Annotated in this window: 187 protein-coding genes, 2 tRNA genes and 2 pseudogenes (1 of these 191 running past the window's edge); 91 read left to right on the top strand and 100 right to left on the bottom strand. The window is 62.9% G+C overall.

Going from position 1 to position 215,880, the window contains the following annotated elements; genetic code table 11:
• Positions 1-1,073 precede the first annotated feature (1,073 nt).
• Complete coding sequence (locus tag R3355_RS04310; RefSeq protein ID WP_318945761.1) at positions 1,074-1,418, top strand: cupin domain-containing protein; 345 nt, start codon at positions 1,074-1,076, stop codon at positions 1,416-1,418.
• 141 nt (positions 1,419-1,559) lie between these two features.
• Here the strand turns inward: R3355_RS04310 and R3355_RS04305 are convergent, their stop codons facing one another.
• On the bottom strand, positions 1,560-2,051 hold the full coding sequence (locus R3355_RS04305; protein ID WP_318945762.1) for a hypothetical protein: 492 nt from the start codon (positions 2,049-2,051) through the stop codon (positions 1,560-1,562).
• A gap of 323 nt (positions 2,052-2,374) precedes the next feature.
• Between R3355_RS04305 and R3355_RS04300 the strand changes: the two genes are divergently transcribed.
• A complete protein-coding gene (locus tag R3355_RS04300) occupies positions 2,375-2,800 on the top strand; it encodes an HPF/RaiA family ribosome-associated protein (protein ID WP_318945764.1) in 426 nt (141 codons plus the stop codon).
• Between the two features lie 289 nt (positions 2,801-3,089).
• Here the strand turns inward: R3355_RS04300 and R3355_RS04295 are convergent, their stop codons facing one another.
• Positions 3,090-3,320 carry a 4-oxalocrotonate tautomerase family protein gene (locus R3355_RS04295; RefSeq protein ID WP_318960206.1) on the bottom strand — a complete coding sequence of 77 codons (231 nt, stop codon included), beginning with the start codon at positions 3,318-3,320 and terminating at the stop codon, positions 3,090-3,092.
• A 145-nt stretch (positions 3,321-3,465) separates the two neighbouring features.
• A complete protein-coding gene (locus R3355_RS04290) occupies positions 3,466-4,200 on the bottom strand; it encodes an SDR family oxidoreductase (RefSeq protein WP_318960196.1) in 735 nt (244 codons plus the stop codon).
• Positions 4,201-4,319: 119 nt separating this feature from the next.
• On the opposite strand from R3355_RS04290, the gene R3355_RS04285 reads away from it, so the two are divergent.
• Positions 4,320-5,252 carry a LysR family transcriptional regulator gene (locus R3355_RS04285; protein WP_318960195.1) on the top strand — a complete coding sequence of 311 codons (933 nt, stop codon included), beginning with the start codon at positions 4,320-4,322 and terminating at the stop codon, positions 5,250-5,252.
• A 188-nt stretch (positions 5,253-5,440) separates the two neighbouring features.
• On the opposite strand, the gene R3355_RS04280 is transcribed toward R3355_RS04285, so the two are convergent.
• Positions 5,441-5,686, bottom strand: coding sequence for a hypothetical protein (locus tag R3355_RS04280; RefSeq protein ID WP_318960194.1), 246 nt, complete (start codon positions 5,684-5,686; stop codon positions 5,441-5,443).
• Positions 5,687-5,959: 273 nt separating this feature from the next.
• Between R3355_RS04280 and R3355_RS04275 the strand changes: the two genes are divergently transcribed.
• Together R3355_RS04275 and R3355_RS04270 are read left to right on the top strand one after the other, a co-directional pair.
• The gene (locus R3355_RS04275) at positions 5,960-7,453 is read left to right on the top strand and encodes an NAD(P)/FAD-dependent oxidoreductase (protein WP_318960193.1); all 1,494 of its coding nucleotides are present in this window, start codon (positions 5,960-5,962) and stop codon (positions 7,451-7,453) included.
• A gap of 334 nt (positions 7,454-7,787) precedes the next feature.
• Entirely contained in the window at positions 7,788-8,051 is a 264-nt protein-coding gene (locus tag R3355_RS04270) for a hypothetical protein (RefSeq protein WP_318960192.1), read from the top strand.
• 9 nt (positions 8,052-8,060) lie between these two features.
• On the opposite strand, the gene R3355_RS04265 is transcribed toward R3355_RS04270, so the two are convergent.
• On the bottom strand, positions 8,061-8,960 hold the full coding sequence (locus R3355_RS04265; RefSeq protein WP_318960205.1) for a LysR family transcriptional regulator: 900 nt from the start codon (positions 8,958-8,960) through the stop codon (positions 8,061-8,063).
• 183 nt (positions 8,961-9,143) lie between these two features.
• Here R3355_RS04265 and R3355_RS04260 point away from each other — a divergent pair, with 183 nt between their 5' ends.
• From R3355_RS04260 to R3355_RS04235, 6 genes are all read left to right on the top strand, one after another.
• Complete coding sequence (locus tag R3355_RS04260; protein WP_318960191.1) at positions 9,144-10,385, top strand: 3-hydroxyacyl-CoA dehydrogenase; 1,242 nt, start codon at positions 9,144-9,146, stop codon at positions 10,383-10,385.
• A complete protein-coding gene (locus R3355_RS04255; RefSeq protein ID WP_318960190.1) occupies positions 10,382-12,172 on the top strand; it encodes an acyl-CoA dehydrogenase C-terminal domain-containing protein in 1,791 nt (596 codons plus the stop codon). The genes R3355_RS04260 and R3355_RS04255 overlap by 4 nt, the downstream gene beginning before the upstream one ends.
• Positions 12,173-12,758: 586 nt before the next feature.
• Positions 12,759-13,922: an iron-containing alcohol dehydrogenase gene (locus R3355_RS04250; protein WP_318960189.1), complete on the top strand. Its 1,164-nt coding sequence runs from the start codon at positions 12,759-12,761 to the stop codon at positions 13,920-13,922.
• Between the two features lie 48 nt (positions 13,923-13,970).
• Positions 13,971-14,405 carry a thioesterase family protein gene (locus tag R3355_RS04245; protein ID WP_318960188.1) on the top strand — a complete coding sequence of 145 codons (435 nt, stop codon included), beginning with the start codon at positions 13,971-13,973 and terminating at the stop codon, positions 14,403-14,405.
• Positions 14,406-14,495: 90 nt separating this feature from the next.
• On the top strand, positions 14,496-15,563 hold the full coding sequence (locus tag R3355_RS04240; protein WP_318960187.1) for a DUF2157 domain-containing protein: 1,068 nt from the start codon (positions 14,496-14,498) through the stop codon (positions 15,561-15,563).
• Positions 15,560-16,378, top strand: coding sequence for a DUF4824 family protein (locus R3355_RS04235; RefSeq protein WP_318960186.1), 819 nt, complete (start codon positions 15,560-15,562; stop codon positions 16,376-16,378). The genes R3355_RS04240 and R3355_RS04235 overlap by 4 nt, the downstream gene beginning before the upstream one ends.
• 14 nt (positions 16,379-16,392) lie before the next feature.
• Here the strand turns inward: R3355_RS04235 and R3355_RS04230 are convergent, their stop codons facing one another.
• Entirely contained in the window at positions 16,393-17,682 is a 1,290-nt protein-coding gene (locus tag R3355_RS04230; RefSeq protein ID WP_318960185.1) for an MFS transporter, read from the bottom strand.
• 190 nt (positions 17,683-17,872) lie between these two features.
• Here R3355_RS04230 and R3355_RS04225 point away from each other — a divergent pair, with 190 nt between their 5' ends.
• Complete coding sequence (locus R3355_RS04225; protein WP_318960184.1) at positions 17,873-20,710, top strand: AMP-binding protein; 2,838 nt, start codon at positions 17,873-17,875, stop codon at positions 20,708-20,710.
• A 239-nt stretch (positions 20,711-20,949) separates the two neighbouring features.
• On the opposite strand, the gene R3355_RS04220 is transcribed toward R3355_RS04225, so the two are convergent.
• From R3355_RS04220 to R3355_RS04210, 3 genes are all read right to left on the bottom strand, one after another.
• Complete coding sequence (locus tag R3355_RS04220; protein WP_318960183.1) at positions 20,950-21,381, bottom strand: glycine zipper domain-containing protein; 432 nt, start codon at positions 21,379-21,381, stop codon at positions 20,950-20,952.
• A gap of 304 nt (positions 21,382-21,685) precedes the next feature.
• Positions 21,686-22,171 (bottom strand): hypothetical protein, encoded by a 486-nt coding sequence (locus tag R3355_RS04215; RefSeq protein WP_318960182.1) that lies wholly within the window; start codon positions 22,169-22,171, stop codon positions 21,686-21,688.
• Between the two features lie 351 nt (positions 22,172-22,522).
• Positions 22,523-22,837 carry a metalloregulator ArsR/SmtB family transcription factor gene (locus tag R3355_RS04210; protein ID WP_318945794.1) on the bottom strand — a complete coding sequence of 105 codons (315 nt, stop codon included), beginning with the start codon at positions 22,835-22,837 and terminating at the stop codon, positions 22,523-22,525.
• 89 nt (positions 22,838-22,926) lie between these two features.
• On the opposite strand from R3355_RS04210, the gene soxC reads away from it, so the two are divergent.
• Positions 22,927-24,210 (top strand): sulfite dehydrogenase, encoded by a 1,284-nt coding sequence (soxC, locus tag R3355_RS04205; RefSeq protein WP_318960181.1) that lies wholly within the window; start codon positions 22,927-22,929, stop codon positions 24,208-24,210.
• On the top strand, positions 24,203-24,763 hold the full coding sequence (locus R3355_RS04200; RefSeq protein WP_318960180.1) for a cytochrome c: 561 nt from the start codon (positions 24,203-24,205) through the stop codon (positions 24,761-24,763). The genes soxC and R3355_RS04200 overlap by 8 nt, the downstream gene beginning before the upstream one ends.
• A gap of 303 nt (positions 24,764-25,066) precedes the next feature.
• Here R3355_RS04200 and R3355_RS04195 read toward each other — a convergent pair whose 3' ends face one another.
• Positions 25,067-26,158: a substrate-binding domain-containing protein gene (locus R3355_RS04195; protein WP_318960179.1), complete on the bottom strand. Its 1,092-nt coding sequence runs from the start codon at positions 26,156-26,158 to the stop codon at positions 25,067-25,069.
• 202 nt (positions 26,159-26,360) lie between these two features.
• Here R3355_RS04195 and R3355_RS04190 point away from each other — a divergent pair, with 202 nt between their 5' ends.
• The 5 genes from R3355_RS04190 to fdhD all read left to right on the top strand — a co-directional run bounded on the left by R3355_RS04190 (position 26,361) and on the right by fdhD (position 32,535).
• A complete protein-coding gene (locus R3355_RS04190; protein ID WP_318960178.1) occupies positions 26,361-26,855 on the top strand; it encodes a formate dehydrogenase subunit gamma in 495 nt (164 codons plus the stop codon).
• The gene (locus R3355_RS04185; RefSeq protein ID WP_318960177.1) at positions 26,852-28,423 is read left to right on the top strand and encodes a formate dehydrogenase beta subunit; all 1,572 of its coding nucleotides are present in this window, start codon (positions 26,852-26,854) and stop codon (positions 28,421-28,423) included. The genes R3355_RS04190 and R3355_RS04185 overlap by 4 nt, the downstream gene beginning before the upstream one ends.
• A gap of 15 nt (positions 28,424-28,438) precedes the next feature.
• Positions 28,439-31,282 (top strand): formate dehydrogenase subunit alpha, encoded by a 2,844-nt coding sequence (fdhF, locus tag R3355_RS04180; protein WP_318960176.1) that lies wholly within the window; start codon positions 28,439-28,441, stop codon positions 31,280-31,282.
• Positions 31,283-31,421: 139 nt separating this feature from the next.
• Complete coding sequence (locus R3355_RS04175; protein WP_318960175.1) at positions 31,422-31,670, top strand: formate dehydrogenase subunit delta; 249 nt, start codon at positions 31,422-31,424, stop codon at positions 31,668-31,670.
• Positions 31,671-31,701: 31 nt separating this feature from the next.
• On the top strand, positions 31,702-32,535 hold the full coding sequence (fdhD, locus tag R3355_RS04170) for a formate dehydrogenase accessory sulfurtransferase FdhD (RefSeq protein ID WP_318960174.1): 834 nt from the start codon (positions 31,702-31,704) through the stop codon (positions 32,533-32,535).
• 58 nt (positions 32,536-32,593) lie between these two features.
• Here the strand turns inward: fdhD and yrfG are convergent, their stop codons facing one another.
• The gene (gene yrfG, locus R3355_RS04165) at positions 32,594-33,256 is read right to left on the bottom strand and encodes a GMP/IMP nucleotidase (RefSeq protein WP_318960173.1); all 663 of its coding nucleotides are present in this window, start codon (positions 33,254-33,256) and stop codon (positions 32,594-32,596) included.
• 135 nt (positions 33,257-33,391) lie between these two features.
• Here yrfG and nudE point away from each other — a divergent pair, with 135 nt between their 5' ends.
• Together nudE and cysQ are read left to right on the top strand one after the other, a co-directional pair.
• Positions 33,392-33,958, top strand: coding sequence for an ADP compounds hydrolase NudE (gene nudE / locus R3355_RS04160; protein ID WP_318945809.1), 567 nt, complete (start codon positions 33,392-33,394; stop codon positions 33,956-33,958).
• Positions 33,955-34,776: a 3'(2'),5'-bisphosphate nucleotidase CysQ gene (cysQ, locus tag R3355_RS04155; protein ID WP_318960172.1), complete on the top strand. Its 822-nt coding sequence runs from the start codon at positions 33,955-33,957 to the stop codon at positions 34,774-34,776. The genes nudE and cysQ overlap by 4 nt, the downstream gene beginning before the upstream one ends.
• 157 nt (positions 34,777-34,933) lie before the next feature.
• On the opposite strand, the gene R3355_RS04150 is transcribed toward cysQ, so the two are convergent.
• The gene (locus R3355_RS04150) at positions 34,934-36,844 is read right to left on the bottom strand and encodes a beta-ketoacyl synthase (protein ID WP_318960171.1); all 1,911 of its coding nucleotides are present in this window, start codon (positions 36,842-36,844) and stop codon (positions 34,934-34,936) included.
• A gap of 242 nt (positions 36,845-37,086) precedes the next feature.
• Between R3355_RS04150 and R3355_RS04145 the strand changes: the two genes are divergently transcribed.
• From R3355_RS04145 to R3355_RS04100, 10 genes are all read left to right on the top strand, one after another.
• A complete protein-coding gene (locus R3355_RS04145) occupies positions 37,087-38,724 on the top strand; it encodes an acyl-CoA synthetase (protein WP_318945812.1) in 1,638 nt (545 codons plus the stop codon).
• Between the two features lie 127 nt (positions 38,725-38,851).
• On the top strand, positions 38,852-40,342 hold the full coding sequence (gene atpD / locus R3355_RS04140; protein ID WP_318960170.1) for a F0F1 ATP synthase subunit beta: 1,491 nt from the start codon (positions 38,852-38,854) through the stop codon (positions 40,340-40,342).
• Positions 40,332-40,721 carry a F0F1 ATP synthase subunit epsilon gene (locus R3355_RS04135; protein WP_318960169.1) on the top strand — a complete coding sequence of 130 codons (390 nt, stop codon included), beginning with the start codon at positions 40,332-40,334 and terminating at the stop codon, positions 40,719-40,721. The genes atpD and R3355_RS04135 overlap by 11 nt, the downstream gene beginning before the upstream one ends.
• A 21-nt stretch (positions 40,722-40,742) precedes the next feature.
• On the top strand, positions 40,743-41,096 hold the full coding sequence (locus R3355_RS04130; RefSeq protein WP_318960168.1) for an AtpZ/AtpI family protein: 354 nt from the start codon (positions 40,743-40,745) through the stop codon (positions 41,094-41,096).
• Complete coding sequence (locus R3355_RS04125; RefSeq protein WP_318960167.1) at positions 41,083-41,403, top strand: ATP synthase subunit I; 321 nt, start codon at positions 41,083-41,085, stop codon at positions 41,401-41,403. Before R3355_RS04130 ends, R3355_RS04125 begins: the two co-directional genes overlap by 14 nt.
• On the top strand, positions 41,393-42,082 hold the full coding sequence (locus R3355_RS04120) for a F0F1 ATP synthase subunit A (protein WP_318945818.1): 690 nt from the start codon (positions 41,393-41,395) through the stop codon (positions 42,080-42,082). The genes R3355_RS04125 and R3355_RS04120 overlap by 11 nt, the downstream gene beginning before the upstream one ends.
• Before the next feature lie 28 nt (positions 42,083-42,110).
• Complete coding sequence (locus R3355_RS04115; RefSeq protein ID WP_318945819.1) at positions 42,111-42,392, top strand: F0F1 ATP synthase subunit C; 282 nt, start codon at positions 42,111-42,113, stop codon at positions 42,390-42,392.
• Positions 42,393-42,396: 4 nt separating this feature from the next.
• Positions 42,397-43,176 carry a F0F1 ATP synthase subunit delta gene (locus R3355_RS04110; protein ID WP_318960166.1) on the top strand — a complete coding sequence of 260 codons (780 nt, stop codon included), beginning with the start codon at positions 42,397-42,399 and terminating at the stop codon, positions 43,174-43,176.
• The gene (locus R3355_RS04105; RefSeq protein WP_318960165.1) at positions 43,173-44,759 is read left to right on the top strand and encodes an alternate F1F0 ATPase, F1 subunit alpha; all 1,587 of its coding nucleotides are present in this window, start codon (positions 43,173-43,175) and stop codon (positions 44,757-44,759) included. Before R3355_RS04110 ends, R3355_RS04105 begins: the two co-directional genes overlap by 4 nt.
• Entirely contained in the window at positions 44,756-45,640 is an 885-nt protein-coding gene (locus R3355_RS04100) for a F0F1 ATP synthase subunit gamma (RefSeq protein ID WP_318960164.1), read from the top strand. Before R3355_RS04105 ends, R3355_RS04100 begins: the two co-directional genes overlap by 4 nt.
• An 11-nt stretch (positions 45,641-45,651) precedes the next feature.
• Here R3355_RS04100 and R3355_RS04095 read toward each other — a convergent pair whose 3' ends face one another.
• The 14 genes from R3355_RS04095 to rfbB form a co-directional block, all read right to left on the bottom strand.
• Positions 45,652-46,005, bottom strand: coding sequence for a DUF5064 family protein (locus R3355_RS04095; protein ID WP_318960163.1), 354 nt, complete (start codon positions 46,003-46,005; stop codon positions 45,652-45,654).
• Positions 46,006-46,037: 32 nt separating this feature from the next.
• Positions 46,038-46,967, bottom strand: coding sequence for a carbamate kinase (arcC, locus tag R3355_RS04090; RefSeq protein WP_318960162.1), 930 nt, complete (start codon positions 46,965-46,967; stop codon positions 46,038-46,040).
• Positions 46,968-47,087: 120 nt separating this feature from the next.
• Entirely contained in the window at positions 47,088-48,098 is a 1,011-nt protein-coding gene (locus R3355_RS04085; RefSeq protein ID WP_318960161.1) for an ornithine carbamoyltransferase, read from the bottom strand.
• A 58-nt stretch (positions 48,099-48,156) separates the two neighbouring features.
• Positions 48,157-49,407, bottom strand: coding sequence for an arginine deiminase (arcA, locus tag R3355_RS04080; protein WP_318960160.1), 1,251 nt, complete (start codon positions 49,405-49,407; stop codon positions 48,157-48,159).
• 16 nt (positions 49,408-49,423) lie between these two features.
• A complete protein-coding gene (arcD, locus tag R3355_RS04075) occupies positions 49,424-50,851 on the bottom strand; it encodes an arginine-ornithine antiporter (protein ID WP_318960159.1) in 1,428 nt (475 codons plus the stop codon).
• 321 nt (positions 50,852-51,172) lie between these two features.
• A complete protein-coding gene (dctM, locus tag R3355_RS04070; protein WP_318945832.1) occupies positions 51,173-52,456 on the bottom strand; it encodes a C4-dicarboxylate TRAP transporter large permease protein DctM in 1,284 nt (427 codons plus the stop codon).
• On the bottom strand, positions 52,453-53,085 hold the full coding sequence (locus tag R3355_RS04065) for a TRAP transporter small permease (RefSeq protein WP_318960158.1): 633 nt from the start codon (positions 53,083-53,085) through the stop codon (positions 52,453-52,455). Before R3355_RS04065 ends, dctM begins: the two co-directional genes overlap by 4 nt.
• A 138-nt stretch (positions 53,086-53,223) precedes the next feature.
• On the bottom strand, positions 53,224-54,213 hold the full coding sequence (gene dctP / locus R3355_RS04060; protein WP_318945834.1) for a C4-dicarboxylate TRAP substrate-binding protein DctP: 990 nt from the start codon (positions 54,211-54,213) through the stop codon (positions 53,224-53,226).
• 339 nt (positions 54,214-54,552) lie between these two features.
• Positions 54,553-55,950 (bottom strand): sigma-54 dependent transcriptional regulator, encoded by a 1,398-nt coding sequence (locus R3355_RS04055; protein WP_318960157.1) that lies wholly within the window; start codon positions 55,948-55,950, stop codon positions 54,553-54,555.
• Positions 55,947-57,761 (bottom strand): sensor histidine kinase, encoded by a 1,815-nt coding sequence (locus R3355_RS04050; RefSeq protein WP_318960156.1) that lies wholly within the window; start codon positions 57,759-57,761, stop codon positions 55,947-55,949. Before R3355_RS04050 ends, R3355_RS04055 begins: the two co-directional genes overlap by 4 nt.
• Positions 57,762-58,100: 339 nt before the next feature.
• Positions 58,101-58,982 (bottom strand): dTDP-4-dehydrorhamnose reductase, encoded by an 882-nt coding sequence (gene rfbD / locus R3355_RS04045; protein ID WP_318960155.1) that lies wholly within the window; start codon positions 58,980-58,982, stop codon positions 58,101-58,103.
• Positions 58,979-59,524, bottom strand: coding sequence for a dTDP-4-dehydrorhamnose 3,5-epimerase (rfbC, locus tag R3355_RS04040; RefSeq protein ID WP_318960154.1), 546 nt, complete (start codon positions 59,522-59,524; stop codon positions 58,979-58,981). Before rfbC ends, rfbD begins: the two co-directional genes overlap by 4 nt.
• Positions 59,521-60,393, bottom strand: coding sequence for a glucose-1-phosphate thymidylyltransferase RfbA (rfbA, locus tag R3355_RS04035; RefSeq protein WP_318960153.1), 873 nt, complete (start codon positions 60,391-60,393; stop codon positions 59,521-59,523). The genes rfbC and rfbA overlap by 4 nt, the downstream gene beginning before the upstream one ends.
• A 29-nt stretch (positions 60,394-60,422) precedes the next feature.
• Positions 60,423-61,478, bottom strand: coding sequence for a dTDP-glucose 4,6-dehydratase (gene rfbB, locus R3355_RS04030; RefSeq protein ID WP_318960152.1), 1,056 nt, complete (start codon positions 61,476-61,478; stop codon positions 60,423-60,425).
• A gap of 1,434 nt (positions 61,479-62,912) precedes the next feature.
• Between rfbB and R3355_RS04025 the strand changes: the two genes are divergently transcribed.
• Positions 62,913-64,892: a hypothetical protein gene (locus R3355_RS04025; protein ID WP_318960151.1), complete on the top strand. Its 1,980-nt coding sequence runs from the start codon at positions 62,913-62,915 to the stop codon at positions 64,890-64,892.
• Between the two features lie 30 nt (positions 64,893-64,922).
• A complete protein-coding gene (locus R3355_RS04020) occupies positions 64,923-69,134 on the top strand; it encodes a DEAD/DEAH box helicase (protein ID WP_318960150.1) in 4,212 nt (1,403 codons plus the stop codon).
• A 168-nt stretch (positions 69,135-69,302) separates the two neighbouring features.
• Here the strand turns inward: R3355_RS04020 and R3355_RS04015 are convergent.
• Positions 69,303-70,165, bottom strand: a pseudogene (locus R3355_RS04015) (IS30 family transposase); the annotation flags it as partial.
• A 482-nt stretch (positions 70,166-70,647) separates the two neighbouring features.
• Here R3355_RS04015 and R3355_RS04010 point away from each other — a divergent pair.
• A complete protein-coding gene (locus R3355_RS04010; protein ID WP_318960149.1) occupies positions 70,648-70,815 on the top strand; it encodes a hypothetical protein in 168 nt (55 codons plus the stop codon).
• A gap of 9 nt (positions 70,816-70,824) precedes the next feature.
• Entirely contained in the window at positions 70,825-72,501 is a 1,677-nt protein-coding gene (locus tag R3355_RS04005; RefSeq protein WP_318960148.1) for an anti-phage dCTP deaminase, read from the top strand.
• A 125-nt stretch (positions 72,502-72,626) separates the two neighbouring features.
• On the opposite strand, the gene xerC is transcribed toward R3355_RS04005, so the two are convergent.
• From xerC to R3355_RS03995, 3 genes are read right to left on the bottom strand one after another with little or no spacing between them, the layout of a single operon-like run.
• Complete coding sequence (xerC, locus tag R3355_RS04000) at positions 72,627-73,778, bottom strand: phage integrase central domain-containing protein (protein ID WP_318960147.1); 1,152 nt, start codon at positions 73,776-73,778, stop codon at positions 72,627-72,629.
• A complete protein-coding gene (locus R3355_RS24280) occupies positions 73,778-73,993 on the bottom strand; it encodes a DUF4224 domain-containing protein (RefSeq protein ID WP_413243479.1) in 216 nt (71 codons plus the stop codon). Before R3355_RS24280 ends, xerC begins: the two co-directional genes overlap by 1 nt.
• Positions 73,994-74,000: 7 nt before the next feature.
• Positions 74,001-74,672, bottom strand: coding sequence for a recombinase family protein (locus R3355_RS03995; RefSeq protein ID WP_318960146.1), 672 nt, complete (start codon positions 74,670-74,672; stop codon positions 74,001-74,003).
• A gap of 342 nt (positions 74,673-75,014) precedes the next feature.
• Between R3355_RS03995 and mobI the strand changes: the two genes are divergently transcribed.
• Positions 75,015-75,617, top strand: coding sequence for a conjugative transfer protein MobI(A/C) (gene mobI / locus R3355_RS03990; protein ID WP_318960145.1), 603 nt, complete (start codon positions 75,015-75,017; stop codon positions 75,615-75,617).
• A gap of 564 nt (positions 75,618-76,181) precedes the next feature.
• On the opposite strand, the gene R3355_RS03985 is transcribed toward mobI, so the two are convergent.
• From R3355_RS03985 to R3355_RS03955, 7 genes are read right to left on the bottom strand one after another with little or no spacing between them, the layout of a single operon-like run.
• Positions 76,182-76,901 carry a SprT family zinc-dependent metalloprotease gene (locus R3355_RS03985; RefSeq protein WP_318960144.1) on the bottom strand — a complete coding sequence of 240 codons (720 nt, stop codon included), beginning with the start codon at positions 76,899-76,901 and terminating at the stop codon, positions 76,182-76,184.
• Positions 76,891-79,998 carry an HsdR family type I site-specific deoxyribonuclease gene (locus R3355_RS03980; protein ID WP_318960143.1) on the bottom strand — a complete coding sequence of 1,036 codons (3,108 nt, stop codon included), beginning with the start codon at positions 79,996-79,998 and terminating at the stop codon, positions 76,891-76,893. Before R3355_RS03980 ends, R3355_RS03985 begins: the two co-directional genes overlap by 11 nt.
• A complete protein-coding gene (locus R3355_RS03975) occupies positions 79,998-81,449 on the bottom strand; it encodes a Fic family protein (RefSeq protein ID WP_318960142.1) in 1,452 nt (483 codons plus the stop codon). The genes R3355_RS03980 and R3355_RS03975 overlap by 1 nt, the downstream gene beginning before the upstream one ends.
• A gap of 40 nt (positions 81,450-81,489) precedes the next feature.
• The gene (locus tag R3355_RS03970) at positions 81,490-82,383 is read right to left on the bottom strand and encodes a Kiwa anti-phage protein KwaB-like domain-containing protein (RefSeq protein WP_318960141.1); all 894 of its coding nucleotides are present in this window, start codon (positions 82,381-82,383) and stop codon (positions 81,490-81,492) included.
• Between the two features lie 3 nt (positions 82,384-82,386).
• Positions 82,387-82,911, bottom strand: coding sequence for a hypothetical protein (locus tag R3355_RS03965; RefSeq protein WP_318960140.1), 525 nt, complete (start codon positions 82,909-82,911; stop codon positions 82,387-82,389).
• 14 nt (positions 82,912-82,925) lie between these two features.
• The gene (locus R3355_RS03960) at positions 82,926-84,113 is read right to left on the bottom strand and encodes a restriction endonuclease subunit S (RefSeq protein ID WP_318960139.1); all 1,188 of its coding nucleotides are present in this window, start codon (positions 84,111-84,113) and stop codon (positions 82,926-82,928) included.
• Positions 84,110-86,509: a type I restriction-modification system subunit M gene (locus R3355_RS03955; RefSeq protein WP_318960138.1), complete on the bottom strand. Its 2,400-nt coding sequence runs from the start codon at positions 86,507-86,509 to the stop codon at positions 84,110-84,112. The genes R3355_RS03960 and R3355_RS03955 overlap by 4 nt, the downstream gene beginning before the upstream one ends.
• A gap of 314 nt (positions 86,510-86,823) precedes the next feature.
• Here R3355_RS03955 and R3355_RS03950 point away from each other — a divergent pair, with 314 nt between their 5' ends.
• The 3 genes from R3355_RS03950 to R3355_RS03940 all read left to right on the top strand — a co-directional run bounded on the left by R3355_RS03950 (position 86,824) and on the right by R3355_RS03940 (position 88,295).
• Positions 86,824-87,279, top strand: a complete 456-nt coding sequence (locus tag R3355_RS03950) for a hypothetical protein (protein WP_318960137.1) — start codon at positions 86,824-86,826, stop codon at positions 87,277-87,279.
• Between the two features lie 40 nt (positions 87,280-87,319).
• Complete coding sequence (locus R3355_RS03945) at positions 87,320-87,733, top strand: hypothetical protein (RefSeq protein ID WP_318960136.1); 414 nt, start codon at positions 87,320-87,322, stop codon at positions 87,731-87,733.
• A gap of 211 nt (positions 87,734-87,944) precedes the next feature.
• The gene (locus tag R3355_RS03940) at positions 87,945-88,295 is read left to right on the top strand and encodes a hypothetical protein (protein ID WP_318960135.1); all 351 of its coding nucleotides are present in this window, start codon (positions 87,945-87,947) and stop codon (positions 88,293-88,295) included.
• A gap of 52 nt (positions 88,296-88,347) precedes the next feature.
• Here R3355_RS03940 and mobH read toward each other — a convergent pair whose 3' ends face one another.
• Complete coding sequence (gene mobH / locus R3355_RS03935) at positions 88,348-90,369, bottom strand: MobH family relaxase (protein WP_318960134.1); 2,022 nt, start codon at positions 90,367-90,369, stop codon at positions 88,348-88,350.
• A gap of 189 nt (positions 90,370-90,558) precedes the next feature.
• Here mobH and R3355_RS03930 point away from each other — a divergent pair, with 189 nt between their 5' ends.
• Positions 90,559-91,011, top strand: a complete 453-nt coding sequence (locus R3355_RS03930) for a hypothetical protein (RefSeq protein WP_318960133.1) — start codon at positions 90,559-90,561, stop codon at positions 91,009-91,011.
• A 129-nt stretch (positions 91,012-91,140) separates the two neighbouring features.
• Here R3355_RS03930 and R3355_RS03925 read toward each other — a convergent pair.
• The 11 genes from R3355_RS03925 to R3355_RS03875 all read right to left on the bottom strand — a co-directional run bounded on the left by R3355_RS03925 (position 91,141) and on the right by R3355_RS03875 (position 101,709).
• Positions 91,141-91,216: transfer RNA gene (locus R3355_RS03925), tRNA-Thr, on the bottom strand.
• 584 nt (positions 91,217-91,800) lie between these two features.
• Entirely contained in the window at positions 91,801-93,018 is a 1,218-nt protein-coding gene (locus tag R3355_RS03920) for a methyltransferase (RefSeq protein ID WP_318960132.1), read from the bottom strand.
• Between the two features lie 42 nt (positions 93,019-93,060).
• Positions 93,061-93,750, bottom strand: coding sequence for an ABC transporter permease (locus R3355_RS03915; protein ID WP_318960131.1), 690 nt, complete (start codon positions 93,748-93,750; stop codon positions 93,061-93,063).
• Positions 93,747-94,442 (bottom strand): ABC transporter permease, encoded by a 696-nt coding sequence (locus tag R3355_RS03910; RefSeq protein WP_318960130.1) that lies wholly within the window; start codon positions 94,440-94,442, stop codon positions 93,747-93,749. Before R3355_RS03910 ends, R3355_RS03915 begins: the two co-directional genes overlap by 4 nt.
• A gap of 50 nt (positions 94,443-94,492) precedes the next feature.
• Positions 94,493-95,245, bottom strand: a complete 753-nt coding sequence (locus tag R3355_RS03905; protein WP_318950807.1) for an ABC transporter substrate-binding protein — start codon at positions 95,243-95,245, stop codon at positions 94,493-94,495.
• 18 nt (positions 95,246-95,263) lie between these two features.
• Positions 95,264-96,037 (bottom strand): ABC transporter ATP-binding protein, encoded by a 774-nt coding sequence (locus tag R3355_RS03900; protein WP_090501243.1) that lies wholly within the window; start codon positions 96,035-96,037, stop codon positions 95,264-95,266.
• A 594-nt stretch (positions 96,038-96,631) separates the two neighbouring features.
• Positions 96,632-96,707, bottom strand: a tRNA-Phe gene (locus tag R3355_RS03895).
• Positions 96,708-96,912: 205 nt separating this feature from the next.
• Entirely contained in the window at positions 96,913-97,185 is a 273-nt protein-coding gene (locus tag R3355_RS03890; RefSeq protein ID WP_318951428.1) for an oxidative damage protection protein, read from the bottom strand.
• Complete coding sequence (gene mutY / locus R3355_RS03885) at positions 97,182-98,261, bottom strand: A/G-specific adenine glycosylase (RefSeq protein WP_318960129.1); 1,080 nt, start codon at positions 98,259-98,261, stop codon at positions 97,182-97,184. Before mutY ends, R3355_RS03890 begins: the two co-directional genes overlap by 4 nt.
• Complete coding sequence (locus R3355_RS03880; protein ID WP_318960128.1) at positions 98,258-100,489, bottom strand: AsmA family protein; 2,232 nt, start codon at positions 100,487-100,489, stop codon at positions 98,258-98,260. Before R3355_RS03880 ends, mutY begins: the two co-directional genes overlap by 4 nt.
• 113 nt (positions 100,490-100,602) lie before the next feature.
• Positions 100,603-101,709, bottom strand: coding sequence for an NAD(P)/FAD-dependent oxidoreductase (locus R3355_RS03875; protein ID WP_318960127.1), 1,107 nt, complete (start codon positions 101,707-101,709; stop codon positions 100,603-100,605).
• A gap of 342 nt (positions 101,710-102,051) precedes the next feature.
• On the opposite strand from R3355_RS03875, the gene hisB reads away from it, so the two are divergent.
• The 7 genes from hisB to R3355_RS03840 all read left to right on the top strand — a co-directional run bounded on the left by hisB (position 102,052) and on the right by R3355_RS03840 (position 107,250).
• On the top strand, positions 102,052-102,645 hold the full coding sequence (gene hisB, locus R3355_RS03870; RefSeq protein ID WP_238040443.1) for an imidazoleglycerol-phosphate dehydratase HisB: 594 nt from the start codon (positions 102,052-102,054) through the stop codon (positions 102,643-102,645).
• Positions 102,646-103,284, top strand: a complete 639-nt coding sequence (gene hisH / locus R3355_RS03865) for an imidazole glycerol phosphate synthase subunit HisH (RefSeq protein WP_318960126.1) — start codon at positions 102,646-102,648, stop codon at positions 103,282-103,284. It begins immediately after the preceding gene.
• Positions 103,285-103,545, top strand: coding sequence for a DUF2164 domain-containing protein (locus R3355_RS03860; RefSeq protein WP_318951149.1), 261 nt, complete (start codon positions 103,285-103,287; stop codon positions 103,543-103,545).
• 37 nt (positions 103,546-103,582) lie between these two features.
• Entirely contained in the window at positions 103,583-104,320 is a 738-nt protein-coding gene (gene hisA / locus R3355_RS03855; protein WP_318951150.1) for a 1-(5-phosphoribosyl)-5-[(5-phosphoribosylamino)methylideneamino]imidazole-4-carboxamide isomerase, read from the top strand.
• Positions 104,321-104,380: 60 nt separating this feature from the next.
• Positions 104,381-105,151 carry an imidazole glycerol phosphate synthase subunit HisF gene (gene hisF / locus R3355_RS03850; RefSeq protein WP_318951151.1) on the top strand — a complete coding sequence of 257 codons (771 nt, stop codon included), beginning with the start codon at positions 104,381-104,383 and terminating at the stop codon, positions 105,149-105,151.
• A gap of 434 nt (positions 105,152-105,585) precedes the next feature.
• The gene (locus R3355_RS03845; RefSeq protein ID WP_318960204.1) at positions 105,586-106,341 is read left to right on the top strand and encodes an ABC transporter substrate-binding protein; all 756 of its coding nucleotides are present in this window, start codon (positions 105,586-105,588) and stop codon (positions 106,339-106,341) included.
• Between the two features lie 153 nt (positions 106,342-106,494).
• A complete protein-coding gene (locus tag R3355_RS03840; RefSeq protein ID WP_318951152.1) occupies positions 106,495-107,250 on the top strand; it encodes an ABC transporter substrate-binding protein in 756 nt (251 codons plus the stop codon).
• Positions 107,251-107,432: 182 nt separating this feature from the next.
• Here R3355_RS03840 and R3355_RS03835 read toward each other — a convergent pair whose 3' ends face one another.
• The 3 genes from R3355_RS03835 to gpmI form a co-directional block, all read right to left on the bottom strand.
• Positions 107,433-108,740, bottom strand: a complete 1,308-nt coding sequence (locus R3355_RS03835; protein ID WP_318960125.1) for a S41 family peptidase — start codon at positions 108,738-108,740, stop codon at positions 107,433-107,435.
• A gap of 34 nt (positions 108,741-108,774) precedes the next feature.
• Positions 108,775-110,025: a murein hydrolase activator EnvC gene (locus R3355_RS03830; protein ID WP_318960124.1), complete on the bottom strand. Its 1,251-nt coding sequence runs from the start codon at positions 110,023-110,025 to the stop codon at positions 108,775-108,777.
• A gap of 206 nt (positions 110,026-110,231) precedes the next feature.
• The gene (gpmI, locus tag R3355_RS03825) at positions 110,232-111,767 is read right to left on the bottom strand and encodes a 2,3-bisphosphoglycerate-independent phosphoglycerate mutase (RefSeq protein ID WP_318960123.1); all 1,536 of its coding nucleotides are present in this window, start codon (positions 111,765-111,767) and stop codon (positions 110,232-110,234) included.
• Positions 111,768-111,907: 140 nt separating this feature from the next.
• Between gpmI and R3355_RS03820 the strand changes: the two genes are divergently transcribed.
• From R3355_RS03820 to secB, 3 genes are read left to right on the top strand one after another with little or no spacing between them, the layout of a single operon-like run.
• Entirely contained in the window at positions 111,908-112,321 is a 414-nt protein-coding gene (locus tag R3355_RS03820) for a rhodanese-like domain-containing protein (RefSeq protein WP_318960122.1), read from the top strand.
• 1 nt (position 112,322) lies between these two features.
• Entirely contained in the window at positions 112,323-112,577 is a 255-nt protein-coding gene (grxC, locus tag R3355_RS03815; protein ID WP_318960121.1) for a glutaredoxin 3, read from the top strand.
• A gap of 44 nt (positions 112,578-112,621) precedes the next feature.
• Entirely contained in the window at positions 112,622-113,113 is a 492-nt protein-coding gene (secB, locus tag R3355_RS03810) for a protein-export chaperone SecB (protein ID WP_318960120.1), read from the top strand.
• Positions 113,114-113,396: 283 nt separating this feature from the next.
• On the opposite strand, the gene trmL is transcribed toward secB, so the two are convergent.
• Positions 113,397-113,861, bottom strand: a complete 465-nt coding sequence (gene trmL / locus R3355_RS03805; protein WP_318960119.1) for a tRNA (uridine(34)/cytosine(34)/5-carboxymethylaminomethyluridine(34)-2'-O)-methyltransferase TrmL — start codon at positions 113,859-113,861, stop codon at positions 113,397-113,399.
• Between trmL and R3355_RS03800 the strand changes: the two genes are divergently transcribed.
• A complete protein-coding gene (locus R3355_RS03800; RefSeq protein ID WP_318946969.1) occupies positions 113,860-114,300 on the top strand; it encodes a hypothetical protein in 441 nt (146 codons plus the stop codon). The two genes, trmL and R3355_RS03800, sit on opposite strands and share 2 nt — an antisense overlap.
• Positions 114,301-114,821: 521 nt before the next feature.
• Here R3355_RS03800 and ntrC read toward each other — a convergent pair.
• From ntrC to glnA, 5 genes are all read right to left on the bottom strand, one after another.
• Complete coding sequence (gene ntrC, locus R3355_RS03795; RefSeq protein WP_318960118.1) at positions 114,822-116,258, bottom strand: nitrogen regulation protein NR(I); 1,437 nt, start codon at positions 116,256-116,258, stop codon at positions 114,822-114,824.
• Positions 116,255-117,340 carry a nitrogen regulation protein NR(II) gene (glnL, locus tag R3355_RS03790; protein WP_318960117.1) on the bottom strand — a complete coding sequence of 362 codons (1,086 nt, stop codon included), beginning with the start codon at positions 117,338-117,340 and terminating at the stop codon, positions 116,255-116,257. Before glnL ends, ntrC begins: the two co-directional genes overlap by 4 nt.
• Positions 117,341-117,845: 505 nt before the next feature.
• Positions 117,846-118,460 (bottom strand): DUF4124 domain-containing protein, encoded by a 615-nt coding sequence (locus tag R3355_RS03785; RefSeq protein WP_318960116.1) that lies wholly within the window; start codon positions 118,458-118,460, stop codon positions 117,846-117,848.
• 4 nt (positions 118,461-118,464) lie between these two features.
• Positions 118,465-119,019, bottom strand: coding sequence for a DUF4124 domain-containing protein (locus R3355_RS03780; protein WP_318960115.1), 555 nt, complete (start codon positions 119,017-119,019; stop codon positions 118,465-118,467).
• Positions 119,020-119,205: 186 nt separating this feature from the next.
• Positions 119,206-120,612, bottom strand: a complete 1,407-nt coding sequence (gene glnA / locus R3355_RS03775) for a glutamate--ammonia ligase (protein WP_318960114.1) — start codon at positions 120,610-120,612, stop codon at positions 119,206-119,208.
• Positions 120,613-120,942: 330 nt separating this feature from the next.
• Between glnA and thiI the strand changes: the two genes are divergently transcribed.
• Entirely contained in the window at positions 120,943-122,397 is a 1,455-nt protein-coding gene (gene thiI / locus R3355_RS03770) for a tRNA uracil 4-sulfurtransferase ThiI (RefSeq protein ID WP_318960113.1), read from the top strand.
• A gap of 161 nt (positions 122,398-122,558) precedes the next feature.
• Positions 122,559-124,373, top strand: coding sequence for a translational GTPase TypA (gene typA, locus R3355_RS03765; protein ID WP_318960112.1), 1,815 nt, complete (start codon positions 122,559-122,561; stop codon positions 124,371-124,373).
• A gap of 127 nt (positions 124,374-124,500) precedes the next feature.
• Here the strand turns inward: typA and R3355_RS03760 are convergent, their stop codons facing one another.
• The 12 genes from R3355_RS03760 to R3355_RS03705 form a co-directional block, all read right to left on the bottom strand.
• The gene (locus R3355_RS03760; protein ID WP_318960111.1) at positions 124,501-125,994 is read right to left on the bottom strand and encodes a right-handed parallel beta-helix repeat-containing protein; all 1,494 of its coding nucleotides are present in this window, start codon (positions 125,992-125,994) and stop codon (positions 124,501-124,503) included.
• Positions 125,995-126,010: 16 nt separating this feature from the next.
• Positions 126,011-127,126 (bottom strand): polysaccharide lyase, encoded by a 1,116-nt coding sequence (locus R3355_RS03755; protein WP_318960110.1) that lies wholly within the window; start codon positions 127,124-127,126, stop codon positions 126,011-126,013.
• On the bottom strand, positions 127,117-128,505 hold the full coding sequence (locus R3355_RS03750; RefSeq protein ID WP_318960109.1) for an alginate O-acetyltransferase AlgX-related protein: 1,389 nt from the start codon (positions 128,503-128,505) through the stop codon (positions 127,117-127,119). The genes R3355_RS03755 and R3355_RS03750 overlap by 10 nt, the downstream gene beginning before the upstream one ends.
• Before the next feature lie 6 nt (positions 128,506-128,511).
• Positions 128,512-129,165 carry an alginate O-acetyltransferase AlgF gene (locus R3355_RS03745; RefSeq protein WP_318960108.1) on the bottom strand — a complete coding sequence of 218 codons (654 nt, stop codon included), beginning with the start codon at positions 129,163-129,165 and terminating at the stop codon, positions 128,512-128,514.
• Between the two features lie 12 nt (positions 129,166-129,177).
• A complete protein-coding gene (locus R3355_RS03740; protein WP_318960107.1) occupies positions 129,178-130,287 on the bottom strand; it encodes an alginate O-acetyltransferase in 1,110 nt (369 codons plus the stop codon).
• 9 nt (positions 130,288-130,296) lie between these two features.
• A complete protein-coding gene (locus R3355_RS03735; protein ID WP_318960106.1) occupies positions 130,297-131,724 on the bottom strand; it encodes an MBOAT family O-acyltransferase in 1,428 nt (475 codons plus the stop codon).
• Positions 131,725-131,739: 15 nt separating this feature from the next.
• Positions 131,740-133,140: an alginate export family protein gene (locus R3355_RS03730; RefSeq protein ID WP_318960105.1), complete on the bottom strand. Its 1,401-nt coding sequence runs from the start codon at positions 133,138-133,140 to the stop codon at positions 131,740-131,742.
• Positions 133,137-134,462 carry a sel1 repeat family protein gene (locus R3355_RS03725; protein ID WP_318960104.1) on the bottom strand — a complete coding sequence of 442 codons (1,326 nt, stop codon included), beginning with the start codon at positions 134,460-134,462 and terminating at the stop codon, positions 133,137-133,139. Before R3355_RS03725 ends, R3355_RS03730 begins: the two co-directional genes overlap by 4 nt.
• A gap of 19 nt (positions 134,463-134,481) precedes the next feature.
• Positions 134,482-135,639 carry a PilZ domain-containing protein gene (locus R3355_RS03720; RefSeq protein ID WP_318960103.1) on the bottom strand — a complete coding sequence of 386 codons (1,158 nt, stop codon included), beginning with the start codon at positions 135,637-135,639 and terminating at the stop codon, positions 134,482-134,484.
• Between the two features lie 16 nt (positions 135,640-135,655).
• Positions 135,656-137,170, bottom strand: a complete 1,515-nt coding sequence (locus R3355_RS03715; protein ID WP_318960102.1) for a glycosyltransferase family 2 protein — start codon at positions 137,168-137,170, stop codon at positions 135,656-135,658.
• Between the two features lie 246 nt (positions 137,171-137,416).
• Entirely contained in the window at positions 137,417-138,865 is a 1,449-nt protein-coding gene (locus R3355_RS03710) for a mannose-1-phosphate guanylyltransferase/mannose-6-phosphate isomerase (protein WP_318960101.1), read from the bottom strand.
• A gap of 70 nt (positions 138,866-138,935) precedes the next feature.
• Positions 138,936-140,246, bottom strand: coding sequence for a UDP-glucose/GDP-mannose dehydrogenase family protein (locus R3355_RS03705; protein ID WP_318960100.1), 1,311 nt, complete (start codon positions 140,244-140,246; stop codon positions 138,936-138,938).
• A gap of 743 nt (positions 140,247-140,989) precedes the next feature.
• Here R3355_RS03705 and R3355_RS03700 point away from each other — a divergent pair.
• Both R3355_RS03700 and R3355_RS03695 read left to right on the top strand, forming a co-directional pair.
• Positions 140,990-144,565, top strand: coding sequence for a DUF2339 domain-containing protein (locus R3355_RS03700; RefSeq protein ID WP_318960099.1), 3,576 nt, complete (start codon positions 140,990-140,992; stop codon positions 144,563-144,565).
• Entirely contained in the window at positions 144,562-145,926 is a 1,365-nt protein-coding gene (locus R3355_RS03695; protein WP_318960098.1) for a DUF3999 domain-containing protein, read from the top strand. The genes R3355_RS03700 and R3355_RS03695 overlap by 4 nt, the downstream gene beginning before the upstream one ends.
• Before the next feature lie 51 nt (positions 145,927-145,977).
• On the opposite strand, the gene R3355_RS03690 is transcribed toward R3355_RS03695, so the two are convergent.
• Complete coding sequence (locus tag R3355_RS03690) at positions 145,978-146,379, bottom strand: YkgJ family cysteine cluster protein (protein WP_318946935.1); 402 nt, start codon at positions 146,377-146,379, stop codon at positions 145,978-145,980.
• 344 nt (positions 146,380-146,723) lie between these two features.
• Between R3355_RS03690 and R3355_RS03685 the strand changes: the two genes are divergently transcribed.
• The 5 genes from R3355_RS03685 (at position 146,724) to R3355_RS03665 (ending at position 150,986) form a co-directional block, all read left to right on the top strand.
• A complete protein-coding gene (locus R3355_RS03685) occupies positions 146,724-148,373 on the top strand; it encodes a histidine kinase N-terminal 7TM domain-containing protein (protein ID WP_318960097.1) in 1,650 nt (549 codons plus the stop codon).
• A 105-nt stretch (positions 148,374-148,478) separates the two neighbouring features.
• Positions 148,479-149,486, top strand: coding sequence for a class 1 fructose-bisphosphatase (locus R3355_RS03680; protein ID WP_318946933.1), 1,008 nt, complete (start codon positions 148,479-148,481; stop codon positions 149,484-149,486).
• Between the two features lie 3 nt (positions 149,487-149,489).
• Entirely contained in the window at positions 149,490-150,092 is a 603-nt protein-coding gene (locus R3355_RS03675; RefSeq protein ID WP_318960096.1) for a DUF924 family protein, read from the top strand.
• A gap of 68 nt (positions 150,093-150,160) precedes the next feature.
• Entirely contained in the window at positions 150,161-150,415 is a 255-nt protein-coding gene (locus R3355_RS03670; RefSeq protein WP_318960095.1) for a hypothetical protein, read from the top strand.
• A 10-nt stretch (positions 150,416-150,425) separates the two neighbouring features.
• Positions 150,426-150,986, top strand: a complete 561-nt coding sequence (locus R3355_RS03665; protein ID WP_318960094.1) for a lipocalin family protein — start codon at positions 150,426-150,428, stop codon at positions 150,984-150,986.
• A gap of 128 nt (positions 150,987-151,114) precedes the next feature.
• Here R3355_RS03665 and R3355_RS03660 read toward each other — a convergent pair whose 3' ends face one another.
• Entirely contained in the window at positions 151,115-152,479 is a 1,365-nt protein-coding gene (locus R3355_RS03660) for a formimidoylglutamate deiminase (protein WP_318960093.1), read from the bottom strand.
• 94 nt (positions 152,480-152,573) lie between these two features.
• On the opposite strand from R3355_RS03660, the gene hutC reads away from it, so the two are divergent.
• From hutC to R3355_RS03625, 7 genes are all read left to right on the top strand, one after another.
• Complete coding sequence (gene hutC / locus R3355_RS03655) at positions 152,574-153,326, top strand: histidine utilization repressor (RefSeq protein ID WP_318946926.1); 753 nt, start codon at positions 152,574-152,576, stop codon at positions 153,324-153,326.
• A complete protein-coding gene (locus R3355_RS03650) occupies positions 153,323-153,913 on the top strand; it encodes a HutD family protein (RefSeq protein ID WP_318960092.1) in 591 nt (196 codons plus the stop codon). Before hutC ends, R3355_RS03650 begins: the two co-directional genes overlap by 4 nt.
• Before the next feature lie 232 nt (positions 153,914-154,145).
• Complete coding sequence (gene hutU, locus R3355_RS03645) at positions 154,146-155,831, top strand: urocanate hydratase (protein ID WP_318960091.1); 1,686 nt, start codon at positions 154,146-154,148, stop codon at positions 155,829-155,831.
• Between the two features lie 2 nt (positions 155,832-155,833).
• The gene (gene hutH / locus R3355_RS03640) at positions 155,834-157,369 is read left to right on the top strand and encodes a histidine ammonia-lyase (protein WP_318960090.1); all 1,536 of its coding nucleotides are present in this window, start codon (positions 155,834-155,836) and stop codon (positions 157,367-157,369) included.
• A gap of 209 nt (positions 157,370-157,578) precedes the next feature.
• Positions 157,579-158,787, top strand: coding sequence for an imidazolonepropionase (hutI, locus tag R3355_RS03635; protein ID WP_318960088.1), 1,209 nt, complete (start codon positions 157,579-157,581; stop codon positions 158,785-158,787).
• Positions 158,780-159,583 carry an N-formylglutamate deformylase gene (hutG, locus tag R3355_RS03630; protein ID WP_318960087.1) on the top strand — a complete coding sequence of 268 codons (804 nt, stop codon included), beginning with the start codon at positions 158,780-158,782 and terminating at the stop codon, positions 159,581-159,583. Before hutI ends, hutG begins: the two co-directional genes overlap by 8 nt.
• A gap of 134 nt (positions 159,584-159,717) precedes the next feature.
• Complete coding sequence (locus tag R3355_RS03625; RefSeq protein ID WP_318960086.1) at positions 159,718-161,640, top strand: autotransporter domain-containing protein; 1,923 nt, start codon at positions 159,718-159,720, stop codon at positions 161,638-161,640.
• An 87-nt stretch (positions 161,641-161,727) separates the two neighbouring features.
• On the opposite strand, the gene R3355_RS03620 is transcribed toward R3355_RS03625, so the two are convergent.
• On the bottom strand, positions 161,728-162,162 hold the full coding sequence (locus R3355_RS03620; RefSeq protein ID WP_318948846.1) for a hypothetical protein: 435 nt from the start codon (positions 162,160-162,162) through the stop codon (positions 161,728-161,730).
• Positions 162,163-162,275: 113 nt separating this feature from the next.
• Here R3355_RS03620 and pip point away from each other — a divergent pair, with 113 nt between their 5' ends.
• The 4 genes from pip (at position 162,276) to R3355_RS03600 (ending at position 165,796) form a co-directional block, all read left to right on the top strand.
• Entirely contained in the window at positions 162,276-163,247 is a 972-nt protein-coding gene (gene pip / locus R3355_RS03615) for a prolyl aminopeptidase (protein ID WP_318948845.1), read from the top strand.
• A complete protein-coding gene (gene dtd / locus R3355_RS03610; RefSeq protein ID WP_318960085.1) occupies positions 163,244-163,681 on the top strand; it encodes a D-aminoacyl-tRNA deacylase in 438 nt (145 codons plus the stop codon). Before pip ends, dtd begins: the two co-directional genes overlap by 4 nt.
• A gap of 114 nt (positions 163,682-163,795) precedes the next feature.
• Positions 163,796-165,145 (top strand): cache domain-containing protein, encoded by a 1,350-nt coding sequence (locus R3355_RS03605; protein ID WP_318960084.1) that lies wholly within the window; start codon positions 163,796-163,798, stop codon positions 165,143-165,145.
• Between the two features lie 3 nt (positions 165,146-165,148).
• On the top strand, positions 165,149-165,796 hold the full coding sequence (locus R3355_RS03600; RefSeq protein ID WP_318948842.1) for a response regulator transcription factor: 648 nt from the start codon (positions 165,149-165,151) through the stop codon (positions 165,794-165,796).
• 171 nt (positions 165,797-165,967) lie between these two features.
• On the opposite strand, the gene R3355_RS03595 is transcribed toward R3355_RS03600, so the two are convergent.
• Both R3355_RS03595 and R3355_RS03590 read right to left on the bottom strand, forming a co-directional pair.
• The gene (locus R3355_RS03595; RefSeq protein ID WP_318948841.1) at positions 165,968-166,384 is read right to left on the bottom strand and encodes a UPF0158 family protein; all 417 of its coding nucleotides are present in this window, start codon (positions 166,382-166,384) and stop codon (positions 165,968-165,970) included.
• A gap of 115 nt (positions 166,385-166,499) precedes the next feature.
• A complete protein-coding gene (locus R3355_RS03590) occupies positions 166,500-166,997 on the bottom strand; it encodes a DoxX family protein (protein ID WP_318960083.1) in 498 nt (165 codons plus the stop codon).
• 88 nt (positions 166,998-167,085) lie between these two features.
• Here R3355_RS03590 and R3355_RS03585 point away from each other — a divergent pair, with 88 nt between their 5' ends.
• On the top strand, positions 167,086-167,667 hold the full coding sequence (locus R3355_RS03585) for a TetR/AcrR family transcriptional regulator (protein WP_318960082.1): 582 nt from the start codon (positions 167,086-167,088) through the stop codon (positions 167,665-167,667).
• 14 nt (positions 167,668-167,681) lie between these two features.
• Here R3355_RS03585 and R3355_RS03580 read toward each other — a convergent pair whose 3' ends face one another.
• Positions 167,682-168,275: a 2-hydroxychromene-2-carboxylate isomerase gene (locus R3355_RS03580; RefSeq protein WP_318960081.1), complete on the bottom strand. Its 594-nt coding sequence runs from the start codon at positions 168,273-168,275 to the stop codon at positions 167,682-167,684.
• Between the two features lie 171 nt (positions 168,276-168,446).
• Entirely contained in the window at positions 168,447-169,175 is a 729-nt protein-coding gene (locus R3355_RS03575) for an SDR family oxidoreductase (RefSeq protein ID WP_318960080.1), read from the bottom strand.
• Between the two features lie 102 nt (positions 169,176-169,277).
• On the opposite strand from R3355_RS03575, the gene R3355_RS03570 reads away from it, so the two are divergent.
• Positions 169,278-169,781 (top strand): helix-turn-helix domain-containing protein, encoded by a 504-nt coding sequence (locus R3355_RS03570; protein WP_318960079.1) that lies wholly within the window; start codon positions 169,278-169,280, stop codon positions 169,779-169,781.
• A 210-nt stretch (positions 169,782-169,991) separates the two neighbouring features.
• Here the strand turns inward: R3355_RS03570 and R3355_RS03565 are convergent, their stop codons facing one another.
• From R3355_RS03565 to ubiE, 9 genes are all read right to left on the bottom strand, one after another.
• Positions 169,992-170,699, bottom strand: coding sequence for a 16S rRNA (uracil(1498)-N(3))-methyltransferase (locus R3355_RS03565; RefSeq protein ID WP_318948835.1), 708 nt, complete (start codon positions 170,697-170,699; stop codon positions 169,992-169,994).
• Positions 170,696-171,490 carry a twin-arginine translocase subunit TatC gene (gene tatC / locus R3355_RS03560; protein WP_318960078.1) on the bottom strand — a complete coding sequence of 265 codons (795 nt, stop codon included), beginning with the start codon at positions 171,488-171,490 and terminating at the stop codon, positions 170,696-170,698. Before tatC ends, R3355_RS03565 begins: the two co-directional genes overlap by 4 nt.
• On the bottom strand, positions 171,487-171,837 hold the full coding sequence (gene tatB, locus R3355_RS03555; RefSeq protein ID WP_318960077.1) for a Sec-independent protein translocase protein TatB: 351 nt from the start codon (positions 171,835-171,837) through the stop codon (positions 171,487-171,489). The genes tatC and tatB overlap by 4 nt, the downstream gene beginning before the upstream one ends.
• A 3-nt stretch (positions 171,838-171,840) precedes the next feature.
• Positions 171,841-172,074 carry a twin-arginine translocase TatA/TatE family subunit gene (tatA, locus tag R3355_RS03550; RefSeq protein WP_318948832.1) on the bottom strand — a complete coding sequence of 78 codons (234 nt, stop codon included), beginning with the start codon at positions 172,072-172,074 and terminating at the stop codon, positions 171,841-171,843.
• 41 nt (positions 172,075-172,115) lie between these two features.
• Positions 172,116-172,448 (bottom strand): phosphoribosyl-ATP diphosphatase, encoded by a 333-nt coding sequence (locus R3355_RS03545; RefSeq protein ID WP_318948831.1) that lies wholly within the window; start codon positions 172,446-172,448, stop codon positions 172,116-172,118.
• Positions 172,441-172,842: a phosphoribosyl-AMP cyclohydrolase gene (gene hisI / locus R3355_RS03540; RefSeq protein WP_318960076.1), complete on the bottom strand. Its 402-nt coding sequence runs from the start codon at positions 172,840-172,842 to the stop codon at positions 172,441-172,443. The genes R3355_RS03545 and hisI overlap by 8 nt, the downstream gene beginning before the upstream one ends.
• Before the next feature lie 66 nt (positions 172,843-172,908).
• Complete coding sequence (gene ubiB, locus R3355_RS03535; protein ID WP_318960075.1) at positions 172,909-174,501, bottom strand: ubiquinone biosynthesis regulatory protein kinase UbiB; 1,593 nt, start codon at positions 174,499-174,501, stop codon at positions 172,909-172,911.
• Positions 174,498-175,115, bottom strand: a complete 618-nt coding sequence (locus R3355_RS03530) for an SCP2 domain-containing protein (RefSeq protein ID WP_318960074.1) — start codon at positions 175,113-175,115, stop codon at positions 174,498-174,500. Before R3355_RS03530 ends, ubiB begins: the two co-directional genes overlap by 4 nt.
• Entirely contained in the window at positions 175,115-175,885 is a 771-nt protein-coding gene (gene ubiE / locus R3355_RS03525; RefSeq protein WP_318960073.1) for a bifunctional demethylmenaquinone methyltransferase/2-methoxy-6-polyprenyl-1,4-benzoquinol methylase UbiE, read from the bottom strand. Before ubiE ends, R3355_RS03530 begins: the two co-directional genes overlap by 1 nt.
• A gap of 198 nt (positions 175,886-176,083) precedes the next feature.
• Here ubiE and R3355_RS03520 point away from each other — a divergent pair, with 198 nt between their 5' ends.
• The 3 genes and pseudogenes from R3355_RS03520 to R3355_RS03510 all read left to right on the top strand — a co-directional run.
• Positions 176,084-176,362 (top strand): polyhydroxyalkanoic acid system family protein, encoded by a 279-nt coding sequence (locus R3355_RS03520; RefSeq protein WP_318960072.1) that lies wholly within the window; start codon positions 176,084-176,086, stop codon positions 176,360-176,362.
• 166 nt (positions 176,363-176,528) lie between these two features.
• The gene (locus R3355_RS03515) at positions 176,529-176,966 is read left to right on the top strand and encodes a phasin family protein (RefSeq protein ID WP_318948825.1); all 438 of its coding nucleotides are present in this window, start codon (positions 176,529-176,531) and stop codon (positions 176,964-176,966) included.
• A gap of 10 nt (positions 176,967-176,976) precedes the next feature.
• Positions 176,977-177,684 (top strand): annotated as a pseudogene (locus R3355_RS03510) (phasin family protein); the annotation flags it as partial.
• 125 nt (positions 177,685-177,809) lie between these two features.
• Here R3355_RS03510 and R3355_RS03505 read toward each other — a convergent pair.
• From R3355_RS03505 to R3355_RS03460, 10 genes are all read right to left on the bottom strand, one after another.
• Entirely contained in the window at positions 177,810-178,424 is a 615-nt protein-coding gene (locus tag R3355_RS03505; protein ID WP_318948823.1) for a TetR/AcrR family transcriptional regulator, read from the bottom strand.
• A gap of 81 nt (positions 178,425-178,505) precedes the next feature.
• A complete protein-coding gene (gene phaC / locus R3355_RS03500; RefSeq protein WP_318960070.1) occupies positions 178,506-180,188 on the bottom strand; it encodes a class II poly(R)-hydroxyalkanoic acid synthase in 1,683 nt (560 codons plus the stop codon).
• 410 nt (positions 180,189-180,598) lie between these two features.
• Positions 180,599-181,456, bottom strand: a complete 858-nt coding sequence (gene phaZ, locus R3355_RS03495; protein WP_318948821.1) for a poly(3-hydroxyalkanoate) depolymerase — start codon at positions 181,454-181,456, stop codon at positions 180,599-180,601.
• 145 nt (positions 181,457-181,601) lie between these two features.
• Entirely contained in the window at positions 181,602-183,281 is a 1,680-nt protein-coding gene (gene phaC, locus R3355_RS03490) for a class II poly(R)-hydroxyalkanoic acid synthase (RefSeq protein ID WP_318960069.1), read from the bottom strand.
• Positions 183,282-183,621: 340 nt separating this feature from the next.
• Positions 183,622-183,993, bottom strand: a complete 372-nt coding sequence (locus tag R3355_RS03485; RefSeq protein ID WP_318948848.1) for a DUF971 domain-containing protein — start codon at positions 183,991-183,993, stop codon at positions 183,622-183,624.
• A gap of 74 nt (positions 183,994-184,067) precedes the next feature.
• Positions 184,068-185,408, bottom strand: coding sequence for an ATP-dependent protease ATPase subunit HslU (gene hslU, locus R3355_RS03480; protein ID WP_318960068.1), 1,341 nt, complete (start codon positions 185,406-185,408; stop codon positions 184,068-184,070).
• 27 nt (positions 185,409-185,435) lie between these two features.
• A complete protein-coding gene (gene hslV, locus R3355_RS03475) occupies positions 185,436-185,969 on the bottom strand; it encodes an ATP-dependent protease subunit HslV (protein WP_318946851.1) in 534 nt (177 codons plus the stop codon).
• Positions 185,970-186,216: 247 nt separating this feature from the next.
• The gene (locus tag R3355_RS03470) at positions 186,217-186,909 is read right to left on the bottom strand and encodes an SPOR domain-containing protein (RefSeq protein ID WP_318946853.1); all 693 of its coding nucleotides are present in this window, start codon (positions 186,907-186,909) and stop codon (positions 186,217-186,219) included.
• Positions 186,910-188,643, bottom strand: a complete 1,734-nt coding sequence (argS, locus tag R3355_RS03465; protein WP_318960067.1) for an arginine--tRNA ligase — start codon at positions 188,641-188,643, stop codon at positions 186,910-186,912.
• Positions 188,644-188,818: 175 nt separating this feature from the next.
• Entirely contained in the window at positions 188,819-191,038 is a 2,220-nt protein-coding gene (locus tag R3355_RS03460) for a primosomal protein N' (protein ID WP_318960066.1), read from the bottom strand.
• A gap of 168 nt (positions 191,039-191,206) precedes the next feature.
• Here R3355_RS03460 and rpmE point away from each other — a divergent pair, with 168 nt between their 5' ends.
• The 4 genes from rpmE (at position 191,207) to R3355_RS03440 (ending at position 195,061) form a co-directional block, all read left to right on the top strand.
• Positions 191,207-191,422 (top strand): 50S ribosomal protein L31, encoded by a 216-nt coding sequence (gene rpmE / locus R3355_RS03455; RefSeq protein ID WP_238040374.1) that lies wholly within the window; start codon positions 191,207-191,209, stop codon positions 191,420-191,422.
• A gap of 26 nt (positions 191,423-191,448) precedes the next feature.
• Entirely contained in the window at positions 191,449-192,249 is an 801-nt protein-coding gene (locus tag R3355_RS03450) for a thermonuclease family protein (RefSeq protein WP_318960065.1), read from the top strand.
• Positions 192,246-193,688 (top strand): M48 family metalloprotease, encoded by a 1,443-nt coding sequence (locus R3355_RS03445; protein ID WP_318960064.1) that lies wholly within the window; start codon positions 192,246-192,248, stop codon positions 193,686-193,688. Before R3355_RS03450 ends, R3355_RS03445 begins: the two co-directional genes overlap by 4 nt.
• Positions 193,689-193,792: 104 nt before the next feature.
• Positions 193,793-195,061 carry a malic enzyme-like NAD(P)-binding protein gene (locus R3355_RS03440; RefSeq protein WP_318960063.1) on the top strand — a complete coding sequence of 423 codons (1,269 nt, stop codon included), beginning with the start codon at positions 193,793-193,795 and terminating at the stop codon, positions 195,059-195,061.
• Positions 195,062-195,289: 228 nt separating this feature from the next.
• Here R3355_RS03440 and R3355_RS03435 read toward each other — a convergent pair whose 3' ends face one another.
• Positions 195,290-197,722, bottom strand: coding sequence for a penicillin-binding protein 1A (locus R3355_RS03435; protein ID WP_413243477.1), 2,433 nt, complete (start codon positions 197,720-197,722; stop codon positions 195,290-195,292).
• 184 nt (positions 197,723-197,906) lie between these two features.
• On the opposite strand from R3355_RS03435, the gene R3355_RS03430 reads away from it, so the two are divergent.
• The 11 genes from R3355_RS03430 to hemE all read left to right on the top strand — a co-directional run bounded on the left by R3355_RS03430 (position 197,907) and on the right by hemE (position 213,584).
• Positions 197,907-198,971, top strand: a complete 1,065-nt coding sequence (locus R3355_RS03430; RefSeq protein WP_318946868.1) for a pilus assembly protein PilM — start codon at positions 197,907-197,909, stop codon at positions 198,969-198,971.
• Positions 198,971-199,546 (top strand): type 4a pilus biogenesis protein PilN, encoded by a 576-nt coding sequence (pilN, locus tag R3355_RS03425; RefSeq protein ID WP_318946870.1) that lies wholly within the window; start codon positions 198,971-198,973, stop codon positions 199,544-199,546. Before R3355_RS03430 ends, pilN begins: the two co-directional genes overlap by 1 nt.
• Complete coding sequence (gene pilO / locus R3355_RS03420; RefSeq protein WP_318946872.1) at positions 199,543-200,166, top strand: type 4a pilus biogenesis protein PilO; 624 nt, start codon at positions 199,543-199,545, stop codon at positions 200,164-200,166. Before pilN ends, pilO begins: the two co-directional genes overlap by 4 nt.
• A complete protein-coding gene (pilP, locus tag R3355_RS03415; RefSeq protein ID WP_318960061.1) occupies positions 200,163-200,690 on the top strand; it encodes a type 4a pilus biogenesis lipoprotein PilP in 528 nt (175 codons plus the stop codon). Before pilO ends, pilP begins: the two co-directional genes overlap by 4 nt.
• Before the next feature lie 45 nt (positions 200,691-200,735).
• Positions 200,736-202,811: a type IV pilus secretin PilQ gene (gene pilQ, locus R3355_RS03410; protein ID WP_318960203.1), complete on the top strand. Its 2,076-nt coding sequence runs from the start codon at positions 200,736-200,738 to the stop codon at positions 202,809-202,811.
• 5 nt (positions 202,812-202,816) lie between these two features.
• Positions 202,817-203,335 (top strand): shikimate kinase AroK, encoded by a 519-nt coding sequence (gene aroK / locus R3355_RS03405; protein WP_318946918.1) that lies wholly within the window; start codon positions 202,817-202,819, stop codon positions 203,333-203,335.
• A gap of 51 nt (positions 203,336-203,386) precedes the next feature.
• Positions 203,387-204,490, top strand: a complete 1,104-nt coding sequence (gene aroB, locus R3355_RS03400; protein WP_318960060.1) for a 3-dehydroquinate synthase — start codon at positions 203,387-203,389, stop codon at positions 204,488-204,490.
• Positions 204,491-204,500: 10 nt separating this feature from the next.
• Positions 204,501-206,060, top strand: a complete 1,560-nt coding sequence (locus R3355_RS03395; RefSeq protein WP_318960059.1) for an SPOR domain-containing protein — start codon at positions 204,501-204,503, stop codon at positions 206,058-206,060.
• A 270-nt stretch (positions 206,061-206,330) separates the two neighbouring features.
• Positions 206,331-210,779 (top strand): glutamate synthase large subunit, encoded by a 4,449-nt coding sequence (gltB, locus tag R3355_RS03390; RefSeq protein WP_318960058.1) that lies wholly within the window; start codon positions 206,331-206,333, stop codon positions 210,777-210,779.
• Positions 210,780-210,894: 115 nt separating this feature from the next.
• Positions 210,895-212,313, top strand: coding sequence for an FAD-dependent oxidoreductase (locus R3355_RS03385; RefSeq protein ID WP_318960057.1), 1,419 nt, complete (start codon positions 210,895-210,897; stop codon positions 212,311-212,313).
• 203 nt (positions 212,314-212,516) lie between these two features.
• Complete coding sequence (hemE, locus tag R3355_RS03380) at positions 212,517-213,584, top strand: uroporphyrinogen decarboxylase (protein WP_318946885.1); 1,068 nt, start codon at positions 212,517-212,519, stop codon at positions 213,582-213,584.
• Positions 213,585-213,704: 120 nt separating this feature from the next.
• Here the strand turns inward: hemE and R3355_RS03375 are convergent, their stop codons facing one another.
• The 3 genes from R3355_RS03375 to R3355_RS03365 all read right to left on the bottom strand — a co-directional run.
• Complete coding sequence (locus R3355_RS03375) at positions 213,705-214,928, bottom strand: serine hydrolase domain-containing protein (protein ID WP_318960056.1); 1,224 nt, start codon at positions 214,926-214,928, stop codon at positions 213,705-213,707.
• A 111-nt stretch (positions 214,929-215,039) separates the two neighbouring features.
• Positions 215,040-215,483, bottom strand: a complete 444-nt coding sequence (locus R3355_RS03370) for an excinuclease (protein ID WP_318946888.1) — start codon at positions 215,481-215,483, stop codon at positions 215,040-215,042.
• Between the two features lie 89 nt (positions 215,484-215,572).
• A protein-coding gene (locus R3355_RS03365; protein WP_318960055.1) for a beta-ketoacyl-ACP synthase crosses the window boundary here: on the bottom strand, positions 215,573-215,880 show its 3' portion. It continues 919 nt past the right edge of the window; only the last 308 of its 1,227 coding nucleotides appear in the window; the start codon falls outside the window, past its right edge; it ends in the stop codon at positions 215,573-215,575.

The raw sequence follows: 215,880 nt of genomic DNA, 5'->3' as shown, positions 1-215,880 counted from the left end.
CGTCGTATCGACATGGTGGTGCACTCCTGCCACGGCATCGCTCGAACTCCCTTCATTCGAAAGATTCCGTAAGCCTAAATGCGTTACCTATGTCTCCCGACACCTGTTACCTATGTCTCCCGGCTGAACACCGTGCGCACCGCAGGCAAACGCGGTTGCCGCGTAAAACACCGCCGGCGTACCTATGGCGTCGCGCCTGGGGGAGGTTGGGCGGCATTCCCGATGCACGATCATGGCCACACACGACGCATTTCATCCCGATGCTTGATCGGGATGAAATGCGTCGGGAAAGGGTAAGAGCAGAACCGAGGCGGCGCTGGTAAAGGTCAGCCGCCGTCTCGGGTTTTTCTGGTTCACGCCCCGCAGGGCGCCGGTTCTGTGCTACTGGCCGCCTGGACGAGTGCCAGGATGCTGTGTTGGGTCGCCATGCTCTGCAGTTGAACGGATCTTCGTTAGCGCTAGGGCTATCTATCCTGACCTATGGTCGGGTGATGCCGTTCTGCTGTTTCGCCTTGTACGATTTGCCCATGCACGAGCTGCGGCGTTACGCGCTAAGCGCGGAGTTGGGTTGCCATCATGTGTTGTTGACCTGCACCCACGGCCGGATGTTTCGACTCCATGGTTACACGTGCATTCTGTGCGTTGGCACTGCGGCCGGCGTGCAGAATCACGCGGGTGCTGATTGGGGGACAAGTGATACTGCGTGTCGTCATTCGCTTAAACCCTCCTTGTTGCTGTCCTGAGTCCTAAGGTAATCCGATTCATCGCGAAAGGTTTAGTACGAGTAGCAATAAAACCTGAGGCTTCAGGAATTAACGCGCATAAACCCCGGCAACAACCCCGTATTCCCTGGCCTTGGCCAGTTGGCCCTGTCGAGAATCCAGCGTGTACCCGCTTGGCTTTGTGCGCCCCCGTGGCATGTTGGGCTCCGCGCAATCCGAGGGACTGCTGCTTCAGCACTTATTCAAACAGCGCGTTTCCAGGCATTTTGGGGTCGACTTCAGACATCCGTGCAGGCGCCAGAGGCTCTAGGTTAGGCGGGTGTTATTTCAGCCGAACCACTTGGAGCAGACATGCCTAACCCGATCACCGTTCTTCGCGATACCTCCCCAATGCCGATGCTCGACGCCTGCAAGTGGGAAAAACTTGCCGGTGACCCGCACACCGTCAACCTCAATGCCTACACCTCGGAAGACGGCAGCAAGATCATGGGCACCTGGATCTGCACCCCCGGCAAATGGCGGGTCGCCTACGAGAAATGGGAGTACTGCCACTTCCAGGAAGGCTACTGCATCATCACCCCGGACGGTCAGGCGCCGATTCACCTCAAGGCCGGCGATATCTTCATTGTCGAATCGGGCATGCGCGGCACCTGGGAAGTTGTCGAGACGGTGCGCAAGTACTTCGTCTTCGCCTGACGCGGCATTGCGTAAAACACTGCCGCCAAGCCTGGCGCATCTGCAGGTTGGCGTTGAGCGCAGCGATACCCAACAAGGCTTACCAGCCCAGACTGGCTTGGCTGTCTGCCTTTGCTGACGATGGGTCGCGTTGTGCTCATCCTATGGAGTGGGCAGCCCCCCGGGCGCGCTCGCTTCCTCATCAGCCAGCCGTTGCAGGTAGATGGCGAAGTCCGGGTCTTCCCCGCGCAGCAGTTGTGGCAGCCGTTCGCGAAAATCCTCGCGTTGGCTCCACTCGCGCATGTAGTCCTCCCAGGAATGCCAGCGGCGCTGTTTCTTCTCGTCCATGTCGGGCGCGTAGACCAGCAGATAGGCACGCTCGAACAGCGAGATGAGCATGTCGAAAATCAGCAACATGCGTTCGCGCTGTTCATCGGTCAAATCCGGGGTGGCGGGTTGACTGCGCAGCTTCAGGTCCGGGTTGGCCAGCACTACCTCGAGGAAGTCGATATAGGCATCGGAAATCTGCTGCCAGGTGGCTTCCTGTTCATTCGCGCGCTCCTTGCGTTGCTCGACGAGAAAAACCCCAATCGCGAAGGGCAAGGCCACCACCGTGACGATGTAGGACAGCAGCTCCCAGGTTTCAAGTGTCATATCCACGTCCTTGGCTAATGGCCGGTAGAACAAGCAACGCTCATTTTGCCCCAGGCGTGGCGCTATTGCCTCGGCATCATTTACCTCACCAGGCAGGCGATAGGGGGTTGCCTTCCGCGCCTGCCATTGTCATAAATGTTCTGTCGCAATGTGAAGGAGCGAACTCAGAACACCCCCTGTAGACTCGGGGCAATACAGGGCTGCGCATACGCAGCTGCAACGTCGCAGATTGTGGGCTTTGTCAGCGTCGCAACGACAAAGTCCGGAACCTCGACGCTATGCCTGCCCTCGAAGGTACAGACCCGTCAGAAGCGAGGAATACCATGCAAATTCATGTGAGAAGCAACCATATCGAAGGAAGTGTCCGGCTTCAGGAGTGGGTAAGCGCAACAGTGACCGAGCGCCTGGACCGTTTTGAAGATTTTCTCACCCGGGTTGAAGTGCATGTCAGCGACGAAAACGGCAACAAGGCCGGTGTCGATGACAAACGCTGCCAGATCGAAGCACGGCCCAAAGGCCATCAAGCTATTTCAGTCACCTACAAAGCCTCATCGCTCGAACAGGCTGTGGACGGCGCCACCGAAAAAATGCGCCATGCCCTCGAGCACATGGTCGGCAAGCTCGAAGTCAGGGCCATATCCACCGGGCATATCGACGACCCACGCCTGAGCGAAGACCCCGAACAAGTCACCGAGGCCCTGCTGCAGGAAGAATTCCTGGCCAAGGAAGAAGCCCTGGGCCGGGGTTAAGCCGCGCCCCATTCGTTGAATCCTGAATCATTGCCATAAGGGGTTGCCATGCTTGCATGGCAACCCCTTTAAGGTTGCGCCAGCCGTCACGCAATCCACCAGCCAGCTCGTAGGGTGGGCCGGGCGGCGATCCGCTTCAGCCCACAGAGACTGCCTATTCTAGTAGCGCTCCGCTGCGGCCGCGAAATTAGCGGCTAAATCTACATTTATCAAAAAAACCGTATGCCAATGATTGCATGAGTTATGGCGCTCCTGCGGCTGACCGCGACTCCATGCAATCCGTACCCGCTCAATCTGTCGTTCGCTGCCGATACTCGGTAGTGGTCATGCCGGCGTAGCCCCAGTTATCCGTGTCGACTTCCTCGATCACGATATGGGTCAGGTCGGGCCGTTTGTTCAACACCCGTTGCAGGGTTTCGGTGATCTCGCGAATCAACTGGGCCTTCTGCTCGCGGGTAACGCCGTCGCGGGTAATGCGCACATTGACGAAAGGCATATCGATACTCCTTGGGGTTTGAATTGACGATGTGCCCGTAGCCTGTTGCGTTGGGCTATCGCCACTGCGTTTGAAACGGTCAGAGTTCGTAGGGTGCGCCGTGCGCACCAGCAGGTGAGGGATCGCCGGTGCGCACGGCGCACCCTACGCACTGGTTTTTAAACTGGGTTTACCACTTGCCGACGCTCATGCCGCCATCCACCGGCAGCACCGCGCCGGTGGTGAAATCGGCGTGCGAGAGATAGAGCACGGCGTCGGCGATCTCTTCGATGCGTCCCACCCGCCCGACCGGTTGCAGGCCGTTGAGGAACTCGCGCGTTGCCGGGTCATGCATCGGCGTATCGATGATCCCCGGCGCCACCGCATTCACCTTGATGTTGTACGGCGACAGCTCCAGCGCCAGGGCGCGGGTCGCCTGATTCAGGCCGCCCTTGATCAGCACCGGCAGCATGGCCGGTACGGCCAGGTTCGGTTGCAGCGCGATGCTCGCGGTGATGTTGATGATGTGGCCCTGGCGCCGCTCGATCATGTGCCGCGCCGCGGCCTGGGAGGCGTACACCACACCCTTGAGGTTGGTTTCCAGCATGCTGTCCAGGTCATCAACCGTGTAGTCGATAAAGGGCTTGGGCAGGAAGAACCCTGCGTTATTCACCAGCACATCGACCTGACCGAAGCGCTCGATAGCGCGAGCGATCAGGCGCGGTGCGGTGGCCGGGTCGGCGATATCGCCGGCCACGCCGAGAAAGCGCCCGTTGCCGCCCAGTGCTTCGGCAGCGTTGGCCAGCCGCGCTGCGGAGCGCGCATTGCCGACCACATTGAAACCGCGGGCGAGATAAGCCTTGGCCAGACCAAGACCGATGCCGCTGGAGGCACCGGTGATAACGACTGTTCTGTTGTTGCTCATGGTGATAGTCCTGTGGGGTAGGGGGCTCAGCGTGTCGCGTTGTTGGACAGGACTATATTTGTGCGTTGAAAGCGGATAAATATGCGGCCAGGCACTTCACTTGATACACGGTGTAACTAATGCGGCGACAATTCGACGATGTACTGCTGGGCAGCATCGAGCTGTTCTGCCTGGCGGCGGAGATCGGTAGCTTCACCGGTGCCGCCCTGGCGGCCGGCGTCACCCCGGCAGCGGTGAGCCGCTCGGTCTCGCGCCTGGAGGCGCGGCTTGGCGTGCGCCTGTTCGTGCGCACCACCCGCAGCATCCGTCTGACCGAAGGCGGGCTCGCCTACCACCAGCAATGCCGCGGCGCGTTGAACCAGATGCTCGAAGCCGAGCGCGAGCTGATGGGCCAGCAACAGACGCCGTCCGGCACCCTGCGCATCAGCATCCCCACCACCTACGGGCACCACCGGATACTGCCGCTGCTGCCCGAGTTCCGCCGTCAGTATCCGCAGGTGCAAGTGGACATCCACCTGGGCAACCGCAATATCGACTTCGTCGACGAAGGCTACGACATGGCCATCCGCGTGCGCGCGCAACCGGATTCCGGCCTGATCGCCCGCCACCTGGAAGACGCCGCGCTGGTCGTGGTGGCGACTCCCGACTACCTGGCACGCGCCGGCACCCCGCAGCACCTCGACGACCTGGTGCAACATGAATGCATTCAGTTCGAACTGCCCAGCAGCGGCCGACGCATCGCCTGGCTGTTCAACGACGGCGGCCGCCCCTGCGAAATCCTCACCCAGGGCGCCTACGTCTGCTCCGATGACGTACTCGGCGGCGTGACCCTGGCCAAACACGGCGCCGGGCTGTTCCAGGCCTACCGCTTTACCATCGAACGGGAACTGGCCGAAGGCTCACTGGTGGAAGTGCTACAACCCTATGGCGGCCGCTCGCGGCCATTTACCTTGCTCTATCCGCACGGGCGGCATGTGCCGTTGCGTTTGCGGGCCTTTATCGATTTTCTGATGGACAAGCAGAAGGGCTGGGGGCAAGTGAGGGTGGCTTAGTTGCCGGGTGGGCTGAAGGATTGGGCTGGTCGTGCTCACCGTAGTTTTTCGCACACGGCATCCCGTCCCTTAAAACACGAACTTTGATGTCGGAATGGGCTGTTTAAGCGGTTGTTTGGCCATTGCCGTGCGATGCTTTTTCTTTTCAGTCAGGGAGTTACGTTGGTCCGACCCTATACGCCCTATCCTCACCTCATCCGACTAAACCCATTCGCCGCACTGCAATATCGCTGCTCCATCTGTTTGCTCCACTCTTGGCCATCCCGCGCCCAGCGCTTTTCCCAGGCCCGGGATTGCTCGCGAAAATGCACCATAGCCGCCTTGCGGTATTCGCTGTCGTCGATCGAGCCGCGGCGGTGTTTGACGCACACGCGTCTGCTGTCGATGCGGTTATCCAGGGCGTGCCATTCGGCGAGGTCTTGCGCCGAAACCATGCAGCTGCTCGGGGCCGGGCACCGATCTTGGACGTTGGTTGCCCGACAGCAGGCGTCTGGGGCGGTGCTTTCGTGGCCAAGTTGTGCCCGGGGCTGGTATGGCTGGCTGGGACATGGGCGCGCGCCGCTTGCTGAGGCTGTCGCTCAGCCGGGGCACGCGGCTATTCGGCAGGCTAACGGCTGGCCGGCGCGGCCAGGGTCTACCCTGTATCTGGCGAACCCGCCTGGCCGCGCTCGTCGGCCGGGCAAGGCAACACGACAGCGAGGCAGCCCATGGATGTGGAACACCTGGATGTACTGATCATCGGCGCCGGCCTGTCCGGTATCGGTGCGGCTTATCACCTGATGCAGCAGTGCCCGGGCAAGCGCTTCGCGATCCTCGAAGGCCGGCATGCCCTCGGCGGCACCTGGGATCTGTTTCGCTACCCGGGTATTCGCTCCGACTCGGACATGTACACCCTCGGCTACAACTTCAAACCCTGGACCGACCCGCAGGCGATTGCCGACGGTCCGTCGATCCGCCGCTATATCGAGGAGACCGCGCGGGAGAACGGCATCGACGCCAGGATCCGCTACCGGCACCGGGTGCTCAAGGCCGACTGGTGCAGCGAGGCGGCGCGCTGGACCCTGCAGGTGCAGTGCGGCGAGGCGGCCGAACCGAGCCTGCTGAGCTGCAATCAGTTGCTGATGTGCACCGGCTACTACCGCTACGACGCCGGCTATACCCCGCCGTACCGGGGCCGAGAACTGTTCCGCGGCACGTTTATCCACCCGCAACAGTGGCCGCAGGGCTTCGACTACAGCGGCCAGAACGTGGTGGTGATCGGCAGCGGCGCCACTGCCGTGACCCTGGTGCCGGCGCTGACCGACAAGGCCCGGCACGTGACCATGCTGCAGCGCTCGCCGAGCTATGTGGTCAGCCTGCCGCAGCGCGATGGGCTGGCCAACCTGCTGCGCCGCTGGCTGCCGCCGGCCCTGGTCTACCGCCTGGTGCGCACGCGCAATGTGCTCATGCAGCTGGCTTTCTACAAGCTGGCCAGGGGCTTGCCGAGGCTGATGCGCAACCTGCTGCTGGGCCAGGCTCGGCGCCAGCTGGGCGAGGGTTTCGACATGCGCCACTTCAGCCCGCGCTACCAGCCGCGGGATCAGCGCCTGTGCGTGGTACCGGACGGCGATCTGTTCAAGGCGCTGCGCGCGGGCAAGGCGTCGCTGGTGACCGAGCAGATCGACAGCTTGAGCGAAACCGGGATCCGTCTGAAATCCGGCCAGGTGCTGCCGGCCGACGTGATCGTCAGCGCCACCGGCCTGGACCTGCTGCTGTTCGGCGGCATCGCAGTGGCGGTGGACGGCCAGCCGTTCGACGCAGCCAAGAGCATGGGCTACCGCGGCATCATGCTGCGCGACCTGCCCAATGCCGCGGTGGTGCTCGGTTACAGCAACGCCAGCTGGACGCTCAAGGCGGACCTGTCCAGCGAGTACTTCTGCCGCCTGATCAAGCATATGGACGCCATCGGCATGCGCCAGTGCACCCCGCGCGACCCGGCGCGTCGGGTTGGGGAAGCGCCGTTCCTCGATCTGACCTCCGGCTACATCCAGCGCGCCGCCGAGAGGATTCCCAAGCAGGGCGACCGCGTGCCCTGGAAGCTCTACCAGAACTACCTGCTCGACCTGGCGCTGCTGCGCTACGGCAAGCTGGAGGACGGCTACCTGGAATTCAGCTCGCCGCAACGCCGCGAGGATGCCACGGCGTTCGGCTCTGTCGTTTGACGAGATCATCGGCTCGATACCCTGCGTAACCTGTTGTCTCCCTACGATCGCTCCCGGATTGCGCTGGCGCTTATACGGGCTACGGGATCATCGCGCTCTTGTAGGCGGTGCGCCCCGCGGCGATGCAGCCGCAGAGGCGTGCCGCTCTGCGGCATGGTCTTGTGTAAGCCAAACGCCATAGCTGATCAGTGGCTATCGGCTACAGCGCCAGGGCAAATTTCGCTTTTCTGCAAGGCACAAGGCCACTATTATTCGTCAGGTATTTTATGGATGAGTGCGACGGCTCTGTGGGCCGTGCCAATGTCATCATCTGCTGGCAAGAAAGGACTCGTCCATGCAAGAGCAACGCTACCTCCCTGCGCTACGCGCGCACATCGATCAATTGCTGCGCGAGGGCTGGGTGATTGTCCAGCGCGACCCGATCAGGTTGCAGTTCGCTGGCAGAAGCTGCCTGGTCATGCACGGCATGCTGATCAGCGAAGGCCCGCTCTGGAATCATGCCGAGGCTGAGCGACTTTTCTCCACCCAGCCCCCGCAGCAACACTCGCGGCAAACCAGCGCGGCGTCCGTGACGGAGCTGGCTGCGGTCGCTGGCTGATGGTGGTGGTCAGTCCTGGCCGCTGGCAATTATCTGTTCGATCAACCACTGCAACGCCGTGTCGCGTTGGCGCTGCGCCAGGCTGACGACTTCCAGGTGGAAGGGCCCGAGGTGGAAGGGCAGGTCGAACAGTTGCAGCGGCAACAGCGCGGCGAAGTGGCGTGCCAGTTGCCTGGGCAGCACGGCCGCCAGTTCGCTGCTGGCGACGATATGCGCGGCCTGCAGGTAGTTCGGTGTGGTGTAGAGAATCTCGCGGCTGAGGCCCTGTTCGCCAAGCCATTGGTCGACCATGCCGCGGGTCTGGCCACCGTGAACCCACAGGTGGCGCAGCCTGAGAAACGTCTGCAGATCCAGCTTCTCCGCAGCCTGCGGGTGGTCGCGGCGTAACGCCAGTTGCAGGGTTTCGCTCATCCAGTGACGGCGGGCGAAGCGCGCGGGCGTCTCCTCGAAGCGGCCCAGCACCAGGTCCAGTTCACCCTTGTCCAGGGCTTCGGCCGGCAGGCTCGGGCTGAGGTGACGGATGTCGATGCGGATGCCCGGCGCCTGCCGGCTGAGCCGTTCGACCAGGCGCGGCATGCAGATCAGCTCGACGTAATCGGTCACCGCGATATTGAAGCGCTGCCGGCTGCTCGCCGGATCGAAGGCCTCGCCGGCCATCAGGCTCTGCTCGATTTGCTGCAGGGCGGCGCGGATCGGCGCTTCCAGGGCCAGCGCCCGCGGGGTCGGTTGCATGCTGCGGCCGACGCGCACCAGCAGCGGGTCGTCGAGCAGTTCGCGCAGCCGGTTCAGCGCGTTGCTCACCGCCGGCTGGCTGAGGGCCAGGCGTTCGGCGGCGCGCGAGACATGCTGCTCGCGCATCAGCGCATCGAACACGCGCAGCAGGTTCAGGTCGAAGGTAAAGATATTCATCTGCTGAATACGACTTATCACAAGACTAAATTTCAAAAATAGTAGCGCCTTGCTTATGGTGGTGGCGATTTTTCTTCGCCCGACTCTTGAGCTATGCCTGAGTGAGTGCGGCGCTGAACCCCGGTCCTACGGGAATCGCATCCAGGCGGCATGTCCATTCATTCTCCAGCCAGAGGAACCCCGATGAGCCACTCCGCTTTCACCGTTCAGCAAGCCGCCGTGATCGGCGCCGGCACCATGGGCCGCGGCATCGTCATGAGCCTGGCCAACGCCGGCATTGCGGTGTTGTGGCTGGACAACAACCCGCAGATGCTCGAGCAGGCGCTGGGCGTGGTGGCCGAGACCAATGCGCACAATGTCACGCTCGGCCGGATCAGCGCCGAGCAGTCCGCCGCGCGCCTGGCCTGCATCACTCCGGTGAGCGACTACGCGGCCCTGGCCGGGGCCGATCTGGTGATCGAGGCGGTGTACGAGAACCTCGAGCTCAAGCAGCAGATATTCCGCAGCCTGGACGCCATCATGCAGCCGGCGGCGATCCTCGCCAGCAACACTTCGGCGCTGGATATCGATGCCATCGCCGCTGTCACCGCGCGTCCAGAGCAGGTGCTGGGCCTGCACTTCTTCAGCCCGGCGCACATCATGAAGCTGCTGGAAATCGTCCGCGGCGCCAAGACCGCGCCGGCGGTGCTGGACGCCGCCCTGGAGCTGGGCCGGCGCATCGGCAAGGTGGCGGTGGTGGCCGGCAACTGCCATGGCTTCATCGGCAACCGCATGCTCGCTAGCTACGTGCGCGAGGCGCGGATGCTGCTGCTCGAAGGCGCCTACCCGCATCAGGTCGACGCCGCGTTGCAAGGCTTCGGCTTCGCCATGGGACCGTTCCGCATGTACGACGTGGTCGGCATCGACCTGGAATGGCGCGCCCGCGAACTGGCAGGGCTTGGCCAGGACGAGCCGACGGTGCAGGTCGACAACCGTCTGTGCGGCCTCGGCCGCTTCGGCCAGAAGGCGCGCATGGGCTATTACCGCTACGCCGAGGGCAGCCGCCAGGCCGAGCACGATCCCGAGGTGGACGCCCTGGTGTTGCAGGTGTCCGAACAGCTGAGCTTCGTCCGTCGCGACATCGGGCCGGAAGAAATCCTCGAGCGCTGCCTGCTGGCGCTGGTCAACGAAGGCGCGAAAATCCTCGAAGAACAGATCGCCAGCACCAGCCATGACATCGATCTGGTCTACCTCAACGGCTATGGCTTCCCGGCGGACAAGGGCGGGCCGATGGCCTGGGCGGACGCGCAGGGGCTGGCGGATATTCTGGCGCGGCTCGAGGCGTTGCAGGCACGCTTCGGCGAGCACTGGCAGCCAGCCAGGCTGATCGAAACCCTGGCCGCCAGCGGCCAGCCGTTCGCGTCCGTGCAGGAGGGCCGGGTATGAGTTACCAGGCGCCGCTGCGCGACATGCGCTTCGTCCTCCACGAGCTGTTCGATATCGGCGGGCACTGCGCGCTGCTCGACAACGGCCTGGATCGCGAGCTGATCGACGGTGTGCTGGAGGAGGGCGCGCGTTACGCCGCTGGCGTGGTGGCGCCGCTCAATCGCAACAGCGACGAACAGGGTTGCCGCCTGGATGCCGGGCGGGTCAGCACGCCGGATGGCTTCGCCGAAGCCTACCGGCAATACGTCGACAACGGCTGGGCGAGCATGACCGGGCCGAGCGAGTACGGCGGCCAGGGTTTGCCGCAGATGCTGGCGTGCAACTTCCACGAGATGCTGATGAGCGCCAGCTTGTCGTTCCGCGTGTACTCCGGGTTGACCGAAGGCGCGGTGCTGGCGCTGTGCAAACACGGCAGCGAGGCGCTGAAACAGGCCTACCTGGGCAAGCTGGTCAGCGGTCAGTGGGCCGGCACCATGTGCCTCACCGAGTCGCAGGCCGGCACCGATCTGGCGCTGCTGCGCACTCGCGCCGAGCCGCAGGCGGACGGCAGCTTCAAGGTCAGCGGCAGCAAGATTTTCATCAGCGGCGGCGAGCAGGATCTGTCGGCGAACATCGTCCATCTGGTCCTCGCCCGTCTGCCCGATGCGCCGGCCGGGGTGAAGGGCATCAGCCTGCTGCTGGTGCCGAAATTCATCGCCGCCGAGGATGGCAGCCCGGGCCAGCGCAATGCCCTGAGCTGCGGCGCCCTCGAACACAAGATGGGCATCAAGGGTGCCGCCACCTGCGTGATGAACTTCGACGGCGCCACTGGCTGGCTGATCGGTGCGGCCAATCAGGGCCTGGCCTGCATGTTCACCATGATGAACGACGCGCGCTTCCAGGTCGGTCTGCAAGGGTTGGGCATCGCCGAGGCGGCTTTTCAGGGCGCGCTGGGCTATGCCCGCGAGCGCTTGCAATCGCGCGCCCTGGGCGGTCCGGCCGAGCCGGGCAAGGCGGCCGATCCGATCATCAGTCATGCCGATGTGCGGCGCATGCTGCTGACCCAGAAGACTCTGGTCGAAGGCAGTCGCATGCTCGGCGTCTACTGCGCGCGCCAGCTCGATCTCGAACACGCGCACCCGGACGCTGGCGCCCGCCAGGCCGCCGGCAAGCGCGCGGCGCTGCTGATCCCGCTGGTCAAGGCCTTCTTCACCGACATGGGCCAGGAAGTCGCCAGCCTCGGCGTGCAGGTCTATGGCGGCCACGGTTATATCCGCGAGTGGGGCATGGAGCAGTTGATGCGCGACAGCCGCATCACCCAGCTGTACGAGGGCACCAACGGCATCCAGGCGCTGGACTATATCCGCCGTAAGGTACTCGGCGATGGCGGCAGCGAACTGTCGAAACTGCAGGCCGAGTTCAGCCAGCTGTGCGACGAGCAGATGAAGCGTCCGGCCCTGGCCGAACTGGCCCACGCGCTGCAGGCGCGCATCGGCGAATGGCGCGAACTGAGCAGCGCGGTGATCGCCGCCAGCCAGCGCGATGTGCAGGAGATCGGCGCCACCTCGGTGGACTTCCTTCAGTACTCGGCCTATGTGTTGTTGGCTGGCCTCTGGCTGCAAGCCGCCGCCCGGGCGCAGGATGTACTGGACGAGGCGCTGGCCGAACCGGCCTTCTACCAGGCCAAACTGCACAGCGCGACCTTCTACTTCAAGCGCGTGCTGCCGCGCGCCAGTGGCCACCGCGAAGCACTGCTCGGTGGCGCGGACTGTCTGATGGCCATGCCGGAGGCGAGTTTCGCGTTTTAGACCGATGTTCGCGGCTGAAGCGGAGCGGCACGCTGCCGCTCCTACGGGGTTGCGGTGTTTTTGTGGGAGGGGCTTTAGCCGCGAAAATTTTGCGGGTGTCTCGGGATGGATGGCCCAACCGCACCCTCACCCCAGCCCTCTCCCTGGAAGGGAGAGGGGGCGGATCGATGCTGTGTCGAGTATTCGTCGGTCATCCACGATCCATGTGGGAGCGGTCTTGACCGCGAAGGATCAAAGGGCACCGGGTACTGGCGCCGCACTGCGCAAGAGCGGGTGCCACCGCCAAAATCCCCTCGCACGCTGGGGAGAGGGGGCGGGTCGATGGTGTGTCGAGTATTCGTCGGTCTTCCGCGATCCCTGTGGGAGCGGTCTTGACCGCGAAGGATCAAAGGGCACCGGGTACTCGAGCCGCACTGCGCAAGAGCGGGCGCCACCGCAAAAATCCCCTCGCCCACCGGGGAGAGGGTTAGGGTGAGGGGCTGGATTTTGCGGTAAACGAATATCGATCGGCATCCCACGGTCCCCCAGGCTCCTCCAGGGAACCCTGTACGCGGTTACCGTTCATGACAACCAGAGGACCACAACAATGCTGCCATTCAGCTTCGCCACCACCGCGCAGATCATCTGCGAAGCCGGTGCCGCTCACCGGTTGGCCGCGCTGTGCGTCGAGCGCGGCGCCAAGGCGGTATTGATCGTCACCGATCCCGGTATCACCAAACTCGGTCTGCTCGCCGAGGTGTTGCCCGGCTTCCTGCTGGAAGGGCTGACCGCCCAGGTGTTCGATCAGGTGGTGGCCGACCCGCCGGAAGCCATAGTGCAGAGCGCGGTGGCGCAGGCCAGAGAGCTCAAGGCCGAACTGATCATCGGCTTCGGCGGTGGCAGTTCGATGGACGTGGCCAAGCTGGTCGCGCTGCTCGCCCATCCAGACTGCAGCCAGCAACTGGCCGACATCTACGGCGTCGGCAATGCCAGGGGGCGGCGCCTGCCGTTGATCCAGGTACCGACCACCGCCGGCACCGGCTCGGAAGTGACCCCGGTGGCGATCGTCACCACCGGCGCCACGACCAAGCAGGGCGTGGTCTCGCCGCTGTTGCTGCCGGACCTGGCGCTGCTGGATGCCGACCTGACCCTCGGCCTGCCGTCGGCGGTGACCGCCGCCACCGGCATCGACGCCATGGTGCATGCCATCGAGGCCTACACCAGCGCGCTGAAGAAGAACCCGCTGTCCGACCTGCTGGCGCGCGAGGCGCTGCGCCTGCTCGCCGCCAATCTGGACGAGGTGGTGCACAACGGCAGCAACCGCGAGGCGCGCCAGGCCATGTTGCTCGGCGCCTGTCTGGCCGGCCAGGCGTTCGCCAATGCGCCGGTGGCGGCAGTGCATGCGCTGGCCTATCCGCTCGGTGGGCACTTCCACATTCCCCACGGGCTGAGCAACGCCCTGGTGCTGCCGCACGTGCTGGGCTTCAATGCGGCAGTGGCCGCGCCGCTGTATGCCGAACTGGCGCCGCTGGTGCTGGGCGCCAAGCTGCGCCCCGGCAGCGCCATGCAGCAGGCCGAGCAATTCATCCTCGCACTGGCCGATTGCTGCGAACGCAGCGGCCTGCCCACACGTTTGCGTGACGCCGGCGTGCCGCAGGAGATGCTCGCGCAACTGGCGGGCGAGGCCATGCTGCAACAACGCCTGCTGGTGAATAACCCGCGCGAGATGACCGAGGCGCATGCCCTGGCCATCTACCAGTCGGCCTATTGAACTGAGCGCCGTTGGTGCGCGCGGCGCACCCTACCCCAAGGACACTCAATGAACCCACCCCAGCACCTGCGCCGCGACTACCTGCACTTCCAGCCGATCACCACGCGCTGGCACGACAACGATATCTATGGCCATGTGAATAACGTCACCTACTACAGCTACTTCGACAGTGCGGTGAACGCCTACCTGATCGAGGTCGGCGGCCTGGATATCCACAACGGCGAGGTGGTCGGTTTCGTCGTCAGTTCCAGCTGCGACTACTTCGCCTCCATCGCCTTCCCCGAGCGCATCGAGATCGGCCTGCGGGTGGCCAAGCTGGGCAACAGCTCGGTGCAGTACGAGCTGGCGGTGTTCAAGCAAGGCGAAGAACAGGCCTGCGCGGCCGGGCGCTTCGTGCATGTGTTCGTCGACCGGGCGAGCAACCGGCCGCTGCCGATTCCCGAGCGCTTGCGCACGGCATTGGCGGTGTTGCAGATCCCGTAGGGTGCGCTGTGCGCACCAGGCCGGCAGAGGCATGGTGAATTTACCAAGGGCGCACTAGGCTGTCGGCAGTCACCATGCGAAAGAGTGCCCATGCCCGATCAAACCCGTGAGCAGGCGCAGCAGCGCGCCGAGCGGATTCATGCCTTTCAGCAAGAACTGGCGCAGCTGCAGGCCGAGCGGGTGGTCAGCCTGGAGCCGGCCCAGCGGCTGGCGATCAGCCTCTATCATCAGCGCCTGCTCGGCCATTTCGCCAGCACCCTGGATATCGATGCCGACCAGCGCTCGCGACAATTGTCGCTGGGCATGCGCATCGCCTCGCTGTTCGGTTCCCTGGCCCTGGCGGCCGGGCTGTTCTTCCTCTTCTATCAGTTCTGGGGGCTGTTCAACGAGGCGGCGCAGGTGGCGATCCTGCTCGGCAGCGCGCTCGGCAGTCTGCTGCTGACCTTCTGGATTCAGGCACGCGACCGTTCCGGTTACTACGCCAAGCTGGCGGCGCTGCTGAGCTTCGTCTGCTTCGTGCTCAATCTGAGCATGCTCGGCCAGATCTTCAATATCACCCCCTCGGACAAGGCCCTGCTGCCCTGGGGCGCGCTGGCCTTGCTGCTCGCCTACCAGTGCCGGCAGCGCCTGCTGCTGGCCGCCGGCATCCTCTGTCTGGGGCTGTTCGTCGCAATTCGCTGCAACGCCTGGGGCGGTTTCTACTGGTTTTCGGTGGGCCAGCGGCCGGAGAACTTCCTGCCGGTGGCGCTGCTGCTGTTGGCCGTGCCGCAGCTATTCGAGCAGTTGCGCTACAGCGGCTTCGCCAGCCTCTATCGCGGCATGGCGCTGCTGTTTCTGTTCGTCCCGCTGCTGCTGTTGTCCTACTGGGGCGCCGGCAGCTACCTGCCCTGGTCGAGCGGGACGATAGAGGCGCTGTACCAGCTGCTCAGCTTCCCCCTCGCCGGCCTGGTGATCTGGCAAGGGATTCGCCGCGGCTGGGCGGAGCTGGTCAATATCGGCCTGCTGTTCGCGGTGATCTTCCTCTACGCCAAGCTGTTCGACTGGTGGTGGCAGCTGCTGCCCAAGTACCTGTTCTTCCTGCTGCTGGGCCTGCTCTCGCTGTTGCTCCTGGCTCTGCTGCAACGCTGGCGCAGAAGCGCCCAGGACGGTGTGCAATGAACCTGTGGAGTACGCGCCGGCGGCTGTGGCTGGGCCTCGGCCTGATCCTGCTGAGCAATGCCGTGGCCCTGGCCGGGGTCTACTACAACCGCAGCGGCGAGCCGGAGAGCCGCATGACCCTGAGCGAGCGCGAACTGCAGCTGCCCTACGGCGACTGGTTCCAGCGCGAGGATGACAGCGGCCTGCGTGTGCAGCTGCTGTGGCGCCGCGCGGACGAGCACGGCCGGGTCGACTGGTTGAGCGCAGACAAGCTGCAGGCCCTGGGTTTCCAGGTGCCCGACTTCACCCGGGACGACTGGCAGCCGCGCCTCAACCGGCAATTGGCCCGTCCGGTCGTGCTGGTGCTGGAACTCGACGGCCCGGTGTACCAGCGCCAGCTGCAGAACGCGCGTCAGGCGCTGGCCGAGGCCGAGGCGCGCGTGCAGAGCCGGCCGGATGATCAGGAGCTGCAACGCCAGCGCGACAGCCATCGGCAGCAACTGACCCAGGAACAGCAGCGCGACAGTCGTCTATTCCTGGTCGATGCCGGGCTCGACGCCCAGGCGCTGCGCCAGGCCTACCCGGACCGTCAGCGCTACCTGTTGCTGGGCGGACGCCTGAAGCCCCATGCCGGCAGCGGCAAGCCGGGTGCGGGCGGGTTTGCCGCGGCCATCTATCCCGACCATACGCGGATCACGGTGCCGTATGCCCTGCGCGAGGTGTTCGCCGACTGGCAGCAGGGTGGCGCCTATCGTGAGGAGCGGCCGCAAGTGCGGGTCCAGCTGGCATTCGGTCGTCGCCTGGAGCCGTGGATGCTCGACGCCAGTCGTCAGTAGGTTATGCCTGAGCCTTACCAATCGACCAGCGCCGCGCGGCGGCCGCGCTTGAGGTCGACGCTGGCGAGGATCAGCAGGCCGAGGACGAAGTAACCGCCGATGATCAGCATCGCCAGGCGGTGGTCGCCATCGGTCAGCCAGTTGGTCAGGCCGTAGGTCATCGGCCCGAGGATCGACGACAGCTTCACCGCCTGGCCCCACAGCCCGTAGAACTCTGCGCGCCGCGACGGTGGCGCCAGCAGGCCGACGATGGCGCGTCCGGCCGACTGGCTGGCGCCCATGCACAAGCCGGCGATATTCGCCGCCAGCCAGAACAGCGGCGGCCCCTCGGCGGCCCAGGCCAGACCGATCATCAGCAGCCAGCCGAACAGGGTCAGGGTCAGGGTGGCGAGATGGCCGAGGCGGTCCTGCACATAGCCAAACAGCACAGCGCCGATCGAGGCGGTGATATTCACCAGCAGGATCAGCTTGAGGGTGTCCTGGGTGGTGAAGCCCATGGCTTGGGTGGCATAGATGGCGGCCAGGGTGACCACCGCGGCGATCCCGGCCTGGTAGCTGAGGGTGCAGGCGAGGAAGCGCAGCAGGTCGCGATAGCGCCGGGCCTCGCGGACCGTCTGGGCGAAGCGGGCGAACGCCACCCGCGCGCTGTGGCGGGCGCCCGGCTGCAGCTGCGGCTGGCTGCGCTCGCGCAGGAACAGGAAGGTCGGCAGGCTGGTCAGGGCGAACAGGGTGGCGGTGAGCAGCATGCACACCGGCACGAACTGCGCCGCTGTGTGGCCCTGGGCCTGGGCCCAGCTGACATAGGCCAGGCTGGCGCCGAGGCTGAGCAGACCGCCGAGATAACCGAAGCCCCAGCCCCAGCCGGAGACCCGGCCGATGGAATCCTCGCGGGCGATTTCCGGGAGGAAGGCGGCGATCAGGTTCTCGCCGCTGCCGAAGCAGAAGTTCGACAGCACGACGAAGACGATGGCGATCACCAGCGCGCCTGGCCCGGCCAGCGCCAGGCCGGCGGTGAACAGCACGCAGCCGAGGGTGCTGAACAGCAGCAGGCGCTTCTTGCAGGCATAGGCGTCGGCGTAGGCGCCGAGCAGCGGCGCGCTGAGGATGATCAGGGCATAGGACAGGGCGATGGCGCTGGTCCAGGCCAGGGTGCCCCAGGTCGCGCCTTCGGCCACCACGGCAACGAAGTAGGCGCTGAACACCGCGGTGATCACCACCGTGGTGTAGCCGGAGTTGGCGAAGTCGTACATCGCCCAGGCCCAGGCTTCGCGGTGTGTCACTCCTGGGGCAAGGCTGGGGGGCATGGCGGGCACTCCGGGTTGGCGCTGGACAATTGTGGATCAAGAGATCCTAGCAGCCCGCTCGGCGAGAGACGACCGCGCTATAACCGCGGGTCTGTTATGGGCCAGAGGTTATTATCGCCAGCGCCGGCAAAGGCTTATTGTTTTGGGCGAAGGTGGTCGTCAAGACTGCCCGCCCGGTGAGGGGTTGCCGATGAGTCGTTTGCCTCATGCTACAAGCGCCCATCCCGATTCAGCGGCTGCGGCGCAACGACTGTTACGGATCGTTCGACAGACGATTGTCGAGCTGCGCCCCGATGCGGCGCAGGATTTGCCCGCCAGCCTGCACAGCGTATTCGACAGCGATCTGGGGCTCGACAGCCTGGCCCGGGTCGAGCTGTGGTCGCGTGTCGAGCGCGAGTTCGGCGTGCGCCTGCCGGAGACGCTGTTCGCCTCGGCGGAGACCCCGGGCGACTTGCTCGAGGCGCTGCTGGCCTGCGCACCGACGGTCGCGGCTGAGCCGCGCGGCAGCGTCGAGCGCTTGCCCGTCGGCCCTCAGGAGCGGCTCGCGCCGGACGCCGCGCAGACCCTGATCGAGGTGCTCGACTGGCATGTGCAGCACCACCCGCAGCGCATTCATGTGCGCCTGCTGGGCGATAGCGATGTGCCCGAAGACATCAGCTACCTGGCCTTGCAGCAGGGTGCCCGGGCGGTTGCCTGCGGCTTGCAGCAGCGCGGCCTGCAGGCCGGACAGCGGGTGGCGCTGATGCTGCCGACCGGCCGTGATTTCCTCTTCGGCTTCTTCGGCATCCTCCTCGCGGGCGGCGTGCCGGTGCCCATCTATCCGCCCATGCGCCTGTCGCAGATCGAGGAGCACCTGCATCGCCAGGCCGGCATTCTGGCTAACGCCGAGGCGACCATGCTGATCACCGTGAGCGAAGCCAGGCTGCTCGCCCGCCTGCTCAAACCGCAAGTCGTGAGCCTGCGCGGGATCGCCACGGTGGCCGAGTTATCCGCCGAGCCCGGCACCTTCCTGGCGACCAGGCGCCAGGCCCGGGATCTGGCGTTTCTGCAGTACACCTCGGGCAGTACCGGCCAGCCCAAGGGCGTGATGGTCAGCCATGCCAACCTGCTGGCCAACCTGCGGGCGATGGGTTCGGCGTTTCGCGTCAGCGCCGACGATGTGTTCGTCAGCTGGCTGCCGATGTACCACGACATGGGTCTGATCGGCGCCTGGTTCGGCAGCCTGTATTACGGTTTCGTCCTGGTGCTGATGTCGCCGCTGGCATTCCTCGCTCGCCCCGTGCGCTGGCTGGAGACCATCCACCGCTATCGCGGCACGCTGTCGGCGGCACCGAATTTCGCCTACGAGCTGTGCCTGGGCAAGCTCACCGACAGCGAGATCCAGGGCCTCGACCTGAGCAGCTGGCGCCTGGCCTGCAACGGCGCCGAACCGGTCAGCCCCGACACCCTGCAACGCTTCGCCGAGCGCTTCGCCCGCTGTGGGCTGCAGCCGGCTGCGTTGGCCCCGGTCTATGGCCTGGCCGAGGCGACCCTGGGCGTAGCCTTCCCGCCGATGGACCGCGGGCTGCTGATTGACTGGGTCCGGCGCGAGCCTTTCCAGGCCCGGGGCAAGGCGGTGCGCGCCGAGCCGGGAAGTGCCGATGCGCTGCGTTTCGTCAGCTGCGGGCGACCGCTGCCGGGGCATCAGGTGCGGATCGTCGATGATCAGGACATCGAGCTGCCCGAACGCTGCGAGGGCCATCTGCAATTCAAGGGGCCGTCGACCACCAGCGGCTATTTCCATAACCCGCAGGAGAGCCAGCGGGTGCGCCATGGCGAATGGGTCGACTCGCTGGATCTGGCCTATATGGCAGCAGGCGAGATCTATCTGAGCGGGCGGGCCAAGGACCTGATCATTCGCGGTGGACGCAACATCTATCCCTACGACGTCGAGACCGCGGTCGGCAGCCTGCCGGGCCTGCGCAAGGGCTGCGTCGCGGTGTTCGGCAGTGGCGACCCGGCCAGTGCCAGCGAGCGCCTGGTGGTGCTGGCCGAGACCAACGAGAAGGACGCCCGCGTGCGGCAGCGCCTGCAGCAGCAGATCAGGCGGATCGCCGTCGAGCTGACCGGGGTGCCGCCGGACGATATCGTCCTGGCACCGCCGCACAGCGTGCTGAAAACCTCCAGCGGCAAGATCCGCCGCGCCGCCAGTCGCGAGCTGTACGAGCGCGGCGAGGTGGGTCAGCCGGGGCGCCCGGTGTGGCGGCAACTGCTACGCCTGTCGCTGTCGGCGTTGCGCGCGCAGCTCGCGCGCGCGGGCCGGCGCATGCTGACTGCACTCTATGCCGCCTATTTCTGGATCTTGCTCGGGCTGCTCGGCAGCCTGACCTGGACGGCCGTGGCACTGCTGCCGCGGCTGACCTGGCGTCGCCGTTTGACCGGGGCCGCGGCGCGCCTGTTCCTGCATCTGGCGGGCATCCCCGTGCATATCGAGCGCCTGGACAGGCTGCGCCGCCAGGAGGTGCGGGTGCTGGTCGCCAACCATGCCAGCTACCTCGACGGGTTGCTGCTCTGCGCGGCGCTACCGCCCGAGTTCAGCTTCGTCGCCAAACGTGAGCTGGCCGGGCAGCGTATCGCCGGGCCCTTCCTGCGCAAGCTCGGCACCTGCTTCGTCGAACGTTTCGACCTGCAGCGCAGTGCCGACGACGCCGAACGCCTGGCGCAGACGTTGCGGGCCGGGCAGTCGCTGGTGTTCTTCCCCGAAGGCACGCTGACCCGCGAGCCGGGGCTGCTGCCATTTCGTATGGGTGCCTTCGTCCTCGCCGCGCGCGCCGACGTGCCGCTGGTGCCGGTGGCCATCGGTGGTTCGCGCATGATCCTGCGTGGCGGCCAGTGGTTCCCCCACCGTGGCGAAATCCACCTGCACATCTGCGCCCAACTACTGACGCAGGGCCCCGACTGGCTGGATGCGATCAGGTTGCGCGACAGCGCGCGGGCCGAGTTGCTGCAGCATCTGGATGAGCCGGACCGGCTGCTGCTGGCGGGCTGAAGGCATGCGCCGCTGACTTGCGCGGCCGTGGAGCAATAGGCGCGAAGCGTTCGAACCGTAGGGTGCGCTGTGCGCACCAGATTGCCGAAGGCGGTGAGACCTTGGTGCGCACGACGCACTGGGGGTTACTCAGCGACCTTGTCCAGGCTACAAAAAAGCCGCTCACCTGGCTGGGTGAGCGGCTGCTGTCGTGGTCGATGGCACTGGGCGGCAGGTGCGCATGGCGCACCTGGGATTATTCAATTGTGGCGATGCTTTTTGTGCTTCTTGTGTTTTTTGCCATGGTCATGACGGCGACCGTCATCACGCTCGCCACCGGAGTATTCGTTGGCCAGCGCGCCGCCGGCTGCACCACCCAGACCCGCGCCTATGGTCGAGCCGGTGCTGCCGCCGACTTGGTCGCCGAGCACCGAACCGCCTGCGGCGCCCAAACCACCACCGAGGGCGGCGTTGGTCTTGTTGCCGTCGCGGGCGGTAACCACCCCGCCGGCCGCGCCACCGACCCCGGCACCAATCGCTGCGCCGGTGCTGCCGCCGACCTGCTGGCCGATGATATTGCCCAGGGCGCCACCGACGCCGCTGCCGATGGCGACTTTGCCGGTGTCGCCGGCCAGGGCACAAGGCGCGGCGATAAGGCTGCCGAGCGCGAAGGCTACAAGAATATTGCGCATGGTTTGAGTCCTGCTGAATAAGGGGGCGAGCGTACTGCCGTCACGATTAGCAGGTGGCTTTTCAATGGCCTGTATTAGTGGCTTTTTGCTACATCGCACAGATGTAGAGGTGCATGGCGGGCTTTGGTTCCCCGGCGCGGGAGCGGTAGCGTCTGCATCATTGATAAAGCACGCACCGCGCTAGGGTTCCGGATTGCGCTGGGGCTTATTCGGGCTACGAAGGAGGGGGCTGGCGGCGATCCGCTTCAGCTCGCCACGAACCATCTTCGTGAACTAAAGCGAATAGCGCTTCCGGCTCGCCCGGCTAGTCGCGCCAGCCGCGACGGTGGTGCTTATGCTTGTGGCGCTTGCCATGGTGGTGACGATGGCCGTGGCGGCGATCGTCACGGTAATGACGGCGGTCGCCGCGGTCGTAGCGGTCGTCATCCCGGCTGGCATCGCCGTAGTTGTTGCCGATGGCGCCGCCGGCTCCGCCGCCGAGCGCTGCGCCGATCAGGCCGCCGGTGGTGCCGCCCATCTGCTGGCCGAGGACGTTGCCGCCAGCTGCACCCAGGCCGCCACCGATAGCCGCTTCGGTCTTGTTGCCGCGGCGCGCGGCGACCGAGCCGCCCGCGGCACCGCCGACACCGGCACCGATGGCCGCGCCGGTGCTGCCGCCGACGTGCTGGCCGACCACCGAACCCAATACCCCGCCCAAGGCGCCGCCGACACCGGCCTGGATGTTATCGCCTGCCATTGCCTGTCCTGCGGCGAAGCCGAGGCTCAGTAGAAGCATCGAAATGTACTTCATGGAGAAGTTCTCTCAGTGGTTAAGTCGGTGGCGATGCTGGGGTTGGCGACCAGACCTGGCAAGCTTCTGCCGACGAGCGGTGCGTTTAGGTAAAGGTTGTGTAAGTAGCTGTTTTGAATGGAGAACTTTTACGGCTTAAGGCGGTCATAGATCCTTGTTTCAAGCAACTCTGGGCGTTTTTCAGGCATTTTCGAGAGGGTCTTCGGAGGTTTGTGCGGGCGCGCTGGCGAAGCAGGCTTCGCCTTGCATCGCAAGTCGGTAGGAGGGAGCGCCCCGTCTTTAGCGCCATGTTGTCGCGCAGCAAACTGAGGTGCTTTGGGGGGGGCGATGGGGCGGGCCGCCACCGGGTGGTCAGGCTGACCCGCCGTCCTGGCAACACTCGGCCATCACGAAGTTCAGGGCCTGCTGCAAGCGGGCGAAGTCGACCCGGTTGAATACTTCGCGGCCATCGCGCTGCTGCGTGAGCACGCCGGCCTGCACCATGCTGTTGAGGTGATGGGCCAGGGTCGAGCGGGGAATGCCGATGCGCTCCTGCAATTGGCCGAAGTTGAGCCCGTCCGGGCCGCTGCGCACCAGCGTGCGGAAGACCTGCAGGCGCAGCGGATTGCCCAGCGCCTCGAGGCAAGATGCGACTTCATTGAGTTCCATGGCGCGGAGAATAGACACGCGGCGAGCGGCATGCAACCATATAACTAGATTACTAGTTATATGGTTGTTTAGTGAAAGCGACGGCGCCTGCCGTCCGGGAGCCTGTCGTGAACAAGTCAGCTTTGCGCTTCGTCGCCGGTAACGGCCTGCTCGATCGCCGCGCCTTTCTCAAGAGCGGTTACGGCCTCAGCCTTGCCGCCGCCATCGGCCTGTCGCCGGCCGGGCGGGTGCTGGCGCAAGGCGAGCCGCCCATGCCGGCCTGGATGACCAGCCTGGGCGGCGCCAACGTCGACTACGGCAGCCCCTCGGGGCATGAGCGCCAGGTGTTGCGCCAGCTGCAACCAAGCACCGCGCAGACCGCCGGCTTCAGCATCTGGCATTCGCCGTTGCAGCATCAGCGCGGCAGCATCACCCCCAGCGGCTTGCACTTCGCGGTGCACCACAACGGCATTCCGGCCATCGACCCCGAGCGTCATCAATTGCTGATTCATGGTCTGGTCGAGCGACCGCTGAAGTTCGACCTGGAGCGACTGATGCGCTACCCCATGGTGTCGCGCATCCAGTTTCTCGAATGCGCGGGCAACACCGCGGCCAACGCCATCTCGCCGACCGCGCGCGATGCCGATTGCCAGGAATTGTTCGGCCAGGTGTCGGGTGCGGAATGGACCGGCGTGCCGCTGTCCTATCTGCTGCGCGAGGCGGGGATCAAGACAGAGGCGCGCTGGGTGATCTGCGAGGGCGCCGATGGCGGTTCGCACAGTCGCAGCCTGCCGCTGGCCAAGCTGATGGATGACGCGATCATCGCCTTCTACCAGAACGGCGAGCGCCTGCGGCCTTCCCAGGGTTATCCGCTGCGCCTGTTCGTGCCGGGCTGGGAAGGCAATGTCAGCGTCAAGTGGCTGCACCGCCTGGAAGTCAGCGACAGCCCGGTCTTCAGCAAGGACGAGTCGGGCCTCTATACGCGCATTCTCAGCGACGGCGAGATTCTCGCGTTCGGCTTTCCCATGGAGGTCAAATCGGTGATCACCCATCCCAGCGGGCAGCAGCAGTTGCCCGAGCTCAAGGGCTTCTACGAGGTCTCCGGGCTGGCCTGGTCCGGCTTGGGGCGCATCGCCAAGGTCGAGGTTTCCGCCGACAACGGCCGCACCTGGGCGATGGCGCAGTTGCAGGCGCCGGTGCCGGACAAGGCGCTGACCCGTTTCAGCATCCCCTGGCAGTGGACGGGCGCGGCCACCACCCTGCTCAGTCGCGCCAGCGACGAGCTGGGTAACACCCAGCCGAGCCGCAGCGAATGGCGCAGCCGTTATGCGGCCCACTCGTTCAACCACTACAACGCCGTCCAGGCCTGGCGCGTGCGCAGCAGCGGCGAGGTGGAGAATGTCTATGCGTAGCCTCTGGCTGCTGCTGGCGCTGGCAACCGGCGCCGCGGCGCAGCCGCTGATCGACTTCGGCCTGCCGCTGTCGGCGCAGACCATCCAGCGCTATGCCATCAGCGTCTACCCCGATGGGCGCAACCTGCCCCCCGGCCAGGGCAGCGTGCACGCCGGAGGCGAACTCTATGCCAGCCGCTGCGCCAGCTGCCATGGCGCCAGGGGCAAGGAAGGCCCGGCCGCGCGCCTGGTCGGTAGCGACGGCTTTTTCAGCTTCGACGACCCGCTGCGCATCCTGCGCATCAGCGAGCATCCGCTGCTGCTGTTGTCGGTCGGCGGTCAATGGCCGTACGCCACCAGCATCTTCGACTACACCCGGCGGGCCATGCCGCACCATGCGCCGAAGAGCCTGCGCGACGATCAGGTGTATGCCCTTACCGCCTATATCCTGCACCTCAATGACCTGTTGGACGCGAGCGCCGTGCTCGACCAGCACAGCCTGCCCAAGGTCGAGATGCCCGGGCGCAAACGCCTGCGCTGGGCGCAAGACGCGCCGCAGTCCGCAGCGCCCTGAGAGAGGCCGCCCCGTCTTCGACGGCGCGCTGTCGCGCAGCAAACGGGGTGCTCGGGGCCCCTGTCGTAGGAGCGGCCGGGCGGTGTTCCGTTCGTAGGGCGGCTTCGGAGCGCAGCGACAACCCGCCAGCTTTTGTGCCGCGCCGGAGAACCCATGGTGCACTGCCTGCGGCGAGTGACACCCTACAGATTGTGGATTACCCCAGATCGGACGGTCCGGGCGGCGTTCCTGCAGAGAACGTCATAACCCATAAAATCAATGACATGCGGGTTGTTTGATAAGGGTTGGTGAAAAAATTCTTGCCTACTCCAGCAGGCTCTCGCGGCTCCATTGTTCCAGCGCCTGGGTCAGCGGCAGCACCTCGCCGGGGCGGCTCAGGGCGTAGCCGGGCAGCTGGGCGATGCGCGCCTGGAACTCGGGATTCTGCAGTACCTCGAGCAGGGCGCCCATGGCGGGGAGGTTGAGACTGTCCTGGTGGCAGAGCAGGCAGTAGTGCTCGCGAGCCATGGGGATGAAGGCCAGGCCGAACATCCGCGCCGCCGCCTCGACGCCAAAGCCGACATCGGCCATGCCGCTGGCGACGTAGGCGGCCACCGCGGCGTGGGTGTATTCCTCGTTATGGAAGCCGTCGATCCCGGTGCTGTCGATCTGCGCCTGTTGCAGCAGGCTTTCCAGGAGCATGCGCGTGCCCGAGCCCTGTTCGCGGTTGACCAGGCGCAGGCCGCTGCGCTGCAGGTCGGCCAGGCCGGTGATGCCCAATGGGTTGCCGGGGGCGAGGATCAGCCCCTGGGTACGCACGACGAAGGTGATCACCCGGTGCTCGGCGCGCAGCCAGGGCTGGATGCGCGCCATGCTCAGGCTGCCCAGTGGTCCGGACGGCACGTGCAGGCCGGCCAGGTCGCAGTCGCGGCGTTGCAGCGAAAGCATCGCCTCGACGCCGCTGCGAAACTGCAGTTCCCACTGCCAGCGGCCGTCCTGTTCCAGCCATTCGCGCAGCGCCGCCACGGCGAAGCCATGGCTGGCGTGGATGCGCAGGCCGGGGCGGGTGTCCTGCAGCGCGCGGTTGAGTTCGATTTCCAGCTCGCCGGCCAGGTTGTCCAGTTGCGGCGCCAGGCGCGCGCGTATCCGTTGGTCGGCGCGCAGCAGTTTTTCCCCGAGGCTGGTGAGACGTGCACCCTTGCCGCGCTGCAGCTCGATCAGCGGGCTGCCGAAGAAGGCTTCCCACTTGCCCAGCAGGTTCCAGGCATGCCGGTAGGAGTAGCCGCTGCGGGCGGCGGCCTCGGTCAGCTTGCCGGTATCGTGAACGTCTTGCAGCAGGCTCAGGCCCTGGGGATCGAGGCTGCTGCCATCGGGCTGGTGAAAGCGCCAGCGCGGTTGGATCTCGATACGGATCATATGTCCTCTGCTTCATATTTGATCGCGGAAAGGCCCATGCTAACGTGCGGCATCTGGCGGTTTTACGCCTGAGTATAAGAACTTTACTTCATATATGGCGACCCCTCAGCGGAACGCCCGAGATAACTGGAGCAGCAGCCGTGACTGGTCCAGCCTATCTCCCCGACAGCACCGGCTAAGCCCGCCGGCTGGAGCATCGCACATGGCCACTCTTCCCCAGCGCTTCGACCCCGAACAGTATCAGGCCGTCACCCGCGAGGTGTTGGCGGCGCACCGCGACGAACCGGGCGCCCTGCTGCCCATTCTTCACGATATCCAGGATCGTCTCGGCGCAGTGCCGCCCGAGGTGCTGCCGCTGATCGCCGAAGACCTGTGCCTGTCGCGCGCCGAGGTGCACGGGGTGGTCAGTTTCTACCATGATTTTCGCGCCAGCCCGCCGGGGCGGGTGCACCTCAAGCTGTGTCAGGCCGAGGCCTGCCAGTCGATGGGCTCCAAGGCCCTGACCGATGAGCTGCAGGAAAAACTCGGTCTGCAACTGGGCGAGACCCGCGCCGACGGCAGTCTGACCCTGGAGGCGGTGTACTGCCTGGGCAACTGTGCCTGTGCGCCGAACGCCATGCTCAACGGCCAGTTGCACGGCCGGGTCGATGTCGAGGATCTGCTGGACCTGGTGGAAGAACAGGAGGCACGTGCATGAATTCGCCAATCACCGTCTATGTCCCGCGTGACGCCAGCGCCCTGAGCCTGGGCGCCGACCAGGTGGCCCAGGCCATAGTCGCCGAAGCCAAGGCGCGCAACCTCGACGTGAAGCTGGTGCGCAACGGTTCGCGCGGGCTGTTCTGGCTGGAACCGCTGGTCGAAGTCGCCACCCCGGCCGGGCGCGTCGCCTATGGCCCGGTCAAGGCCCGCGACGTCGCCGGCTTGTTCGAGGCCGGTTTCCTCGACGGCGGCGAGCATTCGCTCGGCCTCGGCCTGACCGAAGAGATCGACTACCTCAAGCGCCAGGAACGTCTGACCTTCGCCCGCGCCGGGATCACCGATCCGCTGTCGCTGGCCGACTATATTGCCCACGACGGCTACCGCGGCCTCAAGCGGGCACTGGAAATCGGCTCAGAGGCGATCATCGCCGAGGTGCTCGACTCCGGCCTGCGCGGGCGCGGCGGCGCCGCTTTCCCCACCGGGATCAAGTGGCGCACCGTGGCCGGCTGCCAGGCGGCGCAGAAGTACATCGTCTGCAACGCCGACGAGGGCGACTCGGGCACCTTCTCCGACCGCATGGTGATGGAGGACGACCCCTTCGTGCTGATCGAGGGCATGACCATCGCCGCCCTGGCCGTCGGTGCCACCGAGGGCTATATCTACCTGCGCTCGGAATACCCGCACGCCGAAGCGGCGCTCAAGGCGACCATGGCCACGGCCTATGCCGAGGGCTACCTGGGCGACGACATTCTCGGCAGCGGCCAGCGCTTCCATCTGCACCTGCGCCGCGGCGCCGGCGCCTATGTCTGCGGTGAGGAAACCTCGCTGCTGGAAAGCCTCGAAGGCAAGCGTGGCGAAGTGCGACCGAAACCGCCGCTGCCGGCGATCGAGGGCCTGTTCGGCATGCCGACGGTGATCAACAACGTGATCTCGCTGGCCTCGGTGCCGATCATCCTGGACAAGGGCGGCGCCTACTACCGCGATTTCGGCATGGGCCGCTCGCTCGGCACCCTGCCGATCCAGCTGACCGGCAATATCGCCCGCGGCGGCCTGATCGAGAAGGCCTTCGGCGTCACCCTGCGCGAACTGCTCTATGAATACGGCGGCGGCTCGGCCAGCGGCCGGCCGATCCGCGCGGTGCAGGTCGGTGGCCCGCTCGGTGCCTACCTGCCGGAGTCGCAGTTCGACACGCCGCTGGACTACGAGGCCTTCGCCGCCCTCGGTGCGGTGCTCGGCCACGGCGGCATCGTGGTGTTCGACGATACGGTCGACCTGGCCCATATGGCGCGCTACGCCATGGAGTTCTGCGCGATCGAATCCTGCGGCAAGTGCACGCCCTGCCGGATCGGCTCGACCCGCGGCGAGGAGCTGCTCGAGCAGATCATAGTCGCCCGCTCGGAAGGCCCGCAGCCGGGGCGTATCGAACTGCTCAAGAGTCTGTGCGACACCATGCTCGGCGGCTCGCTCTGCGCCCTCGGCGGCATGACCCCTTATCCGGTGCTGAGCGCCCTCAATCACTTTCCCGAAGACTTCGGCGTGTCGAAAGACACCGCCGCAGCCCGCTGAACCGGAGACATCGACATGGCCCTGTTTCGTGAACTCGACTATGGCACCCCCGCCCGTACCGGCGCTCCGGTAACCGTGGAAATCGACGGCCAGGCGATCAGCGTGCCGGCCGGCACCTCGCTGATGCGCGCGGCCCAGGAGGCCGGCATCGCCGTGCCCAAGCTGTGCGCCAGCGACAGCCTGGAACCCTTCGGTTCGTGCCGCCTGTGCGTGGTGGAAATCGAAGGCCGCCGCGGTTTCCCGGCGTCCTGCACCACCCCGGTGGAAGCCGGGATGAAGGTGCGCACGCAGAGCCCGAAACTGGCCGAGCTGCGTCGAGGCACCATGGAGCTGTACATCTCCGACCACCCGCTGGACTGCCTGACCTGTTCGGCCAACGGCAACTGCGAGCTGCAGGACATGGCCGGCGTGGTCGGCCTGCGCGAGGTGCGCTACGACCCGGTGAAGACTCACCTGGCCGAGCCCAAGGACGAGTCCAACCCCTATTTCACCTTCGACCCGGCCAAGTGCATCGTCTGCAACCGCTGCGTGCGCGCCTGTGAAGAAGTGCAGGGCACCTTCGCCCTGACCATCAGCGGCCGTGGCTTCGATTCGCAGGTCAGTGCCGGGCAGAACGAGGACTTCCTCGATTCCGAGTGCGTGTCCTGCGGCGCCTGCGTGCAGGCCTGCCCGACCGCCACGCTGATGGAAAAGTCGGTGATCGAGATGGGCCAGGCCGAACGCAGCGTGACCACCACCTGCGCCTATTGCGGCGTCGGTTGCTCGTTCAAGGCCGAGATCAAGGGCAACGAAGTGGTGCGCATGGTGCCGAACAAGGACGGCCACGCCAACCACGGCCACTCCTGCGTCAAGGGCCGCTTCGCCTGGGGCTACGCCACCCACCCGGATCGCATCGCCGCGCCGATGATCCGCGAGAGCATCCATGACGCCTGGCGCACGGTGAGCTGGGACGAGGCGATCGCCTATACCGCCAAGCGCTTCAAGGACATCCAGGCGCAGTACGGTCGCGACTCGGTCGGCGGCCTGACCTCGTCGCGCTGCACCAACGAAGAGGCCTACCTGGTACAGAAACTGGTGCGCGCCGCCTTCGGCAACAACAACGTCGACACCTGTGCGCGGGTCTGCCATTCGCCGACCGGCTACGGCCTCAAGGTGACCCTCGGCGAATCCGCCGGCACCCAGGATTTCGACTCGGTGCTGGCCGCCGACGTGGTGCTGGTGATCGGCGCCAACCCCACCGATGGCCACCCGGTGTTCGGCTCGCAGCTCAAGCGGCGCCTGCGCGAGGGCGCCAAGCTGATCGTCGCCGACCCGCGCGGCATCGACCTGGTGCGCGGCCCGCACGTCAAGGCCGACCATCACCTGCAACTGCGCCCGGGCAGCAACGTCGCCCTGCTCAACAGCCTGGCCCATGTCATCGTCACGGAAAATCTGGTCAACGAGGCCTTCGTCGCCGAGCGCTGCGAGGGTGAAGCCTTCGAGCAATGGCGCGCCTTCGTCGCCGACCCGCGGCACAGCCCCGAGGCCATGCAAGAGTTGACCGGCGTGCCCGCCGCCAGCGTGCGCGCCGCCGCGCGCCTGTATGCCACCGGTGGTAACGCCGCGATCTACTACGGCCTGGGCGTGACCGAGCACAGCCAAGGCTCCTCCACCGTGATGGCGATCGCCAACCTGGCCATGGCCACCGGCAACATTGGCCGCGCCGGCGTCGGCGTGAACCCGCTGCGCGGGCAGAACAACGTGCAGGGCTCCTGCGACATGGGTTCCTTCCCCCATGAGCTGCCCGGCTACCGCCACGTCTCCGACCCGCTGGCGCGGGCACAGTTCGAGCAGGCCTGGGGCGTCACCTTGCTCGACGAGCCGGGCCTGCGTATCCCCAATATGCTGGCGGCGGCCCATGCCGGCACCTTCAAGGGCATGTACATCCAGGGCGAGGACCCGGCGCAGTCCGACCCGGACACCCAGCATGTCACCGATGCGCTCAAGGCCATGGAATGCGTGGTGGTGCAGGACCTGTTCCTCAACGAAACCGCCAAGTTCGCCCACGTGTTCCTGCCCGGCGCCTCCTTCCTGGAGAAGAACGGCACCTTCACCAACGCCGAGCGACGCATCTCGCCGGTGCGCAAGGTGATGCCGGCGCTGGCCGGCAAGGAAGACTGGGAAGTGACGGTGGCATTGTCCAACGCCCTCGGCTACCCGATGAACTACACGCACCCGTCGCAGATCATGGACGAAATCGCCAGCCTGACGCCGACCTTCACCGGGGTCAGCTATGCCAAGATCGAACGCCTGGGCAGCATCCAGTGGCCATGCAACGACGCCGCGCCGGAAGGCACGCCGATCATGCACGAGGACGCCTTCGTGCGTGGCAAGGGCCGCTTCATGATCACCGAGTACATCGCCACCGAGGAGCGCACCTCGCGCAAGCGCCCGCTGATCCTGACCACCGGGCGGATCCTCTCGCAGTACAACGTCGGCGCGCAGACCCGACGCACCGCCAACGGCGCCTGGCATGCCGAGGACCGTCTGGAGATCCATCCGGTGGATGCCGAGGATCGCGGGATCAACGACGGCGACTGGGTGTCGATCAACAGCCGCGCCGGCGAGACGGCGATGCGTGCGACCATCACCGAGCGGGTTCAGCCGGGGGTGGTCTACACCACCTTCCACCACCCGGAGTCCGGCGCCAACGTGATCACCACCGACAACTCGGACTGGGCGACCAACTGTCCCGAGTACAAGGTCACCGCCGTGCAGATCAGCAAGGTCGAAGCGCCGTCGCAGTGGCAGAATGAGTTCCAGGCCTTTACCAGCGAGCAGCTCGACCTGCTGCCGCAGATCAAGGTGGTGCAGCTATGAGACCTGGTGTGCCGTGCCTGAGGACTATCGTTTCGATGGCTCTGGCTCGTAGGGTGCGCCATGCGCACCAGGCCCCCGTTAGTCGCACCCTACAGCGGCCAGCCGACGCGGTATCCAGGTTAATCAGCGGAGCACTTCCATGGGCATGAACGCCACGCAATTGATCAAGATGGCCAACCAGATCGGCGCCTTCTTCGCCTCGCAGCCCGACCCGCAACAGGGGCGGGAGGACTTCGCCCAGCACCTCAAGCGGCAATGGGATCCGCAGATGCGCACCGCGCTCTACGCCCATCTCGACGCCAGCGGCGGCGCAGAGCTGAGTGCCTTCGTCGTGGACGCCATGCAGGCGCTTCGCGAACAGGTCGAACCGCGGGCCCGACCGGCTTAAGCTGGAGTCTGATCCCTTGGAGTCATCGAGCATGTCACGTCGCGCAGCCATCTCCGTACCGGGCGAACCGTCCACCAGCAAGGCGCAGGATGCCTACGCCTATGTCGAGCTGGATGACCCGGCAGTGCACGGCAGCGCCATGCTGGCCGAGGAGTGCGCCCTGGCGATCGCCTACAACGGCATCAGCCATGCGGTGATGATGGTCTCGCCCTCGGCCGTGGAAGACTTCGTCATCGGCTTCAGCCTGAGCAGTGCGGTGGTCAGCGGCGTCGAAGAAATTTTCGACGTGCGGGTGACGCGCAGCGGCGACACCCTCAACGCCGAGGTGCAGATCAGCAACCGCGCCTTCTGGGCGCTCAAGCAGCAGCGTCGCCAGCTGGCCGGCACCAGCGGTTGCGGCCTGTGTGGCGTGGCGGCGCTGGAGCAGGCGCTGCCACAACTCAGGGTTCTGCCGCCCAGCCCGCTGCCGCCGGCCGCACACCTGATCGACCTGCGCACGCGCATCGCCGGCGTGCAAAATCTGGCGCGCCACAGCGGTGCCCTGCATGCCGCGCTGTTCGTCGACCAGCACGGCGAAATCAGCCTGTGCCGCGAGGATATCGGCCGGCACAACGCGCTGGACAAGCTGATCGGTGCGCTGCGTCAGCAAGGTCGTAGCGCGCGCCAGGGCTTCGTGGTGATCACCAGCCGCTGCAGCCTGGAGCTGATTCACAAGGCGGTGCGCGGCGAATTCGCCACCCTGGTCAGCCTCTCGGCACCGACCAACCTCACCGTGCGCTGGGCGCGCGAGCACCGGCTCAACCTGATCCACCTGCCGCACCACAGTGCGCCGCGGGTTTACAGCCCGGCGCCGGACGGACAATAAAACCCGGGGCTCCGTGTGGGAGGGGCCTTGGCCGCGAAGCTCTTCTGCCGCGAAACCCTTACAACCCCTCGATCAACGCCCGGTAGTCCTCCACCGCAGCGAATTCCTCAGTGTCCTTGGGCGCGGCCTGGCTATCCGGCTGGCGCACTGCGAGCAACTGAGCGACGCCGAAATCCCGTGCACTGCGCAGGATCGGCAGGCTGTCGTCGATAAACAGACTGCGCGCCGGCTCGAAGCCGAGATCCTGCTGCAGGGCGAACCAGAACTGCTGGGCTTCCTTGGGAAAGCCGTAGTCGTGGGAGCTGATCAGGCGGTCGAAGTAGGGCGCCAGTTCGATGCGTTCCAGTTTCAGCGACAGCGAGTCGCGGTGGGCATTGGTGATCAGCACCACGCGCTTGCCGGCGCTGCGTACCGCGGCGAGGAAGGTGTCGGCGTCCGGGCGCAGGGCGATCAGGTGGGCCACTTCGCGCTTGAGGTCGCGGATCGACAGCTTCAGCTCGCGGCTCCAGAAGTCCGTGCAGTACCAGTTGAGCTGACCGGCGTGTTGCTTGAACAGTGGCAGCAGCTCGGCGTCGGCCAGCGCGCGGCTGATGCCGTGCAGCTCGGCATAGCGCTGCGGCAGATGCTCCAGCCAGAAGTGGTTGTCGAAGTGCAGGTCGAGCAGGGTGCCGTCCATGTCCAGCAGTACGGTGTCGATCTCGGTCCAGGGCAGTGACGGCATGGTGGCTTCTTGTGTGCTGATTGCGGAGGTTGTCGCGAATCTGCCGACTGACGTCGTGATCGCGCAATCTCCGACGGGGCTAATCGGAAAAGGCGCGGTATGATAACTCGCCCCGCCATTCTCAGGAGCCGCCCCATGCGTCAGAAACCCACCGTACTCGCCCGCGAGATCGTCGCCAGCAGTCGCCTGTTTCGTGTCGAAGAGCTGCAGCTGCGCTTCGCCAACGGAGTGGAGCGGACCTATGAGCGCCTGGTCGGCAAGGGTGTCGGTTACGGTGCGGTGATGATAGTGGCGCTGGCCGATGCCGAGCATGTGCTGCTGGTCGAGGAATACTGCGCCGGCACCGATGATTACCAGTTGTCGCTGCCCAAGGGCCTGATCGAACCGGGCGAGGACGTGCTGGCGGCGGCTGACCGCGAGCTCAAGGAAGAAGCCGGTTTCGGCGCCCGGCGACTCGAGCACCTGACCGAACTGAGCCTGTCGCCCGGCTATATGAGCCAGAAGATCCAGGTGGTGCTGGCCACGGACCTGTACCCGGAAAGCCTGCCCGGCGACGAGCCGGAGCCGATGCGGGTGGACAAGGTCAACCTGCGCGAACTCTCGAGCCTGGTGCAGCATCCCCAATTCAGCGAGGGCCGGGCCCTGGCCGCGCTCTACCTGGCGCGCGATCTGCTGACCCAGCGCGGAGACTTCGTCCTATGAGCCATCCCCTGATTCCGGCGGTGATCCAGCTGGTCCGCGAGGCCGGCGCGGCGATTTTGCCGCATTGGCGCGCCGGTGTGCTGGTGACCGAGAAGGCCGACGCCTCGCCGGTGACCGCCGCCGACATGGCCGCCCATCACATCCTCAACGATGGTCTGGTCGCGCTCGACCCGAGCATCCCGGTGCTGTCCGAGGAAGACGCCGATATCGCCTTCGGCGAGCGCGCGCAATGGAACCGCTGGTGGCTGGTCGACCCGCTGGACGGCACCAAGGAGTTCATTGCCGGCAGCGAGGAATTCACCGTCAACGTCGCCCTGGTCGAGCGGGGCCGGGTGGTGTTCGGCGTGGTCGGCATTCCGGCCAATGGCCGCTGCTACTACGGCGGTGCCGGCCTGGGCGCCTGGCGGGCCGAGGCCGATGGTGCGGCGCAGCCGATCAGCGTGCGCCTGATCCCGGACGAAGCCTTTACCGTGGTCGCCAGCCGGCGTCACAGCAGCCCGGCCCAGGAACGTCTGCTCGAGGGGTTGAGCGAGCGCTTCGGCGACCTGCAACTGGCCAGCGTCGGCAGCTCGCTGAAGTTCTGCCAACTGGCCGAAGGCATTGCCGATTGCTACCCGCGCCTGGCGCCGACCTCGCAGTGGGACACCGCCGCCGCCCAGGGTGTGCTGGAAGGCGCCGGCGGCGAAGTGCTGACCCTGCAGGGCGAGGTGCTGACCTATGAAGCGCGCGAGTCCTTGCTCAACCCATCCTTCCTCGCCTTGCCGGTAGCCGTCGAATGGCGCACTGAACTGATCCAGCTGGCCCGCGCCCTGGATTGACCGGTAGCCCGGATGCAATCCGGGAAAATCGTTGCCAGAGCCCCCGGATTGCATCCGGACTACGTACTGGCGAGTCTCGTAGGGTGCGCTGCGCGCACCAAGGCCCGCAGCACAATAGCCGGTGCGCATGGCGCACCCTACGGGGATAGCGCCGCGCTCAGTCGAGCATATCGCTGAAGCGCTCATCCTTCTTGAACACCAGCGGCTGGGCGAAGCCCGGTACCTTGATCTGTTCGGTGCCCAGCTCGATGGCTTGGTCGTCGATCAGGTCGCGGCCGAAGTTGTAGATGATTTCCAGCTGGCCCTGCATGGCCTGTTCGTCATAGGCGCGGGCAGCGGCGCGGGTCTGTTCGCGGCGACTGCAGTAGGCGTCGAAGGCGGCGTCGCCGTGACGCTTGCGCAGCATCTTGTCGACCACATGGGGTGCCAGCACCACGGCGCTGGCGTTGTTGCCGCCGAAGCCCTTGGAGTTGATGAAACACACATCGAGTTGCTGCGGCTCGCGTTGGCGATCCGCAGTGGCAAAGCACAAGTGCTTCTGAAACACGTCGTCGGCGGGCGCGTCGATGGTCTTGATCCCGGGAATGACGCCGTACTTGAAGCTGCCCAGGGCTGAGATCACCTGATCGCCGCTGGCGGTGGCCAGGGAGTGGCCGACGAAGGCCTTGACCGCGGTCACCGGCCACTGCTCGATGGCGAAGGCGGCGGCGATGCGATCGAGCAGCTCTGATTCGGTGACCCGATTGGCTGGAGTGCTGGAACCATGGGCCTGGACGAAGCTGCGCTGGCGCACGGCGTCGGTGCCGAGCAGTTGCACGGCGCTGGCTACTGCCTTGGCCATGGTCAGGTAATTACCGGGGCCGGGGGCGGAGATGGATTTCTTGAAGCCGTCGGCGTTGACGAAGACATCCGGGACTGCGCCATGGATGTCGGCCCCCAGTTCCAGGGCCAGTTCGTCGTCCATCAGCACCACGAACTGGCAGGCTTCGGCCAGGGTAAAGCCGCAGTTGTCGCCGAACGGGCGACTGGCGCGGCGGAAGTCCACCTGTTCGTTGCCTTCGATCTGGCGCAGGCCTTCTTCGGTGGCCAGTGCGCCCATGGCGCCGTAACCCTCGATGCACTCCTGGTTGACCGGCGCTTCGCTGCTGCCGACGATCACTACCCGGGCCTTGCCTGCGGTGATCTGCTCGATGCCTTTCTGCAGGTTGTAGAGGAAGGTGGCGCAGGCGCCGGTGATGGCGCCGGTGCTGCCGACACTGCCGAGCACGTAGGCGTTGATAAAGTCCGCCGGCATGCTGTTGAGGCCCAAGGCCAGCTGCTTGGCGGTGACCCGTCCGCCCTTGAGGCGCGATTGCATCATGCCGCCGAAGCCGTTCTCGTCGAGCTGGCTCATGATGCAGCTGGCGAACACCGCCACTTCGTCCGGCTGTACCCGATCGACGATCGATTGCCAGGGCAGGCCGGTCGAGCGCAGGGCGTCGGTCACCCCGACAATCGCCATGCTCAGGCCGCGCGGGTGGAAGCGCGAGTTGTAGTGTTCACCCGGTTCGAAGCCGCTGGGCAACTGGCCGGCGGATTTCACCGGCAGGGCGCGGTAGCTGTCGACCTTGAAATCACAGCTGTCGTGCAGGGTGACACGCACCTCGGTGGCGTTGAGTTGCTCCACCGACCAGTTGCCCGGCAGGGGCTCGGGCAGTTGCTTGCGGTTGCTGATGAAGCTCAGCGGCGTGTCGGCCGCGCCGCTGACGCTGATGTTCTTTTGCCAATGGGCGGCGTCGACATCCAGGTGCTGCAGTTCGATGCGGCGCACCAGGGTCGAGCCGAGAATCTGTTCGGCAAAGCGGCTGTCGATCTCGGCCAGGCTCAGCAGCGTGCCGTCGGCCGTCTGGTAGCTGCCGTCGAGGAACTGCAGCAGCTTCATCATCACTGCCAGGCCGGCGAGGGTTTCCTGGCGCGCGCGGATGTCCATCGACTCGATCACGGTGCGGCGGAAGCCGTGGTGAAAGGAGCTGCGACCGGCTGCGTTATAACCACCAAAACCAACGATCACGGGTAAGCGAGACTTCACGCGGAAACTCCTTCAAATAAATACGCCGGACAAGCTCAGATGAAGCGCTACCTGCTTGTCGCTCGCCCAGGAACCCGCAAACACGGGGGCATTCGATGGGGCGAGCAGTGGCTCGACTGTTCGGATGATTATGCTGACGTGATTTATGACCCGTGAGTCACTGCTTCGACCAAGGTCGCGCTTCTACAAGACCATACTCCTGCTAAGGTTTCTGCAGTTCAAGGTTCCGCTGGAGAACAATAATGCACAGCCTCAACCCCTACGAATATGGCATGCCGCGCGATGCGGCGAACTTTCAGGCGCTCAGTCCCTTGAGTTTTCTCGAGCGCGCGGCGAGTGTCTACCCGCAGCGCACGGCGCTGATCAACGGTAGCCTGCGGCAAACCTGGGGCGAGACCTACAGCCGCTGCATTCGTCTGGCTTCAGCCCTGGCCCGGCGTGGCATTGGCCTGGGCGACACGGTGGCGGTGATCGCGCCGAACGGCCCGGCGATGTTCGAGGCGCACTTCGGCGTGCCCATGTGCGGCGCGGTGCTGAATGCCATCAACACCCGCCTGGATGCCGAGGCCATCGCCTTTATCCTGCAGCACGGCGAAGCCAAGGTGCTGCTGGTCGACAAGGAATTCGGCGAGCTGGTGCAGCGCGCCACCAGCCACCTGCCCAACCGGCCGCTGATCATCGGTATCGACGACCCGCAATATCAGGACGGCCAGCTGATCGGCCAGTTCGACTACGAGGAGCTGCTGGCCGAAGGCGATGCCGACTATGCCTGGCAGATGCCGGCCGACGAGTGGCAGGCGATCTCGCTCAACTACACCTCCGGCACCACCGGCAACCCCAAGGGCGTGGTCTACCACCACCGCGGCGCGCACCTGAATGCCCTGTCCAATGCCATGTGCTGGGACATGGGCCGCTTCCCGGTGTACCTGTGGACCCTGCCGATGTTCCACTGCAACGGCTGGTGCTTCCCCTGGGCGCTGGCGGCCTATGTCGGGGTCAACGTGTGCCTGCGCCATGTGCGCGCCGAGGCGATCTACCCGCTGATCGCCGAGCACGCGGTCGACCATTTCTGTGGCGCGCCTATCGTGCTGAACATGCTGGCCAATGCCGCCGATGATCTGAAGGCGCTGAAGACCCGGCCGGTCAAGGTGCTGACCGCCGGTGCCGCGCCACCCGCTGCGGTGATCGAGGCCATGGAAGCCATGGAATTCCGCGTCACCCACGTCTACGGCCTGACCGAAACCTATGGCCCCAGCGTGGCCTGCGAGTGGAAGGAGGAGTGGGACAGCGAAACCCCCGAGCAGCGCGCGCGCCTCAAGTCCCGTCAGGGCGTACGTGCGCCGCTGCTGGACGGCCTGATGGTGGCCGACCCGGACAGCCTGGAGCCGGTGCCCAAGGACGGTCAGACCATCGGCGAGATCATGATGCGCGGCAACGTGGTGATGAAGGGCTACCTGAAAAATCCCACGGCCACTGCCGAGTGCTTCGCCGGCGGCTGGTTCCACTCCGGCGACCTGGCGGTGTGGCACGCCGACGGATACGTGGAAATCAAGGACCGCTCCAAGGACATCATCATTTCCGGTGGCGAGAACATTTCCTCGATCGAGGTGGAAGATGTGCTCTACCGACATCCGCAGATCCTCGAGGCGGCGGTGGTGGCCATGCCCAGCGACAAGTGGGGCGAAACCCCGTGCGCCTTCGTCACCCTAAAACCGGGGGTCGAGTTGACCGCGGCGGAAGTGATTGCCTTCTGCCAACAACGCATGGCGCGCTTCAAGGTGCCGGGCTGCGTGGTCTTCACCGTCCTGCCGAAAACCTCCACCGGCAAGGTGCAGAAGTTCGTTCTGCGCGAACAGGCGCGGGCGATGGCGGTGCAGTAGGCAGGCGTAAACTGGATTGGGCGGCTCGCCAGCCCGCGCCTGCGCCTGATGGGCGCAGGCGCGGGAGGTAGTGGCTACTGTGCTATGGTCGAGCACGCTTTTCCTCTAGCCTCACCGAGTTAAATCCATGAGCAGCGCGCCTTTAGAGCCTGATGCCAACGCCCTTGACGCGCAGACGGGCGTGGTGGTGGCCGTGCGTGGCAGCGTAGTGGATATGCGCTTTGCTGCCGGGTTGCCACCCATCTACTCGCTGCTGCGCACCGGGCCGACCGGGCAGATCGTTATTGAAGTGCTGGTGCAGCGCGATGCCCGGCATGTCCGCGGGATTGCTCTGACGCCGACCCAGGGCCTGGCCCGAGGGATGTGCGTAGAAAACACCGGAGGGCCGCTCAAGGCCCCGGTGGGCAAGACTATTCTGTCGCGCATGTTCAACGTGTTCGGTGACACCATCGACCGCGAGCCGGCCTTGAGCGACAGCGATATAGCGTGGCGCTCCGTGCACCGGGCGCCGCCGGCCCTGACCCAGCGCTCCACCCATGCGGAAGTCTTCGTCACCGGAATCAAGGTCATCGATGTGCTGGCGCCCCTGGAACGGGGCGGCAAGGCCGGCCTGTTTGGTGGTGCCGGGGTGGGCAAGACCGTGCTGCTGACGGAGATGATCCACAACATGGTCGGCCATCAGGAGGGCGTCAGCATCTTCTGCGGCATCGGCGAGCGCTCCCGCGAAGGCGAAGAGCTGTACCGCGAGATGAAAGCCGCCGGTGTATTGCCCAATATGGTGATGCTGTTCGGGCAGATGAACGAGCCGCCCGGGGCGCGCTTTCGCATCGGCCACGCGGCCTTGACCATGGCCGAGTATTTTCGCGACGACCAGCACCGCGATGTGTTGCTGCTGATCGACAATATCTTCCGCTTTATTCAAGCCGGCTCCGAGGTCTCCGGGCTGATGGGGCAGATGCCCTCGCGCCTGGGTTATCAGCCGACCATGGGCAGCGAGCTGGCGGGCCTGGAAGAGCGTATCGCCAACACCGACAAGGGCGCCATTACCTCGATTCAGGCGGTCTATGTGCCCGCCGATGACTTTACCGACCCGGCCGCGGTGCACACCTTCGGCCACCTTTCGGCATCCATCGTGCTGTCGCGCAAACGGGCCAGCGAAGGCCTGTATCCGGCCATCGACCCCCTGCAGTCCAGCTCGAAGATGGCCACCCCGGGTATCGTCGGTGAGCGCCACTATCTGCTGGCCCAGGCGATTCGCCGTACCCTGGCGCAATACGCCCAGCTGAAAGACATCATTGCCATGCTCGGCATCGAGCAGTTGTCCCAGGAAGACCGCAATGTGGTGGCCAGGGCCCGGCGCCTGGAGCGCTTTCTGACCCAGCCGTTTTTCACCACCGAGCAGTTCACCGGCCTCACCGGCAAGCTGGTCAGCCTGGAAGAGGCCCTGGACGGCTGTGAGCGGATCCTCGCCGATGAGTTCAAGGATCTTCCCGAAAGTGCGCTCTATATGATCGGCGCGGTCGATGAAGCCTACGCCAAGCAGCGTGGCGCAACGGCCACGCCACGGGCGCGGGCAGCAAGGGAGGAGAAACATGGCAGCGACCAGCATGAATCTTAAGTTGTTGCTGCCGTTCCAGATATTCGCCGAGGTCAGTGGCGTGTCGCGCCTGGTGGCAGAGACCCGGGGCGGCTCGTTCGGCCTGCTGCCTCAGCGCCTCGACTGTGTGGCGGCGTTGACGCCGGGCATTCTGATCTACGAAACCGCCGCCGACGGCGAGGTGTTTGTCGCGGTGGATGAAGGGGTGCTGGTCAAGACCGGGGCCCAGGTGCTGATTTCCGTGCGCCGGGCCCTGCGTGGCAGCGACCTCGCTCAGTTGCGCGAGGCGGTGGAGCAGGAATTTCTGACCCTGGATGAAAATGAGCAGGGCGTGCGTTCCATGATGGCCAAGCTGGAAAGTGGTTTTTTGCGCCGCTTTGCGACCTTTCAAGACAAATGACCCAGATCGATAACCCAGAAAATGAGCGAAAAAAACCACCCGCCAGAAGCACCGCGCAAGCCGCCGGCAGATCTTGCCGAGCAGGTTGGGCTCAAGGCTGCGCGCAAACTCAAGGCGCGGCGCAATGCCACGCCGGGTGTCTGGTTCGGCTTGGGCATGATGGGCCTGATCGGCTGGTCGGTGGTGGTGCCGACGCTGCTGGGCGCGGCGTTGGGCCTGTGGCTGGATCGCCATTATCCGGGCTCGCGCTCCTGGACCCTGGCGCTGCTGGTGGCCGGACTGGTGTTCGGCTGCTTCAATGCCTGGCATTGGGTGAGCAAGGAAGACCGCGCCATGCGCGAAGAACAGGAGGATAAGCACGATGAGCACGAATGAGATCATCGTCATAGCGCTGGCGGGAGTGGCCGGCACTGTGCTCGGCGCGCTGTTTTTCGCCGGTCTGTGGTGGACGTTGCGCCGGGGGCTGGCCTCCAGCCGTCCGGCGCTGTGGTTTTTCACCAGCCTGCTGCTGCGTCTGAGCCTGACCCTGGCCGGCTTCTACTGGGTGGCCGGTGACGATTGGCGGCGCTTGCTGGCCTGCCTGCTGGGCTTCTTGCTGGCCCGCCTGCTGGTGACCCGGCTGACTCGGTCGGCGCCAATGCCGGCGGGTCGTTGCGCAGAGGAGGGCAGCCATGCACCTTAGCCCGGATGAAATCATCTTCTGGCAATTCGGTCTGTTCAAACTGAATGCCACCATCGTTTATACCTGGGCGCTGATGTTGGTCCTGGTGCTGGGCTCGCGGCTGATCACCGCTCGACTCTCCAGCGATCACCAGCGTTCGGCTTGGCAGAACCTGCTGGAAATCATCGTCAACGGGATTGAGCAACAGATTGGCGAAATTGGCCTGGCGCAGCCGCAGCGCTACCTGGGCTTTCTCGGCACGCTGTTTCTGTTCGTCGCCGCGGCCAGCCTGGGCACGGTGATTCCGGGCTTCGAACCACCCACCGGCTCGCTCTCCACCACCATAGCGCTGGCCGCCTGCGTGCTGGTGGCGGTGCCCATGTATGGCATCCGTGATCAGGGCCTGCGTGGCTACCTGGAGACCTACCTCGAGCCGACCTGGATCATGCTGCCGTTCAACTTGATCAGCGAGGTTTCGCGGACCCTGGCCCTGGCGGTGCGGCTGTTTGGCAACATGATGAGCGGGGCGATGATCATCGGCATTCTGCTGGCGATTACCCCGTTTCTGTTTCCCATCGTCATGACCTTGCTCGGCCTGCTTACCGGCATGGTCCAGGCGTATATCTTCAGCATCCTCGCCGCGGTCTACATCGCCGCCGCCACCCGAACCCGCAAGCCACGACCACAGTCGCCGGCTTGAGCCTTTTCCACTTCAGCAAGGATTTTCCATGGACAGCTTGACCCTGATTGCCCTGGTTTCAATTGTCATGGCCGGGCTTACCACCGGTTTCGGCACCATGGGTCCGGCACTGGCCGAAGGCCGCGCGGTGGCCACGGCCCTGACCTCCCTGGCGCAGCAGCCGGATGCCTCGGCGACTATCACGCGCACCCTGTTTGTCGGCCTGGCGATGATCGAATCCACCGCCATTTACTGCTTTGTGGTGTCGATGATCCTGCTGTTCGCCAACCCCTTCTGGAACGCGGCCATCGCCCAAGCGGCGGGTCAGTGACGCCATGCTGATCGACTGGTTTACCGTCGCGGCCCAGGCGCTCAACTTCGTCGTGCTGGTCTGGTTGATGAAGCGCTTTCTGTACCAGCCGATCCTGCGTGCCATCGCCGCCCGCGAGCAGCTGATCGCCGCGCAACTGGCCGATGCCGCCGGGCAAAAGGCCGAGGCGCAACGCGAGCGCGCCGAGTTCGAAGATAAGAATCGGGCCTTCGAGGAGCAACGCGCCACCCTGCTCAGCGAGGCCGTGGCGCAGGTGCAGGTTGAGCGCCAGCGCCTGCTGGACAGTGCGCGGCAAGCGGCCGAGGCCATGAGCGCCAAGCGCCAGGAGGCGCTGCGCAATGACGTCGACAAGCTCAATCAGGCCCTCGCTCTGCGGGTCCAGCACGAGGTGTTCGCCATCGCCCGCAAGGCCCTGGCCGACCTGGCCGGCAGCAGCCTGGAGGAACGCCTGGTCGTGGCGTTTATCGAGCAGTTGCAACGCCTCGACGCGTCGGCGCGGCAGCGTCTGGCCGAGGCCATTGCGCTCGGTAGCGAACCGGTGCTGCTGCGCAGCGCCTTTGAGTTGCCGGCTGCGCAACGCCGGCTGCTGCAAGAGGCGCTGAATCACTGCTTTGCCGGCGATATTACCCTGCGCTTCGAGTGCAAGACAGAGTTGCTGGGCGGGATCGAGCTGAGCTGCAATGGCCAGCGCCTGGCCTGGAGCATCAGCGACTACCTGCAGGCGCTGGAGCAAGGGGTAGACGAGCTGCTGCAGGCCCAGTCCATCAGCGCGGCCCACGCATGACTGCCCCGCTGGAAGGTCTGCAGCAGGTGCTCGAGCGCACCCTGAACGGTATCGGCCAGACTCGCCAAACCTTCCAACCCCAGCTGCGGCTGCGCGAGGTGGGCACCATCACTCTGGTCTCCACCGGCATCGCCACTGTCAGTGGTCTGCCCGGTGCCGGGTTCGAGGAGTTGCTGAGTTTCCCCGGCGGCGTATTCGGCATCGTCTTCAACCTCGACGAAACTGAAATAGGGGTGGTGCTGCTGGGCGATTACGCCCATCTACAGGCCGGCGATTCGGTCGAACGCACCGGTCGGGTAATGGATGTGGCAGTAGGCGAGGCGCTGCTCGGGCGGGTTATCGATCCCCTGGGTCAGCCCCTGGATGGTCTGGGGCCGTTGGCCAGCAGCGCGCGGCTGCCGATCGAGCGGCCGGCGGCGCCGATCATGGACCGGGCGCCGGTCAGCCTGCCGCTGCAGACCGGCCTCAAGGTTATCGATGCGCTGATTCCCATCGGCCGTGGCCAGCGCGAGCTGATTCTCGGCGATCGGCAGACCGGCAAGACCGCCATCGCCCTGGATACCATTCTCAACCAGCACGATCAGAATGTGCTCTGCGTGTATTGCGCCATCGGCCAGCGCGCCTCGGCGGTGGCCAAGGCGGTGGCGATCCTGCGCGAGAAAGGCGCGTTAACCTACACCGTGGTGGTGGTCGCCGAGGGCAACGCGGCGCCCGGCCTGGCCTATGTTGCGCCGTATGCGGCGACCAGCATCGCCGAGTTCTTTATGGAGGCCGGACGCGATGTGCTGATCGTCTACGACGACCTGACCCAGCATGCCCGCGCCTACCGCGAGCTGTCCCTGCTGCTGCGCCGGCCACCGGGGCGCGAGGCGTTTCCCGGCGACATCTTCTATATCCATTCGCGTCTGCTGGAGCGTGCCACCCACCTGAGCGAGGCGCGCGGGGCTGGCTCGCTGACCGCGCTACCGATCATCGAGACCGAAGCCCAGGACATCTCCGCCTATATTCCGACCAATCTGATTTCCATTACCGATGGCCAGATCTACCTGTCGCCGGCGTTGTTCGAACTGGGCGTATTGCCCGCCGTGGATGTCGGCAAGTCGGTGTCACGGGTCGGCGGCAAGGCGCAACGGGCGGCGTATCGCGCGGTGGCGGGCGATCTGAAACTGGCCTATGCGCAGTTCGAAGAGCTGGAGACCTTTGCCCGCTTCGGCGCGCGCCTGGATGCCGACACCCAGCTGGTTATCGAGCACGGCCGGCGGATTCGCGCCTGTCTGAAACAAGCGGAGTTCGCCCCGGTGTCGGTGCCGGCGCAGATCGCCACGTTGCTGGCCCTGAGCAGCGGGCTGTTCGACGACATCGCTCTCAAACAGATGCGCGCGGCTGGCGCGGCGGTCGCCGCCGCGGCGGAGCACTTGCCCGAGGAACTGCGTGAGCGCTTGCAGGCAGCGGGCAAGCTGCGCGACGACGACCGTGAGGCCATTATCGCGGTCACTCGCCAGGCACTGCAGGCCTTTCAGGCCGAAACCGCCGACACTCAGGTAGCGGCCGAGTCGGCTAGCCACGCCGAGAGCGAAGCATGAGCGATACCCCGGCCAGCCTGCGTCGCAGCATCGCCAGTGCCGCCGACCTGCAGTCGGTGGTGCGCTCGATGAAAGCCCTGGCCGGTGCCAGCATCGGCCAATATGAACAATCGGTGCAGGCCCTGGCCGAGTACTACCGCAGCGTCGAACTGGGCCTGAGCCTGTGCCTGCGCCAACCTGAGGCTCAGGCACGCCGGGCCATCGAGCCCAGGTCCGGAGCGAAGGTCGCCATTGGCGCTATCGTGTTTGGCTCCGACCAGGGGCTGGTGGGCCAGTTCAATGAGCAGGTGGCCGCGTTCGCTATCGAGACCCTCGCCGAGATGCCCGGCGATCTGCAGGTCTGGGCGGTGGGCGAGCGTGTGCATGACAGCCTGGAACAGGCCGGTCTGCCGCTCAAGGGGTTGTTCCGGGTGCCCAGTTCGGTCAAGGGTATTGCGCCGCTGGTGGGGCAGATTCAGCTGGACAGCGAAGCGCATGTGACCAGTGAGCTGGCGCGCCTTTATGTGTTTCATAATCGTCCGCAAGCCGGCATCAGCTACGCACCTGTTTGTCAGCGCCTGTTGCCCCTGGACCGGCAATGGCAGCAGAACCTGGCGCAGATTCCCTGGCCCGGTGCCGCACTGCCGGAAATTCTCCACGATGCCCAGCAGACCCTGCGCGCGCTGATTCGCGAATACCTGTTCATTTCACTGTTTCGCGCCTGCGCCGAGTCGCTGGCCAGCGAGAACGCCAGCCGCCTGGCGGCGATGCAGCGGGCGGATAAGAATATCGAGGAGCTGCTGACGCAGCTGCACAGCCGCTTCAACCGCCTGCGCCAGAGCAGCATCGATGCCGAGCTGTTCGAGGTGATCTCCGGGTACGAGTCGCTGACGTCGCACTAGGCTCTGCCCGCTTATTCCAGGTGTTCGGGTTTCACCGCCTCACCGGACTTGAGGTCGAGGCGTTGGCGGATGTCTTCGAACATGGCGTCGTATTTGTGGTGCATTGAAATGATATTCGCCGTTTTCGGTAGGCCGTGTTTCTGCGCAAGGTGGAAGCAATTGCTGGCAAAGTTGCACGCCATGTCCCGGGGTAGTTCGAACTCCTCGGTGAAGGCTGTGCCGTTGATTTCGCCGTGCATGCTGAAGTGCATGGCCTTGCCCGTCGCGGGGTCATTGACCACGTGATACTCGACGTTGATGTCGTAGCCGAAGTCGTTGGGTTGCAAGGGCGCACGGGTGATATGCAGATGGCCGGGTTCGCTCATGGCGAGGCTCCTGTAAGTATGGATATGGGATGTCAGCGGTAATCAATGCCCGGTTGCGCTGTGCTGATCCGGGTGCCGGCCTTGCCTTGAACGATGGCTTCAATATCCGCCAGTGAACCGATCACCGCGACCTTGCCGGTATTGCGGGCGAACTCGCAGGCGGCCTGGACCTTAGGCCCCATGGAGCCGGCGGCAAAGTCGAGTTTGGCCAGTTCGTCCGGGTGGGCGGCGCTGATGGATTGTTGCGTCGCCTGGCCCCAGTCGCTAAACACCGTGCTGACATCGGTGGCGATCACCAGCAGATCGCTCTCCAGCTGTTCGGCCAGCAGCGCCGAGCAGAGGTCCTTGTCGATCACCGCTTCCACGCCCTTGAGCTTGCCGTCTGTGCCGTACAGCGTCGGGATACCGCCACCGCCGGCGCAGATAACGATGCAGCCTTTCTCCAGCAGCCACTTGATCGGGCGGATTTCGAAGATCCGTGTCGGCCGCGGGCTGGCGACCACGCGGCGAAACCGCTCGCCATCGGCGGCGATGCTCCAACCATTTTCGGCGGCCAGACGCTCGGCCTCGGCCTTGCTGTAGACCGGGCCAATCGGCTTGCTCGGGTGTTGAAAGGCCGGGTCGGCCGGGTCGACTTCCACCTGGGTCAGCAGGGTGGCGAAAGGCACCTCGACGGGCAGCAGGTTGCCCAGCTCCTGTTCGATCATGTAGCCGATCATGCCTTCGGTTTCGGCGCCCAGCACATCCAGCGGGTAGGGGTTGAGCGAGGTGTAAGCGGCGGCCTGCAAGGACAGTAGGCCGACCTGGGGGCCATTGCCGTGCGCCACGACCAACTCGATGCCGGGGGCAATTTTGGCCAGCTGTTCGGCGGCGATACGGATATTGATCCGTTGATTGTCCGCCGTCATGGGTTCACCACGGCGAAGGAGGGCGTTACCGCCCAGTGCAACGACGATACGCATAGTGCATGTCCCCTGGAAGGTGATGGCCTTTGCCTGCCTGCCCGCGACTGGCTGGCAGCGTGCGGCGTGGCAGTTAGCCTGCCGCGCCGTTCAGCGACAGCCACGCGGGCGCGTAAGCGGTCAGATATCAGCCAAAGCCGAAACCAGAATGGCCTTGATGGTGTGCATGCGATTTTCCGCCTGATCGAAGGCAATATTGGCCGGCGACTCGAACACCTCTTCGGTGACTTCCACGCCGTTTGCCAGGTTCGGGTGGCGCTCGGCCAGCTCCTTGCCCACTTCGGTTTCGCTGTTATGAAAGGCCGGCAGGCAATGCATGAATTTCACCCGGGGATTGCCCGCGGCTTTCATCATCTGCGCATTCACCTGGTAGGGCAGTAGCTGGGCGATGCGCTGGTCCCAGACCTCCGCGGGTTCGCCCATGGAAACCCAGACATCGGTGTGGATGAAATCGACGCCCTTGACCGCTTCCCCGGGGTCTTCGGTGAGGGTCAGACGACCGCCACTTGCGTCGGCGAAGGCTTGGCATTGGGCGATAAACTCGGCTGCCGGCCAGAGTTGCTTGGGCGCCCCGATGCGCACGTCCATGCCCAGCTTGGCGCCGACCATCAGCAGCGAGTTGCCCATGTTATAGCGGGCATCGCCGAGGTAGGCGTAGCTGATGTCATGCAGCGGTTTGTCGCTGTGCTCGCGCATCGTCAGCACGTCGGCAATCATCTGGGTCGGGTGAAATTCTGCAGTCAGGCCGTTGAACACCGGCACGCCGGCGTACTTGGCCAGCTCCTCGACTATTTCCTGGCCGAAACCACGGTACTCGATGGCGTCGAACATGCGCCCCAGCACGCGGGCGGTGTCCTTCATGCTCTCCTTGTGGCCGATCTGCGAAGAGCCCGGCTCGATCAGGGTGACATGGGCGCCCTGATCATGGGCCGCGACCTCGAAGGCGCAGCGGGTGCGGGTCGAACTCTTTTCGAAGATCAGGGCGATGTTCTTGCGCTTGAGGTGCTGTTGCTCGGTGCCGGTGTACTTGGCGCGTTTCAGATCGCGGGCCAGATCCAGCAGGTAGCGCAGTTCCTGGGGGCTGTGATGCATCAGGCTGAGCAGGTTGCGGTTGTGCAGATTGAACGCCATGACAATTTCCTTTTGAGAAATGGGCGCGGCAGGCCTGGGTAAGGCCTGCCGTGCGTAATTAGTAATCGACAGGGTCGCGGACGATTGGGCAGCTCATGCAATGGCCACCGCCGCGCCCGCGGCCCAGTTCGCTGGCGTCGATGGTGATGACTTCCACCCCGGCCTTGCGCAATTGGGTATTGGTGTAGGTGTTGCGGTCGTAGCCGATCACCACCCCCGGTTCGAGGGCCAGCACATTGTTGCCGTCGTCCCACTGCTCGCGCTCGGCCTCGTAGCTGTCACCGCCGGTTTGTACCGCACGCAGCTTCTTCAGGTTGAGCGATTCGGCCACTACCTCGAGGAAAGGTTTTGCTTCGCGACGGATATCCATACCGCCGGGACGGCTTTCATCCGGGCGGATGCTGAAGGCGACGATCTGCTCGACCACCGATGGGAAGATGGTCACCAGGTCGCGGTCGCAAAAGCTGAATACAGTATCCAGGTGCATGGCCGCCCGCGACTTTGGCAGGCCGGCGACTATCACCCGTTGCACCACGCCTGCCTTGAACAGTGATTGCGCCAACTGACCGATGGCCTGGTGCGAGGTGCGCTCACCCATGCCGAGCAAGACCACGCCGTTGCCGATCGGCATCACGTCGCCGCCTTCGAGGGTGGCAGCGCCGTGGTCGAGATCCGGATCGCCATACCAGTACTGGAAGTCAGCCTTGAGAAAGTCCGGGTGAAATTTGTAAATCGCCGTCATCAGCAGGGTTTCCTGACGCCGCACCGGCCAGTACATCGGGCTCAACACCACCCCGCCGTATATCCAGCAGCTGTTGTCCCGGGTGAACTGAGTGTTCGGTAGCGGCGGCAGGATAAAGCTGGAGGCGCCGAGAAACTCGCTGAACATCTTGGCCAGTTCGCTGCCACCACCAGCGAGCAGGTCGGCGCCGGCGACGCCACCGATCAGGTATTCGGCCAGCTTGCGCGGTTCCTGGCCTTCCAGCCAGCTGCGCAGTTCGTCGTGCAAACCGACCCCCACCTGGTTGACCGAGGTCTTGCGGTCGAGAATCCACTTCCGTGCGTCGGGGTTTTGCACCACCTCGGTGAGCAGGTTATGCATCTCGACCACTTCGATATTGCGTTCACGCATCTTGGTGACGAAGTCGAAGTGGTCGCGCTTGGCCTGATTGACCCAGATCACGTCGTCGAACAACAGCGCGTTGCAGTTGCTCGGAGTCAGGCGCTGATGAGCCAGGCCGGGGGAGCAGACCAGCACCTTGTGCAGCTTGCCGGCTTCGGAATACACCCCGAGTTTTCCAGTACTCATGTCTTGAGTCCTTCTGTTAGAGGCTGAGGAAACCGGCATAGAGGCCATAGGCGGCAATGCCGGCACCGATCAACACGGCCAGGAAGATCATCTGTTCCACGCGGGTAAAAATAGCTTGGCCCTGTTCACGCCTGGCTTTGGCGAAGAACAGCGCGCCCGGTGCATAGAGCAGCGCCGACAGCAGGATGTACTGCACACCGCCGGCATACACCAGCCACACCGCATAGATCACCGCGATCAGGCCGATCAGCAGATCCTTGCGGCGCTCACCGGGCTGGTCCTCGTAGGTCTCGCCGCGTACCGCCAGCAGCACCGCATAGGCGGCGGACCAGAAATACGGCAGCAGGATCATCGAAGTGGCCAGGTACAGCAGCTTGAGGTAGGTGGCGTCGTTGAACAGGGTGATGATCAGAAACAGCTGAATCAGGCCGTTGGACAGCCACAGCGCGTTGACCGGCGCGTGCTTGGTGTTTTCCTTTTTCAGGAAGTTCGGCATGGTGTGATCGCGTGCGCCGACGAACAGGATCTCCGCACACAGCAGGGTCCAGGACAGCAGTGCGCCGAGCAGCGAGATGATCAGGCCGATGCCGATCAGCGCCGCGCCCCAGGGGCCGACCACCTGTTGCAGCACGCCGGCCATGGAGGGGTTCTTCAAACCGGCCAGTTCGGCCTGGCTGAGGATGCCCATGGACAACACGTTGACCATCACCAGCAACAGCAAGACCCCGACGAAACCGATCACCGTGGCCCTGCCGACATCGGCGCGGTTCTCGGCGCGGGCCGAATAAACGCTGGCCCCTTCGATGCCGATAAACACCCAGACGGTGACCAGCATCATGTTGCGCACCTGGTCCATCACGCTGCCCAGTTCCAGGTTGCCCCGTCCCCAGAAATCGGCGGTGAACACCTCGAGCTTGAAGGCGATGGCGGTGATGACGACAAACAGCAGCAACGGCACGATCTTGGCAACGGTGGTCACCAGGTTGATGAAGGCCGCCTCGCGGATGCCGCGCAGCACCAGAAAATGCACGGCCCAGAGCAGCAGCGAGGCGCCGATGATGGCGGGCAAGGTATTGCCTTCACCAAAGATCGGGAAGAAGTAGCCGAGGGTGCTGAATAGCAGGACGAAGTAGCTGACGTTGCCGATCCAGGCGCTGATCCAGTAGCCCCAGGCCGAGGAGAAGCCCATGTAGTCGCCGAAACCGGCCTTGGCGTAGGCGTAGACACCGGCATCCAACTCCGGTTTGCGCACGGCCAGGCTCTGGAAGACGAAGGCCAGGGTCAGCATACCCACGGCGGTGATGGCCCAGCCGATCAGGATGGCCCCGGCGCTGGCGCTGGCCGCCATGTTTTGTGGCAGCGAAAAGATCCCCCCGCCGACCATCGAACCCACCACCAGTGCAACCAGTGCGGCCAACCGGAGTTTTGTGGAAGCCTGGGACATGGTGAATCTCCTTGAGGGTATGGCAATCACCATTGATCCATGGCGGGCCTCGGGTGGTACTGATTCGGATCAAGAGTAGGCGAGGTTGTCAGCCGCTGCCGGCTTTGTCCGGACGATGTCCGGGGTAGGTGGTGACTCTGAGCGCAGTCTGTGGAAACGGCTTCAACCGCGGATGTCGTCTGTGTTTAGACCGGGTTTCGTCGATAAATTCACTGCTGCAAAAATACTGCCCTCATGCCGCATGTAGCCGGGATAGCGGCCAAAAAAAGCCCGGCACTGAGGCCGGGCTGAAGGTACACGGAGTACTTCAAACAGTTGCGGTCAGCTCATCCCCAGCCAGTTCGGCAGGGCCATGGACACGGCCGGGATGTAGGTGATCACCATCAGGAAGCCGAGCAGCAGCATCAGCCAGGGCCAGGCGGCCTTGATCACCGCGGTCAGCGGCATGCCGGTGACCGCCGAGGTGACGAACAGGTTGAGCCCCACCGGTGGGGTGATCAGACCGATCTCCATGTTCACCACCATGATGATGCCCAGATGGATCGGGTCGATGCCCAGCTGCACGGCGATCGGAAACAGGATCGGTGCGAGGATCAGAATGATCGCCGAAGGCTCCATAAAGGCGCCGGCCACCAGCAACACGATGTTCACCACCAGCAGGAACTGCCATGGCTGCAGGCCCATCTCGACCACAATGGCGGTGATCGTCTGGGGGATCTGCTCGGTGGTCAGTACGTGGGCGAAGAGCATGGCGTTGGCGATGATGAACATCAGCATGATGGTCAGCTTGCCGGACTCCAGCAGCACCTTGGGACACTCGCTAACGGTCATGTCCTTGTACACGAACAGGGCGACGAAGCCGGCATAGACTGCCGCCACCGCAGCCGCTTCGGTCGGGGTGAACATGCCGGAGTAAATGCCGCCGAGGATAATCACCATCAGCAGCAGACCCCAGATCGCCTTGCGCGCGGTTCTCAGCAGTTCGCCGAAGCTGGCGCGCGGCAGGGACGGCAGGTCCATCTTGCGCGCGACTATGTAGATCGCCACCATCAGCGCCACGCCGAGCATCAGGCCCGGTACCACGCCGGCCATGAACAGCTTGCCGACCGACTGCTCGGTGGCCGCGGCGTACACCACCATAACGATCGATGGCGGGATCAGGATGCCCAGGGTGCCGGCGTTGCAGACGATGCCGGCGCCGAAGGCCTGTGGGTAACCGGAACGGACCATGCCGGCGATGGCGATCGAGCCGACTGCCGCCACGGTCGCCGGCGAGGAGCCGGACAGTGCGGCGAACAGCATGCAGGCCATCACCGCGGAGATCGCCAGGCCGCCTCGGATATGGCCGACGCAGGCGTTGGCGAAATCGATCAGGCGCTGGGCCACGCCGCCGGTGGTCATGAAGGCGCCGGACAGCAGGAAGAACGGAATCGCCAGCAGGGTGTAGTGCTCGCTGGTCTCGAACAGCTTGATCGCCAGCGAGCGCACCGAGTCGGGGCTGAACAGCATGATGGTGACCGAGCCGGCCAGGCCGAGCGAGGCGGCAACCGGCACGCCGATGAACATCAGCGCGAACAGCAGGATGAAGAGGAACAGGATGGTCATTGCTTGTGGTCCTCGTGCTCGGTCAGCTTCATCGCTTCGGCGGCCTCGTCGGCCAGGCCGAGACCGGTCTGCTGGTTGCGCAGGATGCGCACGAAGATTTCCAGGAAGCGGATGAATACCATGGTGTAACCGAACGGCACGATCATGGTGATGTGCCATTGCTTGATGCCGTAATGACCGAGGTCTTCGGCACCGATATTGGCGGTGAACAGGGTGCTCATCCAGTCGAAGCTGGCCACCGCGATCAGTCCGGCATAGCCCAGGCAGCACAGGCAGGCGATCAGGCCGATGATCCGTTGCACCGGCTTGGCGGCGAGCTTGACCAGGGCGTCGACCCCGATGTGGCCGGCGGTGCGCACGCCGTAGGCCAGGCCGAAGAAGATCAACCAGGCGAACAGCGCCTTGGTCAGGGAGATGCTCCAGGTCATGTCCTGGGCCAGCCCGAGAATGAAGTCGCCGATGGCGAACAGGCTGTCGCTGGCGCCTTCCCAGCGGTCGGCCCAGTTGTAGAACAGGGTGTAGAGGTTGTTGAGGATCACGTAGACGAATGTCACAAGCGTCATGGTCCCCAGCAGGAAGGCGATAAAGGCTTCCTCGAAGTGGTTCCATACGCGCCAAAAGGCGTTCATCGATAACATCTCCAGTGGTGGGGGGAGGGCCAGGGCAGCCTGTTATAGCAATGCCCTGGCGCAAGCGTCCGACAGCGGGACCGGTGGTGCTGCAGTCGCCGCTGTCGGCGGGCTACGCCGCTACGCGGCTAGCCCGCCCTACTGGTTGGCCGCGTCTGCAGCCTTGATCAGGTCGGCACCGATTTCACCTTCGAACTTGGCCCATACCGGCTTCATGGCGTCGCGCCACATGCCGCGCTGCTCAGGGGTCAGGTTGATGATTTCGGTGGTTTTGGCGTCGAGGATGCGCTGCTTGTCGCCTTCGTTCAGCTCGTTGGCCTTCTTGTTCACCTCGGCGGTCACTTCCACGATGATCTTGTCCAGCTCGCCGCGTACGTCTTCCGGCAGGCCGTTCCAGAACTTGGTGTTGGTGATCAGCATGTAGTCGAGCACACCGTGGTTGGATTCGGTGATGTACTTCTGCACTTCATGCATCTTCTGGCTGTAGATGTTCGAGTAGGGGTTCTCGGCACCGTTGACCACACCGGTCTGCAGGCCCTGGTAGACCTCGGCGAAGCTCATCTTGCGCGGGTTGGCACGCACTGCCTTGAACTGCTCTTCCAGTACGGCGGAAGCCTGTACGCGGAACTTCAGGCCACGGGCATCCTTCGGCTCACGCAGCGCCTTGTTCGCCGACAGCTGCTTGAGGCCGTTGTGCCAGTAACCCAGGCCGGTGATGTTCTTGTCTTCCATCGACTTGAGCAGCGCCTGACCTTCCGGGCTTTGCTGGAAACGGTCGAGTGCCGCCATGTCCTTGAACAGGAACGGCAGGTCGAATACCTGGACCTGCTTGGTGTACTGCTCGAACTTGGCCAGGGACGGGGCGATCAGTTGCACGTCGCCGAGCAACAGGGCTTCCATTTCCTTGCCGTCGCCGAACAGCGAGGAGTTGGGGTAGACCTCGACTTTGACCTTGTCGCCCAGACGCTCTTCGGCGAGCTTCTTGAACAGCAACGCACCTTGCCCCTTGGGGGTATGCTCGGCAACGACGTGGGAGAATTTGATCACGATCGGATCGGCCGCTTGGGCCATACCGGCGATGCTCAGCGACAGGGCGCATGCCAGCGCCTTGGCAGTCAGTTTGAACATGGAATGCTTCCTCTTGTTTTGATTATCGCGTCAAGCGCCGCAGCGCAGAAAACGGGCGAACAAGAGCAAGTCTAGGCGGCCTGACGAAAAACGCCGGACGCTGGGCAGCGATTGCCTGGACTTGTGCTTGTTGGATCGCCTGCAGGGACTAGAGCAACCGCCATGCCAGACTGCGGGCCGGTGCCGCGAACAGTCGCGGAAAATCCCCGGTAGAAGGCGCTGGCTCCTTGCGGGAACTGGCTTGAGCGGCGAGCAGATAGCTTCCCGTCAGCGGTTCGACACGCCGCTGCTGCAGGTTATGGCGCGCCGGGGTGGGCGAAAATGGCGGGAATCCGCCATTCAATCGAGGTCATCTGGCGAGCTTCCGCCAGCATCGGCGACGCTCAGACCATGTTTGCGCAATTTATCGTGCAGGGTCTTGCGTGGCACGCCCAGGGCTTCGGCCAGGCTGCGCAGCGAGCCATGGCCGCGACCCAGTTCGGCGGCGATCATGGCGCGCTCGAAGGCTTCGACCTGCTCGCCGAGGTTGCCGCTGGGCGGTACGCCGTTCTGCGGGCCATCCAGGTTCAGCTCCAGGCCGAGATCCAGGCCCAGGTCGAGACCGATGGCGAAGCGTTCCGCGGCATTCTGCAGTTCGCGCACATTGCCCGGCCAGGGGTGGCGCAGGAGCATGGCGCGTTGCCCCGGCTGCAGTTCGCGTACCTGCAGGCCGTGGCGGGTGCTGGCGCCCTCGGCGAAGTGCTGGAACAGCGCGAGGATGTCGTCGCCACGTTCGCGCAGGGGCGGAATGCGCAGCGGGGCGACGTTCAGGCGGTAATACAGGTCGGCGCGGAAGCGGCCCTGGTCGGCGGCCTGGCGCAGGTCTTCCTTGGTCGCGGCGATCACCCGGATATCCAGCGGGATCAACTGGTTGCCGCCGAGGCGCTCGACCACCCGTTCCTGCAGCAGGCGCAGCAGCTTGACCTGCACCTCCAGGCTCATGCTCTCGATTTCATCGAGGAACAGGGTGCCGCCGTTGGCGAACTCGAACTTGCCGATGCGGCGTTTCTGCGCCCCGGTGAAGGCGCCCGGTTCGTGGCCGAACAGTTCGCTTTCCACCACCGACTCGGCCAGGGCGCCGGCGTTGATGGCGACGAAGGGACCGTCGCGGCGATTCGACAGGTCGTGCAGGGCGCGGGCGACCACCTCCTTGCCGGCCCCGGTTTCGCCGAGGATCAGCACGTCGGCGCTGATATTGGCCAGGGCGCCGATCTGCTCGCGCAGGCGCGCCATGGCCGGCGACTGGCCGACCAGACGTGCGCTCAACTGCTGGCGGTCGGCCAGGGCCAGGCGCAGGCAGCGGTTATCCAGGACCAGGCGGCGCAGGGCGAGGGCGCGGCGCACGCTGTCGAGCAGGTCTTCGCTGGCGAAGGGTTTTTCCAGAAAGTCATAGGCACCGGTGCGCATCGCCTGCACCGCCAGGGGGACATCGCCATGGCCGGTGATCAGCAGCACCGGCAGGTCCGGGTCCTGCTCGTGCAGCTGTTCGAGCAACTGCATGCCATCGATGCCCGGCATGCGGATATCGCTGACCACCACGCCCGCCCAGTCGCGGCCGATGCGCGCGGCGACACCGCGGGCGTCGGCCAGGCTGACGACCTTCAGGCCGGCCAGGTCGAGGGTCTGGCTCAGGGCCTGGCGCAGGTGCGGGTCGTCGTCGATCAACAGCACCTGGGTGCGTGGGTCGAGGGTGGTCATAGGCAATAGTCCTCGGGCGACTGGGTTTTAACGCCATGTTCTGCGGCGCGCAGGCGCAGGGTCAGCAGGGCGCCGCCGTCGGGGTGATTGGCCAGCAGCAGTTCGCCGCCGAGGGCGCGGATCAGGGTATCGCAAATCGCCAGGCCAAGACCCAGGCCCTGGGCGCTGGTCTTGGTGGTGAAGAAGGGTTCGCGGGCGCGTTGCAGGGCCTCGGCTGTGAAGCCTGGGCCGTTGTCGCGCAGGTGCAGGTCGACGCCCTCGCTGCTGCGTTCGGCGCTGAGCCAGATGCGTCGCGGCGGTGCTTTCTCGCCCAGGGCATCTAGGGCATTGGCCAGCAGGTTGCCGAGCACCTGGCGCAGGCGGGTTTCGCCGGCCTGGACCCAGAGGGTGGCGTCCGGCAGGTCACGGATCAGTTCGACCTCCATGGCCCGGCGGCGTTTGCCCAACAGCGCCAGGGCGTCGTCGAGCGCTGGCTGCAGGGCCACGCTTTCCGGGGCGTGGCGGTCACGGCGGGCGAAGGCGCGCAGGTGGGAAATGATCGAGGCCATGCGTTCGGTCATCTGGCTGATCAGTTTGAGATTGGCGCGGGCGTCTTCGCTGCGCTGGTGGTCGAGCAGCACGCAGGCGTTGTCGGCATAGCTGCGGATCGCCGCCAGCGGCTGGTTGAGCTCGTGGCTGATGCTCGCACTCATGGTGCCCAGGGCCGACAGTTTGCCGGCCTGGACCAGTTCGTCCTGGGCGCGGACCAGCTCCTGCTGGGCGTGTTCGCGCTCCAGCACTTCCTGCTTCAGGCGGCTGTTGAGCAGCTCCAGATCCTGGGTGCGCTCCTGCACGCGCTGCTCCAGCCGTTGTCGCGCATGGGCATCCAGGGCGATGCGTTCGAGGTAATGCCGGCGGCGTTGCATCAGCAGGCCGAGCAGCAGGATAAGCACCAGCAGCGCCGCGCCGCCGATGGCCACAGCGGTGCGCACGGGGCGATCGAGCAGCAGGCGCGGCGCCAGGATGCTCACGGTCCAGTTGATATCGTCGAGGCTGCGGCTCTGCCGTAGCCAGGCCCCAGGCTCGAGGTACAGGGGCGGCGGCGACTGGATGCGGTAAGGCTGGGTAGCGGTGATCGCGACGCGTTCGGCATTGTCCAGCTCGCGGGTGGCATGGAAGCGCCACTCGGCCTGGGAGGTGAGGATCACCACGCCGTAGTTGTCGGTGACCAGCAACTGCTCGGGACGATTGCCCCACAGGGTTTCGGTGTGGTCGAGGTCGACCTTGACCACCAGCACACCAAGGATTTGCGCGCCCTCGCGCACGGCGGCGGCGAAGAAGTAGCCGCGCTTGCCGGACGTGGTGCCGAGGCCGAAGAAGCGCCCGGGGCGGCCCTGCATGGCGTCGCGGAAATAGGGGCGGTAGGAGAAGTTGCGTTCGACGAAGCTGTCCTGCTGATCCCAGTTGGACGCGGCCAGGGTCTTGCCGTCGGGGGCCATCAGGTAGATCACATCGGCCCCGGTCTGCTGCTGCAGATCGGCCAGCAGGTGGTTGGCCCGGTCGCGCAGTTGCCCATCGGCGCTCTGCTGCAACAGCTGGCGCAGGGTCGGCAGCTGGCCGAGGATCGGCGGCAGCACCTCATAGCGGTTCAGGGTGCCCAGCAGGTTGGCGACGTAGAGATCGAGGGTCTGGCGGTTCTGCTCGTCCAGCACGCCGCTGTAATAACGCCCGGCCAGCTGCTGCAGCGGCCAGAGCAGCGGGGTCAGCAGCAGGGCAAGCAACACCAGGCTGCGCCAGCGGAGACGTTTGGGAGTGCGGATGGTCGCGGTCATGGAATCAGGTGCCTGGGTGTCGCAGATAGTATGCATCTTCGAGCTTTAGCAAGGGATGTGCCAGTGGCGCTTGTGCCGGGTGGGCTACACACCAGCCTGCCGCGCTCGGGTATCGGGGGTGATGCGGCTGATGACCCTGGCTGGTCAGCCTGGCGAGTCGCAGTAGATCCTATGTTCATGCGCAAGCTTCGCAGGACGTAGGAGCGGGGGGGACGCCTAGTTCCATGCCCGCGATGCTTTTTGCAGGTATGCCCTATCGCGGCCATGGCCGCTCCTACAAAGCGCGGGACGCGGCAAGTCCGGGATGACGCTCCCGGATTGCGCTGGCGCTTGTTCAGGCTACGGCTTGCTCCGCTCACCGCTGTGCAGGCACTCGAGCAGGGCGCTGTGCCAGTCGCTCAGCTGGACATGCCAGTCGTGTTGCAGGCGCGTGCAGTCGAGCCGCGAGTTGAGCGGACGCCGTGCGGGGGTGGGGTAGGCGCTGGTGGGGATGGGCTGCAGGGTCGCGGTGGCTTTGCCCTGCGCGCGCAGTTGCTCGGCGATCGCGCTGGCAAAGCCGAACCAGGACACCTCGCCCTGCGTGCTGAGGTGATACAGCCCCCAGGGGCCGGCGCGGCCATGGCGCCAGTGCTCGACCAGCTGGCTGGTGGCGCTGGCGATGCTGCCGGCCCAGGTCGGTGCACCGATCTGGTCAGCCACCACGTTCAGGCTGTCGCGTTCCTGCAGCAGGCGTTGCATGGTCAGCAAAAAATTCTTGCCGTGCAGCGAGTAGACCCAGCTGGTGCGCAGGATCAAATGCTCGCCGCCTACCGCCTGGATTGCCTGTTCCCCGGCCAGCTTGCTGCGGCCGTAGACGCCGAGCGGGTTGGGCGCGTCGTCCTCGGCATAGGGCGTTTTTTTTGTGCCGTCGAACACGTAGTCGGTGGAGTAATGGATCAGCGGCGCATCCAGGGCAGCGGCTTCTTCGGCGAGAATGCCGGGCGCCGTGGCGTTGATGGCGAAGACCAGTTGCGCCTCGCTTTCGGCCTGGTCGACTGCGGTATGGGCCGCAGCGTTGACGATCAGATCGGGGCGCAATGTGCGTACCTGCTGGCGAATCTGCTCCGGCTGGCTCAGGTCTAGTTGGGCGCGGCCGCGCACGATCAGCTCGCCTTGTCCGCGCAGGCTCAGTTGCAGCTCGCGACTGACCTGGCCGTGCTCGCCGATCAGCAGGATCTTCATGGGAAAACCTCCGCATCGGCCAGGCTGAGGCCTGCCTGGTCTTTGCCCGACAGCTGCGGTGCACTATCCAGTGGCCAGTCGATGGCCAGGTTCGGGTCGTCCCAGCGGATGCAACGCTCATGGGCCTGCGCATAGTAGTCGGTGGTCTTGTAGAGAACTTCGGCATATTCGCTGAGCACCAGAAAACCGTGGGCGAAGCCTTCCGGCACCCACAGTTGGCGTTTATTTTCGGCAGACAGGTGCACGCCGGTCCACTGGCCAAAGGTCGGCGAGCTGCGGCGAATATCCACCGCCACGTCGTAGACCTCGCCCGCGGTGACCCGCACCAGCTTGCCCTGGGCCTGCTGCAGTTGGTAGTGCAGGCCGCGCAGCACGCCGCGCTGTGAGCGCGAGTGATTATCCTGGACGAACTCGCGGCTCAGGCCGGTGGCCTCGGCGAAGGCGCGGGCGTTGAAGCTCTCGTAGAAGAAACCGCGCTCGTCGCCGAACACCTTTGGCTCGAGGATCAGCACCTCCGGCAGCTTGCTGGCGATCACCTTCATGGGTGCTCCTCCGCCAGCTTGTACAGGTATTGGCCGTAGCCGGTCTTGCCGAAGGTCTGGGCCTGGCTGAGCAGCTGTTGCTTGTTGATCCAGCCATTATTGAAGGCGATCTCTTCCAGGCAGGCGACTTTCAGGCCCTGACGGTGTTCGATGGTCTGCACGTATTGTGAGGCCTCCAGCAGGCTGTCGTGGGTGCCGGTATCGAGCCAGGCGAAGCCGCGACCGAAGCGCTCGACATGCAGGTCGCCGCGCTCGAGGTAGGCGTTGTTGACGTCGGTGATCTCCAGTTCGCCACGTGGTGAGGGTTTGACCGCCTTGGCGATCTCGATCACGTCGTTGTCGTAGAAATACAGGCCGGTGACGGCGTAGCTGGACTTCGGCTTGGCCGGCTTCTCTTCGATGGAGATGGCCCGGCCGCTGGCGTCGAACTCGACCACGCCGAAGCGCTCCGGGTCCTTGACCCAATAGCCGAAAATCGTCGCGCCGCTGGGTTCGGCGGCGGCGCGCAGGAGCTTCTCGGTGAAGTGCTGGCCGTGAAAGATGTTGTCGCCGAGGATCAGGCATACGGGGTCGCTGCCGATGAACGATTCGCCGATCAGAAAGGCCTGGGCCAGGCCTTCCGGTGCCGGCTGTTCGGCGTAGACGAAGCGCACGCCGAACTGGCTGCCGTCACCGAGCATCTTCTGAAAATTAGGCAGATCCACGGGCGTGGAGATAATCAGAATCTCGCGGATGCCGGCGAGCATCAGCACCGAGATCGGGTAGTAGATCATCGGCTTGTCGTAGATCGGCAGCAGCTGCTTCGATACGCCGAGGGTGATCGGGTGCAGACGGCTGCCGGAGCCGCCGGCGAGAATTATTCCTTTCATTGCTTTCATCCCTTCCTTCATCCCTTCCTTCATAAAGAAGCGCCCAGGCGTTCACGTTGATAGCTGCCATCCTGCACGCGGCGGCACCAGTCGAGGTTATCCAGGTACCAGCGTACGGTCTTGCGCAGGCCACTGGCGAAGCTTTCCTCGGGTGTCCAGCCCAGCTCGCGTTCGATCTTGCCGGCGTCGATGGCGTAGCGCAGATCGTGGCCGGGGCGATCCTGGACAAATGCAATCAGCTCTTTGTAGGCGCCAGCCTGTCGCGGCGCCAGCTCATCGAGCAGTGCGCAGATGCTCTCCACCACATGCAGATTGGTCTGCTCGTTGTGCCCGCCAATGTTGTAGGTCTCGCCCACCCGGCCCGCGCTCACCACCTTGAGCAGGGCGCGGGCATGGTCCTCGACATACAGCCAGTCGCGCACCTGCTGGCCGTTGCCGTACACCGGTAACGCTTTGCCATCCAGGGCGTTGAGGATCACCAGCGGAATCAGCTTTTCCGGGAAGTGATAGGGGCCGTAGTTGTTCGAGCAGTTGGTCAGCAGTACCGGCAGGCCATAGGTACGCTGCCAGGCGCGGACCAGATGGTCGGAGGCCGCCTTGCTCGCCGAGTAGGGCGAGCTGGGCGCATAGGGCGTGTTCTCGGTGAATAGCTCATCAACGCCATGCAGATCGCCGTACACCTCGTCGGTGGAAATATGGTGAAAGCGAAAGGCCCGCCTGCGCGCCTCGTCCAGCTGCAGCCAATAGGCGCGAGTGGTTTCCAGCAGGGCGTAGGTGCCGACGATATTGGTCTGGATAAAGGCTGCCGGGCCGTCGATGGAGCGGTCCACGTGGGACTCGGCCGCCAGGTGCATGATCGCGTCCGGCTGGAACTCGGCCAGGGCCCGACTCACCACCGCGCTGTCGCCGATATCGGCCTGCAGGAACTGGTAGCGCGGGTTGTCCGCGACGCTGGTCAGCGACTCGAGGTTGCCGGCGTAGGTCAGCTTGTCGAGGTTGAGGACCTGGTGCTGGGTGTCGTTGATCAGGTGGCGAATCAGCGCCGAGCCGATAAACCCGGCTCCGCCGGTGACCAGAATACGCATGAAATGGGTACCTTCTTACACATGCTTTGAGCTTGCAGCTTAGCTTGTCGGCCGAATGACTCGCCCCTGCAATTACAGGATGTCGCTGCCGCGAGCGGCGTGGGCGGAGATTTTTCGAGCGTTGGGAGCTAGGCCGACCACTAGCGGAGCGTATCTTTCACTGATGCGCGTTCCACTGCATGCTGCAGAAACAAAAAAGGCTCACCTATGGTGAGCCTAAATCGTTGTTTCGTATGGTGCCGGCACCAAGAGTCGAACTCGGGACCTACTGATTACAAGTTAATTATTTTTTCTATGTAAGTCAATTGCTTAATGCTATTTATTTTACGCGAATAGCGTCGTGAAAAAGCCATTTCTTGGGCCTGCTAGCCAGATTTTACGCTGCTGGGATCGGCTGGTCGTGGGGGGCATGCTGCCTCTGCGGGGGCATGCACTTTTCTTGACCGCCGACCGATCGACAGTTTGGTCTTTACGTCATGATGGCGACTGGAAATCAACTATCAAAAGCTGCTGGTTGCGAGTGGCAGAAATCGACCCAGACTGTGCAAAAACTCCCGCTCAATTCTGCGGATCTCGTTGCTATGCGAATTTTGGAGAGGTTTTCGCATCGAGCTTGCGTGGAATTTACGAGAGATCGTCAAATTTGATCATTGATTGATCAGGTCTCGGCGCTCAAAACGTTTTACACAGCCTGGGCCATGAGCGGCCATACAGTGTCTAAGCATTCAGGGACGATTCAGTATGCTCGAACAGCGCCTGTGATTGGCTGTAATACTGGCAGCTCACCTTTGTTCCAAACATTTTCCGTATGGGAGCGTGGCGCGCCCAGATAGAGGCAGTTCACGTTGATTCCGATATTCGAGGCGTGACGTGAGTCGTCGAATATTCGAGTGGTGTTTCGAGTAGGCGCGCCTTCGAGGCTGTAGTTTAATTCAGCTAACCTGTGATTGTGCTCGCACTGATGCCCATCGTTTCTATGAGTCGCTAGGGTTTGTTGCTGGGAATGCCGGGCTCAAGAAGTCGCTTTGACTTTTGGCGCGGGATTGAACAACCGTTTTGAAAGCGCGACTCCAGTCTGGCTGAGGCGTGAGCTCTTCAACCATCTGCCAGGTGCCAGTGCGCAAGATGTAGGTAGGGTCTAGGCCTAGCGCTTAGGTTCTACACGGGGATATTGAGCTGCACACCGTGACCCGCAACGCCCTTCAGGATAGAATCCACGATTTTTGGATTGACACAGTAGGTAGCATTGGCATCGGTGGCAATTTTCGCCTCAGCTGATCTGCGTAGCTGATTCTTGATGCTTTACGACTTGATGTGAGTTGATTTTTGGTGAGTGAGTCCAGCACTCGAGACAAGGCAGCGTCCCCGACCCAGCCAAACAAAAGGGGACTGTCCATCCCATCGGTTACGCTTGCTGAAGCTGACGAGATCCCAGTGGATACCCTCGTGCGATTCGCGCTGCGTGACGGGCGCCGACCACGTCCGATTTACACTGCTCATAAATGGTTTGCGCGACGCCTACCCTCAGTCTTCCGAAGCTTGCTGATCGGTGTCACGAATGCGCCTGGTGCGAATTTTGATGCGCTGTACTATGGGGAGGCAAACCTGAGCGGTGCTACGGTCTTAGATCCTTTCGTAGGTGGTGGGACCTCCGTGTTCGAAGCGTCTCGTCTCGGCGCAACTGCATACGGCTGTGATGTCGATCCAGTAGCGTGTGCGGTGAGCCAACTCGAACTCGATGCAGCCGATATGCCAGATCTGCAGCAGGCCCTTGAGACTCTGAAGAGTCGTGTTGGCGAGCAGGTGGGGGAGTTTCATCGATCTGGGGATGATGTTGTCCTACATCACTTCTGGGTTCAGCATGTGACGTGTGGGTCTTGTGATACTGGATTCGACGCCCATCCCAACTTCATCCTTTCTGATGACGGCAAAACACGATATGCAATCTGCTCGCACTGCAATGAAATTGCGGTGCTTCCCGCAGGGGTCGCGGAGTTTGACTGCGGATGTTGCGGAAAAAATACGGTGTGTGATGCCGGTCCAGGTAAGGGTGGTCGCGCAGTCTGTCCGACATGTGAACATACCGAATCTTTGATCGAGTACGGCCGCCGGGTGGGGGTACCCGAATGGCGACTATTTGCCGTAGAAACCGTTCGCAGAGCTGAGGATCGACGTGTAATTCCGATCCCACAACGGACACTACGCCGGGCTACTGATGAAGACAGGCAGCAATACAGCGCTGCATCCGCAGCTCTTGCCAACGGCTTGTCGGATGGACTCCTTGAGCTGCCCATGGATGTCATTGAGGCGGACGGCTGGTCTGACAACCGGCTCGTCTCATATGGTTACCGGCGCTGGGCAGAGTTGTTCAACGACCGCCAGTTGTTGCATCTAGCACTACTGCTGAAAGAGATTCGTGGATTAGAAGAGCCTGTGCGCTCGGCGATTGCGATGGCGTTTAGCGATCACCTCACAACTAACTGCATGATGGCGTCCTACGCCCATGGCTGGCGACGTTTGACGCCTCTCTTCTCAGTCAGGGCGTTCCGTCATATCCAGCGTCCCGTTGAACTCAACCCGTGGATTGAGCGAACAGGTAGAGGCAGCTTCCCTAATACCGTGCGTAAGCTTGGCCAGGCCGCAGCTTACGCACGCTCACCAAAAGAACCGATAGGCGAGGCGGAGTTTATATCTGTTCCTTTGATTCCGGCGAAACGTAAAGGGGCGATCCATCTTGGCAGCGCCCGGTCTCTTGCTTTTCTCGCTGATTCGTCAGTTGACGTGGTCATGACAGATCCTCCGTACTTTGACAACATAGCTTATTCAGAACTGGCGCAATTTTTTGTACCTTGGCTCAAGGCTTTGGGCAGTATCCAGAATCAATCCCGAGCTCAGGTCACCAGTGAAAGCCTAGTGGCGCGCAAGCAGCAGTCTGAAAGCGTGCGAAGATTCATATCTGGTCTTGGACAGGCGTTTCAGGAAATACAGCGAGTACTCCGACCAAAGGGTATCGTCGCATTTAGCTATAGACACACCGATGCGCCTGCGTGGTTAGCGCTTGCCGAGGCGATTGCAGCATCGGATCTTTACGTCACTCGCGTTTTACCCATGCCGGGCGAAGTAGGAATGGGGCTACATGGCCACGGGCATCGTGGTCTGTGGGATGCAATATTTATCTTGCGGCGTGGACGCCGGTCTCTGAATGCCGAGCTTACGGTCACGCCCGCCGACTTGGCTGATGCGGATCAAGCGGTGAATCAGTGGCGTGAGCGATACGGCGAGCTAGCTGTTCCTTTCAATGGAATCGACGCAGTCGCTCTCAGAAGAGCGTTTCTTGTCGGTCGAGCGCTTACCAAAGGGAAGAAGAGCAGTCAGAACGTGCCTACATCCCTTGAGGACGCGTTGCGCTCTTGAAGTAAATTTCGAACTTGGAAAGGAATGCCAGTGCCGTATTTGAGCAAACGTGTTGTCAGCAACTATTTCCGGACTGACTGTCCTCGCCAACTTGCGTTGATGCTTTATCCCCATAACAAGGTATACGAGCCTGAGCGAACCGCGCTCGGCATGCCCCCGAAAGCTGTCGGCAGGACCGGCATCAATGCCCTCACTGAGGAAGGTGGTCGCTGGGAACAGAAAAAACTGCTGGACCTGGAAACGACGTTTGGTGGCTCCGCGGTAATCGGCACTAAAACCAACGGCGATTTCCAAGACCAGAAGCTCATTGAGGTCATGTTAAAAGCGCTGCCTGGTGCTTTCCTCGTGCGTCCCACATTCGGGGTGGGAGAATCATTCAAGAAGGCGATGGGTATCGAAGAGATGATTTCGATGTACGATCTTGCCTTCGGCAAGCTCATCCCTGACCTGATTCAAGTCCTTGCGCCGAAAGATGTCGAGCGCATCGTAGAAGCCGACGGTTCAGTACGTGCCGGTGATGGTCGCATCGGTTTGCGCGTCATCGACATCAAGATGACGGCTGAGCCGAGCGCATCTTATTTTGCGGAGATCACCTACTACTCTTTAGCCTTGGCAGGATGGTTGCGGGATCATGGCTTTGCAGACCGCTATGTCGTTGTCGCCGAGGCAGCAATCTGGCCAGGCTCGCACGATGCAGCTGCCATTGTGCAGTTACAGGCGGCCAAGCGTGATGCCGCCACTGTGCCGACCTTGGACGAGCTGCTTGCCGCACTCGCGCAGGATATCGAAACGCTGGAGATTGACGTTTTCTCGCCTCGGCTCCGATTTTTCTTCAACGTCGAGCTGCGTGGTGCTTTAGCGACGCAGTGGCGCAAGCAGGATTACCATGTCAGCACCGCCTGTAGCGGATGTGAGTATTTGGGGTATAGCTGGAACCCTTCCATTGTTCCCCATCCTGACCACTGCATGCCGCGGGCCGCAGCAGACGGACACCTTAGCTCAATCGCTTTTTTACCTAGAGGGGCACGCCGTGCGCTTGGGGACATAAACCTGCTCGAGGCGAAGTCTCTAGCAACGTTAACCTCCGAAAACACCGCATTCGACTGCCACCCTAAATTGCGAGCCACAAGGACAGTGGTAGCAGGCAGGGCGCAGTCATTGGAAAGCGGAGTCAGCACCATTCCTAGCGGCTCCGGTACCTCTGCTGTTCTTCCCAACTGGTCGGACCTCAGTCTCTATCTCTCTGCCGACTTTGACGTGGGGAGTGGTCTGACGCTCGCCTTCGGCATCGGCGGGTTCTCACGCTTCAACGGGCAGACCGAAAAGGTGGAGGCGCAGGTCTTTGTCAACGACACGCGCAGTCCTGAAACCGAAAAGCGGGAGTTTCTCAACTTTCTCGCGTACCTTCAGAAATCGTTGACCGATGCGACCAAAACAGATGCTGAGGCAACAGTTCAAATCTATATTTGGGACAGGGTCACCTACGAGCACATCATTAGGGTCATTGGGCGCAACCTGCAGCACATTCTTGCTGACAGCAACCTCAAAAAGCTGGCTTGGCTGTTCCCGGCTGAGGAGGTCATCGAGAACTCCAAGCTTCGTTCTGCCAACGCCCCGATTACAATCGTGCGAAATGCTGTCCAGGCCTTGGTCGCCGCGCCCATTCCTCACTATTACTCGCTCCTGCGGCTGGCCCGGGAATTTAGACCGGTCGTGAAACCTGGTGCGAAGCCGTTCGACTTTCTTGTCCCTACCATTTTTGAGGATCCACTGTCGGATCAGGTACCGTCCGAGCGTGCGCACGAGATCTGGACCCGAATGGGCGCTCCCCGCCCCTGGAGCCAGCAAGTTGAGCAGCTACGCTCCACGGTGAAGACGAAACTCCGCGCAACTGCTTCGGTTGTGCAGCGTCTTCAACAGGATTTGAAGGGCGCTCTGCGAAGCCGTTCCCCAAAAATTTCTGAAATCAAGGCGCCGTCGACGCTAAGCGGAGTGAGCGCCGACGGCCAGATCTGGTTCGCCTACGCGCGGCTGAATGCTCAAGTCACCGCACTTGAACACAGCATCTCCATGGCCTCACCGGTTCATGAGCGCGAGGCTCGCTACTTAGCCGCGCGCCTTGAAGTCGAGCTTACTGGTACCGCGCTTAACGAAGCGGCGACAGCTCTGCGTGTCACTCTGCGTCCTGGGGTTAGGATTTACCGTCTAGGTCGCAACTCCCGTGAGGCGAAGTTTGAGCCTGGAGATTTCCTGTGCGCGCTATCGCCGGCAGCGATGGGCGACTTTCATATGAAGAAAGTCCGGGATCTAATCGGTGGCTATCAGTTGCCGTTCGATTTCCCGTACTGGATCGGTCAATACGGATACGGACCTTCACTGACCGGTACCCAGGTCATAGCAATAGATCGCGAAGATCTACTGGTCGCTGTTTCATTCGACGCGCGGGTGGACGCTTTCCTTCGACAAATTGAGCCTACGCTGGATCTCACCAGAGATGTTGTTCTAGACAAGCAGGTGAAGGACTTCCTCACCGGGAAGCTGGAAGTAGCGCTAAAAGCGATCGGTAACCCTCCACTTGCAATCAGCGCCGGAGCAGCCACTGCAAAGGTTATCGGCAAGGCCGCTCCGAAAACAGTGAGCAAACATACCCCTGTGGCAGAAGTGTTGTGGGACACCGAGGTGCTCTCTCAAACGCCTACAGATCGAGACTTCATTGCGATCCGCGCCCTGCTAGAAGCGAACGGGGTCGAGCTGAATGATAGCCAGTGGATGGCACTTCAGGAGGCAGTGGAGAAGCGACTCACTTTAATCTGGGGCCCCCCTGGAACGGGCAAGTCACAGACGCTTCGAGCCATTTTGCTAGGTTTGGTACTGAATGCGCACTCGAGCGGTAGGCCTGTCCGGATTTTGGTGACTAGCAATACCTATGACGCCACTGATAACGTCGTACTTCGGACGTTCGAGCAAATCCACAAGCTTGGCAACACAGTCACAGGGGAAGTGCGTCTGGCTCGGCTCCGCTCAGACTCGAAGGAAGATGCCCCAGGGCTGTCATCGGACATTAATCTGCCCAATGATCCCAAGTCGCCCGAGATCTTGGCCTTGCATGAACTGCTCGTTTCCGCAGCTAGCAGCGTCATTGTATCGGCCCCCCCGCAACAGGTAACCAGATTCGCAAATGTCAAGAAAAATGCTGCCGAACCCCTGTTTGACGTCGTTCTGATTGACGAAGCATCGCAGATGGATATGGCAAGCGCGGTTCTAGCGCTTGCGCCGATCGCGGCTGGCGGATCGACGATCATCGTCGGCGATCCGAAACAACTTCCTCCAATTCAACAGGTTGAAGCTCCGGTCGGTCTTGAGTTTTTGGTAGGGTCGGTATACGACTTCCTGGCTGAGCATCGCAAAATCTTGCCGAGAAGCCTGCTCAGAAATTATCGATCCAACGCCACCATCGTCAATCTGAGCCGCTTCGCCGGCTATCCGTCGGAGCTTTCGCCACACTTCCCCGACCTGCGAATCGCAACGGACATTCAATTGCCGTCGACCTGTCCATCGGACTGGCCGCTTCACCTCGCGTTCAGCCAGGAGCTCGCCATGCTCTTGGACCCTTCCCAACCGATCTCCGCATTTCTTTATCCGGAGGGCCGTAGTAGCCAGTGGAATGACTTCGAAGCGCAAACTGTTGCTGCATTGATGTGGTTATTGCGCCGCCATCTGAATAGCAATTTAAAGAACGATCCCGAAGCCAGCTCTAGTGGATTACACAATGCAGAAAGCTTCTGGAAAAAAGGCGTCGGTGTGGTTACACCACATCGAGCTCACAAAGCACTGGTGGTCTCGAAACTGCAGGCCATCTTTGAGCCTCTAGGGGACGACGCTCAGTTGATTCGTGACGCCGTGAACACTGTGGAGCGCTTCCAGGGGCAACAGCGCGATGTGATCATCGCGACTTATGCTCTGGGAGATCCCGATGCGATCGCAGACGAAGATGAGTTTCTATTGTCACTCAATCGATTCAACGTCATGTCATCCCGCCCGCGGGCAAAACTGATTGTTCTCGCCAGCCAGGAAGTGATCAACCATTTGCCTGGGGACATCCAGGTAATGCGAGACTCACGTCTACTCAAGTATTTTGCCGAAACGTATCTGGATCGGCGTGCCGAAATGACTTTGCCCTTTCTTGAAGGTGGAAAGCTGGCGACCCGTCCCGGGTCCTATCGGTATAGGCAGGTGGAGTAAACGTCGAGATTTCCTGCCTTCCCCCTCTGAACAGCGTTGAGCGCTGCCACAGGGGGGGGAGGTGCCACAGTGTCCAAGCGTGTTTCGTGTTATTGACGCTAAGTTCGGCCTGGATTAACTAACGAGGCTGTAGAAAAACGGCGGTTGCAGGAGCTGAGTGCAACACGGTTATTGAATTGAAGCTGGAGCATCATGCCGCATAGCGATAGCCTCCTGCATTACCTCGCCCATGACTTCGATTGGGCACTTGAAGTCGAAGCGCTTACGCGGACGCATATTCAGTTGCAAGGCAATGGCATCCAACTGTTCTTGGCTGTGTCCCGACAAATCCGTGCCCTTGGGCAGGTACTGACGGATCAGACCGTTGATGTTTTCGTTGCTGCCGCGCTGCCAAGGCTGTGCGGGTCGCAGAAGTAGATCGCTATGCCGGTTTTCTGGGTGATCTCGGCGTGTCGCGCCATCTCCCGGCCCTGGTCGTAGGTCATGCTCTTGCGCATCGCCAGCGGCATACCATTGAGCGCTGCACTGAAGCCCTCCATCGCCGAGGTTGCCGTCGCGTCATTCATCTTCACCAGCATCAGGTAGCCACTAGTGCGCTCCACCAACGTGCCTACAGACGAGGCGTTGGCCTTACCCTTGATCAGGTCGCCTTCCCGATGCCCCGGCATCAGCCGGTCTTCGATCTCCGGCGGGCGCACATGAATGCTGACCATCTCGGGGATCTGGCCGCGCCTATCTACGCCGCCAGAGCGCGGCCGGCGCGTCGTCTTGCTTTGGCGCAGGCAGATGATCAGCTCCTTACGCAGCTCGCCGACCGGCAAGGCATAGATCGCGTTATAGATCGTCTCGCGACAGACGTAGGCATCTCTGAGGCTGGGAATGTTCATGCTGCGCAGCTTGCCGGCAATCTGCTCGGGAGACAAACGCTCACGCAGCATATGGGCCACCAACTCGAAGCGCTCGCTACCCGGCAACAGCTTTCGCATCGGTCGACAAACCTGGCGGCGGGCCTGCATCTGCTGCTGGGCCACAAGCGGTCATCCAGCGGCGCAGCACGCTATCTCGCTAAACGGCGGCGCTTCGTTAGAAGTGCCAAGGCCAGCCCGCACAGTGCTCGGTGTCGCCGTAGCCGAATCGATCGCTCTAACCCAGTTTGAAGCTGTCTGCAGGGCCAGCTGCAGCCCTAGAAACCTGAATTTAGGGCATTTTTTCATCTTAAAGAGGCACCGCTAGCCCCGTAAGCACTAGCATTTGTGAGGAGGCAAAACCGTCTGTCAGTCTGATAAGACAAGGGAGTCAGATGTGATAACGTTCGCGCCGCTAAACCACTTGCTCGGTCATTGACAGCTTGGTGTTTTCCGGTAGGCTGACGCCGCAGCGACTGCCTACCGGAAAACACCAAGCTAGATTAAAGCGAAGTGACCTCAACCCTTCCTGTATGGTCTACTCTGTGTTTACGTCGCTATCGCACAGTAGCTAGCAGGTGAGCACTTTTATTAAGGATAATTCGCCGATGAGAACTGAAGAACGCGGTGAAACGCTTGTGGCAAAGGTCGTTCGCGGTGAGGAGCCTCGCAGCTCTGTGATCTTTTCGGACGCATTCGCTGAACGCAGAAAGCAAAAAGAACACCAACACGCGATCACACAAATTGCGGCGCGCGCCAAGAAACTCGAGTGGTAGTTTTAAAAAATGGCAACAGGGACAGTTAAGAGCTTTCCTCAAAAAGGAACAGCGGAAAAAAATCACGTCGATAGCGACCAAGATTTAAAAGAAAAGATCAAGTCTCGCCGCACCAATGAACTTGTAATTGGTGTCTGCGGTGCCGTCGGTTGCAATCTGCAAGATGTTGTTTCCGAGCTGAAAGACCAGTTTGGTGCATTTTCTTACGAAGTTACCATCGTCAAAGTAAGTAGCCTGATCAAAGAGTTTGCAGCAAAGCACGACGATCTCTCGAAGATTGGTCCGGACATTGGATCGATCGAGTGCCTAGATTTCTTTTCGCGCTACACTGCGCTCCAAGATCTTGGCAATGCCATTCGTGATAAATTCACGGATGACACATTGGCCATCCAGGCCATCAAATTTATCTCTACCGACCGTCAGGTGAAGATGAACGCAAGTGGGGATGCAATCCCGCCTCGCGCTGTTTATATCGTCGATCAACTCAAACACCCGGCAGAGGTAGAGCTGTTCCGTCTGACCTATCGGAATGCATTTTTCCTCGTAGGCGTGATGAGCCCACAGAATGCTCGTTTGGAGTACCTGCAGGCGGAAGGTTTGAGCCCTGTTGATGCGCAGAACCTAGTCGAGCGCGATCGGAAGGATAACGTAACTCACGGACAGCAGCTGGAAAAGACGATCCACAAGTCTGACTTTTTCGTCAAACACAGTTTGAAGAACTCCGGCAACATCACCAAGCCCTGCAAGAGGTTTGTTGGCCTCGTTCATGGTGAAAATGGGATTACTCCTACCCGTGACGAGGCAGGCATGTACGCTGCCTACGCGGCCTCATTAAAGTCAGCATGCCTCAGCCGTCAAGTCGGTGCCGCGATTGCTAATGCCTCGGGTGATGTAATCTCTGTCGGTTGGAATGATGTTCCGGCTGGCGGAGGCGGTCTCTACAACGAAGATTCCGAAAATGACCAGCGCTGTGTTGTGCACGGTAAGAAGTGCTACAACGATGACACCAAGCAACGTCTAGCCAAGGATATCGTGGCTATTCTTTCCAAGGTAAAGAAAAGCGACGCTAGCGCAAAGCGTAGTGGTCCAGAGGCGGAAGAGGCTTCGCCTGCACTCATCCCGGCCAAAGTGGTTGGAGGCGGTGAGGGGAGAGCCCTCCTGAGCTCGGCGGATGCATCCCAGTTGGCCCGTCAAATCTTGGAAATCACTGCGCTGGGGTCGATTATCGAATATTCTCGAGCCATCCATGCGGAAATGGAAGCGATCCTGAATATCGCTCGAAGTGGAAAAACCTCCACTCTCGGGTCGGTAATGTATACAACCACCTATCCGTGCCACAACTGCGCTCGACATATCATTGCATCCGGGATATCCCGCGTGGTTTACATCGAACCATATGAGAAAAGCCTTGCAATGAAATTGCACTCGGATGCGATTTCGGTAGACGAGTTTTCCACCGGGAAAGTTCTATTTGAGAATTTCCAGGGCGTTTCCCCTACTCGCTACACAACCTTGTTCGCATTCAGTCATCGTCGCAAGGACAATACGGGGCAAGCTGTACGTATTGTTGGGAAGGATGCTTCGCTCATTTCCCACGAGTACCTGGACTCTTACCTAGATGTAGAGAGCAAGGTGGCCCTTAAAGGCTTTGAAGACAGTGGCGAAGCCCCTGTTGTGGATCAATGATTCTGGACACCTCGATAGGGCGTTAAGCCTATTCCAGTTCTGCCACCAGTGTTTTGATCAACGCTACGCTCAAGCCAACTGCCAGCAGACGCACTTACGAAAGCAATAATCAACTCTCAAACACCTTAGCCATCTCCGGCTGGATCAACAACAGGGATGCTCAGATCGTAGACGTCGAGCATGCCCTGGCTACGGTGGCCGGAAGCCTCCTGCTTGTCGGCGCGGGTGCCTTCCGTATCAGTGATCCCCCTTCGTTTGAAGTCATGAAGACCAAAGCGTTGCTCGACGGTCATGACTCCGTTCTCGATTGCCTGGGTTACCAGGCGCTGCCAGGCGGTGTCCAGACTCGACTTCTGCAGTGCGCCGCCGTGGGCTGCCACGATGAGCCTGCGTTGCTCGGGCAGGGTTGGAACCGGCATCTTCTTCTTCGCCCAAATCGCGGCACGTACCTGCTTGGCTGCTTCCCATGCTGCCCGCAAGCGCGGTGACCAACGCACGATATTGTCTCGGCTACCTTTCCGGCGGTTGGTGAGCACGCCCGCTGTGGTTTCGTTAGCGTCGGTTAGGGTCACCGTCTCGATACCACGCAGGCGACACAGGTAGCTGATTTCCATGACGTACCAGAGATAGGGCGCGCACGCTCCTTTCTGTCCGCGTGTCAGCTTGCCTTGCTGTTGAGCGAGATGGATAAGCTCCGCCATAACAGCTGGCTCTGGGAGGCGGCGCTGCTTGCGCTCTTTTGGCGCTTCGATGCCCTGTGCAGGATTTGTTTCCACATAGCCACGGTTTCGCCCCCACTGCATCAGGAGGCGTAGATAGCGCAGCGCGTGTGCTGCTTTGGATGGCTTACCTTCTTCGGCGATTCGATCTATGACGCGCTGTACCAGCGAAGGTGTGAACTTACGCACGGCCAGATCTCCCAGCGGCTTGCCCAGCTTGGTAGGCATGCTTAGCAGGACATCGCGGGCGTAGCAGTAGCTATCTTGCGTCTTCCTCTCCAGGCTCTTGAACTTCTGGCTTTGATGGTACTGCTCGGCGAGAAAGGCCAGGCTGTCGCGGTCTACGCCAGAGCGTTCCTCCATGAGGCGATGTAGTTCGGAAAGCGTGGTTTTTCGACCAGCCAGATTTTTACGGCGCTGTTTACCGCCTTCGTCCAGGTACAAGGTGTACCAAACCCCCGAGCCACGGGCGTCGTAGTAGACCCCTCGTGGTAGGGCGCTCTGGTCAATATGGGGCGGTATGTTCGGGTTGATCTTACGCTTGCGGCCTTTCTGCATTAGACGATCTCCGCATCGTAGTTATCAGAACTGCCCGAACCTATGCCGCCAGCGTGGTTAATCAGGGACAGGGTCGTCCACAGGCCATGCCGCCCATAAAAAAAACGGATTCCCTGCGATTGCAGCGAGCGCTCAATATCAGAGCGACGCTCGTAGCCAGTGAGTACCCGGAGGGACTCAAATGGAACGAGCCCAGGTTGAAGTGGTTGTTGCATGTCAGGTCTAGATGTCGGCATGTGGCGTCTCCTGCTCTGTGGCCGACAACCATTTAATTGCATCATTTCCTGGTTTTGGGGCGTTATCTGACCAGTTTTTTGTAGGTTTAACGGATTTGGGGCGAGTTGCTCCTACATGCCGGTAAAGGGTGGTGCGTGAAACGCCATATCGGTTGGCCACATCCCCGACCTGGATATCTGGATCGCGCAGTAGTGCTCGAATCTCGCGTATCTGCTGCTGATCTAACGCGGGTTTACGTCCACCTTTCCGCCCACGAGCGCGAGCTGCAGCCAGCCCGGCCTTGGTTCGTTCTCGAATCAGGTTGCGCTCGAACTCGGCCAGGGCAGCGAACACATGAAATATCAGTCGGCCGGCCGCACTGGTCGTCTCAATCCGCTCGGTGATTGACTCGAATCCAACTCCTGCGGCCTCCAATTGGCTGACGATGCGCACGAGGTCAGCTAACGACCGGCCCAGCCTATCGAGCCGCCACACAACCAGTGTGTCGGCGCTGCGCAGCGCTTTCAGGCAATGATCAAGTTCGGGCCGGTGCGCTGACTTGCCGCTGATGGTTTCCTCATAGATGTCGCTGCACCCTGCCAGGGAGAGAGCATCTCGCTGGAGGTCGAGATTCTGGTCGTCCGTCGAAACGCGGGCGTATCCAATCCGCTTTCCCATACGAATTCCTTGCATAGATATCGGTACGGAAAACGTGACACGGAAAGGGGGAATCCCAAGCCCGAAATGGGCCTATGGATAGCGGCCACAAAAACGACCGTTTCTGCACCGTTGCCAAAACGGACGACCTTTGGCAATGCAGCAGATTTTTTCTTCTCAGAAAACGAGCCTGTTGCCAAAACGGATGTGGTTTGGATGCGCGTGGATAATGAGCGCAGTAGCCTTGCAAGGCTTACGCACTCGGCGGCCTGCCTTTTCTAAACCTGACCAGAATCTGGTCGAATTAGGTGACATTTCGGATTAGCAAATTGCCACCCTGATGCTTTCAAACAGGAGAGCAACATGGGCCAAATCGAGTTGACGCGGGAGACCGCATTGGATGAGCAGTACGCTCAGATGCACGAGACCGCAATGAACATTGCTGCAGCCTATCTGGTGAGTATCAGTGCCGTAATCCGTAGCCCGGCGACAGAACGGACACTGCATACGCATCTTTTGATCAGCGTGAGAGTTCGCACTCCGGGGTCATGGACGGCAACCTGGTGCAAGAAGGTCTCGGTGCTGGAGACGAGCGAATCGAAACGGACGGTCGCAGGGCTGCGCAAAAATGCCCAGGCACCTTCAGGGCGCTACATCACTAGGGAGTTGCCTAAGGGGAGTCGCGACCGCTATCCGAGTTCCACGTTTCAGGCGCTGCCAGTCGAGGTGCGTGACATAGCGATCCATTACGAGGGACTCCTGGCGAAGTTGCGTCGAGCAGCACATGATAACCGCGCCATGAAAAAGGCTGAGCTCTACTGCAAGGGACGTGGAGCCAAGGCAGTAGCTGAATGCAATGCTGCTCTTGCTGAGCTCAGACAGGTACTGGCCGATCTCGATTCATCAGGCCTGCGTGATCTCCAGCCGCTGACTGATCTGGTCAGCCGGGTGCGAGAGTGCATCTAAGGTGTGATGGTGGAGCCATCAGGCTCCACCGCATTACCCCGAACCCTCCAAAGTCACTACGTACCAGCGCTGCTACAAGCTGCGTAGTGCCCAAGTCGCTCATGCGTAGTACTTCCAAGCAAACAAGACCATCAGATTTGCCGGGAAGCCCCGAAACCTAGGTAGCACGGGACTTCCAGGCCAATTGATGTGAGGTGCGTAGTGCTGCAGTGGGCTGATGCGTAGTGATTTTCCACGATGGCACTTTCTAACGGTTGCTGCGTAGTGGCGTAGCCCAGAAAATACGGGCGTTCCAGGCCTGTTGGCGGGCAAAAACGCAGTACTGCAGGCTGTGGCGAAAATCCGGAAAAACGCGACCTTTATCCTTAGAGATATAAAAGAGAATGAATTTTTCTACTCAAGCGCGCTACGCAGTTTCGCAAAGCGCGGCGCTTTTCTAGAAGTGAAAGCCGCGCTGGATGGGAAGCGGATTACCCCGTGTCGCGCAGCGGATGGTGGCGTTTCTGATCCTGGCCAAGCAGGAGGGGCAAGCATGCGACTCCTACAAACCCTGCCTGCAGCGCCTCAACAATACTCCGCCAGCACCGACTGATTCAGCTCTTCGCGCAGTAGTCGCCAGCTTGGCAGGTGCTGGTCGAGGAGGGCGGTGAAGCGGTCGTTGTGGTGCCGCTCATGAAGATGAGCCAGCTCGTGCACCAGGATGTACTCCAGGCACTGCACGGGCTTCTTGGCCAGCTCCAGGTTGAGCCAGATGCGCCGGGCTTCGATGTTGCAGGTGCCCCACTTGGTTTTCATCCGCTTGATGCCCCAGGCCCGCGCTTCAACCCCCAACTTCGGCTGCCATTTCTCCAGCAGCTCGGGCACCAGGCGTTTCAGCTCGGCGCGGTAGAAGTCCTGTAGCACCTGCTCGCGGCGTTCGGTTGTGGTTTCAGGGCGCACGAACAGATCCAGCGTGGCCTTGCCGCGCAGGGTGATACGCAGGGCACCGGTGGTTTCGTGAACACGCAGGCGATAGCGACGGCCCAGGAAGTAGTGGCTTTCGCCACTCACCATGCGCCGTTCGGATTGCCTGGGCTGGGCCTGAAATTTGGCGCGCTGGCGTTTGATCCAGCGCAGCTTGCCTACCACGGCCAGGCGCACGGCCTCATCGTCCACGGCCAGCGGCGCAGCCACACGCACGCGCCCTCGCGGCGGGTACACGCCCAGGTGCAGGTTCTTGATCGGCTTGCGCACAATCTCCACAGTCAAACCGCTGACCGTGATGGTGCGCGACTCAGTACTCATACTGATGCTTGACCAGTTCCAGCAAGGCCTCCAGCCGCTCGTTGTCTTGCCCGGCCTGGTAGTCGCCCTGAATTTCTGCGGCATCCTTACCCCATTGATCCAGCACCTGCTTGATGGCCAGGCGCACGCGCTTGATCTTCATCGCATTGCTGCGCCAGTCATCCTGCCGGCTATCCAGCACAGCCGCATCCACTGCCAGTGCAAGGCCGGCGTTCTGCCTCAGGTTGTCGTACAGCGCCTTGCGGGCATTGCTGTTGACCGAGCCGGGGTAGCTATTGCTACTGCTGGGATTCTTCGCCTGCTTGGTCAGCTCCACCACCTCAGCCAGGTATTCCTGGTAGCTGATGGCGTCTTCCTTGCGCTTGGCGATCAGCGCATCGAGCAGCGAGGACATGGTTTCGTAGTACTTCGGGTTGATCGGCGACTCGTCGATGATCAACTTGCGCACGTTGTTCTCGATGGTCTCTGCCACGGCCTCCTGGCTTTCGCGAATGCCCTTGGGCAGTGCATCGACCGCAGCAACACCTCGCTCGACGATCAGCTGAATCAGCGACATATCGTCGAAGGCGGAGATCTTCTCGCTATCGTCGGCACGGATGTAAGTGTCGATCAAAAAGCGCATGTCCGGCTCGTAGGCCTTGAGGTCGATATAGTCGCCACTGGCGAGCTTCACCTCGTCACGCACCTTGGCGAAATGATCGACCTCGGCCTGGATCTCGGCGATTTCCTTGGCGCTGTAGCCAGCCTCTTCCAGCTCGTTGGCAATATTGCCAAAGCAACGGATCAGCGCCGAGGTCATCTTGTAGAGATTGAGGCGTTTGGGCTCGTTGGCCTTGAGCTGTTCGGCATTGCCCGAGTCGGTGCCACAGAAAAAGCGCAAGTAGGCCGGCGTATTCTTCGGCTGATCCACCTGCTCACACAGCGCCTTGACAGCCTCGCGGGCCTCTTCGAGATCTTCCTGCGCCTTGCTCAGACGGTCTCCTAATAGACCGGCCACGTCGGCCTTGTCGTAGCCGTCCAGCGCGCCGCTGGTGTAGTCGCCAATCGCGCCTTCCAGCTGCTTGAACAAGTCCTTGTAGTCGATGATGTAGCCGTACTGCTTGTCCTCGCCATCGAGGCGGTTGACCCGGCAGATGGCCTGGAACAAACCGTGGTCGCGCATCTGCTTGTCGATGTAGAGGTAGGTTGCCGAAGGCGCGTCAAAGCCGGTCAACAGCTTGTCCACCACGATGAGCAGGCGCATTTGCCCCGGCTCCTTGATGAACCGCTGCTTCGCCTCCTTCTCGAAGGTCTCCGGGTCTTTGTCACCCAGCATCTGGCTGTAGATGGCGTACTGACGCAGCTTCTCGGTCAGCCCCTCGCCGGTGGCTTCGCCCTTGATGTCGGCCGGCGATGGTTTGTAGCTGGTAACGATGGCGCACTTGTCACCCATGCCCGCCTTGCTGAACAGCTCGTAGCACTTGCAGGCCTCGAAGATGCTGCTGGTCACCAGCATGGCATTGCCCCGGCCATCAGCCAGGCGCTGCTTGGTCGCCATATCGAGAAGGATGTCGGCGACGATTTTCTCCAGCCGCGACTGGCTCGACAGTACCTTCTGCAAGGTGCCCCAGCGCTGCTTCAGCTGCGCCTTGGCCAGGTCGTTCAGGCCCTTGGTCTTGGCCTCGAACCACTGATCGATCTTCTTCTGTGAAGTAATGTTCTGGTCGATGTCGCGGGCTTCGTAACGCAGGTCGAGCACCACGCCGTCGGCTACGGCTTCGTTGAACTTGTAAGTGTGGATGTAGCCGCCAAACACCTCGATGCTCTTCTGCTTGTCGGCCTTGAGCAGCGGCGTGCCGGTGAAGCCGATAAATACCGTATTGGGCAGAATGGCCTTCATCGCCTTGTGCAGCTCGCCGGACTGGGTGCGGTGGCACTCGTCGACGAACACATAGAGATCGCCCTTGGCGGAAAAGTCTGGCGGCAGGTTCTTGCGCAGCTCCTCGACGTAGCCCTCTACATCGGCATCCTCGCGGGCACCGAACTTGTGGATCAGCGAGCACAGCAGCCAGGGCGACGGTTGGTTGAGCTTGTCGATCAGGTCGGCACCGCTGGTGGTGCGGTAGATCTGCTCGTTGACGCCGGTAAACACCTTCTCGATCTGCTCATCCAGCTCGGTGCGGTCGGTGATGATCAGTACCCGGGAGTCCTGAATGTTTTCCCTAATCCACTTGGTCAGCCAGACCATGGTCAGGGACTTGCCCGAGCCCTGGGTGTGCCAGATGATCCCGCCCTCGCGCCGGCGCAGGAAGCGCTGCGCCTCGCGGATGCCGAAGTACTGGTTATGCCGGCAGAGCTTTTTCACCCCGCTGTCGAACACCACGTAGTCGTGGATCAGCTCCAGAAAGCGTGTTTTGTTGCATACCTGCAACAGGTGCCGATCCAGCAGGTTGTCGGCGGCAGCACCATCCGGGCTGTCTTCCTTCCAGGTCAGGTAATACTTCTCGCCGGTCTGGATGGTGCCGTAGCGCAGGCCCTGGGTATCGTTGCCCGCCATCAGGTACTGCTGGGTGGAGAAGAACGGCTGGATGAACTCGGCTTTCTGGTTATCCAGGTTCTGGCGTATGCCTTGATTAACAGCATTTACGGAGCGCTTGAGCTCCAGCACGCCGAGGGCGATGCCATTCACATAGAGCACGATATCCGGGCGCTTGGTGTGGGCCTTGGCATCTGCCCCCTTGATGGTGACTTCCTCAGCAATGGCGAAATGATTTTTGTCAGCCTGCCTCCAGTTGATCAGCCAGACGGTCTGGGTGTTCTCGCCCACTTCGGGCTTGATCTTCACGCCATAGCGCAGCAGCTCGTACACCGCCTTGTTGCGGTCATACAGGCCCTTGCTGGCGTCATTGGCGGCCTTGTTCAACTCGAAGATGGCCCGGCTGGCCAGATTAGCCTCCACGCCTTGGTCAATCAGCCAGCCGCGCAGCAACTCCGCCTCGATATTGGCGTTGTTCGGGCGCTCGGCCCAGTCGCCTAGGTAGTCGTATCCCAGCTGCTGCTGGAAGAGCTTGACCACGCGTTGTTGGGTCTTCTTCTCGATCTGGCCGACACTGCTCATCAGTCGTTCTTCCTTGCTGCGTCCTGCACCGCACGCCCCTGCGCCGTGAGGCGGTATTTCTGCAGGGGGCTGCGGGGTTTGTCGGGGATGGTCATTTCGATCAGTGCGCTATCCAGCGCTGGGCGCAGGTAGGCATCGCGAAAATGCTTCTCGTCTTTCAGGCCCAGTGCGGCCTGGATTTCGCTGCGGGTTATCTCGCCCCGAACGGCCTCCAACAGCCTTGTGACTTCGGGGGTGACTTCGGGGGTGACTTCAGGGGTGACTTCGGGGGTGACCACCCCGGTGACGGGCACCCACTCAGACTCCGGTCGCCAGGCCAAGGCGCTGAACTGGTTACCCGCTACATCGTCGATCAGCTCGATGCGCGGCCATTCCCGCAGCGCGCGCGGAATACCGCTGCCCAGGCCTCGGTAGGGCAATATCTGCGCGGCATGCTCCGTCAATGTTGGATTGCGCCGATTGGTTTTGCCGTGGCGGATGGCTTCGACGCTCAGGCTGTCGGGAAGATGACCGGGACTGATGATTTCCACCCGGTCGGCGAACAGCAGAATGCGGATCGAGGCGCTGGTGAAATAGTCGCGGTGGATCAACGCATTGACCAGCAGTTCCTCCAGAGCCGTTTCGGGAATCTCCAGCTCGCCCAGCGTATTGAAGCCACGGCCACGCTGCACGTGGTGCAGATTGCGGCGGATAAAGGCAAAGCTGCTCTTGAACTGCTCCAGCAGCGTGCCGCCAATGTCCTCGCTGTCCAGATAACGACTATCGGCCAGACTGGTGCCGGGGAAGGCCACGGCCTTCACCTGAAAGGCCGGTCGCCAGCGCTGCGGTTGCCGGCCAAACAGCATCAAACCGGCCAAGGTCAATTCGCGTCCATCGCCCAACCCCAGGTTCTGCAGCAACTGCTCTGTGGGCAGTCCGGCCAGTTCGCTGCTTTGCCCATAGCGGCGGTTGAAGTAGCTATTGAAGGCCTTATCGTCGAGGTCGGCGATGGACGTACCCGCTACCGGCACCACATCGGCATACACCAGTCCAGCACGTTGAAACAGGCGCTGCAGTTCCTCGCGTGCTGTCACCTGGCGCTTATCGGAGCCGCTCTTGACCCATACCCGGCCCTGCAGATCCATATAGGGCTTGTTCAGGCCATCGGCCACCGTTACCACCATGACCAAGCCCTGGGCGGTCTGCACATTCTCGGTCAACGGATGCACGGGGGGGCGCAGATGCTGGCTGGCGGCATTGCTGAACAGCTGATTCAAGCGCCGCACGGCGGCAGCATCCAGTCCCGTGATGCTGCCGTCATCGGCCACGCCGATGAATATCTCGCCGCCCCCGCTATTGGACATGGCGGCGAGCTCGGCCGCCACACCATCTGGGTTGGTCAGATCGCGCTTGAACTGGTGGCGACTGTCTTCGCCGCGGGCCAGTATCTGTAGCAGTTCGGCTTCGCTCATGGCTGTTTGTCCGTCATATCATCATCGCGGAATAGCGCAATCAGTCCGCAATCCGCTTTGAATTTGTTTCAAAAAGCCGCTCGGTAATGGCTCCCCGGAAAAGCTCCTCGTTGAGGAACTGGAGCAGCTTCTTGGCCGTTGCCTTTTCTGCGGGGAAGACAATGCGATCTTGCCCAGTTGTAAGGTCGATCTGTATGTCGAGATCGTAGCCATTGGAGTGCTGGATAATCTGAGTGACCGTGTATTGATCAAGGATTTCCGAGTCATTGAGTAGCGCGAACCGTTTGCAAAACCATTGGCTTGCGCCTTTGGCCAGCGCATCGACGTTAACAGGGGCAAGCTTTTCGTGAGCCAGAATTGCCTTGATGTCTTCCTCGGTAGCTTCTTTGTAGAAGTCGACAAGGTTGAAAATGGCATTGGCCGCACGGTAGTTCCTGAACAGCAACTTTTGTTGCGCTGGGTAGTAGACGGCTGTCAGTTGATCGTTAAGTGAAAGGGCCGGTGTTTCCGAGCTTTCAAAATTGTTCTTGGTGAAGAACAGGAATTGACCTGGGTTGATGATGTGAGATTTGCTGAAGCTCTGAATCAGCAAAATTTCACTGCCGTCATCCTGCCGCGCGAAGCCAAGGATGGCTTTGATTAGCGAAGGCTCTGCTCCCTGCATATCTATCGGTTCGAGATGGCGAACGCTTCCTGAGTGCTCAGCGGCTACCACCTCAGGAAGTGCGAACTCTTCTAAGCAGAACCGCTCGTGAGCCTCAGGTGCGTAACCGGGGTCGAAATCAATTTCCTGGGCCTCAAGCAGGAAATCATCCAGCTGATCCTGCCATTTCTCAGTAAGCACCGCTTGTAGCTCACCAACCAATGGAATGCGGCGTAAGGTGAGCTGATGGCGTTCCTTCAGCAGAGCGACGAGGTGCAAGTGTTCAAGCATTCGTTATGTCCTTTGCAGATAGATTCCATCGGTCAGCTCAACAACATTGAGCGCTTCGCCTGGGCGGCGGACTATTTTCTTGCTGATCAGCAGGCAGGATGCTCCCGAGTCATCCTTGACCGCATAAAAGTGGTAGCCCAGTAGACCCATGACCGGATTGAAATGAAAGGCACCGGCGTGGGCCACCGTGAAGAAAATGACGGCGAAGATGTAGACGCCTGTAATCCACTCCCCGGTGAAGTCGAGCTTGTCTGTGGCAAGGAATGGCAGCAGGTAGGTGAGTAGAAATACGACGATTTCTTTATCGCTGTTCTCGAACTCCTGCACTGTCAGACGATGCTGCTCTCCCCTCCGGGTAACCAATAACAGCATTAGCCAGCAAATCAGCCCTAAAAGAATTGCAACGGCTAGCCAGGGAGCCCAGTCGCTGTATGGCAGATCCTGGTCAATCTGGTTGACTGCTACAGCCCCAAGAATGGGGGCCATGGATGTAGCGACTAGCAATCCTTTAGCGAACTGATTCAGCATCCCTGTAACCTCTGTCAGGCAAGTCGAATTCGACCGGTTAAGAGTTCCTGCATCATACCCTGCTTGAGCTGGTGGGCCTTGTCGCGGCGGGTTTCGAGGGCAGCGAGTTCGCTGTCCATGTCAGACAGAACAGCGGCTACAGCGTTTTGCTCGTCCAGTAGTGGCGCTTGAAAAGACCGCTCCTTTAGGAACTTGAAGTGGCGGTTGTATCCAGTTGGCTCAACCCCTCGATATTGGAGCTGAAAGGCATGAAAGCGAGTGCTTTGTCCTTCCATTCCATGAAGCACTTGCGTTCCATCAGCGCCAATCAAGAAATCAAAATCGACAAATTTCACGATGCAAGTGTGATCGCCAAAAACTATTACCCCTTCATCGGTATTGCGAAACCGCTTCTCTTCGTTGTCAGAGAAACCGACGATTGAGTCTTTGCCTTGATCCACAATCGGATATTTACCGCTCGCTTGATAATCAGATGTCTGGACTTGATGGGCTTTTGCATTGATTCGTTTAAGAACATGGTTGAATGGCTTCACCTCCCTCTCCCCACTAAACCCCGGCAGGCGGCGTTGGCCGGTGAGGAGTTGTTGCATGGCAGCTTTTTGGATGTCGCGCTTTTTGGCGATCAGTTGATCCAATCCACTGATCAGGACGTCCATTTCCTGAAGACTATCGGCGATCTTTGTTTGCTCGAAAACAGGAGGGAACGGGATTATTAATCCGCGAATTTGCTCTACGTTCATTCTCTTGAACGTAGAGCCAACCATTGCATTATTGATTTGGTTTTGGATGATGCTTGATTGAAACAATGATTGAAGATAGCCGGTGGAACATGCTGGATTTTTCCGGCGCAGCAAGCAAACATCTTGTCCCATGGCAAATGGTGGGTGCCACTCTGCCACCTGAGCAACTTCGCCTACTGTCGCATTTCTACTGAGGATCAAGTCGCCGGGCAAGGGCTTCCTCCCGCCCTCTGTAAGTAGAGAGTAGTAATGTGCAGATGTAAACTTTGGCGAGGATAGATCTACAAACCTCTCTTGGACTTCTCGAATGCTGACCAGGGGGTATCCGGAGCCAAAGAATTCTGCAGTTACATGCTTGCAGTCCAAAATGTTCCAGAACTGTTCCAAGGGGCCGTAATCCCAACTATCTGGGATGAGCCCAAGCTCTGTTTGTTTGTATCCAAGATTAGCGGCAACATTCATACCGCAAACCCCATCTTCACCAGGTGCTCACTGACCCTGGCCGCCAGTGTTTCCACCTCGGCATTAAGTACCGGCAGCGGCGTGGCATAGCGCTCGGACAATTGGCGGATACGGCCACTGAGGGCCTGGGACACGCGATCCAGTTCGGTCTGCACATCGGCCTCAAGGGTGGCCAGCCATTTGTCGTCTACCACCAGAGTTTTCAGATCGGCTTCGCTTAGCTGGGCATAGTGGGCCTGCACCTTGGCATCCAGCGCTTTTTGCGCGGCTTTGACCTTTTTGCTGGCCTCGGCCTCGCGCTCGATCAGCGCCAGGCAGTGCTCCAGCGCCTGACGCTCCTCATCGACATCCAGATCGTGCCTGATGGCCTTGAGGCGTGCTTTCACGCTGGCGGCGGTGAGCTTGCCCTTGTCGGTCTTGCCGTCAGCCAGCGGGCCGTCTTCACTGCCCTGTTCCTCGTCCAGCTCTTCCAGTTCGCGGCTGATGGCATCGCGCTTGGTTTCCAACTCAGCGATGGCGGCAGCCTCTGCCGCGTAATAGCGGCACACGATCAGCTCCGGCGGCAGCAGGTCGGTATTCGGTTCCCCCTTGGCCGGGCCGCTGGCGATCAGCGCCGGCCAGCCGTCGATCACCAGTTGGTACACGTCATCCTGCAGGGTGGCGTACCAGTAGTCCTGCAGGTGCTGGTAAACGTCGTAGGCGTCCAACAGCGGGGCGGCCTCGGAGCGGTGCAGCAGGTCTTCGGCCAGGGTATTGAGCAGTGCCTTGGGCCGGTCGCCGATGGCGATACCTTGCAGGCGTGGACGATGCTCGTTGCGCCAAGCGTCGAACAGACCGCTGATAGTCTGGTTAAAGGCGGTGAACTCGGGGTGGGCAAAGATGCTGGGCTTGATTTCGGCCTGCGGCACCTTGAGTTGCAGGTAGCCTGGGCGCTGCGGGGCGAACAGTGCGCCGCGCAGGTTGGGCATCACGTCCCAATAGGCTTGCAGGGCATCCACATCGCGCTCGGGGATGCCGCCGTGCAGGTGTGCGTCGATGTCTTGCAGGTCTTCCGTTTCGCTGGTGTCGATATAGCGCGGGATATTCAGGTTGAAATCGTTGGCCTCGATTTCGGCCAGCGGCACCAGTCGCGAGAATTTCGGCAGCTCGTGTTGCTGGGTGCAGGCATCGACGATCTTGTGGATGTCCTGCTCGCGTAGGCGGTTCTTATTGCCGTCCTTGATAAAGCCCTTGCTGGCGTCGATCAGGAACAGGCCCTTGCGCCCCGCACTGCCGGCCTTGTCCAGAATGATGATACAGGCGGGAATACCGGTGCCGAAGAACAGGTTGGCAGGCAGGCCGATGATGCCCTTGATGTAGCCCTGCTGGAGGATGCGCTTGCGGATCACACCTTCGGCACCGCCACGGAACAACACTCCGTGGGGCAGAATCACCGCCGCCTTGCCGGTGCTTTTCAGCGAGGTAAGCATGTGCAGGAGGAAGGCGTAGTCGCCGTTCTTGTCCGGCGGGATGCCATAGCTGAAGCGGTTGTACTCATCCTCGGCCGGGTTGAAGCCGTTGCTCCAAGCCTTGGTGGAGAACGGCGGGTTGGCGACGATGAAGTCGAATAGCTTAAGCTTGCCCATAGGGTCTTTGAAATGCGGCGCGGACAGGGTGTTGTCCTTCCAGATTTCCGCCGTCGGGCAGTCGTGCAGGATCATGTTCATCTTGGCCAAGGCGCTGGTGGCGTTGTCCATTTCCTGGCCGTAGATGGCCAGATCCAGCCCGGTGGCGCTCTTGGCTTCGTCGTGGGCTTTGAGCAGCAGCGAGCCTGAGCCACAGGTCGGGTCGTAGATGGTCTGCTTGCTGTCGGTAGCACCAGCCAGGCCGATGACCTGGGCCATGATCCGCGACACTTCGGCCGGGGTGTAGAACTGCCCCTTGCTCTTGCCGGACTCGGTGGCGAAGTGGCGCATCAGGTATTCGTAGGCATCGCCGAGGATGTCGTCGCCCTGGGCGCTGTTGCTACGAAAATCCAGGCCGGGCGAGTTGAAGATGCTGACCAGGTTGGACAGGCGGTCGACCATCTCCTTGCCCTTGCCGAGCTTCTCCTGGTCGTTGAAATCGGCCACGTCGATGACGCCAGTGAGGTTATTGGCCTCGGCCAGGCGGGCGATGATCTGGTTGATCTTGTCGCCGATCTCCTTGTCGCCCTTGAGCGCAATCATGTCGGCGAAGCTGCCGCCTTCGGGGATGTCGATCAGCGAGTTGGGATCGCCGGCGTACTTGTCCGACACGTACTTCACGAACAGCAGTACCAGGACGTAGTCCTTGTACTGCGAGGCATCCATCCCACCACGCAGCTCGTCGCAGGATTTCCACAGGGAGGAATAGAGTTCGGATTTCTTGATGGCCATCGGGCGTACTACCTGGATCAGTCTGGTGGCTCAGGCAGTGCGGCGGCCTGGGAGCTCCCTGCGCGACCTGCCCGAGGTTCCGTTTCGTGGCTGCATTCTCACGGCTGGGGCGGGGCGGTGCAATGGCTGTGCTCTGCTTCGGCGCACGCAGGCTGATCAAGGGGGAATTTTCCTGTGGTGATTCCTGCAGGATTCAGGGTGCTGATGACTCATTCCGGCGACCAGCACGAATGCACCCACACGCCTGGGTATGTCGATTTGGGTTCTCCAAGGCCCGGGGCAAGCTGAAAGCAGACTCAACCAAGGAGCTGCTGATGAACCTGTTTATGCACATCACCCAAGCACTACCGTCCGCTTTGAAGCCGCATCCCCAGGCCTACACCACCATCGTCTACCCCGTTCGAGACCAGGCTGTGGTGGTACACGATGGTTTGAATATTCGCCGTGAACGCCCCTGGTATCAGGTGTCCGAATCGATTCAGGCGGCAGTCAGTGAGCCTGCAGCGGACGAATGGTTTTCTGAATCCAGCCAGGCATGGGACGCCTCTGGCAGCTTCGTCACTACCGACGGTCTTGATTCAATGGCTTTGGCACCTGAGGGGTTTGCTGAGGTTGGCCGCATGCAGATCAATCCGGCCAATGGCATGCCCATGCTGGACGGCTGCATTGATGTGTTGGGCAACCCGATGGGGATGAACATGCTGAGTGATGGCTTGAGCGACTTTGGCTGCAGCTTTTCAGGCGTTGACTGGGGCTTCGATTTTGGCTGATTGCTGGGTTTGCAGAGCATTTTTACGGGAGGAAATGGCCATGTCGGCATTGGGGTTGGGTGTTCTATTCGTGATCAGTTTTACCCTTGGGATTGCCTGGCTGGTTTGGGTGCTGGATGCGCGCATGGCTCGCGGCAGGCTGGCCTGCCAGCTGCCTTTGCCGCTGGATGACCTGGGTTATGCGTATGGCCAGAAACTGCAGTCAGGCCTGCAGCCGCTTATGGTTTTGGCAGGCAGCATGTTGGTGTTTTTTGCCGCGATGGGGGCTGTCATTGTGGGCAAGTTGGCAACAATGCAGTCAGGCGATGCGGCAGCTGTTTTCCAGGCATATCCGCTGCTGCATAGCCTCTGGGGGCTGATCATGGGATTGGGTCCGATCACCTGTGTTGCCATGGCTGTGCCGGGTACTTATTGCATCAAGGCGGGGCTTGGGGCGCATAGGCGCCGATGCTGATGCCATCTGCCATCCGAAATGGCAACAGGTGTACTGGGGCTGCGCGGTTTGTAGCGGTGTCGCACCTCCAGCAAGTGTCTGCGTTGCCAGGGGACAGCCGTTTTGGCAACGAGCCTGGTCGAGCAGCCACACTTCCCGGCGCTGTTCGCTTGGGTTTTCAGGCGCGGGGTTGAGGATAGGCGTGTGAGTCGAACCCCAACCAGGAGGAGTCATGCGCCACTCGACCGTGATTTGCCACAACTGCGGAAAAACCATGGTGCCGCGTACACGGTATAGCCGAGGACTTTTCGGCTATGCCCCAAGTAGCAACCACTGTCCATTTTGCCTAAGCGAGAACTGGGGCGGCAGCGCCCCTGGCTTGGGCATGCGACTCTTCTGGTTGGTAGGTTGGGGGCTGGGGGTGATCGCTGCCATCCTGGTTGGGGCTGCGTTATTCAAACTGCAAGGGTGGGTGGGAATCAGAGATGAATATCCGCTGCTGTCACTGTTGACGCTGGTAGTGGCGGTATATTCCGGATATCGGTTCTATAACTGGTTTGTGGCCTGGGATGATGGGAAATAAAGCTGCCAAAAGCGCATATGGCCGGCCTGGGTCAGCCATATGCGCGAGCAGGTCAGAGCTGGAACTCGATATCGGCACTGAAGAAGTATTTTCTCTCATTGCTGATTTTTACCGCCTCCAGGCCATAGAGGATCACTTGCTCGACCTCTTCCTTGCTGAGGCAGTTGGCGCTTTGAAATTTATCTCGCGCCCAGAATGACAGGCTGAATGCCCTCGCTCCGCGCCCCAGCTCCTCGAAGGCGAGCGGCGCCAGATCAATAGCCTGCCTAGTAACCTGACTGCGCAACTCCTCTGGCAGGGTGGCGTGGCAGTGTGGATGCCATTTGGCGTTGGTGAGGCGGCAGAAAATTAGCGACAGTTTGGTGTTGAGTATTACGCCAGTTTCACCGCGCTGGATTCGAGTCAGCTCACCGTTGGTGCTGACGAGATTAGGCCAAAGCCAACCGGCCTCTGTGAGTGCCGGCAAGTCTGTCTCGGTTATCAGCCCTGTTAGGGGGAGAAATGCCCGATTCTGGAACTCTCGAATCTGGGGGTTCCGCTCGAACTCGGCCAGTAAACGGCTTCCCAGGGCGGGGTTAGTGCGCAGGTAGTCGGCGTCTTCGTCGCTCAGACGGTCGGCGAACTTAGGGGGAATTACCAGTGGGACGCTGGGGCGGGCTTTCTCGGCATGTTCATCGAAAGCTGCGCACTGGTCTGAGTCCTCATGGTTTTGGCTAGGTGTGGATGTCTGCATCGCGTTGGCATTCAAGTTCGCCACGACCTGGGTATCGGTAGCAACCAGATAGTTCTGCTCATCGCCGAACCGGCCAATGGTTACCGAAACGGGACTGAGTTCATCCAGTGCGCCGGGGATAATTTCCTCCGGGCGCTGGAGCTTGACGCAACGGAGTGTTGGGCCCTGGCCATTCTTTAGCAGTACGTGAGGCGCTACATACCAGATCAGCGCGTCATCGTAATCTTTCTCGATTAGTTCGTGCTCAGACATTGCTGCCAGCAGACTGTGATCAGAACGAGGAAATCGGCTGACATTGTGTTGCATGACCTGCTGGATGATTTCGCCAGCACCGTGTCCCCAGGCGAGAAAAACGCCCTCGGTAGTCAGCCATAGTCGTGAGCCAGGGGTGTTGAATGTCCATTTACGTTCATCAATTAGGACACGCATGGCGTTGGTACAAAGCTCGCGTATTGATACGGCTGTGGTGGCCTCATCGACATTGTTGCCGTTGCGCTCGCGGTCAGCCTTAACGGATCGACCATCAGCAACCTTGACGGCTCGCGTCAAAGGCCCAGGCTGGTCAGCTGTGGCATTCAGCAGTGCTTGCCAGATGTCCGGGCCGCCTTCAATGAGCCACTCCCTTATATCAGGCGTCACGAACGTACCGATGAGCACAGTTGTATGAGATAGGTGTTTTTCCGCGCGATCTTTGACCCAGGTGATGAAGTAGCGAGTGATGTTATTAGCTGCTGCCCATTCGTGGATGGTCCTCGTACCCATATGCCATTCCTTGTCACCCTCAAAACTCATCACCCTCATATCTGTCAGTGGCTTGCCGGCATCGTGAAACAGGGCAGCAATGATGCCGGCGACATACCAGCGACGCAGCCGTTTGCTGGCTTCTCCGGGTGTTAGCTCGTGGTCGAATTTGGTCAGCACCATCCAGTCGAGCATGAAGCAGGCGGTTTCAAGGCCGTGGCGCAGAAGGCCGCCAGGGTAGTTGTGGTGATGATGTTGGGATGCCGGGAGTAGGTGCACCAGCTCTGCGTAGGCGATCAGTATTGGCTCCAGATAGCATGTGAACTCTTCAGGCGATAGGCCCGACTGGATTTCAAGCTTATCCATCAGCTTCGTCTGGAATTTGCACATGCAGTACTCGCCAGAGATCAGGCCGTAATACCCCTCGTCGTAGGGCGGATACCGAAGTCCTGCGGGGTTGCCCACAGCTGCCAGCAACTCGGGTGGAATATTTTTATAGGCGGGGTGCTCGAATCTGGGATCGACCAGTGGGGCGAGAAGCTTGCTCCGTTTGGGCTTTTTCGGGGCGAACCAGGTCTTGAGTTTGCCGAGAAAGGGCATATGGCATCTCCATCAGTGGGGTGAGAAACCATGATGGGGATCCGAAAACGCCCTGTGCACGCTAATCCGACCAGATCTTGGTCAGATTAAATTGTCTCGATCCGATGGCTTGGGATTCCTGCACTAGCTCGCAGGCTGTTGAAAGGGCGGCAGCCTTATCGAAAGGCCCCGCAGGCATAGGAGGAAATCATGCAGCCAAATTATTCAGAGGCCAGAGCGCAAGGGCTTAGCTACATCCTGCTAGCCGTTGTGTTGATACTGAGCAGCTACGCACTGTGGTCGCATTGGAGCATCGTAAGCCTGCAGGCTGAGGAGGCTAGACAGCTTGGTTTGGCGGTAAGGAGCGCTCCGGCGCTGCTGGCACTAATTGCTGTGCCACTGCTGTTGTGGGCAATTCAATGCAGCAATCGGCAACTGCTGAGGGTTATCCGTCAACACAGGCTGATCTTTTCACTGGTCGCTGCTGGTGTGTGCGCCATTTTAGGAAGCACGCTTTGGCTGCTGTGGGAAGGTACTTACCAGTGGGGAGTTCAAGATGGTGTTGTGGCCACAATCTTGCTGGTTCCGCTGGTAGTGCTCAGCGTTGGTGCCGTTGGCTACGGCATAGCCGTTCGACTCGATGATAGAGCCGGCTCACGATAGGAGTAGCAGTAGCGTGCCGCCGGCCTGAATGGGAGGGGCGTTGTGCGGCCGAGGGCTGGAATTTTACGTCGAATTTTACGTCTGGCAGAAAAAACAAAGGCCTGCATCGCTGCAAGCCTTTGATTTATATGGTGCCGGCACCAAGAGTCGAACTCGGGACCTACTGATTACAAGTCAGTTGCTCTACCAGCTGAGCTATACCGGCATTTCAGGGGCGCCATTATATCCATTCATCTGGCCGAGTAAAGTCGTCTGCGCATTGTTTATTCTGAATATGTTCAAGCCTTTGCCTGTCTGAAGCCGGCAAGGCGCGGGCGGCGTTCTCGGGCCTGTCTTTTAGGGGCAGGGGGCGTTGTCGAAAATGCCCGCAGCACTTGTTCTGCATCCCCATCCCGGTAGGTCATGCGTGCTGTGGCGAAGGCAGGTTGCAGGCTGTCCTGCAGAAAAAAGCGTGGCGTCGGATCGGTTTTCCTGTCGGAGCGAAGCACATTTCACGTCCTGTCCGGTGTGGGCGCAGGGCTGACACGTGCTGCTAATCGGGTTGTTTATTGCGGGTCTGGCTATTAGCTGCGAAATCCTTATGCACAAGCGGGGCGCATTTGGCGAGAATACACGTTGATTTTGTGAGGTATTTCTCTGTTTCTTATAAGTGCATGTTTTTATAGGCTTTTATGTGTTGTTCAAAAAACGAGCAGGCGTCGCCAGGGCCGATGCCAGAGCCGTTAGGTGAATCTGCTCAGAATCTATCAACACAGTTATCCACAGATAATGTGGGCAACTTGGCTGGGCTCAGCGGCGATCGGCGAGCAGCAGCAGGTTGCGTGGGGTGAGCTGCTGCGAGCAGAAGCTGCCGAGGCGTACGCTGAAGCCCTGCTCTTGCAGGTAGAGCGCGCGGTCGAGTAGCAGCCAGAGTTCCAGGGGGCGGCGGAACAAGCCGCGCAGCAGCTCCAGGTTGCGCACCTGGGCCAGTCGTTGCCAGCCTTGGTTTTGCAGTTGCTGCCAGTCTCTTGACCGGGCGGGTGCGGGCAGTTGTTTCAGGGCGGCGAGGTCTGTGCAGTAGTCGGCGAACTCTTTCGCCAGCCAGGCCGTCGGCAAGGACGGTGTGGGCAGGTACTGGTCGATGCCGCGCAGTTCGCGTTGCAGTACGTCGAATGCCAGGCGCCAGGCCATCGACTGATCGCGTTGGCGACGCACGCGGGCGCCGGCGGTGACGGTTTCGTTGAGTGGCAGGGCCAGGTCATCCAGCGAGAGGCGCAAGGCCGATGCCTGGGCGGTAGCGGAGAGCGCCTGGTTTTCGGGGCTGGCGATGCGGTTGTAGCAGCAGGGCGCTATGGCCAGTTGCGTGCAGCCGGCCGCGCTGGCGAGTTGCATCAGGCGTACATGCAGATCGCCGCAGGCATGCAGGGCGACCGGGGTGTGCTCGCGTTCGAGTTGCGCGCCGGCATCGGCGTCGAGTACGTCCTGCTGCAGATGGCGGGCATTGAGGTGCAGGCGCTGGCTGAGCAGTTGGCCGCTGTGTACCAGTTCGGGGTTGTGTTCCAGGCAGGTCAGGGGGAGCCCGTCATGCGCCAGCATGCGGCCGAGATGGCCTTTGCCGGCGCACCAGTCGAGCCAGTGGCGGGCGGGTTGGTGAAACTGCAGGCAGCCGGCGAAGGCCTGGATCTGTTGCCATTTGCGCCCCGGCACGTCGACCGAGAAACGCGCAGGCAGTGGCGGCAAGGGCTGTGGCGCGAAGGCGCCGACTCGGCTCAGGGCGCTCGCCTGCGCGGCGAGCCCGGTAAAGGGCGCGGGTGCATCGAGCAGGTGCGGTTGGTTGTGGCTGGCCTCGGCCTGTTCCAGGCTGCGCGCTCTGAGCCATTGGGCGAGTTGCGGGTGCTGGCTTTCCCACGGCAGTTGCTGCTGGGTGAATGGCCGCGGGCGCCAGAGCGCCTGGTGTTGCAGGACAAAGGCATCCAGCGCCTGGAAACGCTGGAGCAGGCTGTCGCCGCTGAGGGGGGAGTCGTTCATGCGCGTGTCGTCATGCCTGGGGGCCGCGAGTGCCCCGTCGCGTCAGCGGCCCTGGCAGGCGTCGACCCTGAGCCAGCGTTCCAGCAGCTTGAAGCCGCGCACCAGGATGAAGGCGATCAGCAGGTAGAACATGCCGGCGGCGAAGAAGATTTCCACCGGCAGGTAGGTGCGGGCGATGATGGTGCGGGCCATGCCGGTCAGCTCCAGCAGGGTGACGGTGCTGGCCAGGGAGCTGGCCTTGAGCATCAGGATCACTTCATTGCTGTAGGCGGGCAGGCCGATGCGTGCGGCGCGCGGCAGGACGATATAGACCATGGTCTGCCAGCGGGCCATGCCCAGTGCGCGTGCCGCCTCCACTTCACCCGGCGGTACGGCCTGGATCGCCCCGCGGAGGATCTCGGCGATATAGGCCGCGGTGTGCAGGGTCATGGTCAGGATGGCGCACCAGTAGGCCGAGCGCAGGTAGGGCCAGAGCGGGCCCTCGCGCACGGCTTCGAACTGGGCCAGGCCGTAGTAGACCAGGAACAGCTGCACCAGCAGCGGCGTACCGCGGAAGAAGAAGATATAGCCGTAGGGCAGGGCGCGTACGTACCAGTGCCGGGAGGCGCGGGCGATGCCCATGGGGATGGCCAGGATCAGGCCGGCGACTACCGCGATGGCTACCAGCTCCAGGGTCAGCACGGCGCCTTCGGCCAGGCGGGGCAGCCATTTGATGATTACTTCCCAGTTCATCCCGCGCTCCTGATAAAGCCGCGGCTGGAGCGCTTCTCAAGGAAGTGCAGGCCGATCATGGCGACTATGGTGAGGCCCAGGTAGATAAAGGCCGCCACCAGGAAAAAGGTAAAGGGTTCTTTGCTCGAGGTGACGGCGATCTGCGAGCGGCGCATGATTTCTTCCAGGCCGATCACCGACACCAGGGCGGTGTCCTTCATCAGGATCATGAACAGGTTGCCCAGGCCGGGCAGGGCGATGCGCCACATCTGCGGCAGGATCAGGCGCCAGAAGATCCGCGGTACGGACAGGCCAAGGGCCTGACCGGCTTCGCGATGACCCTTGGGGATGGCGAGTATGGCCCCGCGGAACACCTCGGTGGCATAGGCCCCGAAGCACAGACCCAGGGCGATGGTGCCGGCGGCGAAGGCGCTCAGTTCGAGGCTCTCGATGCCCAGCAGATCGGCCAGGTTGCGCATCAGCTGCACGGTGCCGAAGTAGATCAGCAGCACCCAGAGCAGCTCGGGGATGCCGCGCACTATGGTCGAATAGGTGCCGCCAAGCCATTGCAGCTGCTTGTACGGCGAAGTCTTGGCCAGTGCACCGAGCAGGCCGAGCACCAGACCCAGGGCCAGCGCGCTGAGCGCCAGCTTGATGGTCATCAGGGTGCCGGCGGCCAGGGCCGGGCCGAATCCGTAGAGATCTAAATTCATGGGGGGTCAGATGCCTGCATCGCCCGCGAGGGCGATGCAGGGCAGGCTGCTCAGTAAATGCTGAACGGGAAGTACTTGTCGTTGATCTTCTTGTATGTGCCGTCTTCGATGATAGCTTGCAGCGCGGTATTCAGCTTCTCGCGCAGCGGATCGCCCTTGCGCACGGCGATACCGATCTTGTCGTTGTCGAATACCGGCTCGCCCTTGAACTCGAAGCCCTTGCCGGCATCGCTCTTGAGCCATTCCCAGTTGACGAAGGTGTCCGCCAGCACGCCGTCGACCCGACCCGAGGACAGGTCGAGGTAGGCGTTTTCCTGGGTGTCGTAGAGCTTGATGTCGACGACCCCGTCCAGGTTGTCTTCCAGCCAGGTGCCGGCGATGGTGGCGCGCTGGGCGCCGATTACCTTGCCTTTGAGGCTGGCTTTGTCGGTCTTGAAGTCACTGCCCTTGGGGGCGATGAACTGCAGCTTGTTGGTGTAGTAGGGCTCGGTGAAGTCGACGGCCGCCTGGCGCTCTTCGGTGATCGACATGGAGGCGATCAGGAAGTCGAATTTCTTGGCGTTGAGGGCCGGGATGATGCCGTCCCAGTCGGAGGTGACCACTTCGCACTCGGCTTGCATCTTGGCGCACAGGGCCTGGCCGATTTCCACGTCGAAACCGCCAACCTGGCCGCTGGCGTCGATCAGGTTGAAGGGCGGATAAGCGCCTTCGGTGCCCATCTTGAGTTTGTCAGCAGCGATGGCGCTGGTGCCGAAAGCCAGGGTAGCGGCTGCGGCCAGCAGGATCTTCTTGTATTTCAGCATGCGAGAGTTGCTCCGTGTTTAGCGATTGCTGGACATGAATTGTTTGCAGCGCGCCGAGGTCGGGTTGTCGAACACCTGCTCGGGCGAGCCTTGTTCTTCCACCAGACCCTGATGCAGGAACACCACTTCGCTGGACACCTGACGGGCGAAGCCCATCTCGTGGGTAACCAGCAGCATGGTGCGACCTTCATCGGCCAGCGCACGGATCACATTAAGCACTTCTTGTACCATCTCCGGGTCGAGAGCCGAAGTTGGCTCATCGAACAGGATCACTTTCGGCTGCATGGCCAGGGTGCGGGCGATGGCCGCGCGCTGCTGCTGGCCGCCGGACAGCTGATTCGGGTAGACGTGGCGTTTCTCGCCGATGCCGACCTTGGCCAGCAGCGCCTCGGCCCGCTCGATCGCCTCGGCCTTGCTCAGGCCGAGCACCCGGCGCGGCGCCTCGATGATGTTATCGAGCACGCTCATGTGCGGCCACAGGTTGAAATTCTGAAAGACGAAGCCCAGTTCGCTGCGCAGGCGGTTGATCTGCTTGCCATCGGCGGCGACCAGGTCGCCGTTCTTGCCGGGCTTGAGCTTGAGCTCTTCGCCGGCGACGATGATCTGCCCCTGGTTGGGGTTTTCCAGCAGATTGATACAGCGCAGGAAGGTCGACTTGCCGGAGCCGGATGAGCCGAGAATGGAAATCACGTCGCCATCGCGCGCGGTGAGGGAGATGCCTTTGAGCACCTCGAGGTCGCCAAAGCGTTTGTGCAGGTTGCGGATTTCCAGCGCTGGCGTGGCCTCGGCCATGGGGTGTCCTCTTATTGTTCGGGTGCGCTCAGGCGTTGCGTGGCCTTCCTGGCGAGCCGTCAAGCTAGCATAGCGTTTCGCCAGCCGCCAAGCCGTTTGGTGTGCGTGCAGGGTCTGGCGTGTCGCGGGTGTCGCCTGGCTGCTGCTGACTGTCGCGCAGACGCAAAATGCTCCGGGTGTTTGGCGCCTGTCGTCGAGAGACTTTGCCAGGCTTGCAGGTGCTGCCAGGGCGGTTGCAGGTGTTCTCCGGTGCAGCGAAGGCGCTTGTTGAGGCCTGCGCCGATCGGTTCAGGGCTGTGAAAATATCGAGTGCCGTCGCGAGCGCGACTCCAGGCGCTCACGGCAAGGAGTAGCACTGTGCAGCGCAGCGTTCTGTTCGGCGTGACAACTAGCCTGGTCCGGGGGAGGCATCGACGAGTCATGGTGCGCTGCTTGCAGTGAGGACGCCCTAACCCGCCCTGCGCTGCGGTTGATTGCCGAGATGGTCGCAACAATCGCGTCCGCATCGCCGAATATCCCGTCCAGGCGTCATAAAGCCGCGGGCAATAAAAAACCCCAAGGAAGGCATCTTCGCTTGGGGTTTCTCGGTATTAGTGGTGCCCAGGGACGGAATCGAACCGCCGACACGGGGATTTTCAATCCCCTGCTCTACCGACTGAGCTACCTGGGCCAACGGGGCGCTATTAGACGGATTTGAAGGGTGGGTGTCAAGCGTGAGTTTTAAAAATATTTAGTTATTACGGGCGCTTAGGTGCTGCATCGGTGCCTGGCGTGGTGAGTAGGGTGCGCCGTGCGCACCTGTGTAGGCCGTGAGGCCTTGGTGCGCGCGGCGCACCCTACGGGCCAGCCCGCTGCTGCAGGTGAGTGCTGCGGTGTTATTCGCTGGGCGGCACGTAGCCTTCGGCCTGGGCGTAGTCCTCGCCGGAGAGGAACTTGTCCATCTCGGCCTGGAGGAATTTGCGGTCTTCGGCGTTCATCATGTTCAGGCGGCGTTCGTTGATCAGCAGGGTCTGGTGCTTCTGCCATTCGTCCCAGGCCTGCCTGGAGACGTTGGTGTAGATGTCTTCGCCTTTGGCGCCCGGATAGGGTGGGCGGTCGAGGCCGGGCAGTTCTTTTTTGTGCTTGCGGCACATTACGGTGCGGGTCATGGCTGCTCTCCAGGGTTCTGTTCGGTCGCGAGTGCGTCGGCCGCGCGCTTCAGCAGTTTCTTCACCGGGGCGGCAAGGCCCAGGCGCGGCGGTGTGGCGAGGTTATACCAGAGCCAGTCGGCCTCGGCCACGGCCGGTGGCGCGGCTTCGACGCAGATCAGCCAGGGTTCGATGGCCAGCTGGAAGTGGCTGAAGGTGTGGCTCAGGCCGGCCAGTTGACGGCGCTCGCCCAGGTGCAGGGCGTGGCGGTTGGCGAGCAATTCGAGGCTGGGCAGGTCGTCCAGCTCCGGCAGGCTCCACAAACCGCCCCAGAGGCCGCTGGAGGGCCTGCGGTAGAGCAGGACCTCGCCAGCCCGGCTGGTCAGGATCGGCATCAGGGTGCGTCTCTGCGGCAGCGCCTTGCGCGGCTTGGCGATCGGGTAGCGGATCTCCAGGCCGAGCAGGTGGGCCTGGCAGCCGCTCTGCAGGGGGCAGAGCAGGCAACTGGGTTTGCTGCGGGTGCAGAGGGTGGCGCCGAGGTCCATCATCGCCTGGGTGTAGTGGTTGACCCGCGCCTGCGGGGTCAGGCGTTCGGCCACGTCCCACAGCTGTTTGGCCACTTTCGGCTCGCCGGGGTAGCCCTCCTGGGCCACGTAGCGGGCCAGCACGCGTTTGACGTTGCCGTCGAGGATCGGCGCACGCAGGTCCATGCTCAGGCTGGCGATGGCGCCAGCGGTGGAGCGACCTATGCCGGGTAGCTCGGTGAGCGCGTCGACATCGCGGGGGAACTCGCCGCGGTGCTCGCTCATGACGATCTGTGCGGTCTTCTGCAGGTTGCGCGCGCGGGTGTAGTAACCCAGGCCGGTCCACAGGTGCAGCACTTCGTCTTCCGGCGCCTCGGCCAGGTCTTTTACCGTGGGCAGGGCGGCCATGAAACGGTCGAAGTAGCCGAGCACGGTGCTGACCTGGGTCTGCTGCAGCATGATTTCCGAGACCCAGACCCGGTAGGGGCTGATGCCCTGTTGCCAGGGCAGGTCCTTGCGCCCGTGGCGGTCGTACCAGTCGAGTACCGCGGTGGAGAACTGCTCGGGGCTCATTGCTTGAACAGGCCCTTGAGCGCGTCTTTCAGTTCGGGGCTGACCTTGTCGCCGAGCTTTTCTTCGAGCTTCTGGTTGAGCTTGTCGCCGGCCAGCTTGGCGGCGACCTTGCCCATGCCGTCCTGGTCCAGGCGGCAGGTCTTGCCGCCCATTTCCAGCGGGCCGCGGCAGCGGACCGGCCAGGCGATGCCGACATAACGCTCGTTGACCTGGCAGGCCGGGTCGGGCATTTCGCGCTGGTCGCCGATCAGGGTGATGCCGATGCGATAGTCGAGGCCGAGTACACGCAGGTCCACGTCGCCATTGCCGCCGACGCTGAGGCCGGGGACGCTGGCCTTGAGGTCCGGGTTGTGGGCCACGCCATTGAGGAAACTCAGGTTGCCCTGCAGGGTCTCGAAGGGGGTGTCCTTGGCGCGCGGCTCGCTGCTCAGGGCCTTGCGGTTGAGTGCGGCAATGCCGCGGCAGAGTTGTTGCTCGAGGTTGGCGCCGACCAGCACGCCGTCGTTGAGGGCGAAGTTGGCCGTGCCCTTGAGGCCGTCGACCCAGGCTTTCTGGCTGTTGCCGCTGGTGCTCAGGTCGGCCTGCAGGTCGAGCAGGCCCTTGACCGGCGAGGGCTGCTGCTCGCTCTTGAGGAAGGGCTCCACGCTGATCCGCTGCAGGCGATTTTGCAGGCTCAGCAGTGGGATGGCCGGGCGTACATCGACGGTCGCCTTGAGGTCGAAATCGCCCCTGTCGAGCTTGCCGTGCAGCTCTTCCAGGGTCAGCAGGCCGGCCCGGCTCTTGGCCTTGAGGTTGAAGGCGCTGATGGCTTGCTTTTGATAAGTCAGCTGGTCGAGGCTCAGTGCCAGTTGCAGGTCGAGGCTGCGCAGGCGCTCGATCGGCAGCACTGTGGTGGCGCTCCAGGCGTGCTGGGTGGGCGCCTTGGGCAGTGGTGTGCTGCCGCTCTGGCCGGCGCTGGCGACGCTTTGCTTGACCTCGGCCTGGCGTGCGGCACCGGCATCCTGGCTGTCCTTGCTGGGCTTCGGCAGGTAGCGGTCGAGATCCAGGCTGTCGCCCTTGAGCTGCACGCGCAGGGCCTGCTTGGCGAAGTCGGCGATGCCGATCTGGCCGCTGAAGCTGCTGTCGTCGAGTTTCAGCTTCATTTCTTCCATGGTCAGGCTGGTCGGGCTGCCGCTGAGGCGGGTGACCAGCTCGAACTGGCCGAGGGCCTTGTCATCGTTCAGCGGCGGCAGTGTCTGGCCGATGGTGGCGAGGAACTCGCGCAGATTGACCGGTGCGATGGACAGGCCGCCAGTCAGTTTCGGCGCGCTATTCAGGTCGCGGATTTTCACTTCGCCGAGGGCGCGCAACTGGTTGGCCGAGAGTTTCAGGCTGTTCCATTCGGCGATCTGTGCGGCCAGGTCGACCAGCAGTTGACCCTGCAGGGAGTAGGTCAGGGTCTGACCGTCGAAGGGCTCGCCGGAGGCTTCGCCGGAAATCCTGGCGTCTTCCAGCTGGTAGCGCTTGAGCGTACGGTCGAAGCGCAGCTCGCCTTGCAGTTCGGTGCGCGCCCGCACGACCGGCTGATTGGTGCCGAAGAAGGCGCTGAGTTTGACCGGAATGGCGGCCCCTTCGCGGATCGCCCCGGTGGTCAGCTGAATGCTTTCGGCGCTGAATTGCTGGCCTTTCTGCGCGTCGTGGTAATCAATGCGCGCGCTGTTGACGATCAGGCTGTCGATATCCAGCTTGATCGGCTCGGCGCCCGACGGCGTGCTCGCGGGTTGGTCGGCGGTGGCGGGTGCAGGCGCGGCGCCGGCAACTGTGTTCACGGCCGCGGCGGGTTGCGCCGGGCGGCCGACATCTTCCCAGTTGCCGCGGCCTTTTTCGTCGCGCTGCAGGTTGAGGTTGAGGCCGTCGACGCGGATGTCGCTCATCTGCACTTCGCGGCGCAGCAGCGGCAGCACGCGCACCGACAGGCCGAGCAGGCGCAGGTCGGCAAAGGGCTGGTCGGGGGTGGTGGCGCTGGCCAGGGTGGCGTCGGTCAGTTCGAGGCCGAGCCAGGGGAACAGGCTCCAGCCGATGTCGCCCCTGAGGGTCAGTTCCAGGTTGGCCTTGTCGCGGGCCAACTGGCGAATTTCGTCTTTGTAGTCGTTGGGATCGAACAGGTGGGTGAGGGCAAAGCCCAGGGCCACCAGGATCAGCAACAGCCCGAGAAAAAACAGACCCAGGATTTTGCCGAGCGCTTTCATGGACGATTCCTTGTTTCGGATAACTTGAATTGAGTCGGCGAGTATAGCGCCGACCGTCGGAATAGGCAGGCCGGCGAAAGTTTCGGGTTGTGTGCCGATTTTGCAAGCGGCTTTTACAGGTCGCGGGCTACGCGTTCGGCGATCGCCAGGCTGGCGGTCAGTCCGGGCGACTCGATGCCGAACAGATTGACCAGGCCGGGCAGGCCGTGATCGCTGGCGGTTTGGATAAGGAAGTCGGCGGCGGGTTCCCCGGGACCGGCGAGTTTCGGCCGGATGCCGCTGTAGCCGGGCACCAGACGTGTGCTGTCGAGCTGCGGAAAATAGCGACGGATCGCCTCGGCAAAGGGCTCGCGCAGCTGTTCGTCGACCCGGTAATCGATCTGCTGCAGATACTCGGTGTCCGGGCCGAAGCGCACCTGGCCGCCGAGGTCGAGGGTGGCGTGGATGCCCAGGCCCGAGGTGTTGGCCTCCGGCAGCGGGTAGATCAGGTGCTGGAAGGGCGCGCGGCCGCTGTAGCCGAAGTAGCGGCCGCGGCACAGATGCAGGGCCGGGATCTGCGCGGCCGCCAGGCCCAGGGTGCGCTGCGCCAGTTGTTGGGCGAACAGGCCGCCGGCATTGACCACCCGCTGTGCCTTGAGTTGGAAGGCTTCGCCGGCGCTGCGGCCCGTGACGATCCAGCCGTCGGGGCCGGGTTCGAGCTGCTCGACGCGGGTCTGCAGGACCAGCTGGGCACCCTGGATCTCGGCGGCGGCGAGCAGCGATTGCAGGTAGGCATGGCTGTCGATGATCCCGGTGCTCGGCGACAGCAGCGCCGCGACGCCGCGTACGGCGGGCTCCAGTTCGGCGAGCCGGGTTTGGGCGATAGCTTGCAGGTCATGCACGCCGCAGGCCTGGGCATTGGCGGCCAGCGCCTCCAGCTTGCCGCGTTCGGCCGCGCTGACCGCCACCAGCAGCTTGCCGATCCGCCGGTGCGCCACCCGATGCTTGGCGCACCAGGCATACAGGCGCTCGCGGCCTTCCAGGCACAGCTCGGCTTTCAGCGAGCCGGGGGCGTAGTAGAGGCCGGCGTGGATCACCTCGGAGTTGCGGCTGGAGGTCTGGCTGCCGATCAACTGTTCCGCCTCGACGATCAGGGTGCTGCGCCCAGGGCTTGCCAGGCGTGCGGCGCAGGCCAGGCCGAGGGCGCCGGCGCCGATAATCAGAGTGTCGATACTGTCCATGCTGGCTTCGTGGCCGGGGTTTGGCGGGAGTGGCTGCCGCTCTTCGCGCGAGTCGGCGTCAGGCTGTCGAGCATAGCAAGATCTGCGCGGTGGCTATGAGTGTCACGGCGCTTGCGGTACCGGTGCCGGATTGGGACGGTGGCAGCCGGCCCCAGGCGGCGCGCTTGCTGGACGACGAGGGATCGCCTACCAGTCAGGCGTGCGTCTCGTTGACGGCGGCGCAGGGTAAGGCGTGGTCAATCATGCCGATAGCCTTGCTTGTCGACCACCGCCGGTAGCCGCCCGGGCCCGGGCCCGCCTATAATGACGGCCCTTTCGCACAACGATTCTGTGGAGCTGGTGATGGCCGAACGTACGGCATCCGTCGAGCGCAATACCCTGGAGACCCAGATCAAGGTCTCGATCAACCTGGATGGCACGGGCAAGGCCAAGTTCGCTATTGGCGTGCCGTTCCTCGAGCACATGCTCGATCAGATTGCCCGTCACGGCCTGATCGACCTGGATATCCAGTGCCAGGGCGACCTGCATATCGACGACCACCACACCGTCGAAGACGTCGGCATCACCCTTGGTCAGGCCTTTACCAAGGCCATCGGCGACAAGAAGGGCATGACCCGTTACGGTCATTCCTATGTGCCGCTGGACGAAGCGCTGTCGCGGGTGGTGATCGATTTCTCCGGTCGCCCCGGCCTGCAGATGCACGTGCCCTTCACCCGGGCGGTGGTCGGTGGCTTCGATGTCGACCTGTTCCAGGAGTTTTTCCAGGGCTTCGTCAATCACGCCCTGGTGTCCCTGCACATCGACAACCTGCGCGGGACCAACACCCACCACCAGATCGAGACGGTGTTCAAGGCCTTCGGCCGCGCCCTGCGCATGGCCGTCGAGCTGGACCCGCGGATGGCCGGGCAGATGCCCTCGACCAAGGGCGTTCTCTAAATGCAGACGGTCGCTGTTATCGATTACGGCATGGGCAACCTGCACTCGGTGGCCAAGGCGCTGGAGCACGTCGGTGCCGGCCGGGTGCTGGTGACCAGCGATGCCCAGGTGATTCGCGAGGCCGACCGGGTGGTGTTCCCCGGGGTCGGTGCGATCCGCGACTGCATGGCCGAGATCAAGCGCCTGGGCTTCGATGAGCTGGTGCGTGAAGTCAGCGTCGATCGGCCGTTTCTCGGCATCTGCGTCGGCATGCAGGCCTTGCTCGAACGCAGCGAAGAGAACGATGGCATCGATTGCATCGGCCTGTTCCCCGGCCAGGTGCGCTTCTTCGGCAAGAATATGGTCGAGGATGGCGAAAAGCTGAAAGTGCCGCACATGGGCTGGAACGAGGTGGCGCAGTCGGTCAAGCACCCGCTGTGGCATGACATTCCGGACCTGGCGCGCTTCTACTTCGTGCACAGCTACTACATCGAGGCCGGCAAGCCGCAGCAGATGGTCGGTCGCAGCCATTACGGCAAGGACTTCGCCGCGGCGCTGGCCGAGGGCTCGCGCTTCGCCGTGCAGTTCCACCCGGAGAAGAGCCATACCCATGGCCTGCAGTTGCTGCAGAACTTCGTCGCCTGGGACGGGCGCTGGTAGATGAGCAAGGCCAAGCACAAGCCGCCGATCCTCACTCTCACGCCGGAACAGGAGCGTGAGGCGACCAGTGCCCTCAAGCGTTTCATGGAGGAACGCTTCGAGCTGCAGCTGGGTTCGTTCGAGGTCGCGGAGATCCTCGAGCTGTTTACCCGCGAAATTGCGCCGCACTATTACAACCGGGCGATTTTCGATGTGCAGACCGTCCTCAAGGACAGGTTCGAGAGCATCGAAAGTGACCTTTGGGCACTCGAGAAGAGCTGACCCTCACCGAATCCAAAGACTTGAACAGGTTCAACCGATGCTGATTATTCCCGCTATCGATCTGAAAGACGGCGCCTGCGTGCGCCTGCGCCAGGGCCGCATGGAAGACTCCACGGTGTTTTCCGACGACCCGGTGAGCATGGCCGCCAAGTGGGTAGAGGGCGGCTGCCGTCGTCTGCACCTGGTCGACCTGAATGGTGCCTTCGAAGGTCAGCCGGTCAACGGTGAGGTGGTCACCGCCATCGCCAAACGCTACCCGCACTTGCCGATCCAGATCGGCGGCGGCATCCGCTCCCTGGAAACCATCGAGCACTACGTGCGCGCCGGCGTCAGTTACGTGATTATCGGCACCAAGGCGGTGAAAGATCCGCAATTCGTCACCGACGCCTGCAAGGCCTTCCCGGGCAAGGTCATCGTCGGTCTGGATGCGAAGGATGGCTTCGTCGCCACCGACGGCTGGGCCGAGGTCAGCAGCGTGCAAGCGGTCGACCTGGCCCGGCGTTTCGAGGCCGATGGCGTCGCCGCAATCGTCTACACCGACATCGCCAAGGACGGCATGATGCAGGGTTGCAACGTCGAGGCCACCGCGGCCCTGGCAGCTGCCAGCAAGATCCCGGTGATCGCCTCCGGCGGCATCCACAACCTCGGCGATATCGAGAAACTGCTGCTGGCGCGCTCGCCAGGCATCATCGGCGCCATCACTGGCCGGGCGATCTACGAAGGCACCCTGGATGTGGCTGAAGCGCAGGCCTTCTGCGATAACTTCAAGGGCTGACGCGGGCGCGACCTCCACTGTTTTGGTGGTGCGCGTGGCGCACCCTACGGGAATACCTCTATGGCACTGGCAAAACGCATCATCCCCTGTCTCGACGTGGACAACGGCCGCGTGGTCAAGGGCGTCCAGTTCGAGAACATCCGCGATGCCGGCGATCCGGTGGAAATCGCCCGCCGTTACGACGAGCAGGGCGCCGACGAGATCACCTTCCTCGATATCACCGCCAGCGTCGACGGCCGCGACACCACCCTGCATACGGTCGAGCGCATGGCCAGCCAGGTGTTCATTCCATTGACCGTGGGCGGCGGCGTGCGCAGCGTGCAGGACATCCGCAACCTGCTCAATGCCGGTGCGGACAAGGTCTCGATCAACACCGCGGCGGTATTCACCCCGGAGTTCGTTGGCGAGGCGGCCTCGCGCTTTGGTTCGCAGTGCATTGTCGTCGCCATCGACGCGAAGAAAGTCTCCAGGCCCGGTGAAGCTCCGCGCTGGGAAATCTTCACCCATGGCGGGCGCAAGCCAACCGGCCTGGATGCCGTGCTCTGGGCAAAGAAGATGGAAGACCTGGGCGCCGGCGAAATTCTCCTCACCAGCATGGATCAGGACGGGGTGAAGAGCGGTTATGACCTGGGCGTCACTCGTGCCATCAGCGAGATGGTCGGCATTCCGGTGATCGCCTCCGGCGGCGTCGGCAACCTGGAACACCTGGCGGCAGGCATCCTCGAAGGCAAGGCCGATGCGGTGCTGGCCGCGAGCATCTTCCACTTCGGCGAATACACGGTGCCCGAGGCCAAGGCCTATCTGGCCAGTCGCGGCATAGTGGTGCGCTGACAGGTTGTGGAAAAACCTCTCAGGCATGGGTAGTCCGTTCGGAGTGCAGCGACAGCCCGCCAGCTTTTGTACCGCGCCGCTGAACCATCGGTGCACTGCCTGCGGCGAGTGACACCTACGAATCGCCAAGAACGTCGGCCGCGGCGTTGCACTCGATATTTTCACAGCCGCTGATAGTTCGGTGCTGGCGGGCACTGTCGACCCAGGCTGGGAGCGAGTCGACAGCGCCGGCAACCGCACTACGTTAGTGTGTCGGCCGGTTTCTACCGATGCACCGCCCAGGGCAAATACATAAATGCGTCACTCCAGTTCTTCCGTGTGCCGGGTGGGTCGCGTTCAGCGGTACGTGGCTGGGCGTGCAGAACCGGGCTGAGTACGCTGCGTCGTCCTGCCTTCACCAGAATTTCCTGCCTTAGCGGATAAAGACAATGCACATCTATAAACGCCTGCTGTTTGCGCTGGTCGGCACCGTATTTGGGCTGAGCGCTAGCGCTCACGCCGAACTGCTGCCGGACTACCGCGTGGTTCTGCTCACCGAGAACTTCCCACCCTACAACATGGCGATCAATGGCAAGAACTTCGCGCGGGAAGACAATCTGCATGGCATCGCCGTGGATATCGTGCGTGAGATGTTCAAGCGTGCCGGGGTCAACTACAGCATGACCCTGCGCTTCCCCTGGGCGCGCATCTACAAGCTGGCACTGGAGAAGCCGGGTTACGGGGTGTTCGTCACCGCGCGGCTGCCCGAGCGTGAAGCGCTGTTCAAGTGGGTCGGTCCGATCGGGCCGGACGACTGGGTATTGCTGGGGCGGGGCGACAGCACTATCACGCTGGGCAGTCTGGAAGAGGCCAAGCAATACAGCGTCGGTGCCTACAAGGGTGACGCCATCGCCGACCATCTGGAAAAGCAGGGCCTGCAGCCGGTTACCACCTTGCGTGACCAGCTCAACGCCAAGAAGCTCATGGCCGGGCAGATCGACCTCTGGGCCACCGGTGACCCCGCCGGACGTTACCTGGCGAAACAGGCAGGTGTCTCCGGATTGAAAACCATCCTGCGTTTCGACAGCGCCGAGCTGTACCTGGCGCTCAATACGGATGTTCCCGACGAAGTGGTACGGAAGCTGCAAGCTGAATTGGACCAAATGCGCGGCGAAGGTGTGGTCGATGACATCCTCGGCCGCTACCTGTAAAACAGGACCCAGAGGTTGTGAAAATATCGAGCGCCGTAGCGAGACCGTCTCCAGGCGTTCGCAGTCGGCGAGAGCTTTTTCACGAGTTCTCAGCAGTTCGGCCAAGAGCCTGGCTGCCGCTAGCCATAATCATCCATGCGAGCGGGAAGACTAATGTTGAAAATCATAAAAAGCAGTCTGTTGTTCGGCCTTCTCTTCAGTGCCTGCGCGGCCCATGCCGAGTTGCCCTATGGCTATAGGGTGGTGCTGCTGACCGAGAACTTCCCGCCGTTCAATATGGCGGTCGACGACAAGAACTTCGCCCGTGACGACGGCATCGACGGCATCAGTGCCGAGATCGTCCGGGCGATGTTCAAGCGCGCCAAGATCGACTACAGCCTGAGCCTGCGTTTTCCCTGGGATCGGCTGTACCGCCTGACCCTGGACAAGCCCAACTATGGGCTGTTTTCGACTACCCGAACCGCCGAACGTGAACCCTTGTTCAAGTGGGTCGGGCCTTTGGGGGATACCTCATGGGTATTGGTCTCCGCTCCGGATAGCAGCATCAGCGTGGACTCGTTGCAGGAGGCGGCCAAGTACAAGATCGGCGCCTACAAGAACAATGCGGTGACCCAGTCCCTGGAAGGTCAGAACATTCCGTTGGTGATCGCCCTGCGCGACCAGGAGAATGCGCGCAAGCTGGCCAAGGGGCAGATAGATCTGTGGGCCACCGATGATCCTGCCGGGCGTTATATGGCCCGCCAAGAGGGCATCACCGGTCTGCGCGTGGTGCTGAAGATGAATCAGGCCGAGCTGTACCTGGCGCTGAACAAGGACACCCCGGACGAGGTGGTGCAGCGCTTGCAAAAGGCGCTGGACGAGCTGCGCAGCGAAGGCTTTGTCGAAGAGATGACCAACAGCTACCTGTAGTCGTTGATCGGCGTTAAAAAGCCCGGCCTTGAGTGATCAAGGTCGGGCTTTTTGCTGGTCATATGTACGCTTGTCGGGCCGTGAGGCACTACCTGTAGGCGCGGCGGGGACGCCCAGTTCCATGGCCGCGATTGTAGTTTCGCGGGCATGGCCCGCTCCTACGGGTAGCAGGCTGGATGGAGTCAATCGCCGCGGGTGATGTTCAGCCCTTTGAGCAGATTGAGTGCCTGGCTCAGTTGGTAGTCGTCATCCTGTGGGCGTGCCGGCTGGTTGGCGCTGCCCTTGCTCGGTTTGTCCGCGCCGCCGTTGCCGTTACCCAGGTGACCCTGCAGGTCGGCTTCCTTGATATTGGCCTCACCCTGTTCGCGAGTCAGTTTGGCGCGCGCCACTTCGATGTCCGGCGCTATGCCCTGGGCCTGGATCGAGCGGCCATTGGGCGTGTAGTAGAGCGCGGTGGTGAGTTTCAGGGCGCGATCGTTGTTCAGCGGCAGCACCGTTTGCACCGAGCCCTTGCCGAAACTGTCAGTGCCCATCAATACGCCGCGCTTGTGGTCTTGCAGGGCGCCGGCGACGATTTCCGAGGCGGAGGCACTGCCGCCGTTGATCAGCACCACCAGTGGCACGCCTTCGCTGGCATCTGCCGGGTCGGCGGAGAAACGCAGTTCGGAGTTGGCGATGCGCCCTTCGGTGTAGACGATCAGGCCCTTCTTGAGGAAGTGGTCGGATACCTCGACCGCGGCCTGGAGTACGCCGCCGGGGTTGTTGCGCAGATCCAGGACCAGACCGCGCAGTTTCTTGCCGTTGTCCTTGCGCAGCTTGTTCAGGGCTTTGCCGACTTCTTCGCCGCTGTTGATCTGGAACTGGGTGATGCGCACATAGCCATAACCGTCATCGAGCAGTTGGCTCTTGACGCTCCTGACCTTGATCACTGCGCGGGTCAGTTCCACGTCGAAGGGCCTGCCGCCCTCGCGCACCAGGGTCAGGAGGATCTTGCTGCCGGCTTCGCCGCGCATCATGTCCACGGCTTCGAGCATCGACAGGCCCTTGGTCGGCTGGCCGTCGATCTTGACGATCAGGTCACCCGGCTGGATCCCGGCTTTCGAGGCCGGGGTGTCGTCGATCGGCGAGACCACCTTGACGAAACCGTCTTCCATGCCGACTTCGATGCCCAGGCCGCCGAATTCGCCGCTGGTGCTTTCCTGCAACTCGCGGAATGCTGCGGGGTCGAGGTAGGCGGAATGCGGGTCGAGGTTGCTTAGCATGCCCTTGATCGCGTTTTCCAGCAGGGTCTTGTCGCTGACGGGTTCGACATAGGCCGCCTTGATGCGATCCATTACCTCGGCGAAGGTGCGCAGCTCGTCCAGCGGCAGCGGCGCCTTGTCATTCGCGATGGCCGCCGCTGGCGGCGTTTCGGCGGCCTGCAGCAGGTGAGGGCCGCCGAGCAGTGCGATAGCCAGGGTCAGAGAGGTGAGGCGAGACAGATGCGGCATGTCGAACTAACTCCTAGAGAGATGAGCGCAGCGCTTATCCTTGCGTGCGGCACCATTGCGCAGGGTCACTGGGGCGACCCTGCTGGCGAATCGCGAAATACAGCGCGGGAGTGTCTTGCCCGCCGCTGGTGCCGACTGTGGCGATGGGCTCGCCGGCATTGACCACGTCGCCGGCGTCTTTGAGCAGGCTCTGGTTGTGTCCGTACAGGCTCAGGTAGCCATTGCCATGGTCGAGAATGACCAGAAGCCCGGCACCGCGCAACCAGTCGGCGAATACCACGCGACCGCCATGCACGGCCCGCACCTGGCTACCGGCGCTGGCGCCGATCAGTACGCCATCCCACTTAGTCCGAGCGTCAGCGCCGCGCGGGGTTCCGTAGCGGGCGACCAAACGTCCATCGACCGGCCATGGCAACTTGCCGCGCGCCTGGGCAAAAGGCCCGCCATAAGTGCTGCCGGAGCTGACTTGTGGGCCGCTGCCAGGGTTGCTGGCGGCGGCAGTGCTGCTGCGCTGTTGCTCGCGCGCCGCGATCAAGGCCCGTTGCCGGGCCTGTTCGGCTTCGCGCGCCTGGCGGGCCAGGGTGGCTTCGATGGTTTTCAGGACCCGGGCCAGTTGTGCCTGCTCCTGCTGGCGGGCCTTGAGTTTCTGGTCGCGGGCGGAATATTCCTGGTTCAGCTTGGCCAGGGCCAGCTGGCGCTCCTTGCGCGCCTGGGCAAGTTGCTCGGCGCGAGCGTCGAGGGCGCCTTTGTCTTCCAGCAACTGGTTCTGCTGGTTGACGATTTCCTGCTCGACGTTGGCCAGCTGGCGCAAGGTTTCGTTGAACGTGGCCAACTGCTCCATGCGCGCTTCGCTGAGGTAGTCGTAATAGGTCAGGGTGCGCGAGAATTTTTCCGGATTCTGCTGGTTCAACAGCAGCTTCAGGTATTCCTGACGGCCGCTCTGGTAGGCGGCGCGGGCCTGAATGCCGATCAGCCGTTGTTGCTCGAGGCGCGCGTCATGGAGTTTTTTTTTCTCCTGATTGAGGCGTTGGATTTCCACCTCGCCGTCTTTCAGGCTTTTTTGCAGCTCCTCGACCTGCTTTTCCAGCTCGCCCATTTCGGTTTCGGTCTTGCGCAGGTCTTTCTGCACACCGGATTTGTCCTGCTGCAACTTCTCCAGCAGTTTTTTCAGCTCGGCCACGTCGCTGCGCGCGGCTTCCAGCTGTTTCTGGGCGTCGGCTTTCTCGTCGGCAAACGCCGGAGTCAGCAGGCAGGCGAGGAAAATCAGGGTAAGGAGGCGAAACATGGTACTGACGACACCTGGGCGGGAGACGGGTCTAGTATGCCTAAAAATCCAGCGGCAAGCTGCAAGATGCGTTGGCAGGCTGGTGGTGTTGCCCCGGGCATGTTACTGCATCGGTAGGGTGGGCTTCAGCCCACCGTTACCCCTACGGCTGTCGGTTGAGGCGGCCCGTCCCCCGGCCCGCCCCTGTCTGAAACCCACTCGCATCTTCAGTCCAGCTGAATGATGCTGGTGCCGGTCATCTCCTGCGGGATGGGCAGGCCCATCAGGGTCAGCATGGTCGGCGCCACATCGGCCAGCACGCCGCCTTCGCGCATCCTCAGCGGGCGCTTGCCGATGTAGATGAAGGGCACCGGCTCGCAGGTGTGGGCGGTGTGCACCTGGCCGGTGCAGGCATCCTCCATTTGCTCGACGTTGCCGTGGTCGGCGGTGAGCAGGGCTTCGCCGCCGACCTTGTCCAGCGCCGCGACTATGCGGCCGACGCAGCTGTCCAGGCATTCCACGGCCTTGACCGCGGCGTCGAACACGCCGGTGTGGCCGACCATGTCGCCGTTGGCGTAGTTGACGACGATCACGTCATAACGCTGTTGCTCGATCGCCTCGACGATCCGGTCGGTGACCTCCGGCGCGTTCATCTCGGGCTGCAGGTCGTAGGTGGCGACATTCGGCGACGGGATCAGGATGCGTTCCTCGCCCTCGAACGGCTCTTCGCGCCCGCCGGAGAAGAAGAAGGTGACGTGGGCGTATTTCTCGGTCTCGGCGATCCGCAGCTGGGTCTTGCCGTTCTTCGCCAGGTACTCGCCGAGCACATTGGTCAGGCTGGCCGGAGCGAAGGCGCTGGGCGCCGGAATGTTCGCAGCGTACTGGGTGAGCATGACGAAGTCGGCCAGTTGCGGCAGGCGGGCGCGCGGGAAGTCCTGGAAATCGGCCTCGACGAAGGCGCGGGTCAGTTCACGGGCGCGGTCGGCGCGGAAGTTCATGAACACCACGGCGTCGCCATCCTCGACCTTGACCGGCTCGCCGAGGGTGGTGGCCTTGACGAATTCGTCGTTTTCGCCGCGGGCGTAGGCGGCCTGCAGGCCTTCGAGTGCGTTGCTGGCGTTGAACTGGCCCTGGCCGTTGACGATCAGGTTGTAGGCCTGCTCGACGCGATCCCAGCGGTTGTCGCGGTCCATGGCGAAGTAGCGGCCGATCAGGCTGGCGATGCGGCCCTTGCCGAGTCGGGCGAAGGTACTGTCGAGCAGTTCGATGAAGGCCTGGGCGCTTCTCGGCGGAGTGTCGCGCCCGTCGAGGAAGGCGTGCAGATAAATTTTGTCGGCGCCGCGCTGGGCGGCCAGTTCGGCCATGGCGACCAGATGATCCTGGTGGCTGTGCACGCCGCCGTCGGACAGCAGGCCGAGGATGTGCACGGCCTTACCGGCGTTCACCGCCCGATCCACGGCGCTGGTGATTGCCGGGTTGTCGAAGAACTCGCCGTCGCGGATGGCCTTGGTCACCCGGGTGAAGTCCTGGTACACCACGCGGCCGGCGCCGAGGTTCATGTGACCGACCTCGGAATTGCCCATCTGCCCGTCCGGCAGACCGACGTCCATGCCTGAACCTGAGATCAGGCTGTGTGGCTGGGTGGCGCGCAGGTGGTCGTAGACCGGCGTGTTGGCGGCATGGATGGCGTTGTATTCGGTGCTGTCACTGTGACCGAAGCCATCGAGAATGATCAGGACCAAAGGTTTGGGCGTGGCGCTCATTAATCTGGCTCGCTGTGCATGAGGGGCAAAAAGGCCGTGCATTTTAAAGCCTGGTGTCAGGCCCGTCACCGCCGGGCGGGGTGTGGCCGACCTGTGGGGCTGTGTATACTGCCGGGATTTTACCGTCCCGGAACCACCTCATGCTTGCCAATCTGATTGAATTTGCCTCTACCCACTATGTATTGGGCGGATTGTTCGTTGTTCTGCTGGCGCTGCTGATCTTCACGGAGCTGCGCAAAGGCGGGCAAAGCCTGAGCAGTCGCGAGCTGACTGCCTTGATCAACCGCGAACAGGGCCTGGTGCTGGATGTGCGCGGGCAGAAGGATTTCTCTGCCGGCCATATCGTCGGTGCCCTGCATATCCCCTATGAAAAGGTCGTCAGCCGCATCGCCGAGCTGGAAAAGCACAAAGACAAGACCCTGATCGTGGTCGATGCCATGGGCCAGCATGCCGGTACGGTCAGTCGCGACCTGAAAAAAGCCGGTTTCAATGCCGCCAAGCTGTCTGGCGGGATTGCCAGCTGGCGCGGCGACAACCTGCCATTGGTGAAGTGATATGTCTGCCGTCGTCATCTATTCCAGCGATTGGTGTCCCTACTGCATGCGTGCCAAGCAGTTGCTGGCCCGTAAGGGTGTGAGCTTCGATGAAATCAAGGTCGACGGCCAGCCCGAGGTGCGCGCGGAGATGACCCGCAAGGCGCGGCAGACCTCGGTACCGCAGATCTGGATCGGCAGCCAGCATGTTGGTGGTTGCGACGATCTGTATGACCTGGAGCGAGCGGGTAAGCTGGATGCGCTGCTCGAGGCTTAGTATTCTCCTCATTTACTCAGTACCCACGACAAGAAGGCTTTGCCATGACTGAACAAGCTAGCAACGGCGCCGCCGCCCAGGGCGAACAGAATCCGCAGTTTTCCCTGCAGCGCATCTATGTCCGCGACCTCTCCTTCGAGGCGCCGAAGAGCCCGGAAATCTTCCGTCAGGAATGGACTCCGAGCGTTGCCCTGGACCTGAACACCCGGCAGAAGCCGCTCGATGGCGACTTCCATGAAGTGGTGCTGACCCTCTCGGTCACCGTGAAGAATGGCGAAGAAACCGCCTTCATCGCCGAAGTCCAGCAAGCCGGGATCTTCCTGGTCAAGGGCCTGGATGCCGCGTCCATGAGCCACACCCTGGGCGCATTCTGCCCGAACATCCTCTTCCCTTATGCCCGCGAAACCCTGGACAGCCTGGTGGTGCGTGGTTCCTTCCCCGCACTGATGCTGGCGCCGGTGAACTTCGACGCGCTTTACGCGCAAGAGCTGCAGCGCATTCAGCAGCAGGCTGGCGAGGCCGCTCCGACCCATTGAGGCATCGCGGCTGTCTGGAAAACGCCCTACGGGGCGTTTTTTGTTGGATCTGTCCCAGATAGGTGCTGCGTTCGGCTGTCGTCACCAAGTTTGAGGTGGCCTAGGTCCGTAGGGTGTGCGGGGCCGCCTAGGCCGTGCGCACCAGTGATTCGTCGCCTGCGTTGGTGCGCACGGCGCACCCTGCCCATTGCCGCCTCTGCGAGAAGGGTTCAGGCCTGCCCCCCCATGCAACACATCATTGGGACATGGCCTTTTATTGGCAGGACGGCATGGCGCCGTTGCCTCAGGCGGGCATGGCGAAGTCCTGCTGGCGCCAGGCCTCGTAGACTGCCACCGCTACGGTATTGGACAGGTTCAGGCTGCGACAGCCTTCGCGCATCGGCAAGCGCAGGCACTGCTCGGTGGGCAGGCTGTCGCGGATGTCCTGCGGCAGGCCGCGGCTTTCCGGGCCGAATAGAAAGGCATCGCCGGGCTGGTAGCGCACCTGGTGATAGAGCTGGGTGCCTTTGGTGGTGAAGGCGAAGACGCGCGGCTGGCCGAGGCTCTGCAGGCAGCCGGGCAGATCCGCGTGACGCTGCAGGCTGGCGTACTCATGGTAGTCGAGGCCGGCGCGGCGCAGGCGCTTGTCATCCAGCTCGAAGCCCAGCGGCTCGATCAGGTGCAGGTGGCAACCGCTGTTGGCGCAGAGCCTGATAATGTTGCCGGTATTCGGTGGGATTTCCGGTTGAAAAAGGATCACGTGAAACATGCTTGGCTCCAAGCCTGAAGACGCTCGGCATTCTACTCCTGATCCGGGCCTGCGGCCGCGTCCCTGGGCGCGGGTGATCGGCTCCCTGGCGTTATTTGGTTTTCTGGTCGGCCTGATGATCGGTCGCATGTTTCAGCCCGACCCCCTGCGGCTGGCCAGTGTCGAGGTGGTGGAGCAGGGGCTGCAGCTGTGGTTCAACGTCGAGCCGAAGGTGCGCGCCGGTCATATCGATGGGGTGTTTTTTCTGCGGGTCGAGAGCCTTGGCCGCGAGCAGCAGGGGCAATTGCGCCTGCAGGGCAAGGTGGTCAATTGGCGACTGCGGCGCGAGAGGCGGGACCTGCTGCTGCGCGTGCTGGCGGCCCGTCCGCTGCGCGGCACGTGGCACGCCGAGGAGCTGGATGGGCGCTGGCGGCTGAGGGTCAGCCTGGCGTACGAATAAAAGAGGGGAATCCCCGGCCTGCCTGTACCAAGGTCCCCAAAACTGGATTGCTTAAGCATATGCAGACTGTGTGCCAGTTTTATTACGATGGCGCAAAGTCCCGGCTTTCCTGGGTTGCGGCGTTGCGAGCGGTGTTTTGGGGTGCCGCCCATGGGAGTGAAAATGTTCCCTGGCTGTGCATTCGGGGGCCTTCGAGCGCCGATTCGGCGCATGGCTCGAGGCCGCCGCGTCCAATTGGCAGTGGCGACGGCCTGTGGCTCATCAAGGTTTACCGGGCGGCGGTGTAGCCTGGGAAAACCCGGGTGCATTCCGGGACGCACCCTCGCGGATTGCCCGGGAACTTGTTGGGCGGCGAGAGCGACCGCTCCGGTCTTCGGCGCCGCGTTGTCGCGCAGCAAGCTTGAGGCAATCGTGTCTGTCGGCTTGCGGGCCCCTGCAAGGAATTGCTGCATGCAACAGGGAGCTGGGACACAGCCAAAAAAAACGGGCCAGCGGCCCGTTCTTCTGTATCCGGTCGGCTATCAGCTGTCGTCGTTGTCGTCGTCGTCAGTGCCGTCGACCTTCATGCCCAGTTCCTTGATCTTGCGGGTCAAGGTGTTGCGCCCCCAGCCCAGCAACAGGGCGGCGTCGCGGCGGCGCCCGGCGGTGTGCTTGAGCGCGGTTTCAATCATGATCCGCTCGAAGGCCGGTACGGCGCTGTCGAGCAGGTCCGACTGGCCACGGGCCAGGGCCTGGTCGGCCCATTGACGCAGGGCCTGTTCCCAGTTGCTCACCGGGGCGCTGTCCTGCGGCTGACTGAGCAGTTCCGGGGGTAGATCGCCGATATGCACTTCGCGCCCGGAGGCCATCACGGTGATCCAGCGGCAGGTGTTTTCCAGCTGACGCACGTTGCCTGGCCAGGGCAGATGCTGCAGGTAGTCCTCGGTTTCGCTTTTCAGCAGCTTGGGTTCGACGGCCAGCTCCAGGGCGGCGCGCGCGAGGAAATGGCGGGCCAGGGTCGGGATGTCTTCGCGGCGGTCGGACAGGCGCGGGATGTGGATGCGGATCACATTGAGGCGGTGAAACAGGTCTTCGCGGAATTTGCCGTCCTGCACCAGCGTTTCCAGATTCTGGTGGGTGGCGGCGATGATCCGCACATCCACCTTGACCGGGGTGTGGCCACCGACCCGGTAGAATTCGCCATCGGCCAGCACCCGCAACAGACGGGTCTGGGTGTCGGCCGGCATATCGCCGATTTCGTCGAGGAACAGGGTGCCGCCGTCGGCCTGCTCGAAACGCCCGCGGCGCAGATTGGCGGCGCCGGTGAAGGCGCCTTTTTCGTGGCCGAACAGCTCGGATTCCATCAGGTCCTTCGGGATCGCCGCCATGTTCAGGGCGATAAAGGGCGAGGCGGCCCGCGGGCTGTGGCGGTGCAGGGCGTGGGCCACCAGTTCCTTGCCGGTGCCGGATTCACCGTTGATCAGCACGGTGATATTGGAGTGGGAGAGCCGGCCGATGGCGCGGAACACCTCCTGCATGGCCGGCGCTTCGCCGATGATTTCCGGCGTGCGCGGCTGCTCGACAGGTACCTGCAGGCCTTGCTGCTCCTGTGCGTGCTGGTAGGCGCGCTTGACCAGGGCGACCGCCTCATCGACGTCAAACGGCTTGGGCAGGTACTCGAAGGCGCCGCCCTGATAGGACGCCACTGCGCTGTCCAGGTCGGAGTGGGCGGTCATGATGATGACCGGCAGGCGCGGGTAAAGGTTGCGGATCTGCGCCAGCAGTTCCAGGCCGCTGGAACCGGGCATGCGGATATCCGAGACGATCACATCCGGTTGTTGCCGGCTGAGGTGGCTGAGCACGCCATCGGCGCTGTCGAAGCTCTGGGTCGTCATGCCTTCCTGTTGCAGGGCTTTTTCCAGCACCCAGCGGATGGAGCGGTCGTCGTCGACGATCCATACGGTTTCACTGCGACTCATGACGAAGTTACTCCTTGTTCAAGCGGCAGGAAGATCGAGAACACGGTATGACCAGGATGGCTCTCGCACTCGATCAGCCCCTGATGCTGACTAATGATGTTCTGGGTGATCGCCAGGCCCAGCCCGGTGCCATCGGCACGCCCGCTGACCATGGGATAGAAGATGGTGTCCTGCAGTTCGGCGGGGATGCCCGGACCGTTGTCGATGATTTCCAGGCGGGCCACCAGGCGATGGCGGATGTGGCCGATGGTGAACTGGCGCAGGGTGCGGGTGCGCAGGGTGATGCGGCCCAGGCGCAGTTCGTTCTGCGAACCGATGGCCTGCATGGCGTTGCGCACGATATTGAGCACGGCCTGGATCATCTGTTCGCGATCGATCAATACGTCGGGAATGCTCGGGTCGTAATCGCGCACCAAAATGATGCTGCCCTGGCTTTCCGCCTCGACCAGGCTGCCGACCCGTTCCAGCACCTCATGCACGTTGGCCATCGCCAGGGACGGCAACTTGTTCGAGCCGAGCATGCGGTCGACCAGGTTTCTCAGGCGGTCGGCTTCTTCGATGATGACGTTGGTGTAGTCCTTGAGGTCTTCGTTCGGCAATTCGCGGGCGAGCAGCTGGGCGGCGCCACGAATGCCGCCGAGCGGGTTCTTGATCTCGTGGGCCAGGCCGCGCACCAGCAGCTTGGTGGTCTCCTGCTTGGACAGCTGCGCCTCTTCCTTGGTGATGCGCAGCAGGCGGTCGCGCGGGTGCACCTCCAGCAGCAGCAGGGTCTCGCCGCGACTGAGGATGGGCGTTACCGCGTAATCGACGGTCAGGGTCTGGCCGGTGACGGAGGTCAGCACCGCCTCGCGCTTGTTGAACGGATGCGCTTGCTCGACCGCCTGGCGCAATGCGCTCAGGGCATCGGCCGATTCGGTGAACAGCTCGCTGATGAATTGTCCGTGGCTGCGCTGGCCGCTGACGGCCAGGAGCATTTCCGCCGCCGGATTCATGTACTCAAGGCGCAGGTCGGCGTTGAGCAGCAGGGTGGCGGTGGTCAGGTTGTCCAGCAGCAGGCGGTGCAGTGCGTCGTTGATAGTCATATAGAGGGTCTGCTGACGTTTCGCCGCGAGCCGCGTTGCTGCGCCAGATTGTGCCAGGCAAGGCCGTTCCCACTCCCGGCGGGCTTGCGGCATGCACCCCCTCCACGGGGATCGCGCGGGGCGCCGGCAGTGGTTGTTTCCTTGCCGCGTCGCCCAACACCGACGGGCACAATTTGGCGCGCAAGCCAAAGGGATGGGGCCCGTTTGCTGCAGCCCTGCGTTTCTCGTCGCTCATTTGGAATAACCAAATTTCACTCCTCGTACCTTGTCTGCACCAAACGGCTGCCGTCGCGGCCGTGACGAAATGTCAGCAGAGCCTAAGGCTTCCGGCAATGCAGCAGGAAAATGCAAGAAGTAAACCAAAGCCCCGAAAAGACGCGCGGAATAAGCAGAAGCGGCAACTTGGGGGCGTTTCGGTTCGGCAGTCGCGCGCGCAGGCGAACCAAAACAGGGAAAGCATAGTCTGTACCGCATTTACGCGCACCGATTTGGTGCGCGGCATGGGTCAGATAAAGGGCACGAAGGGAATGTCTTTCTTTTCCGCTGGTTTGTCCTTGAGCGGGCATTCCGGGCGCACGCCGTAATCGTCTTTCTTGCAGGGGTTGACCAGGCGTTTCTGCGCCAGGGAAATACGCAGCATATGCAGCGGCTGGTTGGGGGTTCGTTCTAGGGTGCGGCCCTGGGCGTCGACGATTTCCACAGACAACTGGTGGGTGCCGCGGTCGACATTCTCCAGTGGAAAAACCGGGCTGCGTCCGGTTGTGCCTGCCGCCTGGCCGTCCAGTAGCAGGCGAAAGCTGTGGCCGCTGTGCAGTGCCGGCTCGCTGGTGGCTGTGACGAGCAGGTTGCCGGCGCTGTCGCGGATGGTCGCATCGGGCAGCGGCAGCAGAATGCGTAGCATCCGGTAGGACGGTGCAGGCGCTCGGGGTTCTGCCACCGGCACTGGGGGTGTGCTGGCGGGCAGGCTCATGTTGTTGGTCGGCGGCAGTTCAATGCGTTCGGCATTATCGCTGGCCGGGCGGTCGGTGAAGGCGCGGTTGCCGTCCGCGTCGACATAGGTATAGACCTGGGCGGCGGCCGGTAGGCCAGCCAGTAGCAGGCAGAACAGTAGGGTGCGCATGGGGTCAGGTGGCCGGCTTGGGTTTCGGTGGCGGCGGTGGGCGCAGTGCCGGGCTGCCGGTATTGACCCGTTGCACGGTGAAGGTAACGGCGGCGCTCCGTTGGATCGACTCGTCGCCGCTCAGTACCTCGACCGCCAGGCTGTGCTCGCCACGGTCGATATTGGTCAGCTGCAGGCGCGGCACATTGCTTGGTTGGCCGTAAGGTTGGCCGTCGAGCAGCAGGCGCAGGCGGTGGCCCGTCGCCAGGCGTGGCTCCAGGTTGACGCTGACGCTGAAGGTGCCGTTGTTCGCGCGCAGTGCCTCGTCGCTGGGCAGGTCGGTGAGCTGCAGGGTGCCATAGGGTGCTGTCTGCTCGGCCTCGCGGCTGTCGCTGGTCGGCGCACTCGGTGCGGACATCTCCACGGTGTTGGTGGTTGGCAATTCGATGCTTTGTGCTGCCTGGCCTTCCGGTGGTTGGTCGGTAAATACCGTGTTGCCACTGGCGTCGGTGTACTTGTAGATCTGTGCACTGGCCGGCAAGGCCAGGGTCAGCAGCAGGCAGGTGAGTATTCGGCGCATGGCCAGGCTCCCGATGGATGTATCGCTAAGACTTGCATTGGCAGGTCGCGCTGGCAAGGGCGTGCTCGTTGCTATCTGTACCAGCGCAACAAATCGGCTTCTCGGTGGGGCGGGCGTGGGGGTGGCGAGCTATAAAAAGCCACAAAAAAGGCCACCCGAAGGTGGCCTCTTGTCTTGCTTGCCGGTTTAGACGCTGTAGTACAGGTCGTATTCCAGCGGGTGTACGAAGGTGCGCACTTTGATTTCTTCTTCGCTCTTCAATTCGAGGTAAGCGTCGATGAAGTCGTCGGAGAACACGCCGCCCTTGGTCAGGAACGCGCGGCCCTTGTCTAGCTCTTCCAGGGCTTCTTTCAGGCTGCCGCAAACCTGCGGGATCAGCTTGCCTTCTTCCGGTGGCAGGTCATACAGGTTCTTGTCCGCAGCGTCGCCAGGGTGGATCTTGTTCTGGATGCCATCCAGGCCGGCCATCAGCAGGGCGGCGAAGGCCAGGTACGGGTTGGCAGCCGGATCCGGGAAGCGTGCCTCGATGCGGCGGGCTTTCGGGCTGGAAACGTACGGGATACGGATCGAGGCGGAGCGGTTGCGTGCCGAGTAGGCCAGCATTACCGGCGCTTCGAAGCCCGGGACCAGACGCTTGTAGGAGTTGGTCGACGGGTTGGTGAAGCCGTTCAGTGCCTTGCCGTGCTTGATGATGCCGCCGATGAAGTACAGGGCGGTATCGGACAGGCCGGCATAGCCTTCACCGGAGAAGGTGTTCTTGCCGTCTTTGGAGATCGACATGTGCACGTGCATACCCGAACCGTTGTCGCCATACAGCGGCTTCGGCATAAAGGTAGCGGTCTTGCCGTAGGCATCGGCGACGTTGTGCACGCAGTACTTCAGGGTCTGAACTTCGTCAGCCTTGGCCACCAGGGTGTTGAACTTGACGCCAATTTCATTCTGGCCGGCAGTCGCCACTTCGTGGTGGTGTACTTCGATGACCAGACCCATTTCTTCCATGGCATTGCACATGGCAGTACGGATTTCGTGGTCGTGGTCGCACGGTGGAACCGGGAAGTAGCCGCCTTTGACGCCCGGGCGGTGGCCCTTGTTGCCGCCTTCGACGTCCTGGTCGGACATCCAGGAACCTTGTTCGGAGTAGATCTTGAACATCGAGCCGGAGATGTCCGACTTGAACTTCACTTCGTCGAAGATGAAGAACTCGGGCTCCGGGCCGACGAATACGGTGTCGCCGATACCGGTGGACTTGAGGTATTCCTCGGCGCGCTTGGCGATCGAGCGCGGGTCGCGGTCATAGCCTTGCATGGTGCTCGGCTCGATGATGTCGCAGACCAGGATCAGAGTCGGCTCTTCGGTGAACGGGTCGAGAACGGCGGTATCGTCGACCGGCAGCAGAATCATGTCGGAGGCTTCGATGCCTTTCCAGCCATGAATGGAGGAGCCGTCGAACATTTTGCCGATTTCGAAAAATTCTTCGTCCAGGGCGTCGCGTGCCGGCATGGTCACGTGATGCTGCTTGCCCTTGGTGTCAGTGAAGCGCAGGTCAACCCACTTCACGTCGTGCTCTTTGATCAGTTGAATCGACTTCGACATGCTGTCCTCCAGGTGGATAAGGCTCGAAATGGTGAGCCCACGATAATAGGGTGCGGCCGGGCGCGATAGTCCGCCAGGATAACCTGCCTCACAAGGGAGCAAATTGCATGCCAGTGCACAGGAATGGGTTGAGCGGCTGAAACTCAGGCATGGCGAGGCCTGTGAATAGTCGCGGCTGTATTTTGCGCCCCATAATGGGGCGTAATGGCTTTACGGTGCACCGATAGGGTGCGCCATGCCGGGGTGATGGTATTTTTGATCAAAGCTTGCACGATTTCCGCTATAATCCGCGCCCCTGTTTTCTTAGTCGTCTCGGTATGCGCTGTTTTAATGAAACTGATCGTTAAAGTCTTTCCAGAAATCACCATCAAGAGCCGGCCGGTGCGCAAGCACTTTATCCGGCAGTTGGCGAAGAACATCCGTTCGGTGCTGCGCGATCTCGATCCGCAGCTGCTGGTCAGCGGTGTGTGGGACAACCTGGAAGTCGAGACCCGGATCAGCGAGGCGAAAACCCTGCAGGCGATGATCGAGCGGCTCGGCTGCACCCCCGGCATCACCCATTTCCTCCAGGTCGACGAATACCCGCTGGGCGATTTCGACGATGTGCTGGACAAATGCAAGCGCCACTTCGGCGAGCGCTTGCCGGGCAAGATCTTCGCCGTGCGCTGCAAGCGTGCCGGCAAGCATGCATTCAGTTCCATGGATGTCGAGCGCTATGTCGGCAGCCAGTTGCGCCAGCAGTGCGGCGCCGCCGGCATCGACCTGAAACAGCCCGAAGTTGAAGTGCGCATGGAGATCCGCGACCAGCGCCTGTTCGTCATCCATAACCAGCACCAGGGCCTGGGCGGTTACCCGCTGGGTTCGCTGGAACAGACCCTGGTGCTGATGTCCGGCGGTTTCGATTCCACCGTCGCCGCCTATCAGATGATGCGCCGCGGCCTGGTCACCCATTTCTGCTTCTTCAACCTGGGCGGGCGTGCCCACGAGTTGGGCGTCATGGAAGTGGCGCATTACCTGTGGCAGAAGTTCGGCCGTTCCCAGCGCGTGCTGTTTATCAGTGTGCCCTTCGAGGAAGTGCTCGGCGAGATTCTCGGCAAGGTCGACAACAGCCAGATGGGCGTGATCCTCAAGCGCATGATGCTGCGCGCCTCCACGCACATGGCCGAGCAGCTGCAGATCAATGCCCTGGTTACCGGCGAGGCGATTTCCCAGGTCTCCAGCCAGACCCTGCCCAACCTCTCGGTGATCGACTCGGCCACCGACATGCTGGTGCTGCGCCCGCTGATCGCCAGCCACAAGCAGGACATCATCGACACCGCCAACGCCATCGGCACCGCCGAGTTCGCCAAGCACATGCCCGAGTATTGCGGGGTGATCTCGGTGAATCCGACCACCCGGGCGAAGAAAGAGCGCATCGAACATGAGGAGCGCCAGTTCGATATGGCGGTTCTCCAGCGCGCCCTGGAGCGCGCGACTCTGCTGCCGATCGACAAGGTGATCGACGAGCTGGGCAAGGACGTCAAGGTCGAGGAAGTCAGCGAAGCCCTGGCCAGTCATGTCATCATTGACATCCGTCACCCGGATAACGCCGAAGAGCAGCCATTAGAGCTGCCCGGTATCGAAGTGCAAACGCTGCCGTTCTATGCCTTGAACAGCCGCTTCAAAGAGCTGGATGCCAATCGCCAATACCTGCTGTATTGCGACAAGGGCGTCATGAGTCGTTTGCATGCCCACCACCTGCTTAGCGAGGGGTATGCCAATGTGCGCGTTTATCGTCCGGCATAAGACGCCCGGGTTGAATGGCGGAAGCATCCGCCATCGCCCTCCCGACCTGCAGGCGGGGTAAAAGCTGCTGCGCTTTTGCACCGTCTGGCCGAATTCGTATTTAGTTAATATCCGCCGCGTAAACTATGCGGCAAACCGAATCCTCTGATCGAGATACACCAGTGATCGAAAAACTACGCAACATCGCCATCATCGCCCACGTCGACCATGGCAAGACCACCCTGGTTGACGCCCTGCTGCGTCAGTCCGGCACCCTCGAGCGCAACGAACTCGACACCGAGCGCCTGATGGACAGCAACGACCAGGAAAAAGAGCGCGGCATTACCATCCTGGCGAAAAATACCGCGATCAACTGGAATGGCCACCACATCAACATCGTCGACACCCCCGGCCACGCCGACTTCGGCGGTGAAGTCGAGCGCGTGATGTCGATGGTCGACTCGGTGCTGCTGGTGGTCGACGCCCAGGACGGCCCGATGCCGCAAACCCGCTTCGTGACCCAGAAAGCCTTCCAGGCCGGCCTGCGTCCGATCGTGGTGGTGAACAAGGTCGACCGTCCGGGCGCACGTCCGGATTGGGTGGTTGAGCAGATCTTCGACCTGTTCGACAACCTCGGCGCCACCGAAGAGCAACTGGACTTCCCGATCGTGTTCGCTTCTGCGATCAACGGTATTGCCGGTCTGGAACACACCGAGATGGCGGAAGACCTGGTGCCGTTGTACCAGGCCATCGTCGACCACGTACCGGCGCCGAAAGTCGACCGCGACGGCCCGTTCCAGATGCAGATTTCCGCCCTGGACTACAACAGCTTCCTCGGCATCATCGGCGTTGGCCGTATCGCCCGTGGCCGGGTCAAGCCGAACACCCAGGTGGTGGCGATCGACGTTCACGGCAAGCGCCGTAACGGTCGTATCCTCAAACTGATGGGTCACCACGGCCTGCACCGTATCGACGTGGATGAAGCCGCCGCCGGCGACATCGTCTGCATCAGCGGTTTCGATCAGCTGTTTATCTCCGACACCCTGTGCGACCCGCAGAACGTCGAAGCCATGGTCCCGCTGTCCGTCGACGAGCCGACCGTTGCCATGACCTTCCAGGTCAACGACTCGCCGTTCTGCGGCAAGGAAGGCAAGTTCGTCACCAGCCGCAACATCAAGGAGCGTCTGGACAAGGAGCTGCTGTACAACGTGGCCCTGCGCGTCGAAGAAGGCGACAGCGCCGACAAGTTCAAGGTCTCCGGCCGTGGCGAGCTGCACCTCTCGGTACTGATCGAAACCATGCGTCGCGAAGGCTTCGAGATGGGCGTCGGTCGTCCGGAAGTGATCATCAAGATGGTCGACGGCGTCAAGCACGAACCCTATGAGAACGTCACCATCGACGTGCCGGAAGTTTCCCAGGGCGCGCTGATGGAACAGATGGGTGTGCGTAAAGGCGACCTGACCAACATGGTTCCGGATGGCAAGGGCCGTGTACGCCTCGAGTACAACATCCCGGCCCGTGGCCTGATCGGTTTCCGTAACGAGTTCCTCACCCTGACTTCCGGTGCCGGCATCATGACCAGCATCTTCGACCGTTACGACGTGATGAAGTCCGGCGACATGTCCGGTCGTCAGAATGGCGTGCTGGTATCGGTCGCCACCGGCAAGGCGCTGACCTACTCGCTGGAAACCCTGCAGGCCCGCGGCAAGCTGTTCGTCGAGCACGGCCAGGACATCTACGAAGGTCAGATCGTCGGCCTCAACAGCCGCGACAACGACATGGGTGTGAACCCGACCAAGGGCAAGAAGCTCGACAACATGCGTGCTTCGGGCAAGGACGAAACCATCGCCCTGGTGCCGCCGGTGCGCTTCACCCTGGAACAGGCTCTGGAGTTCATCCAGGACGACGAGCTGTGCGAAGTCACGCCGAAGTCGATCCGTCTGCGCAAGAAAATCTTGGGCGAAAGCGAGCGCACCCGCGCTGCCAAGAAAGGCTGATAACCCGGCCGCATGACTGAAAAGCCCCCGTCAACCTGAGTTGGCGGGGGCTTTTTGCATTCAAGGTGCTGTCTACTGCTGCGCAGCCTCTAGCGCTGCGCGTACCGGCCCGCCGGATCCCCACGCGCTAGTCGCAGCGCGGTGCCCTGGGCTGTGGCGTGACGGCCTGCGCAGTAGGCGCGATCTGCAGTTGGGCAATGCAGCCCAGTTGCACGGTGGTTTCCAGCAGCAGGCTCTGCACCGGCAACAGGTCGCCGGTCAGCACCACCTGGTTCACCGCCAGCCCCTCGAAACGGTTGCCGCCTAGCTGCAGCTGGGTGATTCCCAGGCTGCGGATCATCGACTTGCCGATGTTCGCCAAGCGGTTGTCGAACAGACCGATCTGGCCTGGTTGCGGTCGGCTGTTGCGCAGGCTGATGGCGTACTCCGGTGAGGCGTTGATGCGGTTGCCGGCAATCAGCGCGGCGCCGATGTTTTCCGCGTCTATGCCGCTGCCACGGCTGTTGGTGATCAGGTTGCCGGCTACCAGCAGGCGGCCGTCGGCCTGCTCCGGGCGATCCTGCAGGCGGATGCCGCTGCTGCCGCTGTTGCCGATCAGGTTGTCGCGCAGGCTGAGATCGCCGGTTTGCGCCACCACTTCGATCGCCGACTTGCCACTGGCGACGATCAGGTTCTGCGTGACATCGCCGCTGCTGGCGCCGCCGATGCGGATCGCGCTCTGATTGCGCACCTGCCTGATGCGGTTCTGCCGCAGGCTCAGCCGGCTGTCATGCAGGTCGATGGCGTACTGCTGGATATCCGCGAAACTGCTGTTGTCGATCAACACCAGGGCATCGTGCAGTTCGGCGCCGCTGGCCATTTCGCGCAGCTGGCTGTCACGGATCAGTACGCGCGCCGGGCCTGTGCCCGCGCTCTGCTGCGGGCTGCGCCGGCTGCTCAGACCGCGGGTTAGGTGGGCGTTGTAGCCGAGGCGCGCGAGGCTGGAGTGCTCGATCAGGGTCAGGCTGCCGGCCCAGGCCATGATGAAGGGGCGAAACAGCCGCGGCCTGGCTGGGTCGGCCGTGCCGCTCCAGCTCTGCAGATGGCTGCGCTGCAGTCTGAGCTGGCCCAGGTTGATCAGCGCCGCGCCGCTGTGGCTGTTCAGGTAGAGGTGGCTGTCTTCGACCAGCAGGGCGGCCTTGGCGCCGATCAGCAGCGGGTAGCTGAGCAGGAAGCCATCCTTGTAGCGGGAGAGAATCTTCGGGTTGGCCACGGTGCGCTCCAGTTGTGCCAGGTCGATGCTTCCGGCATCGAGCTGCAGGACTCGCGGATGCTGGCTCTGGTAGTCGGCGATGACCTTGAACAGGCCGCTGCCGACCAGCGATTCGAACGGCCAGCTGCCGAGCTGGGCGGAGAACATCGGCGCCAGGCTGACCCTGGCCCGCCCGCTGGGCACGGCGGCGACCAGTTGCGCGGCGGTCACCCTCGCCGTGGTGTCGGCCAGCAACTCGGCCAGCGCCTGCTGTTGCGGCTGGCTGGGCAGTGCCTCGATCTGGTGACGGTAGAGGGTTTGTGTCAGCGCCGGGGTGCTTAGCAGCAGGCCGACGAGCAAGGTCCAGGCGGATGTCGTGAGACGGTGCACGGTGTCACCTCGCGGGTCAGGGAAGGGCGGGGTAGAGCGGTTTGATCCGCCCGCCGATCTGGCTGTAGGCGTCGACCTGCGGGTCTTCGGCCTGGTACAGCTGGCGCGCCAGGGCATGCTGCGGGTAGCGGCTGAGGAAGGGCAACAGCCAGGTCATCTTGTGCGCCGGCACGGCTTCCTGGGCCTGACCGTCCAGCTCGGGCAGGCTGCCGGCCGCCAGCACGCTGCGTACGGCGAAGTTGGCCAGTTGCTGCAGCTTGGCGCTGTCCGCGGCAGACAGGCCGGGGCCGTTGCGCTGGCTGGATTCGGCCAGCAGCATCAGCGGCACCAGGGCGTAGTGGGTGTAGTTGGCGGCCAGCCGGCCACGGGCCAGCTCGTTGGGCAGGTAAGCGTAGTCGCCATGCGCCGAGGCGCTGATCTGGCCCAGTGCCTGGCGGAAGTTGCGCTCGCCCCAGGCGATGTAGTCGGGCCTGTCGAGCAGCATGCCGCTGGCGGCGACGGCCCAGCCGGCCCAGTAGTCATGGTTGTTGAAGTAGGCGAAGCCGGGTTGCTGGCGTGGGCTGTAATTCTCGATCACCAGCTCGGCCAGGCCTTGCAGCCACTGCCGTTGCTCTTGCGACAGCTGCGGCTGACCGCCACTCAGGGCCTGTGTCTTGAGCAGGGTCGAGGCGATGGCCGCCAGTGACCACTTGCGCGCGGCGATCCCGGTCTTGCTCGCCTCGCGGCTTTGCAGGGCACCGGCCACGGCCCAGGCCTGCAGCCATTGATCGAGGCAGGCCAGGCCGGCGGTGGCCTGTTGTGGCTGGTCGGCCATCAGGTAGTAGTCGGCGAACTGCGCCAGGCGCTGGCTGTACTCACTCAGGCGCGCGTGGATTTCGCGCGATTGCCTGGACTGCGTGGCGCTCAGGGTCGACTTGCTCGCGTCGCGCTGGTCGTACTTGCTGTCGATCAGCAGCGGGCCGCTGTAGGGCGGCGGCACCTGCTTCGGGCAGGTCATGCTGTGGTAGTCGCCGATCTGGCCGCTCAGCGCGGTCGGCTGCGGCGGCCAGATCGACTGGGCCTGGCTGGCGCTTGCGGCGCAGCTGAGCAGTACCGCCAGCCAGCGCGTGGTGGGTTGCGATTTCAGCGACATAGCTTGGTCTCCACATGGCCGGGCTCGGTCAGCGCCTCGGTGGGTTCGAGGAACACCGAGAGCAGGTTGGCGCCGCGGTAGGCCTCGGCCTGGCTCAGCTGCAGGTAGAACTGACCGCCGGCGACTATCGCCTCGCGGCGGTACCAGACCTTGTCGCGCTGGCCATTGTCGTAATAGGTGATGATGTAGAAGTCCTTGAGGTTCTTGTCGCTCAGCCGGATGTCGAGAAAGCCCGGCAGATCGGTCAGGTCGCGCCGCTGCGCGCCGCTGTTGCTGAGGATCTCCAGGCGCTGGTTGACCTGCAGTGGCGGCAGCGCGGTCTGCTGGCCGGCGAGCACCTCGGCCTTGGCGCAGCCGCCCTGGATGGCTGGCAGCAGCTGGCGGTAGAGCAGCGGATCTTCCAGATGGAAGCTGGCCGGCAGCTCCCAGATGATCATTTTCGGCGGTGCATCCGGCGAGTAGTCGGCCGACTGCAGGTAGTTGAGCAGCGCGCCTTCCTGGCCGGCGCCGGGCAGCGCCAGGTTGAGGATGTCGACGCCGAGGTACTCCTTGAGGTAGCCGTCGAAGTTGTAGTTCTTGGTGTCGTCGTCGCGGCTGGCCGAGTTGCTGGTGCCGACCAGGATCACCTCCGGGGTCGACTCGTCTTCGAACAGCGCACTCAGGTCATCGCCCGCCGGTACGGTCTGGAAGCCGCGCACGTACTGGAAACCGTAGTTGTTGCCGCAGATTTTCTTCAGTGCCCGGCTCATGGTGCCGTCCTTGGGCACCATCACGCTGGGTTCGGTGCGGTAGTCCTTCTTGGTCAGGCCGGCATAGAAGGGTTGCTGCAGCACCGCGTCGGCGACGATGCGTGCGGTGGCCTGGGCGCCGGTCGGCGTCCAGTGGTGGTCGCGGCGGAAGAAGTAGTCCGGTTGTGGCGGCCTATCCACCAGCGGCAGGATGTCCGGCACCAGCGCGCCGCCGGCGCGCAACTGGTCGAGGAAGCGGGCCAGGTTGCGCCGCGCGCTGGCGAAGTCGAAGCCGTAGGCGCTGTCGGCCCGCACCTTGTCGCGGTGCATCATGCCGCGGGTCGGTTGCACGGCAATCACCACCTGCACGTTCTTGGCGGCGAAGGCCTGGATCAGGCGCTTGAACTGCGGTTGCATCGCGGGCGGGATGCCGAAGTCGTTGCTTAGGTCGACCTCCGAGCGGAACAGCCAGCTGTCCTTGCCCGGGGCGATGTGCTTCATCGATTTCATGATGCCTTCGGCATACTGCGCGTCGTCCGCCAGCCCCGGGCAGAGCAGGCAGTCAAGCTCGCATGGTGGCTCGAGCGCGGCCCGCAGGGCGGGCGCTACGAGCAGCAGAAGGCTGGCGAGGAGCAGGTAGGCAGTCTTCATGGGCGGCTACTTGATGCTGTCCAGGCCGTTCATCAGGTTGATGGCGCGGTAGCCGCCACCCTCGGCAATCACCACGTAGGAGTAGGAACGGCCCTTCTTCAGGAACAGCTCACCAAACTGGGCGACATTGCGCTCGCCGGCGTAGGCGGCGAAGCCGATCTTGATTTCGTTGACCATGCGCGTGGCGGTCTGGTTGGGCGTCACGCCGTCGACCACCGCGTGCTTGCCGTCGCGGGTCTTGAGGGCCAGCGGCTGGTCGGTGAGGTTGTAGAAGGCAATCTGCGCCTTCTTGCTGTCCTCGACGTAGTTGTCGGCGATCTGCACCAGGCTGCTGCCGTCGTAGACCAGGGTCAGCGCCGATTTTGCCGGCAGGTTGAGCTCCAGGCTGGCCTGGGCGACGGTCACCTTGTGCGCGCCCGGGGCGACGAACAGGTAGTTGCCGAGCTGGCCGCCATTGACCTTCTGCGCGGCGGTCTTGCCGCTGACCATCATCTCGGCCATCCCGGGCGCCAGGTTGAGCACCCGGATGTAAGCCGAGCCGGCCGGGGCCACGGCGTCGTAGAGGGCGGCATTGCCGTCTTGGGCATGGGTCGTGACCGGGCCGAGCAGGGCCAGGACGATCGGTAGACTGTGCACAGCAGCAAGCAGAAAGCGCTTCATGGTGGAGGCTCCTCAGAAGAATTGATTGGCGGCGACTTGCCAGCCGCTGGTGGTCGGTTCCTCGCTGAGCAGGGTGCGCAGCGGGAACTCCCAGATCACTGTGGTGATTGCCGGGTCCTGCAGGTTTTTGCCCTCGAGGAACTGCTGCATGGCGTAGTAGGGGCCGCGCGCCTCGACGGCGGTGGTCTGCAGGTCGCTCTTCAGCGACTCCTTGAGAAAGCCCGGGAAGTTCCAGTCGTCGATCTTGGTGTAGCTGGAACCGACCAGCATGATCGGCTGGTCGGCCTCGCCGAACAGGCTGTCGGCGCTGACCTGCTGGTTGTCCTTGAGGGTTTCGAAGATCGCCAGCGGGCTGGGCCGAAAGTGTTCCGGGGCCAGCTCGCGGTTGAATTGCAGGTAGTTGCTCAGGTCACCGGCCAGCTGCTTCTCGGCCACCTGGCGCGAGCTGTAGGCAGCGCTGCCGATCAGCTCGGGATGCTGGCGCGCCAGTTCCCGGGCGGCCAGGCGGGCGCCGAAGGGCGACCAGTGGGTATCGGTCCTGAGGAACAGCGGCTGCCGGCCCTTGTGCGCGAGGAACGCCTCGCGCAGTGGCGCCGCCTCGATCCTGCTGCGCCGCAACTGGGAGATGAAGTCGTCGTAGAGCTGCTGCGAGCGACTGTCCGGAGTGCGCGTGGCGTACTCCGCGTAGACATCCAGTTTCATCGGCAGCGGCAGCAGGATCAGACGCTTGTTGTGCGCCTTGAGGGTCTTCTCCACCTCGGCGATCTTCGCCACGTTGCTGCTCAGTGCCTGCTGGTAGGCATTCGGCAGGCGGTACTCCTCGTTGCTGAACAGCCAGCCCTCGCGGCCCAGCACCACGCCACTGCTGCCTTCGCGGAACAGTAGGTACTGCGCGCTGGCCCACAACTCGATGGACGGGTCGCGCAGGAAAAAACCCTTGTCGTAGTAGTCCTCGAACTGGCGCAGCAGTTGGCCGCCCATGAACAGCTCGGCGGCATCGGTCCATGACTGGGCTTTGCCGAAGCTCGCCACCTTGGGCAGCGAGTAGATCAGCATCACGCCGAGCATCAGGATGAACGCGATGCCATTGAGCTTGTGCGCGGAATTCATGACCGGAAACATGGCAGCCTCCTAGAACTGGAAGTAGAGAAACGGAGAGAAGGAATTGGCGGCCAGGCGGCTCAGCGACAAACCGAACCCGGCCCACAGCAGCACCATGCTCAGGCCGCTGACATGCTGCATCCAGTAGCCCTGCTTGTGCCCGGCGTAGTAGCGCAGGTTGATCCGCCCGGCGAGGGCGATCCAGACCAGCGCCAGGCCGGTGAAGGCCACGGTCATGCTCGAAGTCTCGACGAAGTAGGCGTCCAGCGAACCGATGCCGCGCAGGCCATACATGCCGGTGAGGAGATTCAGGGCGTGATCGGTATCGCCGGTGATGAAGAACGGCATCACCCCGCACAGCACGACCAGCGCCAGGATGTTGCGCCACAGCCGGTAGGGGCCGTTGACCTTGGTCACCAGATTGAAGCGCCGTTCGAGCAGCATGAGCACGGCGAAATACAGGCCGAAGATGATGTAGGCGAAGCTCGCCCCGTGCCAGAAACCGGACAGCAGCATGGTGCAGAACAGCGCTCCTTCGGCCTTCAGGGTTCGGGAGCGGATCAGCGGCAGGTAGACGTAATCGCGCAGGAAGTCGGCCAGGGTCAGGTGCCAGCGGCGCCAGAACTCGGTCATGCTCTGGCACAGCAGCGGCTGGTTGAAGTTCTCGGCGAAGCGAAAACCCATCATCATGCCCAGGCCGATGGCCATGTCGCTGTAACCGGAGAAGTCGAAGTACAGCTGCAGCAGGGAGATGAACATGCCGAACCAGGCATCCACCATCTGCGGCTGCGACTCGCCGAGGATCACCGTGCCCAGCGGCGCCAGCGAGTCGGCGATCAGCACCTTCTTGACGAAGCCGAGCATGAAGCGCGCGGCGCCGAGGCTGAACAGTTCCAGCGAATGGCTGCGCTGCTTGAGCTGCTGGTCGATCAGGCTGTAGCGCAGGATCGGCCCGGCGATCAGTTGCGGGAACAGGGCGATGAAGGCGGCGAAGTCGACAAAGCGCCGGGTCGGCTCGGCATCCTTGCGGTAGATGTCGACGATGTAGCTGAGCGCCTGGAACACATAGAAAGAGATGCCCAGCGGCAGGATGATGTGTTCCAGGGTGAAGGTATTGATGCCCAGCGGCTGCAGCACCTCGGCGATCACCTCGACGCCGAAGTTGGCGTACTTGAAGTAGCCGAGCGCGGCCAGGTCGCCGATCACGCCGATGCTCAGGAGGCGGAACGCGGTCTTCTTGTCGTCACCGTCGATGCGCTGCTTGATCAGCAGGCCGAACCAGTAGTTCCAGTAGGAAATGCCGACGAACAGCAGGAGGAAATCCGGGCGCCACCAGGCATAGAAGACATAGCTGCCGAGTACGATGACATAGGAACGCCAGGCGTCCTTGGCCAGGTAGTAGGCCAGCAGGAACACCGGCAGAAACAGGAACAGGAAGATGTTCGATGTGAAAACCATGGCGACACCTCTGGATTAGTAGCGCAGCACGACGCCGAAGGAGACCTGAAAGTCGTTGTCGAGGTTGCCGATGGCATCCCCTGCCCGGAAATAGCTGGCGGTGAGCAACGCGTTGATTTGCACGTGTTTGTCTTGTACGGCGTAGGGGAACATTTCCCAGTAGTAATTCAGGTCCAGGGTCTGGCCGAGGGCGCGGCTGCCGTTGCGCTCGGCCGGCTCGGCCAGGCTCAGTGGCAGATCACCGTCGGCATCGCGCAGGTGCAGGTCGGTCAGGCGCAGGTCGAGGTAATGGCGCGGCTGTGGTCGGGTTTCCAGGGCGATGCCGTAATAGGCCAGGTTGCGCAGGTCGATGCCGATGAAGGCGCTGACCAGGCCGCTGCTGTAGGTCTCCGGGTTGGCCACCCGGTCGGACTGGATGGCATTCAGGTAGAAGCCGTCGTTACTGTCGTCCGGCTTGTCGGTGATGCCGCCGTACAGGGCCAGACGCGGACTCCAGGGCCGCTCGGCGAAGTGCTTGCCGATCTCGCCGAGCAACGCCCAGCCGTTGCGATCCTGCTCCTCGCCGCTGGCCAGCTCGACGCTGCCGTCGAGCAGCGCCAGCTCCAGGCGATAGTCGCTGAACAGCGGGGTGACGTTCGGCTCGTCGCCGTGGAAGAACAGGCCGGCGCGCCCGCCTTTGAAGTCGCTGGGGTCATCCGCGTCGCGCCCGGAGTGGTCCTGTTCCAGCAACAGGCGCAGTCCCGCCCAGTTCTCGCCGCTCCAGCGCAGGGCGTATTCGCCCATGGCGTAGGCGATATCGCGCTCGCTGGCGTCCAGCGCCTGGCTGTCGCTGTTGTAGCTATGCAGCTTTTGCCCGACGGCGACGAAGCCGCGGGCGAAGGTGTCGTCGAAGTTCAGGCGCAGCGACTCCAGGCTGTCGTCCCACCAGATGCCAAAGTGGTCGGAGTAACGCTGGCGGCCGAGGCTGAGAGAGAAGCGCGGGTCGTCGCCGAGCAGGTTGCGGCGCAGGTAGAACTCGCGCAGCTCGGCGCTGAAGTATTCGATCTGCTGGCTGTTCTCCTGCTGCAAGCCGGTGCTGGCCTGGCTGGCGCTGTTGTAGTTGAGCCAGGCGCGGCCGAAGGCCTGCCATTTCGGCCACTGCGGCTCGCTCGAGCGCCAGCTCAGCGAGGGCTCGTAGCGCAGGCCATAGAAGCCCTTGCCGTCGTTGCCCAGCTGCGAATTTTCCGGGCCGTAGCCACCCTGCACAGTGACCTTGTGATTCAGCTCGACGGCGCTCGGCATGGCGGCGGCCATCGTGGGCGTGGGCAGGCTGGCGGGTTCGCTGACCGCACCTTCCTGATCCGTGGCCGCGGCCTGGCTGGCTAGCAGGACCAGCAGCCAGGGAACCCGGCGCTGCCAGGGGCTCGGGCGCGTCATAGCGACGCCTCGATGTCACTGATGATCCCGTTGCGCGCCTGCAGGGCCTGCTCGAGCTGCTCCTGGCTGATCTGCTGCGCCAGTTCCTTGAGGTATTTGCGGGCGCTCAGCTCGCCGCCGTCGACGGCGATCTTGGCGTAGGCATAGGCCTTGACCTTGTCGTTGCAGATGCCCTTGCCGCCGCCGTAGATGGAGGCGATGCGGTAGAAGGCCGAGGGCACGCCACGGGCGGCGAGGATGCGGTAGCTGGCGATGGCCTTGGCCTGATCCACCTGATCCAGGCCGCCCATGCTGTAGAGCTCGCCGAGGTTGAGGTAGGCGTTCTGGTAACCCTCGGCGAGCAGGGCCTGAATGATTGCCTGAGCCTTGAACGGGTCGAGGCTGCTCCAGCTACGCACCAGATAGGCCGAGGCGCGCAGGGCACGGCCTTCCTGCGGGCGGGTCAGTTCGACCTGGTCGATCAGGGCGAACACCTCTTCGGCGCTGTAGTTATTCGGCGCCGACATCATGTAGCTGGCTTTGGACACCAGGGCCTGGTCGGCCTGGCGGGCGATGGCGTTGTCCAGCCACTGCATGACCTGCGGGTCGTGTTCGCGGGGAAGGCCGCTGAGCAGGCTGCCGATGGCCAGTACCACGGCCACCGGCAGGCTGTCGATCTGCGCCAGCAGGCTGCTCACCCTGGCCGGGAACAGCTCGTCCTGCTCCTCGCCGAGAAATTGGTAATAGCGCTCCACTGCCCGCGCTTCGCTGCGCAGGGCGCTCAGGTAGAGGTTGTCCGCCAGCGCGCGCTGGCCCTGTTGTTCGGCCAGGCGCGCGCGGTACAGCGGGCTGGCGCAGGTATCGAGGCAGGCGCGCTGATGCAGGCTGATCAGCTCGCGCACCTGGGCCGGCGGGTACAGTTCGGGGTAGGCCAGGAACAGGTCGAGGCTGGTCCTGACGCTGTTCGGATCCCGGGTCGCAGCGAAGCGTTGCACGGCCTGGCTGAAGAAGGCGCGCTGGGCCTCATGGCCGTTGGGCAGGCGTTCGCTGAAGTTGGCCAGGCCGACCAGGGCATCGAGCTGGCCGCGGCCGTCGGCGAAGGCCGCCTGGTAGAGGGCGATGGCCTCCTGCTGTTGGTTGCGATCGGTGGAGCCGGCCAGCACATCGGCCAGCAGGCGCATCGAGGCACGGTCGCCGCGCTCGGCGAGCAGGCGCAGGTCGGCCTCGACCTCGGCCTGCGGATCCTGGTGCAGGCGATACTGGATCTGCTGCAGGCTGGCGGCCTGGGCCGAAGCCGCCAGTGCAACCAGCAGCAGACAGGATGGAATATGGCAGTTGAGCATACGCGTCTCCTGTAACGGTTCAGTAACCGGGGAACCCGGAGAGCAGGGGCAGGCCCTTGAACAGGTCGACCGCCACCGGCTTCTGGTAGGCCGCCAGTGGCAGTGGCTGATCGGGGCGGATCTGCAGCAGCAATTGCTGGGTCAGCGGGTCGAGCGCCGAGCCAATCACCTGGCCGCTTAGCTTGCCGTCGACGCCGAACACCTGCAGCTCGATCGAGGCGATGTCGCGCAGGTCTTTGAGTTTGTCGAAGGGGAAGCTGGCCTTGACGAACAGGCTGTTGTCGCCGAGCGGAATCAGGTGTGCCAGCTCGGCGAACTTGTAGCCGTAGCCATCGACCATCGCCTTGGGCAGGTACAGCAAGCAGTCGCATGGGCTGGCGATGGTGGTTTCGATCAGTGAGCGGCCGAGCAGGGCCTGCAGGTCGGTCTGGCTGATGTCGGCCAGAGCCTTGAGGTCGGCCGGGGTGGTGAAACTGGTGGCGAGCTGGGTGGACACCGTGGCGATCGGTTGGCCGGCCATGACCCGCTGGGTGCCGGCGGGGACGAGGAATTTCACATAGCCGTTCTCCGGCATGCTGATCACATGGGCGTCGGCACTGACCAGGGCCTGGGTGGCCGCCACCCGGAAGAACAACAGGTAGGTCTTGAACCCCAACAGGCCGGCGATGGCCAGCCCGGCGAGCAGGTACAGGGCACTGCCGGCCAGGGCCTGCAGGCGCTCACGCAGGCTGCGCGCGGTGGCGAGTTTTTGCTTGCGCTGCTTGATGTGGTTTTCCCGCTGCATGACGTTGAACAGGCCGTTGACATCGACCATCTCGCCGGACATGTAGGCACTGATGAGGTAGCGCAGGATGTCGCGCTTCTGCCCGTCGAGGTCGACGAACTGGGCGCCGATCAGCTCGCCGGAACCTGAGGTCACCTTGATCCGCGTATCTATTCTCAGCTTCACCTGGTGCAGGTCGAGCTGAATCGAGGCGCTGTGCAGGCTGCCGATGACCAACTGCGGTGCGCCGCGCAGGCTGAGGCCGCCGAGGGAAATATCTTCGATCCGGCACTCGATACGATCATCGCCGCTGCCCAGAGCAACCTGGGCGGACATCTTGGTGCGCACATATTGGCGCTCGTCGATCGCTTCATGGACCACGCTTGCTGCTGGGGGGAAAATGGCGCTACTCATGGGCATCCGCCTCGGATCAGGATTGGGAAAGGGTCAGCAACATGGCCACGGCACCGAAGAACAGGGCGACGGAGGAGGCCAGCATGGTTTTCGAGGACCAGCGATTGAGGGCCAGGTCGAAGCCCAGGGGGCTGCGCTCGAGCGTGGTCTTCTGTCGGGTCCAGCTCTGCTGGTCCATGTGGAACAGCGCGTAGACCTTCATCAGTGAGCCGACGATTTGGTTGTAATAGAGCACCAGCGGGTACAGCGGATCGACCGGGTGCCCGGCGAAGACAAACAGCAGGCTCACCAGGCTGCGGGTCAGCAGCACCCAGAACAGATAGACCAGCAGGAACTGGATGCCGAACAGCAGCGCCGCTATCAGGGAGGCGGTCAGGCCGAGCAGGCTGGTCCACATCGACACGCGTTGGTCATAGAGCACATACATGGTGAACAGCCCCAGTTGGCGCACACCCAGCAGGCGGGTGGCGCGAAAGTTCTGCCGCAGCGAATTGCCGTACCAGCGGAACATCAGCTGGCGGGTGGCCCGCAGGAAGTTGCTGTCTGGCGGGTGCTCGACGGTGAGGGTGTTGCTGTCGGGCACGTAGAAGGTGTCCCAGCCGGCGCGCATCAGGCTGAACCAGGAGGACTTGTCGTCGCCGGTGAGGAACTGGAAGCGTCCGAGCCGCCAGTGCTGAAGGAAGTCGGCTTCGACGTCCTTGATGAAATGCGGATCGGTGACCACGCTGGCACGGAAGAACGACAGCCGCCCGGTCATGGTCAGCACACGCCGCGACAGCGCCATGGAGCACATATTGATATGGCGTTGAGCGAAGCGCAGTGCGTGCCATTCGCGCATCAGCTTGCCGCCTTCGACCTGGCAGAATTCGTTGGTGGTGATGCCGCCGACACTGGGTAGGTAGGCGAAGAAGTTCACCGCGTTCTCCACGCAGTGGGGCAGCAGCATGGTGTCACCGTCGACCACGCCGACCACCGCGTCGTTGCCCGGCATCCGCCGCGATAGGGCACGGAAGGCGTGGGCCAGACCGTCGCGCTTGCCGGTGCCGCGGGCACGGACGATCACCAGCTTGATGTCGGGGCGTTCACGCACCTCGCGGCGCATGATCTGCTTGATCAAGTCCTCGTCGCCCTTTTCGACGATCGAGGCGATCACCGTGCAGGGTACCGGCAGGCGCTGGATTTCCTGGAATACCGACTGATAGACCTTGAAGGTGGTCTGCGCGGGAATGCGGAAGCTGGTGACCACCATATAGAACTGCGAGGGCAGCGCCGCCGGACCCATGTGCTCCACCGCCTTGCGCATGGCCGGGAAGCGCCAGTGCAGGAAATACATGCCGCGCAGGTAGTGGGTGAGGGCGTTGCCATAGCGCCAGGTGCCGAGGGCGCCGATCAGGAAGATGAAGTTCTTGTGCTGCGGATCGAACAGCCCGGGGTCGAGCAGGTCGGCCAACAGCATCAGGCTGGCGAGCAGCAGGCTCCAGCCGAGCAGCTGGCTGCAGACCTCGTGCAGTCGCGAGTTAGCTTTAGCCATGGCGTCAGCGTGCTCCGCTGCTGGATACGACTGGATGCTGGCCGCTGCGGCGAGACTGGCACGCCGTGCGCCGGGACCGCGGGTTGCTCGAGCTGTTCGGTTGCGCGTGCATAGCCATACCCCTCGACCCGAAGGCCGATCGATTGTGCATGGGGGCAGTCAGTCAAAGGTGCTGCGTGGTCGAGGCCTCCCGCAGCGGGAGGCTGGCGCCGTCGTGCGGCGCTTCTGGCTCGCCTGGTGTTGCTGTCAGCGCTTGAGCAATTGTTCGCCCTCGCGCTGGCTGGCGCTGCGGCCGTAGACATCCTCCAGCCGCTGGATATCGTCTTCGCCGAGGTAGCTGCCGGACTGCACTTCGATGATCTCCAGGGGGATTTTTCCCGGGTTGGCCAGGCGGTGCACCGAGGCGATGGGGATATAGGTCGACTGGTTTTCCGTGAGCAGGAAGCTCTGGTCGTCGCAGGTCACCTGCGCGGTGCCGGACACCACTATCCAGTGCTCGGCGCGGTGGTGGTGCATCTGCAGCGAGAGCTGCGCGCCGGGCTTGACCGAGATGTGCTTGACCTGGAAACGCGAGCCGATATCGACCGAGTCGTAGGCCCCCCAGGGGCGGTAGACCTGACTGTGGTTCTGCGTTTCCTGGCGGTCCTGGGCGGTGAGGTTGTTGACCAGCTGCTTGACCTCCTGGGTGCGCTCGCGGGGGACGATCATCAAGGCATCCTTGGTCGCCACCACCACCAGATCGTCCAGGCCGATCAGGGTGACCAGCTTGTCGGTGCCATGCACCAGGCAGTTGTGGCAATCCTGCAGCAGCACGTCGCCCTTGAGGGCATTGCCGTGCTCGTCCTTGTCCTGTACATCCCACAGCGAGGACCAGCAGCCGACATCGCTCCAGCCCGCCTGCAGCGGTACCACGCAGGCGCGTGTGGTGCGCTCCATGACCGCGTAGTCGATCGAGTTGTCCGGGCAGCAGGCGAAGGTGGCCGGGTCGATGCGCACGAACTCCAGGTCGTTGTGGCTGCGCTCCAGGGCCAGCAGGCAGGTGTCGTAGATGTCCGGCTCGTGAGATTTCAGCTCTTCCAGGTAGCGGCTGCAACGGAACATGAACATGCCGCTGTTCCAGAAGTAGTCGCCACTGGCGACGAATTCGCTGGCCTTGGCCTGGCACGGCTTCTCGACGAAGCGTTCGACCGCCAGCACCCCGGGTGGCAGGTCTCCCTGCCCGGGATGGCTCTTGATGTAGCCGTAGCCGGTTTCCGGCTTGCTCGCCGGCACGCCGAACAGCACCAGCTCGCCCTGTTCGGCAGCGGCGCGGGCCAATTCCAGGGCGCGCTGCAGGGCCGGCTGATCCTCCAGGACATGATCGGCGGGCAGCACCAGCAGCAGTTCGTCGCGGCCCTCGGCGAGCAGTTTCAGGGCGGCGATGGCGATTGCCGGGGCGGTGTTGCGGCCGAACGGCTCGAGCAGCACCGCCTGGGCGGTACCACCGATGCGGGCGAGCTGCTCACCGACGATGAAGCGGTGCTCCTCGTTGCACACCACGATGGGGGCGGCCATGCCCTCGCCGGCGACCCGCAGCAGGGTCTGCTGGAACAGGCTCTGCGCACCGGTCAGGGCGAGGAACTGCTTGGGGTACAGCTTGCGTGACAAGGGCCAGAGGCGCGAGCCACTGCCGCCCGACAGTATCACTGGAATCATGGTCGTTCTCCTCAAAGGTGCTGGCCGCGGCGGCCTACACAGGGAATTCGCAGGGTTGGCTACAGCTCGTCTACCAGCAGATGCCTTCGCTACCGTCACGGCTGGGATGCGCCATGAAACCGACCAGGTCGACGACCTGTTTGCCATCCGGCACCTGCCGGGCGAGCGCGCGAAAGCGCTCGTCGGCGTTGCCCAGGACGATGACGTCGGAGCGCTCGACGACCCGCTCGAAATCACTGTCGAGCAGGGACGACACATGGGGGATTTTCGATTCGATGTAGTCCTTGTTGGCGCCATGGACGCGGGCATATTCGACGTTGCTGTCGTAGATATTCAGTTCGTAGCCCTTGCCGATGAGCATCTCGGCCAGCTCCACCAACGGGCTTTCGCGCAGGTCGTCGGTGCCGGCCTTGAAACTCAGGCCGAGCAGGGCGACCTTGCGCTTGTCGTAGCTGGCGATGATGTCGAAGGCGTGCTGCACCTGCGCGCTGTTGCTGCGCATCAGCGAACCGATCAGCGGCACCTCGACGTCGAGCTGGCCGGCACGGTAGTTCAGCGCGCGCACGTCTTTCGGTAGGCAGGAGCCACCGAAGGCGAAGCCGGGCCTCATGTAGTACTTGGACAGGTTGAGCTTGTGATCCTGGCAGATCACGCCCATCACTTCGCGGCCGTCGACCCCGGCCGCCTTGGCGATGTTGCCGATCTCGTTGGCGAAGGTCACCTTGGTGGCGTGCCAGACGTTGCAGGTGTACTTGATCAGCTCGGCGACATCGATGCTTTTGCGCACGATGGGCGCGTCCAGCTCCTGGTAGAGCCCTTGCAGCAAGTCGCCGGAGCGCTGATCCAGTTCGCCGATTACCGTCATCGGTGGGTAGTTGTAGTCCTCGATGGCGGTGCTTTCGCGGAGGAACTCGGGATTCACCGCCACGCCGAAATCGATGCCGGCACGCTTGCCCGAGCACTCTTCAAGAATGGGGATGACGACGGTCCTGACTGTTCCCGGCAGCACCGTGCTGCGCACGACCACGGTGTGCCAGGCAGACTTCTCCCGCAGTGCGGTGCCCACTTGCGCACAGACCGATTCGATGAAGTGCAGGGCCAGGTCGCCGTTGCGCTTGCTTGGTGTGCCGACGCACAGCAGCGACAGTTCGGTGCTGCGCACTGCGGCCTGGACGTCGGTGCTGCCACTCAGCGTACCGGCCTTGACGCCCGCTTCCAGTAGCGCTTCAAGACCCGGTTCGACGATCGGCGATCTACCCTGGTTGATCAGATCGATTTTGCTCGGCGAGATGTCTACGCCGATTACTTCATGCCCGCGTGCCGACAGGCAGCCGGCACAGACCGCGCCGACATAACCCAAACCAAAGATGCTGATGCGCATTGCTCCATCCCCTTATGGTGATCAACTTTCGGGCGCACGAAGCCAGCTGACGTGCGCCAGTTGAAAATCAGTGAGGGCAGTAGTCAAGGTTCGCCACAACCAAAGCGGCGAAGAACATGAAGCGGGCAACTGCACTGAGTGCAGCTAAGGTCTACCAACGGCTTCTTGTCGGTCCACGCAGGGACGTTTTACCTCTACAACGAGTATGTCCGGCAGCAAAGCGAGGGCAGCCGTCTCGTTGCGAGGAGGTGGTCTTTTATGGTTATTTTTTGCTGAATGCAGTTGCTGGCGAAACGCCAATAGTGCGTCTTCAACAGGGTCTTAAGCTATCAGCGCACCAGGGATAGTCAATAACTTGGCAAGAATTATTCGATATAAGGGTTTTGGCTCTTATTTCGTCAAAAAAATGTCTAATTTGCTTTGGTCACGTGGCTGATGGCCTTGCCATGACCGCAGCAGCAGCTGCCTCCAGGTTCTGTGAGCGCTCTAGCCTGGTGGTTGTGTCTGATATTGGCGGTCGTCGAGTGCGGGGCGAATGTCGGCTGGCGGCGGCAGCTGGGCGCCCCCTCGTTGTCGCCATCCATCGGCTGGTCATGCTTTCACCGCCTCTGAATATTTTCTGTGCCTGTGATGCGTTATGCAGGCGTCTCTCTGGGTAAGCATCGGGCTGGCTTCTATACTGCCGCCACCTGACATTGCCTGGGTGCACAGGCTGTTGGTTTATCTGATCGGGAACGCACTGCATGCAATGGATCTTCATGCTGGTCGGGCTGGTGCTGGGGGCTCTGGTCGCGGAGTCGCTGACTGGCGCGCTGTTGGCTGGCTTGGTCGGCCTGGGTATGGCCCAGGCGCTCAAGCTCAGGGGGCTGCAAGCACAGAACGCCGAGTTGGCGACACAGCTGAAAAGTTTCGCCGAGCGCTTCGAACAGGGCACCCAGGCCATTCATGAGCGACTGCTCAAGGTCGAGGCGCCGTCTGCGGCGACGGATGAGTCGCCGCTCTCGGCGGCCGAGATGGCGCCCGTCGTCGCCGAGCCTGCAGCCGAGGCGCAACTGACCTGGGAACTGCCGCCGGAGGTTCTTGCGCAAGCCGAGGCCGAGCCTGCGCCGTCGTCGGGCAGTAGCGACGCCTGGACCCGGGCGGCGGACCAGCCGCATGCCGCGCCCGCTGCGCGCCAGCCGGCCAAGCCGCGCGAACCTTCGCCGATCGAACGCGCCATCGCCGGGGCCCGCGGCTGGCTGTTCGGTGGCAATACCGTGCTGCGCATCGGCGTGCTGCTGCTGTTCCTCGGCCTGGCCTTTCTCTTGCGCTACGCCACCGAAGGCATGGTGGTGCCGGTGCAGCTGCGTTATGCCGGGGTTGCGGCCAGCGCCATCGCCTTGCTCGGCCTGGGCTGGTGGTTGCGCCTGCGCAACCCGAACTACGGCCTGATGCTGCAAGGCGCAGGCATCGCCGTGCTGTACCTGACGATCTTCGCCGCCATGCGCCTGCATCCGCTGCTCGCGCCGGCGCAGGCGTTCACCCTGCTGCTGATCGTGACCCTCTGCTCGGCGATTCTGGCGGTGACGCAGAATGCCCTGGGGCTGGCGGCCGCGGCCGCGCTCGGTGGCTTCGCCGCGCCCATCCTGACCTCGAGCGGCAGCGGCAACCATGTCGCGCTGTTTTCCTATTTCGTCCTGCTCAACAGCGCCATCCTGGCCATCGCCTGGTTCAAGACCTGGCGCCTGCTCAACCTGATCGGCTTCGTCGGCACCTTCGGCATCGGCTTCGCCTGGGGCCTGCGTTCCTACACTCCGGAGCTGCTCGGGAGCACCGAGCCGTTCCTGCTGCTGTTCTTCCTGATGTACGTGGCCATCGGTCTGTTGTTCGCCCGGCGCAAGCTGGGCGAGGCCGGGGCGGCGCCGCAGGAGCGCGAGGCCTTGCTGCGCTGGGCGGCGCGCCAGGGCGATTATGTCGACGCCTCCGTGCTGTTCGGTCCGCCGCTGGTGGGTTTCGGCCTGCAGTTTGCGCTGGTGCGGCATCTCGAGTTCGCCGCCGCCTTCAGCGCGCTGGCGCTGGGCTTGTTCTATATGGGCCTGGCGCTGCTGCTGGTCAGGCGCACGGAAGACCGCGCCCTGCTGCTGGTGGAAACCTGCCTGGCGCTGGGGGTGGTGTTCGCCAGCCTGGCGATTCCCCTGGGCCTGGATGCGCGCTGGACCTCGGCCGCCTGGGCGGTGGAGGGCGCCGGCATCTTCTGGCTGGGGTTGCGTCAGCGGCGCAGCCTGGCCCGCGCCTTCGCCCTGCTGTTGCAGGCGGGCGCGGCGCTGGCGTTTCTTGGCGAATTGAGTCCGGGGCAGGACAGCCTGCTGGCCGGCCCGCCCCTGGGTGCGCTGATGCTCGGCGCGGCCTTGCTGTTCAGCTTCTACAGGCTGCGTCAGGCGGGCGACGAGCAGGCCTCGGCCTGGGAGCGGCGCGGCTTGCCGCTGTTGGCCTGCGCCGGCCTGGCGTTTCTCTACCTGCTGGCGCCGTTGTGTTTCAACGCCGAGGCCACGGCGATCAGCTGGGCCCTGGCCGGCCTGGCCACCTTGTTCATCGGTCTGCGCCTGCAGTCGCGGACTTTCCTGTTCAGTGCCTTTGCCGTGCAGTTGCTCGGCGGTGCGCTGTTCCTGCTGCAACTGGATGCGGCCTCGGGCATCGGCAGTGGCGCCTTTGCCACCGGCTGGCGCGGCTTGCTGACGGCCTCGCTGATCGGCCTGGCGCTGATCGGCGGCATGCTACTGGCGGCGCGCGATCGCCAGGTCAGCAGCGATAGACGGCTGATGCGCGGGCTGTCGGCGGTCTTGCTGGTCGGCCTGCTGTTTATCAATCTGGCGGTGCTGTTCGTGTTGCCCTGGCAGAGCGCCAGCGCGGTCTGGGGCGGCAGCGGCCTGTTGATCGTCTGGCTCAGCCTGCAGTTGCAGCAGCGCGCCGGTTTCGTCTTCGGCCTGTTGCTGCAGGGGTTCGGCGGTCTGTCGTTCCTGGTCGTCAGTCCGCTGCTGTTCGCCCCGCTCGGCGGCGAAGGCCTGCGCCCGCTGGGCCATGCCGGGTTCTGGACCCCGGCGGTGCTGGCCATCGCCGCCCTGGTCGGTGCCTGGCGCCTGCAGCAGGTGGCGCGCCTTGAGCAGGCCACTGCGCTGCCGGCTTTGAGCCTGCAGCGCTTGTCGCAGCTGCTGCTGGTCTGGGGCGCTGGCTGGTGGGCGCTGAGCCTGACCGGCGAAATCCTGCGGTTTGCCGCGCCTGCGCTGCAGGCGCCGCTGTTGCTGCTGGACGCGGCCCTGAGTGTGGCGCTGTGGCTGCTGGTTGCTGTGCGGGTGCAGTGGCGGGCCATGGCGCTGCTGTGCACGCTGCTGGTGCCGGTGGCGGCGCTGATCCTGCTGTCCGCCTGGCACCTCGAGTATCACCCGCTGGCGGACTTCGGTTGGCTCGGCTGGGGCGCGCTGTTGCTCGTGCATCTGCTGGCGCTGCGGTGCCTGAACGGTCTGCTGCCGGCCGGCGCGCTGAGTGCCGCCCATGTGCTGGGCTGCTGGCTGATCCTCGGGGTGCTGGCCCTGGAGCTGCGCTACCTGCTCTATCTGCTGGCGCAGCACTACAACGCCTGGCGCTGGCTGGGCTGGGCACTGCTGCCGAGCCTGTACCTGCTGCTGATGGCGACACCGCGCCAGTGGCCGTGGCCGATAAGTGCGTATCCGCGCGAGTACCGCCTGTTGGCGGCTGCGCCGCTGGCGCTGCTGATGCTGGCCTGGTTCTGGCTGGCCAATATCGCCAGCGATGGTGCCGCCGAGCCGCTGCCTTATCTGCCTCTGCTCAATCCGCTGGAGCTGGGTTTGCTGATCAGCCTGGTCGCGGTGTTCCACTGGCTGCGCAGCGCCTTGGCGCAACTCGGCCTGGCCGCTGTGGCGCGGGGCCAACTGGCCCAGCTGCTGGCCGGTATTTCGCTGTTTGCCCTGCTGACGGCGGCGGTGCTGCGCGCGTGTCACCATTGGGGCGGCGTGCCCTACCAGCTGCAGGCGCTGCTCGAGTCGATGCTGGTGCAGGCGGGGCTGTCGATCGTCTGGACCCTGATCGCCCTGCCGCTGATGATCGTCGGCCACCTGCGCGCGCGGCGCGAGCTGTGGCTGGTCGGTGCGGCCCTGATCGGCGTGGTGGTGGCCAAACTGTTCTTCGTCGAGCTGGGCAATCAGGGCGGCCTGGAGCGCATCGTCTCCTTTATCGCGGTGGGTGTGTTGCTGTTGATCGTCGGCTATTTCGCGCCGCTGCCGCCCCGGCAGTCGGCGCCCGCAGCGGAGCAGGTGCAGGTATGAGCAGGTTGATCGCTGTGCGTGGCTGGGGCCTGGCGTTGCTGGCCCTGCTCGCCCCTCTGGCAGTGGGGCAGGAACGCGCCAGCGACTACGCCGTCCAGGTGCCGCTGAGCCTGAGCGGGGAAGGCCCCTGGTATCGCCTTGAACTGCCGATGGCCCTGCATATGGCCGCACGTCACGCCGACCTGCGTGACCTGCGGGTGTTCAACGGCGCCGGCGAGGCGCAGGCCTATGCCCTGAGCCTGGGCAGTGCCCGCCAGCGCGAGACGCAGCAGGACAGCGCGGTGAAATGGTTTCCCCTGCGTGGCCCGCTGCATGCCGAGCAGAGCCCCAGCGTGCGGGTGCAGCGCAGCACCGGCGGCACCCTGGTCGAGGTGCTCGGGGATGACGGGGCGCGTGCCGATGCAGAGGTGCTGCGCGGCTGGCTGCTCGACACCAGTGCCATCAAGGCGCCGCTGCACAAACTGATTCTCGATTGGCGTGCCGAGCACGAGGGCTTCCAGCGCTTCAGCATCGAGGCCAGCGACGACCTGCAGCACTGGCGCGCCTGGGGCGATGGGCAGATTGCCCGACTGTCATTTGCCGATGAGCGCATCGATCAGCGTGAAGTCCGCCTGCCGGGCCAGTCCGCGCGCTACCTGCGTCTGCTCTGGAGCAGTCCCCGGCAGGCTCCGCAGCTGTTGTCCGCGCGGCTGCTGAGTGCCGGCAGCGACAGGCCGGCACCGCTGAGTTGGTCGGCGGATTTGTCGCCGAGCAGCGCCAAGGCCGGCGAGTACCGCTGGGACCTGCCCCTGGCGCTGCCGTTGCAGCGCGTGCGGGTCGAACTGGCCGAGGCCAACACCCTGGCGCCGGTGAGCGTCACGGGCCGGCGTGAGGGTCAAGTGCAGTGGCAGCCGCTGGCGCGCGGCCTGCTCTACCGTCTGCCGCAGGATGGCCAGGAGGTGCTGCAGGATGAGCTGGAGTTGTATGGCGCGCCGGTGCAGCAGTTGCGCGTGCAGGTGGATGAGCGCGGCGGCGGCCTGGGCAGTGCCGCGCCGAGCATCCGGGTCGGCATCCGCGCGACCCAGGTGGTGTTCCTCGCCCGCAGCACGCCGCCCTATGTGCTGGCCATCGGCAAGGCGGCTGGCAGTGCGGCGAGCCTGCCGCTGAGTACCCTGATTCCCGGTTACGACGACCAGCGCCTGGCTGACCTGGGCGTGGCGACCGCGATCGCGACGCCTTTGTTAGAAGTGGCGGCAGGCGCCGAGCAGGCGCCAGACCGGGACTGGCAGCGCCTGGGGCTCTGGGCCGTGTTGCTCGCCGGGGTCGGCCTGCTGGTGCTGATGGCCTGGAGCCTGCTGCGCGCCAGGCCTGCGGCACCCTGACGTAAAAACCACCGTCAGCCTGGTTGGTGGGGGCTTGTGCAGGATCGTGGTTCAGCTCAGCGCTTTTGGTATGTACGCACAGTAGCCGGGCCGTGGGCCGATCTTGGGATGGTTGCGGCAGGTGTCCGGGCGCTTGTCGTAGATGGTGCACAGGCGCGTCTTGCGATCCAGGTACAGGCAGTCGTTGTTGCTCATGCGGATCAGGGTGAAGATCCCCGACTTCTGATTGAAGCGCTCGACGATGCCCTCTTTCTGCAGGCGTTTGGCGATATTCTTCGGTGGTTCGTCGCGCTCGAAGTCGTCGACCACGCCGATGCGGATCAGGTCGCCGATGCGCACCTCGACCGGCAGCGTGCAGCAGCTGGAATTGCAGCTGTGGCACATGTCGCTGGTGTATTTGGCCCAGGTGTCCAGGCGGTCGATTTCGGCGGCGGCGATCAGGTTGTTCTTCATGGGGCTATGGGTGCGTATTGGCTGGGCAGCGGGCGATGATAGCGGCGTTGGCGAATTTGTGAACCAACATCTGCCGGCTGGTCGGTTTTCTTTGCGCACGCATTGCTGGTGTCGAATCTGGCAGTCGTGCTGGTTTCTCAGGCGATCCAGCGATCAGGTTGAATAAATCCCTCAGAAAAACAGGGCGATCTGCAGTATCTTTGGCGCTGCCGGCAGTGTGCTGCGGCTTTTATCAACGTCTCAGGTCAGGATGGCCGTTCGCGCATGTCACTTCGCCGTGCTCCCCCTTTGCTGAATGAGGTTTTCCTGCCGTTGCTCCGTGCTCATGCCCCGCAGGTGTGGCCGTGAGCGTTTGTACAGGTTCGGGCTGGGCGCCGAGTGTGCCGGTGGTGCTCACCTGCCTGGTGTGCATTGGTGTGCTGCTGTTGGCGCGCTGGGTCAAGCATCAGCGCTATTTTCCGGGACGCGAGAGTTTTGTCCTGCTGCATGCGGCCAGCCTCTGGTGGATGCTCGCCGCCGCCTTGGAAATGGCCGCGCAGTCGGCCGAGTGCAAGGTGTTCTGGGCGAGCATGGCTTGGCCGGGCATCCTCTCGGTGCCGGCCTTCTGGTCGATCTTCCTTTGGCAGTACGTCAATAGCGTGCGTCAGCCTTTGCCGCTGCGCCACACGCTGGGCCTGGCGGTGGTGCCCGTGGCGATCTGGCTGGTGGCCCTGAGCAATCCCTGGCATGGCTGGTTCTATGGCGAGGGGACGGCCGCGCTTTCGGCCGAGCCGGGCTCTCCCGTGCGTTACCAGCATGGCCCGCTGTTCTATGCGGCCGCAGCCTACCTTTATCTGTTCATGGCCTTCAGCATGGCTGTGGTGATCCGTGCGGCGGTCTTCAGTATTGGCGTCTACCGTCGACATTATCTGGCCTTTGTGCTGCTAACTGCCGTGCCCTGGGCGGCCAACATCGGCTATATCGGCTTTGGCTGGACCGTTTTCGGCTTCGATCCGACGCCCTTCAGTTTTGCCTTTACCCTGGTGGCATTTGCCTGGCTGATCGTCGGTGTGCGCCTGTTCGATCTGTTGCCGGTGGCGCGTCATCTGCTGCTGGAAGCCTTGCTCGACCCGGTGCTGGTGGTCGATCCGCAGTCGCGGGTGATCGAGGCTAACCCGGAGGCGCTCAAGCTGGCCGGCTTGAGCAAAGGTTGGCAGGGCTGCAAGCTGGGCGATTGGCCGGTGTTCGGCAGGGACTTGCGGGGAGTGATGCGGCGCCAGGATCCTGCTGGTCAGGATCAATTGCTCTCTCTTGCCAGCTCGGCGCGCTACTTCGAAGTGCGCATTCGGGTAATTAAGCGTGTGACTCACCATGGCGCCATCGTGCTCGGCCATATGCTCTACCTGCGCGATGTCACCCAGCGTCATCTCGGCGAGCTGAAACTGGCCGAGGCGCTGGCCATCAGCGAGGATCGGCTGCGCACCATCTCCAGCCTGCATGAACAGTTGCAAGAGCAGGCACTGCGCGATCCGCTGACCGGCTTGTACAACCGCCGCTACCTCGACGAGTTTTTCAGTCGCGAACTGGCCCGCGCGGAGCGTGAGCGGACGTCGGTGGCGCTGGCCCTGATCGATCTCGATCATTTCAAGCAACTCAACGACGAATACGGTCATCTGGCCGGTGACGACGTGCTCAAGGGCGTGGCGCAACACTTGCTGGATAATCTGCGCGCCTCGGATGCGGTGTTTCGGATTGGCGGCGAGGAGTTCTTGCTGATCCTGCCGGGTGTCGATGTGCAGGAGGCGCACAAGCGCCTGGAGTCGATTTGTCAGGGTCTGGCCGCCAGCCCGCTGCCTACCCGCAGCGGTGAACGCACGGTAACCTTGTCGGCTGGCCTGGTGCTGTGGCCCGCACAAGGCGGCGCGCTGGATGAACTCCTGCATGCCGCCGATGTCGCACTTTACGAGGCCAAACGGGCGGGACGTAACCGCGTGCAAGTATGCTCGCAGGCTTAAACCGTGCCGAATGCCGGGTATGCGCTCCATCCATCTCTGCCTGGAGGCGCTGCCTCCCGTATAGAGTTAAACTGCACACGATTTCTTTCCTTCTCGGAGCCATCCATGTCCCGCATTACCCTGAGCCGCTATCTGATCGAACAGACCCGCAGCCATAACACCCCCGCCGATCTGCGCTTCCTTATCGAAGTGGTCGCGCGGGCCTGCAAGGCGATCAGCCATGCGGTATCCAAGGGCGCGCTGGACGATGTGCTCGGCAGCATGGGCACCGAGAACGTGCAGGGCGAAGTGCAGAAGAAGCTCGACGTGATGTCCAACGAGATTCTCCTCGAGGCCAACGAGTGGGGCGGTCACCTGGCCGGCATGGCGTCCGAGGAAATGGACAAGGCCTACCAGATTCCCGGGCGCTATCCGAAAGGCGCTTACCTGCTGGTGTTCGACCCGCTGGACGGTTCGTCCAACATCGATGTCAATGTGTCGGTCGGCACCATCTTCTCGGTCCTGCGTTGCCCCGATCGCAACGGCGCCACCGGCGATCTTGGCGAAGAAGCCTTTCTCCAGCCAGGCACCGAGCAAGTCTGCGCCGGTTATGCAATCTATGGCCCGCAGACCATGCTGCTGCTGACCCTGGGCAACGGCGTCAAAGGCTTCACCCTGGATCGCGAGCTGGGCAGCTTCGTGCTGACCCACGATGACATCAAGGTGCCGGAAACCACCCAGGAATTCGCCGTCAACATATCCAACCAGCGTCATTGGGAAGCACCGGTGCAGCGTTATGTCAACGAGTTGCTGGCCGGTGAAAGCGGGCCGCTGGAAAAGAACTACAACATGCGCTGGATCGCCTCCATGGTTGCCGACGTGCACCGCATCCTCACCCGTGGTGGCGTGTTCATGTACCCGCGCGATAGTCGTGATCCTTCGATGCCCGGCAAGCTGCGCTTGATGTACGAAGCCAATCCGATGTCCTTCATCATCGAGCAGGCGGGTGGTGCTGCGACCAATGGCAGCCAGCGCATTCTCGATATTCAGCCGACTTCCCTGCACCAGCGTGTGCCGGTATTCCTTGGCTCCAAGGAAGAAGTCGAGCGCGTGACCGCCTACCACCAGGAGTGATCCATGAGTAATCCTTGGCAGCCGTTGCTCGACTGGTGGTTTGGTAGCGGGACGACGGCCGCCGAGGTGGCGGCGGCGCGTTCCGCGCTGTGGTTCGGCAAGCAGGACAGCCAGGACGTTGATGCGCGTGAGCGCTTTGCCGGACTTGTGGAGCAGGCGCTGGCCGGCGAGCTGGCCGACTGGGCCGACTCGCCGCAGGGCTGGCTGGCACTGATCCTGCTGCTGGACCAGTTGCCTCGGATGATTTTTCGCGACAGCCCGCAGGCTTTCGCCGGTGACGGCCTGGCCCGGCAACTGGTGCTCGCCGGGCTGGACGACGAGTTGGAAGAGGCGTTGACGCCGCTGCAGCGGGTGTTCGTTTACCTGGTACTGGAGCACGCCGAGGATCTTTTCCTGCAGGACGAAGCGGTACGCCGCTTCACCCGGCTGTTGTCCGTCGCCGCGGATAGCGAAAAACCTTTGTTTGCCAATTATCTGGATTACGCCGAGCGGCATCGCCAGGTGATTGCCCGGTTTGCGCGTTTTCCCCATCGCAACGCCGTGCTGGGTCGGCCCTCGACCCCGGAAGAACTGGCCTTTCTGCAGGAACCCGGCTCGCGCTTCTGACATCCAATCGGGCAGCTGCTGCGGCGCTGTGCCAAGCTTGTCCCACTTTAAATTCTGGAGCCTGCGCCATGTCGTTGCGCTATATCGCCGTGCTGTTGTGTTGTGTGTTGCTGGCTGCTTGCAGCAAGGTCAATCAGGACAATTATTCCAAGCTCAAGTCCGGGATGACCAAGCCGGAGGTCGAGCAGTTGCTTGGTGCCCCTGGCGAGTGCGCGGGTGCCCTGGGCCTCACCAGCTGCACCTGGGGTGACGAGAAGAGTTTTATCAGCGTGCAGTACGCTGGCGACAAGGTGGTGATGTTCTCGGGCAAGGGTCTGCAATAAGGAGTGGCTGATGCGCGTATTCGCGGGGCTGTTGGTCGTTGCGGTGCTGGCTGGCTGCGCCAACTCCGGGACCGGAGTGGTGCCACCGAAAACTGTCGAGACGGTCGATCTGCAGCGTTATCAGGGCACCTGGTACGAGTTGGCGCGATTGCCGATGTTCTTTCAGCGTAACTGCGCGCAATCCGAGGCGCGTTATGACCTGCTGGACGACGGCAGTATTGCTGTGACCAATCGTTGTCGCACCCTCGAGGGCGGATGGCAGGAGGCCAGGGGGCAGGCGGTGCCGCAGGTGGCGGGTGAGACCGACAAGCTGTGGGTGCGTTTCGATAACTGGTTCAGCAATCTGCTGCCGGGCGTCGCCAAGGGCGAGTATTGGGTGCTTTATCTGGATGACGACTACCAGACTGCGCTGGTTGGCCACCCGAACCGCGACTACCTGTGGTTGCTGGCGCGTACCCCGCACGTGGCGCCGGCCATGCGCGACAAGTTGCTGGAAGTCGCGCGCGGACAAGACTACGACACCGATGCGCTGATCTGGCGCACACCAGACGACCAGTTACCGCAGCCCTGAATCACGCCCGCGAGGGGCGATGCTGCGCACTTGAGAAAAATGCCGCTTTCCCTTAATCAGGACAGCGGCATTTTTCCGGGTCTGGAGCGCTATGCGGTGCTGGCCTGCCATCCATAGGGCTGGCGGCGTTAACCAAGCAGTTCGCGCAGTACCTGGGCGAAGGCCAGGGCGCTTGCCACTTCGCCGGCATGCTGGCCGTCGCGGATCACCCAGCGACCGCTGACCATGACGTCGCGGATCTGCCGTTCGCCGCCGGCGAACAGCCAGCGGCCCAGCAGGGCGTCGTCGCTGGCGGTGGCGAGATAGGGGTCATCGCCATCCAGCACCAGCCAGTCGGCACGCTTGCCGACCGCCAGCACGCCCACCGGCTGACCGAGCGCCTGGGCGCCACCGGCCAGGGCCGCGTCGTACAGGCTACGACCGATCAGCGGCTGATCGCTGCGAGAGAGGCGGTTGCGGCGCTGGTCGCGCAGGCGTTGGCCGTATTCCAGCCAGCGCAGTTCTTCGGTCATGTTGACCGAGACATGGCTGTCCGAGCCGATGCCCAGGCGCCCGCCCTGGGCGAGGAAATCCACTGCCGGGAAGATACCGTCGCCGAGGTTGGCCTCGGTGCTCGGGCATAGCCCGACCACGGCGCCGCTGCGCGCCATCAGGCTGACTTCGTCGGCCTGCGTATGGGTGGCGTGCACCAGGCACCAGCGCTGGTCCACCGGCGCCAGTTCATACAGCCATTGCAGGGGGCGGCGACCGCTCCAGGCCAGGCAGTCGTCGACTTCCTGCTGCTGTTCGGCGATATGGATATGGATCGGGCTGTCGCTGTTGTGCGCGGCCAGCACCGTCTCGATCTGCTCAGGGGTGACCGCGCGCAGCGAATGAAAACACAGGCCCAGGCGCTGTGCCGGGTGCTGTTCGAGCAGCGGCTGCAGGCGCTGTTGCAGGGCCAGGTAGCTGTCGCTGCTGTGGATAAAGCGCCGCTGCCCGTCATTCGCGGCCTGGCCGCCGAAGCCGGAGTGGCTGTAGAGCACCGGCAGCAGGGTCAGGCCGATGCCGGCATCCAGGGCCGCCTGGCTGATGCGCAGGGCCAGTTCGGCCGGGTCGGCATAGGGCTGACCCTGCGGGTCATGGTGCACGTAGTGGAATTCGGCGACCGAGGTGTAGCCGGCCTTGAGCATCTCGATATACAGCTGGCGGGCGATCACCCCGATCTGCTCGGGGTTGAGCTGGCCGACCAGGCGATACATCAGCTCGCGCCAGGTCCAGAAGCTGTCGTTGGGGTTGCCGGCCACTTCGGCGAGGCCGGCCATGGCGCGCTGGAAGGAGTGCGAATGCAGGTTGGGCATGCCCGGCAGCAGCGGGCCGCGCAGGCGCTCGGCGCCGGCGTCCGAGCCGTCGACGGTGATGCTTTCCAGGCTGCCGGAGGCGCCAACCTCCAGGCGGACGTTGTGCGCCCAGCCGTGAGCGAGCAGGGCGCGGGGTGCGAAGAATGCGGGCATAATGCGTATCCAACTGCTGGTGTTTATTTGTATATACATATACAGGTGTTTGTGGCGCGGGTAAACTGCCGGTCAGGCGACAAAGGAGAAACACGTGACAAAAGCATTCTCGAAGCCATCCGCGCTTGCCGGTCAGCTCAGTGAAGCACCGGCGCCGCTGTATGCCCAGGTCAAGCAGATGATCGTCCAGCAGATCCAGTGCGGCGCCTGGCCGGCGCACCATCGGGTGCCCTCGGAAAGCGAGCTGGTGGAACAGCTGGGTTTCAGCCGCATGACCATCAACCGTGCCCTGCGCGAGCTGACCAATGACGGCCTGCTGCTGCGCATGCAGGGGGTAGGCACCTTCGTTGCCGAGCCCAAGGGGCGTTCGGCGCTGTTCGCGGTTAACAACATTGCCGACGAGATCGCCGCCCGTGGCCATCGTCATCAGAGCAAGCTGATTCGCCTGGGCGAGGAGTTGGCCAGTCCGGAGCGGGCCATGGCGCTGGACCTGCGCGAAGGCCAGAAGGTCTTCCATTCGCTGATCGTGCATTACGAAAACGAGGTGCCGGTGCAGCTGGAAGATCGCTACGTCAATGCGGAGGTGGCGCCGGACTACCTCAAGCAGGACTTCACCCGGCTGACCCCCTATGCCTACCTGTCGCGGGTCGCGCCGCTGACCGAGGGCGAGCATGTGGTCGAGGCGATTCTCGCCGAAGCCGAGGAATGTCGGCTGTTGCAGATCGAGCGCGGCGAACCCTGCCTGCTGATTCGCCGGCGCACCTGGTCGGGACCGCAGGCGGTGACCTCGGCGCGCCTGGTGCATCCGGGCTCGCGTCATCGCCTGGAGGGGCGTTTCAGCTCATGAGCCGGATGCAGGTCCTGCGCGCGGCCGACTATCGGCGCATGCCGTGGAAGAACGGCGCGGGCAGCACCCTGGAAATCGCCCGTGATCAGGGTGAAGGCCTGGAAGGCTTCGGCTGGCGCCTGTCGATCGCCGATATCGGCGAGTCGGGCGGCTTCTCCGCATTCACGGGCTACCAGCGCATCATCAGCGTGCTGGAAGGCGATGGCATGCAGTTGCGGGTCGACGGCGTACTCTCGCGGCCCTTGTTGCCGTTCGATCCCTTCGCCTTTGGCGGCGACAGTCGGGTGGAGTGCCGCCTGCTCGGCGCGGCCATTCGCGATTTCAATCTGATCTATGCACCGCAGCGTTATGCGGCACGCCTGCAGTGGCTGGCCCCGGAACAGCCGCTGCGGGTGTTCAGTGCGGCGACTGTCAAGCTGGTGTTCAGCGCCGCGCAGGCGCTCGAAGTGCGCCTCGATGATGGCAGTGCTGCATGCCTGGGACGTTACGACTGCCTACGCATCGAGCAGGACGCCAGCCTGGCCGGGCTGCAGCTGCAGGGCGGGGTTGCCGACCACTGCTGCCTGATCGAGTTGACTCCGCGCTAAACCCCTCACCCAGGCCGTGCGGCCGCTGCAGCTCCGGCGCCGGAGCTATCCTTGTCGGGTGCAGTGGGCTTGACGGTGGTGCGGTGTCTGGGGTGGCCGCTCGGTACTGTTGGCGGGGCGGCGATATTCTTGCTTGATCTTACCTGTATATACATGTTTAGATCTGCGCATGCCCAGCCGTAACGCGCAAAAATAGCCAGGCTGACGGCGATCTTTCCCTGGAGGATTTCTTGTGAGCAACTCGACCCGTTTCCGTGATATCGAAATCCGCGCTCCGCGCGGCAATCAGCTGACCGCCAAGAGCTGGCTGACCGAGGCGCCGTTGCGCATGCTGATGAACAACCTCGATCCGGACGTGGCCGAGAACCCCAAGGAGCTGGTGGTGTATGGCGGTATCGGCCGCGCCGCGCGCAATTGGGAGTGCTACGACAAGATCGTCGAGTGCCTGACCAACCTGAATGACGACGAAACCCTGCTGGTGCAATCCGGCAAGCCTGTCGGTGTGTTCAGGACCCACAGCAACGCGCCGCGGGTGCTGATCGCCAACTCCAATCTCGTGCCGCACTGGGCGACCTGGGAGCACTTCAACGAACTGGACGCCAAGGGCCTGGCCATGTACGGCCAGATGACCGCCGGCAGCTGGATCTACATCGGCAGCCAGGGCATCGTCCAGGGCACCTATGAAACCTTCGTCGAGGCCGGCCGTCAGCATTACGCCGGCAGCCTCAAGGGTCGCTGGGTACTGACCGCCGGCCTCGGCGGCATGGGCGGCGCGCAGCCGCTGGCGGCGACCCTGGCCGGTGCCTGCTCGCTGAACATCGAATGCCAGCAGAGCCGCATCGACTTCCGCCTGAAGACCCGCTACGTCGACGAGCAGGCAGCGAATCTGGACGACGCCCTGGCGCGCCTCGACAAGTACTGCGCCGAGGGCAAGGCGATCTCCATCGCTCTCTGTGGCAACGCCGCCGAGATCCTCCCCGAGCTGGTGCGCCGTGGCGTACGCCCGGATATGGTCACCGACCAGACCAGCGCCCACGACCCGCTCAACGGCTACCTGCCGATCGGCTGGAGCTGGGAGCAGTACCGCGAGCGCGCGCAGAGCGAGCCGGCGGCGGTGGTCAAGGCGGCCAAGCAATCCATGGCCGTACATGTGCAAGCCATGCTCGATTTTCAGAAGGTCGGCGTGCCGACCTTCGACTACGGCAACAACATCCGCCAGATGGCGCTGGAGGAGGGCGTGAGCCATGCCTTCGACTTCCCCGGTTTCGTCCCGGCCTATATCCGTCCGCTGTTCTGCCGCGGCATCGGTCCGTTCCGCTGGGCCGCGCTGTCCGGTGATCCGCAGGACATCTACAAGACCGACGCCAAGGTCAAAGAGCTGATTCCGGATGACGCCCATCTGCACAACTGGCTGGACATGGCCCGCGAGCGCATCGCCTTCCAGGGCCTGCCGGCGCGGATCTGCTGGGTCGGCCTGGGCCAGCGTGCCAAGCTCGGCCTGGCGTTCAACGAGATGGTGCGCAGTGGTGAGCTGTCCGCACCGGTGGTGATCGGCCGCGATCACCTCGACTCCGGCTCGGTGGCCAGCCCCAATCGCGAAACCGAAGCCATGCAGGACGGCTCCGATGCCGTGTCCGACTGGCCGCTGCTCAACGCCCTGCTGAATACCGCCAGTGGCGCCACTTGGGTCTCGCTGCACCACGGTGGCGGGGTGGGCATGGGCTTCTCCCAGCACTCCGGCATGGTCGTGGTCTGCGACGGTAGCGATGAAGCCGCCGTGCGCATCGCCAATGTACTGAACAACGATCCGGCCACTGGGGTGATGCGTCACGCTGATGCCGGTTATCAGATCGCCATCGACTGTGCCCACGAGCAGGGCCTCAACCTGCCGATGATCACCCCGGTTAAAGGAGCCTGAACATGAGCACCCTGAACATTCTGCCCGGCCAACTGAGCCTGGCCCAACTGCGCCAGGTCCATCAGGGCGCAGTGAGCGTCAGCCTGGATGAGAGCGCCGCTGCGGCCATCGAGGCCAGCGTCGCCTGCGTCGAGCAGATCCTCGCCGAGAACCGCACCGCCTACGGTATCAACACCGGTTTCGGTTTGCTGGCTTCGACCCGCATTGCCAGTGAGGATCTGGAAAACCTGCAGCGCTCGCTGGTGCTGTCGCATGCCGCCGGCGTCGGCCAACCGCTCGACGATGGCCTGGTGCGCCTGATCATGCTGCTCAAGGTCAACAGCCTGGCCCGCGGTTTCTCCGGCATCCGCCGTAGGGTGATCGATGCGCTGCTCGCCCTGCTCAACGCCGAGGTCTACCCGCATATCCCGCTCAAGGGTTCGGTCGGCGCCTCCGGCGACCTGGCGCCGCTGGCGCACATGTCGCTGGTGCTGCTCGGCGAGGGCAAGGCGCGCTATCGCGGCGAGTGGCTGCCGGCTCGCGAGGCGCTGGCGGTCGCCGGTCTCGAGCCGCTGACCCTGGCGGCCAAGGAAGGCCTGGCGCTGCTCAACGGCACCCAGGTTTCCACCGCCTATGCCCTGCGCGGCCTGTTCGCGGCCGAGGATCTGTTCGCCGCGGCGCTGGTCTGCGGCAGCCTCAGCGTCGAGGCCATGCTCGGTTCGCGGGCGCCCTTCGATGCGCGCATCCACGCGGCCCGTGGCCAGCGCGGGCAGATCGATGCGGCGGCCGCCTATCGCGACCTGCTCACGCCCGGCAGCGAGATTTCCCGCTCCCATGAAAAGTGCGACAAGGTGCAGGATCCCTATTCCCTGCGTTGCCAGCCCCAGGTGATGGGCGCCTGCCTGACCCAGATCCGCCATGTCGCCGAGGTGCTGCGGGTCGAGGCCAACGCGGTATCGGATAACCCGCTGGTGTTCGCCGCCGAGGGCGACGTGATCTCCGGCGGCAACTTCCACGCCGAGCCGGTGGCCATGGCCGCCGACAACCTGGCCCTGGCCATCGCCGAAATCGGCGCGCTCTCCGAGCGGCGCATCTCGCTGATGATGGACAAGCACATGTCCCAATTGCCGCCGTTCCTGGTGGCCAATGGCGGGGTCAACTCCGGCTTCATGATCGCCCAGGTCACCGCCGCCGCGTTGGCCAGCGAGAACAAGGCGCTGGCCCATCCGCACAGCGTCGACAGCCTGCCGACCTCGGCCAACCAGGAAGACCATGTGTCCATGGCCCCGGCCGCCGGCAAGCGCCTGTGGGAGATGGCCGACAACGTGCGCGGCATCCTCGCCGTCGAGTGGCTCGGCGCCTGCCAGGGTCTGGACTTTCGCGAAGGGCGCAAGACCTCGGCGAAACTGGAACAGGCCCGCGCCGCTCTGCGCGAGCGGGTTGCCCACTATGAGCAGGACCGCTTCTTCGCCCCGGATATCGAGGCGGCCAGCGAACTGTTGGAGTCCCGTTGCCTGAACGAATTGCTGCCCGCGCAGTTGCTGCCGTCGCAGAGCTGAGAGCTTTTTCACAAACTCTCAGTCGTACAGGCGCTGCGGCCGCCACCTCGGCGCCGAGTTTCGTGCATCTCAACCTGCCGTCGATTGCCTTTGGCTGGGCGGCGGCCATGCTGGTGTAAGCGGCATCCTGATCGACTCGGCCCGGTTTGGCGGATTGCCGGCCATTGGCAGAACCTGTACCCGTGGCGCCGCGAGGAGGAACACCTGTTATGCAGTCTCTCTGGTTCAACTGTCATGCCGCCACCATGGCCGGCGGGCGTTACTCGATCATCGAGGACGCCGCGCTGGTCACCGAGGGCGCGCACATCGCCTGGATCGGCCCGCGAGCCGAGCTGCCCGCTGGCGACTACGCCGAGCGGCATGACCTCGAGGGTGCCTGGCTCACCCCCGGCTTGATCGATTGCCACACCCACCTGGTGTTCGGCGGCGACCGCAGTGGCGAGTTCGAGCTGCGCCTTGAGGGCGTCAGCTATGCCGAGATCGCAGCAAACGGCGGCGGCATCGCCAGCACCGTGCGCGCCACCCGTGAGGCCAGCGAGGGCGAGTTGCTGAGCGGCGCGCTGCGGCGGGCGCGGCAGTTGCTGCGCGAGGGCGTCACTACGCTGGAGGTGAAGTCCGGCTACGGCCTGGACTTGGCCAGCGAGCGCAAGATGCTGCGGGTGATCCGCGGTCTCGGCGACATGCTGCCGCTGACCGTACGCGCCACCTGCCTGGCCGCCCATGCCGTGCCGCCGGAGTATGTGGGCCGCGCCGATGCCTATATCGAGCTGGTCTGCCGCGAGATCCTGCCGGAGCTGGCAGCCGAAGGGCTGGTGGATGCGGTGGATGCCTTCTGCGAGCACCTGGGCTTCTCCCCGGCCCAGGTCGAGCGGGTGTTCGTCGCCGCGCAGGCGCTGGGTTTGCCGGTCAAGCTGCATGCCGAACAGCTGTCTTCACTGCACGGTTCCAGCCTGGCGGCGCGCTACCAGGCGCTGTCGGCCGATCATCTGGAGTACATGACCGAGGAGGATGTCATCGCCATGGCGGCGGCCGGAAGCGTCGCGGTGCTGCTGCCCGGGGCCTTCTACCTGCTGCGCGAAACCCGCTTGCCGCCGATCGAGCTGCTGCGTCGGCACGGCGTGGCCATGGCGGTGGCCAGCGACCTCAATCCCGGCACCTCGCCGGCGTTGTCGTTGCGCCTGATGCTCAATATGGCCTGCACCTCGTTCCGCCTGACCCCCGAGGAAGCTCTGGCCGGGGTCACCCTGAATGCCGCCAAGGCCTTGGGTCTGGCGGCCAGTCGCGGTAGCCTGGAAGTGGGCAAGGTCGCTGACTTCGTCGCCTGGCAGATCCGGCGACCGGCGGAACTGGCCTATTGGTTGGGCGGCGATTTGCCCAAGCGGGTGATTCGCCATGCACAGGAGGTCGACCATGGATAACGTATTGAGCTTCCGCCGTGGCAGCACACCGCTGCTGATCAGCATGCCGCATCCCGGCATTCTGCTGACGCCCGCCGTCGAGGCCGGGCTGGTCGAGGAGGCGCTGGAGCGCCCGGATACCGACTGGCATATCCCGCTGCTCTATGACTTCGCCGAGGACTTGGGCGCCAGTACCCTGGCGGCGTGCTACTCGCGCTATGTCATCGACCTCAACCGCCCGGAAGATGACGCGCCACTCTATTCCAGTGCCACCACCGGGCTGTTCCCGACGATCCTGTTCACCGGCGAACCGCTGTACCGCGCAGGACTCGAGCCGTCCAGCGCGGAACGGGCGCGCTATCTTGCCGATATCTGGAGACCCTACCACCAGACCCTGGCGGCCGAGCTGGCGCGGATCAAGGCCGAGTTCGGTTATGCGCTGCTGTTCGATGCGCATTCGATCCGCTCCTGCGTGCCGCACCTGTTCGACGGCCTGTTGCCGGACTTCAACCTGGGCACCAATGCCGGCGCCAGTTGCGACCCGCAGCTGAGCGAGCGGCTGCTGGCGGTCTGCGCCGCTGCCCGGGACTACAGCCATGTGCTCAATGGCCGCTTCAAGGGAGGCCACATCACCCGCCATTACGGCGAGCCGCAGGCGCATGTGCATGCCGTCCAGCTGGAGCTGGCGCAGTGCACCTACATGGAGGAACAGGTGCCCTTCGACTACCGCGAAGACCTCGCCGAGCCGACCCAGGAGGTGCTTCGCGACCTGCTGCAGGCGATGCTGAACTGGGGCCGCGAACGCTACGGGCGCTAACTGGCTGAGGTGGCGTTGCGTCGATTGCGATCGGGGAGGGACTTGCCTCACCCATATGGGTGGCTGTCTCGCTCGGCCGGGCTGGATACTCTTCTATGCTTGCCCTCTGGCAATACTAATAAGAAGGAGCATTCATGAGCCCGACCCTGAAAACCCTGACCGCTGCCGTCCTGCTGGCGAGCCTACCAGCCGCCGCGCAGGCCATGCCTTACTCGCAGCTGGTCATCTTCGGCGATTCGCTGAGCGACAGCGGGCAGTTTCCCGACATCGGCAGCCCGCTGTTGGGCGGCAATCCGACTGGTGGGTTGCGCTTCACCAACCGCACCGGCCCCACTTACCTTGGCAATAACACCGAGTACTTCGATGCCGTTGCCACCCAGCGCCTGGCGTCGTTGCTCGGCCTGCAGGCATTGCCCTCGACACCCATTCTGCCGCAGATACTAACTGGCAATGCCGATGGCACTAACTATGCGGTGGGTGGCTACCGCACCGATCAGATATTGAATTCGATTACGGCGGTCAATGGTTCGGTGGTGAATGCCGGTGGCGGCACCATTCGTACCCGTAACGGTTATTTGCTGGATATGCCGCGAGTCGATCCCAATGCCTTGTTCTATATCAACGGCGGTGGCAACGATGTGCTGCAGTTCGTGGTCACCGATCAGGCCAGCGCCGCAGCAGCGGCCGCCGATCTGGTGGCGGGTGTGGCCGCCCTGCAGCAGGCCGGCGCGCGCACCATCATCGTCTCCGACCTGCCGGACGTCGGCCTGACTCCGGCCGGCTTCGTCTCGGGCTTTCGCGCCGCCTGGTCGAACGCCTCGGGCCTGCTCAACGCCGAGCTGGGTAACCAGCTTGCGGCCCTCGGTGGCAATGTCATCCGTCTCAACTTCCGCGGCCTGCTCGGCGAGGTGCAGGGCGATCTGGCGACCTACGGTTTCGACCCGCTGGTGAGCCAGACCGATGTCTGTTTCAGTGGCGATAGCTGCCTGGCCGACCCGACCTGGGGTATCGGCGGGCTCACGCCAAACCCCGACCGCTTGATGTTCAACGACGGCGTACACCCCACCGCCGCGGTGCAACAGATCAGCGCCGATTACATCTATTCGATTCTCGGCGCGCCCTGGGAAGTGTCCCTGCTGCCGGAAATGGCCATGGCCAGCCTCAACGGCCACCAGCAACAGCTGCGCAGCGAATGGCAGGCCGACCGTGGTGCCTGGCAAGCCGTCGGCCAGTGGCGCAGCTTCGTCGGCGCCAGTGGTCAGCGCCAGGAGTTCGAGCGCGGCGACGCGGTGGCCAGCGGCGACAGCGATGGCCTTGGCGTGAATCTGGGCAGCAGCTACCGGCTGAGCGAACAGTGGCGCCTGGGCCTGGCCCTGGGCCTGCAGGAACAGACCCTCGAAGTGGGTGAGGCCGACTCCGAGTACGACCTGCGCAGCTACCTGCTCAGCGCCTTCGCCCAGTATCAGCAGGGTCGCCTGTGGGCGGACGCCAGCCTCAGCCTCGGTCATCTGGACTACAGCGACCTCAATCGGCAGTTCGCCCTGGGCATCGCCCAGCGCAGCGAGAAAGGCGACAGCGACGGCCAGCTCTGGGCCCTGTCCGGGCGCCTGGGCTATGACCTGGCCAATGCCGACACGGGCTGGCGGGTCAGCCCGTTCATCAGCGCCGACTATGCCAGGGTCGATGTGGACGGTTATCGCGAGGATGGTGCCAGTGCCACTGCGCTGAACTTCGCCGATCAAGAGCGCGACAGCACGCGGCTGGGGCTGGGCCTGCAGGCCAACTACCAGCTGGCGCCAGCGACCCAGGTGTTTGCCGAGATCGCCCGCGAGCTGGAGTTCGAGGACGATCGCCGCGATCTGCGCATGGGCCTAAGTTCGGTAGCCGGCAACAGCTTCGAGCTGCAGGGGCATACGCCGGCCAGCGGCCAGACCCTCGCCGGGCTGGGCATCAGTCATGCCTTGGCCGAGGAGCTGCAGCTGCGCGCGGCCTATCAGTTCCGCGGCACCGACGACCGTCAACATGGCGTGAACCTGTCCCTCAACTGGGATTGGTAAGCGCCAGACCTGGCTGGCAAAAGCTCGCGTTCTGCGGCTTCATGCCAGCCGGATCACCTTCACCCATGCAACTGTGCGCGGCTGGCGTCACTCCCAATGCAACCGCGCCAGTTGCCATTGCTCGCCTTCGCGCCACCACTCCAGCTTGACCCCATAGTGCCGCGCGCTGTCGGGGATCAGGCCTTCGGCACCGGTCAGGGCGACTTGCGCCTGGCTGTGGCCTTTCTCGCTGTAAGTCGGGTCGAGGCGGCTATTCTTGCTGAGGGCGATCACCCTGACGTGCTTGTGCCGTAGAAACAGCAGGGCCATGGTGCGCCTGGCCCAGTCGCGGTCGAACTCCTGCTGGGCGGAGAACTGCGGGTGCAGTTGCTCGAGGACGGCGCCGGTGTCTTTCGCTTCCAGGTTGTCCTGCAGCTGCTGCACCGCCGCTTCCAGGCTCGCCTGCGGGTCATCCTTGGCGCCGCAACCCGTCAGCAGGATGAAAGGCATCACTAAAAGTAAGGCAAATCGCCGAGCTGACATGCTGAATTCCTTTTACATGGTTATGATGCGAGGCAGAGCGGGAAACGGTAGTGACAGCAAACTTGCGCACACGAGTTGGCGCCGTACCCTACGTATACATCCAGGAGTGCACCATGCAGACTTTGTATCCGGAGATCAAACCCTACGCCCGCCACGAGCTGGCGGTAGAGGCACCGCACGTACTCTATGTGGACGAGAGCGGTACGCCGGAGGGTCTGCCGGTGGTGTTCATCCATGGTGGTCCGGGCGCGGGTTGCGACGCCCTGAGCCGGCGCTTCTTCGATCCGAATCTGTACCGTATCGTCACCTTCGATCAGCGTGGCTGCGGGCGCTCGACGCCCCATGCAAGCCTGGAGAACAACACCACCTGGGACCTGGTCGCCGACCTGGAGCGCATTCGCGAGCACCTAGGCATCGACAAGTGGGTGCTGTTCGGTGGTTCCTGGGGCTCGACCCTGGCGCTGGCCTATGCCCAGCGCCACCCCGAGCGGGTGCACGCGCTGATCCTGCGCGGCATCTTCCTGTGCCGCCCGCAAGAGTTCCACTGGTTCTACCAGGAAGGCGCCAGCCGCCTGTTCCCCGACTACTGGCAGGACTACCTGGCGCCGATCCCGCCCGTGGAGCGCGGCGAGTTGATGCAGGCCTACTACAAGCGCCTGACCGGCTCCGACCAGATCGCCCAGATGCATGCGGCCAAGGCCTGGTCGGCCTGGGAAGGGCGCACCGCCACGCTGCGACCGAACCCGCAGGTGGTCGAGCGTTTCAATGATTCGCACCGGGCCCTGTCGATTGCCCGGATCGAGTGCCACTACTTCGTCAACAACGCCTTCCTCGAGGCCGATCAGTTGCTCCGCGACATGGCGAAAATCGCCCACCTGCCCGGGGTGATCGTGCATGGCCGCTATGACGTGATCTGCCCCCTGGACAACGCCTGGGAACTGCACCAGGCCTGGCCCAACAGCGAACTGCAGATCATCCGCGACGCCGGCCACGCCGCCTCCGAAGTCGGCATCACCGACGCCCTGGTGCGTGCGGCCAACCAGATCGCCCGCCGCCTGCTCGACCTGTCGCCCGACGAAGCATGAAGGCGCTGATCCAGCGGGTCAGTGGCGCGCGGGTGGAAGTGGCCGGCGAGGTCGTCGGCGCCATCGATCAGGGCCTGCTGGCCCTGGTCGCCGTCGAGCCGCAGGACGATCCGGCCAGCGTCGCCAAACTGCTGCACAAGCTGCTCAACTACCGGGTGTTCAGCGACACCGACGGCAAGATGAATCTGTCGCTCGGCGATGTCGGCGGCGGCCTGCTGCTGGTCTCGCAGTTCACCCTGGCGGCCGACACCCGCAACGGTCTGCGCCCGAGTTTTTCCACAGCGGCGCCTCCGGCCCTGGGTGCCGCGCTGTTCGACCTGCTGGTCGAGCTGGCGCGGAGCAAGCATGCGCCGGTCGCCAGCGGCCGCTTCGGTGCCGATATGCAGGTGCATCTGGTCAACGACGGCCCGGTGACCTTTCTGCTCGAAGTCTGAAGCGCCGGGCGTGCCGGGATCGAAAAACCCGGACGAGCTGGCAAGTGAGAGTCAGGCCCGCTTTGCTAGAATCCCGGCTTCTGTCCGCCAGCCGCTTCGCCACCAACGGTCCCCATGCAGCTCAAACAAAAGATCGTCGCCCTCGCCATTCTGCCGCTGCTGCTGGCCATTGCCGTGATCGGCGCACTGGTGCTGTCGCATGCCAAGCGCCTGGGCGAGCAGCAGGAGTTGCTGATCGAAACCAGCATCATCGCCAGCAAGAAGACCGAGCTGCAGAACTACGTCGAGCTGGGCTTGAGCGCTGTCGCCCCTTTGTACGCCAGCGGTCGCGACGACGCCGTCACTCAGCAGCAGGTGCTGAACATACTGCTCGGCCTCGACTATGGCAGCGATGGCTATTTCTTTGTCTACGACGGCAAGGGACGCAACCTGATGCACCCGCGCCAGCCGGAATTGATCGGCCGTGACCTGGTGAGCATGAGCAACCCGCATTGGGTGCAGGCGATCCAGGCGCTGTTGCTCAGCGCGCGCAGCGGCGACGGCTTCCAGCGCTATCAATGGGAGAAACCCTCCTCCGGCCAGATGACCGAAAAGCTCGCCTATGTGGTGATGCTCGAGCGTTGGGACTGGATGATCGGCACCGGCCTGTATCTCGATGATGTCGAGCTGGCCACCCAGCAGGCGCGGGCCAAGGTGGCGGAGAACATCCGCAGCACCATGTGGGCGCTGGCCGGCGTGGCGCTGGTGGCGGTGCTGCTGGTATCGGCCGGCGGGCTGACGCTCAACTTCAGCGAGCAGCGCCTGGCCGACCGCAAGCTGAAGCTGTTGGCGCAACGCATCGTCAGTTCCCAGGAGGAGGAGCGTTCGCGGGTTTCGCGTGAGCTGCACGACGGCATCAGCCAGTTGCTGGTGTCGGTCAAGTTCCGCCTCGAACTGGCCTGTCACGAACTGGAAAGCGGGCGCAGCCAGGCGCTGGAGACGCTGCGCGGCGGGCTGGCGCGCCTCGGCGGGGCGATCGCCGAGGTGCGGCGCATCTCCCATGATCTGCGGCCCTCGCTGCTGGACAGCTTCGGCCTGCCAGCGGCCATCGATCAGCTGGCGGTCGAGTTCGAGCAGCGCAGCGGGCTGCTGGTTGAATACCAGCAGAGCCTGGACATGGTACGACTGCCCGATGGCGAGTCGGTGGCCTTGTTTCGCATCGTGCAGGAGGCCCTGGCCAATATCGCGCGTCACTCCCAGGCCCGCCGGGTCAGTATCGCGCTGGGGCAGGATGGCTCGACGGTGCAGCTGAGGGTGCGCGATGATGGCATCGGCTTCGACATTGCACGGATCGAACAGGCGCGCAGTAGCGGCATCGGCCTGCGCAACATGCGCGAGCGGGTCGAGCACCTTGGCGGCCGTTTTACCTTATCTTCCACGCCAGGCCGCACCGAGCTTATGGTGAGTCTGCCGCTACCGGGTTGAGCCATGTCCAACATATCCCAAGATCGTCAACCTATCCGCGTGGCCCTGGTCGATGACCATGAGCTGGTGCGTGACGGCCTGCGTGCGCTGTTGACGGCCATGCCGCAGCTGGAGGTGGTGGGCGAGGCCAGCAGCGGCGCCGAGGCGCTGACCCTGGTCGACCAGGTTCGCCCCGACCTGCTGCTGGTCGACATCGGCATGAAAGACATGACCGGCTTGCAGCTGACCGAGATCCTCTGTCGTCAGTACCCCGGCATGCAGATCCTGATTCTGAGCATGTACGACCACGCCGAATACGTGACCAGCTCGATCCGTGCCGGCGCCCGCGGCTATGTGCTGAAGGATGCCGCCTCATGGGAAATAGTCGCCGCCATCGATGCGATTGCCGCTGGCGGTACCTACTACAGTGCCGACCTGCTGGAAAAAACCGTGAGCTCGCCGCCGGCCGCTGACGACGAGCTGACCCCGCGTGAGCGTGAGGTGTTGCAGATGCTCGTGCAGGGCCTGAGCAACAAGGCCATCGCGCGCATGCTCGATATCAGCGTGCGCACCGTCGAAACTCATAGGCTGAGCATTCGGCGCAAACTGGGCGTCGATACCCCGGCCGGACTGGTGAAATATGCACTGGAGCGTGGCTGGTTGAGCATCTGAGGCGCAAGCATATGTCCGTGAAGCATGGGATGCAGGAGCATTGTAGGAGCCAGCTTGCTGCGGTCCGGCGTCCCGGCGATCAGCGGATAGGCGGATTAAAAGGCATCGCATAGCGCCGTATCTCAGCAAGCTGGCGCCTATGAAAAGCGCAAGCGTCGGCGTGGCACGACTCTAGTCTGCGCCCTCGAGGCCATTGGCCTGTAGCCACTCGATGGCCAGTTCACGTGCCTGTCGGGCCTGATAGGCCTGCCAGGCGGGCTGTAGCTGCGGCAACTTTTCCAGCTCATAGTCGAATGTGCGCAAGGGCCTGCGTCCGCTCAGGGCATGGCGCAGCAGGGTATGTGCGTGTGGGTCGTGCAGGCCGAATAGAAAGGCTTCGCGCATGGCCAGCAGGTCGTCCAGGTCCAGGGGTTCTATGGCCAGGTAGCGATCAGGCTGAACGTCGTATTTCTCCTCGCTGCCCGGTGCGGGCGCACCAGGGGCGACACGCAGCACGCTGCCGGTTGCCAGGTCCAGGTACTGCTCGCCAGCGTCCTGGCTGAGCAGGGCCTGTTCGAGGTGCGGCAGATCGAGGGTCAGGGGGCGCATGGTCGTTGGCTCCAGGGGTGAGAGGTGGTGAAAAAACTCCCGCCTACTGCGCTCGATATTTTCACAACCTCGGACCATAGTGCCACGCCAAGGGCTGGCCAGTTCATCCGTTGGCTCAGCCGGCCTTGCATTGTCTTCCCCCGGCCTCCGTTGCCATGTGCCGGCGCCCGATCAGTTCGCCGGCATACAGAGCCCAGAGAATGATCAGCGGTTGCATCGGCAGGCGCAGCCAGTAGTACCAGGTCGCCGCCGGCAGACCCTCGACGTCCAGGCCATCGAGGGCGTTCTTGATATTGGCCGGGAACACGCAGACGAAATACAGCGCCAGGGCCAGCGCCGCCCAACGCCGCCAGCGCGGCAGCAGCAGGCCGATGGCGCCGGCCAGCTCGCACAGCCCGGTAAACAGCACCAGTTCCAGGTGATAGGGCAGCAAGTCCGGCATCATCGCCAGGTAGCGTTGCGGGGTGAGCAGGTGGTCGCTTCCGACCAGCAGCAGGGCGACGGCCATGGCCAGGCGCATCCGTGCCGGCCAGTCGGACAGGCCCTGCATGCCGGCGCGGTCGGCCAGCAGCGCGAGCAGGGTGAGAAGAAGCAGCAGGGCGATAAACAGCATGGTAGACCTCCCGTGGCGGGTCGACTGGCGCGGGGTGCGGGTCGTCGGCATAATGTTGACGTTGCCAACATAAAAGGAGATGTTGTCGGTGTCAACATGCAAGCAATCCCAGCCCTATCACCATGGCGAGCTGAAGCCGGCGTTGCTGGCGGCGGCGGCCCAGTTGCTCGACGAAGGCGGTGTGGCGCTCATCAGTCTGCGCGAGGTGGCCCGTCGCGCCGGGGTGTCGCATAACGCGCCCTATCGCCACTTTGCCGACCGCGACAGTCTGCTGGCCGCCCTGGCGGAGGACGGCTTTCGCGAGCTGGGCAGGCGGATGGACGCCGAGACCGGTGGTTTGGCCGCGCTCGGCCAGTGCTATGTGTATTTCGCTCTGGAGCAGCCGGGGCGCTTTGCCCTGATGTTCGGCGCCGGTCTGGACAAGGCACGTTATCCGCAGCTGCAGCAGGCGGCGCTGGCGTTGTACCAGCGCCTGGCCCGGGCGGTGCACGAGACGGCGCCAGCGCGCGAGCCCGAGGTGGCGACCCTGGCGGCCTGGAGCCTGGTGCACGGCCTCGCCCAGCTGCTCCTGGATCGGCAGTTGAGCGAGGCCGTGCAGGGTGGTTTGAGTGCCGCCGAACTCAGTGAGCGAGTGACCCGGATGTTCGCCAATGGCCTGCAGGGTGGTTGAGACAAGGCAGGGGTTCAGCCCGGCTGCGCGAGGGCCTCGGCGACGAAGTCGAGGCGGTCCTGGCCGAAGAACATTTCGCTGCCGACGAAGAACGTCGGGGCGCCGAACACGCCACGCTGGAGCGCCTCCTCGGTGTTGTCCTTGAGTTGCTGCTTGACCGCCTCGTCGCTGACCTGCTGTTCGAACTCGGCGGCATCCAGGCCGGCGGCGTTCAGTACTGCGGCGACCACCTCGGGGTTGCCGAGGTCCTGCTGTTGCACCCAGAGTGCTTCGAAGATCGCCTGTGCATAGGGCTGGAAGCGTTCCGAGCCGAGGTAGCCGACGGCGCCACGCATCAGGTGCAGGGTATTGATCGGGAAGTGCGGGTTGAACGCCAGTGGCACGCCATAGCGTCTGGCGAAGCGGGCGAGGTCCTGCAGCATGTAGCGGCCCTTGGCCGGGATGCCGATCGGCGACCGGTTGCCGCTGGCCTTGAACACGCCACCGAGCAGCATCGGCCGCCAGACGATCTGCGCTCCGGCTTCGCTGGCGATGCGCGGTAACTGGGTCCAGGCCAGGTAGCTGGTCGGACTGCCGAAATCGAAGAAGAACTCAACGGTTTTGCTCATTGGATGCACCTCTGGGAGGTTTTGTTATTGGGCGAGCGTGCGACGGTTAGAGCCTGTTTACGATCTCGCGAGCTAGAGCCAGGTCCGTAGCCCGGATGCAATCCGGGGAGCAGTCGTGACGTCATCGAGTGTTCCCGGATTGCATGGGCTACGAGATGACATGGCCGGGGCTCAGAAGGTTTCCGTCCAGGGGCGCAGATCCAGTTCATGCACCCAGCAGTCGCGTGGCTGGCAATGGATCTGCCAGTAGGTTTCGGCGATGTGCTCGGGGTTGAGGATGCCGTCCTGTTCCTTGCGCTGATACAGCTCGGGAAAGCTCTCGCGGATAAAGGCGGTGTCGATGGCGCCGTCGATGATCGGGTGGGCGACATGGATGCCCTGCGGGCCCAGCTCGCGGGCCATGCTCTGGGCCAGGGCGCGCAAGGCGAACTTGGCGCTGGCGAAGGCGGAAAAGTTGGCCCGTCCGCGCAGGGAGGCGGTGGCGCCAGTGAAGATGATGCTGCCGCGCCCGCGTGGCAGCATGACGTTCGCCGCCTCGCGGCCGGTGAGGAAACCGGCCAGGGCGGCCATCTCCCAGACCTTGCGATAGACCCGCTCGGTGGTCTCGGTGATGGAAAACTGCACATTGGCGCCGATATTGAACACCACCGCCTCCAGCGGGCCGACCTCGCGCTCGATGCTGGCGAACAGTTCGAGCACCTCGGCTTCGACCCGGGCATCGCAGCCGAAGGCCCGCGCCGCGCCGCCCTCAGCCTCGATGGCAGCGACCAGTGGCGCCAGTTTGTCCGCATGGCGGCGGGCCACGCAGGCGACATAGCCCTCGCGGGCGAAGCGTTTGGCGATGGCGCCGCCAGTTGCGTCGCCGGCACCCATAACCAGGATTGCTTTGCGTTCAGTCATTGCGGCTCTCCGTTAGTTCTGTTTTGGAACCTTGCTCGATAGTCGGTTCCATTTTGGAACCTGTCAAGCTATGGTGAGATATCGCTGGCTGGAGACTGTGCAATGCGTTGGGAAGAACTCGAGCAACAACCCTGCTCCCTGGCCCGCACCCTGTCGGTGGTCGGCGATCGCTGGACCCTGCTGGTGCTGCGTGAATGCTTTCTCGGTATCCGGCGTTTCGATGAGTTCGAAAAACGCCTGGGCGTGACCCGCCATGTGCTGGCCGAGCGCCTGAAGAAACTGGTCGAAGCCGGGGTGCTGGACAAGGTCGCCTATCAACAGCGCCCCCTGCGCGAGGACTACCGCCTGACCGACAAGGGGCGCGACCTGTACCCCGCCGTACTGGCCCTGGTCAACTGGGGCGACCGCCATATGAGCGGCGTCGAAGGCGCGCCGATTCGTCATCGGCACAGTCACTGTGGCCAGTCGATGCACGGCGTGCTGGTCTGCTCGGAATGCGGCGAGGCGCTGCTGCCAGGCGATGTCTCGCTGGAGGAGGCGCCGGCGTTCAAGGGACAGTTGCTGCCGGTGCATTGGCACGCCCGGCGAGCGGAGGAAAACCCGTAGGCCGGATGCAATCCGGGCTACGGGACGGCAAAAAGCATCGAGGGCATGGGCTAGGCGCCCCTGCCGCTCCTACGAGTTCTACGTCCTGCGAGGTTTGTGCATAAACATAGGATCTACACGCCGAACCGTAGGAGCACGCCATGCGTGCGATCGATGTTCCGGAGATCGCCGTTTCGCAGGCACTCCCGCAGTTTCAGGTGCGGCACGCCACTAGAACAAACGCGCCAGCAGGGCGGTAACCGCCGTCTCCACGCGCAGGATGCGCTCGCCGAGTTGTACCGGCTGCATGCCGGCCTCCTGCAGCTTCTCGACTTCGTAGGGAATCCAGCCGCCTTCCGGGCCTATGGCCAGGGTCACGGCTCGATCCACCGCCCGCGGGCAGGGCGGGTAGGCGCCGGGATGGCCGATCAGACCGAGGCTGCCGGCAGCCAGCGCCGGCAGGCGGTCCTCGACGAAGGGCTTGAAGCGCTTCTCGATGATGATTTCCGGCAGCACCGTGTCGCGGGCCTGCTCCAGGCCGAGAATCAATTGTTCGCGAATCGCCGCCGGCTCGAGAAAGGGCGTCTGCCAGAAGCTTTTCTCGACCCGGTAGCTGTTCAACAGCACCACCCTGGGCACGCCCATGGCGCTGATCGTCTGCAGTATGCGGCGCAGCATCTTCGGTCGTGGCAGGGCCAGCAGCAGGGTGATCGGCAGTTTTCCCGGGGCACTCTGGTCGAGCTCGATCGAGAGTTCGGCTTGCTCGGCATCCAGGCGCAGCAACTGGCCGGCACCCATCAAGCCATCGAGGCGCCCGACCCGCAGGCTGTCACCGACTGCAGCGCGGTGCACCTCATGCAGGTGCTTGAGGCGGCGGCCGCTGAGCAGCACACGGTCTGCGGCAACGAAGTCGCCGTCTTCCAGTAGCAGCAGGTTCACGGCTGAGCGGCAGGCGGTTGGTCGTCGTGTTCCTGCTCGGCGGCTTCGGCTTCGTGTTGGTCACGGCGTTTGACCAGGCTGCCGCAGAGCAGGCCCGCCTCGAACAGCAGCCACATGGGCACCGCCAGCAGGGTCTGCGAGAACACGTCCGGCGGTGTCAGCACCATGCCGACGGCGAAGCAGCCGACGATCACATAGGGCCGGCCTTTGCGCAGGGCGGCGACGTCGACGATGCCGACCCAGATCAGCAGGAAGGTCGCCACCGGAATCTCGAAGGCCACGCCGAAGGCGAAGAACAGGGTGAGGACGAAATCCAGGTACTGGCCGATGTCGGTCATCATCGCCACGCCTTCCGGGGTCACGCTGGCGAAGAAGCCGAACATGATCGGGAACACCACGAAATAGGCGAAGGCCATGCCGGCGTAGAACAACAGGATGCTGGAAATCAGCAGGGGGATGGCGATGCGCTTCTCGTGCTTGTACAGGCCCGGTGCGATAAAGCCCCAGACCTGATGCAGGATGATCGGCATCGACAGAAACAGGGCGACCATCATGGTGAGCTTGAACGGCGCCAGGAAGGGCGAGGCGACGCCCGTGGCGATCATCGTTGCGCCTTCCGGCAGATAAGCCCGCAGAGGCGCAGCGACCAGCGCGTAGATCTCCTGGGAAAAGTAGAACAGCCCGGCAAACAGCAGTAGCACGGCGCCCACGATACGCAGCAGGCGCGTGCGCAGTTCAGTCAGGTGCGATACCAGGGGCATTTCCTGGTCGCCGTCCGTTGGTCGGCTCATGGTTGCGGGCTTTTATCCTGGCGGGTGCTGTCGTCTGGGGCGGCCGTAGGGGGGGCGTCACTGGCCGGGTTTGACTCGGTAATACTGCTGAGGGGCGCATCAAGGGTCTGCTTCATGGCCTTCATGTCGCGCTCAAGCTCGAGAATCTGCTCGTTATGCAGTTGTCTGCGGATTTCGTCGGCGCCGATTTCACGCTCGACTTCGGCCTTGATCGCGCTGAAGCTGCGCTTGATCCGGCCGATCCACAGGCCGGCGGTGCGCACGGCGCCGGGCAGGCGCTCGGGGCCGAGCACCACCAGGGCGACCACGCCAATCAATAGCAGCTCGGTAAAGCCTATGTCGAACATGGCTCAGTCTTTCTTCGTCGGTTCTTCGACCTTGCGCGCCTGGGCATCGATGGTCTGGCCCTTGGGCTCTTCCACAGACGGTTTGTCGCCGTCTTCGTTGCCCATCGATTTTTTAAAGCCCTTGATCGCATCGCCGAGGTCGGAACCCAGGCCTTTCAGGCGCTTGGTGCCGAACAGCATGACCACGATCAGCAGAATGATCACCAGTTGCCAAATGCTAATGCCACCGAAACCCATGATGTGTACTCCTCAGTAGCTGGTTGTTGATAAGTAGCTGGTCAGGATTGCGGACGTGCGGCTTTTTCCGCGTGCCCGGACAGGCCGAAGCGGCGATCCAGTTCGTCCAGCACCGCCTGCGGATGCTGGCCGAGGGCGGCGAGCATGATCAGGCTGTGGAACCACAGGTCGGCGGTTTCGTAGATCAGCTCGCTGCAGTCGCCGCTGACGGCCGCGTCCTTGGCGGCGAGAATGGTTTCCACCGATTCTTCGCCGACTTTTTCCAGAATCTTGTTCAGGCCCTTGTCGTACAGGCTGGCGACGTAGGAGCTGTCGGGCGCGGCGCCTTTGCGCGCTTCCAGGACCTCGGCCAGGCGGCTCAGGGTGTCAGTCATGGCTGTGTCCTTTGGCGTAGATGGCATGCGGGTCTTTGAGCACGGCATCGACGGTTTTCCAGGCGCCGTTGTCGAGCACCCGATAGAAGCAGCTTTGCCGGCCGGTATGGCAGGCGATGCCGCCCAATTGCTCGACCTTGAGGATGATTACATCGGCGTCGCAGTCGAGGCGCAGTTCATGCAGCTTCTGTACGTGGCCGGACTCCTCGCCCTTGCGCCACAGCTTGCCGCGCGAGCGCGACCAGTAGATGGCGCGCTGTTCGGCGGCGGTCAGGGCCAGGGCTTCGCGGTTCATCCAGGCCATCATCAGCACGCGGCCGGTATGGTGATCCTGGGCAATTGCCGGCACCAGGCCGTCGCTGTTCCAGTTGATTTCGTCGAGCCAGTCGGTCATCGCTGCTTCCGCCCGTCACGGGCCTGTGGGATAGGGTTCTAGTGTGCCAGCGTGGCTGCGGTGTGGCTATCGGCGCAGCACCAGATAAAGACCGCCGGCGAGCATGGCCCAACTGGGCCAGACCAGCAGACTGAGAGCCAGCCCTTGGCTGGCCGCGCCGCCGATCAACAGGGCGCCGAGCAAGCGCCCGGGCCACTGGTGCGGGTTGGCGGGCTCGCCGTTGCTTGCCGCGGGCGGCTGCTGATTGAGGCGTTCCAGGGTGTCGCGGGCCATCTGCGACAGGTGCGGCACCTGTTCGGCCTGCTGCTGCAGATTGCGCAGCAGATGCAGGGGGCTGACCCGTTCGCGCATCCAGCGTTCTAGGAAAGGCTGGGCGGTCGTCCACAGGTCCAGATCCGGGTAGAGCTGGCGGCCCAGGCCTTCGATATTCAGCAGGGTTTTCTGCAACAGCACCAGCTGCGGCTGCACTTCCATGTTGAAGCGCCGCGCGGTCTGGAACAGGCGCAGGAGCAACTGGCCGAAGGAAATATCCTTCAGCGGTCGCTCGAAGATCGGCTCGCAGACGGTACGGATGGCCGCCTCGAAATCGTTGACCTTGGTGTCGGCCGGCACCCAGCCGGAGTCGATGTGCAACTGCGCCACCCGGCGGTAATCGCGCTTGAAGAAGGCCAGAAGGTTGCGCGCCAAGTAGTCCTGGTCCTCCCCGGTGAGGCTGCCGATGATGCCGCAGTCGATCGCGATGTACTGCGGGTTCCACGGCGTGCGGGTGCTGACGAAGATATTGCCGGGGTGCATGTCGGCATGGAAGAAGCTGTCACGGAACACCTGGGTGAAGAATATCTCCACGCCGCGCTCGGCCAGCAGCTTCATGTCGGTGCGCTGGTCGGCGAGGGTCGCCAGATCGGTGACCTGGATTCCGTAGATACGCTCCATCACCAGCACTTTCGGTCGGCACAGCTCCCAGTAGACCTGGGGCACGTAGAGCAGCGGCGAGCCCTCGAAGTTGCGCCGCAACTGGCTGGCGTTGGCCGCCTCGCGCAGCAGATCGAGTTCGTCGTAGATGGTTTTCTCATAGTCGCCGACCACTTCCACCGGGCGCAGGCGGCGAGCATCGGCGGAGGCCTTCTCGGCCAGTTTGGCCAGCAGGAACAACCAGGCCAGGTCCTGACGGATCACCGGTTCGAGGCCGGGGCGGATCACCTTGACCACCACTTCCTCACCGCTTTTCAGTTGCGCGCCATGCACCTGCGCGACCGAGGCGGAGGCCAGCGGCTGGGCGTCGAAGCGGGCGAATATGTCGCCGACCTTGGCGCCGAGTTGTGCTTCGATCAGCGCCCGCGAGTGCTCCGGGTCGAACGGCGGCACCTGATCCTGCAGCTTGGCCAGTTCATCGGCGATATCCATCGGCAGCAGATCGCGGCGGGTGGAGAGCAATTGACCGAATTTGATGAAGATCGGCCCCAGTTCTTCCAGGGCCAGGCGCAGGCGGGCGCCGCGCGACAAGTGCAGGGCCTTGCGCGGCAGCCAGCGCCACGGCAGGGCATAGCGCAGAGCGCGCAGCCAGAGCGGCAGGGGTTGGGCGAACAGCAGGTCATCCAGCTGGTAGCGGATGACCACGCGTTGAATACGCAGCAGACGACGAACGGCGAGCAGCTTCATGCGGTGTGCTTATGCGGTTGGATGAGGCGCTCGATGCGGGCATCGAGACGGTCGAGGTCGAGTTTGAGTCGATCCAGTTCGGCGAAGCGGGCATCGGCTTCGCGTTGGCCGACCAGACTACGCGATTCTTCACTGAGGTAATCGGCCAGATTGAGGCGCAGGCTGTCGAGGGTCTGGCCGGTCCAGTTGGCCCGGCTGCGGATATGCTTGCCGAGTAGTTGGCTGGCGAGCGGGCCGAGCCAGCGTGACAGTTCGTACTCCCAATCCAGCTCCAGGTCCTGGAGGATGCCGGCCAGTTCCAGGAGGACGGCGCTGTCGCCGTCCAGTTCGACTTGCGGGCTGTGCAGCACCGCCGTCTTGTCCTGGCCGGTGGCCAGGCGCAGCAGGCTTGTGGCGGGGGCACGCAGGCGGCAATCGGCCGCGCCGGCCCATTGCCCGGCCAGTTGCAGGCCTTCGCCACTGGGCAGGATAAACAGCTGCAGCGCCGGTGCCGTGCAGTCCAGCGCGATCACCCGGCCGCTCAAACGCGCCAGGCGTGGCAGTGCCGTGCTGTCCAGGGCCAGTACCCGGTTGAGGCCGAGCTCGACGCCGGCCAGCAGGGCGGTGCTGAGCATCAGGGTTTGATGCCGCGGTGCAGGGCGACGATGCCGCCGGTCATGTTGTGGTAGGTGACGCGCTCGAAGCCGGCCTCGACCATCATGGCCTTGAGGGTGTCCTGGTCCGGGTGCATGCGGATCGACTCGGCCAGGTAGCGGTAGCTCTCGGCATCGTTGGTGATCAGCTTGCCCATCAGCGGCATGAAGTTGAACGAGTAGCTGTCGTAGACCTTCGACAGCAGGCTGCTCGACGGCTTGGAGAATTCCAGCACCAGCAGGCGGCCGCCGGGTTTGAGCACGCGCAGCATGGAGCGGATGGCGTCCTCTTTATGGGTGACGTTGCGCAGGCCGAAGGCGATGGTCACGCAATCGAAATGGTTGTCCGGGAATGGCAGCTTCTCGGCATCGGCCTGGACGAACCGCACGTTGCCGGCCACGCCGCGGTCGAGCAGGCGGTCGCGACCGACCTTGAGCATCGACTCGTTGATGTCGGCCAGCACCACTTCGCCGGTGGGGCCGACCAGACTGGCGAACTTGCGCGCCAGGTCGCCGGTACCGCCGGCGATATCCAGCACCCGATTACCCGGGCGTACGCCGGACAGCTCGATGGTGAAGCGCTTCCACAGTCGATGCATGCCGCCCGAGAGCAGGTCGTTCATCAGGTCGTATTTGGCGGCCACCGAATGAAACACTTCGGCGACTTTTTCCGCCTTCTGGCTTTCCGGTACATCCTGGAAACCAAAGTGCGTGGTGGGTTCGCTGTCGTTGTGCTTGCGCGGGTCGTTCATCTCGCCCTTACCTGAATATAGAGAGGCTGAATCAAAGTGGCGGTCATTCTAAACCGAAAAGGCCGCGCTGAGCTGCAAGGGCCAAGCTGCAAGTGCCGCCAAAGCGAAATGCCTGGCTGCTCTTGCAGCTGGCGGCTGCAGCTTATTGCTATAGTCGCGCGACTTAAGGTCGCAGTTGGTCTGCTTGGGAGAAACGCCATGGCCAGAATTGATGTGCAACGCCCCCATTCGCTCGGTCGCGAGGTCGCCCGGGAAAAAGCCGAGCAATTGGCTGAGCGCCTGGCCCGCGAGTACGCCGTGCGCTACAGCTGGAACGGCGACACCCTGGAGTTCAAGCGCAGCGGTGCCGATGGACGTATCGAGGTCGGCGAGGATCGGGTGCGCGTGCAACTCAACCTCGGCCTGCTGCTGTCTGCCATGAGCGGCAGCATCAAGCGGGAAATCGAAGAGGTGCTGGATAAGAGCCTAAAGGCCTGAGAAGGCTGTGAAAACGCTCGCGTACTAGTGAGCTGTCGTTGCGCAACCGCGGAGGCTCGGCTGGTTTTTTTGAGACTAGTATGTGGTTTCTAATTTTCCTCGCTACCGTGCACTCAAGCCTGCATTCCGTGGGCGTTTCCTCAAACCACTGCGCGTGAGGTGCACCATGTCGAAAGTTGCCGTGAAGAAAATTGAAGTCGAAGATAAAGCCACCGTGCTGACCGATGTCAAAGGCTATGCCCGCAAGATCTGGCTGGCTGGCCTGGGTGCCTATGCCAAGGCCGGGCAGGAAGGCTTCGAGTATTTCAAGGAGCTGGTCAAGAGCGGCGAAGGCGTCGAAGAGCAAGGCAAGAAGCTGGTCAGCGAGCAGGTCGAGGCGGCCAACAGCCAGATCGACCAGGTCAAGAACAACGTGACCGGCAACGTCAACAGCGTCAAAGGTAAAGTCGAAGTGCAGCTCGATAAAATCGAGAAGGCGTTCGACGCCCGCGTGGCCAGTGCGCTCAACCGTATCGGCATCCCGTCGAGGCAGGACGTTACTGCGCTCTCTGCTAAGCTTGATGAGTTGAGCGCGTTGCTCGAGCAAGTCGCGCGTACCAAATAAGGAGAACAGCATGGCCGTCAAAAAGAAAACCGAAAAGCAGACCAGTTCCTGGATCGGCGAAGTTGAAAAATACTCGCGTCAGATCTGGTTGGCAGGCCTGGGGGCATACTCCAAGGTCAGCAAGGACGGCACCAAGCTGTTCGATACACTGGTCAAAGATGGCGAAAAAGCCGAGAAACTGGCCAAGAGCGAAGTCGAGAAGCAAGTCGATGTGGTGAAGTCCACGGTCGAGTCGAAAGTGGGCAGCACCAAGTCCAGGGTCGACGAGGTCAAGGACCGGGCGATCGGCAAGTGGGGCGAATTGGAAGAAGCGTTCGACAAGCGTCTGAACAACGCCATTTCGCGTCTCGGCGTACCGAGCCGCAATGAAGTGAAGGCGCTCAACGCCAAGGTCGACAGCCTGACCAAGCAGATCGAGCAGCTGACCGGTGTTTCGGTCAAATCGGTCAAGCCAGCCGCCAAACCGGCAGCAAAAGCCGCCGCCAAACCTGTGGTCAAAGCTGCTGCAAAACCTGCGGCCAAAGCTGCTGCCAAGCCGGCCGCTAAAGCCGCCGCCAAACCTGCGGCCAAGGCAGTCGCTAAACCTGCCGCTAAACCGGCCGCCAAGGCTGCTGCAAAGCCAGTGGCCAGACCGGCAGTGAAAAGCGCTGCTAAACCTGCGGTCAAGCCAGCTGCTGCACCAGTTGCAGCTGAGCCGGCGGCAACACCTGCGCCTGCTCCGACGCCTGTAGTCGCTTCAGTAACACCGACCAGCCAGTCCTAAAGGCCCGCTGTCGTAAACGCAAACGCCCGGCCCTTGGCCGGGCGTTTGCGTTTCTGCGTCGCGATCAGGCGGTATTTCGCTCAGGTCTCCAGGTAGCGTTGCGCCAAATGCTCGGCAGCGAAGCGTGATTCGCTGATCAGGTGCGGGGCCACCAGCATCATCACCTGATAGACCACCAGACGGCTTTCGCCTTCGCGGCCGATGATGCGCTGATAGTCGAGGGAGAACAGCAGCGTCAGGGTGATCTGCTCGACCAGTTGGCCGAGGGATTGGGTATCGCTGACCAGCTGGTTTTCCGCCTTCAGTCGCGCCAGTAGCGATGCCAGGGTGCGTTTCAATGCGTTCAGCCAGTTACGGATACCGCGGGCCAGCTTTGGCAGGCGCCCGGCCAGGTTGGACAGATCCTGGAACAGGAAGCGGTAGTGCGCCAGGCGCTCCACGATCAGGTGCAGGAACAGCCAGTAGTCCTCGACATCCAGGCGTACGTCATCGGGCGGGTTGAGCAGTGGCGCCAGTTCCGCCTGGAAACGCTCGAACAGGCCGAGAATCAGCGGTTCCTTGCCATGGAAGTGGTAGTACAGATTGCCCGGACTGATCCCCAGTTCATTGGCGATTTCCAGGATGGAGACGTTCGGTTCGCCTTGCTGGTTGAACAGCATCAGCGCGCATTCGAGGATACGATCGCGGGTTTTCATCCGGTCTTCTTGTGCTGACAGGGGAGGCTGGAAGATAACCGGCCGAAGGTGGCTTCGGCCAGTGCTCGGTAGCGTGTGCGACTAGCGCACATGCACGTAGGTGCCGGGCGCCGCCTCCATCGCCGGGTAGTGCGCGTTGCCCAGGGTCATCAGCGTCTTGCGTTGCTCGCCGGCGTGCTCCTGGATCCAGTTCAGCCACTGTGGCCACCAGCTACCATCGTGCTTCTGGGCGTCATGGTACCAGGCGCGCGGGTCGCCGCTGAGCTTGCCGCTCTCGAGGTAGTTGGCCTTGGGGTTGCCCGGCGGATTGAGGATGCTCTGGATGTGCCCGCTGTTGGACAGGATGAAGCGCTTGTCGCCGCCGATCAGCAGGCTCGAGCGGTACACCGCGTCCCAGGGGGTGATGTGGTCGTTGATGCCGGCGACGTTGAAGCTGTCGACCGTGACCTTGCGCAGGTCGACCGGAGTGCCGCAGATTTCCAGGCCGCCGGCACGGATCAGCGGATTGTGTTGGAAGAAGTCGATCAGGTCGCCATGCAGGGCGGCGGGCAGGCGGGTACTGTCATTATTCCAGTAGAGAATGTCGAAGGCCGGCGGCTGCTTGCCGAGCAGGTAGTTGTTGATCCAGTAGTTCCAGATCAGGTCGTTGGGGCGCATCCAGGCGAACACCCTGGCCATGTCGCGACCGTCCAGTACGCCTTGCTGGTAGGAGCGGCGCTTGGCCGCTTCCAGGGTTTTTTCATCGGCGAAGAGCATGGCCGGGCTGTCCAGTTGGCTGTCCAGCAGGCTGACCAGATAGGTGGCGCTGGCGACTTTGCGCAGCTGCCGCTTGGCTTGCAGGTGCCCCTGCAAGGCGGCGATAGTCAGGCCGCCAGCGCAGGCGCCGAGCAAGTTGACGTCCTTGCTGGTGGTGATCGCCCGACAGACATCGATGGCCTCCTCGACCGCCTGCACATAGCTCGACAGGCCCCACTCGCGATGACGTGCGTCCGGGTTGCGCCAGCTCACCACGAACACCTGAAGGCCGTTCTTCAGGGCGTACTGGACGAAGCTCTTGTCGGGCGACAGGTCGAAGATGTAGTACTTGTTGATCTGCGGCGGCACGATCAGCAGCGGTCGCGCGTACTGCTTCTCGCTCATCGGCTTGTACTGGATCAGCTCCAGCAGTTCATTGCGGAACACCACCGCACCGGGCGTGGCGGCCAGGCTGCGGCCGACTTCGAAGGCATGCTTGTTGACCTGGCTGGGCAGGCCGTCGTTGTGCAGCAGGTCGTCGAGCAGGTGGCCCATACCTTTGATTACGCTGCTGCCGCCACTGTTGAACAGTTCCTTGAGTGCCAATGGGTTGAGCAGGGTGTTGGTGGGGGACAGGGCATCGCCGAGGATGCTGACGACGAAGCGCGCACGGGTGCGATCGTCGGCGCTCATGTCGCTTTCCTCTATCCAGTTGTCCAGCTGATGCTGCCAGGCCAGATAGGCCTGCAGGCTGCGCCGGTAAAACGGATTGAGTTGCCAGGTCGGATCGGCAAAGCGCGCATCCTTCGGGTTGACCTTGTGCGGCGTGTCGCCGAGCAGGACGCGCCCCAACTGTCCGCCCAGGGCCAGTGCGTGACGGGCGCTGTGAACCGGCTGACGCAAGCCCTGCAAGGCCAGGCTGCGTAGGGTGGACAACATGTCTCTGGCTCGTAGACCAGCGACCGCGCTCTGGGCGTTCATCGAGCCGGCCGGAGCCGGAAGGTTGCGTGTCGAAGGTTGTTTGCGCATTGGGCGACACTCCAAAACTATCCGTGATCAGGGAGCAGTACAGCAAGGCTTGTACCAAGAGGCTGCGGGTTCGCCGTCTAGACTAGCCCAACCTGTTTCCAGGCATGTGACGGCGTGGCAACCAAGCGCCAGAACCCTCGGCTCCGCACCAAGATGGGGAGGCCCTGCATCGTGCGTGCCCCTCTCGGCTCTGTGAGCGTGAACCTATTGGGCTCGATGGGCGAGGGTTATTTGCCTGCTGCTCTGCGATCGTGAAAATTCCGGCTGCTGCCGCGAGATCGGGCCCGGGCGTTGCATAACGCCAGCAGCGACTCGAGTCTTTCGCGGAATACCCCCTCCGCTTTTCGCGTAGTGCAATCATGCCGCGGGCGTCCGTTAGGCGAGCATTTTTCATAGCCTCTCGGTGTGGGTCAGTTCTGGCGAGCAGGTACGGGCTGAGGGTGCATCACTGCCGGTTGGCGTTCTTCGGCGAGGAACTTCATGATCAGCGGCGCCACTACGCCGGCGCGGGTCACCAGGAACAGGTGGCCATCGTCGATTACATGCAGATCGGAATTCGGAATACGCCAGGCCAGCAGGCGCATGTTGATCAGCGGGATCAACGGGTCGTCGTCGCCGGCCAGCACCAGGGTCGGTTGGCGGATTTTGTGCAGCCAGTGGATGCTGGTCCAGCCAAGGCCGGCGAAAAGCTGCCAGTAGTAGCCCATCTTGCCGCCCGAGCGCACCTTGCTGGCATGTGCCAGGGCCAGCTTGGGGTCGCGGCGGAAGGCGCCACCATAGATGTCCGGAGCGATCTGCACGCCATAGGACGGCTGCACATAGCGCCGCGGGCTGGCCATGCGCCAGAGCACTTTGGGCTTGCCCGGCACCATCACCGCGCCGGCCGAGGTGGCCGCCAGCACCAGCTTCTTGCAGCGTTCCGGGTAGTCATGGGCGAACTGTTGTGCCAGGGCGCCGCCCCAGGATACGCCGATCACATTGACCTGGCCGTAGTCCAGGTAATCGAGCATGCGTGCTGCCAGTTTGGCCAGTCCAGGGAAGCGGAACGGGGTGCTGGGAGTCGAGGAACCACCGACTCCGGGCACATCGAAGGCGATCACTTCGAGATCGCTGTCGAGCGCTCGAACGAAGGGCATGACCAGTTCCAGGTTGGCGCCGATACCATTGAAAATCAGCAGCGGCGCCATCTTTCCACTACCGGGACGAACGGCGGTACGGATGGTTTGACCATCCAGGTCAATGGTGCGGAATATAAATGGTAACGACATGCGCGCAAGCCCTATGAGTGAAAACACTGGGTGAGACCGTCCCGGTCACTCCCAGAACAAACCTGGTCGCCTGCTTGGCGGATGTGCCGGTTGGGCGAACGGCACTTCCAGGTGCCGCGGGCAGTGGTGCGCAGGGCGCAGTCGATCAACGTTCGTGTACGTAGGTTCCAGGTGCTGGCTCGCCAGGCGGGAACTGTTTGTTGCCCAGTTTGGTTGGCGCTTTTTTGCTGGGGCCGGAGCGCTCGGTCAGCCACTTCTGCCAGTGCAGCCACCAGGAGTCGGTGTGTTTGGTTGCACTTGCCTGCCAGTCTTTCGGCTCGAAGGGCATTTCCGTGTTGGTCATGTAGCGCGACTTGGGATTGCCCGGCGGGTTGAGGATGCTCTGGATATGCCCGCTGCTGGACAGGACGAACTCGCATTTACCGCCGAACAGGTGTATCGACCTGTAGCACGCCTCCCAGGGGGTGATGTGATCGGTGGTGCCAGCGAGGCAAAAGACGTCGCAGGTGACCTGTTTGAGGTCAATCGGCGTGCCGCAGACTTCCAGCGCGCCGGGACGGATCAACGGGTTGGTCTTGAACATGTCGATGAACTCGCCGTGCAGCGCTGCCGGCAGGCGGGTGGTGTCGTTGTTCCAGTGGAGGATGTCGAACACCGGCGGTTCGTTGCCGAGCAGGTAGTTGTTGACCCAGTAGTTCCAGATCAGGTCGTTGGGGCGCATCCAGGCGAACACCTTGGCCATGTCGCTGCCCTCGATGACGCCGGCCTGGTAGGAGCGGCGCTTGGCCATCTCCAAGGTGTTCTCATCGGCGAACAGCGCGACCTGGGTGTCCAGTTTGTTGTCCAGCACGCTGACCAGCAGGGTCAGGGCATGAACCTTGTGCTCGCCAAGCGCCGCATAGTGGCCGAGCAGCGAGGCGGTGGTCATGCCGCCGGAGCAGGCACCGAGCATGTTGATGTCTTTGCTGCCGGTGATCGCGATGACCGCATCGATGGCTTCCTTGAGCGCTTCGATATAGCTCGACAGGCCCCACGCGCGGTGTGCCTTGGTCGGGTTGCGCCAACTGACCACGAAGGTCTGCACGCCGCTACGCAGCAGGAAGCGCGCCAGGCTCTTCTCTGGCGACAGGTCGAACACATAGAACTTGTTGATCTGCGGTGGCACCACCAGCAACGGGCGCTCGTGCACCTGTTCGGTGATCGGACTGTACTGGATCAGCTCCAGCACTTGATTGCGGAACACTACTGCGCCTTCGGTGGTCGCCAGGGTCTTGCCGACCTCGAAGGCCTTCATGTCGACCTGGCTGGGCATGCCGCCGTTATTGACAATGTCCTTGGCCAGGTGCGACAGGCCATCGAGCAGGCTCTTGCCGCCGGTCTCGAAGAAACGCTTGACCGCAGCCGGGTTGGCCATGCTATTGCTCGGCGCCATGGCGTCGATCATCAGGTTGATAACGAAGTGGCCGCGGCTGGCGTCCTGCTCCGACAGATTGCTGTGCTCGACCCAGTCATGCAGTTCCCTGCGCCAGGCCAGGTAGGTTTGTAGATAGCGCTTGTACAGCGGATTCTGGCTCCAGGCCGGGTCGGCGAAACGGCGGTCGCCACTCTCGGGCTGCAGCTCGGACGTGCCAAGCAGGACGTTCTTCAGCTCCACGGCGAAATGAGCGACGTGTTTGGCGCTGTGAAACGGTTGCCGGATGGCCTGGGTGAGCACCGTGCGTGCCGACGTCAGCAGGTCCTTGCTCTGGATGCCGACGATCGGGTTCAGGCCGAGAGTGTTCTCTGAAGCTTGGCGTTTCAGATCATCATTGCTTTTTTCAGACATCTACGACGCTCCATTGTCCTGAGACGAATACCGGCGTGTTGCTGGGCAAGGCGACACGGGACGAGGGCCGGGTATTGCTCGGGTTACCGGGGGCGGAACTGATCCGCTTCTCAATCTATGCACCTGGCCTGGCCAAATGCAGGGAACCTGCCAGTTCCTTGGTTACCCGAGTTTGTTGATTTGCGCAAGCTTGCCGCGATACGGGCAAATGCGTGGTGAGTATGCCGAGATAGATTAGAAAGTGCGCTCTAACCTCGGCGAGGGACGGGCTTGAGTGTGGGGCCGACCGCCCGTTGCAGGCGGCTGGAACTGCTGGAGAGGCTCTGGCTCGCCGGCTGACCTAGAGCATCAGCTTGACCACGAATTCGTCGGGGTCGCGGGATTTTCCGGCAGCGGCGAGCGCGGCCAGGTAGTCGGCCCATAAACGATCCTTATGAGTGGCCAGTTCATACAGGTAATCCCAGCTGAACAGCCCGCTGTCGTGGCCATCGTCGAAACAGAGTTTCAGGGCGTAATTGCCGGCCGGCTCGACGCCGCTCAGGGTGACGTGCAGCTTACCGGTCTGCAGGATCGGCTTGCCATGGCCTTGCACTTCCGCCGAGGGCGAGTGCACGCGGAGGAACTCGGCGGTCAGGCTGTAGCTGTCGCTGCCGTACTGCAGCTCCAGGGTTCGCGATGCCTTGTGCAGTTTGACTGCGCTGGGAATGTGCATCATTGATGCCCCGCTGTTGTAGGCGCCCGCTTGCGGTGATCCGGCAAGCGGGCGCCTACAGGTTGGCTGTTGAGTTAAAGAATATAGCGCGAGAGGTCTTCGTCCTGGGCCAGTTCGCCGAGGTGGCCATTGACGTAGTCGGCGTCGATGCGGATCGGCTTCTCGTCATGCTGGGCCGCCAGGTCGCCGGCGCTGAACGACACCTCTTCGAGCAGACGCTCGAGCAGGGTATGCAGGCGGCGTGCGCCGATATTCTCGGTCTTCTCGTTGACCTGCCAGGCGATCTCGGCGAGACGCTTGATGCCGTCTGCGGCGAACTCGATTTTCAGACCCTCGGTGTTGAGCAGGGCAATGTACTGTTCGGTCAGCGAGGCATGCGGTTCGGTGAGGATGCGCTCGAAGTCTTCCGGCGACAGTGCTTTGAGTTCGACGCGGATCGGCAGGCGGCCCTGCAGTTCCGGCACCAGGTCGCTGGGCTTGCTCAGGTGGAAAGCGCCGGAGGCGATGAACAGGATGTGGTCGGTCTTGACCATGCCCAGTTTGGTGTTGACTGTGCAGCCTTCGATCAGCGGCAGCAGGTCGCGCTGCACGCCTTCGCGGGAGACGTCGGCGCCGCCGACATTGCCACGCTTGGCGACCTTGTCGATCTCGTCGATGAAGACGATGCCGTTCTGTTCCACGGCCTCGAGGGCGCGGGCTTTCAGCTCTTCCTCGTTGACCAGGCGCGCGGCTTCTTCGTCGCGCACCAGCTTCAGCGCTTCCTTGACCTTGAGTGTGCGGCTCTTCTTCTTGCCCTTGCCCATGTTGGAGAACAGGTTTTGCAACTGACTGGTCATCTCTTCCATGCCCGGCGGGGTCATGATCTCGATGCCGGCCGGACTGTCGGCCACCTCGATGTCAATGTCCTTGTCATCCAGCTGACCTTCGCGCAGGCGCTTGCGGAACAGTTGGCGGGTATTGGAGTCGCCGCTCGGTGCCGGATCTTCATTGAAGCCGGCACGCGGTGGTGGCAGCAGTGCATCGAGGATGCGTTCTTCGGCGGCGTCTTCGGCGCGGTGGCGGACTTTGACGATTTCCTGCTCGCGGAGCATTTTTACCGCGGCATCGGCCAGGTCACGAATGATCGACTCGACATCGCGACCAACGTAGCCGACTTCGGTGAACTTGGTCGCTTCGACCTTGATGAAGGGGGCGCCGGCCAGTTTGGCCAGGCGTCGGGCGATTTCGGTCTTGCCGACACCGGTCGGGCCGATCATCAGGATGTTCTTTGGCGTCACTTCAGCGCGCAACTCCAGCGGTAGCTGCATGCGCCGCCAGCGGTTGCGCAGGGCGATGGCCACGGCACGCTTGGCGTCGTCCTGGCCGATGATGTGGCGGTTGAGTTCGTGCACGATCTCGCGGGGCGTCATGGACATAACAGGCGGCTCCGAACGGAAGTCGGCTCAGATGGCCGAGTCCAGTTCCTCAATGGTCAGATTCTGATTGGTAAAGACACAGATGGACGCGGCAATGTTCAACGCCTTTTCCGCGATTTCGTGGGCCGACATCTGCTCGGTGTTCTCCAGCAAGGCCATGGCCGCCGCCTGGGCGAAACCGCCGCCGGAGCCCATGGCGATCAGGCCGTGCTCCGGCTCCACCACGTCGCCATTGCCGGTGATGATCAGCGAGGCGTCTTTGTTGGCCACCGCGAGCATGGCTTCCAGGCGGCTCAGCGAACGGTCGGTGCGCCAGTCCTTGGCCAGTTCGACGGCGGCGCGCACCAGGTGGCCCTGGTGTTTTTCCAGTTTGCCTTCGAAGCGTTCGAACAGGGTGAAGGCATCCGCGGTGGCGCCGGCAAAACCGGCCAATACCTGGCCGTGATAGAGGCGACGAACCTTTTTCGCATTGCCTTTCATCACGGTGTTGCCGAGGGAAACCTGGCCGTCGCCGCCCATGACGACTTTGCCGTGGCGGCGTACTGAAACGATGGTGGTCAAGGGGGAGTCTCCACGCAGCGGGGCGAAAATGCCCAATGCAGATTCAAATGGGGGGGCGCGCGCTACTTTTCAACCGAAGGCCGATGATTCTCGACCAAACGGCATGCTCGCGGCTGTAACAGCAGATTGCCGATACAGGGCATGCGCGCTGAGCGCTTGTGAAAAACGCTCGCGGCGACGCTCGATATTTTCACCGGCCCTTAGGCACGGCCTCGGCCGGCTCCTGGCGGGCCGGTCGAGGTGAGCCTCAGCGGCTCTGCCGTTGCTGCAGAAGCAGATTGCTGAAGCCGTTGGTGGACAGGGTTTTCTGCGAGACCGCGAGTTGCTCGCGGTCGGCGAAGGGGCCGACCAGCACGCGGTACCAGGTCTCCTCACGTACCCTGCCGGACTCCACGCGCACATCCTGGCCGAGCAGGGTGATCTGCGCACGCACGCTTTCCGCATCGTCCTTGCGCCGGAAGGAGCCGGCCTGGAGGAAAAACTGGGTGCTGAGTGGCGCCTGGGCCATAGGGGCAGGCGGGGTAACGGGTGGTGCGGGCGGTGGTGTTTCGCCGTTGAGTGCGGCCAGAGCGCGCGCGGCGTCGATTTTCGCCGCTTGTTCCGGCGTCACCGCTGGTTGTGCGGGCGCAGGCGGCGGTAGGGCGTCCGGCGGCACTATGACTTCCGACTCGGGCAGCAGGGTGTAGAAGTCGTACTTGGGCTTGCTCGGCTGCTGCGCCTGCGTGGCAGATTTTTGCTTTGCCTGGCTGCTGGCGCGCGCGGTCTCGGCCTTGTTGCGTTTGACCGCATCGCCACCTGGCTGCAGGTTCATCAGCAACATGACGAACACGCCGACGACCAGGCCGCAGGCCAGCCAGATCCAGCCTGGTACGGGTTTCTTCGCCGGTGCCTTGTAGCGGCTGGCGCCGCGTTTGGCTGGGGGCTTCTTGCGCGCGGCCACTTACATGCGCTCCAGGGTTTCCAGGCCGAGCAGCTCAAGGCCCTGCTTGAGCGTGCGGCCGGTCAGTGCGGCCAGGCGCAGGCGGCTCTGCTGGCTTGCCTGGTCCTCGGCGCTGAGAATCGGGCAATGTTCGTAGAAGCTGGAGAACAACCCGGCCACATCGTACAGATAGGCACAGAGCAGGTGCGGTACGCCTTTGTCGGCGACGTTATTCAGCACTTCGCCGAATTGCGCCAGTTTGCCGGCCAGAGCCAACTCCTGTTCGGCCTCGAGGGCGATCTGCCCCTCGATGCTGCTGTTGCCCAGTTTGCGGAACACGCTGGCCACCCGGGTGTAGGCGTACAGCAGGTATGGGGCGGTGTTGCCCTCGAAGCTGAGCATCTGCTCGAAGTTGAAGCTGTAGTCGCTGGTGCGGTGCTTGGACAGGTCGGCGTACTTCACTGCGCCGATGCCGACGGCGTGGGCGATGCTGCGCAGCTCGCTTTCAGCCAGCTCCGGGTTCTTGCCCTTGACCAGGCTGTAGGCGCGTTCTTCGGCCTCGTCGAGCAGGTCGATCAGTTTGACCGTGCCGCCGTCGCGGGTCTTGAACGGGCGGCCGTCGGCACCGTTCATGGTGCCGAAGCCCATGTGCTCGAGCTGCATGCCCGGGTGGACGAAGCCGGCGCGGCGCGCCACTTCGAAGGCCATCTGGAAGTGCAGGGCCTGGCGCTGGTCGACGAAATACAGCGCGCGATCGGCCTTGAGCACCTGGCTGCGGTAACGCATGGCGGCCAGGTCGGTGGTCGCGTAGAGGTAGCCGCCGCCGGCCTTCTGCACGATCACCGGCAGCGGGTTGCCTTCGGCGTTCTTGAACTCGTCCAGGAACACGCACTGGGCGCCATTGCTTTCGCTGAGCAGGCCCTTGTCGCGCAGGGCGTCGATGATGCCTGGCAGTTCGGCGTTGTAGGCACTTTCGCCCTTGACGTCGGCCGGGGTCAGTTTGACGCCCAGGCGATCATAGGCCTGCTGGCAGTGCGACAGGGAAATCTCGTTGAAGCGGTGCCACAGGCGCAGGCACTCGGCTTCGCCGGCTTGCAGCTGGACCACCAGTTCACGGGCGCGTTCGGCGAACTCGGGTGAGTCGTCGAAGCACTTCTTCGCCGCGCGGTAGAAGCCTTCCAGATCGGCCAGCTCGCTCTCGGCGGCGGCCGGGTTGGCTTCCATAAAGGCCAGCAGCATGCCGAACTGGGTGCCCCAGTCGCCGACGTGGTTCTGCCGGATCACCCGGTCGCCGAGAAACTCCAGCACCCGCGCCACGGCGTCGCCAATGATGGTCGAGCGCAGGTGGCCGACGTGCATTTCCTTGGCCAGGTTCGGCGAGGACAGGTCGACCACCACGGTCTGCGGTTTGCCGGCCTTGCGCACGCCGAGTCGGCTATCGTCCAGCAGGGCGTCGAGGCGACCGGCCAGGGCCTGGCTGTTCTGGTAGAAGTTGAGGAAGCCGGGGCCGGCGATCTCGACCTTGCTGATCCGTTCATCGCCGGGCAGCGCGGCGATCAGCTTCTCGGCCAGGTCGCGCGGCTTCAAGCCGGCCGGCTTGGCCAACATCAGGGCGATATTGCTGGCGAAATCACCATGGCTCTTGTCCTTGGTGTTCTCCACCTGGATCGCCGGGCTCAGGCCCTCGGGCAACACGCCTTCGGTTGTCAGGCGGGTCAGGGCTTGCTGGATCAGGTGGCGAATGCTGTCTTTCATGGTCTGCTCGGTCGGCCGTTGTCGGCGGCGGCGCGCGAAGGCGCTGGTGGAAAATCAGGCATTATCGGCGCCCGGAGGGCGCAGCTTCAAGCGGCACGTCATAAGCGGCAAGTAAAAGCGTGCGTTGGTTGCTCGAACGCTCATGCTGATTCGTTATCAGTTTTCAGCTGTTTTCCTAGAACAAATCGATCGGGTCGACATCCAGTGACCAGCGCACCGCGCGCCCACCGGGCATCTGCTCCAGTGCCAGCATCCAGGTGCTGAGCAGACGGTGCAGCGGCGCGCGGGCGTTGGCTTGCACCAGCAGTTGGGCGCGGTAACGGCCGGCGCGGCGTTCCATTGGTGCCGGTACCGGGCCGAGCAGTTCGATGCCGCTTAGCTTGAGTTCGTTCACCAACAGTTCGGCTTCGCTGCAGGCCTCGTCGAGAAAACCTTCGGCCTGTCCCGGTTTGTGCGCTTCGGCGCGCAGCAGGGCCAGGTGGCAGAACGGTGGCAGGCCGGCGCTGCGGCGTTCACTGAGGGCCTGTTCGGCGAAGGCGAAGTAACCCTGTTCGGTCAGTTGTACCAACAACGGATGGTCGGCCAGATGGCTCTGGATGATCACCTTGCCCGGTTCCTCGGCACGGCCTGCGCGACCGGCGACCTGGACGATCAGCTGGGCCATGCGCTCGCTGGCGCGAAAGTCGGCGGAAAACAGCCCGCCGTCGGCATCGAGAATCGCCACCAGGGTCACGCGGGGGAAGTGGTGGCCCTTGGCGAGCATCTGGGTGCCGACCAGAATGCACGGCTCACCGCGCTGCACGGTGTTGTACAGGGTGGTCATGGCCTCCTTGCGCGAGGTGCTGTCGCGGTCCACGCGCAATACCGGAACCTGTGGGAAGAGAATGCCCAGACGCTCTTCGGCGCGCTCGGTGCCGGCGCCGACTGGGCGCAGGTCGACGTTGTTGCATGTCGGGCAGTTGCTCGGCTGCCGCTCGACATGTCCGCAGTGGTGGCAGCGCAACTCGCCGGAGCGCTGGTGCACGGTCATTCGCGCGTCGCACCGCGGGCATTCCGACAGCCAGCCGCAGTCGTGACAGAGCAGGGTCGGGGCGAAACCGCGACGGTTGAGAAACACCAGTACCTGCTGGCCGGCTGCCAGGGTCTGGGCGATGGCTTGCTGCATGGGTGCGGAGATGCCGGAGTCGAGTGGCCGGCTCTTCACGTCCAGGCGCAAGAAGCGCGGTTGCTGGGCGCCACCGGCGCGCTGGTGCAGGTGCAGCATGGCGTAACGACCGCTGCGGGCGTTGTGCAGACTTTCCATGGAGGGCGTGGCCGAGCCGAGCAGGATCGGAATGTTTTCCTGGTGCGCCCGCACCACGGCCAGGTCGCGGGCGTGGTAGCGCAGGCCCTCCTGCTGCTTGTAGGAGGCGTCATGCTCTTCATCGATGATGATCAGCCCGGGGCGCTGCATCGGGGTGAACAGCGCCGAGCGAGTGCCGATGATGATGTCGGCCTCGCCGTCACGGGCGGCCAGCCAGGCATCCAGGCGCTCGCGGTCGTTGACCCCGGAATGCAGCAGGGCGATCCGCGCGTTGAAGCGCCGTTCGAAACGCGCCAGCGTCTGCGGGCCGAGGTTGATCTCGGGGATCAGGACCAGGGCCTGCTTGCCGGCTTCCAGGGTCTCGCGGATCAGCTGCAGGTAGACCTCGGTCTTGCCGCTGCCGGTCACCCCGGCGAGCAGGAAGGCATTGAAATGGCCGAAGCCGCTGCGAATGGCTTCGGTTGCCGCGCGCTGCTCCGGGTTCAGGGGCAGTTCCGGTTCCGCCAGCCAGTTGAGGTGGCGTTCGCTGGCGGCATGTCGGCGTATCTCGATGCGCACCAGGCCCTTCTCGCGCAGCAGTCCCAGGCTTTCCTTGTTCAGTTGCAACTGGCCAAGCAGCTGATGAGCGACGCCGTGGGGGTGTTGGGCGATGGTTCGCAGGGCCTCGCGCTGCCGCGGTGCACGGGCCAGGCGCGGGTCATCCAGTTGGGCGCCTTCGGCCAGGTGCCAGAAACGCTCCTGGCGAACTTCCGCCGGCTCGCCCTGGCGCAGCAATACCGGCAGCGCCCAACTGAGGGTGTCGCCCAGGCTGTGCTGGTAATACTGCGCCGTCCACAGGCACAGTTTGAACAGCGCCGGCGGCAGCGGTGACTGGGCATCGAGCAGTTGCAGGGCAGGTTTGAGCTTGCCTGCGGGAACCTCGCTGTGATCCGTCACCTCGATCAGAATGCCGATCAGCTCGCGCCGGCCAAAGGGCACGCGCAGTCGTGCGCCCGGCTGCAGGGCGCTGCGCGGTACACCGGGCGGTGCACGGTAGTCGAACAGGCGGCGCAGCGGCGAGGGCAGAGCAATGCGCAGAATGGCGTCGGGCACGCGGTGGGCTCCAGGCAGAAGGGCGCGATCTTAGCACGTGGCCTGGCGACGGCCGGCGTTGCTGTGGCTTGCGTCGTGGCGGCGCTCTGGTATCATCGCCGGCCTAATTGCGTGCGGTACTCAGACAATAGTGTCGGGTGGCGGCACGTCAGCCCCGAGGAATACACCATGAAAGCCGATATCCATCCGAACTACGAAGCCCTTACCGCGACCTGCAGCTGCGGCAACGTAATCGAAACTCGCTCCACCCTGGCCAAGCCGCTGAGCCTGGACGTGTGCAACGAATGCCACCCGTTCTACACCGGCAAGCAGAAAATGCTGGATACCGGCGGCCGCGTCGATCGCTTCAAGCAGCGTTTCGGCATGTTTGGCGCCAAGCAGTAAGTTTGCGCGCAGCGACGGGTGCCCTGATGGGCGTTTCCGCGCTACTGAAAAAGGCGTCCCTGGTGGGCGCCTTTTTTATGTCCGTGTTTTACCTGGCATCCGTCCAGGCGTTGTGTCCGGCGCCCGGCCAATTGCCGAGCGTCAAGGTCCAGCGGGTCGTCGATGGCGACACCTTGCGCCTGCAAGATGGCCGCAGTGTGCGGTTGATCGGTCTGAACAGCCCCGAACTCGGGCGTGAGGGGCGCAGCGCCGAACCCTTCGCCGAGGCCGCACGCCGGCGCTTGAGCGAGTTGGTGGCGGCCAATGACGGGCATGTCGGCTTGCAGCCTGGCCGTGAGGCGAAGGATCACTACGGGCGCACCCTGGCCCATGCCTACGACGGCAAGGGACGTAACCTCGAAGCGCAGCTGTTGGCCGAAGGGCTGGGCTATCTGGTGGTGATTGTGCCCAATGTGGCGCTGGTCGAGTGCCAGCAGGCGGCCGAGCGGCTGGCGCGGCAGTCGCGCGTCGGCCTCTGGCGGCGCTCGCCGGTACAGGCGCCCGCGCAGCTGAGGCGTGGCGGTTTTGCCTTGGTCGAGGGCCGGGTCGAGCGGGTCGAGCGCAATCGTGGTGGGGTTTGGCTGGAGCTGGGGGATTCGTTGGTCCTGCGTGTGCCGCCGCAGGCGTTGCACGGCTTCGATATGCGTCGGTTGCACCGCTTGGCTGGGCGCCGGGTCGAAGTCCGGGGCTGGGTGATTGACCGTTCCCGCCGTGCAGGGGTAAAACCGGGGCAGGCACGCTGGATGTTACCCGTGACCCACGAGTCGATGCTGGAGGTGCTGCCATGAGCCTGCGTTATTGGGCGGTAGGGCTGCTGATACTCGGGCAGCTGACCGGTTGTGCGGTCAACCCCGTCACCGGGCGCAGTAATTTCGTGATGATGAGTGAGCGACAGGAGCTGGAGCTCGGCCAGCGCTACAGTCAGGAAATCCTCAAGCAATACCCGCGCTATGCCGACGAGAAACTGCAGGCGTATGTCCAGCAGGTCGGCGAGCGAGTGGCCAGGTACAGTCATCGTAATCAGCTCAATTACCAATTCACCGTGGTCGACAGCCCGGATATCAACGCCTTCGCCCTGCCGGGCGGCTATATCTATATTCATCGCGGGCTACTTGCCTACCTTAATTCGGAAGCCGAGCTGGCCGCGGTGCTGGGTCACGAGGTTGGCCATGTCACCGCGCGACACGGCGTGCAGCAGCAAAGTCAGTCGAGTGCCTGGAGTATTCTCGGCCAAGTGGTGGCCATCGGTACCGGGGTCGGTGCGGCGGCCGACCTGACCAACGTCCTCGGTAGCGCCTTCGTGCGTGGTTACGGTCGCGACATGGAGCTGGAGGCCGATGGTCTGGGGGCCCAGTATCTGGCGCGCAGCGGCTATGACCCACAGGCGATGATCGAAGTGGTCAAGGTGCTGAAGAATCAGGAAGACTTCGCTCGTGAACAGGCGGCCAAGCGTGGCCAGGCGCAGCCGGCGGGCGGCTATCACGGCGTATTCGATAGCCATCCGGATAATGATCGGCGTCTGCAGCAGGTTCTGGGGCCGGCGCGGGCGCTGGCGACCGGGCAGCAGGAAATCAATCGCGAGACCTTTATCAAACATCTGAATGGGCTGCCATTTGGCGATTCCGCCGCCAGCGGTGTGCGCCGGGGGCGGCACTTCTACCATGCCGGGCTGGACCTGACCCTGGAGTTCCCGCAAGGTTGGAGCATGGTCAATCGGCCGGATGCGCTGATCGGTCACAGTGCCGATCAGCAAGCCTTTATCGCCATGACCCAGCAGGCCAATCCGCAGCGCCTCTCTGCCGCTCAACTGCTGCGCCAGCGCGTCGGCGGGCAGCGTCTGCAGGCTGAGAGCGAATGGCGCCAGGCCGGGTTGTCGGGCTACAGCGCCATTATTCCCGGTACTGCCGCCAAGCGCGTCGCAGTGCTGTTGCGCGGGCAGCGGGCTTACCTGTTTGTTGCGGCGGTACGCGGGCGCACGTCGCTAGACGCCCACGATGAAAGTTTTCTCAAGGTGATCAAGAGTTTGCGTCCGCTTACCGCGGCCGAGCGGCGCCTGGCAGAGCCTCTGCGACTGCATCTGGTCAAGGCGCGAAGCGGGCAGGGCATGGCGGCGCTGGCCCGGCAAAGCAAGTTGCCGGGCGATGCCCAGGCGACCTTGCGCCTGCTCAATAATCTCTATCCCGCAGGTGAGCCGGCCCCTGGCAGCTGGCTCAAGGTCGTGCGTTAGTCACGTGCATCCGGGCAAGACTTAACGGTCTTGTGCAGATGTATACAACTTGCGTATCCTCGGCCGCCTGCCTGTTCAACAGCCAAAAAAGCGGAAATGCCCCTATGTCTGATCTGAAAACTGCCGCTCTCGAATATCACGCCAAACCCCGTCCGGGTAAGCTGAGTGTCGAGCTGACCAAGCCCACTGCCACTGCTCGTGACCTGGCACTGGCCTACAGCCCGGGTGTTGCCGAGCCCGTGCGTGAAATCGCCCGTGACCCTGAATTGGCTTACCGTTATACCGGTAAGGGCAATCTGGTCGCGGTGATTTCCGACGGTACCGCGATCCTGGGTCTGGGCAATCTCGGTCCGTTGGCTTCCAAGCCGGTTATGGAAGGCAAGGGCGTGCTGTTCAAGCGCTTCGCCGGTATCGACGTGTTCGACATCGAAGTCGACGCCGAAAGCCCGCAAGCCTTCATCGACACGGTCAAGCGCATTTCCATCACCTTCGGTGGCATCAATCTGGAAGACATCAAGGCACCAGAGTGCTTCGAGATCGAGCGCGCGCTGATCGAGCAGTGCGACATTCCGGTTTTTCACGATGACCAGCACGGTACTGCCATCGTTACCGCCGCCGGCATGCTCAACGCCCTGGAAATCGCCGGCAAGACCCTCGAGCAGGCGAAGATCGTCTGCCTGGGCGCTGGTGCTGCGGCGACATCCTGCATGAAGCTGCTGGTGAGCATGGGGGCCAAGGTCGAAAATATCTACATGATCGACCGTAAGGGTGTGATCCACGCCGGTCGTGACGATCTGAACCAGTACAAGGCGATATTCGCCACCGAAACCGACAAGCGCACGCTGTCCGAGGCGCTCGAGGGTGCCGATGTGTTCGTCGGTCTGTCCGGCGCCAATCTGCTTCAGGCTGAAGACCTCAAGCGCATGGCGGCCAATCCGATCGTGTTCGCTTGCTCCAACCCGGATCCGGAAATCGCTCCGGAACTGGCCCATGCCGCACGCAATGACGTGATCATGGCCACCGGTCGTTCGGATTACCCGAACCAGGTCAACAACGTGCTGGGCTTCCCGTTCATCTTCCGTGGTGCTCTGGACGTTCGCGCCACTCGCATCAACGAAGAAATGAAGATCGCCGCGGCCCTGGCCCTGCGCGACCTGGCCAAGCTGCCGGTGTCGCAGGAAGTCTGCGATGCCTACGGTGGCATTGCGCTTTCGTTCGGTCGTGAGTACATCATTCCCAAGCCGATGGATCCACGCTTGATCACCGTGGTCTGCGATGCCGTGGCCAAGGCCGCCATCGAAAGCGGTGTGGCGACTCTGCCTTACCCGAAACACTATCCGCTGGCGTCGGTAGATGATGTGTTCAACGGCTAAGCCGGCCCCATAAAAAAACCCGCTTCGGCGGGTTTTTTTATGGGTGCGTGGCAATAACACTTTAGGCACGAGGGCTTCTCGCAGGAGCAGTTTCAGCCGCGAATTGCGCGGATAAATCCACTCCTGCAGAAGACGGATAGCCCATGGGGCAAGCGCCTTTTGTACGGTTTTGAGCCAGAAGCCAAAGAAGACGCCTAATTCGGCCGCTTGTCGTTTGCCGCTGCCTCTTTAAAATAAATCGATCGGCGCCGACTCGTCGGCGGGTAGTGGGCTGCCCGGCGCGCGGAGGCCTGGGTCCAGTTCACTCATGGGCGGTGGCGAGTCTTCGCTCTTGAACAACTCGAAGTAAGCATCGGCGGTGCCGGGCACGGCAGCGCGACCACTATAGGGATCGATGCGCAGGGTCAGCAGGCCTTTGGGTTCCGCGGGGGCGTGACTGGGGCTGTCTTCGAGGGCGCTGGCCATGTAGCTCATCCAGATCGGCAGGGCGACGGTGCCGCCATACTCATGCTTGCCCAGGCTTTCCGGTTGGTCGAAGCCGGCCCAGACGGTGGTCACGTAATCGGCGTTGTAGCCGGAGAACCAGCTGTCCTTGGACTCGTTGGTGGTGCCGGTTTTCCCGGCCAGGTCATTGCGCCCCAGGGCCATGGCTCTGCGCCCGGTACCGCGCTTGATAACGTCCTGCAGCATGCTGGTCATGATATAGGCGGTGCGTTCGTCGATGATTCGTTCGGCAGCAACAGGCTCGCTGGCAAGCATCTGCTCGGGGGCGGTTTCGCGGCTGTTGGTGACGGTTGCTGCATCGGTTTCATCGGCGGTTGAGGCGCTGATGGCCCGCGGGGTGCTAGCCGGGTTGGCGATAAACAGCGGTTCGCCGTAGCGACTGTCGATGCGCTCGATCAGGTAGGGCTGGGTTTTGTACCCGCCGTTGGCGAACACGGCCCAGCCGCCGGCCACTTCCAGCGGCGTCAGGTTGGCGGTGCCGAGTGCCAGGGACAGGTTGCGCGGCAGGTCCTGTTTGTCGAAGCCGAAGCGGCTGACGTAGTCCAGGGCGTAGTCGATGCCGATGGCTTGCAGCAGGCGAATCGACACCAGGTTGCGTGATTTATACAGGGCCTCGCGCAGGCGGATCGGACCCAGGAAGGTGTTGTTGTCGTTTTTCGGTCGCCAGCCCTGGTCGAGGTATTCGTCGACGAACACGATCGGCGCATCGTTCACCAGGCTCGCGGCCGTGTAGCCACGATCCAGTGCGGCGCTATAGACGAAGGGTTTGAAGCTGGAACCCGGTTGGCGCTTGGCTTGTGCGGCGCGGTTGTAGTTGCTTTGTTCGAATGAGAAACCGCCGACCAGCGCGCGGATTGCGCCGTTGTGTGGGTCCAGTGAGACCAGCGCGCTCTGCGCCTGTGGTAGCTGGACGAAGCGCAAGCTGCCATCGTTCTGGCGTTGCACGCGAATCAGATCGCCAACCTGGGCGACATCGCCTGGCTGCTTCGGGCGGGGGCCGAGACTGTTGGTATTGAGGAAAGGCCGCGCCCATTTCATGCTGTCCCAGGCGATCGCTTCTTCCACGCCGCTGCGCAACAACACGAGGATGCCGCTTTTTTCGATTTGACTGACGATCGCCGGCTCAAGGCCGCCCAGCGAACTTTGCTTGGCCAGCTCGCTCAGCCAGGCTTGTTTGTCCATGTCGGGCAGGCGGCGTATCGGGCCGCGATAGCCATGACGCTGATCATAGGTGATCAAGCCTTCGCGAACGGCGGTGTTGGCTGCGTTTTGCAGGTCGCTCGGGACGGTGGTGGTGACGTTGAAACCCTCGGTGTAGGCCTCGCTGCCGTAGCGGCCGACCATTTCTGCACGGACCATTTCCGCTATATAGGGGGCGGTGACTTCGGGGGCGGGAGCGTGGTGGCTGGCGTCGCCAGGCTCGGCCAGGGCGGCTTCATAGCGCTGCTGGTCGATCCGGCCGAGCATATGCATGCGTCCGAGGATCCAGTCGCGGCGTTCTTTGGCGCGGGTGGGGTTGGTCAGCGGGTTGAAGCGTGACGGCGCTTTCGGCAGGCCTGCAATCATCGCCAGTTGGGCTAGGCTGAGCTCATTGATCGATTTGCCGTAATAAACTTGGGCGGCGGCTTCGATTCCGTAAGCGCGGTGGCCGAGGTAGATCTTGTTGACATAGAGCTCGAGGATTTCATCCTTGCTCAACTCGCGTTCGATCTGCAGTGCCAGGAGGATCTCATTGATCTTGCGCGAGAAGCTTCTCTCGCTGCTCAGGAAGAAATTCTTCGCCACCTGCATGGTGATGGTGCTGCCGCCAGTCTGGATGTGTCCGCTTTTCAATATTTGCGTGGCAGCGCGCATCAAGCTGGTAAGGTCGACGCCATAATGGTTCGCAAAGTTGTCGTCTTCAGCGGCTAGCAGGGCGCCGATGAAGTCGGGGGGGATGTCATCGAATTTGATCGGCGAGCGGCGCATTTCGCCAAATTCCGCGATCAGCTTGGCATCGCTGCTGTATACCCGTAGAGGGATCTGCAACTGGATGCTGCGCAACGACTCGACGGATGGCAGGCTGGGGCTGAGATAGAGAAAGGCGCCACTCAGACTGAGTAACAGCGCACAAAAAGTGGCGACACCAGACCAACAGATAAACTTCAGCAAACGCATCAAGATTTTTGGATTTCCAGATAAAAGAATGAGTTAAGCGGAAGACAATGCTAAAAGGGAAAAACTGATCACATTATAAGCGTTTTTTTTCCCGGGGATCCATTTGCGCTTCTGTCAAGACTGTTATTTAATGTGAAAAAACATAAATAGTCCGTAAGTCGCGGATGCCAATAGGAAATCGGTCGTGCTAGGGCTCTTCAATAAGAACGCGAATACGCTGCTGGGGATCGATATCAGTTCGACCTCCGTCAAGCTCCTCGAATTGAGTCGCTCAGGAAGCCGCTACAAGGTAGAGGCTTACGCTGTCGAGCCGCTCCCGCCAAATGCGGTGGTCGAGAAAAACATTGCCGAACTTGAGGGGGTCGGCCAGGCGCTTGCGCGCGTGCTGGCCAAAGCCAAGACCGGTGTGAAATCCGTCGCTGTCGCTGTCGCTGGTTCCGCGGTGATCACCAAGACCATCGAGATGGAAGCCGGGCTTTCCGATGATGACCTCGAGAATCAGCTGAAGATCGAAGCCGATCAGTACATTCCTTATCCGCTTGAGGAAGTGGCGATCGACTTCGAGGTGCAAGGTGCTTCGCCGCGCAACCCCGAACGGGTCGAGGTGCTGCTGGCAGCCTGCCGCAAGGAAAACGTAGAGGTTCGCGAAGCCGCCCTGGCTTTGGCCGGGCTGGTCGCCAAGGTGGTCGATGTCGAAGCCTATGCCCTGGAGCGTGCTTATGGCTTGCTCACGGAGCAACTGGGCAGCGGGCAGGACGAGCTGACGGTGGCGGTGGTCGATATCGGTGCCACCATGACCACGCTCAGCGTGCTGCACAACGGCCGGACTATCTACACGCGCGAGCAGCTTTTTGGTGGCAAGCAGCTCACCGAGGAAATTCAGCGGCGTTACGGCCTGTCCGTGGAGGAGGCTGGTCTTGCGAAAAAACAGGGAGGCCTCCCTGATGACTACGACAGCGAAGTATTGCAACCGTTCAAGGAAGCGGTTGTGCAACAGGTTTCGCGCTCCCTGCAATTTTTCTTTGCTGCAGGCCAGTTCAATGATGTCGATTACATCCTCCTGGCTGGCGGCACGGCCTCCATTCCCGACCTCGATCGACTGATTCAGCAGAAAATCGGCACACAAACCCTGGTTGCCAATCCCTTTGCGGACATGGCACTGAGTAGCAGGGTCAATGCGGGGGCCTTGGCCAGTGATGCTCCGGCATTGATGATTGCCTGTGGTCTGGCGATGAGGAGTTTCGATTAATGGCGCGGATTAACCTTCTTCCATGGCGCGAGCAGTTACGCGAGGAGCGCAAGCAGCGCTTTCTGGTGACGCTCGCGGGTGTCTTGGTGGTCGCGGCCGGTGCGGTGTTCCTAGGGGACCAGTATCTGAATGGGGCAATCGAGCAGCAAAACGCGCGCAACCAGTTCGTGCGTAAAGAAATTGCCGTACTGGATGCGCGGATCAAGGAAATCAGCGAACTGAAAACCCGGCGCCAACAGTTGCTGGAACGCATGAAGATTATTCAGGACCTGCAGGGCAATAGGCCGATTATTGGTCGCGTATTCGACCAGTTGGTGCGAACCCTGCCGGATGGTGTGTATTTCAATAGCGTCAAAATGACGGGCAAGAATATTGCGATAGTTGGGGCCGCCGAGTCCAACAATAGAGTGTCGAATTTGATGCGTAATCTGGACGCATCCGATTGGCTGGATGCGCCTAACTTGACGCAAGTCAAAGCCACCACCGCAGGTGCTTTGGATCAGGCAAATGTGTTTCAGTTGACGGTTAAGCAAACGCAGCCTGGCGTTGAGCCGATAGAAGGTGATAAGAAATGAGCCTGGCTGAATCCATCGAGAACTTGCGCAAGATCGAACTTAGTAATCTTGATCTTAATAACATTGGCTCATGGCCGGCCGTCATCAAGGGCGTTGTTTTTGTTCTGTTTTTCGTGGTGATGCTGGCGCTTGGCTATAACTTTCATCTGAAGGATTTGCAAGCCAGTCTGGAGCGCTCGCAGGGAGAAGAACAAACCCTCAAGCAGCAGTTTTCCAGCAAGGCTTTCCAGGCGGCAAATCTGGAAGCGTATAAGGAACAGATGCAGGAGATGGAAGTTTCCTTTGGTACTCTCTTGCGTCAACTGCCGAGCGATACCGAGGTGCCAGGTCTGTTGGAGGACATTACCCGTACCGGGCTGGGCAGCGGTCTTGAGTTCGAAGAGATCAAGTTGCTTCCCGAAGTGACACAGCCATTTTATATAGAGCTGCCCATTCAGGTGGTTGTGGTCGGTAATTATCATGACTTGGCGACCTTTGTCAGTGGTGTTGCCAGTCTTCCGCGAATTGTGACGCTGCATGACTTCGAGACTAAACCGGTTAGCACGGAGAGCGCTTCTGTCATTCGCATGAATGTTATGGCGAAGACATACCGTTATAACGATAAAGGGATGGATAAATGAAGATTCTTCGTTTGACTGTGTCTATCTGTTTATTCTCGGTTTTGCAAGGTTGCGGCTCGGGTGGCGACTTTTCTGATCTGCAGTCATTTATGGACGAGGTTCGCGCCAAGCCGAAAGGCGCTATTGAGCCGTTGCCAAAGTTTCAACCCTACGAAGCATTCACCTATGGAGCTTCTTCCCTGCGCAGCCCATTCCAGCCGCCGATCAAGATTGACATGGTGCGTCGTCAAAAAGGCTCGCAGGAAGTTAAGCCGGATGAAGCGCGGGTTAAGCAGTTCCTTGAGGGTTTCAACATAGAGGTCTTCGAGATGGTCGGCACGCTTGCCAATGCAAACGATGTGTTTGCTTTGGTGAATGGAGCCGGCGGGGTTCATCGCGTCAAGGTGGGGGATTATTTAGGTCGAAATTACGGCCGCATCCTGGCGATAGATGAAGCAAAAATCGAAGTGGTCGAGATCGTTCCAGACGGTGAAGGCGGCTGGCTCGAACGGCCGCGTAGCCTCTCCCTCAAGGAGCGCTCTTGAATGATCATGAAAAAAAATAACCGGTCTGCCCAACGGAACCCGAGAATGAATAGCTCCTTATCGCATCTAGGTATCTCTCTATTAGCGCTGCTGCTATCGCCGGCATTGTTGGCCGCTGACTTGCAGGCGCTCGATGTTTCTGCGTTGCCAGGCGACCGTGTCGAGTTGAAGTTGACGTTTGATGAACCGGTGCTTGCTCCGCGCGGCTATACGATCGAGCAGCCAGCACGTATTGCCCTGGACTTTCCGGGCGTTTCCAGCCAGTTGGGTGCAAAGAACCGAGAGTTGGGCGTGGGTAATGCGCGCAGTGTCACAGTGGTCGAAGCCAAGGACCGAACTCGGCTGATCATCAACCTGACCAGCTTGGCGCCCTACAATACGCGGGTCGATGGCAACAACCTGTATGTCGTGATTGGCGAGGGGGCATCCAGTTCGGCGTCAGCTCGGCCGGTGGCTGCCGCGGCGGCTGTCAGTACTGCTGTGCCAGTGAAGAGCTACGCAGCACAAGGCAAGGCCATTAGCAATATCGATTTCCAGCGGGGCGAGCAAGGCGAGGGTAATGTTGTGATTACCCTGTCGGATGCTTCGGTAAGCCCTGACATTCAAGAACAGGGCGGCAAGATTCGTCTGGACTTCGCCAAGACTCAATTGCCTGAGGCGTTGCGGGTCCGCCTGGACGTCAAGGATTTTGCTACGCCGGTACAGTTCGTCAGTGCGACGGGGTCGGCTGACAAGGCGAGTATCGTGATTGAGCCGACAGGGTCCTATGATTATCTGGCGTATCAAGCCGATAACAAACTTACTCTCAGCGTCAAGCCGTTGACCCAGGATGAAGTCGAGACGCGCAAAAACGAGCGTTTTGCCTACACGGGTGAAAAGTTGTCCTTGAATTTCCAGGACATCGATGTTCGTTCGGTGTTGCAGTTGATCGCCGATTTCACCGACCTGAACCTGGTGGCCAGTGACACGGTACGGGGCAACATCACCTTGCGCTTGCAGAATGTGCCCTGGGATCAGGCGCTGGATCTGGTCCTGAAAACCAAAGGCCTGGACAAACGCATGGTGGGCAATGTGCTGTTGGTGGCGCCGGCCGATGAAATTGCCGCGCGTGAGCGCCAGGAGCTCGAGTCGCAGAAGCAGATCGCGGAATTGGCACCGCTGCGTCGCGAACTTATTCAGGTGAATTATGCCAAGGCCACCGATATGGCCAAGTTGTTCCAGTCAGTCACCAGCGCAGAGGGCTCTGTCGATGACCGCGGCTCGATCACGGTAGACGACAGAACCAACAGTATCATTGCCTACCAGACGCAGGACCGCCTGGATGAGTTGCGGCGGATTGTCTCGCAGCTCGATATTCCTGTCCGTCAGGTGATGGTTGAGGCGCGGATCGTTGAGGCCAATGTCGACTTCGACAAGTCACTGGGCGTCGAGTGGCGTGGGGTGAGTCTCGGCGATAACAATTTTATCGCCGGCGGAACGAATAGCCTGGTCAAAAATTCTGACCCGCTTGAGATTGACGCAGGGACTTTTGTGGATCTGGGCGCTACCGGTCGGAATGTGGGTCTAAACCTCGGGTTTATCACCAATAACACCATCCTTGATCTTGAATTGTCCGCTATGGAGAAAACCGGTAACGGTGAGGTTATTTCTCAACCCAAAGTGGTGACCTCGGATAAAGAAACCGCAAAAATATTGAAGGGCTCAGAGGTTCCCTATCAAGAAGCGAGTTCAAGTGGCGCTACGAGCACCTCTTTCAAGGAGGCAGCTCTGTCGTTGGAGGTGACACCGCAGATTACGCCGGATAATCGCATTATCATGGAGGTCAAGGTTACAAAGGATGCACCTGATTTCTCTAATGCGGCTGCGAGTGGTGGGGTTCCTGCGATTAATAAAAATGAGGTGAATGCCAAAGTTTTGGTTGCTGACGGTGAGACTATTGTCATAGGTGGCGTGTTTTCCAACACCCAGAGCAAGTCGGTAGACAAGGTTCCGTTCCTTGGTGATATTCCGTACTTGGGTGCTCTGTTCAGGCGTGATCTTGTCAAGGATAGCAAGTCTGAACTATTGATTTTCCTCACGCCGCGCATTATGAATACTCAGGCTGTAGCGGTAAGTCGTTGAAATATATGCAGAATGTTATCCTTGTTGGCCCGATGGGCGCTGGTAAAAGCACCATCGGGCGTTTGCTTGCCAAAGAGTTGCGGCTGCTGTTCAAAGACTCCGACAAGGAGATCGAGCAGCGTAGTGGTGCCGATATTCCGTGGATTTTCGATGTCGAGGGTGAGCAGGGCTTTCGCGAGCGCGAACGGGCGGTGATTGCCGAGCTCTGCGAGCTGGACGGTCTGGTGCTCGCCACTGGCGGTGGTGCGGTGCTGCATCCTGACAACCGTGCAGCGCTGCGGCGTGGCGGTCGAGTGGTGTATCTGTACGCCTCGGTCGAGCAGCAGCTCGATCGCACTTCACGTGACCGTAATCGTCCTCTGTTGCGCGCTGCCGACCCGGGCAAGGTGCTCGCTGAGCTGCTGGCGATTCGCGATCCGTTGTATCGCGAAATTGCCGATGTCATCGTGCAAACCGATGAGCGTCCGCCGCGTTTGGTTGTGCAAGAAATACTTGAGTGTCTCGAAGAGCTTTCTCCCCGTTAAAGCGCCGGCCGAACTGCGCTATCCTAGAGCCCTTTTGACGTCGGGGGCTCCATGCAAACTCTTCAGGTCGATCTCGGTGAGCGCAGCTATCCCATTTATATTGGTGCCGATCTATTGCGTCGCACGGATTTGCTGGCGCCGCATATCATTGGTCGCCAGGTGGCCATCGTCACCAATGAAACGGTCGCACCGCTCTACCTGGATGCACTCAAGGCTGCACTTGCCGGTTACGCGGTGACCGCGATTGTCTTGCCGGATGGCGAGGCGTTCAAAACCTGGGAAACCTTGCAGCAGATCTTCGATGGCCTGCTCGGCGCGCGACATGACCGGCATACGACTGTGGTTGCGCTGGGTGGTGGGGTTGTCGGTGATATGGCCGGCTTCGCTGCGGCCTGTTATCAGCGGGGGGTCAATTTCATCCAGGTTCCGACCACCCTATTGTCCCAGGTCGATTCCTCGGTGGGGGGCAAGACCGGCATCAACCACCCGCTCGGGAAAAATATGGTGGGGGCGTTCTATCAACCGCAAGCCGTCTTGATCGATACGATCAGCCTGACTACGTTGCCGCCGCGCGAGCTGTCGGCGGGGCTGGCCGAGGTGATCAAATATGGCTTGATCTGTGACGAGCCTTTTCTCTCCTGGCTGGAACAGCACATGCCTGCATTGCGGGCGCTCGATCAAGAGGCGCTGACTGCTGCGATCGAACGCTCCTGTGCAGCCAAGGCGCGGATTGCCGGGGCCGATGAGCGGGAGGCGGGGCTGCGGGCCACGCTCAATCTGGGGCACACTTTCGGTCATGCCATCGAGACGCAGCAGGGTTATGGTGTCTGGTTGCACGGCGAGGCGGTCGCGGCGGGAACCGTGATGGCGCTGGAGATGTCGCAGCAGCTGGGCTGGATTTCGCAGGCCGAACGCAATCGGGGCATTCGTCTGTTTCAGGCAGCAGGCTTGCCCGTGGTACCGCCGAAAGGCATGACGCCGGAGCATTTTTTGGCGCATATGGCGGTCGACAAGAAGGTGCTCGATGGTCAGCTGCGCCTGGTGTTGTTACGTCATATCGGCGAGGCGGTGGTGACGGGTGAGTTCCCTCGCGAAATTTTGAATGCCACGCTGAGCGTAGATTACGCGGCGCTGGTGGATCAGCTTGAACATTAATGAGTGTCCCATGACCAGTTTGCATGCCGACGAGGCTTTTCTCGATCACTACCAATTCAGCCACGATCCCTTTGCGGCGCGGGTGCCGGGCTTCAAGTTTTTTCCGGCCCAGCGCAAGCCGGTGTTGGGGCAGTTGCATCACCTTGCCCGATACAGCCAGTTGCTGTTGCTGGTCTGCGGTCCTCTGGGGAGCGGCAAGACCCTGCTGCGTCAGGCGCTGGTGGCCAGCACCAATAAGCAAACTGTGCACAGTGTGGTTGTGTCCGCCCTGGGCGCAGCCGATGCGGCAGGTATTCTGCGTCAGGTAGCTCAGGGCTTGCAGGTGCAGCAGTCGGAGCCACAGGCGATTTTGGCGCAGGTTGGTCAGTTGGCCTTGACTGGCCAGGACGTCTACGTGCTGGTCGACGATGCCGAGCAGTTGAGCGACGCGGCGCTGGCCAGTCTGCTGGCCCTGGCGGCGGGGAGCAGTGAAGGGCGCCCGCATGTATTTCTGTTCGCCGAGCCGGAGTTGATTGCGCGCCTTGAGTTGCTGGCCGACGGTGAGGAGTGCTTCCATGCCATCGAATTGCAGCCTTACAGCGAAGATGAAACGCGTGAGTACCTGGCGCAGCGATTGGAGGGTGCCGGGCGGGGCCTCGACTTGTTAACGGATGAGCAGGTCACTGCCATTCATGAGCAGGCCGCGGGTTGGCCCGGGGCAATCAATCAGGTTGCCCGTGACACCCTGGTCGAGGCCATGCGGGTGCAGCGTGGTGCCGTCAAAGGTGCAGGCTTTGCATTCAACCTGCCGCGCAAGCATCTGCTGGCATTGGCGGTGGTTGGGCTTGGGGTATTGGCGGCCTGGCTGATGCAGGGGCGCCCGGATGGCGAGGCGCCTGTGCCGGTGGCGACACAGTTGCCGCTCGGTCAGATCGAACAGCCTGTTGTTGATGCTCCTGTTCCGGAGCCTGCTGACGCAGGAGCCCCGGCAATACAGTTCGAGGGTGGCAATCAGCCCGTCCCACTGCCTCTGGTTGGCGAGGTTCAGCCGGTTATGCGCGAGCCTTTGGCTCAAGCTGCTGGCTTGGGCGGGGTCGAGGAGGCGGATATCGCGGATGCTGCCGGTTCGAGCTCTGTCGGTGTGCTGGTGGATGAGCGGGTTGCTTCGGCAGCCCCGGCTTCGCCTGCCGTGCCGGTGGCGCCTGCACCTGTTCCTGTCGCGCCGGTCGTTCAGTCCGTGCCTGTGGTGGCGCCTGCGCCGAAGCCGCCAGCGGTCGCTGCAGCACCGGCGAAGGCTGTGGCGGTCGATGCCTGGTACGCTGCTCAGGCAGGTTCGCGCTACACCCTGCAAATACTCGGTGCGCGCGCAGAGGATAGTGCTCAGGCGTTTGTGCGTGAGCACGGTGCGCAGTACCACTATTTCAAGAAGCAGCATCAAGGTCAGCCGCTGTATGTCGTGACCTATGGTAGTTTCGCCACGCGTGAGGCGGCGCAGGCCGCCCTGGGCAGCTTGCCGGACAAGGTGCGGGCGGGTAAGCCCTGGCCGCGGACGTTTGCCAGTATCAAGCACGAGATCGGCCAGGTCCGCTAGTGGGTGCTATCCGGCTGGCCGCGCGCCAGGTGCGGGTTGTCCTGTACCTGGTGACCTGCTGGTCGGTAGCATGACTGTCCGGTCGATTCCTTCGTTTTCGCGACATAAGCTTGCGGCAGGTCGTCACGCCGATTTGTGACGGCCTTGGTGGGTATGTACAATGACCTCCGTTTTGCCTGCGCAAAGCTGGTGCTATGCCATGCGCGCACGGTAAGTATTTGAATTAGAAAGCAATTTGTCTCGTTTAGAGGCAGCCTGGTGAGAGTCCCTATGAAAGCAGGTTTGTACCGTCCTGATGAGTTCAAGGATAACTGCGGCTTCGGCCTGATCGCCCACATGCAGGGCGAGGCGAGCCATCACCTGCTGCAGACCGCTATTGAAGCGCTGACATGCATGACCCACCGCGGCGGAATCAACGCCGACGGCAAGACGGGGGATGGCTGTGGTCTGTTGATTCAGAAGCCCGATGCCTTCTTGCGCGCGGTGGCGCAGCAGCACTTCGCGGTCGAGCTGCCCAAGCAGTACGCCGTGGGCATGGTGTTCTTCAATCAGGATCCGGTAAAAGCCGAAGCCGCACGCGAGAACATGAACCGCGAAATTCTGGCTGCCGGCCTGACTCTGGTCGGCTGGCGCCAGGTGCCGATCGACACCAGCGTGCTCGGCCGTCTGGCGCTCGATCGTTTGCCGCTGATCGAGCAGGTGTTCATCGGTGGCGAAGGCCTGTCCGATCAGACATTCGCGATCAAGCTGTTCGGTGCCCGCCGTCGCTCGTCGGTGGCCAACGCGGCCGATGTCGACCATTACATCTGCAGCTTCTCGCACAAGACCATCATCTATAAAGGCCTGATGATGCCGGCCGACTTGCAGCAGTTCTACCCGGACCTGGGTGACGAGCGGCTGCAGACCGCGATCTGCGTGTTCCATCAGCGTTTCTCCACCAACACCCTGCCGAAGTGGCCGCTGGCGCAGCCGTTCCGCTTCCTCGCCCATAACGGCGAGATCAATACCATCACCGGCAACCGCAACTGGGCCCAGGCGCGGCGCACCAAGTTCGCCAACGAGCTGATGCCCGATCTGGATGAGCTGGGTCCGTTGGTCAATCGCGTCGGTTCCGACTCGTCAAGCATGGACAATATGCTCGAGCTGATGGTCACCGGCGGCATCGACCTGTTCCGCGGCGTGCGCATGATCATTCCGCCCGCCTGGCAGAACGTCGAGACCATGGACGCCGACCTGCGCGCGTTCTACGAATACAACTCCATGCACATGGAGCCCTGGGACGGTCCGGCCGGCGTGGTGCTGACCGACGGTCGCTATGCCGTCTGCCTGCTCGACCGCAACGGTCTGCGCCCGGCGCGCTGGGTCACCACCAGCAATGGCTACATCACCCTCGCCTCGGAAATCGGCGTATGGGATTACCAGCCGGAAGATGTGATCGCCAAGGGTCGTGTCGGTCCGGGGCAGATCCTCGCCGTGGACACCGAAACCGGTCAGGTGCTGAGCACCGACGATATCGACAGCCGCCTGAAGTCGCGTCACCCGTACAAGCAGTGGCTGCGCAAGAACGCCCTGCGTATCCAGGCGACCATGGAAGACAACGACCATGGTTCGGCGTTCTATGACGTCGACCAGCTCAAGCAGTACATGAAGATGTACCAGGTCACCTTCGAGGAACGTGACCAGGTGCTGCGCCCGCTGGCCGAGCAGGGGCAGGAAGCTGTCGGTTCCATGGGTGACGACACGCCCATGGCCGTATTGAGCCAGCGCGTGCGTTCGCCATACGACTATTTCCGCCAGCAGTTCGCCCAGGTCACCAATCCGCCGATCGATCCGCTGCGTGAAGCCATCGTCATGTCCCTGGAGATCTGCCTCGGTGCCGAGCGCAACATCTTCCAGGAATCGCCAGAGCACGCCACCCGCGTGATCCTCAGCTCGCCGGTCATTTCCCCGGCCAAATGGCGCAGCCTGATGACCCTGGAACGCCCGGGTTTCGAGCGTCAGCTGATCGACATGAACTACGACGAGTCGCTCGGGCTCGAAGCGGCCGTGCGCAATATGGCCGACCAGGCCGAGGAAGCGGTGCGCGCCGGCAAGGTGTTGCTGGTGCTGAGCGATCGCCACATCGGCCCCGGCAAACTGCCGGCCCATGCCGCGCTGGTGACCGGTGCCGTGCATCATCGCCTGACCGAGAAGGGCCTGCGTTGCGATTGCAACATCCTGGTAGAGACCGCCACCGCCCGTGACCCGCACCACTATGCGGTGCTGCTCGGTTTCGGCGCCTCGGCGATCTATCCGTTCCTGGCCTACGAAGTGCTGGGCGACCTGATCCGCACCGGCGAAGTGCTCGGCGATCTCTACGAAGTGTTCAAGTACTACCGCAAGGGCATCTCCAAGGGCCTGCTGAAGATCCTGTCGAAGATGGGCATCTCCACCGTGGCCTCCTACCGCGGCGCGCAGCTGTTCGAGGCGGTCGGTCTGGCCGATGAAGTCACCGAGCTGTGTTTCCGTGGCGTAGCCAGCCGGATCAAGGGTGCACGCTTCGTCGATCTCGAAGCCGAGCAGAAGCTGCTCGCGGCAGAGGCCTGGAACAACCGCAAGTCGATCCAGCAGGGCGGCCTGCTCAAGTTCGTCTATGGCGGCGAATACCATGCCTACAACCCGGACGTGGTCAGCACCCTGCAAGTCGCGGTGCAGCAGGGCAGCTATGAGAAATACAAGGAATACAGTGCCCTGGTCGACACCCGTCCGGTGTCGATGCTGCGTGATCTGCTGCAGCTGAAACTGGCCGAGCAACCGCTGAGTCTCGACCAGGTCGAGCCGCTGGAAAGCATCTTCAAGCGCTTCGACTCCGCCGGTATTTCCCTTGGCGCGCTGTCGCCCGAGGCTCACGAAGCCATTGCCGAGGCGATGAACCGCCTGGGTGCGCGCTCCAACTCCGGTGAGGGCGGCGAAGACCCGGCCCGTTACGGCACCGTGCGCAGCTCGAAGATCAAGCAGGTGGCCACCGGTCGATTCGGTGTGACCCCGGAATACCTGGTCAACGCCGAAGTGCTGCAGATCAAGGTCGCCCAGGGCGCCAAGCCCGGCGAGGGCGGTCAGCTGCCCGGCGGCAAGGTCAACGGTCTGATCGCACGGCTGCGTTACGCCGTACCGGGCGTGACCCTGATTTCGCCGCCACCGCACCACGACATCTATTCCATCGAAGACCTTGCGCAACTGATCTATGATCTCAAGCAGGTCAACCCTGCCGCACTGGTCTCGGTCAAGCTGGTAGCGGAAGCCGGCGTCGGCACCATCGCCGCCGGTGTGGCCAAGGCCTATGCCGACCTGATCACCATCTCCGGCTACGATGGCGGCACCGGCGCCTCGCCGCTGAGTTCGATCAGGTACGCCGGCGCGCCTTGGGAACTGGGCCTGGCGGAAACCCACCAGACCCTGCGCGGTAACGACCTGCGCGGCAAGGTGCGGGTGCAGACCGACGGCGGCCTGAAGACCGGCCTGGACGTGGTCAAGGCGGCCATCCTCGGCGCCGAGAGCTTCGGCTTCGGCACCGCGCCGATGATCGCCCTGGGTTGCAAGTACCTGCGTATCTGTCACCTGAACAACTGCGCCACCGGCGTCGCCACGCAGAACGACAAGTTGCGCAAGGACCACTTCATCGGCACCGTCGAGATGGTGATGAACTTCTTCACCTATGTCGCCGAAGAGACCCGCGAGTGGCTGGCCAAGCTTGGCGTACACAGCCTGGAAGAGCTGATCGGTCGTACCGACCTGCTGGAGATCCTGCCGGGCGAGACCGCCAAGCAGAATCATCTGGACCTGAGCCCGTTGCTCGGCAGCGACCAGATCGCGGCCGACAAACCGCAGTTCTGTCTGGTCGACAGGAATCCGCCGTTCGATCAGGGCCTGCTGGCCGAGAAGATGGTCGAACTGGCCAAGCCGGCGATCGATGCCGCCAGCGGCGCCGAGTTCGATCTGGATATCTGCAACTGCGACCGTTCCATCGGTGCCCGCGTCTCCGGCGAAATCGCCCGGGTGCATGGCAACAAGGGCATGATCAAGGCGCCGATCACCTTCCGTTTCAAAGGCACTGCGGGCCAGAGTTTCGGCGTGTGGAACGCCGGTGGCCTGAACCTGTACCTGCAAGGCGATGCCAACGACTACGTCGGCAAGGGCATGACCGCCGGCAAACTGGTGATAGTGCCGCCGCAGGGTAGCGCGTTCAAGACCCAGGACAGCGCCATCATCGGCAACACCTGTCTGTACGGCGCCACCGGCGGCAAGCTGTTCGCCGCCGGCACCGCGGGCGAGCGGTTCGCCGTGCGCAACTCCGGCGCCCACACCGTGGTGGAAGGCACCGGCGACCATTGCTGCGAGTACATGACCGGCGGTTTCGTCTGTGTACTGGGCAAGACCGGTTACAACTTCGGTTCCGGCATGACCGGCGGCTTTGCCTATGTGCTCGACCTGGACAACAGCTTCTACGACAAGGTCAACCACGAACTGGTGGAGATCCAGCGGATCAACAACGAGGCCATGGAGGCCTATCGCAGCCATCTGCAGCGCGTGCTCGCCGAGTATGTGCAGGAGACCGCCAGCGAGTGGGGCGCCCATCTGCTGGAGAACCTGGATGACTACCTGCGCAAGTTCTGGCTGGTCAAACCCAAGGCTGCGAGCCTGAAGTCGCTGCTCTCCAGTACCCGCGCCAACCCGCAATAGAACAGAGCTGCAAGCGGCAGGCCTCAAGCCCCGAGTGGGGCGAGGCCCGCCTGCTACCGTGATCGTCTTGCAGCTTGAAGCTTAGAGCTTCGGGCTGCTGCTAAGAGGTTTTGCTATGACTGAACGTCTGAATAACGACTTCCAGTTCATCGATGTCGGGCGCAAAGACCCGAAGAAGAAGCTGTTGCGTCAGCGCAAGAAAGAATTCGTCGAGATCTACGACAACTTCAAACCGGCCCAGGCCTGTGACCAGGCGCACCGCTGCCTGGGTTGTGGCAACCCCTATTGCGAGTGGAAGTGCCCGGTGCACAACTACATTCCCAACTGGTTGAAGCTGGTGTCCGAGGGCAACATCCTCGCCGCCGCCGAGTTGTCGCACCAGACCAATACATTGCCGGAAGTCTGCGGCCGCGTCTGTCCGCAGGATCGTCTGTGCGAGGGCGCCTGCACCCTCAATGACGGCTTCGGCGCCGTGACCATCGGCTCGGTGGAGAAGTACATCACCGACACCGCGTTCGCCATGGGCTGGCGTCCCGATATGTCGCGGGTCGTCTCGACCGGCAAGCGCGTCGCCGTGATCGGTGCCGGCCCGGCTGGCCTGGGCTGTGCCGATGTGCTGGTGCGCAGCGGCGTGACCCCGGTGGTGTTCGACAAGAACCCGGAAATCGGCGGCCTGCTGACCTTCGGTATTCCCGAGTTCAAGCTGGAAAAGACCGTGCTGAGCCATCGCCGTGACGTTTTCACCGGCATGGGCATCGAGTTCCGCCTGAACACCGAGATCGGCAAGGACGTGACCATGCAGCAGTTGCTGGATGAGTACGATGCGGTGTTCATGGGCATGGGTACCTACACCTACATGAAGGGCGGCTTCCCCGGTGAAGACCTGCCCGGCGTGTATGACGCCCTGGACTTCCTGATCGCCAACGTCAACCGCAACCTCGGTTTCGAGAAAGACGCGCAAGACTTTATCGATACCAAGGGCAAGCGCATCGTCGTGCTCGGCGGCGGCGATACCGCCATGGACTGCAACCGTACCGCGATCCGCCAGGGCGCCAAGAGCGTGACCTGCGCTTATCGCCGCGATGAAGAAAACATGCCGGGCTCGCGCAAGGAAGTGAAGAACGCCAAGGAAGAGGGGGTTAAATTCCTCTTCAATCGCCAGCCCATCGCCATCGTCGGCGAAGACAAGGTTGAAGGCGTCAAGGTGGTCGAGACCCGTCTCGGCGAGCCGGATGCCCGCGGTCGCCGCAGTCCCGAGCCGATCCCCGGTTCCGAGGAAATCATCCCGGCCGATGCCGTGCTGATCGCCTTCGGCTTCCGCCCAAGCCCGGCGCCCTGGTTCGAGCAGTTCACCATTCAGACCGACAGCCAGGGGCGAGTGATTGCCCCGGAACAGTCGCAGTTCAAGCACCAGACCAGCAACCCGAAGATCTTCGCCGGTGGCGACATGGTGCGTGGTTCCGACCTGGTGGTGACGGCGATCTTCGAGGGGCGCAACGCCGCCGAAGGCATCCTCGACTACCTGGGCGTCTGATCGGCAGGGTGTGCGGGACCACCTGGGCCGCACGCACCACCTTGCCAGGCACGGTGCGCGCGATCTAGGCGCCCCCGCACACCCTGCGACCGAGGCAAATCGTCGCACTGGACAAAAGGCACGGCACCCGCCGTGCCTTTTGTTTTGCGGTCTGCGAAAATGCCCGCACTTTTCTACTGCCTTCTCATGTCTCGGGAATTGTTATGACTGCCCTGAAGAACGACCGTTTCCTGCGTGCCCTGCTCAAGCAGCCCGTCGACGTTACCCCGGTGTGGATGATGCGCCAGGCCGGCCGTTATCTGCCGGAGTACCGCGCCAGCCGGGCCAAGGCCGGTGACTTCATGAAGCTGATGATGAACCCCGAGTTCGCCTGTGAAGTCACCCTGCAGCCGCTGGATCGCTACCCGCAGCTGGACGCGGCCATTCTCTTCTCCGACATCCTGACCATCCCCCATGCCATGGGTCAGGGGTTGTATTTCGAGACCGGCGAAGGCCCGCGTTTCAAGAAAGTCATCAGCAGCGCCGCCGATGTCGATGCCCTGCCGATTCCCGACCCGGAGCAAGACCTGGGTTATGTGATGGACGCCGTGCGCACCATCCGCCGCGAGCTGAACGGCCGCGTGCCGCTGATCGGCTTCTCCGGCAGCCCCTGGACCCTGGCCACCTATATGGTCGAAGGCGGCTCGTCGAAGGACTTCCGCAAGTCCAAAGCCATGCTCTACGACAACCCCCAGGCCATGCACGCGCTGCTCGACAAGCTGACCCAGTCGGTCATCAGTTACCTTAACGGCCAGATTCTTGCCGGCGCCCAGGCGGTGCAGATTTTCGATACCTGGGGCGGCAACCTGTCGTCGGCGGCCTATCAGGAGTTCTCCCTGGCCTATATGCAGAAAATCGTCGACGGCCTGATCCGCGAGCATGACGGGCGCAAGGTACCGGTGATCCTGTTCACCAAGAACGGCGGCCTGTGGCTGGAGTCCATGGCCGCTACCGGCGCCGACGCACTGGGTCTGGACTGGAGCTGTGATATCGGCGAAGCCCGCCGTCGTGTCGGTGGCCAGGTGGCCCTGCAAGGCAATATGGATCCCACCGTGCTCTACGCCCAGCCCGCCGCCATCCGCGCCGAGGTGGCGCGGATCCTCGCCAGCTACGGCCAGGGTTCGGGTCATGTATTCAACCTCGGCCACGGCATCACCCCGGAAGTCGATCCGGCCCATGCCGGCGCCTTCCTCGAGGCGGTGCACGAGCTGTCGGCGGCCTATCACCGTTAGGTGGTGGAGCGGTCCTGCGTCTGGTAAGGCATTCCCGGGCTAAAAAGCGGGCCTAGCAGATCAACATAGGGTCTACGGCGCCTGCCGACGGCCCTATGGCGGACAGGCCTTAGCTACTCATCAGGGCGTTGGCACGCTCGCCAGCTCCCGCTGCCGATCCAGGTTATGGGCCATGCGCAGCAGCAGGCGGTGGCCGATGCCGTTGCTCCAGTTGAAGCTGTTCTGCAGCACCACCACGGCGGTCTTGTGGCGGGTGTCCAGGCCCAGGTAGCTCGAATAGCCCGCCACCAGGCCGACCTGATAGGTGAGCCGCTGGCCGTGGATGGTATCGACCATCCAGGCGATCGCCGGTGCTTCCCTGGGTCGCTCGAGGCGCACCCGCAGGCTGTCGCGCAAGGCCGCATCGCGCTGTGCATCGCCACTGCCGTGCAGATGCGCGGCGGCATAGTCGAGCAGATCGTCGGCGTTGGAATAGAGCGCCGCGGAGCCGTGCAGGATGTCGCTGAACTGCCAGTCGGGAACCGGGCGGCCGCGGCGGACGAACTTCGGCTGGTCGCCGGCATGCCCGCGGGCGCGTTCGGCATAGCCGGCCAGTTGTTGCGGCTGGTAGCTGGTGTTGCTCAGCTGCAGCGGGTCGAGGATGCGTTCGGCGGCCAGCTCATCGATGTTCTTGCCGCTGCGCAGCTCCAGCACGTGGCTGAGCAGGGCGTAACCGATATTCGAATACTGCGGCGCAACCTGCCTGGGCTTGCTGAAATCGGCCAGGTAGTCGAGCAGATAGGCTTGGTCGAAATGCCGGTAGAAGCTGTTGCCGGTGAACAGGTATTCGATGAAATAGCCGAGGGTACGCGGGGTCATCGGCTGGCGCGGCAGGCCGGCGCTGTGGGTGGCCAGTTGCAGCAGGGTGATGGCGCGGGCGTCCTCGCTCAGTGGCGTGCCTACGGGCAGCAGCTGTTCGAGGTCGTCATCCCAACCAAGCAGGCCGTCCTGTACCAGCATGGCGGTGAGGTTGCCGACCAGGCCCTTGCTCAGCGAACCCACGGCGAACAGGGTCTCGCCGTCCGGGCGAGTGCCGCTGAGGAAGTCGCTGACGCCATAGCCGAACACCTGCTTGCGACCATCGGCGCTCAGCACCCCGATCACGATGCCGGGCGTACGCTTGCGGTCGATCAGCGGCTGGGCCAGGGCATCCACCTGGGCGCGCAGGTCGCCGGGGTTGGCGCCCTCCTGCCGGAGGCTGTCCGGGGTATCTATCTGTTGTTTCGACAGGGTGCCGCAGGCGCTTAGACCAAGCGTGAGCAGGGCGGCACCGAGGGTTATGGTGGCTGGATAGATACTCAGCACGGGACTACAAGGCCTTATATCGGCCGCTACGCAGAACGCGGCGGTAATACCTCGATGATAGGGGCTTCGGCGCCGCGCGTAACTGCCGTGGTGGACGCCGCAGGCGAAGTGCTACTGGACCTTGGCCAGGTTGCCCTTGAGGGCGACCCCGGCCATGATCGCGCCGGCGTGGCATTCGTACTTCTGGCTGTCCTTGTATTCGATGTTCTTGTAGTTGCTGGCGAGATCCACCACGGCATTGGCGCCGGCCGCCTTGGCCGCATTCTGCAGGCGGATCAGGGCCGATTGCAGAACCCAGCGGCAGGCGGCTTCGTCGCTCTTGTTGAAGGCGTTGGTCTTCTGACTGGTGGTGACCCCGGACTTGAGAATGCTGACCTTGCCCGCCGGCTTGGTGCCGGCCAGGTAGAACGTCACGCTGCCATCCAGGCGCCCGGCATTCAGCGCTTCCTGGACGACGGTTTCGAACGGCAGGAAGTGGGCGGTGTCCCGGGCCTGGCTGACGGCTGGGAACAGGCTCAGGCAGGCTACGGCGAGGATCCAGGGTTTGGCGTTCATGGGTTGCTCCTTGTTATGAGGCTTTACTGGGGACTGCTGGTAGGTTGCGCAACAAGTTAACTGCCGGGGCTGGCTATTGCGGCCAGCGCTCAGCTCCAGCGGCGGAAGATCAACGAGGTGTTGACCCCGCCGAAGGCGAAGTTGTTGTTCATCACATATTGGTTGCTCATCTGGCGGAACTCGCCGCGCAGGTAGTCCAGCTCGCCGCAGGCCGGGTCGATCTCGTCGAGGTTGAGGGTGTGCACGTAGCTGTCCGAGTTCATCATCTCGATACTGAACCAGGATTCCAGCGCACCGCAGGCGCCCAGGGTGTGGCCGAGGAAACTCTTCTGCGAGCTGATCGGCATCTGTGCGCCGAACAGGCCGCTGGTGGCCAGGGATTCGGCGACGTCGCCCT

The sequence above is a fragment of the Pseudomonas sp. genome (assembly GCF_033723075.1).
GTDB lineage: Bacteria > Pseudomonadota > Gammaproteobacteria > Pseudomonadales > Pseudomonadaceae > Aquipseudomonas.
This window is presented reverse-complemented; position numbering and strand designations above follow the sequence as displayed.

What these genes read in the sequence shown, in the direction of transcription:
- R3355_RS04310 (WP_318945761.1), top strand. Translation starts at nt 1,074, where the DNA reads ATGCCTAACCCGATCACCGTTCTTCGCGATACCTCCCCAATGCCGATG.
- R3355_RS04305 (WP_318945762.1), bottom strand. Translation starts at nt 2,051, where the DNA reads ATGACACTTGAAACCTGGGAGCTGCTGTCCTACATCGTCACGGTGGTG.
- R3355_RS04300 (WP_318945764.1), top strand. Translation starts at nt 2,375, where the DNA reads ATGCAAATTCATGTGAGAAGCAACCATATCGAAGGAAGTGTCCGGCTT.
- R3355_RS04290 (WP_318960196.1), bottom strand. Translation starts at nt 4,200, where the DNA reads ATGAGCAACAACAGAACAGTCGTTATCACCGGTGCCTCCAGCGGCATC.
- R3355_RS04285 (WP_318960195.1), top strand. Translation starts at nt 4,320, where the DNA reads ATGCGGCGACAATTCGACGATGTACTGCTGGGCAGCATCGAGCTGTTC.
- R3355_RS04280 (WP_318960194.1), bottom strand. Translation starts at nt 5,686, where the DNA reads ATGGTTTCGGCGCAAGACCTCGCCGAATGGCACGCCCTGGATAACCGC.
- R3355_RS04275 (WP_318960193.1), top strand. Translation starts at nt 5,960, where the DNA reads ATGGATGTGGAACACCTGGATGTACTGATCATCGGCGCCGGCCTGTCC.
- R3355_RS04270 (WP_318960192.1), top strand. Translation starts at nt 7,788, where the DNA reads ATGCAAGAGCAACGCTACCTCCCTGCGCTACGCGCGCACATCGATCAA.
- R3355_RS04265 (WP_318960205.1), bottom strand. Translation starts at nt 8,960, where the DNA reads ATGAATATCTTTACCTTCGACCTGAACCTGCTGCGCGTGTTCGATGCG.
- R3355_RS04260 (WP_318960191.1), top strand. Translation starts at nt 9,144, where the DNA reads ATGAGCCACTCCGCTTTCACCGTTCAGCAAGCCGCCGTGATCGGCGCC.
- R3355_RS04255 (WP_318960190.1), top strand. Translation starts at nt 10,382, where the DNA reads ATGAGTTACCAGGCGCCGCTGCGCGACATGCGCTTCGTCCTCCACGAG.
- R3355_RS04250 (WP_318960189.1), top strand. Translation starts at nt 12,759, where the DNA reads ATGCTGCCATTCAGCTTCGCCACCACCGCGCAGATCATCTGCGAAGCC.
- R3355_RS04245 (WP_318960188.1), top strand. Translation starts at nt 13,971, where the DNA reads ATGAACCCACCCCAGCACCTGCGCCGCGACTACCTGCACTTCCAGCCG.
- R3355_RS04240 (WP_318960187.1), top strand. Translation starts at nt 14,496, where the DNA reads ATGCCCGATCAAACCCGTGAGCAGGCGCAGCAGCGCGCCGAGCGGATT.
- R3355_RS04235 (WP_318960186.1), top strand. Translation starts at nt 15,560, where the DNA reads ATGAACCTGTGGAGTACGCGCCGGCGGCTGTGGCTGGGCCTCGGCCTG.
- R3355_RS04230 (WP_318960185.1), bottom strand. Translation starts at nt 17,682, where the DNA reads ATGCCCCCCAGCCTTGCCCCAGGAGTGACACACCGCGAAGCCTGGGCC.
- R3355_RS04225 (WP_318960184.1), top strand. Translation starts at nt 17,873, where the DNA reads ATGAGTCGTTTGCCTCATGCTACAAGCGCCCATCCCGATTCAGCGGCT.
- R3355_RS04220 (WP_318960183.1), bottom strand. Translation starts at nt 21,381, where the DNA reads ATGCGCAATATTCTTGTAGCCTTCGCGCTCGGCAGCCTTATCGCCGCG.
- R3355_RS04215 (WP_318960182.1), bottom strand. Translation starts at nt 22,171, where the DNA reads ATGAAGTACATTTCGATGCTTCTACTGAGCCTCGGCTTCGCCGCAGGA.
- R3355_RS04200 (WP_318960180.1), top strand. Translation starts at nt 24,203, where the DNA reads ATGCGTAGCCTCTGGCTGCTGCTGGCGCTGGCAACCGGCGCCGCGGCG.
- R3355_RS04195 (WP_318960179.1), bottom strand. Translation starts at nt 26,158, where the DNA reads ATGATCCGTATCGAGATCCAACCGCGCTGGCGCTTTCACCAGCCCGAT.
- R3355_RS04190 (WP_318960178.1), top strand. Translation starts at nt 26,361, where the DNA reads ATGGCCACTCTTCCCCAGCGCTTCGACCCCGAACAGTATCAGGCCGTC.
- R3355_RS04185 (WP_318960177.1), top strand. Translation starts at nt 26,852, where the DNA reads ATGAATTCGCCAATCACCGTCTATGTCCCGCGTGACGCCAGCGCCCTG.
- fdhF (WP_318960176.1), top strand. Translation starts at nt 28,439, where the DNA reads ATGGCCCTGTTTCGTGAACTCGACTATGGCACCCCCGCCCGTACCGGC.
- R3355_RS04175 (WP_318960175.1), top strand. Translation starts at nt 31,422, where the DNA reads ATGGGCATGAACGCCACGCAATTGATCAAGATGGCCAACCAGATCGGC.
- fdhD (WP_318960174.1), top strand. Translation starts at nt 31,702, where the DNA reads ATGTCACGTCGCGCAGCCATCTCCGTACCGGGCGAACCGTCCACCAGC.
- yrfG (WP_318960173.1), bottom strand. Translation starts at nt 33,256, where the DNA reads ATGCCGTCACTGCCCTGGACCGAGATCGACACCGTACTGCTGGACATG.
- nudE (WP_318945809.1), top strand. Translation starts at nt 33,392, where the DNA reads ATGCGTCAGAAACCCACCGTACTCGCCCGCGAGATCGTCGCCAGCAGT.
- cysQ (WP_318960172.1), top strand. Translation starts at nt 33,955, where the DNA reads ATGAGCCATCCCCTGATTCCGGCGGTGATCCAGCTGGTCCGCGAGGCC.
- R3355_RS04145 (WP_318945812.1), top strand. Translation starts at nt 37,087, where the DNA reads ATGCACAGCCTCAACCCCTACGAATATGGCATGCCGCGCGATGCGGCG.
- atpD (WP_318960170.1), top strand. Translation starts at nt 38,852, where the DNA reads ATGAGCAGCGCGCCTTTAGAGCCTGATGCCAACGCCCTTGACGCGCAG.
- R3355_RS04135 (WP_318960169.1), top strand. Translation starts at nt 40,332, where the DNA reads ATGAATCTTAAGTTGTTGCTGCCGTTCCAGATATTCGCCGAGGTCAGT.
- R3355_RS04130 (WP_318960168.1), top strand. Translation starts at nt 40,743, where the DNA reads ATGAGCGAAAAAAACCACCCGCCAGAAGCACCGCGCAAGCCGCCGGCA.
- R3355_RS04125 (WP_318960167.1), top strand. Translation starts at nt 41,083, where the DNA reads ATGAGCACGAATGAGATCATCGTCATAGCGCTGGCGGGAGTGGCCGGC.
- R3355_RS04120 (WP_318945818.1), top strand. Translation starts at nt 41,393, where the DNA reads ATGCACCTTAGCCCGGATGAAATCATCTTCTGGCAATTCGGTCTGTTC.
- R3355_RS04115 (WP_318945819.1), top strand. Translation starts at nt 42,111, where the DNA reads ATGGACAGCTTGACCCTGATTGCCCTGGTTTCAATTGTCATGGCCGGG.
- R3355_RS04110 (WP_318960166.1), top strand. Translation starts at nt 42,397, where the DNA reads ATGCTGATCGACTGGTTTACCGTCGCGGCCCAGGCGCTCAACTTCGTC.
- R3355_RS04105 (WP_318960165.1), top strand. Translation starts at nt 43,173, where the DNA reads ATGACTGCCCCGCTGGAAGGTCTGCAGCAGGTGCTCGAGCGCACCCTG.
- R3355_RS04100 (WP_318960164.1), top strand. Translation starts at nt 44,756, where the DNA reads ATGAGCGATACCCCGGCCAGCCTGCGTCGCAGCATCGCCAGTGCCGCC.
- R3355_RS04095 (WP_318960163.1), bottom strand. Translation starts at nt 46,005, where the DNA reads ATGAGCGAACCCGGCCATCTGCATATCACCCGTGCGCCCTTGCAACCC.
- arcC (WP_318960162.1), bottom strand. Translation starts at nt 46,967, where the DNA reads ATGCGTATCGTCGTTGCACTGGGCGGTAACGCCCTCCTTCGCCGTGGT.
- R3355_RS04085 (WP_318960161.1), bottom strand. Translation starts at nt 48,098, where the DNA reads ATGGCGTTCAATCTGCACAACCGCAACCTGCTCAGCCTGATGCATCAC.
- arcA (WP_318960160.1), bottom strand. Translation starts at nt 49,407, where the DNA reads ATGAGTACTGGAAAACTCGGGGTGTATTCCGAAGCCGGCAAGCTGCAC.
- arcD (WP_318960159.1), bottom strand. Translation starts at nt 50,851, where the DNA reads ATGTCCCAGGCTTCCACAAAACTCCGGTTGGCCGCACTGGTTGCACTG.
- dctM (WP_318945832.1), bottom strand. Translation starts at nt 52,456, where the DNA reads ATGACCATCCTGTTCCTCTTCATCCTGCTGTTCGCGCTGATGTTCATC.
- R3355_RS04065 (WP_318960158.1), bottom strand. Translation starts at nt 53,085, where the DNA reads ATGAACGCCTTTTGGCGCGTATGGAACCACTTCGAGGAAGCCTTTATC.
- dctP (WP_318945834.1), bottom strand. Translation starts at nt 54,213, where the DNA reads ATGTTCAAACTGACTGCCAAGGCGCTGGCATGCGCCCTGTCGCTGAGC.
- R3355_RS04055 (WP_318960157.1), bottom strand. Translation starts at nt 55,950, where the DNA reads ATGACCACCCTCGACCCACGCACCCAGGTGCTGTTGATCGACGACGAC.
- R3355_RS04050 (WP_318960156.1), bottom strand. Translation starts at nt 57,761, where the DNA reads ATGACCGCGACCATCCGCACTCCCAAACGTCTCCGCTGGCGCAGCCTG.
- rfbD (WP_318960155.1), bottom strand. Translation starts at nt 58,982, where the DNA reads ATGAAGATCCTGCTGATCGGCGAGCACGGCCAGGTCAGTCGCGAGCTG.
- rfbC (WP_318960154.1), bottom strand. Translation starts at nt 59,524, where the DNA reads ATGAAGGTGATCGCCAGCAAGCTGCCGGAGGTGCTGATCCTCGAGCCA.
- rfbA (WP_318960153.1), bottom strand. Translation starts at nt 60,393, where the DNA reads ATGAAAGGAATAATTCTCGCCGGCGGCTCCGGCAGCCGTCTGCACCCG.
- rfbB (WP_318960152.1), bottom strand. Translation starts at nt 61,478, where the DNA reads ATGCGTATTCTGGTCACCGGCGGAGCCGGGTTTATCGGCTCGGCGCTG.
- R3355_RS04010 (WP_318960149.1), top strand. Translation starts at nt 70,648, where the DNA reads ATGAGAACTGAAGAACGCGGTGAAACGCTTGTGGCAAAGGTCGTTCGC.
- R3355_RS04005 (WP_318960148.1), top strand. Translation starts at nt 70,825, where the DNA reads ATGGCAACAGGGACAGTTAAGAGCTTTCCTCAAAAAGGAACAGCGGAA.
- xerC (WP_318960147.1), bottom strand. Translation starts at nt 73,778, where the DNA reads ATGCAGAAAGGCCGCAAGCGTAAGATCAACCCGAACATACCGCCCCAT.
- R3355_RS24280 (WP_413243479.1), bottom strand. Translation starts at nt 73,993, where the DNA reads ATGCAACAACCACTTCAACCTGGGCTCGTTCCATTTGAGTCCCTCCGG.
- R3355_RS03995 (WP_318960146.1), bottom strand. Translation starts at nt 74,672, where the DNA reads ATGGGAAAGCGGATTGGATACGCCCGCGTTTCGACGGACGACCAGAAT.
- mobI (WP_318960145.1), top strand. Translation starts at nt 75,015, where the DNA reads ATGGGCCAAATCGAGTTGACGCGGGAGACCGCATTGGATGAGCAGTAC.
- R3355_RS03985 (WP_318960144.1), bottom strand. Translation starts at nt 76,901, where the DNA reads ATGAGTACTGAGTCGCGCACCATCACGGTCAGCGGTTTGACTGTGGAG.
- R3355_RS03980 (WP_318960143.1), bottom strand. Translation starts at nt 79,998, where the DNA reads ATGAGCAGTGTCGGCCAGATCGAGAAGAAGACCCAACAACGCGTGGTC.
- R3355_RS03975 (WP_318960142.1), bottom strand. Translation starts at nt 81,449, where the DNA reads ATGAGCGAAGCCGAACTGCTACAGATACTGGCCCGCGGCGAAGACAGT.
- R3355_RS03970 (WP_318960141.1), bottom strand. Translation starts at nt 82,383, where the DNA reads ATGCTTGAACACTTGCACCTCGTCGCTCTGCTGAAGGAACGCCATCAG.
- R3355_RS03965 (WP_318960140.1), bottom strand. Translation starts at nt 82,911, where the DNA reads ATGCTGAATCAGTTCGCTAAAGGATTGCTAGTCGCTACATCCATGGCC.
- R3355_RS03960 (WP_318960139.1), bottom strand. Translation starts at nt 84,113, where the DNA reads ATGAATGTTGCCGCTAATCTTGGATACAAACAAACAGAGCTTGGGCTC.
- R3355_RS03955 (WP_318960138.1), bottom strand. Translation starts at nt 86,509, where the DNA reads ATGGCCATCAAGAAATCCGAACTCTATTCCTCCCTGTGGAAATCCTGC.
- R3355_RS03950 (WP_318960137.1), top strand. Translation starts at nt 86,824, where the DNA reads ATGAACCTGTTTATGCACATCACCCAAGCACTACCGTCCGCTTTGAAG.
- R3355_RS03945 (WP_318960136.1), top strand. Translation starts at nt 87,320, where the DNA reads ATGTCGGCATTGGGGTTGGGTGTTCTATTCGTGATCAGTTTTACCCTT.
- R3355_RS03940 (WP_318960135.1), top strand. Translation starts at nt 87,945, where the DNA reads ATGCGCCACTCGACCGTGATTTGCCACAACTGCGGAAAAACCATGGTG.
- mobH (WP_318960134.1), bottom strand. Translation starts at nt 90,369, where the DNA reads ATGCCCTTTCTCGGCAAACTCAAGACCTGGTTCGCCCCGAAAAAGCCC.
- R3355_RS03930 (WP_318960133.1), top strand. Translation starts at nt 90,559, where the DNA reads ATGCAGCCAAATTATTCAGAGGCCAGAGCGCAAGGGCTTAGCTACATC.
- R3355_RS03920 (WP_318960132.1), bottom strand. Translation starts at nt 93,018, where the DNA reads ATGAACGACTCCCCCCTCAGCGGCGACAGCCTGCTCCAGCGTTTCCAG.
- R3355_RS03915 (WP_318960131.1), bottom strand. Translation starts at nt 93,750, where the DNA reads ATGAACTGGGAAGTAATCATCAAATGGCTGCCCCGCCTGGCCGAAGGC.
- R3355_RS03910 (WP_318960130.1), bottom strand. Translation starts at nt 94,442, where the DNA reads ATGAATTTAGATCTCTACGGATTCGGCCCGGCCCTGGCCGCCGGCACC.
- R3355_RS03905 (WP_318950807.1), bottom strand. Translation starts at nt 95,245, where the DNA reads ATGCTGAAATACAAGAAGATCCTGCTGGCCGCAGCCGCTACCCTGGCT.
- R3355_RS03900 (WP_090501243.1), bottom strand. Translation starts at nt 96,037, where the DNA reads ATGGCCGAGGCCACGCCAGCGCTGGAAATCCGCAACCTGCACAAACGC.
- R3355_RS03890 (WP_318951428.1), bottom strand. Translation starts at nt 97,185, where the DNA reads ATGACCCGCACCGTAATGTGCCGCAAGCACAAAAAAGAACTGCCCGGC.
- mutY (WP_318960129.1), bottom strand. Translation starts at nt 98,261, where the DNA reads ATGAGCCCCGAGCAGTTCTCCACCGCGGTACTCGACTGGTACGACCGC.
- R3355_RS03880 (WP_318960128.1), bottom strand. Translation starts at nt 100,489, where the DNA reads ATGAAAGCGCTCGGCAAAATCCTGGGTCTGTTTTTTCTCGGGCTGTTG.
- R3355_RS03875 (WP_318960127.1), bottom strand. Translation starts at nt 101,709, where the DNA reads ATGGACAGTATCGACACTCTGATTATCGGCGCCGGCGCCCTCGGCCTG.
- hisB (WP_238040443.1), top strand. Translation starts at nt 102,052, where the DNA reads ATGGCCGAACGTACGGCATCCGTCGAGCGCAATACCCTGGAGACCCAG.
- hisH (WP_318960126.1), top strand. Translation starts at nt 102,646, where the DNA reads ATGCAGACGGTCGCTGTTATCGATTACGGCATGGGCAACCTGCACTCG.
- R3355_RS03860 (WP_318951149.1), top strand. Translation starts at nt 103,285, where the DNA reads ATGAGCAAGGCCAAGCACAAGCCGCCGATCCTCACTCTCACGCCGGAA.
- hisA (WP_318951150.1), top strand. Translation starts at nt 103,583, where the DNA reads ATGCTGATTATTCCCGCTATCGATCTGAAAGACGGCGCCTGCGTGCGC.
- hisF (WP_318951151.1), top strand. Translation starts at nt 104,381, where the DNA reads ATGGCACTGGCAAAACGCATCATCCCCTGTCTCGACGTGGACAACGGC.
- R3355_RS03840 (WP_318951152.1), top strand. Translation starts at nt 106,495, where the DNA reads ATGTTGAAAATCATAAAAAGCAGTCTGTTGTTCGGCCTTCTCTTCAGT.
- R3355_RS03835 (WP_318960125.1), bottom strand. Translation starts at nt 108,740, where the DNA reads ATGCCGCATCTGTCTCGCCTCACCTCTCTGACCCTGGCTATCGCACTG.
- R3355_RS03830 (WP_318960124.1), bottom strand. Translation starts at nt 110,025, where the DNA reads ATGTTTCGCCTCCTTACCCTGATTTTCCTCGCCTGCCTGCTGACTCCG.
- gpmI (WP_318960123.1), bottom strand. Translation starts at nt 111,767, where the DNA reads ATGAGCGCCACGCCCAAACCTTTGGTCCTGATCATTCTCGATGGCTTC.
- R3355_RS03820 (WP_318960122.1), top strand. Translation starts at nt 111,908, where the DNA reads ATGCTTGCCAATCTGATTGAATTTGCCTCTACCCACTATGTATTGGGC.
- grxC (WP_318960121.1), top strand. Translation starts at nt 112,323, where the DNA reads ATGTCTGCCGTCGTCATCTATTCCAGCGATTGGTGTCCCTACTGCATG.
- secB (WP_318960120.1), top strand. Translation starts at nt 112,622, where the DNA reads ATGACTGAACAAGCTAGCAACGGCGCCGCCGCCCAGGGCGAACAGAAT.
- R3355_RS03800 (WP_318946969.1), top strand. Translation starts at nt 113,860, where the DNA reads ATGCTTGGCTCCAAGCCTGAAGACGCTCGGCATTCTACTCCTGATCCG.
- trmL (WP_318960119.1), bottom strand. Translation starts at nt 113,861, where the DNA reads ATGTTTCACGTGATCCTTTTTCAACCGGAAATCCCACCGAATACCGGC.
- ntrC (WP_318960118.1), bottom strand. Translation starts at nt 116,258, where the DNA reads ATGAGTCGCAGTGAAACCGTATGGATCGTCGACGACGACCGCTCCATC.
- glnL (WP_318960117.1), bottom strand. Translation starts at nt 117,340, where the DNA reads ATGACTATCAACGACGCACTGCACCGCCTGCTGCTGGACAACCTGACC.
- R3355_RS03785 (WP_318960116.1), bottom strand. Translation starts at nt 118,460, where the DNA reads ATGCGCACCCTACTGTTCTGCCTGCTACTGGCTGGCCTACCGGCCGCC.
- R3355_RS03780 (WP_318960115.1), bottom strand. Translation starts at nt 119,019, where the DNA reads ATGCGCCGAATACTCACCTGCCTGCTGCTGACCCTGGCCTTGCCGGCC.
- glnA (WP_318960114.1), bottom strand. Translation starts at nt 120,612, where the DNA reads ATGTCGAAGTCGATTCAACTGATCAAAGAGCACGACGTGAAGTGGGTT.
- thiI (WP_318960113.1), top strand. Translation starts at nt 120,943, where the DNA reads ATGAAACTGATCGTTAAAGTCTTTCCAGAAATCACCATCAAGAGCCGG.
- R3355_RS03755 (WP_318960110.1), bottom strand. Translation starts at nt 127,126, where the DNA reads ATGTCGCTGAAATCGCAACCCACCACGCGCTGGCTGGCGGTACTGCTC.
- R3355_RS03750 (WP_318960109.1), bottom strand. Translation starts at nt 128,505, where the DNA reads ATGAAGACTGCCTACCTGCTCCTCGCCAGCCTTCTGCTGCTCGTAGCG.
- R3355_RS03745 (WP_318960108.1), bottom strand. Translation starts at nt 129,165, where the DNA reads ATGAAGCGCTTTCTGCTTGCTGCTGTGCACAGTCTACCGATCGTCCTG.
- R3355_RS03740 (WP_318960107.1), bottom strand. Translation starts at nt 130,287, where the DNA reads ATGTTTCCGGTCATGAATTCCGCGCACAAGCTCAATGGCATCGCGTTC.
- R3355_RS03735 (WP_318960106.1), bottom strand. Translation starts at nt 131,724, where the DNA reads ATGGTTTTCACATCGAACATCTTCCTGTTCCTGTTTCTGCCGGTGTTC.
- R3355_RS03730 (WP_318960105.1), bottom strand. Translation starts at nt 133,140, where the DNA reads ATGACGCGCCCGAGCCCCTGGCAGCGCCGGGTTCCCTGGCTGCTGGTC.
- R3355_RS03725 (WP_318960104.1), bottom strand. Translation starts at nt 134,462, where the DNA reads ATGCTCAACTGCCATATTCCATCCTGTCTGCTGCTGGTTGCACTGGCG.
- R3355_RS03720 (WP_318960103.1), bottom strand. Translation starts at nt 135,639, where the DNA reads ATGAGTAGCGCCATTTTCCCCCCAGCAGCAAGCGTGGTCCATGAAGCG.
- R3355_RS03715 (WP_318960102.1), bottom strand. Translation starts at nt 137,170, where the DNA reads ATGGCTAAAGCTAACTCGCGACTGCACGAGGTCTGCAGCCAGCTGCTC.
- R3355_RS03710 (WP_318960101.1), bottom strand. Translation starts at nt 138,865, where the DNA reads ATGATTCCAGTGATACTGTCGGGCGGCAGTGGCTCGCGCCTCTGGCCC.
- R3355_RS03705 (WP_318960100.1), bottom strand. Translation starts at nt 140,246, where the DNA reads ATGCGCATCAGCATCTTTGGTTTGGGTTATGTCGGCGCGGTCTGTGCC.
- R3355_RS03700 (WP_318960099.1), top strand. Translation starts at nt 140,990, where the DNA reads ATGCAATGGATCTTCATGCTGGTCGGGCTGGTGCTGGGGGCTCTGGTC.
- R3355_RS03695 (WP_318960098.1), top strand. Translation starts at nt 144,562, where the DNA reads ATGAGCAGGTTGATCGCTGTGCGTGGCTGGGGCCTGGCGTTGCTGGCC.
- R3355_RS03690 (WP_318946935.1), bottom strand. Translation starts at nt 146,379, where the DNA reads ATGAAGAACAACCTGATCGCCGCCGCCGAAATCGACCGCCTGGACACC.
- R3355_RS03680 (WP_318946933.1), top strand. Translation starts at nt 148,479, where the DNA reads ATGTCCCGCATTACCCTGAGCCGCTATCTGATCGAACAGACCCGCAGC.
- R3355_RS03675 (WP_318960096.1), top strand. Translation starts at nt 149,490, where the DNA reads ATGAGTAATCCTTGGCAGCCGTTGCTCGACTGGTGGTTTGGTAGCGGG.
- R3355_RS03670 (WP_318960095.1), top strand. Translation starts at nt 150,161, where the DNA reads ATGTCGTTGCGCTATATCGCCGTGCTGTTGTGTTGTGTGTTGCTGGCT.
- R3355_RS03665 (WP_318960094.1), top strand. Translation starts at nt 150,426, where the DNA reads ATGCGCGTATTCGCGGGGCTGTTGGTCGTTGCGGTGCTGGCTGGCTGC.
- R3355_RS03660 (WP_318960093.1), bottom strand. Translation starts at nt 152,479, where the DNA reads ATGCCCGCATTCTTCGCACCCCGCGCCCTGCTCGCTCACGGCTGGGCG.
- R3355_RS03650 (WP_318960092.1), top strand. Translation starts at nt 153,323, where the DNA reads ATGAGCCGGATGCAGGTCCTGCGCGCGGCCGACTATCGGCGCATGCCG.
- hutH (WP_318960090.1), top strand. Translation starts at nt 155,834, where the DNA reads ATGAGCACCCTGAACATTCTGCCCGGCCAACTGAGCCTGGCCCAACTG.
- hutI (WP_318960088.1), top strand. Translation starts at nt 157,579, where the DNA reads ATGCAGTCTCTCTGGTTCAACTGTCATGCCGCCACCATGGCCGGCGGG.
- hutG (WP_318960087.1), top strand. Translation starts at nt 158,780, where the DNA reads ATGGATAACGTATTGAGCTTCCGCCGTGGCAGCACACCGCTGCTGATC.
- R3355_RS03625 (WP_318960086.1), top strand. Translation starts at nt 159,718, where the DNA reads ATGAGCCCGACCCTGAAAACCCTGACCGCTGCCGTCCTGCTGGCGAGC.
- R3355_RS03620 (WP_318948846.1), bottom strand. Translation starts at nt 162,162, where the DNA reads ATGTCAGCTCGGCGATTTGCCTTACTTTTAGTGATGCCTTTCATCCTG.
- pip (WP_318948845.1), top strand. Translation starts at nt 162,276, where the DNA reads ATGCAGACTTTGTATCCGGAGATCAAACCCTACGCCCGCCACGAGCTG.
- dtd (WP_318960085.1), top strand. Translation starts at nt 163,244, where the DNA reads ATGAAGGCGCTGATCCAGCGGGTCAGTGGCGCGCGGGTGGAAGTGGCC.
- R3355_RS03605 (WP_318960084.1), top strand. Translation starts at nt 163,796, where the DNA reads ATGCAGCTCAAACAAAAGATCGTCGCCCTCGCCATTCTGCCGCTGCTG.
- R3355_RS03600 (WP_318948842.1), top strand. Translation starts at nt 165,149, where the DNA reads ATGTCCAACATATCCCAAGATCGTCAACCTATCCGCGTGGCCCTGGTC.
- R3355_RS03595 (WP_318948841.1), bottom strand. Translation starts at nt 166,384, where the DNA reads ATGCGCCCCCTGACCCTCGATCTGCCGCACCTCGAACAGGCCCTGCTC.
- R3355_RS03590 (WP_318960083.1), bottom strand. Translation starts at nt 166,997, where the DNA reads ATGCTGTTTATCGCCCTGCTGCTTCTTCTCACCCTGCTCGCGCTGCTG.
- R3355_RS03580 (WP_318960081.1), bottom strand. Translation starts at nt 168,275, where the DNA reads ATGAGCAAAACCGTTGAGTTCTTCTTCGATTTCGGCAGTCCGACCAGC.
- R3355_RS03575 (WP_318960080.1), bottom strand. Translation starts at nt 169,175, where the DNA reads ATGACTGAACGCAAAGCAATCCTGGTTATGGGTGCCGGCGACGCAACT.
- R3355_RS03570 (WP_318960079.1), top strand. Translation starts at nt 169,278, where the DNA reads ATGCGTTGGGAAGAACTCGAGCAACAACCCTGCTCCCTGGCCCGCACC.
- tatC (WP_318960078.1), bottom strand. Translation starts at nt 171,490, where the DNA reads ATGAGCCGACCAACGGACGGCGACCAGGAAATGCCCCTGGTATCGCAC.
- tatB (WP_318960077.1), bottom strand. Translation starts at nt 171,837, where the DNA reads ATGTTCGACATAGGCTTTACCGAGCTGCTATTGATTGGCGTGGTCGCC.
- tatA (WP_318948832.1), bottom strand. Translation starts at nt 172,074, where the DNA reads ATGGGTTTCGGTGGCATTAGCATTTGGCAACTGGTGATCATTCTGCTG.
- R3355_RS03545 (WP_318948831.1), bottom strand. Translation starts at nt 172,448, where the DNA reads ATGACTGACACCCTGAGCCGCCTGGCCGAGGTCCTGGAAGCGCGCAAA.
- hisI (WP_318960076.1), bottom strand. Translation starts at nt 172,842, where the DNA reads ATGACCGACTGGCTCGACGAAATCAACTGGAACAGCGACGGCCTGGTG.
- ubiB (WP_318960075.1), bottom strand. Translation starts at nt 174,501, where the DNA reads ATGAAGCTGCTCGCCGTTCGTCGTCTGCTGCGTATTCAACGCGTGGTC.
- R3355_RS03530 (WP_318960074.1), bottom strand. Translation starts at nt 175,115, where the DNA reads ATGCTCAGCACCGCCCTGCTGGCCGGCGTCGAGCTCGGCCTCAACCGG.
- ubiE (WP_318960073.1), bottom strand. Translation starts at nt 175,885, where the DNA reads ATGAACGACCCGCGCAAGCACAACGACAGCGAACCCACCACGCACTTT.
- R3355_RS03520 (WP_318960072.1), top strand. Translation starts at nt 176,084, where the DNA reads ATGGCCAGAATTGATGTGCAACGCCCCCATTCGCTCGGTCGCGAGGTC.
- R3355_RS03515 (WP_318948825.1), top strand. Translation starts at nt 176,529, where the DNA reads ATGTCGAAAGTTGCCGTGAAGAAAATTGAAGTCGAAGATAAAGCCACC.
- R3355_RS03505 (WP_318948823.1), bottom strand. Translation starts at nt 178,424, where the DNA reads ATGAAAACCCGCGATCGTATCCTCGAATGCGCGCTGATGCTGTTCAAC.
- phaC (WP_318960070.1), bottom strand. Translation starts at nt 180,188, where the DNA reads ATGCGCAAACAACCTTCGACACGCAACCTTCCGGCTCCGGCCGGCTCG.
- phaZ (WP_318948821.1), bottom strand. Translation starts at nt 181,456, where the DNA reads ATGTCGTTACCATTTATATTCCGCACCATTGACCTGGATGGTCAAACC.
- phaC (WP_318960069.1), bottom strand. Translation starts at nt 183,281, where the DNA reads ATGTCTGAAAAAAGCAATGATGATCTGAAACGCCAAGCTTCAGAGAAC.
- R3355_RS03485 (WP_318948848.1), bottom strand. Translation starts at nt 183,993, where the DNA reads ATGCACATTCCCAGCGCAGTCAAACTGCACAAGGCATCGCGAACCCTG.
- hslU (WP_318960068.1), bottom strand. Translation starts at nt 185,408, where the DNA reads ATGTCCATGACGCCCCGCGAGATCGTGCACGAACTCAACCGCCACATC.
- argS (WP_318960067.1), bottom strand. Translation starts at nt 188,643, where the DNA reads ATGAAAGACAGCATTCGCCACCTGATCCAGCAAGCCCTGACCCGCCTG.
- rpmE (WP_238040374.1), top strand. Translation starts at nt 191,207, where the DNA reads ATGAAAGCCGATATCCATCCGAACTACGAAGCCCTTACCGCGACCTGC.
- R3355_RS03450 (WP_318960065.1), top strand. Translation starts at nt 191,449, where the DNA reads ATGGGCGTTTCCGCGCTACTGAAAAAGGCGTCCCTGGTGGGCGCCTTT.
- R3355_RS03445 (WP_318960064.1), top strand. Translation starts at nt 192,246, where the DNA reads ATGAGCCTGCGTTATTGGGCGGTAGGGCTGCTGATACTCGGGCAGCTG.
- R3355_RS03440 (WP_318960063.1), top strand. Translation starts at nt 193,793, where the DNA reads ATGTCTGATCTGAAAACTGCCGCTCTCGAATATCACGCCAAACCCCGT.
- R3355_RS03435 (WP_413243477.1), bottom strand. Translation starts at nt 197,722, where the DNA reads ATGCGTTTGCTGAAGTTTATCTGTTGGTCTGGTGTCGCCACTTTTTGT.
- pilN (WP_318946870.1), top strand. Translation starts at nt 198,971, where the DNA reads ATGGCGCGGATTAACCTTCTTCCATGGCGCGAGCAGTTACGCGAGGAG.
- pilO (WP_318946872.1), top strand. Translation starts at nt 199,543, where the DNA reads ATGAGCCTGGCTGAATCCATCGAGAACTTGCGCAAGATCGAACTTAGT.
- pilP (WP_318960061.1), top strand. Translation starts at nt 200,163, where the DNA reads ATGAAGATTCTTCGTTTGACTGTGTCTATCTGTTTATTCTCGGTTTTG.
- pilQ (WP_318960203.1), top strand. Translation starts at nt 200,736, where the DNA reads ATGAATAGCTCCTTATCGCATCTAGGTATCTCTCTATTAGCGCTGCTG.
- aroK (WP_318946918.1), top strand. Translation starts at nt 202,817, where the DNA reads ATGCAGAATGTTATCCTTGTTGGCCCGATGGGCGCTGGTAAAAGCACC.
- aroB (WP_318960060.1), top strand. Translation starts at nt 203,387, where the DNA reads ATGCAAACTCTTCAGGTCGATCTCGGTGAGCGCAGCTATCCCATTTAT.
- R3355_RS03395 (WP_318960059.1), top strand. Translation starts at nt 204,501, where the DNA reads ATGACCAGTTTGCATGCCGACGAGGCTTTTCTCGATCACTACCAATTC.
- gltB (WP_318960058.1), top strand. Translation starts at nt 206,331, where the DNA reads ATGAAAGCAGGTTTGTACCGTCCTGATGAGTTCAAGGATAACTGCGGC.
- R3355_RS03385 (WP_318960057.1), top strand. Translation starts at nt 210,895, where the DNA reads ATGACTGAACGTCTGAATAACGACTTCCAGTTCATCGATGTCGGGCGC.
- hemE (WP_318946885.1), top strand. Translation starts at nt 212,517, where the DNA reads ATGACTGCCCTGAAGAACGACCGTTTCCTGCGTGCCCTGCTCAAGCAG.
- R3355_RS03370 (WP_318946888.1), bottom strand. Translation starts at nt 215,483, where the DNA reads ATGAACGCCAAACCCTGGATCCTCGCCGTAGCCTGCCTGAGCCTGTTC.